The 230,686-nt window shown below is 67.5% G+C and carries 168 protein-coding genes, 5 tRNA genes, 3 pseudogenes and 1 riboswitch (1 of these 177 running past the window's edge); of the genes and pseudogenes, 95 read left to right on the top strand and 81 right to left on the bottom strand.

The genetic code is table 11. The annotated features are described in order from the left end of the window. From KHF85_RS10885 to ykgO, 3 genes are all read right to left on the bottom strand, one after another. A protein-coding gene (locus KHF85_RS10885) for an agmatine deiminase family protein (RefSeq protein ID WP_284566700.1) crosses the window boundary here: on the bottom strand, positions 1–457 show its start. It extends 581 nt beyond the left edge of the window; only the first 457 of its 1,038 coding nucleotides appear in the window; its start codon is at positions 455–457; its stop codon lies off the left edge, out of view. Positions 458–559: 102 nt separating this feature from the next. Continuing rightward, positions 560–889 carry a hypothetical protein gene (locus KHF85_RS10880; RefSeq protein WP_284569525.1) on the bottom strand — a complete coding sequence of 110 codons (330 nt, stop codon included), beginning with the start codon at positions 887–889 and terminating at the stop codon, positions 560–562. Positions 890–1,017: 128 nt separating this feature from the next. Further along, the gene (gene ykgO, locus KHF85_RS10875; protein ID WP_003468676.1) at positions 1,018–1,143 is read right to left on the bottom strand and encodes a type B 50S ribosomal protein L36; all 126 of its coding nucleotides are present in this window, start codon (positions 1,141–1,143) and stop codon (positions 1,018–1,020) included. 172 nt (positions 1,144–1,315) lie between these two features. Here ykgO and cmk point away from each other — a divergent pair, with 172 nt between their 5' ends. From cmk to galU, 8 genes are all read left to right on the top strand, one after another. Continuing rightward, positions 1,316–1,987, top strand: a complete 672-nt coding sequence (cmk, locus tag KHF85_RS10870; protein ID WP_284566699.1) for a (d)CMP kinase — start codon at positions 1,316–1,318, stop codon at positions 1,985–1,987. 241 nt (positions 1,988–2,228) lie between these two features. Continuing rightward, positions 2,229–3,908, top strand: coding sequence for a 30S ribosomal protein S1 (gene rpsA / locus KHF85_RS10865; protein WP_003468672.1), 1,680 nt, complete (start codon positions 2,229–2,231; stop codon positions 3,906–3,908). Positions 3,909–3,987: 79 nt separating this feature from the next. Beyond that, complete coding sequence (locus tag KHF85_RS10860) at positions 3,988–4,293, top strand: integration host factor subunit beta (protein ID WP_003468670.1); 306 nt, start codon at positions 3,988–3,990, stop codon at positions 4,291–4,293. Positions 4,294–4,384: 91 nt separating this feature from the next. After that, on the top strand, positions 4,385–4,684 hold the full coding sequence (locus KHF85_RS10855; RefSeq protein ID WP_053835760.1) for a LapA family protein: 300 nt from the start codon (positions 4,385–4,387) through the stop codon (positions 4,682–4,684). Positions 4,685–4,690: 6 nt separating this feature from the next. Further along, positions 4,691–5,869 carry a lipopolysaccharide assembly protein LapB gene (gene lapB, locus KHF85_RS10850; RefSeq protein WP_003468665.1) on the top strand — a complete coding sequence of 393 codons (1,179 nt, stop codon included), beginning with the start codon at positions 4,691–4,693 and terminating at the stop codon, positions 5,867–5,869. Continuing rightward, complete coding sequence (locus tag KHF85_RS10845) at positions 5,870–6,841, top strand: MraY family glycosyltransferase (protein WP_284566698.1); 972 nt, start codon at positions 5,870–5,872, stop codon at positions 6,839–6,841. A 17-nt stretch (positions 6,842–6,858) separates the two neighbouring features. Next, positions 6,859–8,769: a polysaccharide biosynthesis protein gene (locus KHF85_RS10840; protein WP_284566697.1), complete on the top strand. Its 1,911-nt coding sequence runs from the start codon at positions 6,859–6,861 to the stop codon at positions 8,767–8,769. Then, positions 8,769–9,665 carry a UTP--glucose-1-phosphate uridylyltransferase GalU gene (gene galU / locus KHF85_RS10835; RefSeq protein WP_064538045.1) on the top strand — a complete coding sequence of 299 codons (897 nt, stop codon included), beginning with the start codon at positions 8,769–8,771 and terminating at the stop codon, positions 9,663–9,665. Before KHF85_RS10840 ends, galU begins: the two co-directional genes overlap by 1 nt. 124 nt (positions 9,666–9,789) lie before the next feature. Here galU and KHF85_RS10830 read toward each other — a convergent pair whose 3' ends face one another. The 3 genes from KHF85_RS10830 to KHF85_RS10820 form a co-directional block, all read right to left on the bottom strand. Further along, entirely contained in the window at positions 9,790–10,995 is a 1,206-nt protein-coding gene (locus KHF85_RS10830; RefSeq protein ID WP_284566696.1) for an acetyl-CoA C-acyltransferase, read from the bottom strand. A 136-nt stretch (positions 10,996–11,131) separates the two neighbouring features. Further along, on the bottom strand, positions 11,132–13,504 hold the full coding sequence (locus KHF85_RS10825; protein ID WP_284566695.1) for a 3-hydroxyacyl-CoA dehydrogenase/enoyl-CoA hydratase family protein: 2,373 nt from the start codon (positions 13,502–13,504) through the stop codon (positions 11,132–11,134). A gap of 60 nt (positions 13,505–13,564) precedes the next feature. Beyond that, positions 13,565–14,197 (bottom strand): TetR/AcrR family transcriptional regulator, encoded by a 633-nt coding sequence (locus tag KHF85_RS10820; protein WP_003468651.1) that lies wholly within the window; start codon positions 14,195–14,197, stop codon positions 13,565–13,567. 222 nt (positions 14,198–14,419) lie between these two features. Here KHF85_RS10820 and ndk point away from each other — a divergent pair, with 222 nt between their 5' ends. The 11 genes from ndk (at position 14,420) to KHF85_RS10765 (ending at position 26,346) form a co-directional block, all read left to right on the top strand. Then, entirely contained in the window at positions 14,420–14,845 is a 426-nt protein-coding gene (gene ndk, locus KHF85_RS10815) for a nucleoside-diphosphate kinase (RefSeq protein ID WP_002812972.1), read from the top strand. Between the two features lie 9 nt (positions 14,846–14,854). Beyond that, the gene (gene rlmN / locus KHF85_RS10810) at positions 14,855–16,075 is read left to right on the top strand and encodes a 23S rRNA (adenine(2503)-C(2))-methyltransferase RlmN (protein WP_409976610.1); all 1,221 of its coding nucleotides are present in this window, start codon (positions 14,855–14,857) and stop codon (positions 16,073–16,075) included. After that, the gene (gene pilW, locus KHF85_RS10805) at positions 16,062–16,880 is read left to right on the top strand and encodes a type IV pilus biogenesis/stability protein PilW (protein ID WP_284566694.1); all 819 of its coding nucleotides are present in this window, start codon (positions 16,062–16,064) and stop codon (positions 16,878–16,880) included. The genes rlmN and pilW overlap by 14 nt, the downstream gene beginning before the upstream one ends. Further along, entirely contained in the window at positions 16,877–17,752 is an 876-nt protein-coding gene (locus KHF85_RS10800) for a helix-turn-helix domain-containing protein (RefSeq protein ID WP_284566693.1), read from the top strand. The genes pilW and KHF85_RS10800 overlap by 4 nt, the downstream gene beginning before the upstream one ends. Before the next feature lie 64 nt (positions 17,753–17,816). After that, entirely contained in the window at positions 17,817–18,455 is a 639-nt protein-coding gene (locus KHF85_RS10795; RefSeq protein WP_284569523.1) for a YfgM family protein, read from the top strand. Beyond that, entirely contained in the window at positions 18,455–19,810 is a 1,356-nt protein-coding gene (bamB, locus tag KHF85_RS10790; RefSeq protein WP_284566692.1) for an outer membrane protein assembly factor BamB, read from the top strand. The genes KHF85_RS10795 and bamB overlap by 1 nt, the downstream gene beginning before the upstream one ends. 15 nt (positions 19,811–19,825) lie before the next feature. After that, the gene (der, locus tag KHF85_RS10785) at positions 19,826–21,223 is read left to right on the top strand and encodes a ribosome biogenesis GTPase Der (protein WP_039009814.1); all 1,398 of its coding nucleotides are present in this window, start codon (positions 19,826–19,828) and stop codon (positions 21,221–21,223) included. Positions 21,224–21,227: 4 nt separating this feature from the next. Next, a complete protein-coding gene (mobA, locus tag KHF85_RS10780) occupies positions 21,228–21,836 on the top strand; it encodes a molybdenum cofactor guanylyltransferase (protein ID WP_284566691.1) in 609 nt (202 codons plus the stop codon). Then, positions 21,833–23,050: a molybdopterin molybdotransferase MoeA gene (locus KHF85_RS10775; protein ID WP_284566690.1), complete on the top strand. Its 1,218-nt coding sequence runs from the start codon at positions 21,833–21,835 to the stop codon at positions 23,048–23,050. Before mobA ends, KHF85_RS10775 begins: the two co-directional genes overlap by 4 nt. Positions 23,051–23,112: 62 nt before the next feature. Then, positions 23,113–24,252: a molybdopterin-synthase adenylyltransferase MoeB gene (moeB, locus tag KHF85_RS10770; RefSeq protein WP_284566689.1), complete on the top strand. Its 1,140-nt coding sequence runs from the start codon at positions 23,113–23,115 to the stop codon at positions 24,250–24,252. Between the two features lie 255 nt (positions 24,253–24,507). Continuing rightward, positions 24,508–26,346: a monovalent cation:proton antiporter-2 (CPA2) family protein gene (locus KHF85_RS10765; protein WP_284566688.1), complete on the top strand. Its 1,839-nt coding sequence runs from the start codon at positions 24,508–24,510 to the stop codon at positions 26,344–26,346. A 95-nt stretch (positions 26,347–26,441) separates the two neighbouring features. On the opposite strand, the gene KHF85_RS10760 is transcribed toward KHF85_RS10765, so the two are convergent. Genes KHF85_RS10760 through KHF85_RS10750 form a run of 3 tightly spaced genes read right to left on the bottom strand, consistent with a single transcriptional unit; the run spans position 26,442 to position 27,512 of the window. Further along, complete coding sequence (locus tag KHF85_RS10760; protein WP_284566687.1) at positions 26,442–26,612, bottom strand: alpha/beta fold hydrolase; 171 nt, start codon at positions 26,610–26,612, stop codon at positions 26,442–26,444. 30 nt (positions 26,613–26,642) lie between these two features. Further along, positions 26,643–27,215 carry an alpha/beta hydrolase gene (locus KHF85_RS10755; RefSeq protein WP_284566686.1) on the bottom strand — a complete coding sequence of 191 codons (573 nt, stop codon included), beginning with the start codon at positions 27,213–27,215 and terminating at the stop codon, positions 26,643–26,645. Next, positions 27,216–27,512 carry a DUF1244 domain-containing protein gene (locus tag KHF85_RS10750; protein ID WP_284566685.1) on the bottom strand — a complete coding sequence of 99 codons (297 nt, stop codon included), beginning with the start codon at positions 27,510–27,512 and terminating at the stop codon, positions 27,216–27,218. It lies immediately after the preceding gene. A 51-nt stretch (positions 27,513–27,563) separates the two neighbouring features. Here KHF85_RS10750 and folD point away from each other — a divergent pair, with 51 nt between their 5' ends. The 5 genes from folD (at position 27,564) to KHF85_RS10725 (ending at position 36,525) form a co-directional block, all read left to right on the top strand. Further along, a complete protein-coding gene (gene folD, locus KHF85_RS10745; protein WP_284566684.1) occupies positions 27,564–28,484 on the top strand; it encodes a bifunctional methylenetetrahydrofolate dehydrogenase/methenyltetrahydrofolate cyclohydrolase FolD in 921 nt (306 codons plus the stop codon). A gap of 158 nt (positions 28,485–28,642) precedes the next feature. Further along, positions 28,643–30,100: an IMP dehydrogenase gene (gene guaB / locus KHF85_RS10740; protein ID WP_284566683.1), complete on the top strand. Its 1,458-nt coding sequence runs from the start codon at positions 28,643–28,645 to the stop codon at positions 30,098–30,100. A gap of 146 nt (positions 30,101–30,246) precedes the next feature. Continuing rightward, positions 30,247–31,812, top strand: a complete 1,566-nt coding sequence (guaA, locus tag KHF85_RS10735) for a glutamine-hydrolyzing GMP synthase (protein WP_284566682.1) — start codon at positions 30,247–30,249, stop codon at positions 31,810–31,812. Between the two features lie 430 nt (positions 31,813–32,242). Further along, positions 32,243–35,104 carry a glycoside hydrolase family 31 protein gene (locus tag KHF85_RS10730; protein ID WP_284566681.1) on the top strand — a complete coding sequence of 954 codons (2,862 nt, stop codon included), beginning with the start codon at positions 32,243–32,245 and terminating at the stop codon, positions 35,102–35,104. A 35-nt stretch (positions 35,105–35,139) separates the two neighbouring features. After that, positions 35,140–36,525, top strand: coding sequence for a glycoside hydrolase family 43 protein (locus KHF85_RS10725; RefSeq protein WP_284566680.1), 1,386 nt, complete (start codon positions 35,140–35,142; stop codon positions 36,523–36,525). Between the two features lie 8 nt (positions 36,526–36,533). Here the strand turns inward: KHF85_RS10725 and KHF85_RS10720 are convergent, their stop codons facing one another. Then, positions 36,534–36,734 carry a hypothetical protein gene (locus KHF85_RS10720; RefSeq protein ID WP_284566679.1) on the bottom strand — a complete coding sequence of 67 codons (201 nt, stop codon included), beginning with the start codon at positions 36,732–36,734 and terminating at the stop codon, positions 36,534–36,536. Positions 36,735–37,239: 505 nt separating this feature from the next. On the opposite strand from KHF85_RS10720, the gene KHF85_RS10715 reads away from it, so the two are divergent. Further along, complete coding sequence (locus KHF85_RS10715) at positions 37,240–38,754, top strand: ATPase domain-containing protein (protein WP_284566678.1); 1,515 nt, start codon at positions 37,240–37,242, stop codon at positions 38,752–38,754. Beyond that, the gene (locus KHF85_RS10710; RefSeq protein WP_284566677.1) at positions 38,751–40,466 is read left to right on the top strand and encodes a response regulator; all 1,716 of its coding nucleotides are present in this window, start codon (positions 38,751–38,753) and stop codon (positions 40,464–40,466) included. The genes KHF85_RS10715 and KHF85_RS10710 overlap by 4 nt, the downstream gene beginning before the upstream one ends. A gap of 82 nt (positions 40,467–40,548) precedes the next feature. Here KHF85_RS10710 and KHF85_RS10705 read toward each other — a convergent pair whose 3' ends face one another. Next, entirely contained in the window at positions 40,549–41,913 is a 1,365-nt protein-coding gene (locus KHF85_RS10705) for an Nramp family divalent metal transporter (RefSeq protein WP_284566676.1), read from the bottom strand. A gap of 148 nt (positions 41,914–42,061) precedes the next feature. Here KHF85_RS10705 and mntR point away from each other — a divergent pair, with 148 nt between their 5' ends. From mntR to orn, 3 genes are all read left to right on the top strand, one after another. Beyond that, a complete protein-coding gene (mntR, locus tag KHF85_RS10700; protein ID WP_053836267.1) occupies positions 42,062–42,526 on the top strand; it encodes a manganese-binding transcriptional regulator MntR in 465 nt (154 codons plus the stop codon). Continuing rightward, positions 42,523–43,020 carry a tRNA adenosine(34) deaminase TadA gene (tadA, locus tag KHF85_RS10695; protein ID WP_284566675.1) on the top strand — a complete coding sequence of 166 codons (498 nt, stop codon included), beginning with the start codon at positions 42,523–42,525 and terminating at the stop codon, positions 43,018–43,020. The genes mntR and tadA overlap by 4 nt, the downstream gene beginning before the upstream one ends. 115 nt (positions 43,021–43,135) lie before the next feature. Beyond that, the gene (gene orn / locus KHF85_RS10690; protein ID WP_009602238.1) at positions 43,136–43,714 is read left to right on the top strand and encodes an oligoribonuclease; all 579 of its coding nucleotides are present in this window, start codon (positions 43,136–43,138) and stop codon (positions 43,712–43,714) included. Positions 43,715–43,774: 60 nt separating this feature from the next. On the opposite strand, the gene KHF85_RS10685 is transcribed toward orn, so the two are convergent. Further along, positions 43,775–44,734, bottom strand: a complete 960-nt coding sequence (locus KHF85_RS10685; RefSeq protein WP_284566674.1) for a mechanosensitive ion channel family protein — start codon at positions 44,732–44,734, stop codon at positions 43,775–43,777. Beyond that, on the bottom strand, positions 44,734–47,109 hold the full coding sequence (gene ppsA / locus KHF85_RS10680) for a phosphoenolpyruvate synthase (RefSeq protein WP_284566673.1): 2,376 nt from the start codon (positions 47,107–47,109) through the stop codon (positions 44,734–44,736). The genes KHF85_RS10685 and ppsA overlap by 1 nt, the downstream gene beginning before the upstream one ends. Positions 47,110–47,255: 146 nt before the next feature. Here ppsA and ppsR point away from each other — a divergent pair, with 146 nt between their 5' ends. From ppsR to KHF85_RS10665, 3 genes are all read left to right on the top strand, one after another. Beyond that, the gene (gene ppsR / locus KHF85_RS10675) at positions 47,256–48,077 is read left to right on the top strand and encodes a posphoenolpyruvate synthetase regulatory kinase/phosphorylase PpsR (RefSeq protein WP_003474590.1); all 822 of its coding nucleotides are present in this window, start codon (positions 47,256–47,258) and stop codon (positions 48,075–48,077) included. A 145-nt stretch (positions 48,078–48,222) separates the two neighbouring features. Continuing rightward, positions 48,223–48,729, top strand: a complete 507-nt coding sequence (locus tag KHF85_RS10670) for a DUF1249 domain-containing protein (protein ID WP_039009882.1) — start codon at positions 48,223–48,225, stop codon at positions 48,727–48,729. Between the two features lie 57 nt (positions 48,730–48,786). Then, positions 48,787–49,275, top strand: coding sequence for an NUDIX hydrolase (locus KHF85_RS10665; protein WP_284566672.1), 489 nt, complete (start codon positions 48,787–48,789; stop codon positions 49,273–49,275). 292 nt (positions 49,276–49,567) lie between these two features. Here KHF85_RS10665 and KHF85_RS10660 read toward each other — a convergent pair whose 3' ends face one another. Then, positions 49,568–50,326 (bottom strand): 3-hydroxybutyrate dehydrogenase, encoded by a 759-nt coding sequence (locus KHF85_RS10660; RefSeq protein ID WP_284566671.1) that lies wholly within the window; start codon positions 50,324–50,326, stop codon positions 49,568–49,570. A gap of 141 nt (positions 50,327–50,467) precedes the next feature. On the opposite strand from KHF85_RS10660, the gene KHF85_RS10655 reads away from it, so the two are divergent. Genes KHF85_RS10655 through KHF85_RS10630 form a run of 6 tightly spaced genes read left to right on the top strand, consistent with a single transcriptional unit; the run spans position 50,468 to position 54,464 of the window. Further along, on the top strand, positions 50,468–51,082 hold the full coding sequence (locus tag KHF85_RS10655) for a CDP-alcohol phosphatidyltransferase family protein (RefSeq protein WP_284566670.1): 615 nt from the start codon (positions 50,468–50,470) through the stop codon (positions 51,080–51,082). Positions 51,083–51,128: 46 nt separating this feature from the next. Then, positions 51,129–52,283: a class III poly(R)-hydroxyalkanoic acid synthase subunit PhaE gene (gene phaE, locus KHF85_RS10650; RefSeq protein ID WP_284566669.1), complete on the top strand. Its 1,155-nt coding sequence runs from the start codon at positions 51,129–51,131 to the stop codon at positions 52,281–52,283. Next, positions 52,280–53,353, top strand: coding sequence for a class III poly(R)-hydroxyalkanoic acid synthase subunit PhaC (locus tag KHF85_RS10645; protein WP_284566668.1), 1,074 nt, complete (start codon positions 52,280–52,282; stop codon positions 53,351–53,353). Before phaE ends, KHF85_RS10645 begins: the two co-directional genes overlap by 4 nt. A gap of 7 nt (positions 53,354–53,360) precedes the next feature. Continuing rightward, positions 53,361–53,780: a DUF5329 family protein gene (locus KHF85_RS10640; RefSeq protein WP_284566667.1), complete on the top strand. Its 420-nt coding sequence runs from the start codon at positions 53,361–53,363 to the stop codon at positions 53,778–53,780. 28 nt (positions 53,781–53,808) lie between these two features. Then, positions 53,809–54,012: a PspC domain-containing protein gene (locus tag KHF85_RS10635; protein ID WP_053836258.1), complete on the top strand. Its 204-nt coding sequence runs from the start codon at positions 53,809–53,811 to the stop codon at positions 54,010–54,012. After that, positions 54,009–54,464 carry a hypothetical protein gene (locus tag KHF85_RS10630; protein WP_284566666.1) on the top strand — a complete coding sequence of 152 codons (456 nt, stop codon included), beginning with the start codon at positions 54,009–54,011 and terminating at the stop codon, positions 54,462–54,464. The genes KHF85_RS10635 and KHF85_RS10630 overlap by 4 nt, the downstream gene beginning before the upstream one ends. A 3-nt stretch (positions 54,465–54,467) precedes the next feature. On the opposite strand, the gene KHF85_RS10625 is transcribed toward KHF85_RS10630, so the two are convergent. Then, positions 54,468–55,679, bottom strand: a complete 1,212-nt coding sequence (locus KHF85_RS10625; protein ID WP_284566665.1) for an NAD(P)/FAD-dependent oxidoreductase — start codon at positions 55,677–55,679, stop codon at positions 54,468–54,470. Between the two features lie 176 nt (positions 55,680–55,855). Here KHF85_RS10625 and KHF85_RS10620 point away from each other — a divergent pair, with 176 nt between their 5' ends. The 3 genes from KHF85_RS10620 (at position 55,856) to KHF85_RS10610 (ending at position 60,272) form a co-directional block, all read left to right on the top strand. After that, a complete protein-coding gene (locus KHF85_RS10620) occupies positions 55,856–56,071 on the top strand; it encodes a hypothetical protein (protein ID WP_003474559.1) in 216 nt (71 codons plus the stop codon). A gap of 75 nt (positions 56,072–56,146) precedes the next feature. Next, complete coding sequence (locus tag KHF85_RS10615; RefSeq protein ID WP_284566664.1) at positions 56,147–57,775, top strand: hybrid sensor histidine kinase/response regulator; 1,629 nt, start codon at positions 56,147–56,149, stop codon at positions 57,773–57,775. A gap of 127 nt (positions 57,776–57,902) precedes the next feature. After that, positions 57,903–60,272, top strand: a complete 2,370-nt coding sequence (locus KHF85_RS10610) for a Tex family protein (protein ID WP_284566663.1) — start codon at positions 57,903–57,905, stop codon at positions 60,270–60,272. A gap of 50 nt (positions 60,273–60,322) precedes the next feature. Here the strand turns inward: KHF85_RS10610 and KHF85_RS10605 are convergent, their stop codons facing one another. After that, positions 60,323–64,165, bottom strand: coding sequence for a PAS domain-containing protein (locus tag KHF85_RS10605; RefSeq protein ID WP_284566662.1), 3,843 nt, complete (start codon positions 64,163–64,165; stop codon positions 60,323–60,325). Between the two features lie 118 nt (positions 64,166–64,283). Then, the gene (locus KHF85_RS10600) at positions 64,284–64,664 is read right to left on the bottom strand and encodes a response regulator (RefSeq protein ID WP_284566661.1); all 381 of its coding nucleotides are present in this window, start codon (positions 64,662–64,664) and stop codon (positions 64,284–64,286) included. Between the two features lie 135 nt (positions 64,665–64,799). Here KHF85_RS10600 and KHF85_RS10595 point away from each other — a divergent pair. The 5 genes from KHF85_RS10595 to KHF85_RS10575 all read left to right on the top strand — a co-directional run bounded on the left by KHF85_RS10595 (position 64,800) and on the right by KHF85_RS10575 (position 65,837). Continuing rightward, a tRNA-Leu gene (locus KHF85_RS10595) sits at positions 64,800–64,886 on the top strand. Between the two features lie 449 nt (positions 64,887–65,335). Then, positions 65,336–65,411 (top strand) — tRNA-Ala (locus tag KHF85_RS10590). A gap of 48 nt (positions 65,412–65,459) precedes the next feature. Next, a tRNA-Glu gene (locus KHF85_RS10585) sits at positions 65,460–65,535 on the top strand. A gap of 105 nt (positions 65,536–65,640) precedes the next feature. Beyond that, a tRNA-Ala gene (locus KHF85_RS10580) sits at positions 65,641–65,716 on the top strand. Positions 65,717–65,761: 45 nt separating this feature from the next. Continuing rightward, positions 65,762–65,837: transfer RNA gene (locus tag KHF85_RS10575), tRNA-Glu, on the top strand. Positions 65,838–65,921: 84 nt separating this feature from the next. Here the strand turns inward: KHF85_RS10575 and KHF85_RS10570 are convergent. From KHF85_RS10570 to KHF85_RS10545, 6 genes and pseudogenes are all read right to left on the bottom strand, one after another. Beyond that, positions 65,922–66,224, bottom strand: a pseudogene (locus KHF85_RS10570) (efflux RND transporter permease subunit); the annotation flags it as partial. Positions 66,225–66,587: 363 nt separating this feature from the next. Continuing rightward, complete coding sequence (locus tag KHF85_RS10565) at positions 66,588–66,824, bottom strand: hypothetical protein (protein WP_284566660.1); 237 nt, start codon at positions 66,822–66,824, stop codon at positions 66,588–66,590. Between the two features lie 55 nt (positions 66,825–66,879). Beyond that, positions 66,880–67,131: a hypothetical protein gene (locus tag KHF85_RS10560; RefSeq protein ID WP_064539787.1), complete on the bottom strand. Its 252-nt coding sequence runs from the start codon at positions 67,129–67,131 to the stop codon at positions 66,880–66,882. Next, positions 67,128–68,495, bottom strand: a complete 1,368-nt coding sequence (locus KHF85_RS10555) for a TFIIB-type zinc ribbon-containing protein (RefSeq protein ID WP_284566659.1) — start codon at positions 68,493–68,495, stop codon at positions 67,128–67,130. Before KHF85_RS10555 ends, KHF85_RS10560 begins: the two co-directional genes overlap by 4 nt. Before the next feature lie 19 nt (positions 68,496–68,514). Continuing rightward, positions 68,515–69,666, bottom strand: coding sequence for an SPFH domain-containing protein (locus KHF85_RS10550; protein ID WP_284566658.1), 1,152 nt, complete (start codon positions 69,664–69,666; stop codon positions 68,515–68,517). A 247-nt stretch (positions 69,667–69,913) separates the two neighbouring features. Next, positions 69,914–70,189: a hypothetical protein gene (locus tag KHF85_RS10545; protein WP_053836244.1), complete on the bottom strand. Its 276-nt coding sequence runs from the start codon at positions 70,187–70,189 to the stop codon at positions 69,914–69,916. Between the two features lie 387 nt (positions 70,190–70,576). Between KHF85_RS10545 and KHF85_RS10540 the strand changes: the two genes are divergently transcribed. Further along, on the top strand, positions 70,577–71,902 hold the full coding sequence (locus KHF85_RS10540; protein WP_284566657.1) for a glycoside hydrolase family 10 protein: 1,326 nt from the start codon (positions 70,577–70,579) through the stop codon (positions 71,900–71,902). A gap of 188 nt (positions 71,903–72,090) precedes the next feature. On the opposite strand, the gene KHF85_RS10535 is transcribed toward KHF85_RS10540, so the two are convergent. Then, positions 72,091–72,384 (bottom strand): tyrosine-type recombinase/integrase, encoded by a 294-nt coding sequence (locus KHF85_RS10535; RefSeq protein WP_284569522.1) that lies wholly within the window; start codon positions 72,382–72,384, stop codon positions 72,091–72,093. Between the two features lie 269 nt (positions 72,385–72,653). Continuing rightward, positions 72,654–73,124, bottom strand: coding sequence for a GNAT family N-acetyltransferase (locus KHF85_RS10530; protein ID WP_284566656.1), 471 nt, complete (start codon positions 73,122–73,124; stop codon positions 72,654–72,656). A gap of 411 nt (positions 73,125–73,535) precedes the next feature. On the opposite strand from KHF85_RS10530, the gene KHF85_RS10525 reads away from it, so the two are divergent. Further along, positions 73,536–73,799: a DUF3653 domain-containing protein gene (locus tag KHF85_RS10525; RefSeq protein WP_284566655.1), complete on the top strand. Its 264-nt coding sequence runs from the start codon at positions 73,536–73,538 to the stop codon at positions 73,797–73,799. Between the two features lie 441 nt (positions 73,800–74,240). Here KHF85_RS10525 and KHF85_RS10520 read toward each other — a convergent pair whose 3' ends face one another. From KHF85_RS10520 to KHF85_RS10500, 5 genes are read right to left on the bottom strand one after another with little or no spacing between them, the layout of a single operon-like run. Then, a complete protein-coding gene (locus KHF85_RS10520) occupies positions 74,241–74,930 on the bottom strand; it encodes a hypothetical protein (RefSeq protein WP_284566654.1) in 690 nt (229 codons plus the stop codon). Positions 74,931–74,939: 9 nt separating this feature from the next. Continuing rightward, positions 74,940–75,896, bottom strand: a complete 957-nt coding sequence (locus tag KHF85_RS10515; RefSeq protein ID WP_009597007.1) for an IS30 family transposase — start codon at positions 75,894–75,896, stop codon at positions 74,940–74,942. A 28-nt stretch (positions 75,897–75,924) separates the two neighbouring features. Beyond that, positions 75,925–76,467, bottom strand: coding sequence for a zonular occludens toxin domain-containing protein (locus KHF85_RS10510; protein ID WP_284566653.1), 543 nt, complete (start codon positions 76,465–76,467; stop codon positions 75,925–75,927). Beyond that, on the bottom strand, positions 76,464–76,781 hold the full coding sequence (locus KHF85_RS10505) for a DUF2523 family protein (protein WP_284566652.1): 318 nt from the start codon (positions 76,779–76,781) through the stop codon (positions 76,464–76,466). Before KHF85_RS10505 ends, KHF85_RS10510 begins: the two co-directional genes overlap by 4 nt. Further along, on the bottom strand, positions 76,781–77,668 hold the full coding sequence (locus KHF85_RS10500; protein WP_284566651.1) for a hypothetical protein: 888 nt from the start codon (positions 77,666–77,668) through the stop codon (positions 76,781–76,783). Before KHF85_RS10500 ends, KHF85_RS10505 begins: the two co-directional genes overlap by 1 nt. 12 nt (positions 77,669–77,680) lie before the next feature. On the opposite strand from KHF85_RS10500, the gene KHF85_RS10495 reads away from it, so the two are divergent. Next, positions 77,681–78,637, top strand: a complete 957-nt coding sequence (locus KHF85_RS10495) for an IS30 family transposase (RefSeq protein ID WP_009597007.1) — start codon at positions 77,681–77,683, stop codon at positions 78,635–78,637. On the opposite strand, the gene KHF85_RS10490 is transcribed toward KHF85_RS10495, so the two are convergent. From KHF85_RS10490 to KHF85_RS10445, 10 genes are all read right to left on the bottom strand, one after another. Further along, positions 78,612–79,382: a hypothetical protein gene (locus KHF85_RS10490; protein ID WP_284566650.1), complete on the bottom strand. Its 771-nt coding sequence runs from the start codon at positions 79,380–79,382 to the stop codon at positions 78,612–78,614. The genes KHF85_RS10495 and KHF85_RS10490 overlap by 26 nt on opposite strands. Positions 79,383–79,502: 120 nt before the next feature. Next, positions 79,503–80,459 carry an IS1595 family transposase gene (locus KHF85_RS10485; protein ID WP_284566649.1) on the bottom strand — a complete coding sequence of 319 codons (957 nt, stop codon included), beginning with the start codon at positions 80,457–80,459 and terminating at the stop codon, positions 79,503–79,505. 98 nt (positions 80,460–80,557) lie between these two features. Continuing rightward, positions 80,558–80,800 (bottom strand): hypothetical protein, encoded by a 243-nt coding sequence (locus KHF85_RS10480; protein WP_058361711.1) that lies wholly within the window; start codon positions 80,798–80,800, stop codon positions 80,558–80,560. 5 nt (positions 80,801–80,805) lie between these two features. Then, positions 80,806–81,009, bottom strand: a complete 204-nt coding sequence (locus tag KHF85_RS10475; protein WP_060744301.1) for a hypothetical protein — start codon at positions 81,007–81,009, stop codon at positions 80,806–80,808. A 3-nt stretch (positions 81,010–81,012) separates the two neighbouring features. Further along, positions 81,013–81,300: a hypothetical protein gene (locus tag KHF85_RS10470; protein WP_003474436.1), complete on the bottom strand. Its 288-nt coding sequence runs from the start codon at positions 81,298–81,300 to the stop codon at positions 81,013–81,015. Between the two features lie 183 nt (positions 81,301–81,483). After that, positions 81,484–82,104 (bottom strand): rolling circle replication-associated protein, encoded by a 621-nt coding sequence (locus tag KHF85_RS10465; protein ID WP_284566648.1) that lies wholly within the window; start codon positions 82,102–82,104, stop codon positions 81,484–81,486. Between the two features lie 122 nt (positions 82,105–82,226). Then, positions 82,227–82,439, bottom strand: coding sequence for a hypothetical protein (locus KHF85_RS10460; RefSeq protein WP_284566647.1), 213 nt, complete (start codon positions 82,437–82,439; stop codon positions 82,227–82,229). Beyond that, positions 82,439–82,627 (bottom strand): hypothetical protein, encoded by a 189-nt coding sequence (locus KHF85_RS10455; RefSeq protein ID WP_003474433.1) that lies wholly within the window; start codon positions 82,625–82,627, stop codon positions 82,439–82,441. The genes KHF85_RS10460 and KHF85_RS10455 overlap by 1 nt, the downstream gene beginning before the upstream one ends. 28 nt (positions 82,628–82,655) lie before the next feature. Continuing rightward, positions 82,656–82,865, bottom strand: a complete 210-nt coding sequence (locus tag KHF85_RS10450) for a hypothetical protein (protein WP_284566646.1) — start codon at positions 82,863–82,865, stop codon at positions 82,656–82,658. Further along, positions 82,862–83,044: a hypothetical protein gene (locus tag KHF85_RS10445; protein WP_128809029.1), complete on the bottom strand. Its 183-nt coding sequence runs from the start codon at positions 83,042–83,044 to the stop codon at positions 82,862–82,864. Before KHF85_RS10445 ends, KHF85_RS10450 begins: the two co-directional genes overlap by 4 nt. A gap of 239 nt (positions 83,045–83,283) precedes the next feature. Between KHF85_RS10445 and KHF85_RS20650 the strand changes: the two genes are divergently transcribed. After that, on the top strand, positions 83,284–83,760 hold the full coding sequence (locus KHF85_RS20650; RefSeq protein ID WP_409976609.1) for a helix-turn-helix domain-containing protein: 477 nt from the start codon (positions 83,284–83,286) through the stop codon (positions 83,758–83,760). A 159-nt stretch (positions 83,761–83,919) separates the two neighbouring features. Here the strand turns inward: KHF85_RS20650 and KHF85_RS10440 are convergent, their stop codons facing one another. Further along, positions 83,920–84,873, bottom strand: coding sequence for a TauD/TfdA family dioxygenase (locus tag KHF85_RS10440; RefSeq protein ID WP_284566645.1), 954 nt, complete (start codon positions 84,871–84,873; stop codon positions 83,920–83,922). Between the two features lie 71 nt (positions 84,874–84,944). Here KHF85_RS10440 and KHF85_RS10435 point away from each other — a divergent pair, with 71 nt between their 5' ends. Together KHF85_RS10435 and KHF85_RS10430 are read left to right on the top strand one after the other, a co-directional pair. Next, positions 84,945–86,654 (top strand): MBL fold metallo-hydrolase, encoded by a 1,710-nt coding sequence (locus KHF85_RS10435; RefSeq protein WP_284566644.1) that lies wholly within the window; start codon positions 84,945–84,947, stop codon positions 86,652–86,654. 14 nt (positions 86,655–86,668) lie between these two features. Beyond that, positions 86,669–88,267 (top strand): MBL fold metallo-hydrolase, encoded by a 1,599-nt coding sequence (locus KHF85_RS10430; protein ID WP_284566643.1) that lies wholly within the window; start codon positions 86,669–86,671, stop codon positions 88,265–88,267. A 102-nt stretch (positions 88,268–88,369) separates the two neighbouring features. Here KHF85_RS10430 and KHF85_RS10425 read toward each other — a convergent pair whose 3' ends face one another. The 7 genes from KHF85_RS10425 to dpgA form a co-directional block, all read right to left on the bottom strand. Beyond that, positions 88,370–88,588 (bottom strand): MbtH family protein, encoded by a 219-nt coding sequence (locus tag KHF85_RS10425; RefSeq protein ID WP_064539805.1) that lies wholly within the window; start codon positions 88,586–88,588, stop codon positions 88,370–88,372. 98 nt (positions 88,589–88,686) lie between these two features. Continuing rightward, entirely contained in the window at positions 88,687–90,396 is a 1,710-nt protein-coding gene (locus KHF85_RS10420) for an ATP-binding cassette domain-containing protein (RefSeq protein ID WP_284566642.1), read from the bottom strand. A gap of 76 nt (positions 90,397–90,472) precedes the next feature. Further along, positions 90,473–91,270, bottom strand: coding sequence for an enoyl-CoA-hydratase DpgD (gene dpgD / locus KHF85_RS10415; RefSeq protein ID WP_284566641.1), 798 nt, complete (start codon positions 91,268–91,270; stop codon positions 90,473–90,475). Beyond that, positions 91,267–92,613, bottom strand: coding sequence for an aminotransferase-like domain-containing protein (locus KHF85_RS10410; protein WP_284566640.1), 1,347 nt, complete (start codon positions 92,611–92,613; stop codon positions 91,267–91,269). Before KHF85_RS10410 ends, dpgD begins: the two co-directional genes overlap by 4 nt. Further along, positions 92,610–93,887: a (3,5-dihydroxyphenyl)acetyl-CoA 1,2-dioxygenase DpgC gene (dpgC, locus tag KHF85_RS10405; RefSeq protein ID WP_284566639.1), complete on the bottom strand. Its 1,278-nt coding sequence runs from the start codon at positions 93,885–93,887 to the stop codon at positions 92,610–92,612. The genes KHF85_RS10410 and dpgC overlap by 4 nt, the downstream gene beginning before the upstream one ends. Next, complete coding sequence (gene dpgB / locus KHF85_RS10400) at positions 93,884–94,627, bottom strand: enoyl-CoA-hydratase DpgB (protein ID WP_284566638.1); 744 nt, start codon at positions 94,625–94,627, stop codon at positions 93,884–93,886. Before dpgB ends, dpgC begins: the two co-directional genes overlap by 4 nt. Positions 94,628–94,667: 40 nt before the next feature. After that, positions 94,668–95,762 (bottom strand): 3,5-dihydroxyphenylacetyl-CoA synthase DpgA, encoded by a 1,095-nt coding sequence (gene dpgA, locus KHF85_RS10395; protein ID WP_284566637.1) that lies wholly within the window; start codon positions 95,760–95,762, stop codon positions 94,668–94,670. A 446-nt stretch (positions 95,763–96,208) separates the two neighbouring features. Between dpgA and KHF85_RS10390 the strand changes: the two genes are divergently transcribed. The 4 genes and pseudogenes from KHF85_RS10390 (at position 96,209) to KHF85_RS10375 (ending at position 142,900) form a co-directional block, all read left to right on the top strand. Then, positions 96,209–109,801 (top strand): amino acid adenylation domain-containing protein, encoded by a 13,593-nt coding sequence (locus tag KHF85_RS10390; protein WP_284566636.1) that lies wholly within the window; start codon positions 96,209–96,211, stop codon positions 109,799–109,801. Beyond that, positions 109,798–128,808 (top strand): annotated as a pseudogene (locus KHF85_RS10385) (non-ribosomal peptide synthase/polyketide synthase); the annotation flags it as partial. The gene KHF85_RS10390 and the pseudogene KHF85_RS10385, both read left to right, overlap by 4 nt. Before the next feature lie 182 nt (positions 128,809–128,990). Then, positions 128,991–129,947: an IS30 family transposase gene (locus KHF85_RS10380; RefSeq protein ID WP_009597007.1), complete on the top strand. Its 957-nt coding sequence runs from the start codon at positions 128,991–128,993 to the stop codon at positions 129,945–129,947. Continuing rightward, a complete protein-coding gene (locus KHF85_RS10375) occupies positions 129,944–142,900 on the top strand; it encodes a non-ribosomal peptide synthetase (RefSeq protein WP_284566635.1) in 12,957 nt (4,318 codons plus the stop codon). Before KHF85_RS10380 ends, KHF85_RS10375 begins: the two co-directional genes overlap by 4 nt. Positions 142,901–143,185: 285 nt before the next feature. Here KHF85_RS10375 and KHF85_RS10370 read toward each other — a convergent pair whose 3' ends face one another. Then, positions 143,186–144,220 carry a helix-turn-helix domain-containing protein gene (locus KHF85_RS10370; RefSeq protein ID WP_284566634.1) on the bottom strand — a complete coding sequence of 345 codons (1,035 nt, stop codon included), beginning with the start codon at positions 144,218–144,220 and terminating at the stop codon, positions 143,186–143,188. Positions 144,221–144,685: 465 nt separating this feature from the next. On the opposite strand from KHF85_RS10370, the gene KHF85_RS10365 reads away from it, so the two are divergent. Both KHF85_RS10365 and KHF85_RS10360 read left to right on the top strand, forming a co-directional pair. Continuing rightward, positions 144,686–145,192, top strand: a complete 507-nt coding sequence (locus tag KHF85_RS10365) for a VOC family protein (protein WP_284566633.1) — start codon at positions 144,686–144,688, stop codon at positions 145,190–145,192. Positions 145,193–145,223: 31 nt separating this feature from the next. Continuing rightward, positions 145,224–146,540 (top strand): aminotransferase-like domain-containing protein, encoded by a 1,317-nt coding sequence (locus KHF85_RS10360; RefSeq protein ID WP_284566632.1) that lies wholly within the window; start codon positions 145,224–145,226, stop codon positions 146,538–146,540. Positions 146,541–146,687: 147 nt separating this feature from the next. Here KHF85_RS10360 and KHF85_RS10355 read toward each other — a convergent pair whose 3' ends face one another. Beyond that, on the bottom strand, positions 146,688–147,824 hold the full coding sequence (locus tag KHF85_RS10355) for an alpha-hydroxy acid oxidase (protein WP_284566631.1): 1,137 nt from the start codon (positions 147,822–147,824) through the stop codon (positions 146,688–146,690). Between the two features lie 298 nt (positions 147,825–148,122). Here KHF85_RS10355 and KHF85_RS10350 point away from each other — a divergent pair, with 298 nt between their 5' ends. The 3 genes from KHF85_RS10350 to xopAD all read left to right on the top strand — a co-directional run bounded on the left by KHF85_RS10350 (position 148,123) and on the right by xopAD (position 157,825). Further along, positions 148,123–149,373 carry a diaminobutyrate--2-oxoglutarate transaminase gene (locus KHF85_RS10350; protein ID WP_284566630.1) on the top strand — a complete coding sequence of 417 codons (1,251 nt, stop codon included), beginning with the start codon at positions 148,123–148,125 and terminating at the stop codon, positions 149,371–149,373. A gap of 815 nt (positions 149,374–150,188) precedes the next feature. Beyond that, positions 150,189–152,846, top strand: coding sequence for a hypothetical protein (locus tag KHF85_RS20645; protein ID WP_458296511.1), 2,658 nt, complete (start codon positions 150,189–150,191; stop codon positions 152,844–152,846). Beyond that, positions 152,741–157,825, top strand: coding sequence for a XopAD/skwp family type III secretion system effector (gene xopAD / locus KHF85_RS10340; RefSeq protein WP_409976701.1), 5,085 nt, complete (start codon positions 152,741–152,743; stop codon positions 157,823–157,825). The genes KHF85_RS20645 and xopAD overlap by 106 nt, the downstream gene beginning before the upstream one ends. A gap of 222 nt (positions 157,826–158,047) precedes the next feature. On the opposite strand, the gene KHF85_RS10335 is transcribed toward xopAD, so the two are convergent. Then, positions 158,048–158,419 (bottom strand): hypothetical protein, encoded by a 372-nt coding sequence (locus KHF85_RS10335; protein ID WP_284566628.1) that lies wholly within the window; start codon positions 158,417–158,419, stop codon positions 158,048–158,050. Positions 158,420–158,590: 171 nt separating this feature from the next. Beyond that, positions 158,591–159,139, bottom strand: coding sequence for an IQ calmodulin-binding motif-containing protein (locus KHF85_RS10330; RefSeq protein ID WP_284566627.1), 549 nt, complete (start codon positions 159,137–159,139; stop codon positions 158,591–158,593). A gap of 265 nt (positions 159,140–159,404) precedes the next feature. Here KHF85_RS10330 and KHF85_RS20640 point away from each other — a divergent pair. Further along, positions 159,405–159,497 (top strand): annotated as a pseudogene (locus KHF85_RS20640) (toxin transporter); the annotation flags it as partial. Between the two features lie 84 nt (positions 159,498–159,581). On the opposite strand, the gene KHF85_RS10325 reads toward KHF85_RS20640, so the two are convergent. Next, positions 159,582–161,333: an ATP-binding cassette domain-containing protein gene (locus KHF85_RS10325; protein ID WP_284566626.1), complete on the bottom strand. Its 1,752-nt coding sequence runs from the start codon at positions 161,331–161,333 to the stop codon at positions 159,582–159,584. A 135-nt stretch (positions 161,334–161,468) separates the two neighbouring features. After that, on the bottom strand, positions 161,469–162,527 hold the full coding sequence (locus KHF85_RS10320) for a phosphoenolpyruvate carboxykinase (ATP) (RefSeq protein WP_284566625.1): 1,059 nt from the start codon (positions 162,525–162,527) through the stop codon (positions 161,469–161,471). A 225-nt stretch (positions 162,528–162,752) separates the two neighbouring features. On the opposite strand from KHF85_RS10320, the gene KHF85_RS10315 reads away from it, so the two are divergent. Beyond that, the gene (locus tag KHF85_RS10315; protein WP_284566624.1) at positions 162,753–164,252 is read left to right on the top strand and encodes a B12-binding domain-containing radical SAM protein; all 1,500 of its coding nucleotides are present in this window, start codon (positions 162,753–162,755) and stop codon (positions 164,250–164,252) included. A 50-nt stretch (positions 164,253–164,302) separates the two neighbouring features. Further along, the gene (locus KHF85_RS10310) at positions 164,303–165,514 is read left to right on the top strand and encodes a nucleotidyltransferase family protein (protein ID WP_284566623.1); all 1,212 of its coding nucleotides are present in this window, start codon (positions 164,303–164,305) and stop codon (positions 165,512–165,514) included. Positions 165,515–165,532: 18 nt separating this feature from the next. Here KHF85_RS10310 and KHF85_RS10305 read toward each other — a convergent pair whose 3' ends face one another. The 16 genes from KHF85_RS10305 to KHF85_RS10230 all read right to left on the bottom strand — a co-directional run bounded on the left by KHF85_RS10305 (position 165,533) and on the right by KHF85_RS10230 (position 181,869). Next, positions 165,533–166,459 carry an IS110 family RNA-guided transposase gene (locus KHF85_RS10305; protein WP_284566622.1) on the bottom strand — a complete coding sequence of 309 codons (927 nt, stop codon included), beginning with the start codon at positions 166,457–166,459 and terminating at the stop codon, positions 165,533–165,535. Positions 166,460–166,857: 398 nt separating this feature from the next. Beyond that, positions 166,858–167,964 carry a glycosyltransferase family 4 protein gene (locus KHF85_RS10300; protein WP_284566621.1) on the bottom strand — a complete coding sequence of 369 codons (1,107 nt, stop codon included), beginning with the start codon at positions 167,962–167,964 and terminating at the stop codon, positions 166,858–166,860. Next, positions 167,961–169,085 (bottom strand): glycosyltransferase family 4 protein, encoded by a 1,125-nt coding sequence (locus tag KHF85_RS10295; protein ID WP_284566620.1) that lies wholly within the window; start codon positions 169,083–169,085, stop codon positions 167,961–167,963. The genes KHF85_RS10300 and KHF85_RS10295 overlap by 4 nt, the downstream gene beginning before the upstream one ends. A gap of 26 nt (positions 169,086–169,111) precedes the next feature. After that, a complete protein-coding gene (locus KHF85_RS10290) occupies positions 169,112–170,623 on the bottom strand; it encodes a B12-binding domain-containing radical SAM protein (RefSeq protein WP_284566619.1) in 1,512 nt (503 codons plus the stop codon). 23 nt (positions 170,624–170,646) lie between these two features. Next, positions 170,647–171,345 (bottom strand): class I SAM-dependent methyltransferase, encoded by a 699-nt coding sequence (locus KHF85_RS10285; RefSeq protein ID WP_284566618.1) that lies wholly within the window; start codon positions 171,343–171,345, stop codon positions 170,647–170,649. Beyond that, positions 171,342–172,571, bottom strand: a complete 1,230-nt coding sequence (locus tag KHF85_RS10280) for an amidohydrolase family protein (protein WP_284566617.1) — start codon at positions 172,569–172,571, stop codon at positions 171,342–171,344. The genes KHF85_RS10285 and KHF85_RS10280 overlap by 4 nt, the downstream gene beginning before the upstream one ends. Before the next feature lie 3 nt (positions 172,572–172,574). After that, positions 172,575–173,423, bottom strand: a complete 849-nt coding sequence (locus KHF85_RS10275; RefSeq protein WP_284569521.1) for a class I SAM-dependent methyltransferase — start codon at positions 173,421–173,423, stop codon at positions 172,575–172,577. A 135-nt stretch (positions 173,424–173,558) separates the two neighbouring features. Further along, the gene (locus KHF85_RS10270; RefSeq protein WP_284566616.1) at positions 173,559–174,413 is read right to left on the bottom strand and encodes a Wzz/FepE/Etk N-terminal domain-containing protein; all 855 of its coding nucleotides are present in this window, start codon (positions 174,411–174,413) and stop codon (positions 173,559–173,561) included. Further along, positions 174,410–175,597, bottom strand: a complete 1,188-nt coding sequence (locus KHF85_RS10265) for a hypothetical protein (protein WP_284566615.1) — start codon at positions 175,595–175,597, stop codon at positions 174,410–174,412. The genes KHF85_RS10270 and KHF85_RS10265 overlap by 4 nt, the downstream gene beginning before the upstream one ends. Next, a complete protein-coding gene (locus KHF85_RS10260; protein ID WP_284566614.1) occupies positions 175,594–176,535 on the bottom strand; it encodes a glycosyltransferase family 2 protein in 942 nt (313 codons plus the stop codon). The genes KHF85_RS10265 and KHF85_RS10260 overlap by 4 nt, the downstream gene beginning before the upstream one ends. Continuing rightward, entirely contained in the window at positions 176,535–177,788 is a 1,254-nt protein-coding gene (locus KHF85_RS10255; protein ID WP_284566613.1) for an O-antigen translocase, read from the bottom strand. Before KHF85_RS10255 ends, KHF85_RS10260 begins: the two co-directional genes overlap by 1 nt. Beyond that, a complete protein-coding gene (locus tag KHF85_RS10250) occupies positions 177,785–178,900 on the bottom strand; it encodes a DegT/DnrJ/EryC1/StrS family aminotransferase (protein ID WP_284566612.1) in 1,116 nt (371 codons plus the stop codon). The genes KHF85_RS10255 and KHF85_RS10250 overlap by 4 nt, the downstream gene beginning before the upstream one ends. Continuing rightward, entirely contained in the window at positions 178,897–179,832 is a 936-nt protein-coding gene (locus tag KHF85_RS10245; RefSeq protein ID WP_284566611.1) for a GNAT family N-acetyltransferase, read from the bottom strand. The genes KHF85_RS10250 and KHF85_RS10245 overlap by 4 nt, the downstream gene beginning before the upstream one ends. After that, on the bottom strand, positions 179,819–180,778 hold the full coding sequence (locus KHF85_RS10240; RefSeq protein ID WP_284566610.1) for a glycoside hydrolase family protein: 960 nt from the start codon (positions 180,776–180,778) through the stop codon (positions 179,819–179,821). Before KHF85_RS10240 ends, KHF85_RS10245 begins: the two co-directional genes overlap by 14 nt. Positions 180,779–180,782: 4 nt before the next feature. After that, the gene (locus tag KHF85_RS10235; protein ID WP_284566609.1) at positions 180,783–181,448 is read right to left on the bottom strand and encodes an acetyltransferase; all 666 of its coding nucleotides are present in this window, start codon (positions 181,446–181,448) and stop codon (positions 180,783–180,785) included. A gap of 4 nt (positions 181,449–181,452) precedes the next feature. Further along, positions 181,453–181,869, bottom strand: coding sequence for a sugar 3,4-ketoisomerase (locus KHF85_RS10230; protein WP_009601737.1), 417 nt, complete (start codon positions 181,867–181,869; stop codon positions 181,453–181,455). A 349-nt stretch (positions 181,870–182,218) separates the two neighbouring features. Between KHF85_RS10230 and KHF85_RS10225 the strand changes: the two genes are divergently transcribed. The 17 genes from KHF85_RS10225 to KHF85_RS10145 all read left to right on the top strand — a co-directional run bounded on the left by KHF85_RS10225 (position 182,219) and on the right by KHF85_RS10145 (position 195,429). Further along, entirely contained in the window at positions 182,219–182,728 is a 510-nt protein-coding gene (locus KHF85_RS10225; protein WP_284566608.1) for a cytochrome b, read from the top strand. 61 nt (positions 182,729–182,789) lie between these two features. Beyond that, a complete protein-coding gene (locus KHF85_RS10220) occupies positions 182,790–184,151 on the top strand; it encodes a cytochrome C (protein ID WP_284566607.1) in 1,362 nt (453 codons plus the stop codon). Between the two features lie 28 nt (positions 184,152–184,179). Beyond that, positions 184,180–184,578: a c-type cytochrome gene (locus tag KHF85_RS10215; RefSeq protein WP_409976608.1), complete on the top strand. Its 399-nt coding sequence runs from the start codon at positions 184,180–184,182 to the stop codon at positions 184,576–184,578. 375 nt (positions 184,579–184,953) lie between these two features. Continuing rightward, positions 184,954–185,655: a TorF family putative porin gene (locus KHF85_RS10210; RefSeq protein WP_284566606.1), complete on the top strand. Its 702-nt coding sequence runs from the start codon at positions 184,954–184,956 to the stop codon at positions 185,653–185,655. 64 nt (positions 185,656–185,719) lie between these two features. Next, complete coding sequence (locus tag KHF85_RS10205) at positions 185,720–186,304, top strand: RNA polymerase sigma factor (RefSeq protein WP_284566605.1); 585 nt, start codon at positions 185,720–185,722, stop codon at positions 186,302–186,304. Next, complete coding sequence (locus tag KHF85_RS10200) at positions 186,301–186,939, top strand: anti-sigma factor (protein WP_284566604.1); 639 nt, start codon at positions 186,301–186,303, stop codon at positions 186,937–186,939. Before KHF85_RS10205 ends, KHF85_RS10200 begins: the two co-directional genes overlap by 4 nt. Further along, positions 186,936–188,267, top strand: coding sequence for a S8 family serine peptidase (locus KHF85_RS10195; protein ID WP_284566603.1), 1,332 nt, complete (start codon positions 186,936–186,938; stop codon positions 188,265–188,267). The genes KHF85_RS10200 and KHF85_RS10195 overlap by 4 nt, the downstream gene beginning before the upstream one ends. Before the next feature lie 11 nt (positions 188,268–188,278). Then, on the top strand, positions 188,279–189,082 hold the full coding sequence (locus KHF85_RS10190; RefSeq protein WP_284566602.1) for a heme ABC transporter permease: 804 nt from the start codon (positions 188,279–188,281) through the stop codon (positions 189,080–189,082). Next, positions 189,079–189,294, top strand: a complete 216-nt coding sequence (gene ccmD, locus KHF85_RS10185) for a heme exporter protein CcmD (RefSeq protein ID WP_284566601.1) — start codon at positions 189,079–189,081, stop codon at positions 189,292–189,294. Before KHF85_RS10190 ends, ccmD begins: the two co-directional genes overlap by 4 nt. Continuing rightward, positions 189,278–189,754, top strand: a complete 477-nt coding sequence (ccmE, locus tag KHF85_RS10180) for a cytochrome c maturation protein CcmE (RefSeq protein WP_039009985.1) — start codon at positions 189,278–189,280, stop codon at positions 189,752–189,754. The genes ccmD and ccmE overlap by 17 nt, the downstream gene beginning before the upstream one ends. Before the next feature lie 58 nt (positions 189,755–189,812). Next, positions 189,813–191,798: a heme lyase CcmF/NrfE family subunit gene (locus tag KHF85_RS10175; protein ID WP_284566600.1), complete on the top strand. Its 1,986-nt coding sequence runs from the start codon at positions 189,813–189,815 to the stop codon at positions 191,796–191,798. After that, entirely contained in the window at positions 191,795–192,337 is a 543-nt protein-coding gene (locus KHF85_RS10170) for a DsbE family thiol:disulfide interchange protein (protein WP_284566599.1), read from the top strand. Before KHF85_RS10175 ends, KHF85_RS10170 begins: the two co-directional genes overlap by 4 nt. Then, positions 192,334–192,816 carry a cytochrome c-type biogenesis protein gene (locus KHF85_RS10165; protein ID WP_284566598.1) on the top strand — a complete coding sequence of 161 codons (483 nt, stop codon included), beginning with the start codon at positions 192,334–192,336 and terminating at the stop codon, positions 192,814–192,816. Before KHF85_RS10170 ends, KHF85_RS10165 begins: the two co-directional genes overlap by 4 nt. Next, on the top strand, positions 192,810–193,466 hold the full coding sequence (locus KHF85_RS10160; RefSeq protein ID WP_284566597.1) for a tetratricopeptide repeat protein: 657 nt from the start codon (positions 192,810–192,812) through the stop codon (positions 193,464–193,466). The genes KHF85_RS10165 and KHF85_RS10160 overlap by 7 nt, the downstream gene beginning before the upstream one ends. Before the next feature lie 314 nt (positions 193,467–193,780). Then, positions 193,781–194,746, top strand: a complete 966-nt coding sequence (locus tag KHF85_RS10155) for a retroviral-like aspartic protease family protein (protein ID WP_284566596.1) — start codon at positions 193,781–193,783, stop codon at positions 194,744–194,746. A 168-nt stretch (positions 194,747–194,914) separates the two neighbouring features. Further along, positions 194,915–195,046 (top strand): hypothetical protein, encoded by a 132-nt coding sequence (locus KHF85_RS10150; RefSeq protein ID WP_284566595.1) that lies wholly within the window; start codon positions 194,915–194,917, stop codon positions 195,044–195,046. A 131-nt stretch (positions 195,047–195,177) separates the two neighbouring features. After that, positions 195,178–195,429: a hypothetical protein gene (locus KHF85_RS10145; protein ID WP_284566594.1), complete on the top strand. Its 252-nt coding sequence runs from the start codon at positions 195,178–195,180 to the stop codon at positions 195,427–195,429. A gap of 3 nt (positions 195,430–195,432) precedes the next feature. On the opposite strand, the gene avrBs3 is transcribed toward KHF85_RS10145, so the two are convergent. Next, positions 195,433–199,065 carry a type III secretion system effector avirulence protein AvrBs3 gene (avrBs3, locus tag KHF85_RS10140; protein ID WP_284569448.1) on the bottom strand — a complete coding sequence of 1,211 codons (3,633 nt, stop codon included), beginning with the start codon at positions 199,063–199,065 and terminating at the stop codon, positions 195,433–195,435. Between the two features lie 203 nt (positions 199,066–199,268). On the opposite strand from avrBs3, the gene KHF85_RS20635 reads away from it, so the two are divergent. The 3 genes from KHF85_RS20635 (at position 199,269) to KHF85_RS10130 (ending at position 200,146) form a co-directional block, all read left to right on the top strand. Beyond that, a complete protein-coding gene (locus KHF85_RS20635) occupies positions 199,269–199,619 on the top strand; it encodes a PepSY domain-containing protein (protein WP_409976688.1) in 351 nt (116 codons plus the stop codon). Between the two features lie 84 nt (positions 199,620–199,703). Next, the gene (locus tag KHF85_RS20630; protein ID WP_409976687.1) at positions 199,704–199,862 is read left to right on the top strand and encodes a hypothetical protein; all 159 of its coding nucleotides are present in this window, start codon (positions 199,704–199,706) and stop codon (positions 199,860–199,862) included. A gap of 149 nt (positions 199,863–200,011) precedes the next feature. Further along, entirely contained in the window at positions 200,012–200,146 is a 135-nt protein-coding gene (locus tag KHF85_RS10130) for a hypothetical protein (RefSeq protein ID WP_409976686.1), read from the top strand. Positions 200,147–200,339: 193 nt separating this feature from the next. On the opposite strand, the gene KHF85_RS10125 is transcribed toward KHF85_RS10130, so the two are convergent. Further along, positions 200,340–201,710, bottom strand: a complete 1,371-nt coding sequence (locus KHF85_RS10125) for a voltage-gated chloride channel family protein (protein ID WP_284569447.1) — start codon at positions 201,708–201,710, stop codon at positions 200,340–200,342. Between the two features lie 82 nt (positions 201,711–201,792). Further along, positions 201,793–201,863: riboswitch (Fluoride riboswitch) on the bottom strand. Positions 201,864–201,999: 136 nt separating this feature from the next. Further along, positions 202,000–203,307: a replication-associated recombination protein A gene (locus KHF85_RS10120; RefSeq protein WP_409976700.1), complete on the bottom strand. Its 1,308-nt coding sequence runs from the start codon at positions 203,305–203,307 to the stop codon at positions 202,000–202,002. 351 nt (positions 203,308–203,658) lie between these two features. Between KHF85_RS10120 and xopZ the strand changes: the two genes are divergently transcribed. After that, positions 203,659–207,801, top strand: a complete 4,143-nt coding sequence (gene xopZ / locus KHF85_RS10115; protein ID WP_284569445.1) for a XopZ family type III secretion system effector — start codon at positions 203,659–203,661, stop codon at positions 207,799–207,801. 63 nt (positions 207,802–207,864) lie between these two features. Here the strand turns inward: xopZ and lolA are convergent, their stop codons facing one another. From lolA to KHF85_RS10100, 3 genes are all read right to left on the bottom strand, one after another. Next, the gene (lolA, locus tag KHF85_RS10110) at positions 207,865–208,491 is read right to left on the bottom strand and encodes an outer membrane lipoprotein chaperone LolA (RefSeq protein ID WP_185820125.1); all 627 of its coding nucleotides are present in this window, start codon (positions 208,489–208,491) and stop codon (positions 207,865–207,867) included. 74 nt (positions 208,492–208,565) lie between these two features. Beyond that, positions 208,566–210,512, bottom strand: a complete 1,947-nt coding sequence (locus tag KHF85_RS10105; protein WP_284569444.1) for a DUF3857 domain-containing transglutaminase family protein — start codon at positions 210,510–210,512, stop codon at positions 208,566–208,568. Positions 210,513–210,613: 101 nt separating this feature from the next. Further along, positions 210,614–212,971 (bottom strand): DNA translocase FtsK, encoded by a 2,358-nt coding sequence (locus tag KHF85_RS10100; RefSeq protein WP_284569443.1) that lies wholly within the window; start codon positions 212,969–212,971, stop codon positions 210,614–210,616. A gap of 287 nt (positions 212,972–213,258) precedes the next feature. Here KHF85_RS10100 and trxB point away from each other — a divergent pair, with 287 nt between their 5' ends. The 4 genes from trxB (at position 213,259) to infA (ending at position 216,486) form a co-directional block, all read left to right on the top strand. Then, complete coding sequence (trxB, locus tag KHF85_RS10095; protein WP_284569442.1) at positions 213,259–214,227, top strand: thioredoxin-disulfide reductase; 969 nt, start codon at positions 213,259–213,261, stop codon at positions 214,225–214,227. A 54-nt stretch (positions 214,228–214,281) separates the two neighbouring features. Next, positions 214,282–215,403 carry a GNAT family N-acetyltransferase gene (locus tag KHF85_RS10090; RefSeq protein ID WP_284569441.1) on the top strand — a complete coding sequence of 374 codons (1,122 nt, stop codon included), beginning with the start codon at positions 214,282–214,284 and terminating at the stop codon, positions 215,401–215,403. Between the two features lie 30 nt (positions 215,404–215,433). Continuing rightward, entirely contained in the window at positions 215,434–216,171 is a 738-nt protein-coding gene (gene aat / locus KHF85_RS10085) for a leucyl/phenylalanyl-tRNA--protein transferase (protein ID WP_284569440.1), read from the top strand. A 96-nt stretch (positions 216,172–216,267) separates the two neighbouring features. Then, positions 216,268–216,486 (top strand): translation initiation factor IF-1, encoded by a 219-nt coding sequence (infA, locus tag KHF85_RS10080; RefSeq protein WP_004425677.1) that lies wholly within the window; start codon positions 216,268–216,270, stop codon positions 216,484–216,486. Positions 216,487–216,608: 122 nt separating this feature from the next. On the opposite strand, the gene clpA is transcribed toward infA, so the two are convergent. Together clpA and clpS are read right to left on the bottom strand one after the other, a co-directional pair. Beyond that, the gene (gene clpA, locus KHF85_RS10075) at positions 216,609–218,891 is read right to left on the bottom strand and encodes an ATP-dependent Clp protease ATP-binding subunit ClpA (RefSeq protein ID WP_284569439.1); all 2,283 of its coding nucleotides are present in this window, start codon (positions 218,889–218,891) and stop codon (positions 216,609–216,611) included. Between the two features lie 123 nt (positions 218,892–219,014). After that, a complete protein-coding gene (clpS, locus tag KHF85_RS10070; protein WP_284569438.1) occupies positions 219,015–219,335 on the bottom strand; it encodes an ATP-dependent Clp protease adapter ClpS in 321 nt (106 codons plus the stop codon). A gap of 75 nt (positions 219,336–219,410) precedes the next feature. Here clpS and KHF85_RS10065 point away from each other — a divergent pair, with 75 nt between their 5' ends. From KHF85_RS10065 to KHF85_RS10040, 6 genes are all read left to right on the top strand, one after another. Next, complete coding sequence (locus KHF85_RS10065) at positions 219,411–219,911, top strand: hypothetical protein (RefSeq protein WP_064539926.1); 501 nt, start codon at positions 219,411–219,413, stop codon at positions 219,909–219,911. Then, complete coding sequence (locus tag KHF85_RS10060) at positions 219,911–220,369, top strand: NUDIX hydrolase (RefSeq protein WP_004427239.1); 459 nt, start codon at positions 219,911–219,913, stop codon at positions 220,367–220,369. Before KHF85_RS10065 ends, KHF85_RS10060 begins: the two co-directional genes overlap by 1 nt. Then, positions 220,366–221,505 carry a tRNA 2-thiouridine(34) synthase MnmA gene (gene mnmA / locus KHF85_RS10055; protein WP_284569437.1) on the top strand — a complete coding sequence of 380 codons (1,140 nt, stop codon included), beginning with the start codon at positions 220,366–220,368 and terminating at the stop codon, positions 221,503–221,505. The genes KHF85_RS10060 and mnmA overlap by 4 nt, the downstream gene beginning before the upstream one ends. After that, positions 221,502–222,116 (top strand): high frequency lysogenization protein HflD, encoded by a 615-nt coding sequence (hflD, locus tag KHF85_RS10050; protein ID WP_284569436.1) that lies wholly within the window; start codon positions 221,502–221,504, stop codon positions 222,114–222,116. The genes mnmA and hflD overlap by 4 nt, the downstream gene beginning before the upstream one ends. Before the next feature lie 135 nt (positions 222,117–222,251). After that, positions 222,252–223,442: a methyl-accepting chemotaxis protein gene (locus KHF85_RS10045; protein ID WP_004425653.1), complete on the top strand. Its 1,191-nt coding sequence runs from the start codon at positions 222,252–222,254 to the stop codon at positions 223,440–223,442. Positions 223,443–223,570: 128 nt separating this feature from the next. Then, on the top strand, positions 223,571–223,888 hold the full coding sequence (locus KHF85_RS10040; RefSeq protein WP_284569435.1) for a hypothetical protein: 318 nt from the start codon (positions 223,571–223,573) through the stop codon (positions 223,886–223,888). A 235-nt stretch (positions 223,889–224,123) separates the two neighbouring features. Here KHF85_RS10040 and KHF85_RS10035 read toward each other — a convergent pair whose 3' ends face one another. The 3 genes from KHF85_RS10035 to KHF85_RS10025 form a co-directional block, all read right to left on the bottom strand. After that, on the bottom strand, positions 224,124–225,443 hold the full coding sequence (locus KHF85_RS10035; protein ID WP_064540009.1) for an ABC transporter ATP-binding protein: 1,320 nt from the start codon (positions 225,441–225,443) through the stop codon (positions 224,124–224,126). 20 nt (positions 225,444–225,463) lie between these two features. Next, positions 225,464–227,218, bottom strand: a complete 1,755-nt coding sequence (locus KHF85_RS10030) for an ABC transporter permease (protein WP_284569434.1) — start codon at positions 227,216–227,218, stop codon at positions 225,464–225,466. A 588-nt stretch (positions 227,219–227,806) separates the two neighbouring features. Next, the gene (locus tag KHF85_RS10025) at positions 227,807–230,596 is read right to left on the bottom strand and encodes a sensor domain-containing protein (protein WP_284569433.1); all 2,790 of its coding nucleotides are present in this window, start codon (positions 230,594–230,596) and stop codon (positions 227,807–227,809) included. Positions 230,597–230,686 lie beyond the last annotated feature (90 nt).

The following is a 230,686-nucleotide window of genomic DNA, read 5'->3' as shown; positions in this document are numbered from 1 at the left end:
CGCCTTCCAGCGCGAAATCGATGCTGCGCACATCGCTGTCGGCAAACAGCCGCTGCGCCGCTAGCGCGCTCACCAGCTGGTCGTCGCGGCTGGCCTGGAACTTGCCGCCCCAGCCGGTGAAGCGGAAGTCCAGCAACTGGAAACCGCCGCCGGCGCGGGCCAGGGTGATCGGGCCCGAATCGCGCAGCCAGGTGTCGTCGTACTCGGCCTCGACGAACCGCACGCGCTGCATGTCCACCCGCGCCGAGCGCAGCCGCGCCTCGGCGTAGATCTGCAGGTCGGCATCGGCGACGCAGATCAGCACGCGCTGATAGCGCACGATCGCCGCGACCAACGCGATATAGGTCTCCTCGACCTCGGCCAGGCGCTCGGCCCAGTCGGTGCCGGCATGCGGCCAGGCGATCAGGATGGCGGACTGGGGCTCCCATTCCGCGGGAAGGCGAAGGCGATCAGTCATTGCGACCATTACTCACGTGTTGCCCGCCGAAGCCAGGCTGTTATTTAAATCCCCGCACATGGATGTGCGGGCTTTTGCGAGGGATTCGCATACCGACTCGCACTACCGAATCGCAGGCTTCGGCCCAACCTCGTTGGCATCGGCCTTGTTGGCCACCACATCCACCACCTTGTGCTTCTCGAAGTACACGGTGAAGGCCGGATACACCCAGCGGTTGATGGTCGGCCACTGCCGCTTCTGCCCGCCGCGCGGTTCCAGCTTCGACTGCGGGGCGCCGTAGCGCGACTCGACCTCGCCCATGCTCAGCCCGCGCGCCGGCATCGCCGCCACGGGTTCCTGCTTGACCCGCTCCACCAGCAGGGTCTCGGCGTGGGCGACCGCGGCCAGGCCCAGGACGAGCAGCAGCGGCAGTGCGGACAGACGGTGCTTCATCACGGTGTGCTCCCCAGAGGACGAACGGCGATTACAGCAAATTTCTGCAACAAAAAACCGCCCGAAGGCGGCTTTCGTCGATGACCCGCAAGCGTGCGCGCGGTGCCGCAGGGCGGGCCGTCGTCGGATCAGCGCTGGCGAGCCTTGAAACGCGGGTTCGTCTTGTTGATCACAAAGACCTTGCCGCGGCGGCGGACCACCTTGCAGTCGCGGTGACGGGCCTTCGCCGACTTCAGGGAGGACAGGACTTTCATGGCACACCTCGGCGTAAACTTGTGGATTAGAGAAGGAGACGGCGTGGCGAAACCACGTCGCTGGATCAGTAAGCCGGCGAGTATAGCCTGGTTTTCTTCATGGTTTCAACTGCTTGCGCCAGCCAGGCCGGCGCCGGGGCTACAATGCGCGGCCCCCCGTCCGAGGAACCGCATGAACGACCCCGCTCCCGTCCTGACCATCGATGGCCCTTCCGGGGCCGGCAAAGGCACCGTCAGCCGCATCGTCGCCGCCAAGCTGGGCTGGCATTACCTGGATTCGGGCGCACTGTACCGGGCGGTCGGGGTGGCCGCCAGCTGGGCCAACCTGGACATTTCCGACGCCGCGGCGCTGGTGCGCTGCACCTTCGATACCCATGTCAGCTTCGAGGACCTGGCCGGCGGCGGCCTGCGGGTCAGGATCAACGAGGTCGACGCCACCGACGAGCTGCGGCTGGAGACCACCGGCGCGGTGGCCTCGGCGATCGCCGCGATCCCGGAGGTGCGCTCGGCGTTGAAGCAGCGCCAGCGCGCGTTCCGGCGCCTGCCGGGGCTGGTCGCCGACGGCCGCGACATGGGCACGGTGATTTTCCCGGACGCCCCATACAAGGTGTTTCTGACCGCCAGCGCCGAGGAGCGCGCCATGCGCCGGCATAACCAGTTGAAGGAAAAAGGAGTTTCCGTTATATTTGACGACCTGCTGCGCGAGATCATGGCCCGCGACGCACGCGATGCCCAACGTTCGGTGGCGCCCCTGAGGCCGGCAGACGATGCCGTTCTCCTCGACACCACCGGCATGGACATCGAACAGGTGGTCGGCCGCGTCCTGGAATTGCTGCCCGCCTGAGGGTCGCGCCGGGAGTAGGGCAGCAGCATGGCGCCGCTTCGGTGTCAGCCAGGCGAGTTGCACCGCAGTGCGCTTCACCCGTAATGCCGCAATACCGTTGTTCCACGCTCCGCCGCGCAATGTCGCGCTGCGGTTTTTCCCATTTCACACCCGGCCGCGGTTTGGGCCGACTAACCAGGTGGGCAGTTCGCCGTTTCCAGAAGAAACGCCCTGTCCGTGTGTCCACGAGAGTAATTTCAAAATGACCGAATCTTTTGCCGAACTGTTCGAAGCCAGTCAAACCAATCTGGCCAAGCTGAAGCCGGGCTCCATCGTCACCGGCGTCGTCGTGGAAGTCCGCGGCGACGTGGTGGTGATCAACGCCGGCCTGAAGTCCGAAGGCATCGTGCCGATCGAACAGTTCCGTAACGACGCTGGCGAGATCGACGTCGCCGAAGGCGATCTGGTCAAGGTCGCCCTCGACTCGCTCGAGAACGGCTTCGGCGAAACCGTGCTGTCGCGCGAGAAGGCCAAGCGCGCGATGGTGTGGGACGAGCTGGAAGAAGCGTTGGAAAAGAACGAGACCATCACCGGCCGCATCAGCGGCAAGGTCAAGGGTGGTTTCACCGTGGACATCAAGGATGTCCGCGCGTTCCTGCCGGGTTCGCTGGTCGATGTGCGCCCCGTGCGCGACCCGGCCTACCTGGAAGGCAAGGAGTTGGAGTTCAAGCTCATCAAGCTGGACCGCAAGCGCAACAACGTGGTGGTCTCGCGTCGTGCGGTGGTCGAGAGTGAGCACTCGGAAGAGCGCGAGCAGCTGATGGACAAGCTGCAGGAAGGCGCGATCCTGAAGGGCGTGGTCAAGAACCTGACCGACTACGGCGCGTTCGTGGACCTGGGCGGCATCGACGGCCTGCTGCACATCACCGACATGGCCTGGAAGCGCGTGCGCCATCCGTCCGAAGTCGTGAACGTCGGCGACGAGCTGGACGTGCGCGTACTGAAGTTCGACCGCGAGCGCAACCGCGTTTCGCTGGGTCTGAAGCAGCTGGGCGAGGATCCGTGGGACAACATCGCGCGTCGCTACCCGGCCAACAGCCGCGTGTACGGCAAGGTCTCCAACGTCACCGATTACGGCGCGTTCGTCGAGATCGAGCCGGGCGTGGAAGGCCTGGTGCACGTGTCGGAAATGGATTGGACCAACAAGAACGTCAACCCGTCCAAGGTCGTGCAGGTCGGCGACGAGGTCGAGGTCATGGTTCTGGACGTGGACGAGGAGCGTCGCCGCATCTCGCTGGGCATGAAGCAGGTTGCCGCCAATCCGTGGGAAACCTTCGCTGCCACCCACAAGAAGAACGACAAGGTGTCCGGCCAGATCAAGTCGATCACCGACTTCGGCATCTTCATCGGCCTGGACGGCGGCATCGACGGCCTGGTGCACCTGTCGGACATCAGCTGGAACACCACCGGCGAAGACATCGTGCGCAACTTCAAGAAGGGCGACACGCTGGAAGCGGTGGTGCTGGCGGTGGATCCGGAGCGCGAGCGCATCAGCCTGGGCGTCAAGCAGCTGGAGCAGGATCCGTTCGGCCAGTACATGGCCGCCAACCCGAAGGGTTCGAAGGTCGAGGGCGTGGTCCGTGAAGTGGACGCCAAGGGCGCCACCATCGACCTGGCCGACGGCATCGAGGGCTACGTCGCCGCGCGCGACATCGCCAACGAGCGCGTCGACGATGCGACCCAGCACCTGAAGGTCGGCGACAAGATCGAAGCCAAGTTCGTGGGCATGGACCGCAAGGGCCGCACCCTGCAGCTGTCGATCAAGGCCAAGGACGATGCCGAAATGCGCGAAGTGCTGGAGGAATACCAGTCCGCGTCGGGCGGCACCACCCAGCTGGGCGCGCTGCTGCGTGCGCAGTTGAACGGCAATAAGTCCGAGTAATCCGCCACACGCAGCGTTTCTGTCACGGCCCGGTCGATCCGGGCCGTGCCGGGTTGTACCCCCATCGCACGAAGCCTTAATGACCAAGTCCGAACTGATCGAAATCCTGGCGCGCAAGCAGGCGCATCTGAAGGCGGACGACGTCGATCTGGCGGTGAAATCGCTGTTGGAGATGATGGGCGGTGCGCTGTCCGGCGGGGACCGCATCGAGATCCGCGGTTTCGGCAGTTTTTCCCTGCATTACCGGCCGCCACGCCTGGGACGCAATCCCAAGACCGGCGAGTCCGTCGCGCTTCCCGGCAAGCACGTGCCGCATTTCAAGCCAGGCAAGGAATTGCGCGAACGCGTCAGCGGCGTCGTTCCGGTCGAGTCCGACACGCCCTGATACGCCCCGCGCCTGTCCCGCTGCGTCCCGGACTTTTCCGGAACCCACGCCGGTTCGGCTAATCTAGTGTCTCCCGGCGCTGGAGAGTTTCATGAAAATTGCCCGTCTGCTGCTATTGCTGCTGTTCCTGTTGGCCGGCCTGGTCATCGGATCGCTGAATTCGCAGCAGATCGTCATCAATTTCGGTTTCACCGGCATCAGCACCACCTCCGGTATCGCGATCATCGTCTCGTTGTTCGCCGGCGTGGTGATCGGCGCGGCACTGCTGCTGGCCACGTTGGTGATCCCGCTGTACGCCAAGCTGCGCCGCGCCAACAAGGCCGCGATCGCCGCTGCCGCACCGGCCGTCGCGCCGGTACCGACCTATCCCCCGCCTGTGGACGGACGCTGATCTTCGATGGACTTCCTGACCGAGTGGTTCTGGTTCTTCCTGTTCCTGCCATTGGCGGCGCTGAGCGGATGGGTGATCGGCCGCCGTGGCGGCCAACGCCATGGCGACACGCAGGTCAGCCGGCTTTCCAGCACCTATTTCCGCGGCCTGAACTATCTGCTCAACGAAGAGCCGGACAAGGCGATCGAGCTGTTCCTGCACATCGCCGAACTGGACAAGGAAACCTTCGAGACCCAGGTCGCGCTCGGTCATCTGTTCCGCCGTCGCGGTGAAGTGGATCGGGCGATCCGCCTGCACCAGGGTCTGGTGCAGCGCGCCGACCTCAGCGATCCGCAGCGCGTGCAGGCCTTGCTGGCGCTGGGCGAGGACTACATGAAGTCCGGCCTGCTGGACCGGGCCGAGACCGTGTTCACCGAGTTGGCGCAGATCGACCAGCGCGCGCCGCAGGCGCTCAAGCACTTGATCGGCATCTACCAGGCCGAGCGTGAATGGGAAAAGGCGATCGACAACGCCACCCGCTACGAGGACGTGACCGGCGAGCCGATGGGCAAGCTGATCGCGCAGTTCGAATGCGAACTGGCCGACCGCTACCGCGCCTCCGGCAAGTCCGAGCTGGCGCGGGCGGCGATCGCGCGCGCCTACCAGGCCGACGCCACCTCGGTGCGCGCCGGCATCCTGGAAGGGCGCATCGACGTGGACGACGGCAACGACGAGGCCGCGATCCGTGCCTTCGAACGCGCCGCCCGCCACGATCCGGACTACCTGCCGGAGATCATGCCGGCACTGATGGACTGCTACCGTCGCGGCAACGATCTCAGCGGCGCGCGCGCCTTCCTGTCGGAAATGACCGAGCACTACCGCGGCATCGCCCCGGTGCTGGCGCTGACCCGCTTGATGGAATCGCAGGAAGGCGTGTCCGCGGCGCGCGCCTACCTCGGGCGGCAGCTGAAGGACCGGCCCTCGGTCCGCGGCGAATCGGCATTGATCGACCTGACCCTGGCCGAGGGCGCCGATTCGACCGCCACCCTGCAGGATCTGAAGCACATCACCGACCAGTTGCTGGTGCGCAATCCCAGCTACCGCTGCACGCGCTGCGGTTTCGGCGCCCGCACCCACCACTGGCAATGTCCGAGTTGCAAGGAGTGGGGCACGGTCAAGCCGCTGCTCAACTACGCGGTGGTGTAGGTGCCGGTCGCAGGGTGGGCGCTGCTCGCGGCGCTGGCGGCGTTCAGCGCGGTCGGGACCTGGCTGTCGCGCCGCTATGCCCTGACGCGCAAGTTGATGGACGCGCCCGGCGAGCGTCGCAGCCATACGGTGGCGACGCCGCGCGGCGGCGGCGTGGCGATCGTGGCCGCGGTGCTGGCGGCGTGCGCGTATGCGGCGGCGCTGTGGCCGCCGCAGGGCATGGCCATTGCGGCGTTCGCTGGCGGGCTGGTGCTGGTCGCCGGCATCGGCTGGTGGGACGATCACCGCCCGCTGTCGGCCGCGCTGCGGCTGCTGGTGCATGCGCTGGCCGCCACCCTGTTGGCCGGACTCGTCTACCGATTGCAGCACAATCCCTGGCTGACCGCGTTGACCTGGCTGGCGACGATCTCGCTGATCAACGTCTGGAACTTCATGGACGGCATCAATGGCCTGGCGACCAGCCAGGCGATGCTGGTGGCGTTGGGCTTCGCCTGCCTGCTGCCCGCGCCGTTGCGCTGGCCGTGCTGGGTGCTGATCGCGGCCTGTGCCGGCTTCCTGCCGTTCAACTATCCGCGTGCGCGCATCTTCCTCGGCGACGTCGGCAGCGGGGCGCTGGGATACCTGGTCGCCGCATTGTTCGCGCTGTGCAACAGCGTGACCCATCTCACGCCATGGTTGCTGCTGATACCAATTTCCGCATTCGCCATCGACGCCGGCTTCACGCTGCTGTCGCGCATGCTCGCGGGCGAACGTTGGTGGCGACCGCATGCGCAACATTTTTACCAGCGTTGGGTACATACAGGCAGGAGCCACACGCTTGTGACCTTCGCCTATGCCCTGTTCAGCATTGTCGCGATTACAATTGCCTGGTTAGGTGAAACGTTGCAAACCGCGGGGCAGGCTGGGTTGGCGCTTGCCTGGTATGCAGTGGCGAGTGCGCTTTGGCTGACTTTGCGCAAGGGACTGTGCTGAACTCTCATGGATAACTGATGCTATCGACCCGCGACCGTCTGACCGAGCTGTTCCCCAAGGCCTCCGTGGTCGTGCACGATCTTGTGATCGTGTGGATCTGCTGGCAGTTGCTGCATGCGGCGCGCTATACGATGCTGCCCGGCGAGCATCCCTTGCCCTTGTGGAATCTCAATACCGCCATCGTGCTGCTGGCGCAGGGCCTGGTGTTCTGGAAGGTCGGCCTGTACCGCGGGCTGTGGCGCTTCGCCAGCGTTCCGGATCTGCTGAACATCTTCAAGGCCAGTTTCTATGGCCTGGTCGCGATCGTGCTGGGGCTGGCGTATAGCCGCTTCGATGCCATTCCGCTGTCGGTGCTGATGGTGTATCCGTTCGCGCTGTCGGCGCTGCTCGGCGCGCCGCGGCTGCTGTACCGCGCCTGGAAGGACTACCAGATCGCGCATTCGGACGGGACCGCGCGGCGCGTGCTGATCGTCGGCGCCGGCCGTGCGGCCGAGGCGCTGGTGCGCGACCTGCGCCGTTCCGGCGCCTATCATCCGGTCGGCTTCGTCGACGATGCCGGCCATCTGCACGGCGCCAAGCTGCAGGGCCTGCCGATCCTGGGCCGGATCGACGAAGCCGGCGCGATCGCCAAGGAAACCGCGGCCAAACTGCTGGTCATCGCGATCCCGTCGCTGGATGCGACCGGCATGCAGCGGGTGGTGGCGATCTGCGAAAGCACGGGGCTGCCGTTCCGGACCGTGCCGCGCCTGCTCGACGTGCTCGAAGGCCACTATCTGCCGGGCGAACTGAAGGAGGTCGCGATCGAGGACCTGCTCGGGCGCAAGCCGGTGACCCCGGACTGGAAGCTGATCAATGCCTGGTTGTCCGGGCGCACGGTGATGGTGACCGGCGCCGGCGGCTCGATCGGTTCGGAACTGTGCCGGCAGTGCGCGCGCCATGGCGCGCGCAAGGTGGTGCTGCTGGAGATCGACGAACTGGCCTTGATCACCATCCACGCCGACCTGCATTGCACTTTCCCGGACCTGGAGATCGAGTGCGTGCTGGGCGACTGCGGCGATCCGGCGGTGACCCGCCATGCGATGCGCATCGCCGAGCCGGATGCGGTGTTCCATGCCGCCGCCTACAAGCAGGTGCCGCTGCTGGAGAAGCAGTTCCGCGAGGCGGTCCGCAACAACGTGCTGGCCACCGAGAACGTGGCGCGCGCCTGCGTCGCCGCCAAGGTTTCGACCTTCGTGTTCATCTCCACCGACAAGGCGGTCAATCCGGTCAACGTGCTCGGCGCTTCCAAGCGCTACGCGGAGATGGTGTGCCAGTCGCTGGACGACCAGACCGTGGGCACGCGTTTCGTCACCGTGCGCTTCGGCAACGTGCTGGATTCGGCCGGCAGCGTGGTGCCGCTGTTCCGCGAGCAGATCCGCCAGGGCGGCCCGGTCACCGTGACCGATCCGCAGGTGACCCGCTATTTCATGACCATTCCCGAGGCCTGCCAGTTGATCGTGCAGGCTGCCGCGTCGGCATCGCACGGCGCGATCTATACGCTGGACATGGGCGAACCGGTGCCGATCCGCCTGCTCGCCGAGCAGATGATCCGCCTGGCCGGCAAGCAGCCCGGTCGCGACATCGCCATCGTCTACACCGGGCTGCGTCCGGGCGAGAAGCTGCACGAGACCTTGTTCTATTCCGACGAGAACTATCGTCCCACCTCGCATCCGAAGATCCTCGAGGCCGGCGCACGCACGTTCTCGCGCGAGAACGTGTTGCAGGGCCTGCAACAATTGCGCGCCGCGGTGGCCGAATACGACAGCGATAGCATCGAAAAAGTGCTGCGTACGACAATGCCCGAATTCTCGCCGCTGCGACAACAAGCTGGTCAGGATAGCTCCGCTACAATTGTTCCCTTCCCCGCACGCGAGGCCAGAAGGCTCTGATGAGCAAGAGAATCCGCAAGGCAGTTTTCCCGGTTGCAGGTCTGGGTACCCGCTTCCTCCCCGCCACCAAGACGGTGCCCAAGGAAATGCTGCCGATCATCGATCGGCCGTTGATCCAGTACGCCGTGGACGAGGCGATCGAGGCCGGTTGCGATACCCTCATTTTCGTCACCAACCGCTACAAGCACGCGGTTGCGGACTATTTCGACAAGGCCTACGAGCTGGAACAGAAGCTCGAACGCGCCGGCAAGCTCGAGCAGCTGGAACTGGTGCGCCACGTGCTGCCCAACGGGGTTCGCGCGATCTTCGTGACCCAGGCCGAAGCGCTCGGCCTCGGCCATGCGGTGCTGTGCGCCAAGCCGATCATCGGCGACGAGCCGTTCGCGGTGCTGCTGCCCGACGACCTGATCTGGAACCGCGGCCCCGGCGCGTTGACGCAGATGGCCGACGTGGCCGAGCGCTCCGGCGCCAGCGTGATCGCCGTGCAGGACGTGCCGCATGAGAGCACCGGCAGCTATGGCATCGTCGCCACCGAGGCGTTCGACGGCAGCGAAGGCAAGATCACCGCGATCGTCGAGAAGCCCAAGCCGGCCGATGCGCCGAGCGACCTGGCCGTGGTCGGCCGCTACGTGCTCAGTTCCAAGATCTTCGATCTGCTGGAAAAGACCGTGCCGGGCGCCGGCGGCGAGATCCAGCTGACCGACGCGATCGCCGCGCTGATCGAGAGCGATCCGGTGCATGCCTACCGTTTCGAGGGCACCCGCTTCGACTGCGGCACCCATATCGGCCTGATCGAGGCGACCATCCGCTACGCGCTGGAGCACGAGAAGCTGAGCAAGCCGGCGCAGGACATGATGCGTCGTGCGCTGGCCGACGTGGACGCCGGCAGCAAGTAAACGCACGGCGAAGCTGCCGAAGCGCGCGGGTCCGCCGCGTTGCGTACGGGGTTCGGCAGCGCAACCGCCGATGCAAGAAAAAGGGCAGCCTGGGCTGCCCTTTTTCGTTGCCCGAACGCGCCGCTCAGAGCGCTTCGATGATGCCGGCCGCACCCATGCCGGTGCCGATGCACATGGTGACCATGCCGTACTTCTGCTGGCGGCGGCGCAGGCCGTGCACCAGCGTGGCAGTACGGATCGCGCCGGTGGCGCCGAGCGGATGGCCGAGCGCGATCGCGCCGCCGAGCGGATTGACCTTGGACGGATCCAGGCCGCTGTCGCGGATCACCGCCAGCGACTGCGCGGCGAAGGCTTCGTTGAGTTCGATCCAGTCGATCTGGTCCTTGCTCAGCCCGGCCTGCTTGAGCGCCTTGGGAATCGCCGCGATCGGGCCGATACCCATCACTTCCGGGCGCACGCCGGCGACCGAGAAGCTGACGAAGCGGGCGAGGGGAGTCAACCCGTAGTCCTTGATCGCCTGCTCGGAGGCCAGCAGCACCGCGCCGGCGCCATCGCTCATCTGCGAGGAGTTGCCGGCGGTGACGCTGCCTCCGAACTGGCCGTTGCGGAACACCGGGCGCAGCTTGGCCAGGCCTTCGATCGAGCTGTCCGGGCGCGGACCCTCGTCGGTATCGACCAGGCGCTTGCGCAGCGCGATGACGTTGCCGGCCAGGTCGGGCTGGTGCGACACGATCTCGTACGGACTGATCTCGTCGCGGAACTCGCCGGCGGCGATCGCGGCGATGGCCTTCTGGTGCGAGGCGAGCGCGAACGCGTCCTGGTCCTCGCGCGACACCTTCCATTCCTCGGCCACCTTCTCGGCGGTGATGCCCATGCCGTAGGCGATGGCGACGTGGTCGTCGGCGAATACGCTCGGCGACAGCGCGACCTTGTTGCCCATCATCGGCACCATCGACATCGACTCGGTGCCGCCGGCCAGCATCAGGTCGGCATTGCCCAGGCGGATCTGGTCCGCGGCCAGCGCCACGGCCTGGATGCCGGAGGAGCAGAAGCGGTTGATGGTCTGCCCGGCCACCGAATTCGGCAGCCCGGCCAGCAGCACGCCGATGCGCGCCACGTTCATGCCTTGCTCGCCCTCGGGCATCGCGCAGCCGATGATCGCATCGTCGATGCGCGAGGTGTCGATGCCCGGCGCCTGCGCGACCACCGCGCGCAGCACGTGCGCCAGCAGGTCGTCCGGACGGGTATTGCGGAACACGCCCTTGGGCGCCTTGCCGACCGGGGTGCGGGTGGCGGCGACGATGTAGGCGTCTTGGATTTGTCTGGTCATTTGGGGAGTCTCGAATGGCTGGAAGTTTGCTGGTTCGGGACCGGGGACCGGGGACCAGGGACCCGGAAAATCAAAAGCGCTGCTCCGCTCTTGCCTTTCCGGGTCCCCGGTCCCCGGTCCCTGGTCCCGTCTTCAATCAGTTCCTCAACGGCTTACCCGTCTTGAGCATGTGCCCGATCCGCGCCTGGGTCTTTTCCTGCTGGGCCAGTTCGACGAAGTGCTTGCGCTCGAGCTTGAGCAGCCACTCTTCGTCCACCAGCGCGCCGCGATCGACTGCGCCGCCGCACAGCACGGTGGCGATGCGGGTGGCGATCTCGTAGTCGTACTCGCTGATGAAACGGCCTTCCAGCATGTTGACCAGCAGCATCTTGAAGGTGGCGATGCCGACGTCGCCGGCGACCTGGATGCGGCGTGCCGGCAACGGCGGGCGGTAGCCGCTCTCGGCCAGCGCGCGCGCTTCGGCCTTGGCGATGTACAGCGCCTCGTAGCTGTTGAACACGACCTTGTCGGTGCCGCGCAGCAGGCCCAGTTCCTTGGCGTTGACCGCCGAGGTGGAAACCTTGGCCATCGCCACGGTCTCGAAGGTCTTCTTCAGTTCGGCGAACACGTCGCCGCCTGGGCCGGCCGCCTGCGAGGCGCGCACCGCGATCTCCTTCAGGCCGCCGCCGGCCGGCAGCAGGCCGACGCCGGCCTCGACCAGGCCGATGTAGCTCTCCAGCGCGGCCACGGTCTTGGCGCTGTGCATCTGGAATTCGCAGCCGCCGCCCAGGGCCAGGCCGCGCACCGCCGCGACCACCGGCACCAGCGAATACTTGATGCGCTGGCTGGTGGCCTGGAAGTTGGCGACCATCGCCTCGAACGCATCGACCTTGCCGGCCTGCAGCAGGCCCAGCGCGCCCGCCAGGTCGGCACCGGCGGAGAAGGGTTCCTTGTGCTGCCAGAGCACCAGGCCCTTGAAGCCTTGCTCGGCGCGGCCGACCGCTTCCTGCAGGCCGTCGAGCACCTGGTCGGACACGGTATTCATCTTGGTCTTGAAGCTGACCACGGCGATGTCGTCGCCGTCGTGCCACAGGCGCAGGCCGTCGTTCTCGAACACGGTCTCGCCCGGCGCGAATTTTTCGCCCAGCAGCGGGTCGGGGAAGCGCTGGCGCTGGTACACCGGCAGCGCCGAACGCGGCAGCTTGGCGTTGCGCGCCGGGCTGTAGCTGCCTTCGGCGGCATGCACGCCGTCGCGGCCGTCGAACACCCAGTCCGGCAGCGGTGCGCTGGACATGGTCTTGCCGGCCACGATGTCGTCGGCGATCCACTGCGCCACCTGCTTCCAGCCGGCGGCCTGCCAGGTCTCGAACGGACCAAGCGACCAGCCGTAGCCCCAGCGGATCGCCAGGTCCACGTCGCGCGCAGTCTCGGCGATGTCGGCCAGGTGGTAGGCGCTGTAGTGGAACAGGTCGCGGAACGTCGCCCACAGGAACTGCGCCTGCGGATGCTGGCTCTCGCGCAGCTTGGCGAACTTCTCCGCCGGGTTCTTGATCTTCAGGATCTCGACCACGTCCGGCGCCGCGCTGCGGTCGGCCGGACGATAATCCTGCTTCTCAAGGTCCAGCACCACGATGTCCTTGCCGACCTTGCGGAAGATGCCGGCGCCGACCTTCTGGCCCAGCGCGCCCTTGGCGATCAGCGCGTCCAGCCACTTCGGCGAGGCGAAATACGGGTGCCACGGATCGTTGGGCAGGGTGTCGGCCATGGTCTTGATGACGTGCGCCATGGTGTCCAGGCCGACCACGTCGGAGGTGCGGTAGGTGGCCGACTTCGGGCGGCCGACCAGCGGGCCGGTCAACGCGTCCACTTCGTCGAAGCCCAGGCCGGACTGCGCGGTGTGGTGGATGGTGGACAGGATCGAGAACACGCCGATGCGGTTGCCGATGAAGTTCGGGGTGTCCTTGGCGTAGACCACGCCCTTGCCCAGGGTGGTGACCAGGAACGCTTCCAGGCCTTCCAGCACCGCCGCATCGGTGCCCTTGGCCGGGATCAGCTCGGCCAGGTGCATGTAGCGCGGCGGGTTGAAGAAATGCACGCCGCAGAAGCGGTGGCGCAGCTGCTCGGGCAGCACGTCGGACAGCGCGTTGATGCCCAGCCCGGAGGTGTTGGAGGCCAGCACCGCGTGATCGGCCACGAACGGGGCGATCTTCTTGTACAGGTCCTGTTTCCAGTCCATGCGCTCGGCGATGGCTTCGATGATCAGGTCGCAGCCGCGCAGTTGCTCCAGGCCGGAGGTGTAGTTGGCCGGGGTGATCGCCTCGGCCAGGGTGGCGCTGGCCAGCGGGGCAGGGCTCAGCTTGGTCAGGTTGGCGATGGCCTTGAGCACGACGCCGTCGGGGTGGCCGTCCTTGGCGGGAAGATCGAACAGCACGGTGTCGACGCCGGCGTTGGTCAGGTGCGCAGCGATCTGCGCGCCCATCACGCCCGCGCCCAGGACGGCAGCACGGCGGACTAGCAGGGGGTTGGACATAGCGATCAGCCTCTGTGGGTCAACGATTGCGGGATGTGGTCGGAACGGGGTGTTGCGGAATCAGGGCGCGCTGCGGGCCAGGAAGCCGGCCTCGGCGAAGCGGATCAGCTCGCGCGCGGCATGCGCGCGATGCGCGCCTTCGCTGACCCCGGCGGGACGCTTGATCAGGCCGAAGTCGGCCATGGCGTAGGTCAGTGCGCCGGCCAGGAAGTCCAGGCGCCAGTACAGTTCTTCCTTGCTCAGTTCGGGCGCGCAGACGGCGATGGCCTTGCCGAATTCGCGCAGCACATGGCCGTAGTGGTCGGACAGGAACTGGCGCAGGCTGTCGTTCTTCTCGGCATAGGCGCGGGCGATCACGCGCACGAAGGCGCCGCCGCTCTGGCGGTCCTGGGCCATCGCCAGCGCCGGTTCCACGAATGCGGCCAGCACCGGCCCGAGTTGGCCAGGATGCGTGCGCTGCGCGGTTTCCAGCTGCGTCAGGCGCGCCGCGGTCATCTCGTCCATGCGCCGCCGGAACACCTCGTTGACCAGGTTTTCCTTGGAGCCGAAGTGGTAGTTCACCGCGGCGATGTTGACGTCGGCCTGGCTGGTGACCTGGCGCAGCGACGTGCCGGAAAAGCCGTGCTGGGCGAACAGTTCCTCGGCCGCGCTGAGGATGCGGTCCTTGGTGGAGAAGTGCGCTTGCTTTGCCATACCGCCGCCAGAATCAATCAAACGATTGTTTGAGTCTAGGCCTGGCATCCGCCTGCGTCATGCTGCAATGCAGCACGATTCTGCCGGCGGCCGTGCAAAGCGCGTTGCGATTGGATAGAATTGTCCATCGCAATTCTGGCTAAGCCCGCGTTTTGACGCGGGTTTTTTTCATGCTAACCTCGGGCCAACTGATCTAGTGGCCCGCCCAACGGAGAACTTCCCATGGCGCTGGAGCGCACCTTGTCCATCATCAAGCCCGATGCCGTCGCCAAGAACGTCATCGGCGAGATCTATTCCCGCTTCGAGAAAGCCGGCCTGAAGGTCGTGGCCGCCAAGTACAAGCAGCTGTCGCGCCGCGAGGCCGAGGGCTTCTACGCCGTGCATCGCGAGCGTCCGTTCTTCAACGCGCTGGTCGAGTTCATGATCTCCGGCCCGGTGATGATCCAGGCGCTGGAAGGCGAGAACGCCGTGGCCGCGCACCGCGACCTGCTCGGCGCCACCAATCCGAAGGACGCCGCGCCCGGCACCATCCGCGCCGATTTCGCCGACTCGATCGACGCCAACGCCGCGCACGGTTCCGATTCGGTCGAGAACGCCGCCAACGAAGTGGCGTATTTCTTCGCTGCCACCGAAGTGGTTTCGCGCTAAGAGGTCATCGTGAACGAGGTCGTCCACACCCCGTTGGCGCTCGCCGATCCGATCCGGACAGGTGCGGCCGCCAAGCAGAATCTGCTCGACCTCGATCGCGAGGGCCTGGAGCGCTTCTTCGCCGAGACTCTCGGCGAAGCGCGTTACCGCGCCCACCAGGTGATGAAGTGGATCCACCATCGCTACGTCACCGACTTCGACCAGATGACCGACCTCGGCAAGGCGCTGCGCGCCAAGCTGCAGCAGCATGCCGAGGTCGTCGTCCCCAACATCGTGTTCGACAAGCCCTCTGCCGACGGCACCCACAAGTGGCTGCTGGCCATGGGCAGCGACGGCAAGAATGCGATCGAGGCCGTGTACATCCCCGACAAGGGCCGCGGCACGCTGTGCGTGTCCTCGCAGGTCGGCTGCGCGCTCAATTGCACGTTCTGCTCCACTGCCACTCAAGGCTTCAACCGCAACCTGTCCACCGCCGAGATCATCGGCCAGGTGTGGGTGGCGGCGCGGCAGCTGGGCAACGTCCCGCACGGCAGTGCTGCTAAAGGCTGGCGCCGTCTCACCAACGTGGTGATGATGGGCATGGGCGAGCCGCTGATGAATTTCGACAACGTCGTGCGCGCGATGAGCGTGATGCGCGACGACCTGGGCTACGGCCTGGCCAACAAGCGGGTCACGCTGTCCACCTCCGGCCTGGTGCCGATGATCGATCGCCTGTCCACCGAGAGCGACGTGTCGCTGGCGGTGTCGCTGCATGCGGCCGACGACGCGCTGCGCGAGACGCTGGTGCCGCTGAACAAGAAATACCCCGTCGCCGAGCTGATGGCCGCGTGCGCGCGCTACCTGCGCGCCAACAAGCGCCGCGAGTCGGTGACCTTCGAATACACGCTGATGAAGGGCATCAACGACCAGCCCGAGCATGCGCGGCAACTGGCGCGGCTGATGCGCCAGTTCGACAACGCGGTGCAGACGTCGAACGCGGGCAAGGTCAATCTGATTCCGTTCAATCCGTTCCCGGGCACGCGCTACGAGCGCTCCGGCGAGACCGAAATCCGTGCGTTCCAGAAGATCCTGCTCGATGCGCAGGTGCTGACCATGGTGCGGCGCACGCGCGGCGAAGACATCGACGCGGCCTGCGGCCAGCTCAAGGGGCAGGTGCTGGACCGCACCCGCCGCCAGGCCGACTTCCAGCGCCAGTTGCAGACCCAGGCGGACCGGGATGCGGCGGCCTAAGCACGCCCTGTGCATCGCAGTGTCGGTCGCGGCGCTGCTGGCGCTGTGCGCCTGCGCCGGACGCAGCAGCAAGCCGGGCAAGCTGCGCAGCGTCGAGCAGGTGGCGCCGGACTACGATTTCCGCGACAACGGCCAGGTCAAGGCGCGCTATGCGCTGCAGGAACAGCTGGGCCTGGCCGGCAACCGACTCAGTGGCGGCGATCTGGCCGGTGCCGCCGACCATGCGCGCAAGGCCTTGGCGCTGGCGCCGGAGTCGGTGCAGGCGCACACGCTGCTGGCGGTGGTCGCCGGGCGCCGCGGCGATGCCGTCACTGCCGGCGAGCATTACCGCAAGGCGGCCGAACTGGCGCCGAACCGCGGCGAGACCTTGAATAACTACGGCGCCTGGCTGTGCGCGAACGGCGCCATCGCCGAATCGCTGCAGTGGTTCGATCGCGCGCTGGCGGCCCCCGGCTATGCCACGCCGGCATCGGCCCTGGCCAATGCAGGCGGTTGCGCGTTGCAGATCGGCCAGCGCGAGCGCGGCGTACGCGACTTGCGCAAGGCGCTGGCGCTGCAGCCGGACAATGCCTACGCGCTGGAAGCGATGGCGCGCGACGAAGCGGCGCAGACCCGCTTTTTCGAGGCGCGCGCCTTCTCCGAACGGCGCCTGTCGGCTGCGCCGGCCACTGCATCCGTGTTACAACTTGCGATTCAGATTGAACAAGGGCTGGGCGACATGGCTGCTGCCGGCCGTTACCAACAGCGGTTGCGCAAGGAGTTTCCCGATGCCGCGACCACCACTCCCGGGGCTAGTGCATTGTGATCAGTGATTCCAATCCGAACGCTTTCGACGGCGCCAAAGGTTGCGGGCAACAGCTCCGCGACGCGCGCGAAGCCGCCGGCCTGAGCATCGACGACGTCGGTAGCCGCTTGCGCATGCCGCTGCACGTGATCCGTGCATTGGAAACCGAGCAATGGGAGCGCCTCGGCGCGCCGGTGTTCGTGCGCGGCCAGCTGCGCAGCTATGCGCGCCTGCTCGGGGTGGACCTGGATCCGCTGCTGGCCAGCGCGCACATCGCGCCGGTGCAGCCGGTGGAGTTGATCAGCCACACGCATACGCCGCCGCTGCGGCGCATGCTCGAGAGCGCCACCCGGCGCCTGGTGTACGTGGTGATCACCGCCGGACTGGCGGTGCCGGTGTGGTACGCCACCCGCACGCATTTCGCCGAGGACGGCCCCAGCACCGCGTCGCTGGACGTGGTGCCGGCCGCGCCGGGCGATGCCGCGCCGTCCGCGGCCGCCGGCAAGGGCGGCAAGGCCGGCAACGGCAACGCCGCTGCGCCCGCGCCGGTCGCCCACACCGCGCCCAGCGCGGCGCCGTACATCGCCTCGCTGACGCCGCTGCCGCGGGCGTCCAGCGAGGCGGACAAACCCGGCCTGAGCCTGTCCTTCCAGGGCGACAGCTGGGTGCAGATCATCGCCCCGGACGGCACGCCGCTGGAGAAGGCGTTGCTGAAAGCTGGCGAAAAGCGCGACTACGCGCCGGGTCAAGTGGGCCGCATCGTGCTCGGCAATGCCTCGGCGGTCCAGGTTCAGCAATCCGGTAGTACCGTGGATCTGACGCCGTACAAGCGCGCGAACGTGGCCCGCTTTGCGGTATCCTCTGACGGTTCCGTGGTGCCAGCGTCCGAGTGACGGCGGCGCGGTTCCTCAATCTCAACATTTCATGTCCCGTCGTTGCGGCGGGGCGAGAGTACGCATGGCGATCGACGACCTGCTCGACGAGCACGAACAAAGCGAACGCGTCCGCACTTGGCTCAGGAAAAACGGCGCCGGCCTGATCGGCGGCATTGCCCTGGGCATCGGCGCGATCATTGGCTGGCAGTGGTGGACCAAGCAGCACTCCAACGATCTGGCGCTGGCCAATTCCCGCTACGACGCCGTGCTCAAGAGCATCCAGGCCAAGCAACTGGACAAGGCCAGCAAGGACATGGCGGCGCTGCAGCAGGGCCCGGCCAACATCTACGCCGAACTGGCCGCGCTGCGCCTGGCCAAGGCGCAAGCCGACGACAACAAGTACGACCAGGCCCTGGCGACGCTGCGCGGCCTCAAGGCCGAGGGCGAGCTGAAGCTGCTGGTCGACCAGCGCGTGGCGCGGTTGCTGATCGAGACCGGCAAGAGCGATGAAGCGCTGAAGCTGCTGGCCGCGGCCGACGACAACCAGAGCCTGGAGCTTCGTGGCGATGCGCTGATCGCGCAGGGCAAGCGCGACGCGGCACGCGAGGCGTACGCCAAGTCGTTGACCACCCTGGACGTGGCGGCGCCGCAACGGCGACTGCTGGAAACGAAATTGATGGATGCGGGCGGCACCGTGCCGAATCCTGCGGAGCCGATCTGATGAAGGTAGTCATGTTCAAGCGCATCGCGACCATCGCGCTGCTGGGTCTGGCGCTGTCCGGCTGCAGCACGGTCAAGGGCTGGTTCGCAGGCAAGGACGCGGCCGCCAAGAAGGCCGCCGAGCCGGCCGAACTGGTCGATTTCAAGCCGTCGGTGAAGGTCGTCAAGCTGTGGTCCACCGATGCCGGCAAGGGCGAGAAGCGGATCGGCGTGCGCCAGCATCCGGCGGTGGCCGACGGCAAGGTGTACCTGGCCGCGGCCTCCGGTTCGGTCTACGCGCTGGACCTGCAGACCGGCAAGATGCTGTGGGAATACGACGCCAAGAAAGCGCGCAAGGAGCGCATGTCGCAGGTGCAGGCGCAGCCGGAGAGCCAGGTCGAGGGCGAGTCCAGCAAGGGCCTGTCCAAGGACGAGCGCGTGGCCTACAAGCAGCGCCTGCGCAACGAGAAGCAGCAGGCCAAGGAGCGCAAGCGGCTGGAGAAGAACCGTCCGCTGCCGCGCTTCGCCGGTGGTCCTGGCGTGGGCGAGGGCTTGGTCGTCGTCGGCGGCCTGAATGGCGAAGTGATCGCGCTCGACGCCGCCAGCGGCACCGAGAAGTGGCACGCCAAGGTGCCCAACGAAGTGATCGCCGCGCCGGTGGTCTCGCAGAACCTGGTGTTCGTGCGCAGCAACGATGGCCACGTCACCGCATTCGATGCGAGCACCGGGCAGCAGCGCTGGTTCCACGCGCAGGAACTGCCGACCCTGACCGTGCGCGGCAACGCGCCGGTGGTGTCCGGTCCGGGCGTGCTGTTCATCGGCAACGACGACGGCACCCTGGCGGCGCTGGCGATGCAGGATGGGCGCGTGCTGTGGGAGCAGACCATCGGCGTGCCGGAAGGGCGTACCGAACTGGAGCGCATGGCCGACGTGGACGGCGCGCCGGTGCTGGAAGGCACCACCCTGTACGCGACCAGCTTCAAGAATCAGACCGTGGCGCTGGAAGGCCCCAGCGGGCGTCCGTTGTGGACCCGCGATCATGGCGGCGCCGGCGGTGTCGGCGTCAGTTCCAGCAGCGTGGTGGTGTCCGACAACGCCGGTTCGGTGTGGGCGCTGGACAAGGCCACCGGCTCGGCGACCTGGTCGCAGCCGGCGCTGGCGCGGCGTTCGCTGACCGGCGTGGCGATCCAGGGCGACTACGCCGTGGTCGGCGATTACAAGGGTTACCTGCATTGGTTGAAGCTCGACAACGGCGAGATCGCCGCACGCGAGCGGGTGGGACGCAAGGCGCTGGTAGCGCAGCCGGTGGTGGCCGATGGCATCCTGCTGGTCCAGAACACGAAAGGCGACCTGACCGCGTTCCGGTTGGGTCAATAAGGGAAGGAATTCGCGATGCTGCCGCTGGTCGCCCTGGTTGGACGGCCGAATGTCGGCAAGTCCACGCTGTTCAATGCGCTCACGCGCAGCCGCGATGCGCTGGTCCATGACCAGCCGGGCGTGACCCGCGATCGCAACTACGGGGTGTGCCGGCTGGAGCCGGACACCCCGTTCGTGATCGTCGATACCGGCGGCATTTCCGGTGAGGAAGAAGGCCTGGCCGGCGCCACTGCGGACCAGGCGCGTTCCGCGGCCGGCGAAGCCGATCTGGTGCTGTTCGTGGTCGATGGCCGCGAGGGCTCGTCCTCGCTCGACGACGAGATCCTGGCCTGGCTGCGCAAGCTGGCGCGGCCGACGCTGCTGCTGATCAACAAGATCGACGGCACCGACGAGGACCAGGTGCGCGCCGAGTTCGCGCGCTACGGCCTGGGCGAGGCGATCGCGGTGTCCGCGGCGCACCGCCATGGCATCGACGACCTGCTCGAGGAAGTGCTGTCGCGCTTGCCGGAAGAGGGCGCCGGCGCCACGCTGGACACCGATCCTGCGCGCATGCGCATCGCCTTCGTCGGCCGTCCCAACGTCGGCAAGTCGACGCTGGTCAACCGCCTGCTCGGCGAGGAGCGGATGATCGCCTCGGAAGTGCCGGGCACTACCCGCGATTCGATCGCGGTCGATCTGCAACGCGACGACCGCCTGTACCGCCTGATCGACACCGCCGGCCTGCGCCGGCGCGGCCGGGTCGAGGAGGCGGTTGAGAAGTTCAGCGTGTTCAAGACGCTGCAGGCGATCGAGCAATGCGAGGTCGCGGTGCTGCTGCTCGACGCCACCGAAGGCGTCACCGACCAGGACGCCAGCGTGCTCGGCGCGATCCTCGACGCCGGCCGCGCCCTGGTGGTGGCGGTCAACAAGTGGGACGGGCTGACCGACTACCAGCGCGAGCAGGCCGAGGCGCTGCTGTCGCGCAAGCTCGGCTTCGTACCCTGGGCCGAAGCGGTGCGGATCTCGGCCAAGCACGGCTCCGGCCTGCGCGAGCTGTTCCGCTCGATCCACAGCGCGCATGCCTCGGCTGTGCGCGTCTTCAGCACCAGCGAAGTCAACCAGGCGCTGGAAGTGGCCTACGAGACCAATCCGCCGCCGAGCATCCGCGGCCACGTCTCCAAGCTGCGCTACGTGCATCCGGGCGGCAGCAATCCGCCGACCTTCATCGTCCACGGCACCCGGCTGAAGGTGCTGCCGGAGTCGTACAAGCGCTATCTGGAGAATTTCTTCCGCAAGCGCTTCAAGCTGGTCGGCACGCCGGTGCGCTTCATGTTCCGCGAAGGCGCCAATCCGTACGAAGGCAAGAAGAACGTGCTGACCGAGCGCCAGGTCGCCAAGAAGCGGCGCCTGATGAAGCACGTCCGCGGCAAGTAGCGCGATGGACGCGCGGCGCGAGGTCACGCTGGGCATCCTTGCCGGCGGCCGCGCGCAACGCCTGGGCGGCCGCGACAAGGCCTGGCTGCAACAACGCGATGGGACGCCGCTGGTGCAGGGCCTGGCGCAGGCGTTGGCACCGTCGCTCGCGGCGGTGTTGGTCAGCGCCAACCGCGCGCTGCCGCGCTATGCCGCCGCTGGATTGCGCGCGGTGCCCGATCGGGTGCTCGCGCCGCCGGGCGCCGAACGTTCGCTGGGGCCGATGGCCGGCCTGGATGCCTTGGCCGCGGCCTGCGCGACGCCCTGGCTGCTGACCTTGCCGGTGGATCTATGCCGGTTGCCGCCCGCGTTGCTGGTGATGCTGATCGCCGCCAGCGGCGCTGGCGCCGGCGCCTATGCCGAGGACGACGACGGCGTGCAGCCGCTGGTGGCGCTGTACCGGGTCGACGCGCTGCGTCCCGCGCTGGCAACGGCGCTGGCGACCGCGCACTACGCACCGAGCATCCTGCAGCAACAGTTGGCGATGGTCCGCGTACGCCTGCCCGGGGTGACCCTCGGCAACCTCAACACGCCGCAGGACCTGCGCGCAGCGGGTATCCTGCCGGCGCCATGAACGACTATCCCTCCCGCATTGCCTATTCCGAAGCGCTGGCCATCGTCGCCGCCGTTGCCCAGTCGCGCCCGTTGCCGACCGAACGCCTGGCGCTGCCGCGCGCCGACGGGCGCATCCTGCTCGCGCCGCTGGACGCGCCGATCGACCTGCCGCCGTTCGCCAACAGCGCGATGGACGGCTTCGCGCTGCGTCATGCCGATCTGCGTGCCGATGCGCCGACCATGCTGCGCTTGGCCGGCGAGCAGTTCGCCGGCGAGGACTTGCAGCAGGCGATCGGCGTCGGCGAATGCCTGCGCATCACCACCGGCGCGCCGCTGCCGGCGGGTGCCGATACGGTGGTGATCAAGGAAAACGTGGTCGAACGCGACGGCCAGGTGCAGGTGCCGGCCGTGCCGTTCGCCGGCGCGCACGTGCGTGCGCGCGGCGAAGACGTGCGTGCCGGCGAGCGCGTGCTCGAAGCGGGCGTGGCGTTGACGCCGTCGCGAATCGGCCTGGCCGCCGCGCTCGGCGTGGCGCAGGTGGCGGTGGCGGCGCGACCGACCGTGGCGGTGTTCGCCACCGGCGACGAGCTGGTCGAGCCGGGCATGCCGCTCAAGCCCGGGCAGATCTACAACAGCAACCGCGACATGCTGATGGCGCAGTTACGCCTGCTCGGCCTGGAGCCGACCGCGTGGCCGACGCTGCCGGACGATCCGCAGCGGATCGCGAGCATGCTCGGCGATGCGGCCTCGGCGTTCGACGTGGTGCTGACCTGCGGCGGCGTGTCCGCCGGCGAGAAGGACTATCTGCCGCGGCTGCTGGCCGAGCGCGGCCGCATCCATTTCTGGAAGGTGCGCATGCGCCCCGGCATGCCGCTGCTGTTCGGCGAGCTGGACCGCGCCGTGTTCCTGGGCCTGCCCGGCAACCCGGTGTCGGTGCTGGCCACCTTCATGGCGATCGGGCGGCCGCTGCTGGACGCGCTGCAGCAGCGCACCGAGCCGCGCCCGCAATGGCGCGCGCGTCTGGCCTCGGGCTGGGACAAGCGCCACGACCGCCTGGAATTCCTGCGCGGGCGCATGCGCTGCGACGCGCACGGACAGCTGTGGGTGGAGCCGAATCCGGCCGATGGTTCGCACCGCCTGCGCGGCGCCGCCGACAGCGACGTGCTGCTGCGCCTGGACGAGGGCGCGCGCCGTTTCGATGCCGGCGACGTGGTCGAGGTGTTCGCGTATTGAGCCGCGCGCGTGTGGGTTGCTGAGCGAAGGACGCACCACAGGTTTGCGCTGATAATGCTTGCATGAGCATTCGACAACTGACCCCGCAGCAGGCCCGCGCGCGCATCGCCCAGGGCGCGCGGCTGATCGACGTGCGCGAGGAACACGAGCGCGCCACCGGCATGGCCGAGGGCGCGCTCGGCGTGGCCCGCGCGCAGTTGCAGGACGATCCGGTCACGCATGTCGGCGCGGCCGACGCCGAGACGATCCTGATCTGCCAGAGCGGCAAGCGCTCGCACGAGGCGGCGCTGTTCCTGCAGCATGCCGGGTATTGCGCGGTCGCCTCGGTGCTGGGCGGCACCACGCGCTGGCAGCGCGACGGACTGCCGCTGCAGCGGCCGGCACTGGCGCCGGAGCAGCAGGATTTCTTCGAGCGCTATTCGCGCCACCTGCGCCTGCCCGAGGTCGGCATCGACGGCCAGCGCCGCCTGCAGGCGGCGCGCGTCCTGCTGGTCGGCGCCGGCGGTCTGGGTTCGCCGGCAGGGTTCTACCTGGCGGCGGCCGGGGTCGGCCAGCTGCGCATCGCCGACGACGATGTGGTCGATCGCAGCAACCTGCAGCGGCAGATCCTGCATACCGAAGCGCGGATCGGGCAGCCCAAGGTGGCGTCGGCGGCCGCCGCGCTGGCCGCGCTGAATCCGGGCGTGCAGGTCGAGCCGATACGCGAACGGGTAACGTCGGCCAATGTCGAACGCCTGCTGCAGGACGTGGACGTGGTGCTCGACGGCTCGGACAATTTCCCCGCGCGCTACCTGCTCAACGACGCCTGCGTGAAACTCGGCAAGCCGCTGGTGTACGGCGCGGTGCAGCGCTTCGAAGGCCAGGTCAGCGTGTTCGACGCCGGCCGCCGGCGCGGCCAGGCGCCCTGCTACCGCTGCCTGTTCCCGGAGCCGCCGCCGCCGGAGTTCGCGCCCAGTTGCGCCGAGGCCGGCGTGCTCGGCGTGCTGCCCGGCATCGTCGGCCTGCTGCAGGCCAACGAAGTGCTGAAGCTGCTGCTGGAGATCGGCGAGCCGCTGCGCGGGCGCCTGCTGTACTTCGACGCGCTGGCGATGCGCTTCCGCGAAACCCGCCTGGCCGCCGACCCGCAGTGCCCGGTCTGCGCGCCCGGCCTGGCGTTCCCCGGCTACATCGACTACGTCCAGTTCTGCGGCGCCCACACCTGAGCACGGCATCCGGGCTTTTCTGTAGGAGCGGCTTCAGCCGCGACGTGGCTTCACCGGTAAAGCCCGTCGCGGCTGAAGCCGCTCCTACAGGGGAGGGGGCGACCGATTTTGTGGAACGGTGTTTCAGTCCCACCGCGCGGATGGCGAAGCGAACGTTGCAGGCGAAAGCGACATATCGATGGCGCCGCCGCCGCAGTATGCCGTCCCGCACATCGGTGCATGAGACCGGTCCGACCATGTGCGTAGAATCGACGCATGACCAGTGCAGCCGACAGCAGCGAATTGATCAAGGTGGTGGCGCTGCTCGGCGCCGCGGTGGTGGCGGTGCCGGTGTTCCGCCGCCTCGGCCTGGGCTCGGTGCTCGGCTATCTGGCCGCGGGCCTGGCGATCGGGCCGTTCGGACTGGGCTGGTTCGCCGATCCGCAGGCGATCCTGCACGTGGCCGAGCTGGGCGTGGTGATGTTCCTGTTCGTGATCGGGCTGGAAATGCGGCCCTCGCACCTGTGGAGCCTGCGCAAGCAGATCTTCGGCCTGGGCACGCTACAGATCGCGGTCTGCGCGACGGTGCTGACCGGGGTCGGGCTGGCGCTGGGGCTGTCCTTGCCGGTGGCGTTCATCGCCGCGTCCGGCTTCGTGCTCACCTCCACCGCGGTAGTGATGCAATTGCTCGGCGAGCGCGGCGACATCGCCTTGCCGGCGGGGCAGAAGATCGTCGCGATCCTGTTGTTCGAGGACCTGCTGATCGTGCCGCTGCTGGCGGTGGTGGCGTGGATGGCGCCGGTGCCGGTCGCCGCCGATGCGCCCTCGCGCTGGATCGGTATCGGCGTCGGCGCGGCGGCCATCGTCGGCCTGCTGGTGGCCGGGCGCTGGCTGCTGAATCCGCTGTTCCGCCTGCTGGCCGCGGCCAAGGCGCGCGAGGTGATGACCGCCGCCGCGCTGCTGGTGGTGCTGGGCGCGGCCTTGCTGATGCAGCTCGGTGGGCTGTCGATGGCGATGGGCGCGTTCCTGGCCGGGGTGCTGTTGTCCGAATCCACCTTCCGCCACCAGATCGAGGCCGATATCGAGCCGTTCCGCGGCATCCTGCTCGGGCTGTTCTTTCTCGGCGTGGGCATGGCCCTGAACCTGGCGGTGGTGGCGGCTAACTGGACACTGATCCTCAGCGGCGTGCTCGCCTTCATGGCGGCCAAGGCCGCGTGCATCTACCTGGTCGCGCGGCTCACCGGCAGCGGCCACGCGCAGGCGCTGGACCGCGGCGTGCTGATGGCGCAGGGCGGCGAGTTCGCGTTCGTGCTGTTCGCCGCCGCCGGCGCGGCCGGGGTCATCGATGCGCAGGTCAATGCCAACCTCACCGCGATCGTGGTGCTGTCGATGGCGCTGACCCCGCTGTTCGTGCTGCTGTACCGGCGCTGGGCGCCGGTGGAGGCGCCGTCGCTGGATGGCGTGGAGGCGGCCGACGGGCTCACCGGCAGTGTGTTGATCATCGGTTTCGGCCGCTTCGGCCAGGTCGCCAGCCAGTCGCTGCTGGCGCGCGACGTGGACGTGACCATCATCGATAACGACATCGAGATGATCCAGAGCGCGGCCGAGTTCGGCTTCAAGATCTACTACGGCGACGGCACCCGGCTGGACGTGCTGCATGCCTCTGGCGCGCACAGCGTGCGCGCGATCGCGGTGTGCATCGACAACCGCGAGGCGGCCAACCGCATCGTCGAGCTGGCCACGCAGGAATTCCCGCACGCCAAGCTGCTGGTGCGCTCCTACGACCGCGAGCATTCGCTGAAGCTGATCGCCGCCGGGGTGGACTACCAGATCCGCGAGACCTTCGAATCGGCGGTGGAATTCGGCCAGGCCGCGCTGATCGAACTGGGCATGGCCGAGGACGAGGCTGCGAGCATCGCTCGCGCGATCCGCCGTCGCGATGCCGAGCGCTTTGAGCTGGAGATCGCTGCCGGCGACGTGCGTGCCGGTAGCGGGCTGATGTACGGCAATATCGCCCCGACGGTACCCAAGCCGACCCCGTTCACCCCGCCGCGGCGCGAGAGCCGCACGCTCAATCCCGAAGCGGTGCCGGTGGACGAGCGCCGGAACGACTGAGGCACCGCCCACCTGTAGGAGCGGCTTCAGCCGCGACCCGATCTCTCCGGAAACGTTCCTGTCGCGGCTGAAGCCGCTCCTACAGTGTCTGCGGTTCAGCGCAAAAACGCCTGCAAGGCCTGCGCATAGCGCGGGTCGGCGCTGATGTCGTCGTGGCCTGCGCGCGGCATCGCGACCACGGTGGGCGTCTGCGCCAGGGAGTCGAGCAGGCGCTGGGTGCTCGCCGCCGGCACCACCTGATCGCGGCCGGCCCGCAACACCAGCAACGGGCCACGATAGGTGCGCAGCGCGCTGGCCTAGTCGTAGCGGTCGCGCAGCAGCCAGCGCACCGGTGCCCACGGATAATGCGCCTGGGCGGCCGCGGCCAGGCTGTCGAACGGGGTGACCAGCACCAGCCGCGCCAGCGGCCGCCGCGCCGCCAGCTGGCTGGCGACGCCGCTGCCCAGGCTGCGCCCGAGCACCACGATCTCGGCCTGCGGTTGCGCGGCGCGCACATGGTCGTACAGCGCCAGCGCATCGCCGATCAGCGCCGCTTCGTTCGGCGTGCCGTCGCTGGCGCCGTAGCCGCGGTAGGCCAGCAGGTACACGCTGTAGTCGGGCAGCAGCGGCGCCAGTTGCGCGCGCGCCTGGCGCAGGTCCTCGGCGTTGCCGCCGAAGTACAGCAACACCTTGTCGCGGCCGGGATTGAGCTGCCAGCCGCGCAGGCGCAACGCCGGGCTGCGCTGCAGGGTGAAATCGGTCTGCGCCGCCGCCACGCGGGTCGCCTGCGGGAAATACAGCAGGTCGCGCTGGCCCAGGTAGAGCAGGGCGCAGACCACCAGGTAGGCGACGGCCGCGATCGCCGCCACGATGCCCAGGTGACGCAGCATCTATGAGTGCCGGCGTTGTGCGTCGGCGAAGGCCGCCAGTTGTTCCGGCGTGGCTTCGGCCTGGAACTGCGCCTTCCAGTCGGCGAACGGCATGCCGTAGACGCGTTCGCGCGCCTGTTCCTTGCTCATCATCTCGCCTTCGGCGGCCGCGGCCTCGCGGTACCAGTCGGCCAGGCAGTTGCGGCAGAAGCCGGCCAGGATCATCAGATCGATGTTCTGCACGTCGCTGCGCTCCTGGTTGAGGTGCTGCAGCAGCCGCCGGAACGCGGCGGCCTCGATGCGGGTGGTGTCGGTCATGGCGGAATCGGGGACAATGGGGGTCCCCAAACTCTACACCCGCTCGCCTCGATGACCGATTCCGCGCCCGTCTCCTCCGTTCCGGCCCGCATCCTCGACGGGCGGCGCATCGCCGACGAACTGCTCGACCAGCTCAAGCTGCGGGTCGATGCGCGGCTGGCGGCCGGACAGCCGCGGCCGGGCCTGGCGGTGGTGCTGGTCGGCGGCGATCCGGCGTCCGCCGTCTACGTGCGCAACAAGCGCCGCGCCGCGCAAAAGGTCGGCATCGAGGCGTTCGACTACGACCTGCCGGCCGGGACCGGCGAAGCCGAGCTGCTGGCGCTGATCGACCGCCTCAATGCTGATCCCAAGATCCACGGCATCCTGGTGCAGCTGCCGCTGCCGGGCATTCCCGACGCCAGCCGGCTGATCCACCGCATCGACCCGCGCAAGGACGTGGACGGTTTCCATCCGGAGAACGTCGGCCACCTGGCGTTGCGCGAATTCGGCCTGCGCCCGTGCACGCCGCGCGGCATCGTCACCTTGCTGGGGCATACCGACCAGCCGGTGCGCGGCCGCAACGCCACCATCGTCGGGGTCAGCAACCACGTCGGCCGGCCGATGGCGCTGGAACTGCTGATCGCCGGCTGCACGGTGAGCTGCTGCCACAAGTTCACCCCGCCGGAGGTGCTGCAGGCCCGCGTGCGCGATGCCGACATCCTGGTGGTGGCGGTGGGCCGTCCCGGCCTGATCCCGGGCGAGTGGGTCAAGCCCGGCGCGGTGGTGATCGACGTGGGCATCAACCGCCTCGACGACGGCCGCCTGGTCGGCGACGTCGGCTTCGACGCGGCCGCGCAGCGCGCCAGCTGGATCACCCCGGTGCCGGGCGGGGTCGGGCCGATGACGGTGGCCACGCTGATGCAGAACACGATCGAGGCGGCGGATGGGGCTGGTGTTGCCGGGACCGGGGACCGGGGACCGGGGACCCGGTAGAAGCTAAGGGCCGAGCCGAAGCACCGGCGGCCGATACATGTTGCTTTACCAAGAAACGTTCTTCGGGTCCCCGGTCCCCGGTCCCGGCTTCTCCTCCCATAGCCTCAGCCCCCCATTTCCGGTTAAAATGCCGCGCTTCCCCACATTCGGGTCCGCCGATGCTGCGCATCCAGGCTGAAGCTCTTACCTACGACGACGTTTCGCTCGTCCCCGCTCATTCGATCGTCCTGCCGAAGGACGTCAGCCTGGAAACCCGGCTGACCCGCAACCTGCGCCTGAAATTGCCGATCCTGTCGGCGGCGATGGACACGGTGACCGAACACCGCCTCGCGGTGGCCATGGCCCAGCTCGGCGGCATCGGCATCATCCACAAGAACCTGACCCCGGCGCAGCAAGCGGCGGAAGTGGCCAAGGTCAAGAAGTTCGAGGCCGGGGTGATCACCGAGCCGTTCACCGTCGGTCCGGAAACCACCATCGGCGAAGTGCTGAAACTGACCCGCGCGCGCAACATCTCCGGCGTGCCGGTGGTCGATGGCAGCGAGCTGGTCGGCATCGTCACCAGCCGCGACATGCGCTTCGAGAAGAAGCTCGACGATCCGGTCCGCCACATCATGACCAAGAAGGATCGCCTGATCACCGTGCGCGAAGGCGCCAGCGACGAGGAAGTGCTGCAGCTGCTGCATCGCAACCGCATCGAGAAGATCCTGGTGGTCAACGACAGCTTCGAGCTGCGCGGCCTGATCACGGTCAAGGACATCCAGAAGAAGACCGACAACCCCAACGCCGCCAAGGACGCGTCCACGCGCCTGCTGGTCGGCGCGGCGGTCGGCGTCGGCGGCGATACCGAGCAGCGCATCGAACTGCTGGCCGCGGCGGGCGTGGACGTGGTCATCGTCGATACCGCGCACGGCCACTCGCAGGGCGTGATCGACCGCGTGGCCTGGGTCAAGAAGACCTATCCGCAGCTGCAGGTGATCGGCGGCAACATCGTCACCGGCGATGCCGCGCTGGCCTTGATGGACGCCGGCGCCGACGCGGTCAAGGTGGGCGTGGGTCCGGGCTCGATCTGCACCACGCGCGTGGTCGCCGGTGTCGGCGTGCCGCAGATCACGGCGGTGGACATGGTCGCCGAGGCGCTGCAGGACCGCATCCCGCTGATCGCCGACGGCGGCATCCGCTACTCCGGCGACATCGGCAAGGCGCTGGTCGCCGGCGCCTCCACGGTGATGGTCGGCGGCCTGTTCGCCGGCACCGAGGAAGCCCCGGGCGAGGTCGAGCTGTTCCAGGGCCGCAGCTACAAGAGCTACCGCGGCATGGGCAGCCTGGGCGCGATGGAGAAGGGCAGCAAGGACCGATATTTCCAGGACGCGTCCGACGCCGACAAGCTGGTGCCGGAAGGCATCGAAGGCCGCGTGCCGTACCGCGGCCCGCTCAGCGGCATCATCCACCAGTTGGTCGGCGGCCTGCGCGCCACGATGGGCTACGTGGGCTGCGCGACCATTGAGGACATGCGCACCAAGCCCAGCTTCGTCACCATCACCGGTGCCGGCCAGCGCGAGAGCCATGTGCACGACGTGCAGATCACCAAGGAACCGCCGAACTACCGCATGGGGTAAGCGCCGGGACTCGGGACTCGGGACTCGGGACTCGGCACAGCAGTTGGACGGCGACGGACGGAGCGATTCCTCCTCGCCGTTTCTTCATCGTCGATCGCTACCGGATCGCGGGATCCCGAGTCCCGAGTCCCGAGTCCCGAGTCCCGATGTCAAACATCCACAGCGACAAGATCCTCATCCTCGATTTCGGCGCGCAGTACACGCAGCTGATCGCACGCCGCATCCGCGAGTTGGGGGTCTACTGCGAGATCTGGGCCTGGGACCACGATCCGGCGCAGATCGCCGGCTTCGGCGCCAAGGGCATCATCCTGTCCGGCGGCCCCGAATCGACCACGCTGCCGGGCGCACCTGTCGCGCCGCCGCAAGTGTTCGACAGCGGGCTGCCGGTGTTCGGCATCTGCTACGGCATGCAGACCCTGGCCGCGCAGCTGGGCGGTGCCACCGAGGCCGCCGATCAACGCGAGTTCGGCCATGCCGAAGTGGACGTGGTCGCGCCCGACGCGCTGTTCTCCGGCCTCAGCGACCACCCCGGCGCCGCGCGCCTGAACGTGTGGATGAGCCACGGCGACCACGTCTCCAAGGTGCCGCCGGGCTTCACCATCACCGCGGTGACCGAGCGCATCCCGGTCGCGGCGATGGCCAACGAAGCCAAGCGCTGGTACGGCGTGCAGTTCCATCCGGAAGTCACCCACACGCTGCAGGGCCAGACCCTGCTGCGCCGCTTCGTGGTCGACGTCTGCGGTTGCGAGACCCTGTGGACCGCGGCCAACATCATCGACGACCAGATCGCGCGCGTGCGCGCCCAGGTCGGCGACGACGAGGTGATCCTGGGCCTGTCCGGCGGCGTCGATTCGTCGGTGGTCGCCGCGCTGCTGCACAAGGCGATCGGCGACAAGCTGACCTGCGTGTTCGTCGATACCGGCCTGCTGCGCTGGCAGGAAGGCGACCAGGTGATGGCGATGTTCGCCGAGCACATGGGCGTCAAGGTGATCCGGGTCAATGCCGCCGACCGCTATTTCGACGCCTTGGCCGGCGTTAGCGATCCGGAAGCCAAGCGCAAGATCATCGGCAACCTGTTCGTGGAGATCTTCGACGAAGAGTCGAACAAGCTGGCCAATGCCAAGTGGCTGGCGCAGGGTACGATCTATCCGGACGTGATCGAGTCGGCCGGCAGCAAGACCGGCAAGGCGCACGTGATCAAGAGCCACCATAACGTCGGCGGCCTGCCCGAGCACATGAAACTGGGCCTGGTCGAGCCGTTGCGCGAGCTGTTCAAGGACGAAGTGCGGCGCCTGGGCGTGGAGCTCGGCCTGCCGCGCACGATGGTCTACCGCCATCCCTTCCCCGGTCCCGGCCTGGGCGTGCGCATCCTCGGCGAAGTGAAGCGCGAGTACGCCGAGCTGCTGGCCAAGGCCGATGCGATCTTCATCGAGGAGCTGCGCAAGGCCGACCTGTACGACACCACCAGCCAGGCGTTCGCGGTGTTCCTGCCGGTCAAGTCGGTGGGCGTGGTCGGCGACGCGCGCGCCTACGAATGGGTAATCGCGCTGCGCGCGGTGGAAACCATCGACTTCATGACCGCGCACTGGGCGCACCTGCCGTACGACTTCCTCGGCACCGTCTCCAACCGCATCATCAACGAACTGCGCGGCGTCTCGCGCGTGGTCTACGACATCTCCGGCAAGCCGCCGGCGACGATCGAGTGGGAGTGACCCAGTTGCCTGCGGCCGGTCGTTACTGGCGGCCGATCGCGGTCTGAGCGTCGTTGCGGGAATCGTGCAGATGTCGAAGACAGGCGCGAGCGCATGCGCCGACTGGACCGACCCTGCTGTTTGCTGGCGATCGCGGTCCGCGGCCAGGCGGCCGAGGGAAACCGAAGACGCGGCAGCTGCCGCACCGCGTTGAGAATTCCACTGGCGCGGACTGTGCCGATCGCATGCGCGCATAGCGTACGGATGCAGTTGCAAGCTTCGGTTGATCGTCCGGCCACATGGCGTACACTTTTTCGCAAAGCGAACGCCATGTGCCCGTGATGGGCGAAAAGGGAGTGTCATAATGCGGATCGGGCGACACAGGTTGCTGGCGGCGGCGTTGCTGAGCTTCGGGCTTTGGGTATCCGTTCCGTCAGCGTTCGCTGCTGCGATGCAGGCCGCTGCTGCCGCGCAGACCGGCCTGGATGCGCGCGGACATCTGCGCGCTGTGGCGGCAGCAAGCGGCGAGTCGTTCGCGTACACGCGGCTGCAAGAAGGCGTCCAGGTCCGCATCGGCCAGATCGTCAAGAACGTGATCTTCTACGGGCCGCAGACCGTTCGCGTGAATGCGAACCTGGGTGAGAATTACTGGACCGCCGCCAGCCTCGCGGTGACCGGCAAGCCGCAACGGGTCGCCTTCACCACCAGCGAGACCACCGACACGCTGACGCTCGAAAGCGCCAGGTTGCGCGTGGAAATCAGCAAGAAGACCGGTGCGCTGCGTTTCTTCGACGCGGCAGGCAAGCTCTATACGGAAGAAAACCGCGACGCGCCGCAGACCTTGAAGAAGCTCGTGGTGTCGGGCGCGCCGACGTTCGAGGCGGCCAACCGCTTTAGCTTGCGCCCGGACGAGGCGATCTACGGTCTGGGCTTCCTCGGCGAGGAGAGCAGCAATCGGCGCGGCAAGGAACTGCTGCTGGTGCAGACCAACGTGGGCATCGTCATCCCCGTGCTGATGTCCTCGCGCCGCTACGGGATCCTGTGGGATACCTATTCGCAAATGCGCTTCAAGGACGATGCGAACGGCGCATCGATGTGGGCCGAAAGCGCCCCCGGTGGCGTCGATTACTACTTCATGGGCGGCGACACCCCGGATGCGGTGGTCGCGGCCTACCGGGCGCTGACCGGCCAGGCGCCGATGTATCCCAAGCAGGCGTTCGGCCTGTTCATGAGCAAGGAACGCTACAAGACCCAGGAGCAACTGCTCGACGTCGCCCGCAGCTTCCGCAACGACGGATTCCCGCTCGACTACATCGTGCAGGACTGGCAGTACTGGGGATCGGACAAGGACGGCAGCTGGAGCGGCATGGCCTGGGATCCGGTCCGCTATCCCGATCCTGCCGGCATGGCGCGCCAGGTGCACGACCTGCATATGAAGCTGATGGTGTCGATCTGGCCCTCCGTCGGCGACGATACTGCGCTCGCCCACGAGCTGGACCAGCACAACCTGCGTTTCGCGCCGTTGCACTGGATCTCCAAGCACGCGCGCGTCTACGACGCCTACAGTCCGCTGGGGCAGCAGATCTACTTCAAGCACCTCAAGTCGGGCCTGCTCGACAAGGGCGTCGATGCGCTGTGGATGGACGGCACCGAGATCGAAGTCAGCAGCGCCATGTGGAATGCGCAGGACAATATCCGCGACACCAAGGCGCTGGGCGCCAACGCCCTGGGCGACTTCACCCGTTACCTCAATCCCTATTCGCTGCTCACCACGCAGGGCACGTACGACGGCCAGCGCGCCACCAGCGACAAGCGCGTGTTCACGCTGACCCGCTCGGCGTGGGCGGGCGCGCAGCGCACCGCGGCGGCGTCCTGGAGCGGCGACATCTACGCCAGTTGGAAAACCTTGAAACAGCAGGTCGCCGACGGGGTGAATGTCACGGTAACCGGCAACCCGTATTGGACGCAGGATACGGGCGGCTTCTTCGTCGCCGATTTCCCCGGTGGCGAGAACAATCCGGCGTGGCGCGAGCTCTATGCGCGTTGGCTGCAGTTCTCCGCGTTCAATCCGATCATGCGCATCCACGGCACCAACGTCGAGCGCGAGCCCTACCGGTTCAAGTCGACCGACCCGGCGGTCTATGCCTCGCTGCTCAAGAGCACCCAACTGCGCTATCGCCTGCTGCCGTATCTCTACAGCCTCAGCTGGAAGGTGACCTCCGACGGCTACACGCTGATGCGGCCGCTGATGATGGATTTCCCCGACGACCGCGCCACCGACAGCATCGACGATACCTTCATGCTCGGTAACGCTTTTCTCGTGCATCCGGTGACGCGACCGATGTACCACATCGAGCCGCCGCCGGCGACGACCATCCCGGGCGCGGTGCTGCGCACGCCGGACGGGAAGCCGGGCCTGGCGGGTCAGTATTTCGAAGGCGAGAATTTCGACACGCCCAAGAGCCGCTTCGTCGATCCGAAGGTGGACCACACCTGGCCGGATCCGCCGCTCGCCGAGGTGCCGGCCGGCCTTTCCGGGCTGACCCACTTCTCGGCACGCTGGCAGGGCAGCCTGACCGCGCCGGAAGCGGGCGAGTACGAGATCGGGGTCGAAGCCGACGACGGCTTCCGGCTGATGCTCGACGGCAAGACCGTCGTGCAGGATTGGGACACCGGCGCCGCGCGCTACAAGGCAACGACGGTCGCGCTGCGCAAGGGCCAGGTGGTCAAGCTCGGACTCGAGTATTACCAGGGCGATGCCGAGCGCGTGCTGCGCCTGGCGTGGAGAACGCCGAGCGAGCGGCAGGCGCTCGCCGCCCCGCGCGCCGCCATGGACGACAACATGGAGACCTATCTGCCCAAGGCTGTGGGCTGGTACGACTTCTGGACCAACCAACGCTTCGATGGCGGCCGCCGCGTCGCCCGGCGCACGCCGCTGGATCTGCTGCCGCTCTACGTCCGGGCCGGGTCGATCGTGCCGATGGGACCGCATGTGCAATACGCCACGCAAGACCCGGATGCGCCGTACGAGGTCCGCATCTATCCGGGCGCGAACGCGCGCTTCACCCTGTATGAGGACGACAACGAGACCTATGCCTATGAAAAGGGTGCCCATGCCACCTACGAACTGGTCTGGAACGATGCGGCCAGAACCCTGAGCATCGGCCCGCGGCGGGGCGGCTTTCCCGGCATGATCGCGCAGCGCGAGCTCGACGTTGTGCTGGTGGACGGCGCCGCCAACGGCGGCTTGGAACCGGCGCCGGTCACCAAGCGCATTTCATATACCGGCAAACCTGTCACCGTCCGGTTCTGAAATCCCCGTTCATTGTTGTCCGCAGGAGTGCAGCCTTGTCGAAGCCTGCCATTTTCGCCGCACTGGTCCTCGCCGTCGGCCTGCCGCTCGCTGCGGCGCGCGCCGACAATCCCATCGTGCAGACGCGGTTCACGGCGGACCCGGCGCCGCTGGTCCACGACGGCGTCCTGTATCTCTACACCAGCCATGACGAGGACGATGCCGCCGGCTTCAAGATGCTCGACTGGCGGCTGTACCGTTCCACCGACCTGGTCAACTGGACCGACCGCGGCGTGGTCGCCTCGCTCAAGACCTTTCCCTGGGCGGTGCAGAGCAACGACGCCTGGGCGCCGCAGGTGGTGGCGCGCGGCGGCAGGTTCTATCTCTATGTGCCGATCAGCGTGGCCGGTTCGCCCAAGAACGTCATCGCGGTCGCCGTGGCCGACACGCCCGACGGGCCATTCCGCGATGCGCTGGGCAAGCCGCTGATCGCGCCGGCCGAGGGCTTCTTCGACCCGACCGTGTGGATCGACGACGACGGCCAAGCGTACCTGTACTGGGGCAACCCGGACCTGTGGTACGTCAGGCTCAACCCCGACATGGTGTCCTATTCCGGCCCGATCACCAAAGTGGAAAGCAAGCCGGCGGACTATCAGGAGGGGCCGTGGTTCTACAAGCGCGGCGGCCGTTACTACATGGCCTACGCATCGACCTGTTGCCCGGAAGGGATCGGCTATGCGATGAGCGACGGTCCGACTGGCCCGTGGGTGCACAAGGGCAAGATCATGGACCCGAACCAGGGCTCCACCGGCAACCATCCCGGCATCGTCGATTACAAGGGCGGCTCCTATCTGTTCGGCTTCAACTACTGGCTGAACTTCGAAATGACGCCGATCCATCGCGAGCGCCGCTCGGTCACCGTCACCAGGTTCCAGTACCGGCCCGATGGCACCATTCCCAAGCAACCGTGGTGGGACCGCAAAGGGGTGGCGCAGCTCGGCACCGTCGATCCGTATACGCGTGTGGAGGCCGAGACGTTCGCGTGGACGTCGCGGATCAAGCGCGACCGCGACCGGCCGTACGACTGGGCGCCGGGCGTGGACACCGCCGGCGACGCGCGTACCGGTATGTACGTCACGCGCATCGCCGACCGCAGCTACATCAAGGTCGCCGGCGTCGACTTCGGCACGCCGGGCGCCAAGCGCTTTATCGCCAGCGTGGCCAACGCGGTGGCGCCATCGTCGATCGAACTGCGGCTCGACGGCGTGGACGGTCCGCTGATCGGCACGCTGCAGGTCGGCGCCAGCGGTGCCGCGGGGCGGTGGCAGGAACGCACGGCGTCGGTGTCCGGCGCTGCCGGCACGCACGATCTGTACATGCTGTTCAAAGGCGGCGCGGAGCCGTCGCTGTTCGATTTCGACGATTGGCGTTTCGCGCGTTGAAGTCTCGCCTACGGCGGCACCGGCGTTGGACGGTCCTCGGTAGTCCGGTCTGGAAGGACGGTGCGCTGGTCGGCTACACGCGAGGCGATGCCACCTACGATCTGGTCCGGAACGATGCGGCCAGGACGCTGCCCATCGGCCCGCGACGCGGCGGCTTTCCTGGCACGATCCGGCAGCGCGAACTTGTGCTCGTGCACGGCGATACCCATGGCGGTATGGAGCCCGCGCCCGTCACCAGGTGGATTTCCCATGCCGGTACAGCGGCCGCGATCCGGTTCTGAAGCTGCCCGTCGTTGCCGTACGATTGCAGCCAGGCCAGTCGGCAATGCCCGGCCAGGCGGTCGCGTCGAGTTTCTCCAATCACATGCCGCCGCAGGGGCCGCACGCAGATCGCTCGGCGCAGCGCGCGTTCGCCGATAGCGCCAAGACGTTCTTGGCGCTTCGACGGTAGTGCGGCCGCCTTTCCGGCACTGCTGCGACAGTGACAATCCGCCGCTGGCAGGGCGCGACCGCTCTACACAAGACCATCACTTTGCCGAACGTAGGGTGATTGGAGTGTGCGATTCGTGCGCCGAGCGCGGCCTTTTGGCGCGCCTGTCGCAGGATCGGGCAGGGCGTGCTTGCGAAGGTGGACTCGGTTCGAGTCGCTGCGCGTGGCCCGCAGCGGCGACGGAACACCGGCGCCTTTCATCCAACCGCAAGTAAAGGACGAGCATGACGCCCCATCGGCAGCACGATCACGTGAATGGCGACGATCCGCCGCGCATCTCGACCGGCAGCGCGGGGCTGGACGACATCCTCGGCGGCGGCGTGGACCCCAATCGGCTCTATCTGTACGAAGGCCGCCCAGGCACCGGCAAGACCACGATCGCCTTGCAGTTCCTGCTGGAAGGCGCGCGCAACGGCGAGCGGGTGCTCTACATCACCTTGTCCGAGACCCAGCGCGAACTGAGCCTGGTCGCCAGCCGCCACGGCTGGAGCATGAACCAGGTCGACGTGTTCGAACTGGTGCCGCCGGAGACCGCGCTGGATCCGCAACGCGAACTCACCGTGTTCCATCCGGCGGAAATGGAGCTGACCGAGACCACCAAACTGATCTTCGACAAGGTCGAGCAGCTCAACCCCACGCGGGTGGTGCTGGACAGCCTGTCCGAGTTGCGCCTGCTCGCGCAGAGCCCGTTGCGCTATCGCCGCCAGGTGTTGGCGCTGAAGCATTTCTTCGCCAGCCGGCAATGCACGGTGATCATGCTCGACGACCTGTCCTCGCAGGAAAACGACCTGCAGCTGCATTCCATCACCCACGGCGTGGTGCTGCTGGAACAGTTGGCCATCGACTACGGCTCGGAACGTCGGCGCCTGCGGGTGATCAAGATGCGCGGCATCCAGTTCCGCGGCGGCTACCACGACTTCACCATCGAGAAGGGCGGGCTGGAAATCTATCCGCGCCTGATCGCGGCCGAATACAAGCCCCACCATATCGAGGAGGTCGCGTCCAGCGGCAACGACGAACTGGACCGTCTGCTCGGCGGCGGGCTGGAGCGCGGTACCAATGCGTTGCTGCTGGGCGCTGCCGGCGTGGGCAAATCCTCGCTGGCGCTGATCTATGCCATCGCTGCGGCCGAGCGTGGCGAACACAGCGTGTTCTTCGCCTTCGACGAGGGACGCAGCACGGTGCAGGCGCGTGCGCGCACGCTGGGCCTGCCGCTCGAGGAAAAGCTCGATAACGGACTGATCCGGTTCCAGCAGATCGATCCGGCGGAGATGTCGCCGGGCCAGTTCGCCGCCAACGTGCGCCGCAGCGTGGAAGTGGACGGCGCGCGGGTGATCGTCATCGACAGCCTCAACGGCTATCTCAATGCGATGCCGGACGAACGCTTCCTGATCCTGCAGATGCACGAACTGCTCAGCTATCTGGGCCAGCAGGGCGTGTTGACCATTCTGGTGCTGGCGCAGCATGGGCTGATGGGGCCGATGGAAACGCCGTTGGACCTCAGCTATCTGAGCGATTCGGTGCTGATGCTGCGCTATTTCGAAGTGGACGGCACGGTACGCCGGGCGTTGTCGGTGGTGAAGAAGCGTAGCGGCAGCCACGAGAACACCATCCGCGAGTTCCAGCTCAGCCGCAACGGCATCGATGTCGGTCCGCCGATCAAGGGCTTCAGCGGCATCTTTTCCGGAACGCCGCGTTACAGCGGAGGGGAGATGCCGTTGCTGGATACGCCTGCATGAGCAGCAGCGATGCGATCGAGCACCGCGTTCTGGTGCATGCCCCGATCGGCCGCGACGGCGGTGCGTCGGTGGAGCTGTTGCGGCGTGGCGGCGTGGTGGCCTGCCATTGTCCCGATCTGGACAGTTTGGTCAGCGAACTGGAGGTCGGTGCCGCCGCGGTGTTCGTCGCCGAGGAAGGCCTGTTCGGCAGGGATGCGTCGGCGCTGTTCGGCTGGGCCAATGCGCAGCCGGCATGGTCGGATCTGCCGTTCGTGGTGCTGACCAGCCATCAGGAGCAACCGTCGGTGGTGAACTGGCGGCGCAACCTGGTGGCGTCCCTGCGCAATGTGGCCTTGCTCGAGCGGCCGGTGCAGGCGATCACCTTCACCAGCACCATCAAGGCCGCGCTGCGCGCCCGCGCCCGCCAGTACGAAGTGCGTTCGCTGCTGCAGGCGCAGGCCTCGGCGGCGCAGGAGCTGGAGGCGCAGGTGGTGGCGCGCACCTGCGAGCTGGAAGAAGCCAACCGCCTGCTGCGCACGCAGATGGACGAGCGCGCGCGGGTCGAGGAGACCCTGCGCCACGCCCAGAAGATCGAGGCCATCGGGCAATTGACCGGCGGCGTGGCGCACGATTTCAACAACCTGCTGATGGTGATTTCCGGCGGCCTGGCGATGCTCGACATCCAGGCCGACCCGGCTGTGCGCAAGCGGCTGATGGACGGTATGCAGAAGGCGGCGCAGCGCGGCGCCGGACTGACCCGGCAGTTGCTGGCGTTCTCGCGGCGGCAGGAGCTCAAGCCGGAGCCGGTCGACCTGACCCGGCAGATCGGCGGCATGCGCGAACTGCTGGACCGCAGCCTGCGCGGCGACGTGCATGTGGATTTCGATCTTGCCGAGGACCTGTGGCCGATCGAAGTGGACCCGGGCGAGCTGGAACTGGTGGTGCTCAATCTGGCAGTCAATGCGCGCGATGCGATGCCCAGCGGCGGCACCATCGTGGTGCGGGCGCAGAATCTGCCCGGCGTCGGCAAGACCGATCCGGACTTCATCCGCCTGTCGATCGTCGACACCGGCACCGGCATGGCACCGGAAGTGAAGGCGCGGGTGTTCGAGCCGTTCTACACCACCAAGGACATCGGCAAGGGCTCGGGCCTGGGCCTGGCGCAGGTGCACGGCTTCGTGCAGCAATCCGGAGGCGCGATCCACATCGACAGCGACCTGGGGCAGGGCACGGCCATCCACCTGTTGCTGCCGCGCTCGTTCCGCGCGCCGGCGCTGGACGAGCGGCATCTGATGGACCTGCAACAAGTGGCGCGCCGCGCCCCGGGCGAGGCCGGCTACGTGCTGCTGGTGGAGGACGACGACGAAGTGGCCGCGCTGGTCGGCGAAATGCTGCGCCAGCTGGGCTACCAGGTCACCCGCGTGGCCAGCGCGGCCGCGGCGCTGGGCGCGTTGGCCAACGAGCGCGTGGTGGACATCGTGTTCTCCGACATCATGATGCCCGGCGGCATGAACGGCCTGGAGCTGGTCCACGAGATCCGCATGCGGCGCCAGCAACTGCCGATCCTGCTCACCAGCGGCTACGCGGAAGCGGCGAAATCGGCGGCCGAAGCGGAAGGCGTGCAGATCCTGCCCAAGCCCTACCGGCTGGACGAGCTGGCGGCGGCGCTGCAGCATGTGCGTGCCAATCCCGGCGCCCACGGCAAACCGGAAGCGGCTCCGCTGTATTCCTGAACGCACCCGCGGTTGGCGCCGGCAAGCGCGGGCCCCGCAGCGTTCCGGCAGCGCGCCAGCGCCGCGCCGTGCTGGCGCCAATTCAGTGCAGCAGCATGTCACCGAGCAGCTTCGCGTTCAGCACCACGATCAGCGCGGCGATCACCCACGATAGCCAGACCAGCCAGCGCGGCGCGACCAGTGCGCCCATCTTGCGTTTGTCGGCGACGAAGCGCACCAGCGGGATCACCGCGAACGGCAGCTGCATCGACAGCAGCACCTGGCTCAGCACCAGCAGTTTGGCGGTGCCTCGCTCGCCGTAGATCCAGGTCACCACCACCACCGGCACGATCGCCAGGCCGCGGGTCAGCAGGCGCCGCGCCCAGGCCGGGATGCGCAGGTGCAGGAAGCCTTCCATCACGATCTGCCCGGCCAGCGTCGCGGTCACCGTGGAGTTGATGCCCGAGGCCAGCAGCGCTACCGCGAACAGGGTCGAGGCCAGGCCGACGCCGAGCATCGGCGCCAGTAGTTCGTAGGCTTGCTCGATTTCCTCCACGTCGGTGCGGCCGTGCGCATGGAACACCGCCGCGGCCAGCACCAGGATCGCGGCATTGACGAACAGCGCCAGGCTGAGCGCGATGGTGCTGTCGGCCAGCGCCCAGCGCAGCGCCGAGCGGCGGCCGTCGTCGCTGCGTTCGTAGGCGCGGGTCTGCACGATCGACGAATGCAGGTACAGGTTATGCGGCATCACCGTCGCGCCGATGATGCCGATCGCCAGGTACAGCGCGGCCGGGTTGGTCACCACCTCGGCGCGCGGGATGAAGCCGGCCAGCACTTCGCGCAGCGGCGGTGCGGCCAGCACGATCTGCACCAGGAAGCAGGCGAAGATCACCATCAGCAGCGCGATCACGAATGCCTCCAGCGTGCGGAAGCCGCGCCGCATCAGGTACAGCACCAGCAGCGCGTCGATCGCGGTGATGATCGCGCCCAGGGTCAGCGGGATGCCGAACAGCAGCTTCAGCGCGATCGCGGTGCCGATCACCTCGGCCAGGTCGCAGGCCACGATCGCCGTCTCGCAGGCCAGCCACAGCAGGAAATTGACCGGTCTGGAATAGTGCTCGCGGCAGGCCTGCGCCAGGTCGCGGCCGGTGGCGATGCCCAGCCACGCGGCCAGGCCCTGCAGCACGATCGCCATCAGGTTCGACAGCAGGATCACCGACAGCAGCAGGTAGCCGAAATGCGAGCCGCCGGCGATGTCGGTGGCCCAGTTGCCCGGATCCATGTAGCCCACCGAGACCATGTAGCCCGGCCCCAGGAACGCAAGGAAGCGGCGCCAGCCGAGTCCGCCGCCGGGCACGGCGACGCTGCCGTTCATGCGTCCGAGGCTGCGCCGCGGCGGCTCGCTGGCCTGCGGCCAGGCGGCATCGGAATCGGGCTGGGGCAGGGGCAGGGGCTGGGGATCGGCCATGGCGCAAACGTGTGTGGGAGAAGCACGACCGAGTATATAGCACTTGCTATGCTGTTTAGCATTGGCAAACCGAATCGCTGCGATAGACGCGATTTCGGCCAGAATAGGCGGCGGCCGGCGTTCGCCGGCACCGGACAAGGGCGTTGCGATGCACAAAAGCGGGAAGTCGACAGCACCGGGGGCGGTGCTGCTCGACGCCGAAGTACAGGTCGAGAGCTTCCGCCAGGTGCGCGAGGCGCATCGCCTGGAACTGATCGAGGACTACGTGGAGCTGATTTCCGACCTGCTGGCCGACGGCGGCGAGGCGCGGCAGGTGGACATCGCCGCGCGCCTGGGCGTGGCCCAGCCGACCGTGGCGAAGATGCTCAAGCGCCTGGTCAAGGGCGGCTGGGTGATCCAGCGGCCGTATCGCGGGGTGTTCCTGACTCCCGATGGCGAAGCGCTGGCGGCGGCCAGCCGGCAGCGGCACCAGACCGTGGAGCAGTTCCTGCTTGCGCTGGGCATCGACGAGGACATCGCGCGGCGCGATGCCGAGGGCATCGAGCACCATGTCAGCGAAGCCACGCTGGCGGTGTTCGCCGAGTTCGTGCGCAAGCATGCCGCGGCGCGATGAACGGCGATAGCGAGATCGCCGCGCGCGACGAGCGCTGGATGCGGCATGCGCTGGCCCTGGCCGACCGCGCCGAACGCGAGTTCGACGAGATCCCGGTCGGCGCGGTGCTGGTCTCGGCGCAGGACGAGGTGCTGGGCGAAGGCTGGAACCTCAACATCGCCGAGCACGATCCCAGCGCGCACGCCGAGATCGTGGCGCTGCGCCAGGCCGGGCGCCGGCTCGGCAACCATCGCCTGCTCGGCAGCACCCTGTACGTGACCCTGGAGCCGTGCGCGATGTGCGCGATGGCGCTGGTGCACGCGCGCGTGGCGCAGTTGGTCTATGCCGCCGCCGATCCGAAGACCGGCGCCTGCGGCAGCGTGTTCGACCTGCTCGCCGATCCGCGCCACAACCACCGCGTGCAGGTGCGCGGCGGGGTGTTGGCGGCGCCTGCCGGGCTGCGCCTGAGCAACTATTTCCGCGCCAAGCGCGGCCGGCCGCCGCTGCCCGGGTGAGCGCCGCGCTGTGCTGGCGGGCGGAGGTGAACCCGCTGCGTCGCGCGCGGTATCATGCGCGACCGATACGAAACCCCCGCGCCGGCAGCGCCGCCGCGAACGACTGGATGGTGATATGGCGGAACCGCAGGTGGACAACGATCGTCTGATCTGGATCGATCTGGAAATGACCGGATTGGATACCGACAAGGATTCGATCATCGAGATCGCCACGGTGGTCACCGACAGCCAGCTCAACGTGCTCGCCGAGGGTCCGGAATTCGCCATCACGCATCCGCTGCAGACGCTGCAGGCGATGGACGAGTGGAACCGCAACCAGCATCGTCATTCCGGGCTGTGGCAGCGCGTGCTCGACAGCACGATCACCCTGGGCCAGGCCGAGGCGCAGACCGTGGCGTTCCTGGCGCAGTGGTGCAAGGCCGGCGCATCGCCGATGTGCGGCAATTCGATCTGCCAGGACCGGCGCTTCCTGCACCGGCAGATGCCGCGGCTGGAACGCTTCTTCCACTACCGCAACCTGGACGTGTCCACGCTGAAGGAACTGGCGCGGCGCTGGGCGCCGACGGTCGCTTCGGGACTGAACAAGACCTCGTCGCACACCGCGCTCAGCGACGTGCACGACTCGATCGACGAACTGCGCTACTACCGCCCGTTCATGGGCGCGTTGGGCGGGCAGGGCGGCGGCACGCGCTGAGTCGCGCTGCGCGGCACGCAGGCCGCGCCTGTCCGGCACGGCCCTGCGCAATCCCTTGCGTCAACGGGCCAGCGGCGGCCCTTGCCTGGTCTCGCCGTCGTCGGTCACGCCCTTCAGCAGCAGCTCGGCGATCGGACGGCCATCGGCATCGTGGTGGTACACGTGCAGATCGCGCTGCGGGTAGGGAATGCTGAGCCCGTTCTCCAGCAACCGGTTGCGGATGTTCTCCAGCGTGCTGCTCTTGGCCGCGCCGAAGTCGCCGTTCCTGGCGTAGGCGAACAGCATCAGGTCCACCGTGCTCTCGCCCAGGTTGGTGACCTGCACGAACGGCGCCGGCGTCTCCAGGATGTTCGGATTGTCCTGCGCGATCTGCAGCAGCAACTGCTGCGCCTTCTTCAGGTCGTCGCCGTAGCCGACGCCGACGGTGATCTCCAGGCGCCGGTTGGGCAGGGTGCTGTAATTGACGATCGGCGCGGTGGTGATGGTGCTGTTGGGCAGGGTGATCATGCGCTCGTCGAAGCTGCGGATGCGGGTCTGGAAGATCCGGATCTCGTCGATGATGCCTTCCTGGCCGGCCACCACCACATGGTCGCCGTCGCGCATCGGTCGCAGCACGATCAGCATCACCCCCGAGGCGATGTTGGACAGCGAATCCTTCAGCGCCAGGCCTACGGCCAGGCCGGCCGCGCCGAGCACCGCGAACAGCGAGGTCGGCGGCACCCCGACCTTCTGCAGCGCGGTCACGAACACCAGCACCAGCAGCAAGGCATAGGCGACGTTGCGCAGGAAATTGCTGAGGGTGGTCTCCACCCGCGCGCGGACCAGCACGCGGTGCAGCCACTGGCTCAGGCGCTTGGCGATCCACATCCCCAGCACCAGGATGACCAGCGCCACGCCCCAGTTGAGCGCGTACTGCGCCCAATCCAGGTCTCTCCAGTTGAACGGCTGCTGTGTCCGCTCCGCCGGCGCGGCCGAGGTCGCCGCCGCGACCGCCGCCAGCAACGTTGCCGCCGTGCTCATCAGCCAGCGGCTTTCAGCTTGGCCAGACGCAGCCAGGTATCGACCACGGTGTCCGGATTCAGCGACACCGACTCGATGCCTTCCTGCATCAGCCACTCGGCCAGGTCAGGATGGTCCGACGGGCCCTGGCCGCAGATGCCCACGTACTTGCCCTTGGCGCGCGCGGCCTTGATCGCCATCGACAGCAGCTTCTTGACCGCGGCGTTGCGCTCGTCGAACAGGTGCGCCACGATCGACGAATCGCGATCCAGGCCCAGGGTCAGCTGGGTCAGGTCGTTGGAGCCGATCGAGAAGCCGTCGAAGATCTCCAGGAACTCGTCGGCCAGCAGTGCGTTCGACGGCAGCTCGCACATCATGATGATCTTCAGGCCGTTCTCGCCCCGCTTGAGCCCGTTCTTCTCCAGCACCTCGATGACCTTGTGGCCTTCTTCCAGGGTGCGCACGAACGGGATCATCACCCACATATTGTCCAGGCCCATCTCGTTGCGGACCTTGAGCACGGCCTTGCACTCCAGCGCGAACGCGGCCGAGAAGCTCGGATCGACATAGCGGCTTGCGCCGCGGAAGCCGATCATCGGGTTCTCTTCGTGCGGCTCGTAGTTGCTGCCGCCGATCAGGTTGGCGTACTCGTTGGACTTGAAGTCCGACAGGCGCACGATCACCGGGTTCGGCGCCACCGATGCGGTCAGCGTGGCGATGCCTTCGGCCAGGCGGTTGATGTAGAAGCTGACCGGGTCGGCATAGCCGGCGATCTTCTCGTCGATCTTCTTTTTGGTCGCCGCGTCCTGCTTGGCGTATTCCAGCAGCGCATTGGGATGGATGCCGATGTGCGCGGCGATGATCATTTCCAGCCGCGCCAGGCCGATGCCGGCGTTGGGCAGCTGGCCGAAGTCGAACGCGCGCTCCGGGTTGGCCACGTTCATCATGATCTTCAGCGGCGCCGGCGGCATGTTGCCCAGATCGGTGGTGGTGCGGTCGAACGGCAGCAGGTCGGCGTAGATGAAGCCGGTGTCGCCTTCGGCGCAGCTCACCGTCACCTCGCGGCCGTCCTCGATCAGCTCCATCGCGTTGCCGGTGCCGACCACTGCCGGCACGCCCAGCTCGCGGGCGATGATCGCCGCGTGGCAGGTGCGGCCGCCGCGGTTGGTGACGATCGCCGAGGCGCGCTTCATCACCGGCTCCCAATCCGGATCGGTCATGTCCGCGACCAGCACGTCGCCGGGCTGCACCCGGCTCATGTCGTCCAGGCTGCGCACCACGCGGGCGACGCCGGCGCCGATCTTCTGGCCGATGGCGCGGCCTTCGGCGATCACCGTGCCGCGCTGTTCCAGCGCGAAACGCTCGATCTGGGTGGCATGGCCGCGCGATTTCACCGTCTCCGGGCGTGCCTGCACGATGAACAGCTTGCCGCTGACGCCGTCCTTCGCCCACTCGATGTCCATCGGCCGCTGGTAGTGCTTCTCGATCACCAGCGCCTGCTTGGACAGTTCCTGCACGTCCTCGTCGCTGATCGAGAAGGTGTTGCGCAACTCGGCCGGGGTGTCCTCGATGCGCACGCGCTCGCCCGGCACATCCGAATACACCATGCGGATCAGCTTGCTGCCCAGCGAACGGCGCAGGATCGCCGGCTTGCCGGCGGCGAGGGTGGGCTTGTAGACGTAGAACTCGTCGGGATTGACCGCGCCCTGCACGACCATTTCTCCGAGGCCGAAGCTCGAGGTGACGAACACCACGTCGCGGAAACCGGATTCGGTATCGAGCGTGAACAGCACGCCGGCGGCGCCGACGCCCGAGCGCACCATCAGCTGCACGCCGGCCGACAGGAACACGTCCTCGTGCTTGAAGCCGTGGTGCACGCGGTAGGCGATGGCGCGGTCGTTGTACAGGCTGGCGAACACTTCCTTGACCTTGTGCACCACGTCGTCGGCGCCGGTCACGTTGAGGAAGGTCTCCTGCTGGCCGGCGAAGCTGGCGTCGGGCAGGTCTTCGGCGGTGGCCGAGGAGCGCACTGCCACGGCGATCTCGCCGCCGCCGTTCTCCGCGCACAGCTGCGCATAGGCATCGCGGATCGCCTGGTCCAGCTCCGGCTGCAGCGGCGCTTCGGTGACCCAGCCGCGGATTTCCTTGCCGGCCACGGTCAGCGCGGCGACATCTTCCACGTCCAGCGTCGCCAGCTTGTCGAAGATGCGCTGGTACAGATTGTTGTGGGCGACGAACGCCTTGAACGCTTCGGCGGTGGTGGCGAAGCCGCCAGGCACCGAGACTCCGAGACCTGCCAGGTTGCCGATCATTTCGCCGAGGGAGGAGTTCTTGCCACCGACACGGGCCAGGTCGGTCAGGCGCAACTCGTGCAACCAAAGGATGTTCTCGTTCAAGCGCGATGCTCCGTAGGGCCATCGCCCGAAGCGGGCTAAGTGGCCGCGTCCGTGGGGGAAGAAGCCGATATCATGCAGTGCGCACCCGAGTCGGCACAAGCGCGGCCGGGCGCATCCGTTGGGTTTCAGCAAGGAGAATCCAGGCAATGTCGACGATCCGACCGGTGTTCTACGTGTCCGATGGAACCGGTATCACCGCTGAAACCATTGGGCATAGCCTGCTTACTCAGTTCAGCGGTTTCAGCTTCGTCACCGACCGCATGTCGTTCGTAGACGACCCGGAAAAAGCGCGCGAGGCGGCACAGCGCATCCATGCCGCGGGCGAGCGCTACCAGGTGCGGCCGATCGTGGTGAACTCCTGCGTCGATCCGCAGCTGAGCATGCTGCTGTCGGAGAGCGGCGCCTTGATGCTCGACGTGTTCGCGCCGTTCATCGAGCCGCTGGAGCGCGAATTGAACGCGCCGCGGCATTCGCGGGTAGGGCAGGCGCACGGCCTGGTCGATTTCGAAACCTACCATCGCCGCATCAACGCGATGAACTTCGCGCTGACCCACGACGACGGCATCGCGATCAACTACGACGAGGCCGACCTGATCCTGGTCGCCGTCTCGCGCGCCGGCAAGACGCCGACCTGCATCTACCTGGCGCTGCACTACGGCGTGCGCGCGGCCAACTATCCGTTGACCGAGGAGGATCTGGAGCACGATCGGCTGCCGCCGCGGCTGCGGCCGTACCGCAACAAACTGTTCGGGCTGACCATCGATCCGGACCGGCTGCAGCAGATCCGCCAGGAACGGCGGCCGAATTCGCGCTATTCCAACCTGGAGACGTGCCGGCGCGAAGTGTCCGCGGCCGAGACCATGTTCAGGATGGAGCGGATCCCGACGCTGAGCACCACGCATACCTCGATCGAGGAAATTTCCAGCAAGGTGCTGGCGACGCTGGGGCTGCAGCGCGAGATGTTCTGAATGCCGTGGCGCCGACGCGGTCAGCTGGGTGAAATCCGCGTACCCTGGAGGCTGGGCCAGCCGCCGAGCAGACTTCCAAGGTAGGCCGGCGCGCACGATCCGTCAATGCTGCCACGCGGGCGTTGCAGCGTGTAGCATCGGTGCCATGCAGCACGCCCTGACCCGCAGCGAACGCATTCCCCGGCTGAGCCGATTCGGCTGGCTGATGGGCCTGTACGCCGAGAACTTCGTGCACCTGAACCGCCTGTTCGTGCCCTCGGACCTGGCCGTGGGCAGCTACCTGTCCTCGATCGGCGACGGCCTGGACCTGCGCCTGGACGTGATCGAGCACCACCGCTACACCGTGGAACTGCGCCTCACCTACGACCTGTGCGACCCGCTCACCGGCGAGCCGGATCCCTCGGCCTACGTGCGCCTGTACCGCGACGCGCGCCAGGCCGAGACCACGCATTGCTATGTCGGCCGCCGCTGGCAGGACGTGATGGGGCTGTATCCGCCGCCGGCGGAACTGATCAGCCACCGCATGCGCATGAACACCTTCCTCAGCAAGTGGCTGGAATACCTTGCCGAGCGCGGCCACGGCGTGGCCACGCTGAAGCCGGCCGGGCCGCTGCGGCGCCCGGCCGAGGACACGGCGGCACCCGCGCGCTGATCGTCGGCCGCGGCGGATGCGGCATACTGCGCGCCCGCCGACTCGCCCGCCTGCCGCATGCCTTACACCCCGATCGTCGCCACGCTGGGCTACGTGCTGTCGCCCGACCGTTCCAAGGTGCTGCTGATCCACCGCAACGCGCGGCCTGGCGACCACCACCTGGGCAAGTACAACGGCCTGGGCGGCAAGGTCGAGGCGGACGAGGACGTGCTGGACGGCATGCGCCGCGAAATCCGCGAAGAGGCGGGCATCGAATGCGACGCGCTGCAACTGCGCGGCACCATCAGCTGGCCCGGTTTCGGCAAGCATGGCGAGGACTGGCTGGGTTTCCTGTTCCTGATCAGCGCCTACAGCGGCGAGCCCTTTACCGAGAACGCCGAGGGCACAGTGGCCTGGGTGCCGGTGGCGGACATGCAAGCGCTGCCGCTGTGGGAAGGCGACCGCCACTTCCTGCCGCTGGTGTTCGACGGCGATCCGCGCCCGTTCCACGGCGTGATGCCGTACCGCGACGGGCGCATGCTGTCGTGGCGCTATTCGCGGGTCTGAGCGGCATCGCGCCCGCGCTGCGCTTGTCCACAGCGGCTGTGGATCGATCCTGCACAAGCCTGTGGGCAAGCACGGCAAGTTGCTGAAATCGCTGCCGGATTTTTGTGCCTGGCGAAAATTTCGCCAGTGCGCGCGGCGCTTCTCCACAGCGGGTGTGGATGGAAGCGGCCAAAGTCTGTGGATAAGCGCATCGCCGCGTTGCAGCGCAGGGCTTGGCGGCTGATTGGCGAAAAATTCGCCAACCAGGATTCCCGTTGCTACCCAGGCCGCTGTTGCGGCACGCGCCGCGCCGCTATTGCGCGGTCCAGCCGCCATCGATGGCGATGGTCTGCGCGGTGATGTTGCGCGCCGCCGGCGAGGCCAGGAACGCGATGCAGCCGGCCAGTTCGTCGTAGGCGATGAACACGCCCTTGGGCATCGGCTTGAGCATCACGTGCGCGATCACGTCGGCTTCGGAAATGCCGCGGGTGCGCGCCTGGTCGGCGATCTGCCTGTCCACCAGCGGGGTCTGCACGTAGCTGGGGCACAGCGTGTTGATGGTGATGTCGGTATCGGCGGTTTCCAGCGCCACCCCCTTGGAAAACCCGACCAGGCCGTGCTTGGCGGCGACGTAGGCGCTCTTGTAGGGGCTGGCGACCAGCGAGTGGATGCTGCCGATGTTGACGATGCGGCCGAAGCCGCGCGCGCGCATGCCCGGCAGCACGGCCTGGGTCAGTCGCGCCACGCCGGTCAGCATCACCTCGATCAGCAGGCTCCACTTGGCCATCGGGAAGTCCTGCAGCGGCGCCACGTGCTGCAATCCGGCGTTGTTGACCAGCACGTCCACCGGTCGCGAAATCGCCGCCAGCGCCGCATCGATGCTGGCCTGGCTGGTCACGTCCAGCGCCACCGATTCGGCCGCGCCGCCGGCTTCGCGCAGCTGCGCGGCCACGGCGGCGGCCGCGTCCACATCCAGGTCGCTGACGATGATGTGGCGGCCGCTGGCGGCCAGTTCGCGGGCAAGGCCGGCGCCGATGCCGCTGGCGGCGCCGGTGATCAGGACGGTCTGCATGCAAGGCACCTGTCGGGGAAAGGGCGCAGCGTAGCAGCGTGGCGCGATGGCGCCATGGCTGCGGTCCTCGCCAGTGCAGTGGCGCCACGCTACCCTGTGCCGGTCGCACCCTTCTCACGCTGGATCCGCCACGCTATGCCGATGAAACGCCACTTTTCGATGCTGCGCGAATTCCAGTTGGCCGACTGGTTCACCCTGGCCAATGCCTTCTGCGGCACCGGCGCGGTGTTCGCGTCGATGCGCTTCCTGCAGGAGGGCCGGCGCAGCGATCTGCTGATCGGCATGGCGCTGATCCCGCTGGCGTTCGTGTTCGATGCGCTGGACGGGCGCGTGGCGCGCTGGCGCAAGTCCTCGTCCACGCTCGGCCGCGAGCTGGATTCGCTGGCCGACGTGATCTCCTTCGGCGTCGCCCCGGCGGCGCTGGCCTATGCCTGCGGCATGCAGGGCGGCTGGGACTGGCTGGTGCTGAGCTTCTTCGTGTGCTGCGGGGTCAGCCGCCTGGCGCGCTACAACGTCACCGCCGAGCAGCTGGCCGGCGACGGCGACAAGGTGCCGTATTTCGAAGGCACGCCGATCCCGAGCAGCCTGGCGCTGGTGATCGTGCTGGCGGTGGCCGCGCACCTGGGCCATGTCGGCGATGCGCTGTGGTGGGGCGAGTGGCGGCTGGGGCCGTGGCTGCTGCACCCGCTGGTGCTGCTGTTCGCGCTGTCCGGTTCGCTGATGATCAGCAAGACCCTGCGCATTCCCAAGCCTTGAGCGCTGGCAGGTTGTTATCATCCCGGTCTGACCTGGGAGGGTGGCGATGAAGGCTAGCGGCGGCAACGATGCCGGCGATTTCGAGGTGGTGGCGCGTCAGTACTGGAGCGCCTGGAGCGACGCCTTGCGCCAGGGCGGCGCCATCCCCGCAGCGCAGCCCGCCGCAGGCGTCGGCGGCGGCTGGCGCGAGGCGATCGAGACCTGGGCGCAGTGGTTGCCGCGTGGCACCGCGGCGCAGGCCGAGGATGCGGTATCGCAGTTGCAGCAGCAGGCCGGCGAGTGGTTCGGCGCGATGCAGCAGGTGGCGGCGCAGTTCGCCGGGCGCGATGCCAGCAGTGCCGATGTGGCCGACGCCTGGAAGCAGCAGGTGCAGGGCCAGCGCGAGCAGATGCTGCAATGGCTGCTCGGGACCGCGCGTGGCGCCGGCCAGGCCGGCGTGGATCCCTGGCTGCAGCAGGCGGCGCACTGGCTGCAGCCCTGGCAGCGCGACAGCGGGCCGTGGCTGCAGATGCCGGGCTTCGGTCCGGGCCGCAACCACCACGCGCGCTGGCGCGCGCTGGCCAAGGCGCAGCAGGAGTACCAGGCGCAGCTGCAGGCTTACCTGGGCCAGCTGCAGGGCGCGATCGATCGCGCCTTCGGCGTGTTCGAGGCCAAGCTGCGCGAGCACGAGGATCCGGGTCGCCAGCTGACCAATGCGCGGGCGATGTTCGACCTGTGGATCGATGCCGCCGAAGAGGCCTATGCGGCGTCTGCGTTGTCGGAAGAATTTCGCGAGGTTTACGCCGGTTTCGCCAATGCGCAGATGCGCTTGCGCGCGCTGCTGCAACGCGAGACCGAGCAACTGTGCGAACAATTGGGCCTGCCCACACGCACCGAGCTGGATGCGGCGCATCGGCATATCGCCGACCTGGAGCGGCGGCTGCGGCGGCTGGAGCGAGGCGCTGCTGCGGCGCCTGCGGAACCGAGCGCGAGCGGCAAGGCTGCGCCGCGTCCGCAGTCGCGCTCCAGGCCAGCGGCCGCTGCGGCGTCGGCGCCCGCCGGCGCAAGGGCCAAGGTCGCTGCCGAGCCGTCCGCTGCGCGCGCCGCTGCCACGCCCAAGCCGCCGGCCAAGTCCACCAGGCCTGTCGCGAAACCCAAGGCCGCTGCGGCCAAGCCGACGCGTGGCAAGCCGGGTACGGCGCCGCGCCGGAGCCGCGCATGAAAGGGCCGTTGAGCTTCAGTAGCGACGATCTGCTGCAGGAAACCCTGGAACTGCAGCGCAAGCTCATGGAAGGACTGCGTGTGCTGCCGGGGCTGGACGAGGTGCAGTACGGCGTCACCGAGCGGCAGGAAGTGTGGCGCGACGGCAAGGTGGTGCTGTACCGCTTCGTCGGCGAGCGGCCGCCCACTGCGAAGGTGCCGCTGCTGATCGTCTACGCGTTGGTCAACCGGCCGTACATGGTCGATCTGCAGGCCGACCGCTCGCTGGTCAAGGGCCTGCTGGCGCTGGGCGAGGACGTGTACGTGCTGGATTGGGGCTATCCCGACCGTTCCGAGCGCTACCTGACCCTGGAAGACTATCTGCTGCGCTACATTGACGGGGCGGTCGATCACCTGCGCGGTGCCGCCGCGGCGCCGATCAACGTGCTCGGGATCTGCCAGGGCGGCACCTTCTCGCTGTGTTACGCGGCGCTGCAGCCGCACAAGGTGCGCAACCTGGTGACCATGGTCACGCCGGTGGATTTCCATACGCCGGACAACATGCTGTCCAACTGGGCGCGGCAGGTGGACGTGGATCTGTTCGTGGACACGCTGGGCAACGTGCCGGCGGACCTGATGAACGCCAGCTACCTGATGCTCAAGCCGTTCCGGCTGAACCTGCAGAAATACGTGGGGTTGCTGGACATCCTCGACGATCCGCGCGCGCTGGAGGATTTCCTGCGCATGGAAAAATGGATCTTCGATTCGCCCGACCTGGCCGGCGAGACCTTCCGCGAGTTCGTCAAGCAGTTCTACCAGGACAACGCGCTGATGCACGGTCGCGCGCGCATCGGCGAGCACGCCGTGGACCTGGCCCAGGTGCGCATGCCGGTGCTCAACATCTACGCCGAACAGGACCATCTGGTGCCGCCGGACGCCTCGCGCGCGCTGCGCGGCCTGGTCGGCAGCGACGACTACGCCGAGCTCAGTTTCCGCGGCGGTCACATCGGCATCTACGTGTCCGGCCGCGCGCAGCGCGAAGTGCCGGCGGCGTTGCATCGCTGGCTGGCCGAGCGCGATGGCGGCGCGTGAGCGCGTGATGCGGCGTGCTGCGCGATTCCCGCAGCGGCTCGGCGCGCGCTTGCTGGCGTTCGGCCTGGCCTGCGTCTGCACGGTCGCCGCTGCGGCCGCGCCGTCGCCGCTGGCCGAGCGCGAAATCGACGCGCTGCTGGCGGCCTTGCAGGCCTCGCCGTGCCGGTTCCAGCGCAACGGCAGCTGGTATCCGGCGGCCGAGGCCAAGGCGCATCTGCAGCGCAAGTACGACGATCTGCGCAAGCGCGACCTGGCCGCCAGCGCCGAGCAATTCATCGCGCGCGGCGCAAGCTGCAGCAGTAGCAGCGGCAAAGCCTACCGGGTGGCCTGTCCGGGCCAGCCCGAGCAGCACGCGGCGGCCTGGTTCGCGCAGCAGCTAGCTGCGCTGCACCGTCACGCCGCATCGGCGGCGCAGCGCCCAGACTAGCTGCGCCTTCGCCGCAGGAGCCGTCGCCATGTCCCAGCCCACCCGCACCCTGTCGCGCTCGCTCGACGACCGCATGCTCGCCGGCGTGATCGGCGGCATCGCGCACCGCTTCGGCTGGAGCGCGACCCTGCTGCGCGTGGTGTACGTGGTCGGCTCGATCGCCTCGGCCGCGTTCCCCGGCATCCTGGTCTACCTGATCCTGTGGCTGCTGATCCCCAACGAAGCCGATTGACGCCGCCCGCGCTGGCCGCGCTGCGCCTGGCCGGTGTGGCACTGGGCGCGCTGTGGACGTCGCCCAATACGCTGCTCGGCCTGATCGTCGGACTCGCCGGCATACCCTTCGGCGCGCGCGTGCGCTTCAGCCGGCGCGAGCTGGCGCTGGTGTTCGACCGTTTCCCCTGGGGGCCGCGCGGCGCCTTGACGCTAGGCAACGTGATCCTGGTCAGTGCCGACGACCTGGACGTGGCGTGCGCCACCTACGAACATGCCGCCGGCCGCTGCCGCCATCCGAACGTGCGCCTGGGCGACCACGAGCGCGCCCACGTGCTGCAATATCTGCTGCTCGGCCCGTTGTTCCTGCCGGTGTACTTCGCCTGCGGCGGGGTCGGCGTGCGCAACCCGTTCGAGCGCGCCGCCGACCGCTATGCCTTGCACGGCCACGGCTGGTGGCCGTGGCGGTGCTGATGCTCAGTCCAGCCGCGCGAAACCGAACAATTGCTTCAGCGGATGCGCGCGGCGCTCGATCTGCGCGCGCAGCAGGCCGGCGCCGAGCATGCTGTAGGTGATGCCGTTGCCGCCATAGGCCATCGCGAACTGCATGCGCGGCCCGTGCTGCGGGTGCGGGCCGAAGAACGGCAGGCCGTCGGCGGTCTCGGCGAAGGTGCCGGCCCAGGCGAAGGTCGGCTGCACTTCAAGGCCCGGCAGCGCCTTGGCGATCTTGCGGCACAGCTTGCGCGCCTTGGCGTCCACCCGCGCATCGCGGCGCGCGGGAATGTCCACGCTGTCGTCCTCGCCGCCGGCGACGATGCGGCCGTTGCCGGTGCTGCGCAGGTACAGGTAGGGGCGTGCGCTTTCCCACACCATGGTGTCCTTCAGTGCGCCGAGCTGGGCGTCGTCCAGCGGATCGCTGACGAAGGCGTAGCTGCTGCGGTTCCTGGCCACGCGCTGCTCCAGCCAACCCTGGCTGGCATAACCGGCGGCCATCACCACATGGCCGGCGCGCACCTGCACGCCTTGCTCGGTGCGCAGGATGGCGCCGCGGCCGTGCACCTGGATATTGGTGATGCGGGTGCGGTCGTAGACGCCGGCACCGCGCTTGAGCGCGCGGCCGAGCAGGCGATAGGTCAGGCGATAGGGATCCACGCGTGCGGCCTGGTGGCTGAGGATCGCGCCGTACGCCTCGACCCCGTAGCCGCTGCGCAAGGCCTGCGCATCCAGCCATTCCACGTCCAGCCCGTGGCGCGCGCGCAGTTGCAGTTCCTGCTGCAGCACGCGGACGTGGCGACGGCGGCTGGCGTAGTAGAGGCTGTCGTTCCAGCCGAAATCGACGTCGCGCAGCGGCCGCACCAGCGCACGCAACTGCTCCAGCGCCTGCGCGCAGGAACGGTAGGCGAGGGCGGCGGCGTCCTCGCCGTAGCGCTTGGCCAGGTCGAGCATGTGCGTGTCGATCTCGTATTGCAGCAGCGCGGTGCTGGCCGAGGTGCTGCCCCAGCCGATGTCGCGTTGCTCCAGCACCGCCACGTCGTGGCCATGCGCGACCAGTTCGTCGGCGATCAAGGCCGCGGTGATGCCGCCGCCGACGATCGCCACATCGCAGCGCAGGTCGCTGTGCAATTGCGGAAAGCTCTGCATCAGGCCGTTGCGCACCGACCAGAAGGGATAGCCGCTTTTGAGATCCATGCCTGTTCGATGCAATGGGAAGTGCGCGACTAATGCGCACCGGCGGTTAAGCCGGCGTGAGATGCGGTTAAGCCCTGTGCTGCCGACAGCCGCGATTAACCCGCGTGCAGACATCCGTCACGATGCGCTGTGTAGGCTGCGTGCCAGTTCCACGAATTCCCAGCAGAGGAAGCGTCATGTCGGTCGTTCTGTATATCGGTGGCAGCAAGGATGGCCAGAAGGGCGTGATGCCCTATGGCTTCAGCAAATCGATGAAAGAGACCGATGCCGGGCCGGAAATCTACGTCGAGCGCGTGCTGGCGCTGAGCGACCGTCGTGTCCGGATCATGGCGCTGGAATCGCTGCAGGACGAGATCGTGGTGGAACGGTTGCACCAGTATTATTCGCGTTGACGCCGGCATGCGGACCCCGGCGTGGCTGCCCACCTAGCCGGGCCAGCAACGGTTCGCATCGAACTGCCCTCGAACATGCTCGCATCCGATACCCGCAAGGCCTCGCGCGTCACCGTCCACGAAAGCACCACCGCCGATCTGTCCGAGCACCGCAGCGATATCTTCTTCGCCGCCGTGGAAACCACGCGTATGCCGATGATCGTCACCGATCCGCGGCAGGCGGACAATCCGATCGTGTTCGTCAACCGCGCGTTCCTGGAGATGACCGGCTACAGCAGCGAAGAGCTGCTGGGCAACAACTGCCGCTTCCTGCAAGGACCCGACACCGACCGCGACACCGTGGACAGCGTGCGCGAGGCGATCGCCGCGCGCAGCGAAGTGGCGGTGGAGATCCTCAACTACCGCAAGGATGGTTCCAGTTTCTGGAACGCGTTGTTCATCTCGCCGGTCTACAACGAGCACAGCGAGCTGGTCTATTACTTCGGCTCGCAGCTGGACGTCAGCCGCCGTCGCGACACCGAGGACGCGTTGCGCCAGGCGCAGAAGATGGAGGCGCTGGACCAGCTGACCGGCGGCATCGCGCACGACTTCAACAACCTGCTGCAGGTCATGTCCGGTTATCTGGAATTGATCGAGCATGGCCTGGAACGCGAACCGCTGGATCCGGCGCGGCTGCGCAAGAGCGTGGAGCGCGCGCGAGACGCCTCCGGCCAGGCCGCGCGGCTGACCCAGCAACTGCTGGCCTTCGCACGCAAGCAGAAGCTGGAAGGGCGCGTGCTCAACCTCAACGCGCTGGTCGCCGGCATGAGCGACGTGGCCGAGCGCACCCTGGGCGACGGCATCGCGTTCTCGCTGGACCTGGCGGCCGACCTGCGCAACTGCCGGATCGATCCGACCCAGGCCGAAGTGGCGCTGCTGAACATTCTGATCAACGCGCGCGATGCGATGGCCGAGCAGCCCGTGCGGCGCCTGGTGATCCAGACCCGCAACGTCTCGATCCGCGCCGACGAACCCACTACCTACGACAATCTGCTGCCCGGCCACTACGTCTGCGTGTCGGTCACCGACAACGGTAGCGGCATGCCGCCGGAGGTGCTGGCGCGGGTGCTGGATCCGTTCTTCACCACCAAGGAAGAAGGCAAGGGCACCGGCCTGGGCCTGTCGATGGTGTACGGCTTCGCCAAGCAGTCCGGCGGCGCGGTGCGGCTGTATTCGGAACGCGGCCACGGCACCACGGTGCGGCTGTACTTCCCGATCGACGACAATGTCGAGAACGTGTCGCCGCGCGACTCGCGTGCGCGCCGCGCCTCCGACCGGCAGGGCGACGAGACCATCCTGATCGTGGAGGACCGGCCGGACATCGCCGAACTGGCGCGGTTGTTCCTGGAGGACCAGGGCTACGCCACCCACGTCGCGCACAACGCGCGCGAAGCGCTGGAACTGCTCGACAACGGACTGCAGGTGGACCTGCTGTATTCGGACCTGATCATGCCCGGCGGGCTCAACGGGGTGATGCTGGCGCGCGAGGCGCGGCGGCGCCGGCCCAAAATCAAGGTGCTGCTGACCACCGGCTATGCCGAGACGTCGATCGAGCGCACCGACGCCGGCGGCGCCGAGTTCGAGGTGCTGTCCAAGCCCTACAACCGCCAGGAACTGACCCGCAAGGTACGGACCGTGCTGGATGGTCCCACCGGGGTGAGCTGATCCGGTCAGGGCGGCCGATTGCGCGCGCCGACGCCGACAGGTCGGGGCGCGCCTGTCAACGGGTTCCCGGATGGCGCCGGCACTGCGAAAATAGCGGTTTTCCGCAAGGCGGCTCCGGCCGGACGCAATGCACGACACTCAGCTCGCCCAGCAGATCGCCAACACCATCGCCGCCGAGATCGGCGCGCAGCCGGCGCAGGCCCGCGCCGCCATCGCCCTGCTCGACGAAGGCGCCAGCGTGCCGTTCATCGCGCGCTACCGCAAGGAAGTCACCGGCGGCCTCGACGATACCCAGCTGCGCAACCTGGAAACCCGCCTGAGCTATCTGCGCGAGCTGGAAGAGCGCCGCGCCGCGGTGCTGGCCAGCATCGACGAACAGGGCAAGCTCAGCGCCGAATTGCGCGCGGAGATCGTCGCCGCCGACACCAAGTCGCGGCTGGAAGACCTGTACCTGCCGTACAAGCCCAAGCGCCGCACGCGTGCGCAGATCGCGCGCGAGGCCGGCCTGGAACCCTTGGCCGACGGCCTGCTGGCCGATCCGTCGCTGACCCCGGAGAGCGTTGCCGCCGGCTTCGTCGATGCCGACAAGGGCGTGGCCGACGTCAAGGCCGCGCTGGAAGGCGCGCGCGCGATCCTGATGGAACGCTGGGGCGAGGACGCGGCGCTGGTCGGCGAACTGCGCGGCTGGCTGGCCGACGTCGGCGTGATCCGCGCGCGCGTGGCCGAGGGCAAGGAACAGGAAGGGGCCAAGTACCGCGATTACTTCGACCACGCCGAAGCGCTGGCCAGGATTCCGTCGCACCGGCTGCTGGCGCTGTTCCGCGCGCGCCGCGAGGAAATCGTGTACCTGGAGCTGGAACCGGGCAGCGATGCCGAAGCCGGCCACCAGTACGCCGAAGGCCGCGTCGCGGTGCGCGCCGGCATCGCCAACCAGGGCCGTCCCGGCGATCGCTGGCTGCTCGACGCGTGCCGCCTGACCTGGCGCGCCAAGCTGCACATGCACCTGTTGCTGGACCTGTTCAACCAGGCGCGCGAGAAGGCCGAAGCCGAGGCGATCGCGGTGTTCGGCGACAACCTGCAGGACCTGATGCTGGCCGCGCCGGCCGGCGCGCGGGTGACCCTGGGCCTGGATCCGGGCATCCGCACCGGCTGCAAGATCGCGGTGGTCGATGCCACCGGCAAGCTGCTCGCCACCGACACCATCTATCCGCACGAGCCGCGCAAGCAGTGGGACCAGTCGCTGCACACGCTGCGGCAGCTGTGCACGCAGCACGGCGTGGAGCTGATCGCGATCGGCAACGGCACCGCCAGCCGCGAAACCGACAAGCTCGCCGCCGACCTGATCAAGCAGAACCCGCAGCTGACGCTGGAGAAGATCGTGGTCAGCGAGGCCGGTGCGTCGGTGTATTCGGCGTCCGAATTCGCGGCCAAGGAGTTCCCGCAGCTGGACGTGTCGTTGCGCGGCGCGGTGTCGATCGCGCGGCGCCTGCAGGACCCGCTGGCAGAGCTGGTCAAGATCGAGCCGAAGGCCATCGGCGTGGGCCAGTACCAGCACGACGTGGACCAGTACCGCCTGGCGCGGGCGCTGGATGCGCGCGTAGAGGACTGCGTCAACGCGGTCGGCGTGCACGTCAACACCGCCTCGGCGGCGCTGCTGTCGCGCGTGTCCGGGCTGTCGGCCAGCGTGGCCGAGAACATCGTCCGCCACCGCGACGACAACGGCCCGTTCAAGCGCCGCAAGGATCTGCTCAAGGTGCCGCGGCTGGGCGACAAGACCTTTGAGCAATGCGCAGGCTTCCTGCGCATCGCCGACGGCGACGAGCCGCTGGACGCCTCCTCGGTGCACCCGGAAGCGTATCCGGTGGTGGAGCGCATCGTCGGCGCCACCGGCAAGCCGATCAAGGCGCTGATCGGCGACGGCGGTTTCCTGCGCGCGCTCAAGCCGGAGCAGTTCACCGACGACACGTTCGGCGTGCCGACCGTGCGCGACATCCTCAAGGAACTGGAGAAGCCCGGCCGCGATCCGCGCCCGGAGTTCAAGGCCGCACGCTTCGCCGACGGGGTGGAGGACATCAAGGACCTCAAGCCGGGCATGGTGCTGGAAGGCGTGGTCAGCAACGTCGCCGCCTTCGGCGCCTTCGTCGATATCGGCGTGCACCAGGACGGGCTAGTGCACATCTCCGCGTTGTCCGACAGCTACGTCAAGGACCCGCGCGATGTGGTCAAGGCCGGCGACATCGTCAAGGTCAAGGTGCTGGAAGTGGACGTGGCGCGCAAGCGTATCGCGCTGACCCGGCGCCTGGACGATGCGCCGCCAGCGGCATCGGCGCGTAGCGGCGAGCGCGATGGCGGCGCGCGTCCGGCGCCGGGCGCGCCGCGCCGCGAACGCGATGCGCGTGGCGGCAACGCTGGCGGCAACGGCAAGCCGCGCACGCCGGCGCCGCCCCCGCTGAACAGCGCCCTGGCCGACGCGTTCGCCCGCGCCAAGCGCAACTGAGCGCACGCGCGCGTCGGCGCGGCCGCGGCACGCGGCCCGCGTTGGCCGGCTCACGCCGATTCGGCTTTCGCGTTCGGGTCCGGTTCGGCGGCGATCTGCGGCTGGGTCAGCGAGGCGGCCAGCGCGACCAGCTTGACCGGGTCCACCGGCTTGCCCAGGTGCGCATTGAAGCCGGCCTCCAGCGCCAGCAAGCGATCCTCGCCGCGCACGTACGCGGTCAGCGCGATCGCCGGGATGCGGCTGACCGCGCCGGCGCCGCGTGTACGCACACTGCGGATCAGGCTGTGCCCGTCGCGGCGTGGCATGCCCACGTCGCTGACCAGCAAGGCGTAGGGACGCTCGCGCAGCAGCGATTCGGCATCGTCTGCGGAGACCGCCGCCTCGGCCACGGCGCCGGCTTCCTGCAGGAAGCGTTGGGTGACCCCGCGCGAGTCCATGTCGTCGTCGACGACCAGCACGCGCACCCCGTTCAGGCGGATTCCACCGCGTTGCAACGCCGCTGCGGCGATCGCCGCGCCATCGTTGCGCCGCGCCGGATCGATGCCGTGCAGATCGTTGCGCGGCAGCAGCAGGGTAAAGGTCGCCCCCAGGCCGATGCCGTCGCTGCTGACCGACAGCTGGCCGCCGTGCATTTCCGCCAGTTGCTTGGCGATCGCCAGGCCCAGGCCGAGTCCGCCGGCGCTGCGCGTGCTGCTGGCGTCGGCCTGGCGGAAGCGGTCGAACACATGCGGCAGGAACAACGGATCGATGCCGACGCCGCTGTCGCTGACGCTGATCCGCAGATGGGTCGTGCTGCTGTCCAGCGTCAGCGTGATCTTGCCCGCGCTGGGGGTGAACTTGATCGCATTGCCGATCAGGTTGGTCAGCACCTGCTGCAGCCGCACCGCATCGCCAACATAGGACAGCACCGGGCTGTCGGCGCAAGGCGTCAGCACGATGTCGATGCCTTTGCCCTCGGCGCCGGGCCGGGCCGCATCGATCGCCTCGCCGACCAGCGCGCACAGATCCAGTTCGGCCGGGTCCAGGCGCACCTTGCCGGACAGGATCGCGCTCATGTCCAGCAGGTCGTCGATGATCTGCGCCTGCGCATGGGCGCTGCGCTCGATCACCTCCAGTCCCCTGACCAGGTCCTTCTCGCGCACCGCATCGCCCTGCATCAGCCGCGACCAGCCCAGGATCGCGTTCAGCGGCGTGCGCAGTTCATGGCTCAGCGTGGCCAGGAATTCGTCCTTCATGCGGCTGGCGCGCTCGGCCTCGCCGCGCGCGCTCTGCTCGGCGGCGAGCAACTGCTGCAGGCGCTGGTCGGTCTCGCGGCGTTCGATCACGATGCCGGCCAGGTGCGAGGCCGAGCGCGCCAGGTCCTGCTCGTACATGGTCGGGTAGTGCACGAACGGGTAGTACAGCGCGACCACGCCCAGCACCTGGCCGTCGCTGGCCAGGATCGGCGTGGAGCAGCAGGCCACGATGTCCGCTGCGGTGGCCGCGACCAGGTACTCCTGCCAGTGCGGATCCACGCGCACGTCGCTGCACAGCACCTGCCGGCGCAGGAACGCGGCACGGCCGCAGCAGCCGCTGCGTTCGCCGATCGGCAGGCGCTGCATGGCCTTGCGGAACCCGGCGGGCATGCTCGGCGCGGCGCCCTCCAGCAGGGACTGGCGGTGTTCGTCGACCAGCATGATGGTGCAGCGCAGGCCCACGTCGCTCTGCGCCTCGATGCTGCGCGCGATCGATTCCAGCACCGCGCTCAACGGCTTGCCGGTGGTGATCATCTCCAGCGCCGCGCGTTCGGCGGCGGTGGCGTTCTCGATGCGCTTGCGCTCGGCGATATCCAGCACCGAGCCGATGAAGCCGAGGAACTGGCCGGAGGAACTGAAGCGCGGCGAGGCGGTGTCCACGCACCAGCGGTACTCGCCGTCGTGGCGGCGCAACCGGTATTCGATGGCGAACGCGCGACGGTCGGCGGCGGCACGCGTCACTGTACGCCCGACCGCGGCGGCGTCGTCGGGATGGATCTTCTCCATCCAGCCCGAGCCCAACGCCTCCTGTTCGGTCTGCCCGGTGAACAGGTACCACTGGCGGCTGACGTATTCGCAATCGCCGTCGGCATTGGCCATCCAGATCAGCACCGGCGCGTTGTCGCACAGGTTGCGGAAGCGCAGCTCGCTTTCCTGCAGCCGCTGCTCGACCACGCGGCGGTCGTGGATGTCGGTGTTGGTGCCGATCCAGCGCACGATCCGGCCCTCGCCATCGCGGATCGGAAGCGCGCGGCCCAGATGCCAGCGATAGCTGCCGTCGTGGCGCCGCAACGGATACTCGATCTCGTAGCCCTGGCCGCTGCGTACCGCTTGCGGCCAGCTCTGCATGGCCCGCGCCAGGCCATCCTCGGTATGCACCTTGCGCCAGCTGTCGTAGCCGGATTCGCCGGCCGGCAGGCCGGTGTACTCGTACCAGCGCCGGTTGAAGTAATCGATCTCGCCGTCGGCGGTGGCGGTGAACACGATCTGCGGCATCGCGTCGGCCAGCTCGCGCAGGCGCGCCTCGCTGCGCGCCAGGTCCGATTGCGCGCTGGCGCGCTCCATCGATTCCCAGCAGCGCGCCGCGACCAGCCGTACCAGTTCGATCTCCGCCGAGGTCCACACCCGCGGCTGCAACTGGTGCACGCCGATCGCGGCGACCAGGCGGCCGGCCTTGTGCAGCGGCGCGCTCAGCACCGCGCGGGTGCCCATGCGCCGGTAGCCGGGGTCGTCGAAGCGCATCGGCGGCGCGTGCGCCTCGGTGTCCTGCACCACCCACGGCCGGTTCTCGCGCATGCATTCCAGCAGGTCGCTGCCGAAATCGCTGAAGCGGAAGCGGCCGGTCACGTGCTCGGTGCGGTCGACGTAGTCGGCGCGGATCTCGAACGCATCCTCGTCGGCATCGACGATCGCATACGCGCAGCGGCTGGCATGCAGGTGCCGGCCAAGCAGGACGGCGCCGGTCTCGCAGATGGCCTCGGCGCTGTCCAGGTTCTGCAGCGCGTCCTCGAGCATCAGCAGGAAGCTGTCGTGGGCCTGCGCGCGGGTCTGCTCGGTGCGGTCGATGCCGTGCACCAGCACGCCGGTGACCTCGCCTTCGGCGTCGCGCATCGGCTGGTACACGCATTCCAGCGTGGTCTCGGAAACCGCTTCGTGCGGCGTGCGGCGCAGGTTGAAGGTCATCGACTCGCCGGTGAGGGGCAGGCCGCTGGCGCGCACGTTGTCGAGCAGGCGGATGAAACCCTGCTGCTGGATCTCCGGGATCGCCTCGGCCAACGGCTTGCCGACCACTTCGCGCGGCCCGACCAGTTGCTGGTAGTGCTGGTTGACGCTTTCGACCACGTAGTCCGGGCCGCGCAGGATCGCCAGCGCCGCCGGCGACTGCTCGAACGCGTCGGCCATCTGCATGCGTTGCGCGTCCAGCGTCCGCAGCAATACGTCGCGCTCGCGTTCCAGCTTGATCTGCGCTGTGTCCTCGGTGCACACGCACAGCACGCCGCCGATGCCGCCGCGTTCGTCGAAGATCGGGCTGTAGGAAAAGGTGAAATACACCTCTTCTTTGTAGCCGTTGCGCAGCATCACGAACGGCACGTGCTCGTTCCAGGTCGACTCGCCGGTCGCCAGCACGTGCTCGGCCTGGCTGGCGACCGCCGGCCACACATCGGGCCACACCTCGGACACTTCGCGCCCGAACGCGAAGGGATGGCGCATCCCCAGGATCGGGATGTAGGCGTCGTTGTAGAAGTTGATCATCCGCGGGCCCCAGCGGATCACCATCGGGAAGCGCGAACTCAGGCAGAGCGACAGCGCCGAGCGCAGGCTCTGCGGCCAGTCCTGGATCGGCCCCAGCGCGTGGCCGGACCAATCGGTGGCGCGCAACAACTCACCCGTGGCGCTGTTGGCGGGCAGCCAGACAGGAGGGGGCGAACAGTCGTTAGCGTTGATGGCGATGTCCCTCGAATCGATCCCTGCGGGGCAGGCTCCCAGTCCAGGATTGTCAAGGTCCCGCGGTCATCTTGGCGTGAGCATCGACCAGCGCCTTGATCAGCTGTTCCGACAGGTAGGGCTTGGTCAATACCACGCCGGCAGCGAAGCCGGCTGGGAGCGACTCGGCGGCGACGCCGGTGGCCAGCACATATGGGATGGCCTGCTCGGTGAGGGCGCGCGCGACCGGCTCGCTGGTCTCGCCAGCGGCCAGGCGGAAGTCGAGGACCGCCCGGTCCGGCCGTTCCTGCTCGATCAACGCAAGCGCCTGGCGCACCGACTCGGCAGGGCCGATCACATCGGCGCCGGCTTGGGCCAGCTGCAGTTCCAACAGTGTGGCGTTCATTTCGTCGTTCTCGACCACCAGGATATGCAGGCCCCGCAATGCCGACATCGCTTGCTCGTTAATGTTTGAGTAATGGAAATTATACCGGTTGCCGCGCTGGCCCTGGTTGGATCGCGATCCCAACGAAGATGAAGGGTTTACCCCTGTCGCAGGCGGTTGCGGTCGGCTATACTTTGCGGCCGCGCCGAAGTGGCGGAATCGGTAGACGCAGCGGACTCAAAATCCGCCGCCCTTAAAAGCGTGTGGGTTCGAGTCCCACCTTCGGCACCAGGACCTACGGCAGCTTCGGCTGCCGTTTGTTTTTTGCGGCGTCGGCTGGGTGCGCCGCACTGGCCTGCGACTACGCCGCAGCGCTCGGCCACGATCACCACCGGCCCAACCGGCGCTGGCGTGGGTGCGGCCTGTGCGGATTGCGGTCCGAACGCCATTGAAGCGGGCAGGGCATCTCTCTATCGGAACGCAACCGCGGCGTATCGCTGCATCTCGCCGTCCATGGATTGCATAACGCGCATGCCTGGCCGTGGCACAACGAGGGTGCGCGGGGGGGGGGGGGGGGGGGGCGATCCGGGGGGGAGTGCGTACAAGGCGACGGCATGGGCTTGAGCCGATCGCGATCGCCGTCGGCGCAAATCCCGCGCTGCACCGCGTTGAAAAAACTTGAAAAAACGCTTGCGTGCGCGGGATGGCGTCGCTAATATTCCGCTCCTCGCAGCACACGTGGGGCCATAGCTCAGCTGGGAGAGCGCTTGCATGGCATGCAAGAGGTCGCCGGTTCGATCCCGGCTGGCTCCACCAACTTTTTCGGGCACTAGGCCTGTCCGCAGAAGCTACATCGTTATCAGCGTCCCCATCGTCTAGAGGCCTAGGACATCACCCTTTCACGGTGGCGACCGGGGTTCGAATCCCCGTGGGGACGCCATTTTATTCGCAAGAAACCTGAAGTCCGGCGATGCCGGACTTTTTTTGTGCGGTGTTTGTACATCGCACAGGAATCGAGTAAGATTCCGCTTCTGCCAGTACACGTGGGGCCATAGCTCAGCTGGGAGAGCGCTTGCATGGCATGCAAGAGGTCGCCGGTTCGATCCCGGCTGGCTCCACCAAGTTTTCGGACATAGGCCTGTCCGCAAAGCGGCAACAGCATCAGCGTCCCCATCGTCTAGAGGCCTAGGACATCACCCTTTCACGGTGGCGACCGGGGTTCGAATCCCCGTGGGGACGCCATTTCATACGAAGACACCCGGCACTGCCGGGTGTTTTTTTGTCCGCGTGTTGCCTGCGCCGCACCGCGTGGACGACTTCGGTCGCGATCATGGTGACCGCCATGCCGCTCGACAGCGGCCCGACGAACAGTATCGGCGGGACCAGGCTGACGATACAGGTCAGCTTGGTCACCACGATCGGGCGCAGGCGCTTTAGCGCTGCGGCGATCACCGCTTCATGCCGGCGAAGGCCATCGGCCAGTTCGGCATCAATGCGCTCCAGCAGCAGCGCCGCGTTGTTGACGATGATGCACGCCAGCGCGAACAGGCCAAAGGTGGCCATGAAGCCGAACCGGTAGCCGCTGACGAGCAACGCCAGGGCCGCGCCGATCAGCACGAACGGGTGGGCGCCTACGTGCACAAGCTGCGCAAGAAGCTGCAAGGCGAGCGCATCGGTGGCGTGCTGGGACGGTGCGCGCGATATCGGCTACCGCTTCCGATGACATGGAAAGGGCGAGTCGCGCGCACGCGCCGATGGTCGATCGCTTCTGGCACACCGAGGACGGGCGCGACGTGGTCGCGTTCTCCATGTAATCCCGCGCAGGTAGGGGCGCCGCGTCGCTGCGCGATACCGGCGTCAAGGCCGGCCCGCTCACGCTGGCTTTGGCAGTAAAATTGTTCCTGGCCGATGCAAGCGGCCAACCTGGATTTCCATCACCGGACAAACGCATTGACTGCAAAGCGCCCAGCCGGCACGACCGGCACGACCCCTTCACAGTGGCAGGCGATCGAGCGCGCCGCAGCGCAGGAGCTGCAGCGCCGAACCGGCGAGGCGCATGCGGCGATCCTCGCACTGCTGCAGCGCCATGCGCAGGATTTCAGCCCGCGGCAGATCGCGGGGCTTCAGCGACGCTTGCGCAAAGGGCGTTGAGGGATAGGCGAGGGCGCACGACGCGCTCGGCACGGAAGCATCGCGCCATGGATGGAGCGTCGCGTCGAAGCGCTGCATCTCGGGCCTGCACCGCCAGCAGCCCCATTGCCGCGGCATGGATCTGAACAGAGACTCAGCCAGTGTCCCGCTGCACGCGCGCCCGGAACGCGCGCGCATTGTCGCCGCGGATGCGACTTTCCTGTGTGCCCGTGATCGTGTCGATCTTGCTGTCCGAGCCGGTCACCGGCTTGGCCTCGACCCTCGTCTCCCGCTCGAAAGCGTGCGACTTGTCGGTGTTGCGGTAATACCGGTACAGGGTCCAGTACAACGCGCTCGCGCCGGCCGGACCGGCCAGCAGCAACCAGAGTCCGCTGTCGTCGCTCATGAGCTGCCTGCCAGGATCCACAGTGCGATGGCTTCGATGAAGGTGCCGGCGGTGAGCGCGGTCAGCAGCAGCTTCCACTGCTGCACCGGCACGCTGCCCATGGTTTCGCCGGTACGGCCGTTCACCGCGATGTAGTGCAGCATGCCGCCGTTGCGGCCGGGCTGGTGGTACGAGTACAGCCACACCGGCAGGTACATCGACACCCAGCGCGTGCCGTGGACCTCGAGCCGCTCCTGCTCCCAGCGCACGCCGCGGTCGTAGCGGCCGACCGAGTCTTCGACCTGGGCGCGGGCGATCGACAGCAACTGGTCCTCCAGCCGCGGCCGCAGCTGCTCGACGTCGCGGTTGCGCTTTTCCGAGGTGAAACCCGCCAGGTACGACGCGTTCCACTGCACCGCGTTCTTGGTGTCGAACGGCAGGATCGTGTTGATGATGTTGTTGGTGTTCGCCTGCGTGTCCAGGTTGCCGCGTTCGGAAGACGATTCCAGCGGCAGGTCGTCCACAGTGAAATCCACGTGCCGTTGCACCTGATACACGTCGGCGTCGTAGTACGTGGTCTTGTTCTTTTCCGTGCCGCGCGTATACCTGCGCGTCTCGATCTCGCCCTTGCCGGCCACGCTGGCGCTGACGTTGCCGTCGACGATCATGTAGGGCAGGTAGACGCCGACCACGTTATCGGGCGTGAACTGCTGCTTGAACGCCTTCAGCGCGAACAGGCGCCGCTTGTCCACGAACTGGCGGATGCGCGCAACCGCATTCTCCTTGTCGATGTGGAACGGCAGCACCGCGTCGGGCACTGCGCCGTTGGCCACTTGCTCGTTGACGCCGAACACGTGGCGGCACCAGTGGCAGCGTGCGGTCATCGTGCTCTCGGTGTTGACCGTGACCTCGGCGCCGCAGCCGCTGCACTTGAAGCTCATCAGGACGGCGGCGTCGGCGGCGATGTCGCGCGCGCCTGAGGCGATGACCGTGCCGCGCAGCGCGTCGAGACCTTCGCCGAACCCGAATACCTCCTCGACCCGCGCGCCATGCCATTCGTTGCGGCAGTACTGGCAGACCAGCAGGTCGGTGCCGAGCTTGGGGCGGATGTCGGTGGCGCCGCATTTCGGGCAGCGGTTGAGGCCGTCCTTCAGCGCGTTGGCGGCGGTGTCGATGGCCAGCGGATCGGGCGCCTGCAGTTCGTCGCGGATCGGAGCGGGCAGGGTGGCCGGATCGAGCGGAAAACTGCCGGGCAGGGGCGGCACATCCTGCGGCGAGCCGGGGCCGCTCACCGCCGCCGCCGGCAATGGCGGCGGCGCGGCCGGCCGCGGTGGCAACGGCGGGGGGATCGGCGGCAACGGCGGCGGGGTGCTGGGGTCGGACATGATCGCGGCGTCCGGCGGCTTACAGGCCCAGCGCCTTGGCCTTGGCCGCGTCGTAGTCGCTTTGGGTGATCAGGCCTAGGTCCAGCATCTCCTTGGCCTTCTTCAGCTTGGCGACCGCGTCGTCGGCGGCCGGCGCGGCGGGCGCGACCGGCTGCTGCAGACTGCCCACGCCGCCGACCATGCCCGTGGCCATGCCGACCCCGACCAGGCCCGCGGCGCCGCCATGCTCGCCGGCCGACTGGATGCCCTGGGCGACGCTCGCCTGCAGGTTGGCGTTGCCGCGCGCGCCGGCCAGCGCGTCGGCGCGCTGCACGGTCTTGAGCAATTCGCGCGTGTTCGCGTCGTACTCGATCGACACGATCGCGGTCTTGACGATGGCCAGGCCGCGCTCGGAGCGCCATTGGTACGCCTGCTCGACCGCAGCGGACAGGCTGGCGGCGAAGCTGAGCGAATCCTGCTGCAACTTGGTGATGCGGTTGCCCTTGCCCGGGTCGTTGGTGTACAGGCTGAAGGCCGGCGCCAGCGAACCGATCACCTCGTTGAACAACTGGTTGGCGGCGGCGTTGTCGAGATCGGTGAAGTCGAACACCTGGCCCGGCTGCAGATAGCGCGCCGGCACGAAGTTCTTCACGAACAGGATCGGGTCGACGATCTTCAGCGTATACGCGCCGCGCGTCACCGCGCCGACCTGCGTGCCGAGGAAACCGTCATCCCAGTAGATCTCGGACTGCGTGCCGAAGCGATTGTCGGGCAACTCCTTCAGCGACACGAAGAACGCGGCCTGCTGCGAACCCGGCTGGCCGCCGAACTTGAAGCGCTCCCAGCTCTGCCGGATGAGCGGCGCAACCAGGCCGTCGCCGGCGAAGATCGACTGCGCATTCGGATCCTCCGAGCGCCATTCGTAGCCGCCCGGCTCGGCGACGAAGCCGGTGACCGCACCGTCCTGGATCAGCAGCAGCCCATAGCCTTCGGGTACCACGATCTTCGAGCCGTTGCTGATGATGTTCGACGACGCGCCGGTGTTGGCGCCGCGCCCGGCATTGGTGCCGTGCGGCACCGCGGCGAACAGCGCCGCTGTCGCCGGCAGGCCGGCCGGCACGCTGTAGAAATCCTTCCATTGATCGGCGAGAACGCCGCCGACCGCACCCGCCACCGCCTGTACCAGACCCATGACAACTCCGTTTGATGCGTGGATGGGCACTATGCCCATCGTGCTCGCCGGACTATATCAGCAGCGGGCAGGGCGTGAAGGAGGGGGCCGGCCTGGTCCCGGCGTATCTGGTCCCGGCGTGTCGCTGGCTTCGTGCCGAAGAAGCCAACGCAGGAAGTGCACGCCGAAAAACAAAGCCCCGCTGGAGCGGGGCCTTGTCGGCTTGCATGGTTTCAAGGCGCGGACTGGTGCAGCGCCGGTAGCCGCCTTATGGCAGGTTGCACTTGAGCTTGCCATCCACGTAGTAGGGCTTGGGGACATCCGGGTTCTGGCTGGTCTTCTCGAACACCACCTCGAACGAGTCGGGATCCGGCGTGCCTTTGCGCGACGTGCAAGCATCCTGCAGCTTTTTCTTCACCGCGGCGATGCCGGCGTCGCGATTGGCCCCATCCGCACTGTTGGTCAAATTGACGACCTCCGCGGATGCCAGCGGGCTCAGGCCGAGCAGGCATCCGGCGAACATGAGTACGTGCAGCTTCTTCATAGAATCTCCTTTGCGATGTCGATGTCCGTTGGCGGCCGGCGACGTGCTCTGTACGTCACGGATATGTGTGACGGCGTGGCAGGCATGGTCCGGCGCGTCGGTAGGATAGGGGGAGGAAGTTAAGGCTTCGTCAGGATGAGAGTCCGCTCCCTCGGCTTGGCCTGGATATCGAGCGCAAGCTGCGTCCACGTCGCGTTTCGATGTGCATGAAAGCCCGTTCTTCCGCTCTTAGATGAAAATAGCTTTTGCGCATGCATGCAACCTATGTGACTTGCTCGGCGGATGTTGCACTTGGACGTTGAGTGCAAACTTGGCGCTTGCTAGGGTGCATTGCTTGACGATGCAACTGCCGCTTTGTGCGCAGATGATCGCGCTTCAGGAGAGCGTATGAAAGAGATCGATGGCATCCGCTACCCGGTGCGCACTGATGCAGCGCCTGCCAGCGAATCTGCCGGGATCGACCGGCGGCGCTTCCTCGGCCTGGGGTCGGCGGCCGTGGTGGCCGGGATCACGGGCTTGCCGGCGCCCGCGGCGGCGCCCGTGATCGGCGAGATGCGCGCCACCTGGGTCACCAGCGTGTTCAATCTCGACTGGCCCAGCGCGGCGTCTACCCAGATCGCCGACCCTGCCGAACGCGTGCGGGTTCAGCAGCAGGAGTTGCTGGCCATCGTCGACCAGGCGGCGGCGCTGCATTTGAACACCCTGGTCTTTCAGGTCAAGCCTTGTGCCGATGCGCTGTATCGCTCGCGCATTCTGCCGTGGTCGTCAGTCTTGACCGGCGTGCTCGGACAAGACCCCGGCTTTGACCCGCTGGCCTTTCTGCTTGCGCACGCGCACGCGCGCGGCCTGAAGGTTCATGCCTGGCTCAATCCCTACCGGGTGTCGACCGGCCTGGATCAGGCCACGCTGGACGCGCTCACCAGCGTATCGCCCGATTCGCCTGCGAGTGTGTATGTGCGCCACCCCGACTGGGTCGGCGTTGCGGCAAACCGGTTAACCCTTGATCCAGGAATCCCGGCTGTGCGCCGCTGGATCTGCGAGGTGGTGGCGGAACTGGTGATCTGCTATCGCGTGGACGGCGTGCAGTTCGATGACTACTTCTATACCGAATCCGTGCAGTCGCCACTCGACGACGCACAGACCTACGCAACGTATGGAGCGGGATTCGCCGACAAAGGCGATTGGCGCCGCAACAACACCTATCGATTGATGCGCGATGTGGCCAGAACCATCCGCGTGATCAGGCCCGGCGTGGCCTTCGGCGTCAGCCCGGCCGGCGTATGGCGCAACCGCCAGGACGATCCACTTGGATCGGACACCCAGGCCGGCGCACCCGCGTTCGATAGCGCGTACGCAGATACACGGCGTTGGGTCCGCGAAGAGATCGTCGACTACATCGTGCCGCAGATCTACTGGCCGCTTGCGCGCCCGGCGGTGCGCTACGACACGATCGCCCGCTGGTGGGCTGAGACCGTGCGCGGCTATCGCGTGCAGCTGTACATTGGCATGGCCTTGTACAAGGTCGGCATCGCCAATCCGCTGGAGCCGGATTGGACCGTGGACGGCGGGGTGCCGGAGATCGCCAGGCAATTGGACGTGAATGCATCGCTGTCGCAGGTGCGCGGATGCATGTTGTTTCGCCAAGGCTTCCTGGCTGCTCCACAGACCCAGCAGGTAGTGGAGTATCTGAGGCTGCGTTGGCAAGCGCCTTAGCCCGGTACGGAGAACATCCACGTTGATGGACGGGGAGCAATCGCGCCAGTCGTAAGCTGGTGATTCGTATCGTCGGCGGAAGAAAATGGGGCGGGTTGTATGGCTTGATCTGCCGGCATTCCTCGACAGCGTGGTGGGCGACTACGAAGACATCGGCAAGCCGGTGGAACGCCTCTCAGGCGGTCGCGCTATGCTGTAGACCCAAGGGAAGGGTGATCATCGAGGTGCTCGACCGCGGCCCCTGTATTCCCGAAGCGTGGATGGCGGCTGTACTGCAGCCCTTTCTCCGATCTCGGCCCAACGCGGACATCGAGTGGATGGCTACTCCTTTGAATGGTCCGGATATCCGTGCCTGCCGCTAGCAGGTGTGTGGCAAAGGAATGTCGTAGCATGTGGACTGATGCGTGCTTGGCAATGCCAGCCCGATGCAGATCTGCCTTAAACGCCATCTGCAGCAGCGGCCACGTGAGCTTCGGCAGCACGCGCTTCCCCGTGGTGAAGAGCCACGACTCACTTGGTCGCTTCCATGAACAACGAGAAAAAAGAAGTACGTACTTCAGACGGGCCACGCCGCCGCTCAAGAATCCGTCCTTGAGCCGATAGAAGGCCTGTCGCGCCTGGAATTATCAGCCGTTCGCGCGCCTCGGCCACGTCGAGTTTCTTTGCGGGTTCGGCCTGGGCGCCGCGGCTTGTTGTTTAGGGGAATCGCGGTGTTCGTTCATCGGCATGGATTCCTAAAGCGGGTGCGGCGTCAGCGCAGTTCCTTGCGGAAGTTCAGGCGCGCCACGCTATAGCCCATCTGTTCGTTGAGTCGGATCATGGTGGGGTTGTCGACGCGGACGTTGCTGTCCATGAACTCCGAGCCCATCGCGCGCGCCCACTCTTCGCTAAGTTCCTTGAGCCTACGTGCGATGCCGCGACCTCGGTAGTCAGGGTGTACCCACAGCCCCTGCACGTGGCAAGCTGGCCGCTTGTCGATGATCATCCGGTCCAGGCTTATCACTCCGGCCATCGCGCGGTCGTCGAACGCGGCCAGGGCGTGGTACTTGCGATCGCTGCGGGTCAGGTTGGCGATCAGCGCTTTGGTCTTCCGATTTCGCTCGTTTTCCGAGTCGGCGACGTAGGCGCTGGAAGAGTCGCGCCACGAATATTCCCAGAACAGATTGAACTTATAGGCTTCCTGGAAGTTGTCCGGGTCGATGGTTCGGTAAACGATGGACATGCCGTGTCGTGCCTGTACGAAGCGGCGGCCGCGCTGGCTGCCGGAAGAAGAAGGGGATGTTGACGCAGGGACACTGGCGCGAAGGGCACCCGTGCGCTAACTCTGGATCGTGTCCATGGTGAAAGGAAAAAACCTTTGAAATCAACCAGGAGCACGATCCAACCAAAAAGGACACGAACTAAAGAAACCGACACCACAGTCTCCGACGGGATCGCCCAAAATTCTCTGCGGTGAACATACATGGTGCTGCCGCTGGTGCAAGGGTTGCCGGTTGGGCCTGCCCTTGATTTCGCATAATGTATATTATGTTATTTCGCAGGCGCTACGGTACTACGCTGGGCTGCTGCGGCTCTTGTTGGCATCACTCTTGCCTCCTGGGAAGCCTCCCCGAGGTCAAGGAAGGATGGATGCATGTGTGAGTATCTGAGCGGACGTTTCGCAGGCTGGCGTGTCGCGGGCAACTACCTGGTCAGCCCCGACGGCGACAGGATGACCCCGGAACGCCTGAAAGGTCTGGCATGGCGTGACCACATGGAGTTGCTGCGTGCCGGCTACGCCTCCAGGCGCAAGGCTGAGGCGGGACGGAAAAGAGCCGGTCAGCAGTCGATGGTCAAGGTCGTCGTCGTGGACATGGCCAGCTGGCGCGAACGCTACTTCGGATCGATGGCAGGATAAGGCGTCTACGCAGGGGCAAGCCCCTGCACCCCGGTAACAGCGTGGGGCCACTGGCCCCACACCCCTTTTAGGCACGGCAACCACGTGCAGATGCGAGCAGCTACGCAGCTCGCCGGATAGGACACTGGGCGGCTTTGCCCCGACAGATATAGGCGTCTGCCTTGCACGCTGGTGAAGCGGTCAGCAGGAGGAAGTGTGTGCATCATGCCGATGCCTGCACTGCAGACCACAGTACACAAGGGCCGATACACCGAAGGTGCGGGTGAAGCGTGGAGCGTCTCCGTAGGGGCGATGCCCCTACAAGGTCAATCGCTGGGAACTATAAATGATAGCTGACCGGAATATGAACTAAACATAAATGGCACGAATCTTGCGCTATTGCAATTAAATCCAGTTGTTGCTAGGCAATCTCGCCGCGATCGCAGGACTAGGATACCAGGATCACATGTCCAACGTGGTCGGCGGCGTGTACGTGCTGCCGGCCTTGGAGGGCGACTCGGGGAACGTGCCAAGCGATCGGGGATGCTTAGAGATGAGCGAGCCAGGAGGGGCCGCAAAAAGCGCTGGACGGGGCGCAGAGGACTCAGGGCTACCCTGCCCGCTCTCCTGGGTAGCAACAGCCTCCTGCACACGCTGGCTTGGCGCCTTGAAAGGGTTGTAAGGCTCACCGTTGCGGGCAATGTCACGGCAGACATCATCGCGGATCGCAGGCACACGGGTGTTCTGCTCGGTGACACAGCGGCAGCTGTTGACCGTGCTCATGCAGTAAACATGCGGGTCAGAGACAACAGGACGATTGAGAAAGGCCGGCGCGGACCAAGGCACATCAGAAACCAAAGGGGTGATGCTGGCCACGTAGGACTCGCCGCTGTCCACCTTCAGCGCCCCACCAGATGCGAGAGCCGAAGAGCCGGCCTGGGACGGCCCCGAGGGGGCCGTCTTATCGGCCGGCTCATCCTTCTTCGCAAACATGGTGTCGCGGTAAACGGCGTACCACGCGCCAGCGGCAAGTAGCATGGCAACGGGCAAAATCATCAGTGCACGCTTCACCAACGCCGGCATCTGATATTTAATCGTGTGCGTCTGAGCAGAGTCATAGCACTTGAAATACTTGGCGTTGAATTTATACACCTGGCGGATTCAACTCCGATTCGCAACGCTGTTGAGGACCTCCTCGGAGAAGACTTCGAGGGGCGTTTTGAATCCGAGTATCTTGCGCGGACGATTGTAGAGTCGCTGTTCGATCCATCGCAGGTGCGCATCGGTGATGGTGCTGAAATCGATGTGTCGTGGCAAGTACTGGCGCGTCAATCCGTTGGCATTTTCGTTGCTGCCTCGCTGCCATGCGCAGTACGGATCTGCAAAATAGAAGTCGCTCTGCAAGCAGGCGGCAATGAGCCGATGATCGGCGAATTCCTTGCCGTTGTCGGCGGTGAGGGTGTGCACCGTGTGGCCTAGGCCGCCCAGGCGCTGGACGATGGCGTTGCGCACGTTCTCGGCGGTGCCGTCAGGCGAGTAAGCCAGCAGATGCAGGCGACTGCGGCGTTCGGTCATGCTGACCACCACGGCCTTTCCGTGTGAGGCCCGGAGGGTATCCAGCTCCCAGTCGCCGATGCGGCTTCGCTGCTCCACCACGCTGGGGCGCTGTGTCCAGCTGCGCCGATGTGTCAGCTGTCCGCGGCCATCGCGCACGCCCCGCCGACGGCGCTTGCGGCGGCGCTTGCGTAGATGCGTGAACAACTGGCCACCGCGCTTGTGGTCAGCGTAGATGTGCCGATAGATCCATTCGTGACTGGCCAGGCCGGTGCGACCGGCAATCTGTTCCGGGCTGAAGTCCTCGCTCAGCAGGACCTCGATCTGTGCGATGCGCTCAGCGTCGATGCGTGGACGCCGGCTGGCCTGCGTGCGCCGATGCTCGCTGATGCGCTGTGCGTGATCTGGCAGATAGTGCCGAGCGTGCTGATTGCGGCGCAGTTCGCGGCTGATCGTGCTGGGCGCGCGCTCCAACGCATCGGCGATGGCCCGCATCGACATCCCGGTTTCATATAACGCATGCAAACGGTATCGTTCGGCCTGGTCCAGGCGGCTGGATGACATGGGCAACTCCACTTGGCGGTGAAGTCGCTCAAGTCAGGTCGCCGGGCCACTTCACAACCGTTGGTGTTGCGAATCGGAGTTGAAGCCGCCCCTGATAATCGTAATTGCGTTTGATGGTGGCGGTTTTCTGCCGCACTACGTCCATCACCTGATTCTCTCGGAACAAAAAACTTTCCTGCCGACCGTCGCGCCGCAGCAGGTGTTCATGGTAGCCAATCAAGCCACGTAGATAGGTGTCCAAATAGTTAGGCTGCTGCGTGCCAAGGACGATGCGGATGCCATCGTGTCGAATTTTATTCATCCGCACGCACTCAGGCGGCTCACCGCCGCGACGCTCAGGGAAAAACGCCTGCGCCTCATCCACAAAAAGGATGGCGCCCACAGGAAGCTCGCGCCACCGTTTCGCATCGTCCCACAGCGTGACGCCAGGGATACGCAGGCCATCAATATTGCAGGCGTAGACATGCTCGCCCTTCTCCACAAGCTTGCTGATCGCCTCAGCCATGCGCAAGCTTTTGCCAGAGCCAGGCAAGCCGGTAAGCAGCGAAATGGATGCGGTATCACCAATCATGACGCTTGATTCCTACGTTGGATAAAGATGCGCTCTGCGCCGCGAATCCCATACGCACTGAGAATGATAGAAATACCAGCATCGATACCGAAGGCGTGCACCCAATTAGCAATACCGACCGGGACAGCGGACCAAGAATTCTGCGCGTAATCGATAATTGGATTATAGATAAATTTCTGCGCAGCAAATCCAAGACCAACCGCAGACAGCAATCGACCAAGCCAAATAGCCGCCTTGAGCTTTATTAACTTGTGGATTGCATCGGTAGCATTCGCGAAGAAATTATCTGCAAAATTCCTAGCCCAATCGAACATTAGATATTCCTCCCAACAACAAACATAGCGATGACCGTGCACATAGCAATAATGACCATGCGAACAGCTGCAATTGCATCGTAAAACCCCTGCGGAACAGTCCAGTGCGAACCCTCTATCTCAACGTCCGGGAGAAGACTTCCACCACCGCCAACCTGAACGAGATCCTGGCGCAACGTCAGCCCTGAACCGGCAGACTCTCCACCCCAGATACCAGAGACAACGCCAGCATCGTCCCCATTGGAAATGCCAGCTGCACGGGTAGCCATGCCCTCGCCTAGAGCCTGAGCAGCACACCGTTGCTTCCACTGCTGAAGAACGCTCGCATAGTCCGCAGATTTGCAGCTGTCACCAGCACACACAGGCACGTCACCCTCTGCACAACCGTCACCCTTAGTGATTTCGCTACGCAAGGTATTGCACTGAGTTTTCCAAGTGAATTTAAGTTGCAAACACTTGAGAGTGTCACCAACGCACACAGGAGGCACCGTACAGTTACCACTATCGCTAGCGCTATCTCCGTCGTCATCGTCGTCACCATCCTTCGTACCTTTGCCAGGTGCACCATTGCCAGACGTGTTGCCGGTGCCGGTAGACGTGTTATCACCAGTCGAATTCTTCGCAGTACCAGCGGCCACGCTGGAATAATTAGTGACGTTGTACGTCGTACAAGTGTTGCTGACGCACGAAGTCTGCTGATGCCCCTCTTTACGCTGCCATTCTTGATCTTGAATCGTAGTGCTTGGCGGGGTAACTGAATCACCTTTTGTAGACTTAACTTGAGCCTCACCACCATCCGATTTTTTGCCGGCGGCTTCAACTCCGATTCGCAACACCAACGGTTGTGAAGTGGCCCGGCGACCTGACTTGAGCGACTTCACCGCCAAGTGGAGTTGCCCATGTCATCCAGCCGCCTGGACCAGGCCGAACGATACCGTTTGCATGCGTTATATGAAACCGGGATGTCGATGCGGGCCATCGCCGATGCGTTGGAGCGCGCGCCCAGCACGATCAGCCGCGAACTGCGCCGCAATCAGCACGCTCGGCACTATCTGCCAGATCACGCACAGCGCATCAGCGAGCATCGGCGCACGCAGGCCAGCCGGCGTCCACGCATCGACGCTGAGCGCATCGCACAGATCGAGGTCCTGCTGAGCGAGGACTTCAGCCCGGAACAGATTGCCGGTCGCACCGGCCTGGCCAGTCACGAATGGATCTATCGGCACATCTACGCTGACCACAAGCGCGGTGGCCAGTTGTTCACGCATCTACGCAAGCGCCGCCGCAAGCGCCGTCGGCGGGGCGTGCGCGATGGCCGCGGACAGCTGACACATCGGCGCAGCTGGACACAGCGCCCCAGCGTGGTGGAGCAGCGAAGCCGCATCGGCGACTGGGAGCTGGATACCCTCCGGGCCTCACACGGAAAGGCCGTGGTGGTCAGCATGACCGAACGCCGCAGTCGCCTGCATCTGCTGGCTTACTCGCCTGACGGCACCGCCGAGAACGTGCGCAACGCCATCGTCCAGCGCCTGGGCGGCCTAGGCCACACGGTGCACACCCTCACCGCCGACAACGGCAAGGAATTCGCCGATCATCGGCTCATTGCCGCCTGCTTGCAGAGCGACTTCTATTTTGCAGATCCGTACTGCGCATGGCAGCGAGGCAGCAACGAAAATGCCAACGGATTGACGCGCCAGTACTTGCCACGACACATCGATTTCAGCACCATCACCGATGCGCACCTGCGATGGATCGAACAGCGACTCTACAATCGTCCGCGCAAGATACTCGGATTCAAAACGCCCCTCGAAGTCTTCTCCGAGGAGGTCCTCAACAGCGTTGCGAATCGGAGTTGAATCCGCCGCCCGTTTCCTGAGGCGTCCAACAGAAAGTTTTACCGCTCGATGCAGTAGCACAATAATCGCCATTGGTCTTTATACATGCAGTTTGCCCCGAATCCAATGCAGTGCACTCCGGACCCTTCGCCTTATTAGCATCATCCTTGTCAGCTTTAATTTGAGAGATATCAGTAGATGCCTTCGTGGGTGGGCATATCTGGCCGCTATAAGTGCGATCCCTCATGCCGTAAATATTAACGCCGCCCGTTTGAGTGCTAAATGCAGTTCCTTGCACCTGACAACCACCAACGCAGGTGGCAACCCCCGAGGAAGAATAAGATTGAGCAGCATCAGCAAGTTTTGTGGAATTTCTAGCGGCGCAAGTTTGTGCCGGTTCAAATGAATAATCATATGCACCACCTTGGGGTGCACCATAATTACCCGAAAAGGCAGCGCAGCCACTACCGCCATTATTAATAACACAAATATATGTGTAATTTCCAGCTGTGCCGGGATCAATCACACACGCCTTAACTACAGCCCAAAAAGAATCGCCACGAGCAGTGTTTTCCGCCTTAACCTTAGCCTGCGCCGCAGACAAATGCGCCTGACAAACAGAATACGCAATGCCTTGGTCGCCATATGATGCCGCACTAGCAGGCGCACACGTCTGCACCAGCACAGCGAGAACACCGGCCACAACGAGATAGGCAACACGGCGAACAACCGACATAGCGAAGTAACGTGCGAGCCAGCGCATCACTGCCAACCGCTAGCGCAGACATGCGCGGCGTGGATCAGGAAAAGCAGCACGATTAAGCCTTCCATCGTCATCACCTCTCAAATAAAAAAGGGGAGGGTCACCCCTCCCCCGCTGTCCTGATTAGCGCTGTGTCTCAGCTGTCGTACGCAGTTGCTGCTCTGTGAGCCTTCCCGCGCCGGCCAGGGCACTGGCCAGGCGCGGCACCATGGCGGCCAGGTTGAAGCGGCGATTGAAGCGGTAGGCATGCGCATGCAGGTAGCGCGCGCCGTATTTGGGGAAGTCCACCGCATGGTGGGTGCCGCTAAGCGCCGTTTTGAGATTGCCCAGGATCGTATTGACCCAACGCAGACGAGGCTGCTGGACGCCTTTGCGGCCGCTTCCGGTCACGATGGCATCGTGGGTCAGGCCTGCCCAGCCCACACCGGTGAACGCTGTCAGCCCATCACTGACGACATGGGTGCCCGGTGCCAGTGCCTGCTGAGCCCACGTGTGCACGACGCTTCTTCGGAAGCTGGAGACCACATCCAGGCGGAGATAGCGCGGGCGCCCTTGATGCAGGGAAACCGCTGCAATAAACGGCACTTTATTGCGCCACTGCGGTTGGCCTGGACCACCGGCGCGTTCGCCGCCCAGATAGGCATCATCGATCTGGACCTCTCCGTCGAGCCGGCGTGACTGCTCACGATCGGCCATCGCCGACATCACTTTGTGCTTGATCCGCCATGCAGTGCGATAGCACACGCCCAGTTGCCGAGCCAGTTCCAGCGCAGCAATTCCGTTCTTGGCTTGGCTCACCAGATAGATGGCCAGCCACCACACCCGCAAGGGAAGCTTGGTGTCTGCCATGGGCGTGCCGGCGGTCAAGCTGGTCTGTACCCGGCAGCGCGCGCACTGCCACAGGTGCTGGCGTCCCCGCTCAAAGCCACTGGCATGCGTGTGTCCGCACTGCGGACACACGAAGCCATTGGGCCACCTGGCCTGAACCAAGGCCTCGACACATTGCGCCTCGGAGCCGTAGCGGCTCAGAAAAGCCGGAATCGAAAGCCCCTTTTGGAACTGGATCCGATTGAGCGTCATCGCCGTATCTCACTGAAGAACCTGCATTTCTAAACCAAGGCAGCATCACCAGCTGAGACACAGCGCTAATCAGGCCCCGCTGTGGGAACCGCTGCCGATCACTTGCCGCCGATCAGGCCCAGCGCACGCAGGGTCCAGCGACCAAGCGCGAACGCCGCCAGGATGGTGACGCCGATGGCGGTGTAGGCCACCACCTTGGCGACGATGGTACTGCCGTCGAAATCAGCGCCGTCGGCGGCCATGGCGAAGCCCGGCACGACAACCAGAGCGGTGAGACCGGCATAGCCGGCAGTCTTGGCGCTGCCGAAAACACGGTTCAGGGTGTTGATGAAATTGGGCATTGGTATTACTCCTCGATGGTTTTGGGATTGAGCAGTCCACGAACGACTGCAAGGGTCATTAGGCCGACAAAATAAGCACCACCCACCACGCCGGCCTGTTGGACGGTGGGTAACATGTCCACCCAGCTGGCTTGATCCAGCCAGGCGGTTTGAGCACACGTGCCGTCCTGCGCCGGCACTGCGTCGATGCAGGTCAGCACGCGCGCCATGACTTACGCCGCCGCTTTGGCGCGGTTGTGCTGCGGATCCACCAGGGTCATACGCCGCGCCAGTTCAGGACCGAAGCGGCCCGGCACCAGATCGGACACCAGATCCCATTCCTTGACGGCACCGACTGGATAGCCGGAATTTGGGCCGTCCACTTCCACATCGATCTGCACGCGCATCAGTTCGGTTTCGAGCGTGGCTTTCTGGCTGTAGATGGCCTTCGGCAGTCCCTTCGAGGTCGTGACGTTGCGGGTATCGACCGGGCCATTGATGGTGATCTTCGGAGCGTTCATTCGGTCTGTTCTCTCTGTCGTTGAGTTGGCTTGCTTACGGTTGGGTTGCTGCAAAATTCGGGCGGTACTGTGGGGTCAAGCTAAGTCCCCCCCTACCCCCCCGAAGGCGGACGTGGTGGGCGCTTGTTGACCCGTTGCGCGATGCTTGCATCAGTCCGCCCGGTGATCCTCTGTGCTGCTGGTTTAGGCCGGGATCAGGCCGTCTTGCTCGGGTCGTGCGGTGTAGTCGATTGGCGGTGGCAACCACGCGCCGAAGTTCTTGCTGAAATCGACCTCACCGCCCTTTGTTACGTATTTCGATACATAGCCGGTGATATCTGATTGGCTACGTGGTGCTTCGATCTTGTTGCGGCCAAATTCGCGATACCAAAATTCGTGCCATTGGTAACGGCTTATAAGGCGGTTTAAATCGTCGTTAGGCGCAGCTGCAACGGCGTGGAAATGCAGGCGTCCGTCGCGGTGGAACTCTTGCCCGCGCGCCCACTGCAAACCACGATGGGCTTTGGTGTTCCATTTGGGACCGTAGATTTCGCGATTGATGCTGCTGACGAAAAAACGGAACGCTTTGTCTGCGGCTTCGACGTGAACACCACCGTTTCGGCCTGTTTTATTGAGCCGAAATGTGAGCGTCCAAAACTGTTGCCAGGGGATGCGCTGTAAGAGTTCTGCATAGCCCTGCGCTTCGAGGTCAACAGGCCGCAGCTTGTGCAGAACGTTAGGCAAGCGTCCGTCGCGTTGATCGTCTGCAAGCTGCCCCCGCAGTGATAGCAAGGACGGTTCGGGTAATGCGCGTTCATCCGGCATCGCCCTGCCCCGACCCGACCCACCTGATGCGTGCTTCTATCAGTCGGTCGAGTCGGTCGCGTTCTTCGTTCGTCGTCGCTTGCTTGCGCTGGTCGATCAGTTGCCAAAGCTTGAGTGAGCTATCAGTCGTAAGGGTCATAAAAGACCTCACGCTGACGTGCAGTTACACGATCGACATAGCGCTTGGATTCCTGCACCAATGCAGTCGCACGAAATTCAGCGTCCATGCGCTGCATAAAATGACGTTTCTGGAACCGCAGGAACGCAAACGTGGCGCGGACCAGACACGCAAGGGCGAGAACCACAAGCGCGATAATCTGTATTTCGTGATGCATCACGATACCCCCATCGAAACGCGACGCACGCGGAACTCACGAATCACCAGGGCGAAAAGCCGGCCGTGTTCAACCTCGGCGGCCACATGCTCTAGCTTCTGTTCCTGCGCGTCGTAGTAGTCGGTGCACACGTCAACGACGACCCAGCGGCGACCATCGCGTTGCTGAATTTCGTATTCGTGCAGCATGCGAATTTCCCCCGAAGAAAAGGGCGCGTTATGCGCCCTTCCCCTTCTTCGGCGCGGTGCCGGCATCGGTTGCCGGATCGACCGTGACCAGCTTGGTCGGTTTGATGCGCTGGGCCGCGAGACAAGCGGTCAGCAGGAGGCGCGATACCTTCGATTCGCCAAGCTCGGCGAATTCCAGGGCGGTGCGCTGAAGCTCAGCAATGCGCGGCTGGATGTCCTTGTACTGGTCGAGGTTCATGCAGCCACCTGCTGAGCGACCGGCACGCGTCGAATCTGGAACAGCGTAGGCATGCGCATACGGCGAGACTGAGCTGCATGCACCTGGTCACGATGAACCTGCGCAGCCTGGCGAGACGGAAACAGGCCAGCAACCACCCGGCGGCCTTTGACCAGGTAAAACAGTTCGAACTTATCCATGTGTTGATCCCCATGCGTGGGTTGGCGATATCAGGCCGACTGCTAGATCGAGCTGCGACATCGACTTCCCTTGCGCCCCTGCCCGCTTCTGGCAGTAGTCAGCGAACGGACGGCAGTGACGACTACCCCTACCCTGGACCCCAGACACCCCGGGGGGTGCCGGGGGCTGGGAGCATCCACATGTGTGGACACAAGACACTGTATAAACGTCCGTGGATGCCCTGTCAACAGGCGTGGATATGACAACGCAAGAAAAATTGATCGAGGCCATGAAAATGGCGTTCCCGAACGAGTCGCAAGCAGGACTTGCGAGGAAAGCGGGACTCGGAGTGCAGCGCTATAACAACTACGTCGTAGGCGTCAGAAAAATGGACGTTGACGCAGTGATCGGATGCGCGCAGGCACTGGGATGGGACGTTCGAGCGACAGTCGCCGACCATCTGCTAGAAGTAGCGGAATCACCACGCGAAAAAGCGCTATGGAAACGAGTGGCAGCGACAGCCGCCGTTTTTTTATGCGTAATTGGGTTGGCTGAAAATGCTGTGCCAGCGAAGGCTTCGGAAAACAATGCGCCTCAGTCTGTATATTATGTTAAATTCGTTACGGTACTACGCTGGGCTTCTGCGGTGTCCGCCCACTACAACTCTGTATCCCTTGGCGCACCAAGCTGCCTCATACGCATACCAGTGTGCGAGCCTGAAACACTGGCACGGTAGCCCCATCACCTGAGCGTTGCGCGGCATAACGCCTGTCAAGCTCCTTCTGAATGTGACAGCGGCGCCAAAGTTCGGCGTTAGAAGGCTCGGCAACCGGAGCGGCACCCACGGACTTAGCAGCAGTGCCGGATGAACACGGCGCTGAAAAGACTGCGAGAGTTACCGACTAGGCTCCATCAACGCCGCGAACACCGCGCGAGATCCCTTGTACGGCTTGCGCCCGTGAGCGAATTTCATGTTGTCGAGCAGCAAGACATCGCCGGGCTGCCAACGAAAAATAAGAGCCTCGCTAGAGAAAGCCCGTTGGATCCGGTGCAGATCCTGCTCGGAGATTTCCGTGCCGTCGCCGAAGCGCGCATGCCTTGGCAGCTTGTCGGCGCCAAACATGTTCATCATTGCTTGGGACTGTGCGTGCCCCAGGCTGGAGACATGGAACAGGTGAGCCTGATTGAAGAAGACTTTCTCAGAAGTCGCCGGATGGAAAGCGATGCCCTGCGCCCGATTCGAGGTGCGAAGCAAGCCGTCGGCGCTCCAGTGGGAAGAGATGCCGTTATGGGCGCAATATTCGTCGACCTTCGATCGATCTTCTGTTTGGAATACGGTTTCCCAGGGGAGATCGATGTTCGGGTGGTAATGGCGAATATATTCGATCCCCTTTTCTTCCATTCGCTCGATCAGTTCCTTGCCAATGTTTCGGGATACCGCGCCCATGGGGGCGATCGGAGTTTGTCCGCCCTCAGTCGGTGCTTCAATGCAGCAGAACGCCAACAAGAGTGGCCACGTCGTATGGTATGCGCATTCGTTGTGCATCGGAATTTCAAGGCGCGCTGGATAGTTTGTCGCGGTGGATACCCGGTGCGTTATCTCGGTCCTTGGCGTGGATCGATAGACATATTTATAATGTTGTCGCGACACACTGTCGACAAACGCATCGAATTGTTTTATTTCCGAGACCTCGAAGCCACGCAAGAGAATGGCGCCATGTTCGTTGAGTTCCTGCCGGTAGCGCGGCATGTCGGGAACGATGACGTCAAGCAGCGAGTGCCGGCCGCCCGTCGGTGAGATGATGGTTGGCCCCTTTCTGTTTTCAAATAACGGGGAATATTTGAGCATATGTCCTCTTTATCATCAAACGTTGGGGTGTCTTGCCTGGGCGATCGCTATTGTCAGGGACGCACTCGCCTTTGGATATAGACCTGCCGCGCGTTGGCGCGCTGCGGCAAGTCGCTGCCACGATCAAGCAAGTATCGGCCCCACCTGGGTCACAGACTGCGATTCATCATCGCTATGCCCTGCCTGGTCGCTCTCCAATGACATCTACCTGCTTCCGGCTCTCCGAACACGTCCGCTTGCTTCCGCGTATCAATGGCTGGTTCGCCCATCCGTATCTGATTTCGCCGCTCACCTTCGGTCTGTATACCGAACATTCGCATCTGGCGATGATGGAGTCGTTCCTGGAGGATCCGGAACAGCACCGCGCGGCACTGCGCGAGCCTGACATGCGTGGCGGCCCTTTCATCGACCATGCCGGCGATGTCGCCGATATCCGCAAGCTGCGCGATCAAACCCTGCAACGCTGCGCGCCCCAGCTGCGCTACGCCGAGGCGATCGCCGCGCTTTACCAAGTGCTGCACAGTGAAGCCAAGGGTGCGGGCCTGGCCGGGTTGTACGGCAAGATCGATCCACTGATCCGCGACAAGCTGGAAATCTTCTACGATGTCAGCAAGCAGCCTGGTGTGCGCTTCATGGAACGCCAGTTCTACGCCAGCGACGCCTACGATCCCGGTCTGCAGACCGCGGTGCTGGAACCGGTCAGTGAACAGGAGCGCGCGTTCGCGCTGAGCACGCCGCAGTTGCCGTCGGCAGCCGGTTCGCTGGAGTTGAGCGTGCCCTTCGCCGATCCGTTCTGGGACCAGCTGTGCGGCGGCATGTCCGATGCTGATGCCCTCGTCGATCTGATCCTGCGCCACGCGCCGACTGGTACCACGCGCGCTGAGGCCCTCGCCTTGCTGACCGATGCGCCGCTGCCCGAACACCCGACGCCGGAAGGCGTGCGCGTGCGTTACTTCGGCCATGCCTGCGTGCTGATCGAAGGCGCCGGAGTCAGCATCCTGATCGATCCGCTGATCAGCTATCCGGGCGAATGCGCCATCGACCATTTCACCTTCGACGATCTGCCGGCCAAGATCGATTATCTGCTGATCACCCATCCGCACCAGGATCACGTGGTGATGGAAGCGCTGCTGCGGATCCGCCACCGCGTCGGCACCGTGGTGGTCGGACGCGCCGGCGGCGGCGACTTGCAGGACATTTCGCTGAAACTGTGCCTGGAGCGATGCGGCTTCGCCAATGTGGTGGAACTGGCCGACTACGAGGAACTGCGGTTCCCGCAGGGAAGAATCGTCGGTGCGCCGTTCTATGGCGAACATGCCGACCTGGATATCCGCGCCAAACTGGTCCATGCGGTGGAACTGGACGGTAAGGTGTGCGTGCTGTTCGCCGATTCGCGTCCGCCGATGGTGGAGTGCTACGCGCAACTGAAAGCGCTGTTCCCGAAGATCGACTGCATGTTCCTGGGGATGGAATGCGTCGGTGCGCCGGCGACATGGCTGTACGGCCCGCTGCTGCAGAAGATGCTGACCCGGGGCGAAGACCAGTCGCGCCGCCTGGACGGTTGCGACTGCGCGCTGGCCAGCGCGCTGCAGGACTTCTTCCTTCCCGAACGGCTCTACGTCTACGCCATGGGCGCCGAACCCTGGGTCACGCACATCACCAGCATTCTGTATTCCGAAGATCTGCCGCAGTTCCGCGAGGCGCGCCAGTTGGAGGCGACCGCGCACGCGAAAGGACACCATGCCGAACTGCTGTTCGGCCGCTGCGAAATTACGCTCTAGTCCAGGTATCGCTCATGTCCGATGCACCACGTTATCTGCGCGCCAATGCCGTGGCGCGTCCGCTGCTGAATCACTGGATCCTGTGGGACATGCTGATCCCACCGGTGCAGTCGGCGCTGGTGGTGGCCAAGCAGCAGTTGCCGATCCTGGAGTCCTATCTGCGTGCGCCCGCGCAGCACGCCCAGGCGGCGCGCGATCCTGTTCTGATGGGCGGGCCGTGGATCAATTATCCCACCGACAAGAGCACCGAGATCGCGCAGTTGCTTGAGCGCACCCGGGCCATGCAAGGCGATACGCTGGCGCTGGCCGCAGCGCTGCAGGCCCTGGACGATCTGTTGCGCCGGCAGGCAACGGGGCAGTCGCTGGAATCGCTGTACGCGCAGATCCCTGCCGAGCTGGCGGGCCTGGTTGAACTGGTCTACGACCTCAACGATCATCCCGGCCTGCGCTTGCTCGAAGGCCTGCTGTATCGCAGCCGCTTCTATCGACGCGACCTGCAACAGTTCGCTTTTGGCCTGGTCGAACGCGACTGGCTGCCGTACGAGCGCAGCACACCGGTGCTTGAATCAGCTGAGACGCCGGTGCTGAACCTGCCCTGGGACGATACCCGGCTTGATGCCTTGTTCTGCGCCGAGCGCACGCCGGTGGTGGTCGATGAACTGGCCGAACTGCTCGGCATCACCGCCGCGCAGCGTCCAGGATTTGCGAGCTTGTTCGATCTTGCGCCGCCAGCTCAGCGCCATCGTCCACCCGTTGCCGGGGTGCGGATCCGCTATCTGGGCCACGCCTGCCTGCTGATTGAATCTGACCAGGTCAGCATCCTCATCGATCCTTTTGTCGCTTACGAGTATCCGACCGACCTGCCCCGCTACACCCTGGCCGATCTGCCCGAGCGCATTGACTACGTGCTGATCACCCATGGGCACAGCGACCATATCCGTCCGGAGATCCTGCTCAGGCTACGCAACCGGATCGGCAGCGTGGTGGTGCCGCATAGCGCCGGGCGACGCCTGCAGGATCCGTCGCTGAAACTCATGCTGCAGGCGCTTGGATTCGAGCGGGTCATCGAACTGCACGAATTTGAACGCATTGCGCTGCCCGATGGGGCCATTACTGCGTTGCCCTTCCTCGGCGAACATAGCGATCTGGATATCCAGGGCAAAGCCGGCTATCACGTGCACATCAAGGGCTGCAGCGCTGCATGCCTGGCCGATTCCTGCAACCTGGATCCCACCCTGTACCGGCATATCGTCGCCGAACTAGGCGACATCGATGCGTTGTTCCTGGGGATGGAATGCGAGGGTTCGCCGCTGAGCTGGGGCTATGGCCATCTGTTGACCCGGCGCATCGATCCTAAGCTTGACCGCAGCCGGCGTGATCGCGGCTCGCATGCCGACGAGGCCATCGCGCTGATCGAGGCCTGGCCAGCGCGCAGCGCCTACGTGTATGCAATGGGCCAGGAGCCCTGGTTGAATCATGTGCTGGCGATCAACCAGTCTGGCGAGCACCTGGGCCTGCGCGAGGCTGATCGGTTCCTTGCCTATTGCCGCGCGCGTGGCATCGATGGCGAGCGTCTTTTCGCAATGAAGGAACTCACCCTGTCCGCAGGCTGAGCGTGGATAACCGGTCGCGCCGGTTTTTGCCTTTTCCCCTGCCCCGCCCTGCCCCCCTGTCCTCCCGACGGCATGCCGTCAGGAGGCAGGGCAACACGGCGCTCAGTGTCCCGCCGCTGCCATGGCGTCGCGCAGGCTCTTCGGACGCATGTCGGTCCAGTGTTCGTTGACATAGTCCAGGCAGGCCTGCTTCGGGTTGGGGCCGAACACCACCGACCAGCCATTCGGCACCTCGGCGTAGTCCGGCCACAATGCGTATTGTTCTTCGTGGTTGATGACCACGACGTAGATCTGGTCTTGCTCGTCGTCTTGGATCGACATCTGTACGTCCTCCGTTGGGGATGAGTGGCGGCGTGTTGCACGCATCGGGCGATGCGCGGGGCGCCGGCCGCAGGTTCGACGCGCCCGTGGTCTTTCGATCAGATCCCCGGCGGCATGCCGGGGACCTGCAGTTCTTCCAGCGCCGGCCCGCGCAGGTCCGCATGGCACTGCGCTTTGCGTGTTGGCTCCGGCCCGACCAGGTGCCCGTAGTCCAGCGTCAGCACATGGTCGGCCAGGTGCCGGTAACCCTGGTCGTGGGTCACCAGCACCAGCGTCTTGCCGCGCGCGCGCAACTCGGGCAACAAGACGGTGTAGAAACGCTCACGAAACGCCTGGTCCTGGTCGGCGGTGAGTTCGTCGAAGATCATGACCTGGCGGTCGTCCAGGCAGGCCTGCACCAGGGCCAGGCGTTTGCGCTGTCCCTGCGACAGATCCACGCTGTTGAACACGCCAGCGGCCTGGTCGAAACCGACCTTCGCGGCAAGATCCACGCGCTCCAGCCAGGCGTGCACCTGTGCCGGATCGGCCGGTGCCGCGTCGGCCCCGATGGCGTGCTCGAACAGCATGAAGTCGAAGAACACCGCACTGAACATCGCCCGGTAGCTGGCCAGCGTCAGGCTGGTCCCCAGTTCCTGTCCATCGACCAGAATGCGTCCCTCGCTGGGGCTCAGCAGACCGCTGAGCAGCAGCAGGGTCGATTTGCCGCTGCCGTTGCCGCCGGTGACGAAGACCGTTTCGCCGCGCCGCAGGGTGAGGTCCACGGGGCCGAACTGAAAGCGATCGCCGTTGTCGCCGGCATAGCGATAGGCCACCTGTTCCAGGCACAGCGTGGTCCACGTCGGTGCCATGCTGGCCGGTGTGGCGGCGACCGCTGCCGGCGGCGCGGACGGCGCATCGTCCAATCCCACTTCGCGCAGGTGGCGTACGCTCGCCGATGCGCTGCCGACCTGGGCGCCGAGATCGAACAGCGCATTGAGCGGACCGCTGATGAACAGTCCGGTGATAACGAACTGCAGGATCGTGGCCGATGGCAGTTCGAACAGATAGCGCCCGGCCAGGATCGCGGACAGCACCCAGCCATAGCCGATCAGCTCGGCGCAGGCATCGCTGATGCCCCAATGCATGCTGGTGTCGAATTGAGTGCGGCGTGCGCGCTCGATCGCCGGCCGCAGCTGCGCCTGGGCGAAGTGCCCGGCCCGCGCTGGCGACAGGGTCAGTTCCTTCTTGCCCTCCACCAGTGTGCGCAGCAGGCCGTTGAGTGTTTCCTCGGCCTTGCGCATACGGTCGAAGGCCGGACCGGTGAAGCGCCGGGTCACGTAGAACAGCACGCCTGACAGGCCGATGAAAGGCACCACCACGGCAAACAACGGCAGCGACACCCAGGCCAGGTACAGCAACCCGCCCAGCGACAGCAGGCTGTTGGTCAACAGCACCGGCCCCATCTGTATCATCTGCGCCAGGCGTCCGACATCGCCGATCAGTGCGCCGAACACCGCGTGCTTGCGGTGCATCAACCGCTCCAGCGGTAGCTCCAGAAAGCGCGCCGACAACTCCGCGCGCAGGTCCGCCATCAGTCCGCTGCTGACGCGCGCCGCCAGGCGTGCCGACAGCAGGCGCACGACGAGAGCGGCGCCCAGCAGCAAGCTGCCGCGCAGCAGCGCATCGCGCATATCGGCATGCAGCGCATTGGTCGCGGTGGCGTTGAGGTAGTCCAGCAGCAGCATCGAGGTGCCCGCACTGGCCGCCGACAGCAGCGACATGCCGGCCAGCATGCGGGCATGTCGACGCAGGTAGCGCTGGATCAGCATGGCATCTCTTCTTCGCCTGTGGTGGAGGCAGTTCCATCGGCCAGCATGCGGCCGCTCGCCGACGACGTTGCCGCGCTCATCGGCCAGCCCAGCGCGGGGCGCGCTTTTCCACGAACGCCAGCGGCCCTTCGCGGCTGTCCTGGCTGTGGCGCCGACGTTCCTCCCAGGGATAGCGGGTGGCGAAGGCATCGGCCAACGGCAAGCATGCCGCCGTGGCCGCCGCCTGCTTGATCGCGCGCAGCGACAACGGCGCGCACGCCAGCAGATCGGACAGCCAGCTGTCCACGCACGCATCCAGCTGCGCGGCCGGGACCACGTCGTTGACCAGACCCAAGGCCAGGGCACGCGCCGCGTCGATGCGCCGGCCGGTGAGCAGATAGCCCATCGCCGTGCGGTATGGCAATTGCCGAGTCAGGCGAAACACCCCGCCAGCCCCAGGAATCAAGCCGAGTCGTGCCTCGGGCAGTGCGAACTCGGCGGTGTCGGCGGCGACGATGATGTCGCAGGCCAAGGCCAGTTCGAATCCGCCCCCCAGCGCCAGACCGTTGACCCGGGCGATCACCGGCTTGCACAGTTCGAAGCGCTCGGTGAGGCGTGGCCATCCCGCCGCACCCTGGCTGCCGAACGACGACGACGGCGCGCCGTCGGCAAGCCGCGCTGCCAGTTCCTTCAAGTCCTGACCGGCCGAGAAGGCGCGCTCGCCGCTGCCGCTGAGCACGGCGACCCACAGCGTATCGTCGTGCTCGAAGCTGTCCCAGGCCTCGGCAAGCGCGGCATGGGTGGCCAGATCGAGTGCGTTGAGCACCGCCGGGCGGTTCAAGGTGATGCGGGCGACATGGCCGTCGCGTTCGAACAGCACCGGCATGTCGTTCATCCGAGGACCCGCGGGTCGCACAGGAAGCGGCGCAGGCGTCCGACCCCGTCGTCGATCTGCGCATCGGTGAGATAGCTGCAGGACAGGCGCAGGCTGTGTTGGCCACCGTCGTCCACGTAGAACATGCGCATCGGTGTCCACAGCACGCCGTAGTCGCGCGCGGACAGTTCCAGCAACGCCGCGTCCACCGGTATGCCGAGGTGCATGCAAACGAAGAAGCCGCCCTTGGGTCGGTTCCAGCGCAAGCCCGGATGCGCGGCGGCCAGATCGCCGAGCTCGCGCTGCAACGCAGCCAGCAGGCAGGCGAGCTTGCCCTGGTAGAACGCTCCGCGATCCGCGCCCAGCGCAGCGAGCGAACCGCCACTGCCCAACAGCATGCCGGCGGCGATCGCCTGGCACACCGGCGAGGTATTGACCGTCATCATGCTCTTCAGCGTGGCCAGGGCATCTGCCAGCACCCGCGGCGGCCGATCGGCCACGCACTGATCGGCGATCACGAAGCCGACGCGGATTCCCGGCAAGGCGATCTTGGCGAAGGTGCCCATCTGGATCACTCTGCCCGTGCGATCCATCGCCTTCAGCGACGGCACGCCATGCGCGTGCGGGACGGTGAAACCATAGGTATTGTCCTCCAGCAGCCAGAAATCGTGCGCGTCGGCCGCATCGAGCAAGGCATGGCGTTGTCCACGATCGAGCAGACTTCCGGAGGGATTGGAGATATCCGGAGCCACGTACAAGGCGCGCACCCGGCGGCCCTGCGCGCGCAGTTCGGCACAGGCGCGATGCAATCGATCCACATCGACGCGGCCATCGCGCTCGTCGATGCCGAGCAACGCGATGTCGAGCGCGCGCGCCGCGCCCAAAGCGCCGACGAAACACGGTTGCACCACCGACAGGACGTCGCCGGGCGCGGCGAACAGCGCCCGCAGCACCAGAAACATCGCCTCCTGGAAGCCGACCGTGACCACGATGCTCGACGGCGCGATCTCCAGTCCCTGATCCTGGCGCAGCGCCTGTGCCAGCAGCGCATTGATGATGCCGCGGCTGGGGCCGTACTGGAACAGGCGCCGGCGCACCTGCAGCTCGCTGAGGCCCTCGGTCCGCGCCAGGTGTGCGAGATAGGTCTGCAGGTGGGCGCTCAGGTCCAGCGGTTCCAGCAAGGCCGGCGCCGGTGCGCCTGGCGCGAACGAAATGGCGTCCGGATAGCGGTCGATCACTTCGTTGAGAAAGTCGATCGCTCCCAGCACCGGTTCGCCCAGGCTGGGATGCAATTCACGCGGGTCCAACGTTGCCAACGCCGGCGGCTGCGGATCAGCCAACGGGGCGCTGGCGTGGACGCTCATTCGGCCCACCGCTGCCGCAGGCGCGCAAGCACGTCGTCGGCATAGATGCGGCTGCACTGCACCAGGACGAATTCGGTCATGTAGCGACGGAAATCCTCCGGCGATTCTTCCGCCACGCACAGCATGCGCCGGTTGGGCGCCACCGCTTCGCAGCGCATCTGCTGCACCGCCCGGGCGATCGCCGCATCCATGTCGCCGGCGTCGACGACGTCGTCGGCCAGGCCGGCGGCATCGGGCTCCTCTGCACGGATCACGCGTCCGCGCAGGATCATGTCGCGGGCGATCCGATTGCCGGTACGCAGACCCAGGCGTAGATTGGCCGAGCCTGGGACGATGCCCTCCTTGGCCGCAGGCAACACGAAATAGGCCTCGCGTTCGGCCACCACATGGTCGAACACCAGCAGCAATTGCAGGCCGCCACCGATGGCGAAAGCGTCCACCCCCGCGACCCAGGGTTTCTCGATGGTGTGCTGGCGCGCATCGGCGCCCGGCCAGCACAGGCCGCGTCGGATCTTGTTGAGATAGGTGAACTCGCGACGCAGCAGGAAGTCGACGAAGGAAATCTTGCCCTGGTGCAGATGCTGCAGGTTGATGCCCGAACAGAACACCCGCCGGCCAAGATATTTGGGATGTTGCATCGGGCCGCCACGCACCACGCCGACCATGACCTGCTCGTCGAGCAAGGCCAGATCGACGGCCACTTCCATCGCCTCGACCAAGGCGTTGTCCTCGGCGTTGAGGCCGGTCTGGTTGGCGACGGTCAACCAGGCGGCGCCATCGCGGCGCTGCACATGCACCGGGCCGATCTGCACCTGCGCTTCGCTGCGGAACTGCGGCAGCAGCTCGAGCGCGCGCGCGGTCGGCCGCAGCAGGCTTTCGATGAGATGGTGGCCGCACTCCGGCTGGCGCAGCACGCCCCACAAGACGATGCCCTGTTCGATCTCCCAGCCTTCTTTTTCCGACTGGATGCAGGTGCTTTCGTGCGCCCATTGCGCCTGGCTGGGCAGCAGGCCAGGCACGAGCTCGGCGGCAGCGTGCAAGACCTCGTCCAGGCGTAGCGCCAGGGTCCGCTCCTGGGTCAGCGTCGCATACAGCCAGTCGCCGTGGTGGCGCATGAAATCCATGCGCGCGGCCCGGCAGCGCGCATGCACGGCGGCGGCGTGCTGGGCCTGCGTCTGATCGCGCTGCGCAGGCGCTGGCAAGGCGGCGAGCGCTTGTTCGGACCAGGCCGCCAACGCCTGCAACTCTGCCATCCCGTCTGCCAGCAGTTTCATGCCGACACCATCTGCGCCGGAGCATCGTGCCCGCACTCGGCAGGTGCATGCTGGGAGGCACGCAGCCGGCGGCGGCGCAGCTCCACGTCGCAGGCGGCCAGATGCTGGCCCACGGCCTGTTCGTAGGAATGGGCGGCGCCTTCGAGCAGCAACAGGCGCCGACTCGGCAGCACCTGCACGTCGACGCCGGCCAGCGACGCCAGCCACGCGGCGATCGCGCCCTGGCCATCGTCGCTGACCTGATCGACCACACCCAACTGCGCCATGCGCGCGCAGCACAGTTGCGTTTCGAACAGGAACACCGCGCGCGCCGCGCCCATCCCCAGGCGGGTGCTCATGCGCCGCATCGCCATGCTCGGCCATGCGGCTTCGCCGTTGTGCACGCAGATGCTGGCCGTGGGCGCGGCGATGCGCTTGTCCACCGCCAGCAACAGGTCCAGCATGCCGGCCGAACAGGCGTTCTCGATCCAGGCCAGCGACAGACCCTGCAGGCGTTCGAAGCGGCGCATCGCCTTTTCCCAGCGGTTCACCAGGTCCAGGCTCACCGCTCCCGGCCAGCACGCCGCAGCCGGCAGCTTGGCCGTCCCGCGCAGGTGCAGGATCAGGATCGCCGGTGTCGCGGCGTCCTCGACCTCATCGCAGGCGTCGGTGAGCCGTTGGATCTGTTCGTCGTTCAGCGCGCTGGCGGCGTCGATATCCAGATGCACGAGATGCAACACGGGGCTTGATGGATCGCTCATGAAAAGTCCGCAGGGGTCGATGATCGGAATCAGGCGTGGTTTACCAGCGCAGCAGTGCGGTCTCGATCGACGAGCCCGGCCCCATCGTCATCATCACGCCCCAGTCGCCGGGGCGAACCTGCCCCTCGTCGAGCAAGCGTGCGTAAGAGAACAGGAACGAACCGCTGGACATGTTGCCGTGTTCGCGCAACACGTCGATGGTGTGGCGCATGTCGTGGCTGGTCAGCATCAGGTTGGCCGAGATCGCGTCGATGACCTTGCGTCCGCCCGAGTGCACCAGCCAATGGGCGATGTCGCGGCGGCGCAGACCGGTTCCCTCGAGCAGGCGGTCGACCACGGTCGGCGCATTGGCTCCGACCACGTACGGCACGTCTTTGTGCAGACGGAAATGGAACTTGCCCTGCGCCTGATCCCAGACGAAGCGCATTGCGTCCAGTGCCTCGGGAATCACCTGGCTGGCGAACTTGCACACGCGCGGCCCGCCATGGCCCTCGGCGCTATCGGCGATCACCGCCAGCGCCGCGGCGCCGTCGCCGAACAAGCTGTTGACCACTGCTGTCTCGATTCCCTCGTCGTCGACGTAGGCCGCCGAACACACCTCGATGCATAGCAGGATCGCGAGTTTTCCCGGATTGGCGCTGGTCCAGTTGACTGCCGCGTTGAAGCCGTTCAAGCCGGCGTTGCAGCCCATGCCGACCACATCCAGACGCACGCAGTCCTGACGCAATCCCAGGCGCTGGATCAGCAGCGAACTGAAGCCCGGCGTGAGCAGCCCGGTGGTGGTGACGCAGCACAGATACTGCACCTGATCCAGTTGCGCCCCGATCGATTGCAGGCAGCGGGTCAATGCGTGTTCGCCGATCTCCAGGCCGATGTCGCGGTGCTTGTCGAGCAACTGCGCCTGCGTTTCGCGCGGCGCCGCGCCTGTGTCGTCGCGCTGCGGCAGGACCAGGCTGCGCGAGTCGATACCGTTGCGCAGGAACACCAGGCGCCGGCGCTGATCTTCGATGCCGAAGCGGTCCAGCACATCCGGCTGCGAGTAGCGGCTGCCGGGCGTTGCGGTACCGACGCCACGAATGCGCGGCGCGGTGGATGGCGGTGCGTCCGTCGATGCAATAGCCGCATTGAAATTCATGCGTATCCAGGTTCCAGCGTTGCCCGGGATGGATCGCCAAACGATCAGGGCGACAGCGATGCAGAGCATGGTGGTCGAGGCCCTGTCGGGGTACTTGCTCGTGTGCGCCGATCAGTTGCCTGTCAGCGTCACTGGACATGGCGCGCAGGCGACACCCGGCATCGGCGCTGCGGGGGCGAACGCCGGGTTGGCGGCAAGGCGAAGTCGTTGCGCGGTTGGCGCAGACACGACCGCCAAAGACAAACCGCAGTCACTGCCAGTCAAGTGCGCACTTGCCCGAAGCACTACAACACCGATCTACGCAACCGCAAGTTGGGTCAGGTACGTGCAACGTCCGATATCGATGATCCTGTTCCGACGCGATCGCCAAGTGCCGCGTCTTCCGCCACGTACTGCCAGGCGCACGTTCCGGTGCTGGTCACGCCTGCTCGAGGATCCCGTCCATCATGGATAAGTCTGCAAAGACCCTTCCTGCCTCGTTCGTGCAAAAACGCATGTGGCTGCTCGCCCGGCTGGATCCGCAGGCGTCGATCACCTACCACATCGCCAACGGCGTGCGCCTGATCGGCGAGCTGGACATCCACGCGTTGCAAGCTGCGCTGGATCGCATCGTGGCCCGGCACGAGGTGCTGCGCACCAGCTTGGTCGAAGTCAATGGCCAGATCCGTCAGCGCATCCAGCCGGCAACCGGCTTCCCGCTGGTGCATAAGGACCTGAGCGATTGCGCTGCGGACCCAGCTGCGGTCGCGCGCATCGTGCAGCAGGAAGCCAGGCAGCCTTTCGACCTGGAACTGGGGGCTCCGGTGCGTGGTCGCCTGTTGCAGCTGACAGCGCACGAACACGTCCTGCTGCTGACCTTCCATCACATCGCATGCGATGGCTGGTCAATCGGTGTGCTCTTGCGCGAGTTGGAAGTCTTGTACGGGGCCTTCATCCAGCAACAGCCCGATCCGTTGCCGCCCTTGTCGATCCAGTATGCAGACTATGCAATCTGGCAAAGCGAGCAGTTGCAGGGCGATACCCTGGAGACACAGCTGCGCTTCTGGACTGCGCAATTGGCTGGCGCTCCGTCGCTGCTGGCACTCCCGACTGATCATGCACGACCGGCCATGCAGGACTATCGCGGCTCGGTGGTGGACGTGTTGCTGCCGCCTGCGTTAGGCCAGCGGCTGAATGGGTTGGCACGGCGCCACGGATGTTCGTTGTTTGGCACGCTGCTGGCCGGCTGGGCGCTGCTGCTGGCGCGCATCAGTGCGACCAACGATGTGGTGATCGGCACGCCGGTGGCCGGACGGACCCATCCGGATCTGGAGCCACTGATCGGTTGCTTCATCAACACCTTGGCGCTGAGGCTCACCGTGTCGGGCACGCCCAGCGTGGCACAGTGGCTGATCTATGTGCGCGATGTGGTGTTGAACGCACAAGATCACGAGGCGCTGCCGTTCGAGCGCCTGGTCGAAGCGCTGCAGCCAAACCGCAGCTTGAGCCATACGCCAGTGTTTCAGGCTCTTTTCAGTCTGGATGGCTTCAGCGGTCACCAATCCCTGCACATGCCTGGACTGCAGCTGGAGCCGTTGGCCGATGCATCGGACATGTGCGGGTTTGATCTGGTACTGGCGATGCAGGAATCACCGGCCGGACTGGGTGCGTGCATCAAGTACCCGATTGCCCTGTTCGAACGCAGCACCATCGAAGGCCATCTGACCCAGTTCATCAGCCTGCTGCACGGCATGGTGGCTGACGACAACCTCCGCGTCGATCGACTGCCGCTGCTGAGTGCGCCTGCACGCGAACAGTGGCTGCAGACACTGGCGCTTACGCAGCGGGTGTTTGCCGACGATCGCTGTCTGCACAGCATGTTTGAGCAACAGGTCGCCCGGGCACCGCAGGCCATCGCGGTGGTGCACGACGATGTGACCATCAGCTATGCCGAGCTCGACACCCGTGCCAACCAGCTCGCCCATTATCTGATCGCCCAGGGCATTGGTCCGGAAGATCGCGTGGCACTGTATCTACAGCGGGGCATCGACCTGATCGTGGCCTTGCTCGCCGTGCTCAAAGCCGGCGCCGCCTATCTGCCGCTGGACCCGGCCTACCCTGCGCAGCGGCTGGCTTTTATGCTCCACGACGCGCAGCCGCGCCTGCTGCTGGCCCATCGGGCGCTGGCAGCCACCCTGCCAACCGATTCCGACATCGCCACGCTGCTGCTGGACGCTGATCCGGTATGGGCGCAGCAGCCGACACACGCGCCTCAGCGCAGCGACGTGCTGGCCCAGCATCCGGCTTACGTCATCTACACCTCCGGCTCCACCGGCACCCCCAAAGGTGTGATCGTGGCCCATGCCCAGGTCGTGCGCCTGCTGCATGCCACCCACGCCTTGGTTGCTCCAAGCGCCCAGGATGTCTGGACCCTGTTCCATTCCTGCGCCTTCGATTTCTCGGTCTGGGAGTTGTGGGGCGCGCTGGCCCACGGCGGACGCCTGGTGGTGGTGCCGCAGCACACCGCACGCGATCCGGTCGCCTTCCACGCCCTGCTCTGCCAGCAGCGCGTGAGCGTGCTCAATCAGACCCCAAGTGCCTTTCAGGCGCTGCTTGATGCGCAGCGACACAGCCCCGCGCAGCACAGCCTGCGCCTGGTGATCTTTGGCGGCGAAGCGCTGCAGACGGCCATCCTGGCGCCTTGGTTTGCCCAGCACGGCCAGCGCACTGCCCTGCTCAACATGTATGGCATCACCGAGACCACGGTGCATGTCACCGCCCATGCGCTCACGGCGGACGATGCCCAACGCTCCGGGCACAGCCCGATTGGCGCACCGCTGGCCGATCTGCGCGCCTATGTGCTGTCAGACGATGGCCAGTGCCTGCCGGTTGGCGTGGCCGGCGAACTGCACGTGGCCGGCGCCGGCCTGGCCCGCGGCTATCTGGGCCGCCCAGGATTGACCGCCGAACGTTTTATCCCCGACCCGTTTGCCGAGCAGCCCGGTGAGCGCATGTACAAGACCGGCGACCTGACCCGTTGGCATGCCGACGGCAGCTTGGAATATCTGGGCCGCAACGATGATCAGGTCAAGCTGCGTGGCTTCCGTATCGAACTGGGCGAAATCCAGGCCGCCTTGCGCGCCTGCGATGGCGTGCGCCAGGCAGCGGTCATCGCTGGTCACGACCGTCGGGGCGACACGTGCCTGGTGGCCTATCTGGTTGGTGATACCGATGTTGCGCTCAATCCCGAGGCCGTACGCACCCAGCTCAGCGCACGACTGCCGGACTACATGCTGCCGGCCGCCTATGTGCAGCTCGATACGCTGCCACTGACCGCCAACGGCAAGCTGGATCGGCGGGCCTTGCCAGTGCCCGATGCCCATGCTCTGGCTGTGCAGGCCTATGTCGCCCCGGAGGGCGAGCTGGAAATGCAATTGGCCACGCTGTGGAGCGAGCTGCTCGGGGTCGAACAAATCGGCCGCCACGACGACTTCTTCGCCTTGGGTGGGCACTCGCTGCTGGCGGTGCAGTTGCTCGCACGCGTGCGCCAACGGCTTGGTCTGGACGTGAGCTTGGCCGGGATCTTCGCGCATGCGCGTCTGGCTGATCTGGCCGCTGCCTTGACCAGTGCGTCGGTTGATACGCCGCCGGCAGTGGTGCCGTGTCCGCAGCTTGGGCCGCTGCCGTTGTCGTTTGCGCAGCAGCGCCTGTGGTTTATCGACATGCATGGGCAAATCGGCACCGCCTACTCGCTGGCCTACGCGCTGCGACTGCGCGGCAGCCTTGAGGTGACTGCGCTGGGGCGTGCGCTGGAGCGCATCGTCGAACGCCATCAAGCGCTGCGGACCTGTTTTGTGACGGTGGACGGACAGCCGCAACAGGTGATCCAGCCAGCCGATCGCGGCTTTGCACTGATCCATCACGACCTCAGCGCCGACAGCGATCCGCTGCAGGCCGCCTACGAACACGTCGAATCGGAGGCGCAGGCGCCGTTCGACCTTGCCAGCGGGCCGTTGCTGCGCAGTCGGCTGCTACGCCTTGGCGAGCACGACCACATTCTGCTGTTGACCGTGCATCACATTGTCGCCGACGCCTGGTCCGGCGCAGTGCTGGTCAATGAACTGAGCACCTTGTACAGCGCCTTTGTGCAAGGGCTGGACGATCCGCTGCCGCCGTTGCCGATCCAGTACGCCGACTTTGCCATCTGGCAGCGCCGCTGGATCGCCGGCGAGCGGCTGCAACGCCAACTGGCGCACTGGGTGGAGCACCTGCACGGCGCCCCGGCGCTGCTCGACCTGCCCACCGACTACCCGCGCCCATCGCAGCCAGACCATCGCGGCGAAGTGCTGCCGTTCCGCCTGGATGCCGCGCAGTCTGCGGCGCTGAAGGCACTGGCCCAGCGTCATGGCGCGACCTTGTTCATGGTCATTCTGGCGGCCTGGGCAGCGCTGCTGTCGCGCTTGTCGGGGCAGCGTGAAGTGGTGATCGGTACGCCCATCTCCAATCGCCATCAGGCCGAACTTGAATCCTTGATCGGGCTGTTTGTTGATTCGCTGGCCTTGCGCATCGACCTGAGCCAGGACCCGAGCGTGGCCGCGTTGTTGGCCCAGACCCGGGCCACGGCACTGGCGGCACAGGCCTGTCAGGACATTCCTTTCGAGCATGTGGTCGAGGCGCTCAACCCGGTGCGCAGCAACGCGCACAATCCGGTGTTCCAGGTCATGTTTGCCTGGCAGAACGCGCCGGAGGGCGAACTCACCCTGCCGGGACTGAGCTTGGAGTCGCTGGAGCGCAGCGGCCGCAGCGCGCAGTTCGATCTGGAACTGTCGATGCAGGAAGACGCCGACTGCATCGTCGGCAGCCTGGGTTTTGCCACGGCCTTGTTCGCCCGCTCGGCCATCCAACGCCACATCCGCCAGTTGCTCACCCTGCTGGGCCGGATGGCGGCCGCCGACAGTGCTCCGATCTCCGCCCTGTCTGTGATCGAGCCGCAGGAACTGGCACGGCTGCAGGATTTCAACGCGACTGACATCGCGATGGCTGACGTTGCCGGTGTGCATACGCTGCTTGAACGCCATGCCGAACAAAACGGATCGGTCATTGCGGTAGTCGATGCCCAACGCAGTGTGTCCTATGCCGAACTCGACGCCCAAGCCAATCAGCTGGCCCGCTACCTGATCGAACTGGGCGTGGGCCCGGACCGCCGGGTGGCGCTGTGTCTGGGCCGCAGCATCGAGCTGATCGTGGCGATGCTGGCCATACTCAAAGCCGGCGGCGCTTACGTGCCGCTGGATCCGGCTTACCCACCGCAACGGCTGGCCTTCATGCTGGCCGACAGTGCCACGTGCGTGCTGCTCACCGATGCCCAAGGCGCTTCCCAGCTGGGCACGCAGGCTGGCATCCCCGTCCTCCTACTTGACCAGTCAGATCCAGATTGGGCGCAGCCGCCGCATACCGCCCCGCGTGTGCCGGCGCTGCAGCCCCAGCACCTGGCCTATGTGATCTATACCTCCGGCTCGACCGGCACGCCCAAGGGCGTGGCGGTGGACCATGGCGGATTGCGCAATTACTGCGTGGCCGCCGCCGCCCGCTACGTATTACGCAGCGGCGACCGGGTGCTGCAATGCAGCTCGCCCAGTTTCGATATCGCCGTGGACGAAATCTTCGCGACCCTGGCCAGCGGCGCCACGCTGGTCCTGTTGCCCGGTCAGCGCTTGCCGGCCATCGCCGAATTCGTGCGGGTGATCGAGCAGCAGCGGATCAGCGTGCTCAACCTGCCCACCGCCTACTGGCATGCCTGGATGGCAGAACAGTCGCATAGCGTGGCGCCACTGCCGGCGACGTTGCGCCTTGTGGTCTGCGGTGGCGAAGCGCTGAACCCTGCGCATGTTCAAGGCTGGCACACGCTGGCAGATCAGCACGTGCAACTGATCAACGCCTATGGCCCCAGCGAGACCGTCTCCGGGGTCAGCTTTGGCACGGTGCTGCCCGGGCAAGCGGTGCACATCGGCGGCCCCATCGCCAATGTGCGCCTGCACGTGCTGGACCGCCGGCAGCAGCCGCTGCCGATTGGCGTCAACGGCCAGTTGCATATCGCCGGCGCACAGCTGGCGCGCGGTTACCTGGGCCGCCCGGATCTGACCGCCGAGCGGTTTGTTCCCGATCCGTTTGCGCCGCTGCCTGGCGCGCGCATGTATCGCAGCGGCGATCTGGTGCGCTGGCGCGAGGATGGCACGCTGCTGTTCGTCGGTCGCGATGACCAGCAGGTCAAGCTGCGCGGTTTCCGCATCGAACTGAGCGAAATCGAGGCCGTGCTGCGCACCGCACCGGGCGTGCACGACGCAGCCGTGCTGGTCCGCGAAGACCGAACAGGCGAGCGCAGCTTGGTTGCCTATGTGGTCACGTCGTCGCTGCAGGTGGATGCCGTGCGTGCGCATCTGGCGGCGCGGCTACCGGACTACATGGTGCCGGCGAGCTATGTATGCCTGGACGCGCTGCCGCTCACCGCCAACGGCAAGCTTGATCGCCAGGCGCTGCCGGCGCCGGATGCCGAACGCAGCGATCCGGCCGGCGCGTCCCCGCAAGGCGCCAACGAGCAGGCCCTGGCCCAGCTGTGGTGCGAGTTGCTGGCGATTGATCAGGTCAACCGCGACGATGATTTCTTCGACCTGGGCGGACACTCGCTGCTGGCGGTGCAACTGATTGCGCGGGTCCGCGATAGTCTGGGGGTGGAGCTGCAGATCGGCGATGTGTTCACCCACACCCAATTGCAGGCGCTGGCGCGATGCCTTGACCGCAGCAGCCCTAGCGAGGCACAGACCATCGTGGCGGTGGACCGCAGCGCAGCGCTGCCGCTGTCCTTTGCCCAGCAGCGGCTGTGGTTTCTGGACCGCTTTGATCCGCAGAGTCAGCTGGCTTATCTGATGCCCGGCGGGGTGCGCTTGAGCGGTCCGCTGAACCGCACGGCCTTGCGCCGGGCGCTGGACCGCATCGTGGCCCGGCACGAGTCGCTGCGGACCGTTTTTGGCGTCGAAAATGACGCGCCGGTGCAGCTGATCGGGATCCCGCAGACCGGGTTTTCACTGGACTGTATCGACCTGACCACGCTGCCCGATCCGGAGGCAGCCGCCCGCGAGCACGCGTTCCAGGAGGCCACCACCGGCTTCGACCTGCAGCATGGCCCGCTTCTGCGTGGCCGTCTGCTGGCTCTGGCTGAGCACGAACATCTGCTGCTGGTGACCATGCACCACATCGTCTCTGACGGTTGGTCGATGGGTGTGTTCATCCGCGAGCTGGGCGCCTTGTACATCGCATTTGTGCAGGGTCGCGACGATCCGCTACCGGCGCTGCCGGTGCAGTACGCCGATTACAGCAGTTGGCAGCGTCGCCGGATCAGCGGCCAGACCCTGCAGCGCCAGCGCGACTTCTGGCGCGCGCATCTGCAAGGCGCGCCGACCTTGCTGGAATTGCCCACCGACCGACCGCGCCCAGCGCGCCAGGACTACACCGGCGACATGGTCCACTTCAGCCTGGATCCCGCTCACAGTGCCGCGCTCAAGCAGCTGGGCCAGCGCCACGGCACCACCGTCTACATGACCTTGCTAGCTGCCTGGTCGGTGCTGTTGTCGCGCCTGTCCGGGCAGGCGGATGTGGTGATCGGCACCCCGGTGGCCAACCGCACCCATGCCGAACTGGAGCCGCTGATCGGCTTCTTCGTCAATACCCAGGCACTGCGGGTGGATCTGTCATCCAACCCGACCGTGGCCAGCCTGCTGGCTCAGGTGCGGGAGACCGCGTTGGCTGCACAGAGCCATCAGGATCTGCCCTTCGAGCAACTCATCGAGACCCTCAACCCGGATCGCAATCTGGGCGCCCATCCGCTGTTCCAGGTGATGTTGAGCTGGGAGAACTTGCCCGAACCGGAGTTGAGCCTGCCCGGCCTGCGCCTGCAGGGCGTGGACCTGCAGCTGCCGACGATCAAGTTCGATCTGAGCATGGGCTTGCAGGAACACGATGGCTGCATTGTCGGCACGCTCGGCTATGCCAGCGCGCTGTTTGACCGCAGCACCATCCAGCGCCACGTCGCCCAGTTCGTGCAGGTCTTGCAGGCGATCTCGGCAGGCGACCAGCAGCGTGTCACCTGCCTGCCGCTGCTGCCGCCAGCGCAGCAGCGCCAGCTGCTGGAGATGAGCCATGCTCGTCCAGCGCGCACGTTGGCACAGGCGAGTCTGCATGCCCTGTTCGCGCAGCAGGCCGCGCTGACCCCTGATGCCCCGGCCATCGTCAGCCAGGCCGCAACCCTGTCCTATGCCGAGCTGCTGGCCCAGTCACAACGCTTGGCGCAGCAGCTCATGGCCGCAGGTGTTCACCCTGGCGACCGGGTAGCGGTGGTGCTGCCACGCTCGGCCCAGCTGATCGTCGCCCAATTGGCCGTGCTCCACTGCGCTGCGGCTTACGTGCCGCTGGATGCGGAACATCCGGGCGAGCGCCTGGTCGAACTCATCGACCACTGCGCGGCGCGTGCAGTGCTCAGCGATAGCAGCATCGCGCTGAAGAATCTGCAGCTGCCGCGCCTGGATCTGGACTGCCTGGCGCCTGCTGATCAGCGCCAGGCGATGCCGATCGCGGTCGCCGCGCACAGCCCCGCCTACGTGATCTATACCTCTGGATCGACCGGCACGCCCAAGGGTGTGGTGGTAGCCCATGAGGCGGTGGTCGCCTTTGCCATGGGCGGTGGACATGTCCCCATCCAGGCCGACGACCGGGTCGCGTTTCTGGCCAACCCGGCATTTGACGCGGCGATCTTTGAGGTATGGGTTGCCTTGTTGCACGGCGCGGCCATCGTCATCGTCGAGCAGCACGTCTTGCTCGATCCGCCAGCCCTGGCCGAGCATCTGGCCAGCAACGCGGTCAGCATCCTGCACCTGACTGCCGGGCTGGTGCCCAGCTACTGGCGCGCTTTGGCTGGCTGGCTGCCGAAATTGCGCTGTCTGTTGACCGGCGGCGACCGGGTTGACGCGCGCGCCATCGGCGAACTGCTCGCCCAGGCGCCCCCGCAGCGGTTGCTGCATTGCTATGGCCCCACCGAAACCACGGTCTTTGGCGTGATCCATCCGTTGGCAGCGGTCGAACCTGGCGCCGAACGCCTGCCGCTCGGACGGCCCCTGCCCGGCACCTGCGCTTACGTCCTGGATCGGCACGGCCAACTGGCTCCGATCGGCACCAGTGGCGAACTGCATCTAGCCGGCGCGCAATTGGCCCAGGGCTATCTGCATCTGCCAGGGCTGACTGCCGAGCGCTTCATCCCTGATCCGTTTGCCACTGCACCCGGCCAGCGCATGTATCGCACTGGCGACCTGGCACGCTGGCGCAACGACGGTACGCTCGACTTCCTCGGTCGCAACGACGACCAAGTCAAGATCCGCGGTTTCCGGGTTGAGCCGGCCGACGTCGAAGCGGCCTTGCGCGATTGTCCCGGCGTGCGCGAAGCCATCGTGCTGACCGACATGCCACGCCCCGGCGAGCGGCGCCTGGTGGCCTATGTCGTGGCCAGCGCGATCACCCCCGAGGCACTGCGCACCATGCTGAGCGCCAAGCTTCCGGCGTACATGGTGCCGGCCGCGTATGTCTGTGTGGACGCGCTGCCGCTCACCGCCAACGGCAAGCTTGATCGGAAACGCCTGCCAGCGCCGTGCAGTGACGACCTGGCCAGCGATGCCTATGCCGCACCGCAGGGACTGCTGGAACAGACTCTGGCCAGTCTGTGGTGCGAATTGATCGGCGTTGCACGAGTGGGTCGCCACGACAACTTCTTCGCCCTGGGCGGGCACTCGCTGCTGGCGGTCACCCTGATCGAACGGCTGCGCCGGCATGGTTGGCACGTGGACGTGCGCAGTTTGTTCAGTGCACCAACGCTGGCCGGCCTGGCGGCGGGTCTGCGGGCGGCCGTCAAGGTGGTCATCCCAGCCAATCTGATCGCCCCGGACTGTCGTCGGATTACCCCGGAGCTGCTGCCGCTGGCAGCGCTGACCCAGGCCGAGACCGATCTGGTAGTGGACAGCGTCGATGGCGGCGCGGCCAACGTCCAGGACATCTATCCGTTGGCGCCGCTGCAGGAAGGCTTGCTGTTCCACCACCTGGCCGACACCGTGCGCGATCCATACCTGCAGCACACGCTGCTGTGCGTGGACACGCGCGCCGGTCTGGATCGCTTGCTTGCCGCCCTGCAGGTCGTGATTGCCCGCCACGACATCCTGCGCACCGCCATTGTCTGGGAGCGGCTGAGCGCCCCGATGCAGGTGGTCTGGCGGCATGCGCCGCTTTCGGTGCAAGAACACCCGTGGACCGGTTCGGTCGAGCGCCTGCGCGAGCATGTAGCGCAGGCACCGATGTGCCTGCAGCAGGCACCGCTGTTGTGCGCGCACGTGGTCCACGACACCAGCCAGGATCGCTGGTTACTGGGTCTGCAGCACCATCATCTAGTGATGGATCACACCACGCTGGAATTGGCGATGGACGAGATCCAGGCCTGCCTGGCCGGGGATCAGGACCGTTTGCCGCCGCCGCTGCCGTTCCGCGATTTCATCGCGCATGCGCAGTTGGGGATGCCGCCATCGGAACACCGAGCGTTCTTCACCCAGATGCTGGCCGATATCGATGCACCCACCGCGCCGTTCGGACTGCCCACACGCGACGATGCATTGCTCGACAGCGAGCAAGCGCATCTGTCGCTGGATGACACGCTGGCCCACAGCCTGCGCAGCCATGCCCGACGCATGGGCGTGAGCGTTGCCAGCCTGTTCCATGTGGCCTATGCCCTGGTCGTGGCACGCAGCAGTGATCGCGATACGGTGGTGTTCGGCACGGTGTTGTTCGGACGGATGTGGGCTGGCGACGGGGCTGACCGGGTGCTCGGCATGTTCCTCAACACCTTGCCGCTGCGTCTGGACTGCGACGCAACGGGCATTGCCCAGGCGATTGCGGACATGCAACACCGGCTTGCCCAGCTGCTGCGCCATGAGCATGCGCCCTTGGCGTTGGCCCAGCGCTGCAGCGGCGTGCAGCCGCCGGCGCCCTTGTTTACTGCGGTGCTGAACTACCGTCATGCCAGTGACGGGCGCACGGCCGCTGCCGGTCCCGATCACGCCTGGGACGGGATCGCGTCGCTGTCAGTGCAGGAACGCACCCACTACGCGCTGCTGCTGTCGGTCAATGATCACGGCGATGCACACGGATTTTCGCTGGATGTCCAGGCCATGCCCAGGGTCGGCGCCCAGCGCGCCGGCCGGATGATGCTGCAGGCCTTGGTTGCGCTGGACAGCGCCTTGCTGCTGGCACCGACAACGCCGCTGCGGGCGTTGGACGTATTGCCGCAGCAGGACATCGCAGCGGCGTGTGCATCCCATCCAGCGGCGCCGATAGCCGCTGCGGAGTATTGCGTGCACCAGGTGTTTGAACAGCAGGTGGCGCGCAGCCCACAGTCCATCGCCGTGCTGTTTGGCGATCACGCCCTCTCCTATGCGCAGCTCAACGTGCAGGCCAACCGCCTGGCCCATCACCTGATCGCCCTGGGTGTGGGGCCAGACAGTCGCGTGGCGCTGTGTCTGGAGCGCGGTCCGGAGATGATGGTCGGGGTGTTGGCGGCACTCAAAGCCGGCGCCGCCTACGTGCCGTTGGACCCGAGCTATCCTGCACAACGCCTGGCCTTCATGCTTGAGGACAGCGCACCGCACTGCGTGCTCAGCCACACCGCGCTGAGGGCATTGTTGCCGACCGGCAAGGTTCCGCTGCTTTGGCTGGACGACAGCAGCGCATGGGCGCAGCAGCCCGAGCGCAACCCCGACCCGGCTGAGCAAGGTCTATGCCCGCACCACCTCGCGTATGTGATTTACACCTCTTGCTCCAGCGGACGTCCCAAGGGCGTGATGGTCCAGCACGCGGCTGTGGTCAATCTATGGCAGGCCTTGGATCGGGTCGTGCATGGGGACGCCACGTCCACGCCGCTGCGCATATCGGTCAATGCCTCGCTGTCGTTCGACGCCTCGGTCAAGATGTGGGTGCAACTGCTCTCCGGCGACAGCCTGGTCATCGTCCCGCAGGCGCTTCGCCTGGATGGCGAGGCGCTGCTGGCCTGGATGCGCCAATCACGCCTGGATGTGCTCGACTGCACTCCCGCACAGCTGCAACTGCTGCTCGACCACGGCTTGCTTGATGCATCGGCTGGGGTACCGAAGAAGGTCTTGATCGGTGGCGAGGCGATCCCTCCCGCCATGTGGCAACGCTTGGGTCAGTGCGCGCATATTGGCTTCTTCAATGTCTACGGCCCAACCGAATGCACGGTGGATGTCACCGTAGCCGCGATCCAGTCCGATGATCCGCTGCCCACGCTGGGGCGGCCGTTGGCCAACGTGCGACTGTCCTTGCTTGATCGACGTCGCCGGCCAGTGCCGGCTGGCGTCGTCGGCGAACTCATGGTCGGCGGCGTCCAGGTGGCACGCGGCTATCTGCATCGTCCGGCGCTGACCGCTGAGCGCTTTATCCCTGATCCGTTCGCCGAGCGGCCAGGCCAGCGCATGTATCGCACTGGCGACTTGGCGCGCTGGCGCAGCGATGACGTTCTGGAATTTATGGGCCGCAACGACCATCAAATCAAGCTGCGCGGCTTCCGCATCGAGCTGGGAGACATCCAGGCAGCGCTGCTGCGCTGCGACGGCGTGCGCGAGGCGGCCATCATCGCCCGCGATGACGGCCATGGCGATGTTCGCCTGATCGCTTATTGGGTCGGCGATGCGCGCAACCTCTCTGCTGATGGCTTGCGCGCGCAGCTGTCTGCGGAGTTGCCCGATTACATGGTCCCCACCGCGTATCGGCAGCTGGAGGCGCTGCCGCTCAATGCCAACGGCAAGCTCGATCGTCAGGCCTTGCCGTTGCTGGATGCGGCCATGCCGGTGCGTCACGGCTACGTGCCGCCAGCCAATGCCATCGAACGCGCCTTGGCCAAGCTCTGGGCCAGCGTGCTGGGGCCGCAGCGTATCGGCCGCGACGACCACTTCTTTGAATTGGGTGGACATTCGCTATCGGTGGTGCGGCTGATCGCCGCAGCCAAGCGCAGCAGCTTCGAGCTGACCGTGCAGATGGTGTACCAATCCCCGACGCTGCGCGCACAGGCTGCGCATCTGACCGCAGGCGTGCAGACGCCGGGGCAGCAGGCGCTGGCGGCCCGTCGCGGTGGCACCCGGCCTGCGCTGTTTGTGCTGCCGACCGGGGTGGGCGACATCACCTATGCCTTCGAGCTGGCCGCCCACATCGATACCGATATCCCCGTCTATGCCTTGCCCTGGCCAGATCCGCTACCGGCCACGTTGGAGGCGCTGGCCGCGCACATGGTCGAGCTGATCCAGACGGTGCAGCCGCACGGTCCGTATCATCTGCTCGGCTACTCCTCCGGCGGCTTGCTTGCCTATGCCATCGCCCAGCACTTGGGCATGCACGACCAGCCCGTCGCCTTCCTGGGTCTGCTTGATTGCGACGTGCCGGCAGCGCCAACGGAAACAGACACGCTCGACGATGCGATTGGCCGGACCTTGCTGCGTCAACTGGAAGGATTGCAACGCCATCGCCCCTACCAGGACCGCGATGACGTCCAGGACGCGTTGCGGTCGTTGCTGGACCGCATCGGCGACAGCGCTTACCAGGACATGGCCCTGGCCTGCCAAAGCGATCCGATGCTGGCGCAGTTGGCGGGTGAAGAGCAGACCACGGTCGCGGCCCTGCTGCACAGCTGCGTCACAAGTACCTGTTTCAATCGCTTGTGGCCCACCTTTGCGGTGCAGCCACTGCCGATGGCCTGCCGACTGCATCTGTTCCAGGCCACCGAGCCCGAACCGGCCAGTGACGCCTATGGCTGGCAGCATCTGCTGAGCGATGCGCAGATCGAACGGATCCCGGTCGAAGGCGAACACACCACGCTGATTGAGGCCGAACATATCGCCGCACTCGCGCGCCGCATCGAACAGGCGCTCGACAGCGCTGCGCGCATGACCACACAGGGGATTGCATGAGCGCTGTCGAGCTGGCTTGTCCGGCCCTGGTTGCGGTGCATCCGCTCGGCTCGGCTCAGCAAGGTGTCTGGCTTGGTCAACTGCTCGCCCCGGACCAGCCCAGCTACACCATCGGCTGCGTGATGCACTTCGAGGGCACGCTGTGCCGGGATGCCTGGGAGCACGCCGTCACAGCCGTGATCGCACGCCACGACGCCCTGCGCATGGTCCTGATCGAAGGATCGCCGCTGCCGAGCCAGCACGTGCTGGAGACCATGCCCTTTTCGCTGCCCTGGCACGATTATTCGCACAGCAGTGACGGCCAGCAACGCGCCTGGGAACACATCCGGCAGGCGATGACACAGCCGTTGCTGCGCTATGGCCAACCGCTGTGGGACATCCAGTGGCTGCAGACCTCGGCCACCGGTGGCGATTGCCTGTATCGCTGCCACCACATCATCGCCGACGGCGTTTCACTGGGCATGCTGTCCAAGCAGATGGTCGATTGCTACAACCAGCGCCTGCGCGGCCAGCCCGACCAGCCGCCAGCGCCGTCCTATCTGCAAGCGCTCGATGCCGACCAGGCCTATCTGGGCTCCAGCCGCTATCAGCGCGATCTGGCGTACTGGCGCGCCCGCCTGCAAGCGCGACCGGAACCGCTGTATCCCAGCCTCACCGCTGCGCTGGGCCATCAGCGCAGCGTGCAGCTCAGCTGCGCGCTGGACACCCCGGACTTCCTGGCCCTGAGCGCACTGGCCGAGCGCTTGGGCGGCTCGTTCACCAGCTTGTTCCTGGCCTGCCTGGCCAGCGGTCTGTCTCGGCTGAGCAATCACCAGGCGCCGATTGCCATTGGTCTTGCCGTCCACAATCGCCACAACGCGATCGAACGCGACATGTTCGGCATGCTGTCCACGCAGCTGCCGCTCTACCTGGGCGTCTCGCCGCACGCGGACATCGCCACCGCCATGCGCGCCATCGCGGTGGAATTGCGCGCGGCGATGCGCCACGCCCGCTGCCCGCTGCAACATGCCCTGCGCCAACTGGGCGAGGCCGGACAGCGGTCACCGCGTCCATTCGACATCAGTGTGTCGGTCGAGGACTTCAGCGCATTCGGCGATGCGCCCATCGTCGGCGGCCGCTGGCACATGCTGCCGCTGCACGCCGGGTATGAAGACACTGCGCTGGGCGTGTTTGTGCGCCGCTACAGCAAGCAGCATCCGGTCGTACTGGAGTTCAACGTCAATCCGGACCGGTTGCCCGTGCCGCTGGCCGAACAGGCCCTGGCTGCGCTGCGGCAGATGCTGCTGGCCCTGCTCGCGGATCCGCAGACGCCGTTATGGCGCCTGCCGCTGCTAACGGCCTCGCAGCGCCAGCAGGTGCTATACGCGTTCAACGACCAACCCGGGCAAGCGCATAGCGACCACCAGGTGCATCACGCATTTGAACGCCAGGTCGTCGCCACCCCGGAGGCCATCGCGCTGGTGTTTGAAGACACCCGCCTCAGCTACGCGGACCTGGATGCCCAGGCCAACCGGCTGGCCCATCACCTGTGTGCGCTGGGCGTGGCGACCGACGATCGTGTGGCCGTGTGCCTGCCGCGCGGCATCGCCATGGTGGCGGCGGTGCTGGCCACGCTCAAGGCCGGCGCCGCCTATGTGCCGCTGGACCCAAGCTATCCGCCCGAGCGCCAGGCCTACATGCTGCAGGACTGCCGGGCGTGTGTCCTGCTGACCACGCCGGCCTGCGTCGACGCACTGGCCTTGCCTGCCGACCTGGTTGTGGTCTTCGCCGACGCCCCACAGCCAGCGTGGCAGTCGTTGCCGGCCACCGCACCGGCACGCGCCAGCTCGCCGCTGCAGGCCGCCTACGTCATCTATACCTCTGGCTCCACCGGTCAGCCCAAGGGCGTGGTGATGCCGCATGGCCCGCTGCTCAATTTGCTCCACTGGGAAGCCGAGCACTGCGCTGCGGCCGGGCTGCAGGCGCTGCGCACCCTGCAGTTTTGTGCGCTGGGTTTTGATGTCAGTTTCCAGGAAATCTTCAGCACCCTGGGCAGCGGAGGCTGCCTGGCGCTGATCGACGATGCACAACGCCGCGACGCGCATGCCCTGTACCGCTACATCTGCGCCCAGCGCATCCAACGCCTGTACATGTCCTACATCGCCCTGCAGTCGCTGGCCGAGATGGTGCTGGCCGATCCGGCGCTCGATGCGCTGGACTGTCCGCTGTGGCAGGTGCTCACCGCGGGCGAACAGCTGCGCATCACCCCGGCGATCCGCGCCTTCTTTGCCGCGCGTCCGGCCTGCCGCCTGCATAACTACTACGGCCCCACCGAGACCCACGTCGCCTCGGCCCAGCTGTTGCCGGCCGACACCGAGCGCTGGCCGCTGCTGCCGCCGATTGGCACCGCGCTGCCGCGCACGCCGCTGTATGTGCTGGATGCGCAGCGCCAGCCGCTGCCAATTGGCGCCATCGGCGAGTTGTTCATCGCCGGCGTGCAGGTTGCACGCGGCTACCTGCACCGTCCGGCGTTGACCGCCGAACGCTTCGTTCCCGATCCGTTTGCCGCTCAACCCGGCCAGCGCATGTATCGGACCGGCGATCTGGCCCGTTGGCGTGCCGAGGGCAGCGTCGAGTTTCTTGGCCGCAACGACGATCAGGTCAAGCTGCGCGGCTTCCGGATCGAGCCGGGCGAGATCGAAGCGGCATTGCAGGCTTGCCCGGGCGTGCGCGATGCAGCGGTGCTGCTGCGCGAGGATCGCCCTGACGACAAGCGTCTGGTCGCCTATCTGGTCGGCGATGGCCTGAGCGTTGAGCCGCTGCGTGATCGGCTCGCCGCCGGCTTGCCCGAGTACATGGTCCCAACGGCGTATGTCGTGCTGCACGCCATCCCCACCACCAGCCACGGCAAGCTGGACCGAGGCGCTCTGCCGGCACCCGATGCCAGTGCCCTGGACGTGCAGACCTATGTGGCCCCGCAGGGCGAACGCGAAGTCCTCCTCGCCGCGCTGTGGAGCGAGCTGCTCGGGGTCGAACGGATCGGCCGCCACGATAGCTTCTTTGCTCTGGGCGGCCATTCGCTGCTCGGGGTGCAGCTGCTCTCGCGCATCCGCAGCGCGCTGGGCCTGGAACTGCCGTTGGCTGCGGTGTTTGCCCAGCCGCGCCTGGCCGAGCTGGCCCAGGCTCTGGACCACGCGACGGCCAGCAAACTGCCGGCCATCGTGCCGCTGCCGCGCACCGGCCCGCTGCCGCTGTCCTTTGCCCAGCAGCGGCTGTGGTTCCTGGCCCAGTTCGATCCGCGTGCCGACGTGGCCTATCTGATGCCTGGCAGCGTGCGCCTGCACGGCACACTCAACCTGGCCGCGCTGCAGCAGGCATTGAACGCCATCGTGGCCCGGCATGAAGCCCTGCGCACTTGTTTTGTCGAAGGCGATGACGGCGCCACCCAGCGCATCGCATCGCCGCAGATCGCCTTTGCCCTGGACATCATTGACCTTCGACACGCACCGCATCCGCATGACGAAGCCCAATGCCATGCCGAACGTGAAGCCAGCACCGCGTTCGATCTGGCACATGGCCCGCTGATCCGTTGCCGCTTGCTGCGCCTGGCCGAGCACGAACATCGCCTGCTGATCACCCTGCACCATCTGATCGCCGACGGCTGGTCCATCGGCGTCTTGCTGCACGAACTTGGCGCGCTCTACAGCGCTTTTTCCCAAGGTCAGCCCGATCCGCTGCCGCCGCTGCCGATCCAGTACGCCGACTACACCGTGTGGCAACGTCGCTGGATCGAAGGCCCGCTGCTGCAACGCCAGCTGGCCTTCTGGCGCGAACACCTGGAGGGTGCCCCGGCGCTGCTGGAGCTGCCCACCGACCGACCGCGCCCGGCCGAACAGGACTACGCCGGCGCCGCGCTGCCGGTACTCTTGGACGCGGCACTGACCCAGGCCTTGACCGCCCTGAGCCAGCGCCACGGCACCACGCTGTTCATGACCGTGCTGGCCGCCTGGGGCGTGCTGCTGGCGCGTCTGGCCGGACAGGATCACGTGGTGATCGGCACTCCGATTGCACAGCGCACCCGGGCCGAAACCGAGTCGCTGATCGGCCTGTTCGTCAACACCCAGGCCCTGCACATCGACCTGCGCGGGCATCTCTCGGTCGCTGCATTGCTGGCCCAGGTCCGCACTACCGCGCTGGCCGCACAGGAGCATCAGGACCTGCCCTTCGAGCAGCTCATCGAAGCCCTCAACCCGGTACGCAGCCTGGCCCATCATCCAGTCTTCCAGGTCATGTTCACCTGGCAGAACACGCCTCAGGTGAGTCTGGCGCTGGCCGCGCTGGACAGCCAAGTCACGCTCGGGCCGGCCCACGATGCCAAGTACGATCTGGATCTGGATCTGCATCTGGACGGGCCGTGCATCGTCGGCAGCCTGCGCTTTGCCACCGCGCTATTTGACTCGGGCACGATCCAGCAGCAGCTGGACAGCCTGGGCATGCTGCTCCAGGCCATGGCCAGCGACGACCAGGCACCGGTGACACGGCTGGCGCTGCTCTCGCCCAGCCAGGGCCAGCAGCTGCAGCGCTTCAATCACCGCGACACCGCCGCGACCGACACGCGCTGCCTGCACCAATGGTTCGCCCAGCAGGTGGCCGACACGCCTGAGGCCATCGCCCTGGTATGCGGCCAGAGCGCACTCAGTTACCAGCAGCTGGACCAGCAGGCCAACCAGCTGGCGCATCGCTTGATCGCGCTGGGCGCGCGGCCAGAGCGCTGCGTGGCGCTATGCCTTGAACGCGGCATCGCCCAGATCGTGGCGGTGCTCGCCGTGCTCAAGGCCGGCGCCGCGTATCTGCCGCTTGAGCCCGGCCAACCGCGTGAGCGCTTGGCCGGGGTGCTGGCGGACGCAAAGCCCACCCTGGTGATCGTGCAGGACGCTGACCGCGTAGGATTGGCTGCCGATCAAACCATCCCGGTGCTGGCCATCGCCACCGAGCAGGCGGCCGCTGCGGCCTATCCGGACCACCTGCCGGTGGTACCCAATCAGCATCGGCAACAGCTGGCCTATGTGATCTACACCTCCGGCTCCAGCGGCCGGCCCAAGGGCGTGATGGTCTCCCACCAGGGTCTGGTCACCCGCTTGCATGCCTTGATCGACACCTATGGTCTGGGTCCGCAGGAGCGCGTGCTGCAATTTGCCACGCTGGCCTTCGATGCCTCGGTTGAAGAACTCTTCGGTGCCCTGTGCAGCGGCGCCACCCTGGTGCTGCGCGATGATCACTGGCTGGAGACCGACCGGTTCTGGCAGCACTGCGCGCAGGCTGGGATCACCGTGGTGGATCTGCCCACCCGCTTCTGGGCCCAGCTGTGCACCCAGTCGCTGCAGATTCCTGACTGCGTGCGCCAGGTGATCATCGGAGGTGAGGCGCTCACCGACGCCATGCGCAAGACCTGGATCCAGGGCACGCGCACGGCGCTGCTGGACACCTACGGCCCGACCGAAGCCATCGTGGTGGCTACCGTCCAGGCCATCGGCGCCGGTACCCCAGCCGGGATCGGGCGTCCGCTGCCGCACACCCAGGCCCATGTGCTGGATCGCCACGCTCAGCCGCTGCCCATCGGCGCACGCGGTGAACTGCATCTGGCCGGCGCGGCGCTGGCACGTGGTTATCTGGGCCGCCCGGATCTGACCGCCGAATGCTTCGTGCCCGATCCGTTTGCCAGCAGCCCCGGCCAGCGCATGTACAAGACTGGCGACCTGGCCCGCTGGCGCGCCGAGGGCGTGCTGGAGTATCTCGGCCGCAACGACACGCAGGTCAAGATCCGCGGCTTCCGCATCGAACTGAGCGAGATCGAAGCGGCCTTGCGCGCCTGTGATGGCGTGCGCCAGGCGGCGGTGGTCGTGCGCGAGGACAACGGCGACAAGCGCCTGATCGCCTATCTGGTCTGCGACAACGATGTCGCCCTCAACGCGGAGGCACGACGCAACCTGCTCAGCGCCCGTCTGCCCGACTACATGCTGCCTGCGGCCTATGTGCCGCTCGATGCGCTGCCGCTGAACGCCAACGGCAAGCTCGATCGCCGCGCCCTGCCCGCACCCGATGCCGACGCGCTCGCCACTCAGGCCTACGTGGCTCCCGAAGGCGAACGCGAAATCCTGCTGGCCGCGTTGTGGCACGAACTGCTCGGCGTCGAACGCGTCGGTCGCCACGACAGCTTCTTCGCCCTGGGTGGACATTCGCTGTTGGCCGTGCGACTGATCTCGCGGATTCGCACCTCGCTTGGGCTGGAACTGCCCTTGGCCACGCTGTTCGCCCAGCCGCGCCTGGCCGATCTAGCCCAGGCCCTGGACAACGTCGCCGCCAGCACGCTGCCGGCCATCGTGCCGGCCGACCGCAGCGCACCGTTGCCGCTGTCCTTCGCCCAGCAACGGCTGTGGTTCCTGGCCCAGTTCGACGCCCGTGCCGCACAGGCCTATCTGCTAGCCGGCGGTGTGAATCTGCACGGCGCACTGAACCTGCCCGCGCTACAGCAGGCGCTGGACCGGATTGTGGCCCGGCATGAAGCGCTGCGGACTCACTTTGTCGCGGCCGACGATGGCGCTATCCAGCGGATCGCAGCGCCGGACATCGGCTTTGCCCTGGCGTGTGTGGATCTGCGCCAGGCAGCAGACCCACACGCCGACGCTCAACGCCATGCCGCGCTTGAGACCAGCACGCCTTTCGATCTGGCACATGGCCCGCTGATTCGCGGCCGCTTGCTGCGTCTGGCCGAGCACGAACATCGCCTGCTGGTCACGATGCATCACATCGTCACCGATGGCTGGTCCATGGGCCTGCTGGTGCGCGAACTCAGCATCCTGTATGCCGCCTTCGCTTTGGGCCAGCCCGATCCGTTGCCGCCGCTGCCGATCCAATACGCCGATTACGCCCAGTGGCAGCGCCGCTGGCTTGATGCGCCGCTGCTGCAACGCCAGCTGAGTTTCTGGCGCGAACACCTGCACGGCGCCCCGGCGCTGCTGGAACTGCCCACCGATCGCCCGCGTCCGGCGCTGCAGGATTACCGCGGCGACAGCATCGAGATCGCCCTCGATGCCGAACTCACCAGCGCCTTGCGCGGCTTGAGCCAGCGTCACGGCAGCACCGTCTTCATGACCGTGCTGGCGGCCTGGTCAGTGCTGTTGTCGCGCCTGTCTGGCCAGGATGAAGTCGTGATCGGCGCGCCGGTGGCCAACCGCACCCGCAGCGAACTCGAAGCGCTGATCGGCTTCTTCGTCAACGCCCAGGCGCTGCGCATCGATCTACGTGCCAACCCCTCGGTCGCCGAGCTGCTGGCGCAGGTGCGCAGCACTGCATTGGCTGCGCAGGACCATCAGGACCTGCCCTTCGAGCAAGTGATCGAAGCGCTCAATCCCCCCCGCAGCTTGTCCGCCCAACCGGTGTTCCAGGTGGTGCTGACCTGGCAGAACTTCCCCGATGCGGAGCTGAGCTTGCCGGGCATCGAACTGCAGCCTTTCCAGTCGCCATTGGCCGATGCCAAGTTCGATCTGGAGCTGTTCCTGGGCGAAGTTGGGGACCGCATCGTCGGTAGCCTGAGCTATGCCAGCGCGCTGTTTGACCGACCTACCATCGAGCGCCATCTGGCCCAGTTCGTCCAGCTGCTGGCCGGCATGGCCGCCGATGAGCAGCTGCCCATCGCGCAGCTGCCGCTGCTGCCTGTCGACGAACGCGCACAGCTGCAGCGTTTCACCACTACCGAGACCGCTGCGCTAGATCAGGCGCAGTGCATCCACCACCTGTTTGAAGACCAGGTGCGGCGCACTCCCGATGCCGTGGCTCTTTTGGAAGCCGACGTTCAACTCAGCTACGCCGTCCTCGAAGCGCAGGCCAATCAGCTGGCCCATCGCCTCTCCACTTTGGGCGTTGGAGCGGAGAGCCGCATCGGGCTGTATCTGCCGCGTGGGATCGATCAAGTCGTGGCCCTGCTCGCCGTCCTCAAGGCCGGCGCAGCCTATCTGCCGTTGGATCCGGAGTTGCCCAGCGAACGCCTGGCCTTCCTGCTCGCCGACAGCCGCCCGCGCGTGGTGCTGACCTGTGGCGAACTGCGCGAGCCGCTCCAGTCCATCGGCAGTGCCATGCAAAGCGTCAGCGTGCTGACCTTGGATACGGACGCACACACCGATCTTAACGATCCCGGCGCACCGACTGTCCCCGGCCTATGCCCGGACAACCTGGCCTATATCATCTACACCTCCGGCTCCACCGGCCAGCCTAAGGGCACCCTGCTCACTCATGCTGGCGCTGCGCATTACCTGCAATGGGTCATTGACACCTATCGTCCGTTCCCCAGCGCGGTGGTGTCTTCCTCGCTGGCCTTCGATGCCACGCTGACCAGCCTGCTCGCGCCGCTGCTGTGCGGCGCACGGGTCGAGCTGCTGCCTGAGCACGACACCTTGGACGCCCTGCGCCAGCGACTGTGCAATCCGACCCCGCTGGGCCTGGTCAAACTCACCCCGGCGCATCTGGAAGTGCTCGGCCAGCAGTTGGCTGAGCATGAAGGACCGCTCAGCCCAGCGGTCATGGTCATCGGCGGCGAAGCCTTGCCTGCGGCCACCCTCGCCCGCTGGCAGGCCCTCGCACCGCACACGCGCCTGATCAACGAATACGGCCCTACCGAAACCGCGGTCGGCTGCGTGGTCCACGACACCACCCGCGAAGACGCACTGGACCCCAGCGGCCGCGTGCCGATTGGTCAGCCCATCGCGCATCTGCGCATCCACGTGCTCGACGCGCACGGTCAACTGGCACCGATCGGCGTCGCCGGGCACCTGCATATCGCCGGGCCACAGCTGGCGCGCGGCTACCTGGGCAGGCCTGATCTGACCGCCGAACGCTTCGTCCCCGATCCGTTCGCCGACCAGCCAGGCCAGCGCATGTATCGCACGGGTGACCTGGCGTGCTGGCGTGCCGACGGCGCCCTGGACTATCTGGGTCGCAACGACGACCAGGTCAAGCTGCGCGGCTTCCGGATTGAACTGGGCGAAATCGCCGCCGCCCTGCGTGCTTGTGCCGGCGTGGACGATGCCGCTGTAGTGCTGCGCGAGGACCCCCCCGGCGAGCCGCGCCTGGTCGCTTATCTGGTTGGCGACGCCGAGCAGCTCAGCGCCGACACCCTGCGCACCCAGTTGGCCGCACGCCTGCCCGAGGTGATGCTGCCGACCGCCTATGTGCACGTGGACGCACTGCCACTCACTGCCAACGGCAAGCTGGATCGCCGCGCCCTGCCGGCACCGGACGCCGATGCGCTCGCCGTGCAAGCCTACACGCCGCCGGAAGGTGCGCTGGAACAGACCCTGGCACAGCTATGGAGCGAGCTGCTCGGGGTCCAACAGGTCGGCCGCCACGACAGCTTCTTCGCCCTCGGCGGCCACTCGCTGCTCGGCGTGCGCCTGATCTCGCGCATCCGCAGCACGCTCGGCCTGGAACTGCCGCTGGCGACACTGTTCGCCCAGCCGCGCCTGGCTGAGTTGGCCCAAGCCCTGGACACTGCTGCCGCCAGCACTTTGCCGGCCATCGTGCCGGCAGACCGCAGCGCATCGCTGCCGCTGTCCTTTGCCCAGCAGCGCTTGTGGTTTCTGGATCAACTCGACGACCGTGCCAGCTTGGCCTACCTGATGCCCGGTGGCGTGGATCTGCACGGCGCACTGAACCTGCCCGCGCTACAGCAGGCGCTGGACCGGATCGTGGCCCGGCATGAAGCCCTGCGCACCAGTTTTGTCGCCGCCGACGATCGTGCCACCCAGGTGATCGCAGCGCCGGAGATCGGCTTTGCGCTGGAATGTGTCGATCTGCGCCAGGCAGCAGATCCGCATGCCGACGCTCAACGCCATGCCGAGCTTGAGACCAACACGCCTTTCGATCTAACACACGGCCCGCTGATTCGCGGCCGTCTGCTGCGTCTGGCCGAGCACGAACATCGCCTGCTGGTCACGATGCATCACATCGTCACCGATGGCTGGTCCATGGGCCTGCTGGTGCGCGAACTCAGCATCCTGTATGCCGCCTTCGCTCTGGGCCAGCCCGATCCGTTACCGCCGCTGCCGATTCAGTACGCCGACTACGCCCTGTGGCAGCGTCGCTGGCTGGAAGGCCCGCTGCTGCAGCGTCAGCTCAGCTTCTGGCGCGAACACCTGCACGGCGCCCCGGCGCTGCTGGAACTGCCCACCGATCGCCCGCGTCCGGCGCTGCAGGATTACCGCGGCGACAGCATCGAGATCGCCCTCGATGCCGAACTCACCAGCGCCTTGCGCGCCTTAAGCCAGCGTCACGGCAGCACCGTTTTTATGACCGTGCTGGCCGGCTGGGCGGCGCTGCTGGCACGCCTGTCCGGACGGGACGAGTTTGTCATCGGTACGCCGGTCGCCAACCGTACCCGCAGCGAACTCGAAACGCTGATCGGCTTCTTCGTCAACACCCAGGCACTGCGCATCGACCTGCGCGCCGCCCCCTCGGTCGCCGAGCTGCTGGCCCAGGTGCGCAGTACCGCCCTGGCCGCGCAAGACCATCAGGACCTTCCGTTCGAGCAGGTCATCGAAGCGCTCAACCCAGCGCGTCATCTCGGCCATCACCCTGTCTTCCAGGCCATGCTGGTCTGGCAAAACAACGCGGAAGTCGCGCTGGATCTACCAGGACTGGACAGTCGGGTGCTGGAACAGGGCAACACCACCGCCAAGTTCGATCTGCAATTGACCTTGCAAGCGCAGGACGAGCGCATTGCCGGCCAGCTCACGTATGCCACTGCATTGTTCGATCACAGCACCATCGAACGCCACCTGGCCCAGTTCGTGACGCTGCTGCGTGGCATGGTCGCCGACGACAGCGCCCGCGTCGACCGACTGCCGCTGCTGAGCGCGCCCGAGCGCCAGCAATGGCTGCAGACGCTGGCGCAGACGCAGCGCGTGTTCGCCGACGATGCCTGCCTGCACAGCCTGTTTGAACAGCAGGTCGCGCAGGCGCCCCACGCCATCGCCGTGGTACACGACGACCTCGCGCTCAGCTATGCCGACCTGGACGCCCGTGCCAACCAGCTCGCCCATCATCTGATCGCCCAAGGCAGCGGTCCGGAAGATTATGTGGCGTTGTACCTGGAGCGCGGCATCGATCTGGTCGTGGCGCTGTTGGCCGTGCTCAAGGCCGGCGCCGCCTATCTGCCCATGGACGCAGCCTACCCCGCGCAGCGGCTGGCCTTCATGCTTGACGATGCGCAGCCACGCCTGCTGCTCACTCATCGTGCGCTGGCGGCCAACCTACCCAATGAATCCAGCATCGCCACGGTGCTGCTGGACGCCGATTCCGAAAGCTGGGCACAGCAGCCGACCCATTCGCCCCAGCGCACGGATCTGCTGCCGCAACATCCGGCCTACGTTATCTACACCTCCGGCTCCACCGGCACCCCCAAGGGCGTAGTCGTGGCCCATGCCCAGGTCGTGCGCCTGCTGCACGCCACCCGCGCCTGCATCGCACCCACCGCCGAGGACGTCTGGACCCTGTTCCACTCCTGCGCCTTCGACTTCTCGGTCTGGGAGCTGTGGGGCGCCCTGGCCCACGGCGGCCGCCTGGTCGTGGTGCCGCAGCACACCGCGCGCGATCCGGCCGCGTTCCATGCCCTGCTCTGCCAGCAACGCGTCAGCGTGCTCAATCAGACCCCCAGCGCCTTCCAGGCGCTGCTCGATGCGCAGCGACACAGCGACTTGCAGCACAACCTGCGCCTGGTGATCTTCGGCGGCGAAGCGCTGCAACCGGCCACTCTGGCGCCGTGGTTCGCTCAGCACGGCCAGCGCACCGCGCTGATCAACATGTACGGCATCACCGAGACCACGGTGCATGTCACCGCGCATGCGCTCACTGCGGACGATGCGCAGCGCCCCGGGCACAGCCCGATCGGCGTGCCGCTGGCCGATCTACGCGCCTATGTGCTGGCAAGCGACGGCCAGTGCCTGCCGATCGGCGTGGCCGGCGAACTGCATGTGGCCGGCGCCGGTCTGGCGCGCGGCTATCTGGGCCGTCCGGGACTGACCGCCGAACGCTTCGTGCCCGCCCCGTTTGCCGAGCAGCCCGGGGAGCGCATGTACCGCACAGGCGACCTGGCGCGTTGGCAGGCCGACGGCAGCTTGGAATATCTGGGCCGCAACGATGATCAGGTCAAGCTGCGCGGCTTCCGCATCGAACTGGGCGAAATCCAGGCCGCCTTGCGCGGCTGCGACGGCATACACCAAGCCGCGGTCGTCGCCCGCGAGGACAACCCCGGCGACACGCGCCTTGTCGCCTATCTGGTCGGCGATACTGAGGTCGTCCTCAATGCCGACGCATTACGCACCCAACTCGGCGCCCGTCTGCCCGAGTACATGTTGCCGGCCGCCTACGTGCAGCTCGATGCCCTGCCGCTGACCGCCAACGGCAAGCTCGATCGCCGTGCCCTGCCGGCGCCGGATGCCGACGCGTTTGCCGTGCAGGCCTACGCGGCGCCGGAAGGCGAGCTGGAACTGCTGCTGGCCGCGCTGTGGAGCGAGCTGCTCGGCGTCGACCAGGTCGGTCGCCACGACAGCTTCTTCGCCTTGGGCGGACACTCGTTGCTGGCGGTGCGGCTGTGCTCGCGGATTCGCAAGCAACTCGGCGTGGAAGTCGTCCTGGCCGACCTGTTCGCGCAGCCGCAGCTGGCCGCACTGGCCGCGCGCGTGGCGTGCGCGCAACCCAGCGCGCTGCCGCCGATCGTGCCGGCCCCGCGTACCCGGCCGCTGCCCTTGTCCTTCGCACAGCAACGCCTGTGGTTCCTGAGTCAGCTCGACCCCGCTGCCGGTCTCGCCTACCTCATCGATGTGGGCCTGCGCCTGCACGGCAGGTTGCGGCCGGATGCGCTGCAACGGGCGCTGGACCGCATCGTCGCCCGCCACGAGGCGCTGCGCACGCGTTTCAGCAGCGGCGACGGCAAGCCTGTGCAACACATTCTGCCCGCCTGCGCCGTCGCGCTGGACTACCACGATCTATCGCAACAGCCCGATCCCGACGCTGCGCTGCGCGAACACGCGCAGCTGGAAGCATCACGGGCCTTCGATCTGGCGGACGAATCGCTGATCCGCGGCCGGCTGCTGCGCCTGGCCGAGCACGAACACGTCTTGTTGCTCACCCTGCACCATCTCGTCGCCGACGGTTGGTCCATGCGCATCCTGGTCGAAGAATTGGGCGCCCTGTACACCGCGTTCGCCCAAGGACGTCCGGACCCGTTGGCGCCGCTCGCCCTCCACTACGCCGATGTCGCTGCCTGGCAACGGCAATGGATCGACACCGACAGGTTGCAGCGGCAACGCGCCTTTTGGCAGGCGCACCTGGAGGGCGCGCCGACACAACTGGCCTTGCCGACCGATCGACAACGGCCGGCCATCCATGACTACCGTGGCGCGTCGATCCAGGTTGCGATCGACGCGGACATGACCGCCGCGCTGAAAATGCTGAGCGCGCGTCACCGCACCACCTTGTTCATGACCGTGCTGGCGGCATGGGGCGTCGTGCTGGCGCGCCTGTCCAATCAGGATCAGGTCGTCATCGGTAGCCCGATCGCCAACCGCACCCGTAGCGAGCTGGAGCCGCTGATCGGCCTGTTCGTCAACACCCAGGCACTGCGCATCGACCTGCGTGGCAACCCCTCGGCCGCCGAGTTGCTGGCGCAGGTACGCACCACCGCCCTGGCAGCCCAGGACCATCAGGACCTGCCGTTCGAACACGTCATCGAAGCCCTCAATCCGCAGCGCAGCCTGGCGTATCACCCCGTGTTCCAGGCGATGCTGGCCTGGCAGGAGCAACTGGATGCATCGCTGGATCTGCCTGAGCTACGTGTTCGCCCGCTCGAACTCGGCGACGCCAGCGCAAAATTCGACCTGCAACTGACGCTGCAAACACAGGACGCGCGCATCGTCGGCCAGCTCACGTATGCCACTGCATTGTTCGATCACAGCACCATCGAACGCCACCTGGCCCAGTTCGTGACGCTGCTGCGTGGCATGGTCGCCGACGACAGCGCACGCGTCGATCGGCTGCCGCTGCTGAGCGCGCCCGAGCGCCAGCAATGGCTGCAGACGCTGGCGCAGACGCAGCGCGTGTTCGCCGACGATGCCTGCCTGCACAGCCTGTTTGAACAGCAGGTCGCGCAGGCCCCGCACGCCATCGCCGTGGTGCACGACGACGTCGCGCTCAGCTATGCCGAGCTCAACGCCCGTGCCAACCAGCTCGCCCATCATCTGATCGCCCAAGGCAGCGGTCCGGAAGACCGCGTGGCGCTGTTCCTGCAGCGCGGCATCGACCTGGTCGTGGCCATCCTGGCCGTGCTCAAGTCAGGCGCCGCCTACCTGCCGATGGACCCGGCCTACCCTGCGCAGCGGCTGGCCTTCATGCTCGACGATGCGCAGCCGCGCCTACTGCTTGCCCATCGCGAACTGGCTGCCGCGCTGCCCACCGACGCCCGCATCGCCACCGTGTGGCTGGATGCTGGGGCCGACGCCTGGGCGCAGCAACCGGCCCACGCGCCGCAGCGCACCGACGTGCTGCCGCACCACCCGGCCTACGTCATCTACACCTCCGGTTCCACCGGCACGCCCAAGGGCGTGGTGGTTGCCCATGCCCAGGTCGTGCGCCTGCTGCACGCCACCCGCACCTGCGTCGCACCCACCGCCGAGGATGTCTGGACCCTGTTCCACTCCTGCGCCTTCGATTTCTCGGTCTGGGAACTGTGGGGCGCGCTGGCCCACGGCGGACGCCTGGTCGTGGTGCCACAGCACATCGCACGCGATCCGGCCGCGTTCCATGCCCTGCTCTGCCAGCAACGCGTCAGCGTGCTCAATCAGACCCCTAGCGCCTTCCAGGCGCTGCTCGATGCGCAACGGAAGAGCCCTGTGCAGCACAGCCTGCGGATGGTGATCTTCGGCGGCGAAGCGCTGCAACCGGCCACCCTGGCGCCCTGGTTCGCCCAGCATGGTCAGCGCACCGCCCTGCTCAACATGTACGGCATCACCGAAACCACGGTGCATGTCACCGCCCATGCACTGACTGCGCAGGATGCGCAACGCCCCGGCCACAGCCCGATCGGCGTGCCGCTGGCCGACCTGCGCGCCTATGTGCTGGCAAGCGACGGCCAGTGCCTGCCGATCGGCGCGGCCGGCGAACTGCACGTGGCCGGCGCCGGCCTGGCGCGTGGCTATCTGGGCCGTCCCGGACTGACCGCCGAGCGCTTCGTCCCCGATCCGTTCGCCGAGCGACCTGGCGAGCGCATGTACAAGACCGGCGACCTGGCGCGTTGGCGTGCCGACGGCAGCCTCGAGTATCTCGGCCGCAACGACGAGCAGGTCAAACTGCGCGGCTTCCGGATCGAACTGGGCGAGATCCAGGCCGCCTTGCGCGGCTGCGACGGCGTGCGCCAGGCCGCGGTCGTCGTGCGCGACGACAACACCGGCGACACGCGCCTGGTCGCCTATCTGGTCGGCGACACCGAAATCACGCTCAACGCCGACGCGTTGCGTACCCAGCTCGGCGCGCGCCTGCCCGACTACATGCTGCCGGCCGCCTATGTGCAGCTCGATACGCTGCCGCTGACCGCCAACGGCAAGCTCGATCGCGGTGCCCTGCCGGCACCCGATGCCGACGCGCTCGCAATGCAAGCCTACGCGGCGCCGGAAAGCGAGCTGGAACGGCTGCTGGCCACGCTGTGGAGCGAGTTGCTCGGCGTCGAACGCGTCGGTCGCCACGACAGCTTCTTCGCCTTGGGCGGGCACTCGCTGCTCGGCGTGCAACTGATCTCGCGCATCCGCAGCGCGCTAGGACTGGAGTTGCCGTTGGCGGCGCTGTTCGCCCAACCTTGCCTGGCCGATCTGGCTCAGGCACTGGCACACGCCGCGACCAGCACGCTGCCGGCCATCGTGCCAGCCGACCGCGCCCAACCACTGCCACTATCCTTCGCCCAACACCGTCTTTGGTTCCTGGCCCAGCTCGACGCCCAGGCCGACCTGGCCTACCTGATGCCTAACGGCCTGCGTCTGCACGGCCCGCTCGATCGCCACGCCCTACGCCAGGCGCTGGATCGCATCGTCGCCCGTCACGAAACCTTGCGCACCCGTATCGTCCTGCACAACGACGAGCCGGTGCAACGCATCGACGCCGACAGCGTCGGCTTCCGGCTGTCCGAATACGACCTCAGCGCTTATCCCGATCCAGAAGCACAGGCCCAACGCCAGGCCGAAGAAGAAACGCTGACTGTCTTCAATCCGGCCCACGACACCTTGGCACGCGGCCGCTTGCTGCGTCTGGCCGACGACGACCATCTGCTGTTGATCACCCTGCATCACCTGATCGCCGATGGCTGGTCCATGGCATTGCTGGTGCGCGAACTGAGCACCCTCTACACCGCCTTCGCGCAAGGCCTGCCCGATCCCTTGCCGCCGCTGCAACTGCAGTACGCCGATATCGCCGTGTGGCAACGCCGCTGGATCAGCGGCGAGGTGTTGCAACGCCAGCGCGACTTCTGGATCGAGCACTTGCAAGACGCCCCGGCACTGTTGGAACTGCCGACCGATCGCCCCCGTCCGGCACTGCCGGACCACTGCGGCGATACGCTGGAATTTGCCGTGGATGCGGAACTGAGCGCGGCGCTGAAGACCGTGAGCCAGCGCCACGGCACCAGCGTGTTCATGACCGTACTTGCGGCCTGGGGCGTGTTGCTGGCGCGCCTGTCCGGCCAGGACCAGGTGGTCATCGGCACCCCGGTGGCCAATCGCCATCGCAGCGAGGTCGAACCGCTGATCGGTCTGTTCGTCAACACCCAGGCGCTGTGCATCGACCTGCGCGCCAATCCGTCGCTTGCGGACCTGCTGGCCCAGGTTCGGGCCACGGTGCTGGCCGCGCAAGCGCATCAGGATCTGCCCTTTGAGCAAGTCATCGAAGCGCTCAACCCTGTGCGCAGCCTGGCCCACCATCCGGTGTTCCAGGTCATGTTCGCCTGGCAGAACATGCCCGACCGCGACGTCGCCCTGCCTGGACTGGCGCTGCAGCCAGTGCAGCAGAAGCTGGCGGTGCGCAAGTTCGATCTGGAACTGACGCTCGAAGAGCGACACTCGGCCATCGTCGGCGCGATCGGCTATGCCAGCGCATTGTTCGAACGCAGCACCGTGCAGCGCGTCCTCGCCTGCTTCGTGCATCTGCTTCAGGGCATGAGCACGCAAGACAGCGTCCCTGTGGCCCAGTTGCCCTGGCTGCCCACAGACCAACGCGTCCAGCTGCTGCATGCCTTCAACGCCAACGAGTCCATCCCGACGCCGGTCGCGACCCTGAACCAAGCTCTGCACGCACAGGTCCAGCGCACCCCGCAGGCACCGGCACTGATCGACGGCGAGTTGGTCGTAAGCTACTCCGAGCTGCAGGCGCGGGCCACCGTTCTGGCCCAACGGCTGCTCGCCTCGGGCGTCACGCCGGGTGCCTGCGTGGCGCTGCTGCTGCCGCGCTCGGCACTGTTGATCGTGGCCGAACTGGCGGTGCTGATGTGCGGCGCCGCCTATGTCGCCCTGGACCAGACGCAGCCGCAAGCGCGCTTGCGCGCACTGCTGCACGACTGCGCAGCCGCCGCGCTGCTGTGCAACGCCGACAGCCCGCTCGATGCAGTGTCCATGCCACGTCTGGAGCTGGACTGGGCCGCGCTCGTTGGCGAGGCCGACGCACCGAACGTCGACGTCACGCCCGGCAGCGTCGCCTATGTCGTCTACACCTCCGGTTCCACCGGCACCCCGAAAGGCGTGGCCGTGTCGCATGCAGCCGTGCTGGCCTTCGCACTCAGCCAGCAGCATGCACCGTTGCAGCCGCAGGACCGCGTCGCCTTCCTCGCCAATCCTGCCTTCGATGCCAGCACGTTCGAAGTGTGGGCCACGCTGCTGCATGGCGCGGCCATCGTCGTCGTCGACCAGCAGACCCTGCTCGACCCGACTGCACTGGCGCAGTACCTGACCGCCAGCGAGGTCAGTATCCTGCATCTGACCGCCGGGCTGTTGCCTGGCTACTGGCAAGCCTTGCGCACAGTCCTGCCGACGCTGCGTTGCCTGCTCACCGGCGGCGACAGCGTCGATGCCGGCAGCGTCGCCGCGATCCTGTCCCAGGCCGCACCGCAACGGCTGCTGCATTGTTATGGCCCGACCGAAACCACCACCTTCAGCGTGGTCCACCCGGTCGCGACAGTGGCCGCAGACGCGGCGCGGATCCCGCTCGGCCGGCCGTTGCCGGGCAGCCGTGCCTATGTGCTCGATCGCCACGGTCAGCCGGTTCCGATCGGCGTGGCCGGCGAACTGCATCTCGCCGGCGCGCAGCTCGCCCAGGGCTATCTGCACCGCCCCGGCCTGACCGCCGAGCGCTTCGTCCCCGATCCGTTCGCCAAGCACGCCGGCGAGCGCATGTACCGCACCGGCGACCTAGCGCGCTGGCGCGACGACGGGCTGCTGGAGTTCCTCGGCCGCAACGACGATCAAGTCAAGATCCGCGGCTTTCGCATCGAACCGGGCGAGATCGAAGCGGCCTTGCGCGGCTGCGCTGGCGTGCAGGAAACCGTGGTCGTCGCGCACGGCGACGCCGCAGAAAAACGCCTGGTCGCCTATCTCGTCGGCGACAGGTCAGCACTGGAACCGGCAACGCTACGCAGACAACTCGCCGCGCGTCTGCCCGAGCACATGCTGCCGGCCGCTTACGTGCAGTTGGAGGCGCTGCCGCTGACACCCAATGGCAAGCTCGATCGCGCCGCCCTGCCGGCACCCGACGCTCAGGCACTCGATCTGCACGCCTATGTCGCCCCGCAGGGCGACCTCGAACACGTCCTGGCCACGCTATGGAGCGAGCTGCTCGGCGTCGAGCAGATCGGCCGCAACGACGACTTCTTCGCCCTCGGCGGCCACTCGCTGCTGGCGATCAAACTGATCGAACGCCTGCGCCGGCTTGGCTGGCAGTTGGACGTACGCAGCCTGTTCAGCACACCGACCCTGTCACGCTTGGCGGCAACGTTGGCGGCGGCGTCCGACGTGATCGTCCCGCCCAACCCGATTGGCCCGGCGGCTTCAACTCCGATTCGCAACACCAACGGTTGTGAAGTGGCCCGGCGACCTGACTTGAGCGACTTCACCGCCAAGTGGAGTTGCCCATGTCATCCAGCCGCCTGGACCAGGCCGAACGATACCGTTTGCATGCGTTATATGAAACCGGGATGTCGATGCGGGCCATCGCCGATGCGTTGGAGCGCGCGCCCAGCACGATCAGCCGCGAACTGCGCCGCAATCAGCACGCTCGGCACTATCTGCCAGATCACGCACAGCGCATCAGCGAGCATCGGCGCACGCAGGCCAGCCGGCGTCCACGCATCGACGCTGAGCGCATCGCACAGATCGAGGTCCTGCTGAGCGAGGACTTCAGCCCGGAACAGATTGCCGGTCGCACCGGCCTGGCCAGTCACGAATGGATCTATCGGCACATCTACGCTGACCACAAGCGCGGTGGCCAGTTGTTCACGCATCTACGCAAGCGCCGCCGCAAGCGCCGTCGGCGGGGCGTGCGCGATGGCCGCGGACAGCTGACACATCGGCGCAGCTGGACACAGCGCCCCAGCGTGGTGGAGCAGCGAAGCCGCATCGGCGACTGGGAGCTGGATACCCTCCGGGCCTCACACGGAAAGGCCGTGGTGGTCAGCATGACCGAACGCCGCAGTCGCCTGCATCTGCTGGCTTACTCGCCTGACGGCACCGCCGAGAACGTGCGCAACGCCATCGTCCAGCGCCTGGGCGGCCTAGGCCACACGGTGCACACCCTCACCGCCGACAACGGCAAGGAATTCGCCGATCATCGGCTCATTGCCGCCTGCTTGCAGAGCGACTTCTATTTTGCAGATCCGTACTGCGCATGGCAGCGAGGCAGCAACGAAAATGCCAACGGATTGACGCGCCAGTACTTGCCACGACACATCGATTTCAGCACCATCACCGATGCGCACCTGCGATGGATCGAACAGCGACTCTACAATCGTCCGCGCAAGATACTCGGATTCAAAACGCCCCTCGAAGTCTTCTCCGAGGAGGTCCTCAACAGCGTTGCGAATCGGAGTTGAATCCGCCCCCCAACTGCACGCGCATCACCCCCGAGTTGCTGCCGTTGGTCGCGCTGACCCAGCCGGAGATCGATACGGTGGTGGCCACCGTCGACGGCGGCGCGGCCAACGTCCAGGACATCTATCCATTGGCGCCGTTGCAGGAAGGCCTGCTGTTCCACCACCTGGCCGATCCGCTTGCCGACCCCTATCTGCATTCGTTCCTGCTTAGCTTCCCGTGCCGCGACCAACTCGATGCGTTCCTCGACGCGCTCGATCAGGTCATCGCCCGCCACGACATCCTGCGCACCGGGTTCGTCTGGCAAGGCCTGCCTGCACCGGTGCAGGTGGTCTGGCGCCAGGCCACGCTCGTGCGTCGCCTGCATGTCTTCGACGGACCCGACCCTGCCGCTGAGTTGCAGGCTTGCATGCACGCACCGGCCGCCGCGCTCAGCCTGCAGCAAGCTGCGCTGATCCGCGCCCATCTGGCCCACGACCCGAACGCCGGACGCTGGTTGCTCGGCCTGCAACAGCATCATCTGGTGATGGACCACACCACCCTGGAACTGGTCATCGAGGAGGTGCGCGCCTACTTGGGCGGGCAGCAGCGGCATCTGCCGGTGCCACTGCCGTTCCGCGATTTCATCGCCAACGCGCGCAACGGAATGTCCGAGCAGGAACACCAGGCCTTCTTCAGCACGATGCTTGCCGACATCGATGCACCCACCGCCCCGTTCGGCGTGCTTGCACCGGTACACGACCCCGAGACCCTGCAGCAGATTCACCGGACGTTGCCCGCAGCGCTGGCCCAGGCGCTGCGCACCCAGGCACGCCGCTGGGGCGTCAATGTCGCCAGCCTGTTCCACCTGGCCTACGCCTTGCTGCTGGCCCGCAGCAACGGGAGCGACGAGGCGGTGTTCGCCACCATGCTCTCCGGGCGCATGCATGCCAGCGCCGGCGTAGACCGTGTGCTGGGGATGTTCCTCAACACCTTGCCGATCCGCCTGGGCAGCGCACACGACACCGTCCTGGACGCCGTACGCCATACCCAGGTCTGCCTGGCCCGGCTGCTGCAGCACGAACATGCCCCGCTCGCGCTGGCACAGCGCTGCAGCAACGTGGACCCGGCGCTGCCGCTGCTGTCTGCCCTGTTCAATTACCGCTTTGCCGGCGGCAGCAAGGTGCTGGCTGCTGACGCTCTTCCGAAGCACGATCCCTTGCGCGAGGTGCAGGAAATCGGCGGCCAGGAGCGCACCCACTATCCGCTGGCAGTGTCGGTCAACGATCACATCGAGGAGGGCGGCTTCTCCTTGGACGTGCAGTGCGTGGCCCGGAGCGGCGCCGAGCGCATCGCAGCGATGATGCTGCAGATCGTGCACGCCCTGGTCCAGGCGCTGGAGCAGGCGCCGGACGCTCCACTGCACGCACTGGAACTACTGCCCGCGGACCAACGCACACAGTTGCTGCAGCAGTTCAACCACAGCAGCGCGCCATGGCCCGACACGCCCTTGCTGCAGCCGCTGTTCGACGCGCAGTGCCGGCGCAGCCCCGACGCACCGGCCTTGTCCGATGCGCAACTGCAGCTGTCCTACGCCCAGCTCGTTGCGCGCGCCAACCGCCTGGCCCACCGCCTGATCGCCGCCGGCGTGCGCCCGGATACCCGCGTGGCGCTGTACCTGCCACGCGGCGCTGAGCGCCTGGTCGCCCTGCTGGCCGTGCTCAAGGCCGGCGGCGCCTATGTCCCGCTCGACCCCGATCATCCCACAGAGCGCCTGGCCTTCATGCTCGCCGATGCGCGCGTGCGCGTGGTGCTGACCGATGCCCAGCGGCAGCAGCAACTGCCCGCCAGCCGCGCCCTGCAGCGGACCACCGTGATGCTGCTCGATGCACCCGGCCCGGCAGCGGACCCGGCCCACGACCATGCGCCGCTCATCGACGGCCTGCACCCGGACCACCTGGCCTACGTCATCTACACCTCCGGCTCCAGCGGACAGCCCAAGGGCGTCATGGTCAGCCATCGCGGCCTGGTCAACCTGGCCCTGGCCCAGATCGCCGCCTTCGCTGTGCAACCGTCCAGCCGCGTCTTGCAACTGGCCAGCATCGGCTTCGATGCCTGCGTGTCCGAACTGCTGATGGCCTGGCTGGCTGGCGCCTGCCTGCACGTCCCCCCCACCGAGGCGCTGGCCGGACAGGCGCTGCTGGAGGTCATCCACGACCAGCGCATCACCCACCTGACCGTGACCCCGAGCGTGCTGGCTTCGCTGCCCGCGCAGGCGCGTTGCCCCAGCGTGCAGACCCTGGTGCTGGCCGGCGAGGCGGCCGACACCGACCTGGCCCGCCACTGGCAGGCGCAGACCCGGGTGATCAACGCCTACGGCCCCACCGAGGCCAGCGTCTGCGCCAGCCTGCATCTGGACGGGGTCCAGGACGGTGAGCGCCTGCCGATCGGCCGGCCGCTGGCCAACGTGCGCCTGTACGTGCTCGATCCGCGCGGTCGCCCCGCGCCGATCGGCGTAAGTGGCGAACTGCATATCGCCGGCCATGGCCTGGCGCGCGGCTATCTGGGCCGCGCGGACCTGACCGCCGAGCGCTTTGTCCCCGACCCGTTCGCCGAAGACCCAGGTGAGCGCCTATACCGCACCGGCGACCTGGCGCGCTGGCGTGCCGACGGCACGCTGGATTTCCTGGGCCGCAACGACGCGCAGGTCAAGATCCGCGGCGTGCGCATCGAACTGGGCGAGATCCAGGCTGCCCTGCGGACGTGCCACGGCGTGCGCGAGGCGATGGTCCTCGCCAGTGCCGACAGCAATGGCGACAACCGCCTGGTTGCCTATCTGGTCGGCGACGCCGAGGCCGCGCTCGATGCCGACGCCATGCGTACCCAGCTCGGCACCCGCCTGCCCGAGGTCATGCTGCCGGCTGCCTATGTGCGGCTGGATGCGCTGCCGCTCACCGCCAACGGCAAGCTCGATCGCCGTGCGCTGCCGGCACCCGATGCCGATGCGCTCGCCGTGCAGGCCTACGTCGCACCGCAAGGCGAGCTGGAACGCCTGCTGGCCGCGCTGTGGAGCGAACTGCTCGGCGTCGACCGGGTCGGCCGCCACGCCAACTTCTTCGCCCTGGGCGGGCACTCGCTGCTGGCGATCAAGCTGATCGAACGCCTGCGCCAGCATGGCTGGGCGCTGCAGGTGCGGGCCCTGTTCGGCGCCACCACCCTGGCCGACCTGGCCGCCGCGCTGCGTCCCAGCGCTGCGGTGGAGGTGCCGCCCAACCGCATCGCCGCCGACTGCACCCGCATCACCCCCGAGCTGTTGCCGCTGGTCCAGCTGACCCAGGCCGAGATCGACGCGGCCGTGGCCAGCGTCGAAGGCGGCGCGGCCAACGTGCAGGACATCTACCCGCTGGCGCCGCTGCAGGAGGGCCTGTTGTTCCATCATCGGGCCAGCCCGGTGGGCGATGCCTACCTGAGCTTCAGCGTGCTGGCCTTCGACACCCGCGCGTACCTGGATGCGTTTGTCGCCGCGCTGGAGGCGGTCATCGCCCGCCACGACATCCTGCGCACCGGCTTCGCCTGGCAAGGCCTGCCCATGCCGGTGCAGATCGTCTGGCGCCATGCATCGCTGCCGCGGCACGAACACAGCATCGATGAGCCCGATGTACTGGCAGCGCTGAAGCGGCACATGGATCCACGCAGCATCCGCATGAATGTCGGCCAGGCACCGCTGCTCCGCGGTCATCTCGCCGAAGATCGGCAACAGTCACGCTGGCTGCTGGGCCTGCAGACCCACCACCTGATGATCGATCACACGACTCTGGAATTGTTGATCGAAGAAGTGCAGGCGCATCTGGAAGAACGACAGCAGCAGCTGCCCGAGCCGCTGCCATTCCGCAATCTGGTCGCCCAGGCACGCCTGGGCGTGAGCGACGACGAGCACCGCGCCTTCTTCACCCGGCAGTTGGGCGATCTGGACACCCCCACCGCGCCGTTCGGCTTGTGGGAAGTGCGCGGCAGTGGCGCGGATATCGAACAGATCCGGCAGCCCTTGCCACAACCGCTCTGCACCGCCTTGCGCCTGCACGCGCGCCGTCTCGATGTCAGCCCCGCCAGCCTGTTCCATCTGGCCTACGCCCTGCTGTTGGCCCAAAGCAGCGGCCGGGACGATGTCGTGTTCGGCACAACCCTGTTCGGACGCATGCACGCGGGCAGCGGTGCACACCGTGTGCTGGGCATGTTCATCAACACCCTCCCCATCCGCCTGCGACGCGACGGTCGCGGCGTCGCTCAGTGCGTGCGCGACACCCAGCAGCGGCTCGCCCAATTGATCCATCACGAACATGCCCCGCTGGCCCTGGCACAGCGCTGCAGTGGCATCGCCGCGCCCGCACCGCTGTTCATCGCACTGCTCAACTACCGCCATGCCGGCGGCAGCGCGGTGCAGACACCGGCCGAGACGTCGCAGGCCTGGCTCGGTACGCAAATGCTGGAGTCGCAGGATCGCACCAGTTACCCGCTGACGCTCTCGGTCGACGACATCGCCGCGAACGCAGGTTTCTCGCTGGAAGCACAGGTGGACCAACGCATCGGCGCCGCGCGCGTCATCGCGTTGATGCTGCAGGCCGTGCAGGGATTGGTGCAGGCGTTGGAGCAGGCGCCGGACACGAGCTTGCGCGCCCTGGATCTGCTGCCCGCCGACGAACGCGCCCAGCTGCAGCGCTTCACCGTCACCGAGACCGCTCCGCTGGCGCAGGCCCGGTGCATCCACCGCCTGTTCGAAGACCAGGTGCGCCGCACGCCCGATGCCATCGCGTTGCTGGATGGCGATGTCCAACTCAGCTACGCCGCGCTCGAGGCGCGCGCCAACCGGTTGGCCCATCGCCTGCACAAACTGGGCGTTGGACCGGAGAGCCGGGTCGCCCTGTACTTGCCGCGCGGCATCGAGCAGGTCGTGGCGCTATTGGCCACACTCAAGGCCGGCGCCGCCTATCTGCCGCTGGCCCCCGACCTGCCCGACGAACGCCTGGCCTTCCTGCTCGCCGACAGCCGCCCGCGCGTGGTGCTGACCTGTGGCGAACTGCACGAGCGGCTTCAGTCCATGGGCAGTGCCTTGCAAAGCATCAGCGTGCTGACCTTGGATACGGACGCACACACTGAGCTTGACGATCCTGGCGCGCCGAGCGTGCCCGGCCTGTGCCCGGACAACCTGGCCTATGTCATCTACACCTCCGGCTCCACCGGACAGCCAAAGGGCACCCTGCTCACTCATGCCGGCGCCACGCATTACCTGCAATGGGCCATCGACACCTACCGCCCGTTCCCCAGCGCGGTGGTGTCCTCCTCGTTGGCCTTCGATGCCACGCTGACCAGCCTGCTCGCGCCGCTGCTATGCGGCGCTAGAGTCGAACTGCTACCCGAGCACGACACGCTCGACGCTTTGCGCCAGCGCCTGTGCGATCCGACCCCGCTGGGCTTGGTCAAACTCACTCCGGCCCATCTGGAAGTACTCGGCCAGCGGTTGGCTAACCATCAAGAACCGCTCAGTCCTGCGGTGATGGTGATCGGTGGCGAAGCCTTGCCTGCGGCCACCCTGTCCCGCTGGCAAACGCTTGCACCGCACACGCGGCTGATCAACGAATACGGCCCCACCGAAACCGTGGTCGGCTGCGTGGTCCACGACACCACGCGCGAGGATGGACTGGACCTTAGCGGCCGCGTGCCGATTGGTCAGCCCATTGCGCATCTGCGCATCCACGTGCTCGATGCGCACGGTCAGCTAGCTCCGATTGGGGTCAGCGGACAACTGCATATCGCCGGACCGCAGCTGGCGCGCGGCTATCTGGGCCGTCCCGATCTGACCGCCGAACGCTTCGTCCCCGATCCGTTCGCAGAACAGCCCGGCCAACGCATGTACCGCAGCGGCGACCTGGCCTGCTGGCGTGCCGACGGCACATTGGACTTCCTCGGCCGCAACGACGACCAGGTCAAGCTGCGCGGCTTCCGTATCGAACTCGGCGAGATCGCCGCCGCCCTGCGTGCCTGCCCCGGCGTGCACGACACCGCCGTGCTGCTGCGCGAAGATACTCCCGGCCAGCCGCGCCTGGTCGCCTATCTGCTTACCGAACGGCCCGACCAGGCCGACCCGCTGGCGCTGCGCGACACCCTGGCCACGCGCCTGCCCGAGGTCATGCTCCCCAGCGCCTATGTGCGACTCGACGCCCTGCCGCTGACCGCCAACGGCAAGCTCGATCGCCGCGCCTTGCCCGCACCGGGTGCGGACGCGCGCGCCGCGCAGGCCTATGCGGCCCCCGCAGGCGAGCGGGAAACCCTGCTGGCCGCGCTGTGGAGCGACCTGCTCGAGATCGACCGGGTCGGCCGCCAAGACAGCTTTTTCGCCCTCGGCGGGGACTCGCTGCTGGCGATCCTGTTGATCGAACGCCTGCAGCAGTCGGGCTGGCAGTTGGACATCGGCGACCTGTTCAAGACACCGGTGCTGGCCACGCTGGCCGATGCGCTGCGTCCGGCGGCGGTCGTGCCGGTGCCGGCCAACCGGATCGCGCGCGATTGCACGCGGATCGTGCCCGACGACCTGCCGCTGGTCGTCCTGACCCAGACCGAGATCGATGCGGTGGTGGCGACCGTGGCAGGCGGCGCCGCCAACGTGCAGGACATCTATCCACTCGCCGCGCTGCAGGAAGGCCTGCTGTTCCACCATCTGCAACACACCGACAGCGACCCTTACGTCATGCCCGGCCTGCATGCGTTCGCCACGCGTGCCGAGCTGGATCGGTTCCTGGCCGCACTGAACAGCGTGATCGCGCGCCACGACATCCTGCGCACCGCCTTCGTCTGGCATGGGGTCCGCGAAGCGGTGCAGGTGGTCTGGCGACACGCTCCGCTGCGGCTGCATTCCCATGTCTTCGACGGCAGCGACGCGTTGGCGCAACTGCAGCGCTGCCTCACATCGCCGCAGGCGCGGGTCGACCCGCAGCAGGCACCGCTGCTGCATGCGCATCTGCTCCACGATACGATCCAACAGCGCTGGCTGCTCGGCATCCTCTACCACCACCTGGTGATGGACCACACCTCGATGGATCTGGCCATCGAGGAAGTCGGCGCGTTCCTGGCCGGCCAGGCGCAGTCCCTGCCGGCGCCGCTGCCGTTCCGCGAGTTCGTCGTCCGTGCGCGGCTGGGCGGTTCGGCACAGGCGCAGGAAGCGTTCTTCGGCGACCTGCTGGGCGACGTCGCGCAGACCACTGCGCCCTACGGCATGCTCGACGTGCACGGCGACGGCAGCAATGTGCGCGAAGCGCGCCTGCCGGTCCCCGACGCGCTGACCCAGGCGCTGCGCGCGCAGGCGCGGGTGCTGGACGTGGGCATGGCCAGCCTGTTCCATCTGGCCTACGCGCTGGTGGTGGCCACGACCAGCGGACGCGACGACGTGGTGTTCGGCACTACACTGTTCGGCCGCATGCAGGGCGGCAGCGGCATCCACCGCGTGCTGGGCATGTTCCTCAACACCTTGCCGCTGCGCCTGCGCATCGACGCTACCAGCGTGGCCGATGCCGCAGGCACGGTGCAGGCGCTGTTGGCGATGCTCATGCAGCACGAACACGCGCCGTTGAGCCTGGCCCAGCGCTGCAGCGGCGTCGCCGCACCGGCACCGTTGTTCACCGCCCTGCTCAACTATCGCCACGTCGGCGGCAACCAGGTGCTGGACCAGGTGCCGGATTGGGGTGGCATGCAATCGCTTGGCGCCAGCGAACGCACCAACTATCCGCTGTCGTTGTCGGTGAACGATGACGACCGCGGTTTCTGGCTGGATGTCCAGACCGGCCCAGCGGTCGCACCGGAGTCGGTCGGGCATCTCATGCTCGAAGCCTTGCGGCAACTCGCGCGCGCGCTGGCCGATGCGCCAGGCACCGCATTGCACGACCTCGACATCCTGCCGGCGACCTTGCGCACCGGCATCGTCGCTGGATTCAACCCGGCGCCCACCGACGCACCCGACGCCGGCGTATCGCACATGTTCGCCGTACAGGCGGCGCGCACTCCGCAGGCACCGGCGCTGATCGATGCCGACGGCACCAGCCTCAGCTATGCCGAGCTCGCGCAACGCGCCGAGCATCTGGCGCGTAGATTGCACGCGTTGGGCATCGGGCCGGAAGCGCGGGTGGCGGTGTGCATGCCGCGCGGCATCGATCTGGTGGCAACGCTGCTGGGCGTGTTGCAGGCCGGCGCGGCCTACGTGCCGCTGGACCCCGAGTATCCCGAGCAACGCCGCGCCGACATCCTGTGCGACTGCCGGCCACAGTTGCTGGTGACAACCTCCGCGTGCGCGCACACGCTGCCGCCACAGGCCGACGTCCCGCTGCTGTGCTACGACGACGGCAACGACCCGGCCATCGCCGCGCCGACCGCCCTCGCCGCTCCCCGCGCCGAGCAATTGGCCTATCTGATCTATACCTCGGGCTCCAGCGGACGTCCCAAGGGCGTGATGATCGAGCACGGCGCCTTGGCCGCCTACTGCGTCGCCGCCGCCGAGTTGTTCGGCCTGAGCGGCGAGGACTGCGTGCTGCAGCAGAACTCGATCAACTTCGATCTGTCGCTGGAAGAACTGTTGCCCGCGCTGATCGCCGGCGCCTGCCTGCGGCTGGCGCCGCTGCCGTTGGACGCGGTTGCCACCCCAACGCCCGCCAGCGTGCTGCATCTGACCAGCGCGCATTGGCATGCGCTGGTGAGCGCATGGACACAGGCGCCCGAGCAGGCCCGCCTGCAGCTCCAGCACGTGCGCCTGATCAACATTACCGGCGACGTGCTGTCGCCATTCCACCTGCGGCAGTGGTACGACCTGGGCCTGCAGGCGATCGCCCTGGTCAACACCTATGGCCCCACCGAGACCGCGATCTCCTGCACGGCCGCCCGCCTGTGCGCCGCCGACGCCAGCACCGCCCGTATCGGCATCGGCACGCCGCTGCGCCACGCGCGCCTGTACGTGCTCGATGCGCGCCGCCGTCCGCTGCCGATCGGCGTGGCCGGCGAGCTGTATGTCGCAGGCGCCCAGGTCGGTCGCGGCTACCACACGCAGCCGGCACTGAGCGCGGAACGCTTCCTGCCCGATCCGTTCGCGCTTGGCCCCGGGCAGCGCATGTATCGCACCGGCGACCTGGCGCGCTGGAACCAGGACGGCAGCCTGGAGTTTCTCGGCCGCAACGACCAGCAGCTCAAGCTGCGCGGGTTCCGGGTCGAGCTGGGCGAAATCGAGAACGTGCTGCTGGACTATCCAGGCGTGCGCGAAGCGGCGGTCTGCGCGCGCCAGGACGCCACCGCGGCGACGCGTCTGATCGCCTACGTGGTTGCCGACGCGATCGATCCGGACCGCCTGCACCAGCACCTCGCACAGCGCCTGCCCGACTACATGCTGCCCAGCGCCTATGTCCGCCTGGACGCACTACCGCTGACGCCCAACCGCAAGCTGGATCGCCACGCGCTGCCGGCAGCGGACACCGGCATGCAGATCGAGGCGCACGCCCATGTGCCGCCGCGCGGGCCCTTCGAGCAGACCCTGGCGCTGCTGTGGGCGGAACTGCTCGGCTGCGACCGCGTCGGCCGCGAGGACAGCTTCTTCGCGCTCGGCGGGCACTCCCTGCTCGCGGTCCGCCTGGCCTCGCGGCTGCGCAGCCATTTCGGCGTCGATGTCGGCCTGGCCGACATCTTCGCCCATCCGCGTCTGGCCGACTTCGCCGGCTGCGTCGCGGCCGCCGCAGCGGACACCTTGCCGCCGATCCTGCCCGTCCCACGGGACACGCTGCTGCCGTTGTCCTTCGCCCAGCAGCGGCTGTGGTTCCTGTCGCAGCTGGACCCCGAGACCGACCTCGCCTATCTGGTCTGCACCGGCATGCGCATGGACGGCGCGCTGGACCTGCCGGCGCTGCGCAAGGCCCTGGACCGCATCGTCGCGCGCCATGAAACGCTGCGCACGCGCATCGTCGCCAGCGCTGGCGAGCCGCGGCAAGAGGTGCTGCCGGCCGACACCGGATTTGTCTTGCGCCAGAGCGACCTGTCGGCGCTGGACGACGCCGCCTCGCGGGTGCAGCAACTGTGCGCGGACGAACGCCGGACCGCCTTCGCTCCGGCCGCCCCGCTGGTGCGCGGCCATCTGCTGCGCCTGGCGCCGCAGCAGCACGTGCTGTTGATCACCCTGCATCACCTGGTCTGCGATGGCTGGTCGATGGGCGTGCTGATCGGCGAACTGGGCGCGCTGTACGCCGCCTATGCCCAGCACGCGCACGATCCGCTGCCGCCCTTGCCGCTGCAGTACGCCGATGTCGCGGTGTGGCAGCGCCGCTGGCTGGAGGGCGAGGTTCTGCAGCGTCAGCTCGATTACTGGCGCGAGCGCCTGCGCGACGCACCGCGGCTGCTGGCCCTGCCGACCGACCACACGCGTCCGGCACGGCAGGACTTCCACGGCGACAGCATCGCCTTCTCGCTTCCTGCCACGGTGAGTTCGGGCTTGCAAGCGCTGAGCGTGCGCCATCGGGTCACGCCGTTCATGACCCTGCTCGCCGCCTGGGCGCTCTTGCTGCACCGCTACAGCGGCCAGGAAGAGGTCGTGATCGGCACCCCGCTTGCCGGCCGCGATCGCAGCGCGCTCGAACCCTTGATCGGCTTCTTCGTCAACACCGTTGCGCTGCGTCTCGATCTGTCCGGGCGTCCCAGCGTCGCGCAGTTGCTGGAACGCGTCCGCAACGCGGTGCTCGGAGCGCAGGCGCACCAGGACCTGCCGTTCGACCGCGTCATCGAAGCGGTCCAGCCCACCCGCACGCTCGCGCACGCGCCGCTGTGCCAGGCGCTATTTTCGTCCGACACCACGCCGTCGGGCGCACTGGACATGCCCGGCCTGCAGTTGCAGCCGCTGCAAGGCGGCAACCCGGTCGCGCTGGCCGATCTGGCCCTGGAAATGCGCGTCGGCCGCGACGGCATCGTCGGTTCGCTGGTCTATGCAACGGCGCTGTTCGAACGCGCGACGCTGCAGCGGCATCTGGCGCATTACCAAGCGCTGCTGTGCGCCTTCGCCGACGCTGGCGAGGTCCAGGTGGCCGACGACCTGCCGCTGCACACCCCGGCGCAACAGCAGCGGCCGCACGCCCCTCCCTGCGAAACGGTGCAGCCGATGCCGGCCAGCGTGCATGCGGCCTTTGCGCAACAGGCGCAACGCACGCCGGCTGCGCCCGCCGTCTGCGACGGGACGCTGCAGCTGGACTACGCCGAGTTGGATGCGCGCTCGGACGCCTTGGCGCAGCAGCTACGTGCTGCCGGCGTCGGCGCCGGCGCCACGGTGGCGACGGTATTGCCGCGCAGCGCCGCCCTGGTGATCGCGCAGTTGGCCATCCTCAAGCTGGGTGCCGCCTACCTGCCGCTGGACCCGCAACAGCCCGCCCTGCGCCTGGCCCAATTGGTGGAGGATTGCCGCGCCGCCGCGCTGCTGCATCCGCCACAGGCACGCCTGGCCTGGGCCGGCGCATCGCACTGCCTGGCTGTCGACGTGGATGCGCCGACCGCTACAGCGGCGCGGTTCGCCGCTGCGGCGGTGCCGGGCAACGCACCTGCCTACGTCATGTACACCTCCGGCTCCAGCGGTGTGCCCAAGGGCGTGTCCATCACCCATCGCGGCATTCTCAATCTCGTCGCCGCGCCGGACTACGCCGATTGGAAAGCGCAGGACCGCTTCGCCTTCGCCTCGAACCCGGCGTTCGACTCCACCACCTTGGAAGTCTGGGCGCCGCTGCTGTGCGGTGCCTGCGTGGTGGTGGTCCCCCAGGCGGTGGTGCTCGATCCCAACGCATTGGCGGGCTTCGTCCGCACGCAAGCGATCAGCGTCCTGATCCTGGTGGCCGGTGTGCTGCGGGCGTACGCACCGCAGCTGGCAGCGTCCCTGCCCAGATTGCGCTATCTGATCACCGGCGGCGATGTCGCCGATCCGCATGCGCTGTCCCTGCTGCTGGGTTCTGCCGAAGCGCCGGAGCAACTGCTGCAGACCTACGGACCGACCGAGACCACCCAGTTCGCCACCACCCTCGCCCTGCGCCAGCCGCCGCCGCCGGATCGGCGTGTTCCGATCGGACACCCGATCCGCCACATGCAGGTACGCCTGCTCGACGCCCGCGGCAAACCGGTGCCCATCGGCATTCCCGGCGAGCTGCATCTGGCCGGTGCCGGCCTGGCTCAGGGCTATGTCGGGCGTCCCGGCGCGACCGCCGAACGGTTCGTGCCGGATCCGCATGCCACCGCACCTGGCGAGCGCATGTATCGCACGGGCGACCTGGCCCGTTGGCGGGAAGACGGCAGCCTGGATTTCCTCGGGCGCGCCGACGCGCAACTGAAGTTGCGTGGCTTCCGCATCGAACCGGGCGAGATCGAGGCCGTGCTCGGCACCCACCCGCAGGTGGCGCAGGCGGTCGTGCATGTCCAGCTCGACCGTGCCAATCAACCGCGCCTGCTGGCGTACATCGTCGCAGACGCCGCAGCCGAAGAAACCGCGCTGTGCCAGCGCCTGCGCCCCTGGCTGATCGACCGATTGCCCGACTACATGCAACCGGCCGCCTACATCCCGCTGCCACGGCTGCCGCTCACGGCCAACGGCAAGCTCGACCGCAACGCATTGCCGATCGACACCGGCCAGGCGCGCAGCGGCGAAGCGGCGCAAGGCGCGAGCGAGCAAGCCCTGGCGTGCCTGTGGTGCGAACTGCTCGGCCTGGAGACGATAGGCCGCCATGACGATTTCTTCGAGGTCGGTGGCCATTCCCTGCTGGCGGTGCAACTGATCGCACGCATCGAGTCGCAGCTGCAGCGACGCATCGCCGTTTCGCAACTGTTCGCCCATTCCAGCGTGGCCGCGCTCGCGGTCCTGCTGGACGCTACCGAGATGCACAGCGACGACATGATCACGACCAGCGACCGCGAGGACTACACCCTATGAGTCGTTTCGGCCAGCACACGCGCGTGTCCGCCAGCGAAGGCGGCACCGCGCAACGGCAACGCCTTCTGCGCACGCGTTCGCTCAGCGCGGCGGCAGCATGCACCCGGCATGGCGCCACTGCGAACGAGCGCAATGCCGCTGCGAACACAGCGCCCAAGCGCAACGCGGCGACCACGCAACGGCCACCGCGCGCAACCGCGCTGCGCATCGGGCAACCTCGCTCGACCTAGCGCGCACGCCGGCGCGAACGTTTCTATTCGCTATCGACCATGACGCGCGCGCCGATCAATAATCGCCACGCCGATAGCGTAGCGGCGACGCGCCCATTTGCTGCTTGAACAAGCGACTGAAATGCGGGCAACTGCTGAAACCGAATGAATACGCGATCCCCGTGATACTCAAATTACTGGAGCCGCGCAGCTCCTGCGCACATTGTTCTATTCGTCGCCGCCACAGGTAACCGTTCAAACTCTCGCCGTTACCACCCTTGAATGCGCGGTAAACCGTGCGCTTGCTCCACCCGAGCGCGCGCGAGATGGTGTCCGGGGACAACGTCGGATCGCGCAGATTGCGCTCGACGAACTGCAACACCATCTCGCGCGAGGGCCGGCTGGGTTCTGCCTGAGGCTTCGCCGCGGCAGGCTCCTTGAACGCCAGCTCCAGCAGCTTGATCATCGCTTGCGCAAAGAATTGACCGCTCTCCGGGTTGCATAGATCAGGTTCGTTGAACAGGCGTTCGACGAAACTGGATGCCAGACGCTGCATCGGTGCCGGCCCACAGCGCCGATGCGAGGCGACGCCATCCATCATCCTGATCGCATGCCGCTGCTTCTCGAACCAGATGAAATGCTGTTCGACACTGGATTGATTGACGATGCGCAACGCGCGCTGGATCGGCAGCACCACCATCTCGCCGGCCCGCAACTGCAACGGCACGCCATCGTGCACGAACTCGCTGGTACCCTTGGATTGCAGCGCGATCAGGATGCGGGGATGACGCTCGGCACTGCCGCGGAACGTGAATTCCAGCGCGTGTCCGCTGGCCGACACCTTGGAAACATGCAAGGCGCCCAGGCGTAATCGGGTGACGGAACCCTGGAACGCCGATTGCGCGGCATCGAAGGAAAACGTGTGCCGCCCGGGCGTGTCGTCAACATCCGCACCGACCGAGCCTGCCATCCACTCGAGCCAGCGCAGCACACGCTCGCCGGGGTGAACTTGCGAGGTGGAAAACGCATTCACTATATCCAACGATGACGCAGACTGCACATGCGGTGCGCAACGTGAAATTTCAATTTGTGCTCGGTGTGACTTATTCATTCCATCCGGCCCTCATGAATCAGGTTGTGGCGCCGGCATGCTAGGCAGGCACTGCGTCCTTTTCGTGACAGGCTCGTAAAATTTCGTCGTTGATCTGTAGAAATAAAATTTATCCAAATTAAAGTTTCGATTTGAATGCGGATGTCATTCCATGGAAATGCGACGAATTATATTGCATGCGCAAATATATAAAAATGAAGTTTTTTTATAAATTCAACGTTAATCCACAGGGAAATAGCGAACCGTCGCTTCGGATTCACCCCATGGTCGCCTGCATGTCACAGCCTTTTCTTAATTGCGGATCATCCTGGATGCTTGCTTCTGAGCACCGCATGCACCTGAATTCTTCTCCACGCCTGCGCCGATGCAGAACGACTCAGCTTCGACGTCAACGCATACGGGCTGGCCAAGATGCCACTGTCGTCGGCAACGCAGCGCCTTTCCCGATGACATACGGAGCGTTCGATGACCAAGAGTGTTCAACAACCCGATACTGCGCCGCGTTACCACAAGATCGATCACATCGCACTGGCGGTCAACGATCTTGAAGCAGCGATCGCGCTGTTCCGCGACCAACTCGGTTTTGCGTTGACCGGGCGGCGCCACATCAGCGGCAAGACAACCGGCATGCTCTCGGCGGAGATGCAGCATGGCGATCTCATATTCGTGCTGTGCCAAGGCACCGAACCGCAATCGCAGGTGTCGCGACTGATCGAGAGTCACGGCGTGGGCGTCGCCCATATCGCGCTGCGCGTCGACGATGCCCATGCGGCCGCCAAGCACCTGCGCGAACGCGGCCTGGCCTTCGACACCAACGTGATCGAAGGCCAGGGGCTGCGGCAGACCTTCTCCAAACGCGACGAGGTCACTGGCCTGAGCTTCGAATTCATCGAGCGCAGCGGCGAAGTCGGCTTCCAGGATGCCTCGGTCAACGAGCTATTCGCGCAATTGGAGCGCAGCGGCGCCTATTGACCGAACATCCCGCACGTCAGGGAGCCAGCCGATGCCAAGCACAAGCGCCTCTCCAGCAGCCGGCGGCAATCGCCTGGACGTGATGACCTTTCTCAACGAGGCGTCGTCCCGACACCCCGACGCCATCTCGTTCGTTTCAGGACGTCCGACCGACAGCTGCTTCGATCTACAGTCCTGGATGCGCACCGTCCCGCGCTTCGCCGCGCACCTGGCGCAGCGTCACCACATCGGCCAGGCAGATGCGCTCGGTCTGATCGCGCAGTACGGAACCACCCAGGGCATCGTGGACGACCTGGTCGTGGCCCAGCTGGCCGTGGACGAAGGCGTACCGGCCAGCACCGACCGCATGCTGATCACCGCGGGTTGCCAGGAAGCGCTGCACTTGTGCGTCACCGAATTGTGCCGACAGCCGAACGATGTTGTGTTGGTACGCAACCCTACCTATATCGGCATCACCGGAGTCGCCGACAGCCACGGCATCGCCATCACCGCGTTCAATCGCGGCGGCCGCGCCGATGCCGAGGCACTGGCTGAGACGCTGGAAGCGCTGAACGCCGCCGGGCAGCGTGCGCGTCTGCTCTACCTGGTACCGGATTTCGACAACCCCACCGGAACGGTACTGCCATACGCTCAGCGCGAGGCGATCATGGTCCTGTGCGCCGCGCACGGCATCCTCATCCTCGAAGACAATCCCTACGGGCTGTTTGCGTTCGAAGCAGAGCGCGTACCCACGATGCGCGCATTGGACAGCCATGGTTGCGTCATCTATCTGGGCACCTACTCCAAGACGCTCTGCCCAGGCCTGCGCGTGGGCTTCGTGCTGCTGCCGCCGACGCTATTGGGCAGTGCGGCAGCGGCAGGCGCATTGCACCAGGCGCTGATACGGCGCAAGAGCTTCGGGACGCTCAACACCAGCCAGGTCACCCAAGCCATCGTCGGCGGCGTGCTGATCGAACACGGCGGCAGCCTGGCGAGCCTGATCGAGGCGCCGCGTGCCCTGTACCGGCGCAATCGCGACCGCATGCTGGAATGCCTGGCGCACGAACTGGGCGAAATGACCCCGCAGATCCATTGGAACGTTCCGGCAGGCGGTTTCTTCCTGGTGGTCACGCTGCCGTTCGTGTTCGCCGCCGAAGAAGCCGCGTGTTGCGCGCGCGAGTGCGGCGTGCTGGTGATGCCGCTGTGCTTCTTCGCGATCGATGGCGGCTGCCGCCAGCAAGTACGGCTTGCCTACAGCAACGTGGCAACAGACCGGATCGCCGAAGGCATCGCGCGGTTCGCGCAATTCGTGCGCCATCGACTGCATGCGGGCAATGGCCTGCGCCAGTTGGCGCCCAGCCTTCCGTAATAGATCCCTCAATACCCCCGTTGCCCGGTAATGCGCATTCGGGCAAAGCAGGCACAACGCAAGCAGACCCGCCACGCGATCTCCATTGCTGTGGTGAAGACGCGGTTCCTGGGCGTCCACCAGCTGACATCGCTGCGCCGGATGCGATCAATCCAGCACGACCGAGCGATCGATCTCCGCGATCCGGGTCCGTCCGCACAAGGCCATCGTCAATTCCAGTTCGCGCTGGATCAACGTCAACACCCGCGCCACGCCCTGCTCGCCGAGCGCCCCGAGTCCATACAGCCAAGCACGGCCGATATAGGTGCCGCACGCCCCGAGTGCCAGCGCCTTGAGCACGTCCTGGCCACAGCGGATGCCGCTGTCCATGTGCACCTCGGCGCGGCCGGCGGCGAGTTCGGCGATCGCAGGCAGGGCGCGAAGGCTCGAAACGGCACCATCGAGCTGTCGTCCTCCATGATTGCTGACCACCAACGCGTCGGCGCCGGCCGCCAATGCCTGCCGCGCATCTTCCGCATCGAGCACGCCCTTCACCACCAGCGTCCCACGCCAGCGGCTTCTGATCCAGGCCAGGTCGTCCCATCCCAGGCTGGCGTCGAACTGGCGAGCGGTCCACTCCGCAAGCGTCTGCAGATCGCCTCGATCAGGCGCGTACTCGAGCAGATTGCCGAAGCAACGGCGGCGCGTGCGCAACATACCCAGTGCCCAGCGCGGATGGCTCAGGAAATCCAGCAGCACCGCGGGCCGCAAGCGGGGCGGCACGCTCAGTCCGTTGCGAAGATCGGCATGGCGCTGGCCCAGGAACGGCACATCCATCGTCACCACCAACGCGCTGCAGCCGGCAAGGGTCGCACGCTCGATCAACGCCGCGACCACGCCGCGATCACGCAGCGGATAGAGCTGAAACCAGCAAGGCTGGCGCACACTCGCGCAGACCTGCTCCAGCGAGCAGATGCTCATCGTCGACAGGACGAACGGCACGCCGAACGCCTCGGCCGCGCGCGCGCCGAGAATTTCGCCATCGGCGCGGATCAGGCCTGCCAGTCCGGTCGGCGCCAGCGCCACCGGCATCGCCACCGCACGCCCGAGCATGAGCGTGGCCGTGCTGCGTAGCGAAACATCGCAACCGATGCGCTGGCGCAGCGCAAGCGCATCGAAATCGCGGCGATTGGCCTGCACTGTCGATTGCGACCAGCTACCGGCGGTCGCATAGTCGTAGAACATGCGCGGCACCCGGCTACGCGCCAAGGCTTGAATATCGTCCAGGCAGGTCAGGGTTCGCATCGTACGAGTCTAAGCCGCGCAGATGACCACAATACGCTGCACATGCCCATGCAGCGCGGCAGGCCAGGCGGCTACGCCGCAGACAAGCCCGCGTCACGGCCAGTCAAGACGCCGGCAGGGCATCGCCTTAAAAAGACCGGCATCCAAGGCCAGGCGCGCCCCGCACCGTTGACCGCTGGCGGATGCACCGTGGCCCACAACCTCGCTCGCCGCCAGCATCGGGCACGCCGTCAGCAAGCAGGATCGACGCATCTGGTCTTCCCTGATCGGGATGCTGTTGCCACGAATCAGGACTGACATGAACGACCATCGCCGGCTGTTTGAGCAGCATGAATCCAATGTGCGCAGCTATTGCCGCGCATTGGACGCGCTATTCGTACGCGGTGCGGGCAGCGAGCTGTTCGACGCTCAGGGACGCCGCTACATCGACTTTCTCGCCGGCTGCGGCGCACTCAACTACGGTCACAACGATCCGGACATGACCGAGACACTGGTGGCGCACCTGCGCGATGGCGGCCTGGCGATGTCGCTGGACCTGCATTCGCAGACCAAGCACGACTTCATCGACGCCTTCGTGGCGCACATCCTGCAGCCGCGCGGGCTCTCGCACCGGCTGCAGTTCACCGGTCCGACCGGCGCCAATGCGATCGAGGCCGCACTCAAACTGGCGCGCAAGCGCACCGGACGTCACAACGTCATCGCCTTCAGCAATGCCTACCACGGCCTGTCGATGGGAGCGCTGGCCGCCACCGGAAGCCGCCACCACCGCATGGACCTGCCGCATGGCGGCGTCACCCGACTACCGTATGATGGCTACCTCGGCACCGGAGTCGACAGCGCCGCCTTGCTCGAGGCGCTGCTCGACGATCCTTCCAGCGGGATCGACCCGCCTGCGGCGATCGTGCTGGAACTGGTTCAGGGCGAAGGCGGACTCAACGTGGCGTCCACACCGTGGTTGCATAGGGTGTTCGCGGCCGCTCGCCGTCATGGCGCGTTGACGATCGTCGATGATATCCAGGCCGGATGCGGACGCTGCGGAAATTTCTTCAGTTTTGACGGCCAGGAACTGGTCCCCGACCTCATCGCATTGTCCAAGTCATTGTCGGGCTTCGGCCTGCCGTTTTCCCTGCTGTTGGTCGCTCCCGAGCACGACGGCTGGCTACCCGGAGAGCACACCGGCACCTTCCGCGGCAACAACCATGCCATGCTCACCGCGACCGTGGCGCTTCGCAAATTCTGGACAGACGATGCGCTCTGCACGCAGATCGACAGGCGTGGCCAGATCGTGGCCCAGGCGCTGACACGCATGGCGGAGCACGTGCCGGGAGCCCGGCTCAAGGGACGCGGCATGTTCATGGGGCTCGACATGCGCACGCGCGAACGTGCTGCCTGCGCAAGCGCAGGCGCATTCCGCAACGGACTGGTGATCGAAACCGCAGGGTCGCGCGGCGAAGTGCTGAAAGTCATGGCCCCATTGACCACGCCCGATGCGTTGCTGCACGAGGGCCTGGAGATCCTGTCGCAAGCGGTGCTCTCGGCACGCGGATAAGCTGCGCAAGGACGGCGTCGAGCGCTCCAAGAGCGCGAGCGCCGGCAGCATGCACAGGCGCACTCAGCTTGCCCGCCACGGTGCGCCTGAGCACCGTGCAGCAGTTGCTGGCGCAGCTGCGTTAGCCGCAGGCCGATAGCGAACAGGAAAAGTCAATCCAGGCGGATGGGGCATGCACTGCTGCAACCCGCAGCGTGCGTCGCAAATGGCATGCAAGTTTCGCCGCGAGCAGGACGGTGGGCAGGCGAATTGACTAAATTGCAGGCATGAAAACCTCCAACGTCAATCTGAACGCATTGCGCACGAACCTGTCTTTCCCTCGCGAGGACCAGGCCATCCCGGCCGGGGAACAAGCTGCGCTCAGCACCCGCGATGGTCAGCCGCCGCTTGCACGGCCACCGGCCAAACGGCGGCGGCTGGAGCCAGACGCTCACTCGCACCGGCACGATGATCCCGGCGACCGACGCGGTATCGCTGCCGAGCGACGCCCGGACAGAATGCCGGCTTCCTCGTCCTCGCAGCGTCTGCCACAACGCCCAAGGCATGGTGTACAGGCGCCGGCAGATCGTCGCCTGACCGAACAAAGGTCCGACCGGGCGGGCGGAAAACGACCGCGCGAGCAGCAAGAGCCGTATCGGCAGCAAAAGCGGCCACTGCATGGCGTGGAGTTGACGCCGGCCGAGCTTCGCCTGGCCGAACATCAGCTCGACTCGGCGGAAAAAGAACAGCTGCAGGCAGAGCGAGAGCGCTATCGGCGGCAGTTGAGTGCGCCCAACCGGTTGGCGCAGACGCACAACGCGCGCCTGAGCGTCTCCATGACGCAGGACAACGTACTGGCGCGCCGCATGAGCTGCAAGCTGGCCCTGCCCTTCCTGGATGAGAACGCCCACGCGCAAGTCAATGCGCATTTGCTCGACAAATATCTTCAGATGATTGCCAATGCAAGGCGGTCCATAGGGCCTGGCCTGACACACCGCGATCTCGATCGTTGCACCGAACTTGCGGCGCAGTATCTCTACAAGACCGGGTGGTTCGACGGTGCATCGCTGAAACAGCTTGCCCATGTGGCCAACAAGCTGAGCAAGCACCCGCACCAAACGGCGTGCATGGATGCAATCGCGTGGCTCGCTGGAGAGGTGATCCAGGCCGATGCTCCGTTGGGGCTGGATGGCCCCCCGTCAACCCTCCTCCTGAACGCCTTCGCCAAGAACACCGACAGCGGCAGGTGCGAACGCGCGGTGGCGCGTCTGGCACGTCACCTGCAACGTGAGCACAAGGCCCGGCAGTCCATGGACGCGAAGGACATCGGCCTGGTCCTCAATGCCTTCAGCAAGTGGTCCGACAACCCCGACTGCCAGTCCATGGCGCACTCGCTTGCCGGGCTGCTCGCCAGCAACGGCCACCTGCGTCATGCGATGGATGCACAGAGCATTGCAAACACGCTCAACGCCCTGAGCAAATGGCCCGACGCGAAGCTGTGCGCAGCCGCCGCCAGCGCGTTGGCCTTGCGCCTGGCCACCGAGCGCGGCGTGTGCAACGCCTTCAAACCGCAAGAAGTCGGAAACACGTTAAATGCCCTGAGCAAATGGCCTGACGCGCCTCACTGCGCGGCGGCCGCCAGCGTGCTGGCCTCGCGATTGACCAATGATGGCACGTTACGCAACCGCCTCGAGCCGCAAAGCGTGGTCCAGGTGTTGAACGCCCTGAGCAAATGGCCCGACACACAGGTCTGCGCGGTGCCCGCCAGCGCGCTGGCCGCGCGATTGGCCAATGATCGCGATCTGTGCAACTGCCTCAACGCGCAAGGCGTGACCAGCGTGCTCAACGCTTTGAGCAAATGGCCAGACACGCCGGTGTGCGCCGCCGCCGCGGAGGCGCTGGCGGTGCGGCTAGCCGACGAGCCCGGGTTGCGCAATACCCTTAACGCGCAAGGTGTGGCCAACGCGCTCAACGCCCTGAGCAAATGGCCCGATACGCCCGACTGCCAGGATGCCGCCAACGCACTGGCCTGGCGACTGGCCGACGAGCCCGGGTTGCGCGACGCCTTCGAAGGGCAACACATGGCCAACGCGCTCAACGCCTTGAGCAAATGGCCCGCCATATTGCTCTGCGCTGCCGCCGTCGAGGCACTGGCCTCACGCTTGGCCGACGATCCCGGGTTGTGCGACGGCCTCGAACCGCAAGGCATGGCCATTGCGCTGAACGCCCTGAGCAAATGGTCCGGCACGCCGGTGTGCGCCGCCGCCGCGGAGGCGCTGGCGGCGCGACTGGCCGACGATCCCGGGTTGTGCGACGCCCTCAAACAGCAGGAACTGGGCATCATCCTGAATGCCCTGAGCAAATGGCCCGGCATACCGGTCTGTGCCGATGCCGCCAGCACGGTGGCATCCCGATTGGTGAACGAGCCCCGGGTGTGCGGCGACCTCGACGCGCGAGGCGTGGCCAAGGGGCTCAACGCCTTGAGCAAATGGTCCGACACGCAGGCCTGCAAGGATGCCGCCAACGCATTGGCCGCGCGGCTGGTCAACGAGCGCGATTTGCGCAATGCCCTCAACGCGCTGGACGTGGACCACGTGTTGAACGCCCTGAGCAAATGGCACGAAACGCCCGTGTGCGCCACCGCCGCGGAAGCGCTGGCCGCGCGACTGGCGGACGATCCCAAGTTGTGCAACGCCCTCGATCCGCAAGGCCTGACCAACGCGCTCAACGCTCTGAGCAAATGGCCCGACACCCCTCTCTGCGCTGCCGCGGTCGCGACACTGGCGGCGCGACTGTCCGACGATCCCGGGTTGTGCGACGCCTTCGAAGGGCAACACATGGCCAACGCGCTCAACGCCTTGAGCAAATGGCCTGACGTACTGCGCTGCGCTGCCGGCGTCGAGGCACTGGCCTCACGCCTGGCCAACGATGCCGGGTTGTGCGGCGCGCTGGAACCGCCAGAAGTGGCCATTGCGTTGAACGCCCTGAGCAAATGGCCTGGCACGCAGGTCTGTGCGGACGCGGCCAATGCGCTGGCGTCGCGGTTGGCGAACGCGCCTGGTTTGTGCCAGGCGCTGGATCCGCAAGGCGTGGCCAATGCGCTCAACGCCCTGAGCAAATGGCCCGCCAGCGCGCTCTGCGCTGCAGCGGTCAAGGCACTGGCCTGGCGGCTGGCTGACGATCCCGGGTTGTGCAACGCCCTCACGCCGCAAGGCGTGGCCAACGCGCTGAACGCCTTGAGCAAATGGCCTGACCTATCGCGCTGCGCTGCCGCCGTCGAGGCACTGGCCGCACGCTTGGCCAACGCTCCCGGGTTGTGCGACGCGCTCGAACCGCAAGAAGTGGGGATGGCCCTGAATGCGCTGAGCAAATGGCCCGGCACGCGGGTCTGTGCGGACGCCGCCAGTGCGCTGGCGGCGCGGTTGGCGAACGCGCCTGGTTTGCGCCAGGCGCTGGATGCGCAAGGCGTGGCCAATATACGCTCAACGCCCTGAGCAAATGGCCTGCCAGCGCGCTCTGCGCTGCAGCGGTCAAGGCACTGGCCTCGCGACTGGCCGACGATCACAGGTTGTGCAACGCCCTCGAAGGGCGACACATGGCCAACGTGCTCAACGCCTTGAGCAAATGGCCTGACGTACCGCGCTGCGTTGCCGGCGTCGAGGCACTGGCCGCGCGCTTGGCCGACGATCCTGGGTTGTGCAACGCCCTCGACCCGCAAGGTGTGGCCAACGTACTCAATGCCCTGAGCAAATGGCCCGACGCGCCCGACTGCAAGAATGCCGCCACTGCGCTGGCTTCGCGACTGGCCAATGATCGCGACCTGTGCAACGGCCTCGCGCCTCAATGCGTGGCCAACGTGTTGAACGCCCTGAGCAAATGGCCCGACACGCCTGGGTGCAAGGATGCCGCCAATGCGCTGGCCTCGCGACTGGCCGGCGATCCCAAGTTGTGCAACGACCTCGACCCGCAAGGCGTGGCCAGCGTGCTCAACGCCTTGAGCAAATGGCCCGACGCGCCTGAGTGCAAGGCTGCCGCCAATGCGCTGGCCGCGCGCCTGGCCGACGATCCCGGGTTGTGCAACGACCTCGACCCGCAAGGCGTGGCCAACGCGCTCAACGCCCTGAGCAAATGGCCCGACGCGCCCGACTGCAAGGCTGCAGGCAATGCGCTGGCCGCGCGCCTGGCCGACGATCCCGGGTTGTGCAACGACCTCGACCCGCAAGGCGTGGCCAGCGCGCTCAACGCCCTGAGCAAATGGCCCGACGCGCCCGACTGCAAGGCTGCAGGCAATGCGCTGGCCGCGCGCCTGGCCGACGATCCCGGGTTGTGCAACGACCTCGACCCGCAAGGCGTGGCCAACGCGCTCAACGCCTTGAGCAAATGGCCCGACGTGGAGTGCAACAAGGCCGCCGCTGACGCCTTGGCCTGGCGGCTAGCCGACGAGCGCGTTTTGCGTAACGCCCTGCGCCCTATCGACCTGGCCCAAGCACTCAACGCGCTGAGCAAATGGCCCGGACGTGCGAACGACGTGCTGGCCGACAGGCTGACGGAGGACCACGACCTGCGCCACGCCATGCAGGCGCGAGACGTGGCCGTGTCACTCAATGCACTGAGCAAAGGCCTCGAAAGGCCGGCGTGTCAAACAGCAGCGGTGCTGCTCGCCGAATACGCCGGCTCGGCCACGTTGCCGTGGCAGCAGTTCGATATGCGTGGGCTGGTCATGGTGGCCAACGCGATGTCCCGCCTGCGGCACTTGGACGATGAACAGTTGCAAACACTGGGTGGCGCCAAACTGCAGGCGATCGCCGGGCACCTGGAGCTGCACCGCGAACGTTTTGAGGCAGCCTCCGCCGGAGAGATCGGGGTGCTCTTCAAGGCCCTTTCATCGGCGCAACTGCATCGCCAGATGCGTCCGCTGGCAGGGCCAGCACTGCAGCGGGTTTCGGCGCTCGCGCAGGATGACGGATTACGTGAAACCAACCTTGAGGGTCTCGGCAGCCTATGCATGGGACTGTTGCCAGTGATCCGCAACCCGGAGCTGACCCCGCGCCATCGCAGACGCGCATTGCGCGTGTTCAACGCGTTGCAGCCCATTGCCGAGCGCAAGATCGACTTGTACTTGGGCGGCGCTGGCGCGCAGGCTTCGGCCGACACCGAACAGCACGCAACGCGATGCCCGGCGTTGTCCTTCTTCCAGGTGCTCAAGGCCTATGGCGTGGTCTCCGGGCAATGGAAGACGCGCCATGTCGAAGGCTCACGCAAGCAAGTGCAGCAGCGCCGCGAGCAATTGACGACATGGGTAGAGCGGACGCTGGAGCGGACCCGCGAGGCCATCGAGGCGGACCTGGGCGAGATGAGCTGGAACTTGATCGCGCAGATCGAGGCCGGTGACCAGGTGTTTGACACGCTGGACCTGCGCATGGCGAAGGAGTCGGCGAAGATTGCGCAGGCCCATCCACCGAGCAGCTTCGACCTGGACAGCGGGCGCTTGAGCATGCGCTCAGCTCCGGGCCAGCCTGCCGCCCCCGTCACCGGCACGGGCAGCACGACGCATGTCGTGGTCGACATGCGGGGCAAGGAAATCTCGAACAATCTGGCCGAAGCGGACAAGCCGTACTCGCTGTTCGCGCGTCTGACCGGCCTGCCGCTGGTAGAAGTCCAGCTGCCGGGGGCGATTTCGACGTTCATGCTGGCGCGTACGTTCAACTATCAGGATGAGCCATGGCGCTTCGACATGTTCGGCGGCAGCCGCGCCGATGGCAAAAAATCTGCCAGCAACGGCCTGTCGCTGCCAAGCCGACCTGAAAAGACCTCGCTGTTGCCGGCGTTCCGTTATGCCGACACCGTCCCGGGCAGCAGCCTGATGCAACTCGCAGCCAAGCTCGCCCCGCAACGTGAGGACTGGTCGCGCATGCAGCGCTCGCTGCTGGAGATGGTCCCGAGCGACCATGTCGTCGAGGGCACGTTGCGCCTGGGCTTTTTCGATGACGTCGAAGGCCCTGCGCACCCGTTCAAGCCGTTGGCATCGGATGGGAGCCCGCTGGCGCTATGCCCCAACGATGGCTGCGGCTTTCTGAAGTTGGAGGTGGCCTTGTGCATCCCTGCCTTCCGCAAGCGTTACGACGCCTGGCAAGCGGCGCAGGCCGGCCAGGCCAGCCAGGAGCAGCGCGAGCTTCTGGCCGTGTACAAGGGTCCTTCGATGATGCCAGCGCAGGCGCTGCAGCACTTTCCGCGCGACGAGGCGGCATTGCAGGAGGCGCGCGAGGCGATGCAGCAGCGGCTGAAGGCGCTGCCGCCTGGATCGGGTGAACTCCTCTCGACGTACAAGCTTGCCGTCGGCGGCGGCTACCAGGGCCAGAGAGTCAAGGCGGTGCCGTCCGCCGATGACAAGGTGCACCTGCCGCGGCAGCGCAGCCAGGCCTTCGACGCCGCAGGCGGTCCCTTGCTGCTCGGCAAGCCGCCCTACGACAAGGAGAACCTGCTGCCGGTGCCGGAGGAGCGCGTCGCGACCGTGGCGCAGGGCGACGCCACCGCCGAGTTCCTCTCGCAGTCGTTCGGCATCCAGTACAGCTACACCGGCTTCGACGACGGATCGGGCGACGACCCCCAGATGCTGCACAGCAAGGGCATGCTCATCGTGGTGCCGAAGACCAACTGGCCGGCCGATTTCGCCAACAAGGATCTGGTCTGCTCCAAGGAGGATCTCAAGACGCTGTCGAGCTGGACCACCGGCCGCGACCGCAATGCCTTGCCGCGCGACATGCGCAGCACCGGCAGCCTGCGGCTCAAGGACATCGCGGAGCCCGGGCGTCTGGGCGCACTGCCGATCGCCGAGTTGCGCAAGCGCAACATGGATACCGACGGGGACGACGCCTTCGTGTACGCAGGCTACCCCAAGCTGGCCGCGCTGATTTCGCGGGTGATGGCCGAGCGCGAGGTGAGGCTCGGTCGGCAGCAGTCCTTCAAGCCACCGAAGACGGCCACGCCGGCCGTCGACCCCGTCACTGGCCACTACCAGGCCGGGCGGCTGTCGGAGATCATCTCCTTCAAACGCGGGCAGCACATCACAAGCGCGGCCGCGACCCTGGCGTCGCGCTTCATGGCGCAGCCCGACGAGCTGCGCGAGGCGATGGCGCGCAGCATGATGTTCGGCACCTACGATGGCATCGAGCGCGACCTGCGCAACGGCTTGCGCGAGATGCTCGAAGACGACGCCCGCGATCCGCAGATATTGGCGGAACTACGCACCCAGGCGCAGGAAGCGATCGGACGCGCCCATATGCCCGAGGCGCGCGAAGCCGCCGAGTTGCTGTACGCGCAGCTGGCTGGGCTCGAGCCGGGTTCGGCCGCCAGCAGCGACGCGCCGCGTCTGCCCGACGCATTGGCCGAGGCGTTTCCGCAGCTTGCCCAGGCCTACGAGGCCGCGCCTGGCGTAGAGGCGCGCATCCACGCCATCCTCGACAACTACCCGGTGTGCCGGCTATCGCACGCGCAGTTCCCGAACGGGCAACCGGGGCTGGTCAAGGATGAACCTGAACTGAGCATTCGCAACCTTTTCACCATCGCGATCAAGGTCGGCACCGATGCACTGAAGTCCGACACCGGCACGGCGCTGTTCGCCAAGATCGTGGAGGCGTGCGAACGATCCGAGCGGGCGTTCGCCGAGCGCGTGTCGATCGTGCCGTACGGCAAGGCGACCGCCCGCGCAATGCACGACGGTCGCTTCGATCCCGAACGGACCAAGGGACTGCTGCAGCGCATGCCGTCGATGGCCGCGGGTGTCATGGAAGACGCGCTTGGCGCGCTACAGCAGGCAGGCCTGATCGCCCCGCCGCCGCCGCCGGCAACGCGTCTGCGTGAGGTTCGGCGCGAGGACATGGCGCTGCAGGCGCAGGCCTTGCTGACCCGTGCACGCGAAATGGAACCCAAGGTCACCGACATGCTGAGGCGCGTCGCCGCACCTCATGGCGGGCGACTGGAGGGAACACAGCATCAACTGAAGTCGCACGGCTCGCTGCTGGCAAAGCTCGAACAGCGCATTGCGTTGAAAAAGCAGACCCTGGAAGAAGCCGTGGCCGGCGTGAACGACGCGCTGCGCTACAGCGTGGTACTGGAACCGCAGGATTTCACCGCCGGCCTGCGCGGTGTGCTGGCCGCACTGGACGATCAGGGGCATGTACGGGTCAAGCTGAACAACCACTTCAGCACGTACCGGCAGACCTTCAAGGCGGTCAATGTCACCTTGCGAAGCCCGGAAGGCGCGCTCTGGGAAATCCAGTTCCACACCCCGCACACCTTCCAACTCAAGGAGCAATTCCATGACCTTTACAAGCGCTCATTTGCGCTGAAGCTCGGCGGCGCTTCACCGGCCGAGAAGCACGAACTGGAGGCGCCTGCGCTAGCGGCTTTCAGTCGCGTGGCTTCGCCGCCAGGGTGCGAGGAGATCGAGGATTGGGAAGAGTCCAGCCCTTGACGCGGCGTATGTCAAGCACCAGTGAGGGCTGCTGATCGTCGTAGGCCCTGTTGCAGGGGCGGCCGGGATTCGTGCAAACGCAGCGATTTCTCCGGCCATATCCCGCATGATCTTGCCTGATCAGCACTCTCCTTCAGCCCGGTGATAGCCTGTGAGCCAGCCAGCCTGCATATTCACGGCACATCACTCGTGCAGAAGTCAGTTCATGGCAATGAACCGTGTTCATTTCCAATCCGGGATGTCGCTGTCGGCCTTTCTGGCTGAGTACGGCGGCGAACGGCATTGACCACGGATTCCTACCGGCTCTGTGATGGTAGAAGACCCGAAGCTATGGGCGGTATGGTCGCGGATACCAAGCACGGGACCAGCGACACCAGCTTCGGACGCCATCACGTTAGCAAGCGGCCGCACGGGTTGGTCCGGCAATCCGCCGCGCGCTAATATCTTGACGCCACTGATTTGCCGAATGCCAAGAAAGACGGAGCCGCCGCCGTCGAGATTCAATGACGACGCGCCAGCACCCTCATGCCCCGGCCGCAATGCGTCGGCCACACTTTGCGCCCCGAGCGCAGTGATGGTTTGCCATTGGGCCATGGTAGCGCCAGCCTTCCGGTTTCCGCCCGTTGTCAATGTTTGCAGGACCACTTTAATGGCTGCGGACAAGTGGGTGGGCACCAGGCTGACAGCAGAGCGCTCATTGGCATCACTGCAATGCGTCAGTGCGCCTGCGAGCCGATTGAGCGGGTTGTCCTTGCCATCGATGCGTTAGCGAAACCTGTCTGCGTCCTCGATCGGCCGAGACCTTCCGTCGAGCGCCAATAGAGGTGCGCTGCTTAATATGGGTTCATCATTGGCCGTGATCGTGGCGTAGTCAGACCCCCAAGGGCCTGGCACCGGAATGAAATCCCGGCGGCCGGCCACTTGTCCTACCGGACAACCGAGACTGTCGATGGTCTCGCCGCATCCTGTTTGCAAGCCGGCCTTGTGGACGAAATAGCCGCCGTTTATTACGGCAGCGCCCGGGGCGGCGCTCTGTGCCAGTTCTTGGGGTGCACGCACGCCTTCGTCATCGCGCGTCCCATGGATGTCAAGCGTCCCACCCGACACCGATACCCGGGTGAACGTCGCGGCTGTCTGCAGGTGCTGCTGGATATCTGACACGAACGTTCCCGGTGCGACAGACAACGACAGCGGATGACGGGGAGCACGGATCGTCGTGGAGACAACGCCATGGCTTTGGCTGGCGATCTGGACCTGCTGGCGCACCTGGTGGCCGCGTGTCGCTGCCTGCAGCTTGACAGCTGCCTTTTTCAAACATCCGGCGGCAGGCCGGCTCGGCAAGCCTTCCCATACAGGTTGTGCCGACGGACACGCACGATTCGATGGATCGTCAGGAACCGAGTCGGAAACTACGTGATCGGAAGAGCTGGCAGACTGCCACCTGCTAGATGCGATCTTTGTCATTGTTCATCTAATCTCGGAAATGAACCGCCCCGGTATTAGTGGTCTGAAGCGCAACTGAACCAATAGCCCAGTTTACGCTTGGCGCCAATCTTAGCTGCACTTTCAGTTTCGTTGCGCCTCAGACACCGGCTACTACATGCTGATCGGCGACATGGACTCCTCGCTTTCCGGCGGCCAGAAGCAGCGAATCGTCTTGGCGCACACGCTACAAGAAGCCGCACATCCTGCTTCACCAAACCCGACCGATCGCGGCAAGCTCGGCAGCAAACGGGCCGTTGCGTCGGCAACGAGGCTAGCCATCGCGGACCGCGCCCGCAGGCGCTGCCGGGCAGTGGGGGTGCTGCGCCGTCGGCAACGGTGCCGATGCCGGGCGCGCCAGGTGCAGGCAGCGGTCGGCCACGCTGGACAGGCTGGTCCGGTGCGACACCACGACCAGCGCGGTGCGCGGCAGGCGCTGGCGCAGCGTCGCCAGCACCTGCTTTTCCGAGACCGCGTCGAGCGCGCTGGTGGCTTCGTCCAGCAGGGCGATCCGCGGTTGCCTGAGGATCACCTGCGCCAGCAGCAGGCGCTGCAGTTCGCCACCGGAGAGTTTGGCGGCGGCGCCGCTCAGGGTCGTGTCCAGGCCTTGCGCGCCGTCGTGCAGGCGTGCGGCCAGGCCGACGTCGCGCAGCGCCTGCCACATCGCCGCGGCGCTGGCGCCCGGCTCGGCCCAGGCCAGGCAGTCGCGCACCGTGTGCTGCCAGGGACGCACGCTCTGGCCGACATAGGCGCCGTGCCGGACCAGGGCGCGGTATGCCGCGAAATCCAGGGTTTGTCCATCGCACTGCGCCGCGAACACGCGCGGTTCGACCATGCCGGCGAGCACGTCCATCAGGCTGCTCTTGCCGGCGCCGGAATGTCCGCAGATCAGGGTCATGCTGCCGGGCGCCAGGATCAGTTCGCCGATCGCGAGCGCGGCCAGCGGCGGCGCCAGGCCGATGCTGTGGATCCGCAGCGGGCCATGCATGGGCGCGGCCGCGTGCGGCGGTGCCGGCAGCGCCCTCGCCGTCCCCAGCTCCACATAGTGTTGCCATAGCTCCAGCGCCGGTGCCGCCGAACGCAGTTGCTGGAAGCTTTGCCGGGTCGAGACCAGGTACGGCAGCAGCCGTCCCAGCAACAGGCCCACGGTGATCAGCGCGGCGCGGTCGATGCCATGCCACAGGCCGGCCAACAGCATGATCGCGGCGATGGCGGCGACCGCGCTGAGTTCGAGCAGCAGCCGGCCCGAGGCGACCAGTGCCTGCTGCCGCCAGTACCCATGGCTGAGCCGGCTGGAGATCGCGTCGTAGCCGCCTTTCTCCAGGTCTTCGCGTTCGAACGAACGCACGTGGCGCAGGCGCCGCGGGAAATCCTCGCTGAGCCAGAACAGCCGGGTCATGTCGGCCACGTACTGGCGGCTCACCCGCGCCTGTTCCTGGCCGGAGATGCGGAACGCGAGCACGGCCAGGCCCAGCAGCGGCGGCAGCGCCAGCACCAGGGCCGGCGACACCAGAAAGGCGATGCACAGGCTGACGCCGGCGGTGATGGCCGCCACCAGCAACTGCAGCAATGCGCTGAAGCCCTGGACGATGATCTCGATGTTGTAGGTGAGCACGTTGGCGATTTCCGCCGAGCTGGCGCCGGCGAGCGCCGGCAGCGGCGCGGCGAGCAGGCGCGCGTGCACCTGGCGGCGCAGGCGCAGCGCATGGCCGCTGGCCAGGCTTGCGGCCAGCCGCGCGCCCGCCCAGCGCAGCAGGGCGAAGCCGGCACTGGCGACGACGAAGATCGCCGCCTGGGCAAGGACGCCGTCGGGCAGCGCCAGGACGTGGCCACCGAGCGTCAGCGCATGCCCGGGTTGCACCAGCGGCACCAGGGCGACCGTGGCGACGACGCCGGCCAGCGCGCACAGCAACGACAGCACGACGTACAGACAGATGCGCAACCGCTCGCCACGCTCCAGGGTAGCGCTGAAGGCGTGCAGCAGCGGCTGTGCCGGGTCGGGCGCGGTGGTGTCGTGCGCGCTCACCGGTGGCCGCCTGGGAATGCCGGCTGTCCACTGGATGCCACGGCTGGCGGCGGCGGCCGCGTGGCGACGCGGCGGCGGCCCTCGCCTGTGCGCGAGGCCATGCTCATGGCACGCCTCCGCTCTTCGCCGCCGCGCTCATCGCAGCAACTGCAGCAAGGCATCGACCGAGGCATCCGGATCCGCACCGCGCTGCAGTTCGTGCACGCCCAAACGCTGCAGTTGGCGCGCGAACAGCGGCCATCCCGGTTGCGCGGCGGCGTACGGCTGGTCGGCGCTCAGGCGTTCGAGCAGCGCGTGTTCGGCGATGGGCCGCAACAGCTGCTGCGGATCCGCGGCGGCCGTGCTGGACACGAACACCGCCGCGGCCAGCTGCAACGGCGCAGGCGCAAGGCAGGCGCGGCCGTGGCGAATATCGACTTCGTGCTTGGCCACGCCGCTGCGGCGCCGGATCGTCGGCGCGGTGGCGATCCAGGCGTGCGTCGGCGCATCGACCAGCCGCAGCAGATCCGGCCGCAGGTGCAGGAAGTTGCCGATCCCGGTGGCGAGCATGCGCTGCGGCTCGACGAACAACGCATCCTCGGCGAGGAACTGCAGGCCGCGCAGCAGGCTGTGCAGGGCCAGCGTGGACTTTCCCGCACCGCTGGCGCCGAGCAGCAGCACGCCGCGCCCGCCGGCGCCGACACAGGCGCCGTGCAGCGGCACCAGGCGCATCGCGCGCGCCGCCAGCACGAACACCGCGAACTCGATCAGTTCGTAGCGCACATGGTAGGGATGGGCGAGCATGTCTTCCGACACCACCAGCAGCGCCCTGCCCTGCTCCGGCGACAGCACCATGTAGTTGTCGGCGTCGATGACGCCGCACAACACGCCGGCCCCCGCATGCGTGCGCACCGGCGGCGGCTCCAGCGCGAACACATAGGGCGCGTCGTTGCGCGCGACCAGGTTCAGTTCGATGCGAAGCTCGGCGGCATCGGGAAGTTGGTGCGCCGGCACCCCGCCGAATGCCGCTTCGACCAGCTGCAGCAAGGCCTCGCTGTTGCTTTCGAAGTGGAAGCGACAGCCCAGCAGCTGCTTGCTGAGGACATGGTCGCGCCGCCGCCGCTCGTGGAACGGATCGGCGGCCACGCCAGCGTGCGTGGCGCCGGGGCTGGCCACAGGCGCCCAGCGTTGCGTGCGCACGGTCGAGAGCGGCATCGGGATTGGATCCATGGGGGTCGATGCGCGTGAGTGCGCGCAGCGGCGGCAAAGGTTGCGCGCCAGGCGCCGCATTGCACTGTCGGCCGCGCACGCCGCTGCGCCGGTGCAGCGCGCACAACCAAACACGACGCTGGCGGCACTTACAGCACCGCCACCTGTGCGCGGCCACTGCTGCATGCGCCGCGGCATTCGTTGCCGGCGCCGAACGAGACCCTTCCGCCGATGCCAAAGATCCAGGTCAGCCATTCCTATTTCCTGCGCTACGATCCCAAGCAATGGGAGCGCGGCAAGCCGTATCCGCCGCTGGCCACGCTGCAGGTGGCAACACTGCTGCGCCGGCACGGGCACACGGTGACGCTGTTCGACGCGATGCTGGCCGACGGCGTGGAGGACTACCAGGCCTCGCTGCGCGCCGCGCAGCCGGACCTGGTGGTGTTCTACGAGGACAACTTCAATTTCCTGACCAAGATGTGCCTGAGCCGGATGCGCGAGGCCGCCTGCCGGATGATCGCCGAGGCGCGCGCCGCCGGCAGCCGGGTGATCGTGGCCGGCTCCGACGCGTCCGACCATCCCGAAGCGTTCCTGGCCGCCGGCGCGCACGCGGTGCTGATCGGCGAAGGCATCGCCGCGCTGCTGGAACTGGTCGAGCGGCTGCAGCAAACGCCCGAGCTCGATGCCGCGGCCTGGGTGGCGGACGTGGTGGCCGATATCGCCACCGCCGCGCGGCCGCAGCTCAACCGCGCGCAGATCGGCGCGCGGCCGCCGGACCCGCGCCTGTCCGGGCTGGCCGCCTGGGACCTGGTCGATATCGAGCGCTACCGGCGCCTGTGGCTGCAGCGGCACGGCTATTTCAGCCTGAACATGGCCGCCTCGCGCGGTTGCCCGTTCCGCTGCAACTGGTGCGCCAAGCCGATCTGGGGCAACCACTACAAGCGCCGCAGCGCGCCGGAAGTGGCCGCGGAAATGATCCACCTCAAGCGCGCCTTCGCCCCCGACCATATCTGGATGGCCGACGACATCTTCGGTTTCCACATCGACTGGGTGGAAGAATTCGCCGCGTTGCTGGCCGCGGCCGATGGCTCGATTCCGTTCACCATCCAGACCCGCGCCGATCTCGGCAGCGAACGCATGGCCGCCGCGCTGGCCCGCGCCGGTTGCGCGGAAGCGTGGATCGGCGCGGAAAGCGGCAGCCAGCGCATCCTCGACAAGATGACCAAGGGCACCGCGGTGGAGGACGTGATCGGCGCCCGCCAGCGCCTGGGCGTACAAGGCATCCGCGTCGGCTTCTTCCTGCAGCTCGGCTACCTGGAGGAGCAACTGGACGACATCCTCGCCACCCGTGCGCTGGTAGCAAAGGCACGCCCGGACGACATCGGCGTCAGCGTGTCGTACCCACTGCCCGGCACCAAGTTCTATCAGCAGGTGAAGAACCAGCTTGGCCGCAAGACCCATTGGCAGGATAGCGACGACCTGGCGATGATGTTCCGTGGCGCCTACGACTCGGAGTTCTATCGGCGCGTGCGCGATCTGCTGCACCGGCAGGTGGACCTGCAGTGCAGCGAGGACACGCGGCAACCGCTGGATTATGCGCAGGACTGGGCGGCACTGGATGCGCAATGGCAGGCGCTGATCGCCAGCGAAGGCCGGCACCGGAGCGACGCCGCCATGCCGCCGGTAACCACGGCCTGCGACCGCGGCATCCCCCTGGCGCAACGCGAATGACCGCGCAAGCGCAAGCGCCCTGCTCCAGCAACCCCCTTGACGACCGCGCAGTGCAGCCCGCATTGAAGCATGTCGGCAAGGGCCTGCGCCTGGCGACGGAAACTCTGGCGCGCGAGCTGGCGCGGCCGGGCAACGCGATGCCGCAGTGGAACCGGCTGCAATGGCAGCTGGCCGCGGCGGCGACCGCCGCGCACGGCATCGGGCCGTTGCTGAGCCGACGGTCGGTGTGGCCCGATCGCGACTGGAGCGCGTTCCTGGCCGGACAGCGCGAGCACGTCGCCCACCGCTACCGGCGCATCGCCGCGCTGCTCGAGCGGATCGACGCACTGGCGCAGGCCGCCGGTGTGGCGATCGTGCCGCTGAAGGGCGCGGCCTTGCACGCGCAAGGCCTGTACCTGCCGGGCGACCGGCCGATGGCCGATATCGACCTGCTGGTGCGCGCCGAAGACGCCGCACAGGTGGGCGCGCTGCTGGGCGAGCTCGGCTACGTGGCCGAATTCGCACAGTGGAAGCACCAGACCTTCCGCCCGGCGCAGGCGCAGCCCGTCGCCAGCCTGGGCGAGCATCGCGACACGCCGATCAACATTGAGCTGCATCTGCGCATCCAGGAACGGCTGCCGCTGAGCACCGTCGACATCAGCAAGCAGGTGTTCCCGCACGACAGCCGCCCGGGGCTGAATCCCTATCCATCCAACGGCGCGCTGATGAGCCATCTGCTGCTGCATGCGGCCGGCGGCATCTGCGGCCGCAGCCTGCGCCTGATGCATCTGCACGACATCGCGCTGCTGGCCACGCGGATGAGCGGCAAGGACTGGCGGGTGCTGTGCGAGGCCAGCGATGGCGCGCCGTGGTGGGCGTGGCCGCCGTTGCAACTGATGCTGCGCTACTACCCTACGGCGATTCCGAAGGCGGTGTTGGCGCCGTTGCGGGCGCAGTGTCCGCCGCTGCTGCGGCTGGCCGCGCGGCGGCTGGACCTGACCGGCGCCTCGTGCTCGCAGCTGTGGCTACCGGCGCTGCCCGGGATCGAGTGGGCGCGTTCGCTCGGCGAGGTGCTGCGCTATCTGCGGCAGCGGCTGCAGCCCTCGCAGGAAAGCCGGCAGGAGCGCGCCGATATGATCCGCACCCAGCTGTGGCTGCAGGGCCAATCCTGGGTCGCGCTGCCGCAGCGGCGGCGCGTGCTGCTGCGCCTGCTGCGGCCGGTGCCGCGCATGGATACGCTGTATGCAGTGCGCAGCGCCTTGCAGGGATATGCGGCGGGGTAGGTAGGAGCAACTGTCTTCTCATCCGATAACCTCACGCCATGGTGTGCGATCTCGTGCCATGGCGTTGAGTCGGATAAGCAGCACGCGCATGCATGCGGTGATGGCGACCTTGGCGGGCTTGCCGCGTGCCCGTAACTGTTGATAACGCTCCTTGAAGGAGGCTTGAGTGCGCACAACGCTCCAACAGGCCATGTACAGCACTCGTCGGATCGTGGCACGCCCGCCGCGGATGCGGCGTTTGCCGCAGTGCTGCCCGCTGTCCACGTTGTAGGGAGCCAGGCCGACCAGGGCCGCGATCTGGCGACGATCCAGCGTCCCCAGTTCGGGCAGATAGGCCATCAGGCTGGCGGTGGTGACCTCGCCGATGCCCGGGACCGTGCCCAGGGCGTGCGCCAGCGCATCGTCGAGCTGGCACCGCACCTGCTTGATCGCCTGGTTCATCCGCTGGATACGGCGGCGCACGTCGCCGATCTGCTCGATCAGGCACGCGCGCACCATGGCCAGGGTCGCCTGATGCAAGCGACGGCGCTCGTCGTCACGTTGCTGGACCAGTTGCTCGCGGCGCTGGACCAGCATGCGCAGTTGCTCACGCAAGGGATCGGGAGCCGGCGCGGGCGCTTGCACCAGGTGAGCCATGCGCGCCAGCAAGGCCGCATCCAGCGGATCGGTCTTGGCGGTTGTGCCCAAGGCCGTGGCGAAAGCGCGTGCCCGGCGCGGATTGATCCGGGTCACCGGGATCCCTGCCGTGGCCAGTGCCGTCATCACCGCCCGTTCGTAGCCGCCGGTGGCCTCCAGCAGCGCGTTGCCGACGCAGTGCCAGGCAAGGTGGTCGCACAGGCGCTGGTGGCCCTGGGCGGTATTGGGAAAGGACAGCAACTGGTCCAGGGGAAGCACGTGGACGGCCAAGGTGTCCTTGGCCACATCGATACCGATCCAAAGAGGCATAAGCGTTAGGTAGACTGGGGGACAGGAGAGAGCCACCTCGTCGCTGCCCACGCTTGTGAAGTTCGAGCGAACGCTCGTTCAACTGTTCGGGCTAGGCAACGAGGTCGATGTGCGGCCGCCCTGGCTCCTACACGTGCTTGAACACTACGGCCTGTCGGCGTGCCGCACATCGCTCTCCACTCAAACTGTAGAGCAATCTCCAGACACAAGCGGCTTCAGCCGCGACAAGATCTATCGGTAACGCGGGTCGCGGCTGAAGCCGCTCCTACACGGCCTGCGGACCGCCTGCCGGGTGCACTGTAGGAGCGGCTTCAGCCGCGACAACGTCCGAAGCCGGAAGGCCCGCCGCTGCGCTCGTCGCGACTGAAGACAGTTGCTCCTACATTGGATCCGCGTGCTCACGCGCTCTGCGGACACAGCCGCCGGTACAGCGTGTTGAAGCTGCGCACGGTGTGCTCGGCGTCCTCGCGCACCGCGCGGCACTGCGCGGACCAGGCCAGGCGCAGGCGCAGTTCGTCGTCGGCCAGGACCTGGCGCAGGGCGTCGGCCAGGCCGGCCCAGTCGCCGGTCGGCACCGCCAACGCCGCCGATGGCGCCCATTCCAGCAGGTGCCCTACCCCGGTGCCGACCGTGGGCACGCCGGCCACCGCCGCTTCCAGCAACACCAGCGGCCCGGCTTCGTGCAGCGAGGACAACACCAGCAGATCGGCGGCCTCCACCAGCGGGCGCAGTTCGCGCTGGGTCTTGAAACCGAGGAAGCGCACCTGCTGCGACAGCCCGAGCTGCGCGACCAGGCGCTGCATCTGGCCGTCGAGCGTGTCCACGCCAACGATGTCGATGCGGAACGCGACCCCCGCGCGCGCCAGCGCCGCCAGTGCGCGCAACAGCGTCGGCTGGTCCTTGACCCGGTTGAGACTGGCCACGTGCAGCAAGCGCGCGGTGGCGCCATTGCGGCGGCGCGGCGCGCGCGGCGGCCAGGCGCGCAGGTCAACGCCCAGCGGCACGCGCTCGGCGGCGATGCCCAGCGCCTGCAGCGCCTCGACGATCGGCGCGCTGGCCGCGGTGACCGCGTCGGCCAGCCGCAACACCAGCGCTTCGCGCAGCCGCCCCTGCCATTTGCGCCGCCCGCCGTAGCCGATGGCATGCAGCGCGACCAGTTCGCCGCCGGCGATGTGCACCAGGCTCGGCCGCCGCAGCAGGCGCGCGGCGGCCACCGCGATCAGGCTGCAATGACCGGAGAAGATCGATTGCACCAGGTCGAACGGCGCCAGGCGATGCTCTGCGCGGATCGCGGCGACCGCGCGCAGGCGGGTGCGGCCGTCGCCGATGTTGTGGATGCGCGCGCCAAGCAACTCCCAGCAGGCCGGCGCAGGCTCCTGGTGCAGCACGAACACATGCAGTTCATGGCTGCGCGCCAGGCGTTCGATCAGGGTCAGCAGCACCGGGATCACCCGGTACTCGCCGCTGCGATCGACCCCGCCCGGCACCACCAGCGCCAATTTCATGCCTCGCTCCGCGCGGCTTGCTGCAGCAACTGCGCATAGGCGCGCGACCAGCGCCGGCCGACCGCCGCGAACGACAGCTGCGCATCGAAATGGGCGCGGACCTGGGCTGGCGACAGCGGTTCGGCGGCGGCATGCACCAGCGCCTCGGCGAGCAGCCCGGCATCGCCGCACGGCCACAGTTCGCCGACGCGGCCGCAGTCGGTGAGCGCGCGGAACGCCGGGATGTCGGTCAGCACCGGCAATGTGCCGCAGGCGAAGGCTTCCAGTGCGGCGTAGCCGCAGCTTTCGGCCAGGCTGCCCGACACGAACAGATCCGCCGCACGCATCAGCGTCTGCACCTGCGCATGCTCGACCTTGCCCAGCAGATGCACGCGCCCGCGCAGCCGCGGATCCTGCTGCACGCGTTGCTGGACCGCTTCCAGCAACGGCGCACTGCCGAACGCGCAGAACAACTGCAATCCAGGCAGCCGCGCGGCGGCGCGGGCCACGCCTTCGAGCACAGTCAACGGATCCTTGCCGGCGCTCATGTGCCCGACCCACAGCACGCAGGGCGCGCCATGCAGGCCGCTGTCACACCTCGCCTGGGCGCGATCGCCGGGGGTGAAGCGGCAGCTGGATTCGGGAATCGCGAACAGCCGGATGGACGGCGCGAACAGCCCGGCATGCACGAACGCGCGCGCCAGATCGAGCGAGGTGAAGGCGATTCCCGCCGCGGCCGCATACCACTGCCGCCACTGCGAACGGCGCCACCAGCGCGGCGGGCGATTGGCATGGTCCTGCAGCAGGATCGGTACCTGCGGCAGCTGCTGCGCCATCGCGTAGGCCTCGCGCGCGAATTCCAGGCCGTGCACGTGGACCACGTCGGCGCCGATCGCGTGCACGATGCCGGCGATGCAGCGCGCACGGCGGCGGCTGCCGGCATCGCCCGGATCGATGAAGTGATATTCCACGCCGTTGCGCAGCAACTGCTCCGACGTCTCCGCGGCCTGGATCACCGACACCCGGGTACCGGCGCTGGCCACCGCTTCGGCGATGTCGGCCAGCGACGGCCAGTGCGCGAACACCTGCGCCGGCGCCAGTCCCGGCGGCGTGCGGACGAAATTGATCTGGGCGACGTGCATGGGGTTTGCGCTGCGAGGCGACATGCCTAGATGCCGGAAACCTGCGGCCGGCGCAGGCGCACCAGCCAATTGGCCAGGTTCAGTTCCCACGGCCGGTCGTAGCGCCGGTAGCGGTAGCGCCACGCCGCCATCGCGCTCAAGCCGCGCTTGGCCCAGCGCGGCGAGCGCAGGTCCTGCGCGGTGGGATAGCGGCAGCCCAGCACGGTGACGAAGTCGCGGATGCGCCGGCGCAGCGCGTCGTCGAGCCAGGGCGCGTCGGCATGGCAGGCGTAGTCCACCCATTGCGGCTGGGTCCACTCTTCCGGGGTGCGCGGGAACAGCACCGGCGCGCCGTGCAGGTCGCGCAGCGGCATCGTTGCGCGCTTGCCGCGGTCCTTCTCGTGGCGGCTGGCGTCCGGCAACGGCGTGTACACGTAGACGATGATTTCCGATTGCGGATTGATCTGCTTGAGCTCGCGGATGAATTCGAAGGTCTGCTCGGTCTCGTGCACGGTGTTCTGCGGCGGCGCGACCATGAACGACAGCTCCGGGATCACCCCGTTGCGCCGGCACAGCTCGGCCACCTGCAGGGTCTGGTCCGGGCGGGTGCCCTTGCGGATGTCCTTGAGCATCGCCCCGCTCGGCGATTCGGCGCCGATGTAGGCCATGCGCAAGCGGCTCTTGCGCACCAGCGCCCAGGTGCTCTCGGACAGGTTGAGCAGCGCGTCGGCGCGCGCATAGCACCACCACGGCATCTCCAGCTTGGCCATGACCTCCAGCAACGGGATCATCTCCGCCTCGCGGTCGAAGAAGTTGTGGTCGAAGAACTGGATCGAATCGGCGCCCAGTTCCTCTTTCAGATAGCGCAGCTCGCGCTCCAGCCGCGCCGCGGTGGGCAGCGCCGTGGCGCCGCCGAACATCGCCGCCACCCCGCAGAAGGTGCAGCGGAAACGGCAGCCGAGCGCGGCCTGGTGCGAGGCGGTGCGGCGGCCGAGGAAGCTGCGGCCCAGGTACTGGCGCGGGTCGCCGAGCTTGGCGTACGGCAGCGCCGGCGCCGCCTCGCCGCGGCTGAAGCCGCGATTGCGGTTGTGCACGATCGCGCCGTCCTGTTTCCACGACAGCCCGTCGATCTGCGCCAGGCCGGGGCCTTCGCCGCGCAACGCGGCGACCAGTTCCGGCAGGGTGTCCTCGCCCTGCGCGCGGATCGCGTAGTCCACGTACGGCGCGCTCAGCGCGGTGTCGGTGTACAGGGTCGGGAAATAGCCGCCCCAGACGATCGGCATGGCCGGGAAGCGTTCGCGGATCGCGGTGGACAGCGCGATCGACGGCGCGATCTGCGGCCCGCCCATGACGCTGATGCCCACCGCGTCGTAGCGTTGGTACTGCAACGCCTGCAGCGCGCTGTCGATGAAGCCGCGATCGACGTTGCCGTCGATGATGCGGCTGTCGCCGCTGCGGTCCAGCGCCGCGGCCAGGTTCAGCAGCGCCAGCGGGAAGCGCGCGTTGCCGCGCGAGGTGATGGTCGGATTGACCAACAGCGTGTTGGCTGTGGAAGGCATGCAGGGAGATCGCAAGGCAAGGCTCATGGCAGGCGCCGCAGCCGGAATACCAGCGCCACCGGCACCTGCAGCGCGGCAGGATCGAAGTGCGCGCCGGCGGGAATGTCGGCGGGGTCGAGCATCGGTTCGCGCACCGCCTCGATCGCCAGCCCGAGCGCGGCACAGGCCGCATGCCAGTGACTGTAGAGGTGTTGGGTATGGCGCACCGCGTAGCGCTGGCCGTCCGCCTTGAAATCGCGCTTCCAGCCCAGCGCGTGACCGATCGGGTGCACGTCGCTGCACAGTACGCTGCCGCCCGGACGGGTGGCGCGGTGCAGTTCGGCCAGCGCCGGCTGCAACTGCGGCAGATGCCCGACCGCCAGCGCGCAGATGCTCAGGTCGGCCGCGGCAGCGGCCACCGGCAGTGCGTCCAGGCTGCCTTCGCACAGCGTGTAGCGATTGCCGGCGCCGGCCGCATCGAGCTCGCGCGCGGCGCGGCCAAGCATCTGCGGCGACAGATCCACGCCGGTGGCATGCGCGGCATGGCGTTCCAGCGCATGCAGCAGATAGCGGCCGCTGCCGCAGCCGGCATCGAGCACGCGCTGGCCGTGCAGCGCCGGCGGCAACAGCGCCAGCATGGCGCGCTGCTCGGCCTGCATCACCGGATTGTGCGCATGCGCCGGATAGCTCGCCGCCCACAGCGCATAGGCCTCGAACGGGTCCAGGATCGGCACGGCGCTCATGCGCGCCGCGCCTGCAGGATGGACGACTCCGTTGTAAGACGCGCATCCGCTTGCAGCTCCAGCCCGGGTTCCAGCGCAATCAACGCCGGGTCGGCCAGCTCGGCGGCCAGCAGCTTCGGCACGCCGTCCAGCGTTACCGGCACCGCCGCCACGCCGCTTGCCTCGAACCAGTCGGCGAAATCCGGATCGGCGATGCGCGGGCGCCCATCGCGCACCACCGCACGCAGTTCACTGCGCGCCAGCCCGACCAGGCTATGCGCCGGATCGCCGCCGCGGTCGCCGACGATCAGCAGATCCGCGGCAGTGCCGACCGCGAGACTGCCGCGTTCTGGCAGACGCAGGATGCGTGCCGCGGCGGTGGTCGCCAGTGCCAGCGCCTGCCCGGCATCCACGCCGTTGGCGGCGGCCACCTGCAGTTCCTCAAGCAGGTCGCGCGCGCCGCTCAGGCGCGAATCGCTGCCCAGCGCCAGGCGCCCGCCGGCGTACAGCCGCTGCGGGTCCAGCGTGCGTCCCAGCAGCGTCAGATTGCTCGACGGGCACCACACCACGGCGGCGCCGCAGGCGAGCACGCGCGCGATGTCGGCCGCGCTCAGGCCGACGCCGTGGATCAGCACGCTGTTGGCCGCCAGGCAACCGCGCCGCTCCAACTCGGCCAGTTCGCCGGCGGCGACCGCATCGGTGCCCTCGGCCAGGTGGATCATCCACGGGCGGTCGGCGGCGGTCGCGGCGAAGCTCTGCGCCAGCGGCGGGCCGTAGTCCGGGCCGTGCAAGGCGTAGCTCCAGCCGAACTCGCGCAGCAGCGCGACCGGGAAGTCTGCCGCGTCCAGTTCGGCATGCCACGGATCGTGCTGGGCGACGCAGGTGACGCCGGCGAGCAGGTTCTTCAGCGCGCCGTGGCGCATGCGCAGCGCTTTGGGGACTTGCAGCGCGGCGGCGACCGCAGGATCGCGGAAATGCGCGGCGAACGCCTCGATCCAGGCATAGCTGTTGGCGAACGGCGCGGTCTGCGGCAACGGCGGCACCGCATTGACCTGCAGGTGCTCATGCGCATTGATCAGCCCCGGAAACACCAGGTGCCCGTGCAGCGCGACCCGGTACGCCGCAGTGGCCGGCGCGGCGACGATGCGTGCGCCGCGCAACGCCAATGGCGCGCGCACCGCGCCGGCCGGCGTGGCCAGGCGCGCGCCGTGCAGGCAGATCTCGGCGCTAGCGGGATGGGTGCGCATCGTTCAGCGCTTGCGCATCACGATCAGGAAGTGATCGCCCATGTCGCGCAGCAGCGGCCAACCGCCGATGCGATCGTCCAGCCGGCCCAGGCGTTCGCCCCAGCGCGGGTGGCGGCGGTAATGCTCGACCAGGTACGGCGGCGGCAGGCACAGGCTGAGCGCGCGATAGGAGTCCAGTTCGAAATGCGCGGAGAAGGCGCGGTAGAACTCGCGCGGCAGGTAGTACCAGGTCCAGATCGTATGCCCGTTCATGCCCACCGCGGTGACCCCGCGCGCGCCACGCACCGCGGCGCGGCGGAAGCGTCCGCGCAGCGCGTAATGGCCCACTTCCCACGGACACAGGCGCCCGATCACCGAGAACACCAGGCGCCCGTCGCGGCGCAACAGGCGCGCGCATTCGGCCGCGACCGCGGGCAGATCCGGCGCGCAGTTCAGCGGGCCGAAGTTGGAATACATGCCGTCGAACTCGCCGTCGAGGCGGTCCAGTTGCTGGATGCCGACGTGCGCGGCGCTGAGCCGCCCCTGCAACGCCGGGTCCTGCGCCCGCTGCCGGGTCCGCGCCACCATCTGCGGCGACCAGTCGGTGGCCAGCACGTGGTAGCCGCGCTGGGCGAATTCGTGGGCGTCCAGGCCAGTGCCGCAGCCCAGGTCGATCAGCCGCGCGCCGACCGGCAACTGCGCCGCCACCGTATCCCACAGGGTGGTGCGCATGCGCTGGATCAGCTCGTTGTTGCCGCGCGGGCCGTCGTAATCGGCGGCGACGCTATCGAAGGCGCGCTGGGTTTCCAGCAATCGCGCCGGATCGATCGTCGCCGCGCGCGCAGCGGCGCCGGGCTTGCCATTCGCAATCACATCCACTCTCCACTCGCCTGCCGTCGTCGGGAACTGCCGTGCCGGCCGCAAGCGCGGATCGCACGGTACGCCCGTGAGTGCGGGCAGCGGCCGGTTTGGTTGAATCGGCGTGCGCGCTGTCGTGCGGTGTCGCGCTTATGCGCCGCCAGCGGCCGGCACAGGCAGCGTGCTTGCGGCCTGCCGGCGCCGCAGCGCGTTGCGGGCGATCGCGGCGAATACGCCCAGAGCGCCGCCCAGCATCAGCGCCACCGCCAGCACCAGCAGCGGATTGGGAAACGCGGGGCGCTCGGGCACATAGGCCGCCCATGGCGCGGAGGTGTCGTAGGTATAGCGTGCGCCGAGCCGGGCGAGCAAGTCGTCGCGCTCGGACTTCAGGCTGCGGATGGTCGCGTTCTTCTCCGACAACAGCATGTTGCCGAGCAATTGTTGCTCGACGCTGCCCTTGCCCTCGGTCTGCCGCTGCAGCAAACGCGCGCGCTCGTCCTGGGTCGCGGCGAGTTCGCTGCCGATGTCCTGCAGGCGTTCGCTGGCCTGCTGCATCGGGACGGCCTGGATGCGCCGATGCAGCGCCTGCAGCTGCGCCGTCGTCGCCGCGGCCAGGGCGCGCGCCCGCTGCGCGGACTCGGCACGCAGGCTCAACGCGATCAGGTTGGCGTAGGGATCCGGGTCCAGTTTCAGGCTGCTGCGGTACAGCGCGGCCTCACGCCCGTCCAACGGCAGGCCCAGGCTGCGCAGCACCTGGTCCTGGAACAGCCGGGTCTTGATCCGCTCGATCACCCGCTGGAACGGCTCCAGCTTGGGATCGCGCCCGGCCGGGGTCGGGCCGAATTCGCCGACCTGGACCCACGCGGTGGCCTGCCACTGGCGCGTGGCGACATGCAGGAAGGCCAACGCCAGCGCCAGCGCGGCGAGCAGCGGCAGCACGCACCAGGTCCACTCGCGGCGCAGGATCCGCCACAGGTCGATCAGGTAGATTTCGTCTTCTTTCATGGCAAGGCACTTCTCGGAGAAAAAGGTGGCAACGGCGCCTGCCCCGCCCTGCCGGGCGCGGCCGCCAGCGCCGCGTGGCGGTTCGGCAGCAGCCCGCTGCAGGCGTGCAGGACCAGGCACAGCGCGATGAAGCCGGCGTTGGTCCAGGTGAAGGCCTGCGGCGCGAACGGCGACATCAGGCAGGCGTAGGCGATGCGCAGGAACACCAGCAGGTTGAACAGCGACACCGTGCTGCCGAGCAGGCGCACGCTCCACAGCAGCGCCGCGTACAGCGCCAGCATCGCCGCCAGCGCGGCGCCGGCGCCGCCGGCCAGCAGGAACGGGAAGAATTCGGTGCCGACATTGATGTTCGGCGCATCCAGCGGAATGCCGGTGCCGGCGGTGGCGATCGAGCCGCTCAGCGGCACCAGCTGGTTGACCAGGAAACTGGCGTTGACGTAGTCCTTGGCCAGCATCGCGCCGAAGTTGTACGGGCCAGCGCCGATGTACAGCAGCAGCCACTTGATGCCCTGCGGCGCGGCGCGGTACAGCGCGCCGAACGGCAGCGTCACCGAATCCAGCGAGCCCGAGCGCAGCGTGCCCAGCAGCGAGAACGCCGCGCCGCCGGCGCACAGCAACGCCACGATGGCCTTCCACGGCAGCGGCCGCGCCGGATCGCGACGCAGCAGCAGGAGCAGCGCGAAGCTGAACAAACCGGCGAAGATGCGGTTGCGGTCGATCACCAGCACCGGGAACACGAAGCCGGCGAGGATCATCGCGTTGCGCAACGCCTTGTCGCGTACGCACAGCAGCGCGATCGGCGGCAGGATCCAGCACATGTTGGACAGGTGCCGCACATGCGCATGCAGTGGCGTCAGGTCGGCATACGCGGAAGGATTGGTGAACAGCGGGATCGGGAACAGCGCCAGGTCCAGCACGCAGAACACGCCGACCAGCGCAGCCAGGCACAGCGCGACGAAGGCCTCGCGGGTGCCCGCATAGCGGCGCGCACGAAACGCGGCCAGCGACGGCAGGCGGATGCCGTGCAATGCATCCAGCAACAGTGTCGTGGCGGCCGCCGCGGCCAGCAAGGCGATGCCGGAGGCATAGCCGGGCGGCAGATCGAACGTGAGCAGGGTCAGCGCGCAACTGAACAGCAGCGGCAGGCCGAAATAGCTCGACGGCATGCGCAGCAGGCGTTTCATGCGCGCTCGGCCAGCGGCGCCGCTGCGGCCGGCCGCATGCGCGCCAGCAGCGACAGCCAGGCATGCGCCAGCAGGTGCCCGCCGAGCGCCGCCGGCTGCCGCCGCAGGAACGCGATCTTGGCCGCGATGTAGTGCGCCTGCGCATGCAGCAGCGTGCGGCACGGCGCATCGAACAGCGCCGCGCGGCGCAGCGCCACCTGCCGCGACTCGGTCAGATTGGCCAGGCGGCTGGGCAGGTGCCGGGTGCGGCTGGCGTTGGCGCCGTGCAGCCGGTACGCGCAGACGCCGACGTCGATGAAGCCCAGCGCGTCGCGCGCGACCAGGCGCAGGAAGAAATCCCAGTCCTCGATGTGCAGCTCCTCGTCCCAGGCCACGCGCGCCTGCAGCGCGCTGCGCCGCACCAGCGCCACCGCCCCGCTCACCGCCCAGTGCCGGATCACCGCGCGGCGGATGCCGGCGTCGCTCAGGTACAGGCGTTTGTCCACGCCGTGCAGGTCGCGCATGCTGCTCTGGTGCAGCAGGCGCCCGTCCGCATCGACCACCACCGCATCGCCGATCACCGCGGTCTTGCCCGGCGATGCGCGCAGATAGGCGACCTGCGCGGCCAGGCCGCCCGGCAGCAGATAGTCGTCGCTGGCGCCCAGGCGCAGGAACTCGCCGCTGGCCATCGCCACCAGATGGTTCAGCGTGGCGGCGATGCCGCGATTCTCGCGCGGCCAGAACCGCACCGGGATGCGCTGCCCGTGCAGCGCAATCCACTCGGCGATGCGCGCGGCGGTGGCGTCGCTGGAGCCGTCGTCGACGATCACCAGTTCCTTGTTCGGATACGGATCTTCCAGCGCGCTGTCCAGGCAGCGCTGCACGAAGCGTTCGTGGTTGTACGCCGGCACCAGCACCGACACCAGCGGCGCATCGTGATGCAGTCCAAGCTCGTCCATCAGCGCAAGCCTCCCAGATAGCGCCGCACCACCACGACGTTGAACGCCAGGTACAGCGCATAGTTGACCGCGAAGGCGTATGCCGCCCCGATCAGGCCCATGCGCGCGGTGAACAGATACACCAGCCCCAGATAGCTGGCGGCGAATACGCATTCGGACACCACGAACAGCCGCGTCATCGCCTTGGCCAGCATCAGGTACGAAAGGACGAACGCGGCGATCTTGATCACGTCGCCGACCAGCTGCGGCGCGTACAGCGGTGCGGCGGCGGCGAAGTCGGCGGCGAACAGCAGCCGCGTGAGCCAGTCCCGGCACAGGTAGATCGCCGCGGCCAAGGCGATCACCGCCGGCAGCACGTAGCGGTAGGCGGTGCGCAATTCCAGCAGCAGCCCGGCGCGATCGCGCAGCGCCGCCAGCTTGGGCAGGTAATAGACATTGATCGCGGTGGTGAAGAACAGCAGATAGGCCTCGGACACCTTGCTCACCGCCTGCCAGTAGCCGACCTGCTGCCAGCCGAAGGTCGCGGCCAGATGGTCGCGCACGCCGATGTTGACCAGCAGCGGCAGCAACGCCGAGGTCAGGGTCATCACCGAGAACGCGGCCAGGCGCCGGGTCATTTCCGCATCGAAGCGGATGCGCAGCATGTCGCGGCGGAAATACGGGCTGCGCCGCAGCGCCGGCAGGCCGGCGCACAGCCACAGCACCTGCCCGGCGACCAGCGCCAGCAGCGCGCCGTACAGCTGCAGCCAGCGCGACAGCCACAGCACCACCAGCACGCTCAGCACCGAGCCGGCGACCTGGATGAAGGCCAGCCGGCGCACGTCCATGAAACCGTTGACCACGGCCAGGATGTAGTTGACCAGGGCGATGCCGAGCTGGGCCACGGCCAGCACGCAGATCAGGCTCTGGTAGTGCGGATCGCCGAGCAGGCGCTGCGCGATCTGGCGGCTGAACAGCAGCGCGACCACGCCCATCGTGCAGGCCGCGCAGCACGCATAGCCCAACGCCGAGCCGAGCAGCCGCGCCAGCTTCTGCGCATCGTCGCGGTACTCGGCCACGTACTTGACGATGCCCGCGCCGATGCCGCCGCCGGCCAGCACCGCCAGCAACGACATCAGGCTGGTGAACTGGCCGAGCCGGGCCACGCCGGCCGGCCCGGCATACACCGCGACCAGCTTGAGCACCAGCAACGCGGCCAGCAGCTTGGCCGCGGTGGCCACGCCGCTGTACAGGCCGCTGCGCAGCACGTTCATGCCGTGGTGGCCCCGAACGCCAGGCAGGCGTCGATCACCCGCTGCACCGCGGCCGCCTCCAGGGTCGGCCCGATCGGCAGGCTCAGCACCTCGCGGTGCAGTTGCTCGCACAGCGGCAGGCTGCGTCCGCTCAGTGCGGCATAGGCCGGCTGCCGGTGCGGCGCGACCGGATAGTGCACCAGGCAATGGATGCCGCTGGCCAGCAGATGGCGGTGCAGCGCGTCGCGCCGGGTGCAGCGCAGCACGAACAGATGCCAGGCGTGGGCCGCCTCGTCGGCCACCTGCGGCAGCTGCAGCTGCGGATGCACGATGCCGGTGCGGTAGCGCCGCGCCACATCGCGGCGCAGGGCGATGTCGGCATCCAGGTGGTTCAGCTTGACCCGCAGCAGCGCCGCCTGCATTTCGTCCAGGCGCGAGTTCACGCCCTGCACCAGGTGCCGGTACTTGATGTCCGACCCGTAGTTGCGCAGCATCCGGATCTGCGCGGCCAGCGCGGCATCGTCGGTGGTCACCGCGCCGCCGTCGCCGAGCGCGCCCAGGTTCTTGCCGGGGAAGAAACTGAAACCGGCGGCGTCGCCGAAACTGCCAGCGTGGCGCCCGTGCAGGCGCGCGCCGTGCGCCTGCGCCGCGTCCTCGATCAGCAGCAGGCGATGCTGCCGCGCCAGGGTTCGCAGCGCGGCCATGTCCGCCAGCTGGCCATACAGGTGCACCGCCATGATCGCCCGCGTGCGCGGGCCGATCGCGCGCTCCACGCTGGCCGGATCCAGGTTGAAGCTGAGCGGGTCCGGCTCCACCGGCACCGGCAGCAGCCGGTTCTCGCTGATCGCCAGGAAGCTGGCGATGAAGGTGTTGCCCGGCACGATCACCTCGTCGCCGTCGCGCAGCCGGCCCAGTTCGCGGTAGCCGCGCAGGATCAGGCTCAGCGCGTCCATGCCGTTGCCCACGCCGATCGCATGTTCGGTGCCGCAATAGGCGGCGAACTCGCGCTCGAACGCGTCGAGCTCCTCGCCCAGCACATACCAGCCCGAGTCGATGACCCGTGCCGCCGCGGCCTTCAGTGCGTCGGCATAGCGCGCGTTGAGCGCGCGCAGGTCCAGGAACGGCACGCTCATCGCAGGTCCCAGGCGTAGAAATCGTGGACAACGCCACGCGCGCCGAAGCGCTCCTTCTGCGTGACCAGTCCGTCGTTGAGCACCTGGCCTTGCTGCTCGGTGGAAATGCCGAGGCTGAAGTAGTCGCGCTGCGCGTAGCGGTCTTCGATCAGGTCGGCCAGCAGCAGGCTCAGCGCGTCCACGCGCCGGCCCTGCTCGGAACAGGCCAGGTACTGCGTGTGCACCACGCGGCCGAAGTCGTACAGCAGCGTGCCGGCCAGCAGCGTGTCGCCGTCGCGCACTTCGTACAGCAGCAGCTGTTCCGGGAAGCGCCCGCACAACAGGCGCAGTTCCTGCAGGCTGTGGGTGGGCGTGGCGCCATGGCGCTGCAGCACCTCGCTCAGCAGCGCATGGAACGGGGCCGGGTCGTCGCTGCGCTGCACGCGCAGGCCGGCCTTGCGCGCCTTGCCGATCGAGCGCCGCCGTTCGGCGGCGAAGCGCGGACGTTCGCGCAAGGCGATGGCCGAGGACAGGTCGCGGCGTTGCAGCCGCGCGCCGAGCCGATGCAGGGCATAGAGATCCTCTTCCGCCGGCGACGCATGGAACAGGTGCGGCACCGCCTTGTACAGCAGTTCGTGCACGCCGCGGGCGCGGTAATGCGCGGCGATCTGCTCGAACACGTCCAGCGTCGCCGCCGCGCGCAGGCCATGCGCGGACAGCAGCCCGGCATAGCTCAGCCCGGCATGGCTGACCACGCGCGCGCCTTCGATGTTGGCCGGGAACACCGCCAGCAGCGCACCGCCGCGTTCGACCAGCAGCGAGGCATCGACGAAGCGCTCGGCGTGGTAGTCCATATAGCCGCGCCGGTGCAGCAGGTTGCCGTTGCGGGATGCGGCGATCAACGCGTCCCAGGCTGGCGCATCCTCGGCGCGATAGGGCCTAACCGAATACATCGCCGCTCCCCTCGCCTGCGCCCTGCGCCAGCGGCGCCACCGCCACGCCGAAGCCGTCGCGGCCCATCTCGTTGCCGTTGTAGAACATCAGCACGCGGTCGCGGTGCCGGATCAGTGCCGGATAGCACAGCGTGCGCGCGTCCCAGCCGCCGGGCGAAAGCGCCAGACCGAAGGCATCGTCGCAACGCTGCCAGTGGCGGCCGTCGGCGCTGCGCGCCACGCCGGGGAAATACGCGCCGCCGACATTGCCGCGGGTGAAGTACATCAGGTAGCCGCCCTGGTGGCGGTAGACGCGCGGGCGGCCGATCCGGTATTCGCTGCCCTGCGGCTGCAGGCACAGCGTGTCCTGGCGCGGGATCGCCTGCAGGTCGTCGGTCTCGGCGTAGCGGATGTGGTAGCGCGGGAACGGCGTGCCGTCGATGTGCTCCCAGTCGTCGCCCACGGCGTACCACAGCCGCCAGCGGCCGTCCTCGTAGCGCGCCGAATGCACCGCGGCGATGGTGCTGCGCCCGGGGGCGCGGTCCAGCAGCGGCGTGTCCTGGCGGCGCTGGAACGTCTCGCCGCCGTCGCCGGACACCGCCAGTCCGGTGAAGGCCAGGAACTTGGCCTTGGCCACGCGCTGGAAGCCGACATAGAACATGTACAGCCCATCCGCCGCGGCGACCACGTCGCCGAGGATCATGCCGTTGTCGTCGAAGCAGCCGTCGCGGCCGATGTCCAGCACCGGCGCGGCGCTGACCCGCACCACCCGGGTCGGATCGTCGCCACGCACATCGACATAACCGATGCGGCTGACCCCGGCGTCGTCGCGGAAGCCGGCGTAGACCCGGATCAGTTCGGCATCCAGGCGATGCGGGGTCGGCGTCAACGCCGAATGCCGCATCCAGCCGCCGACGCCGTCGCGTGCGGTGGCGAACACCAGGCCGCGTTTGCTCCAATCGAACATGGCGTCAGAGCGTCACGTCGAAGCTGGACTTGCCGGCCACCGCGCGCGCCGGGGAACCGACGTAGACCCGGCCCGGCTCGGTGTCGCGGGTGACCAGCGCACCGGCGCCGATCACGTTGTCCTTGGCGACCTTGACCCCGTCGCTGAAGGTGGCATTGACCCCGATGAAGCTGCTCTGGCCGATCTCGCAATAGCCGGAAATCACCGCATGCGAGGCCACGAACACGTGGTCGTGGATCACCGTGCGGTGGCCGATGTGGTTGCCGCTCCACAGGATGCAGTTGTCGCCGATGCGGGTGAACGGCTGCACCACATTGCCTTCGAACACGAAACAGTTCTCGCCCAGCTGCGCATTGCGCCAGACGAAGGCGCGCGAACTGACGTAGCTGGCCAGGCGATAGCCGCGGCGCTTGGCGTCGAGGAAGAACCGCGTGCGCAGGCGGTTGAGGCCGCTGGCCGGAATCGCCACGAACGCCTCGACCTCGCCCGGCGGGTACAGCCGCTCCAGGTCTTCGTACGCCACCACCGGGCGCTCGGCCAGCGTCGGCGCGGCGAGGTAGGCGCGCTCGGCGCTGAAGGCCAGCACTTCGTAGTCGCTGTCGTGGCTGAAGTACTCGCAGGCGATCTGTGCCAGTTCGCCCGCGCCGATGATCACCAGTGGCCGTGCCATGCGCCTACGCCTCCTGCCTGCTGACGCCGCCCGCTTCGCGCAGGAATTCGTCGTAGTCGAGGATGTAGTCGGCCGGATCGTAGGCCTGGTCGGCCAGCACCATCAGCACGCAGTCGCCGCTGAAGTCGTACAGGTCGCGCCACACCATGCTGCCCAGCAGCAGGCCCTGGCAGGGATCGTCCAGCACTACCTGCACCGGTCCGCTGCCGTCGTCGAGCAGGAACGACACCGAGCCATGCAGGGCCACCGCCAACTGGTTGAGATGGCGGTGCGCGTGCTGCCCGCGGTGCACGCCGTTCTTGGTGGCGAACAGGTAGTACACGCGGCGGATGTCGAAGGGCACGTCGCGTTGCTGTTCCAGGGCCACCAGCAGGCCGCGCTCGTCGCCGTGCGTGCGCAACTGGATTCGTTCGATTGCCATGAGTGTGTCCGACACGGACTCCGACGCGGAGGTACCAGGCTGAGTGCCGCCGGCCGGCGCAAAGGTTGCGCCATGCCACATGCAACACCGATGCGAAGGCCACCGCCACGCCGACGCAACCTTTTGCCAAGCGCCCGGCACCCATCTGCGACCACCACTGCGCCAGCCGCTGCGCTGCCCGCGGGTGGCGCAGCGCGACGCCACGCACGGCAAAGCGCATTCCATCGACACGACCTGGACAGGGCACTCCACCATGACTTCACCCACGCAGGCCGACGACGGCACCCCGCTCTCCACAGCGCCAGCGCAGTCGCCGCGCCCATTCGCAAGCGCAGGCTTGCCGCGGCCAATGGTGCTCCTGCACTGGCTCACCGTGCTGTGCCTGGTGCTGGCGGCGAGCCTGATCCTGCTGCGCGAAGAGGTCGAGGGCCGCGCCGTACGCCAATGGTTGCTGGAGGGACACCGGCATTTCGGCCTGTTCGTGCTCGGCCTGTTCTTCCTGCGCGTGGCGCTGCGCCTGCGCCTGGGCAAACGCCACGATGCCGATGCCGCCTCGCCGCTGCTGCGTGCGCTCGCCGGGCTCACCCATGTGGTCATGTACGCGCTGCTGCTGACCCTGCCGGTGCTGGGCTGGGCGCTGAGCCAGTCCATGGGCAAGCCGGTGCATCTGTTCGCCATCACCCTGCCGGAGCTGGTCGCCCCCGATCCGGATCTGGCCGACACGCTCGGCGCCTGGCACGTGGATGCCGCCTGGGCGCTGCTCGGGCTGATCCTGCTGCATATCGGTGCCGCGCTGTGGCACCACTTCGTGCGCCGCGACGACACGTTGCGGCGAATGCTGCGCCTCCGCCGCGGCTGAGCCGCGTCTTACGCCCTTTCCCTCGTCCACCGCCGCGCCGACCCGCTCAAGGACCACCCGCATGCAGACCATCCCGTCTTCTCCTTCCTTCTTCCGCGCCGCCAGGCGGCGTGGCGCCGAGCAGGCCCTGCTGTGGTCCACGCTGGGCTCGCTGTTGCTGCTGGTCAGCCCGCGCGCCGCGGCGGTGCCGGCGTTCGCGCGGCAGACCGGCTCCTCCTGCGCGGACTGCCACATCGGCGCCTACGGCCCGGCGCTGACCCCGTACGGCATGCGCTTCAAGCTCAACGGCTACACCGACAGCGACGGCAACGGGACCAAGATCCCGGCCTCGGCGCAGCTCACCGGCACCCGCAGCGTGCCGGTGCGCGGCAAGACCAACAACCAGCTCAGCGAGGCCGACCTGTACCTGGCCGGGCGGGTCAGCGACAACGTCGGCGGCTATATCAAGGTCTCCAGCAGCAACAACGGCAAGGACAAGTTCACCACCAGGCTGGACAACGTGGACCTGCGCTTCGTCGCCAAGACCTTCAAGCTCGGCGGCAAGGACGCGCTGCTCGGCGTCAGCGTCAACAACAATCCCGGCAGCCAGGATCCGATCGGCATGCTGCCCAACGCCTCCGGCCTGGGTCCGGCCTCGGCCTACGCCAGCTCCACCACCCTGCTCAACCAGTCCTCGCTGTCCAACCGGGTGATCGGCACCAGCGTCTATGGCGTATACGACCGCAACTGGTACGGCGAGATCGGCACCTACAACGCGTTGCCGGTTTCCACCCAGGACGATCTCGGCTACGCGGTCGGCGGCGATCCGGGCAAGCTCAGCGACACCGGCTACCTGCGCCTGAGCTACATGAAGGACCTGAAGAAGCAGTTCTTCTCCGCCGGCGTGGTCGCCCTGACCACCCAGCGCCAGCTGCCGCGCAGCAGCGGGCCGCGCGACGACTTCACCGACCTGGGCTACGACCTGAACTACCAGTTCCTGGGCACCCGCGAGCACATCCTCAAGCTCGGCTATCTCAACATCTACGAACGCCGCCGCTACGGCAGCGCGCTGATCGACCCGGCCGACCCGAGCGTGGCCGGGCTGCGCCGCGGCAGCATCCGCGACCAGTCGATCAACCTCAACTACACCTACAGGCAGAGCTACGGCCTGCTGCTGGCGCACTTCATCAATACCGGCTCGGACGACGCGTTCCGCTACCGCCCGTACGGCGCGCCGGACACCACCAGCAACCTGATCAGCGCCTCCTGGGCGCCGTTCGGCAAGGACGATTCCTTCACCTCGATCGCCAACCTGCGCCTGTCCGCCAGCTGGTTCCGTTTCAGCAAGTTCAACGGCAGCACCGGCAACGTGTTCGGCGCCCTGCCGGTGACCCGCCCGCACGACCTGAACCAGTTCTCGCTGGCGCTGAGCCTCGCGTTCTGAGCACACCTTTCCCCCAGTACGGATCGTCATGAAACCAGCCAACGCTTTTCCCCTGTGGTGCACCTTGATGGCCAGCCTGCTGCCGCTGGGCGTCTCGCTCGCGCCCGCCGCGCATGCCGGCGGCGGCCTGCCCGGTGCCGGCGTGTTCGCCACCGAATGCGCCGAATGCCATAGCGCGGCGCCGGGCAAGAACAAGAAAGGTCCGACCTTGTTCGGCGTGGTCGGGCGCAGCGCCGGCAGCGTGCCGGACTACCGCTACTCGGACGCGATGAAGAAGACCCAGTGGACCTGGAGCGACGACAAGCTGCGCAGCTACCTGTCGCAGCCGGCGTCCAAGGGCATTCCCGGCGCCAACATGAAATACGACGGGCTCGACGACAGCAAGCAGCTGGAGGAGCTGATCGCCTATCTGCATTCCCTGCATTGACCTGCGCGGTAGTGAAGGCGGCCCCCGGTCGCGCCATCTTCGAAACTGAACCGGGCGTCCACAAGCCGGCGCCCGGCGCGTCGCAGCCGGGCGGCAATGCCGATAATGCCGACCCGCCCCGGGGAGCGAGCGCTCCGGCATTGCCGCCGCCCGGCCCCTAGCGTTCCCCGCGATTGGACCCGCGACCATCGAGCGACCGTGTACAACCGTCCTTCCGCCGCCCGGCTCCCTGTCTGCGTGCGCCATGCCTGCACCCGCTGCGCGCGGCGGCGGCGGTCGTCGGCGTCCTGCGTGCGCCGGCTGATCGGGATGGTCGCGGCTAGTCTTGCGCCAGCTGCCGCGCGCACGCTGTCCGCGCGTGCGCCGTCCGGGGGCATGTCTGCGCTGCTCGGCGCGCTGGTGCTGGCGGCGGCAATGTGCGTGCCGGGCACGGCGCTGGCCGCCAAGGTCGGCGGCGCGGTCGGGATCAGTTCCCAACTGGTCGATCGCGGCATCGCCGTGACCTCCGATACCCCGTCGCTGCAGCTCGCCGGCTACTGGTTGCCTGCGCCGGGCTGGTCGCTGAGCGCCTCCGCCAGTTCGGCGCTGAACGCGCCCGGCCACCAACTGCTGACCACGCTCGAACTGTCGCGCAGCTGGACCCTGTCCGACAGCTGGCAGATGCAGGCCGGAGTGGTGCGCTACAGCTATCCCGGCAACCGCATCAACCGCATGCTGAACCGTAACGAGGTAAGCATCGGCGGATCGTACCGTGACCGGCTGAGCGTCTCGGCGGCCGCGTTCACGCTGCCCGACAGCTACCCCGGCCGCTGGTTCGGCGCCGCCGACCTCACCGTCCACCAGCCGCTGCCGGCGCACCTCTCGCTGTCGGCCGGGATCGGCATCAGCCAGGCCCCGGCGGCCCTGTACGGGCTGGATTATGCGAATCACTACAGCTACGGCCACGCCGGGCTGATGTGGAATGCCGGCGCCTGGAGCGTGGAGATCGACCGCATCTTCAGCGACGCGCACAGCATCTACACCAAGCGCCGCAACGGCATCTGGCCGTGGGTGGCGACGCTGTCGCGCGCGTTCTGATCCGCACGCAACCTTTCCGTGCCGACCCGGCACATACCGGTGCCCGTTGCCAAGCCTGCCCTCCATGACCGACACCGATCCACTAGGCGATGCCACCGACCGCATGCTGCTGCGGCGCATGGCCGGCGGCGACCGCGACGCGCTGGCGACCCTGTACCGCAACTACCACGGGCGCCTGTGCCGGTTCCTGTCGCGGCTGACCCGGCGCCCGGACATCATCGAAGAGGCGATCAACGACTGCTTCTGGATCGCCTGGCAGAAAGCCGGCGATTTCCGCGGCGACTCGCAGGTCTCGACCTGGATCATGGGCATCGCCTACCGCTGCGGGCTCAAGGCGATCCGCCACCACAGCGACGATGCGATCGAGGACGGAGTGAACGCCGAAGACCACTTCGCCGCGACCGACCCGGACGAGGACCGCGAGCTGCGCGACTGGCTGGGCAAGGGCCTGGAGCGGCTGTCGGCCGACCAGCGCCTGGTGGTCGAACTGGTCTACGGCCTGGGCCACAAACTCGAAGAAGTCGCGGCGATCATGCAGTGTCCGGTGGGCACCATCAAGGCGCGGCTGTTCCATGCGCGGGTCAAGCTGCGCAACGTGCTGCCGGGATTGGCCGGCGGCACTTCCCCTCTGACGGAGAGCGTGTCATGAAGACAGGCTGCAACGAGCCGGGCAACGAATGCTCGCACGCCTGGGAACTGATGCCGTGGGTGCTGCAGGCCAGCGCCACGGAAGAAGAACATGAGTGGCTGATCGCGCACCTGGCCAAGTGCGCCTCCTGCAGCGCCGAGTTCGCGCAGCAGAGCCGGCTGCGCATGGCGATGTCGCTGCCCAGCGACGTGCCGGTGGATGCCGAGGCCGGGCTGCAGCGCCTGCTCGGCCGCCTCGACGCGCCCGAGCCGCAGCGCCTGCCGGCGCGGGTGCGCGCCAGCTGGACCACGCGCGCCCTGGTCGCCGCGGCGCTGGTGCAGGCGGTGGGGCTGGGCGTGCTCGGGGTCAGGCTGTCCGCCAGCGACCAGGGCAGCAGCTACCGCACCCTCAGCGAGACCGCGCAGCCGCTGGCGGCGGACGCGATCCGCGTGGTGCCGGACACGCGCATGACCCTGGGCGACTGGGACGCGGTGCTGCACAAGCTGCAGTTGCGCGTGGTCGCCGGCCCCAATGGCGCCGGCGCCTACACCGTGGTGCCGGTCCAGGCCGGGGCGCCGGCACAGCCGCAGCGCAGCGTGCAACAGCTGCGTGCGACGCCGGGCATCCGCCTGGCGGAGCCGATTGCCGCACCATGAACCTGCGTCGCGCCTGCCTGCTTGTCGCCTGCCTCGCCCTCGGCGCCTGCGCCCATGGCGGGCGCAACGCCACCGACGCGCCCGCCGCTGCCGCAGCGGCACCAGCGAAAACCCCGACCCTGGACGCCTCGCCGGCCTTGGACAGCCAGCGCCAGATCGTGCTCGCGGTCGCCAACCCGATGGCCGCGCCGGGCCGGCACGCCGGCTCCAACCTGATCGGCTATGCCTCGTCCAAGTATTACGGCGCCGGCACCCAGGCGGCGGAAACGCTGGACGCGCTGACCCAGCACTACGGTCTGCGCCAGGTGACCGGCTGGCCGATCAAGCCGCTCGGCGTGTACTGCGTGGTACTGGAGCCGGCGCCGGGCGTGGAGCGCGACGCGCTGCTCGCCGAACTGGCCAAGGACGAACGCGTCACCCTGTCGCAGCCGCTGCAGGAGTTCGCCACCTACGCCGACGCCGCGCCGCCGGCCCAGCCCGCGCAAGCGCTGCGCTACAACGATCCCTACGTGGACATGCAACGCGGCTTCGCCGCGACCAACGCCGCCAGCGCGCAGCTGCTGAGCCAGGGCCAGGGCGTGGGCGTGGCCATCGTCGATACCGGCGTGGACACCGCCCACCCGGACCTGCAGGGCCGGCTGCGCGAGGTGCGCGACCTGGTCGGCGCCGACCCCACCGCGTTCAATCGCGATCACCACGGCACCGAAGTGGCCGGGATCATCGCCGCCGGCAGCAACAACCATCTGGGCATCGTCGGCATGGCGCCCAAGGCCATGCTCGACGTGTACAAGGCCTGCTGGTATCCGCAGCGCGCCGGCGCCGGTGCCGGCTGCAACTCCTTCACCCTGGCCAAGGCGCTGGTCGCGATCGGCGACACGCGCACGCGCATCATCAATCTGAGCCTGGGCGGCCCGGCCGATCCGCTGCTGCGCAAGCTGCTCGAGCAGTTGCTGCGGCAAGGCCGCATCGTGGTCGCGGCGATGCCGCCGGGCGGCCGCCTGGACGGCTTTCCCGATGCCACCCCGGGGGTGATCGTGGTGCGCAGCAGCAGCGCCACCGCATCGCCGCCGGGCGTGCTCAGCGCACCGGGCGAGGACATCCTGACCACCCAGCCCAACGGCGGCTACGACTTCACCTCCGGCTCGTCGATGGCCACCGCGCACGTCAGCGGCGTAGTCGCGCTGCTGCTGGCGCTGGCGCCGCAGCTGGATGCGCGCAGCGTGCATGAACTGCTGCAGCGGACCAGCCGGCAACGCGACGGCCTGCTGCAGGTCGATGCCGCCGCCGCGGTGCAGGCCCTGCCCCGCGCCGCCGCCGCGGCACGCTGAGCATCGCGGCCATGGCCAAATGGATTCCGCAATGGCTGCACCGGCTGTCCTCGCCGCCGACCTTTTACCGCGTCGCCGGCGCGATCCGGCCGTGGGCGCTGGGCGCGGCACTGCTGCTCGGCGCAGTCGCCTTCTACGGCGGGCTGGTGCTGGCGCCGCCGGACTACCAGCAGCACGACGCCTACCGGATCATCTTCATCCACGTGCCCAGCGCCTGGATGAGCCTGTTCGTCTACGGCGCGATGGGCGCGGCCGGCTTCGTCGCCCTGGTCTGGCGGCTGAAACTGGCGGAAGTGGCGTGCATGGCCTCCGCGTCGATCGGCGCCGCGTTCACCTTCATCACCCTGTGCACCGGCTCGCTGTGGGGCAAGCCGATGTGGGGCACCTGGTGGACCTGGGACGCGCGGCTGACCTCCGAACTGGTGCTGCTGTTCCTTTACCTGGGCGTGATCGGCCTGTACCGCGCGATCGAGGACCCGCGCCAGGGCGCGCGCGCCGCCGCACTGCTGGCGCTGGTCGGGCTGATCAACCTGCCGATCGTGCACTTCTCCGTGGTCTGGTGGAACACTTTGCACCAGGGCTCCACGGTGCGCGTGCTGGGGCCGTCGAAGATGCCGCTGGCGATGCTGTGGCCGCTGCTGACCGCGGTGCTGGCGAGCAAGTGCTACTACCTGGCCAGCCTGCTCGGGCGCATGCGCACCGACCTGCTGGCGCTGGAGCGCGGCAAGGGCTGGGCGCGTGCGCTGGCGCTGGCCGCACCCGCGCCGGCAGCGGCACCGGCGGCGCCGGCCATGCCGGCAGAGCGCGCGGCATGAGCGGGTTCTGGGCCATGGGCGGCTACGCCGGTTACGTGTGGAGCGCCTACGCGCTGTTCCTGCTGGTGTTGCTGCTGGACACGCTGCTGCCGCGCTGGCGGCAGCGGCGCCTGCTCGCCGAGACGCGCGCGCAATTGCTGCGCGAACAGGCGCGGCGCCAGCGCGGCGCCGCTTCCCGATTGCACGGTAGCGCCGATGAATCCCACCCGTAAGCGCCGCCTGCTGCTGGTGCTGCTGGTGCTGGGCGCGGCCGCGCTCGCCACCGGCCTGTTCGTGCTGGCCCTGCAGCACAACATCAGCTACCTGTTCACGCCGAGCCAGGTGCAGGCCGGCCAGGCCGACGGCTACCGCGTGTTCCGGCTCGGCGGCATGGTCAAGGCCGGCTCGATCCGGCGCAGCGCCGATTCGCTGCGGGTGGAGTTCACCGTGATCGACAAGTCCGGCGCCACCGCGGTCGCCTACACCGGGATCCTGCCCGACCTGTTCCGCGACAACCAGGCGGTGATCGCCACCGGTTCGCTGCATGGCGCCGGTTTCGTCGCCACCGAGGTGCTGGCCAAGCACGACGAGACCTACATGCCGCAGGAACTGAAGGACGCGATGGCGCAGGCCCATGCGGGCCGCACCGCGGCGGCGGTGGCTGCGCCGGCCGCCCGGTCCGCCACACCATGAAGCGGATGCCGCCCTGCCGCGCCGCGCTGCGCTGGCCGCACTCGGCCGCCCTGCCGCAATGACCGCCGAACTGGCCCAGCTCGCGCTGATCCTGGCCTTGCTGCTGGCGCTGGCGCAGGGCGTGCTGCCGCTGCTCGGCGCCTGGCGCGGCGATCGTGCGTTGATGGCGGTGGCGCGGCCGGCCGCCTATGCGCAGGCGCTGTTCGCCTGGCTGGCCTTCGCCCTGCTCGCGTATGCGCTGCTGCGCCTGGATTTCTCGGTGCGCTACGTGGCCGCCAACGCCAACCTGGCGCAGCCCTGGTACTACCGGCTGGCCGCGGTGTGGGGCGCGCACGAAGGCTCGCTGCTGCTGTGGATCGCCATCCTCAATCTGTGGACGGTGCTGCTGGCGCGCAGCAGCCGGCACCTGCCGGAGGCGTTCGCCGCGCGCGTGCTCGGCGTGCTCGGCCTGATCGCCGCCGGCTTCCTGGCCTTCGTGCTGTTCACCTCCAACCCGTTCGCGCGGCTGTCGCCGATGCCGCTGGACGGCAACGAACTCAACCCGGTGCTGCAGGACCCGGGCATGGTGTTCCACCCGCCGGTGCTCTACACCGGCTACGTCGGCTTCTCGGTGGCCTTCGCCTTCGCCATCGCCGCCCTGCTCGGCGGCGAACAACAGCAGGCCTGGGTGCGCTGGGCGCGGCCGTGGACCAATGTCGCCTGGGGTTTCCTCACCGCCGGCATCGTCGCCGGCAGCTGGTGGGCCTATGCCGAACTGGGCTGGGGCGGCTGGTGGTTCTGGGATCCGGTGGAGAACGCCAGCTTCATGCCGTGGCTGGTCGGCGCGGCGCTGATCCACACCCAGGCGGTCACCGAAAAACGCGGCGCGCTGGGCGCCTGGACCCTGCTGCTGTCGATCCTGGCCTTCTCGCTGTCGCTGCTGGGTACCTTCCTGGTGCGCTCGGGCGTGCTGACCTCGGTGCACGCCTTCGCCGCCGACCCGCGCCGCGGCCTGTACATCCTCGGCTTCCTGATCGTGGCGGTCGGCGGTGCGCTGCTGCTGTACGCGCTGCGCGCGCCGCGGCTGGCCGCCGGCAAGCCGTTCGCCGCGCTGTCGCGGGAAACCGCGATCCTGGTCGGCAACCTGATGCTGACCGTGGCCGCGGCGATGGTGCTGCTGGGCACCCTGTTCCCGCTGCTGGGCGATGCGCTGAAGCTGGGCAAGGTCTCGGTCGGCCCGCCCTATTTCGGCCTGCTGTTCCCGCTGCTGATGCTGCCGGTGGTGCTGCTGCTGCCGTTCGGCCCGTACCTGCGCTGGGGCCGGACCGAAGCGGGCGCGCTGCAGGCGGTGGCCGTGCGCGCCGTGCTGGCCGCACTGGCCTGCGCGCTGGTCGCATGCGTGCTGAGCGACGGCTCGGCCCGCGCAGTGGCCGGCGTCGCCGCCGCCACCTGGATCGGCGTCGGCACCGCCTTGTACGCGTACAAACGCCTGCGCGAAGCGCCGCGCGGGCGCCGCTTCCCCGCCGAGCTGGCCGGCATGCTGCTGGCGCATGCCGGGGTGGCGGTATTCGTGGCCGGCGTGCTGCTGTCGGACAGCCTGTCGATCGAGCGCGACGTGCGCCTGGCGCCCGGGCAAAGCGAGCAGATCGGCGGCTACGCGTTCCGCTTCGACGGCGTGCGCATGATCGACGGACCCAACTGGAAGGCCGAGCAAGGCACGCTGACGGTGAGCCGCGACGGTGCGGCGGTGGCGGTGCTGCATCCGCAGAAGCGCCTGTATTCCAGCGAGCGGATCCAGACCGAGGCGGCGATCGATGCCGGCGTCACCCGCGATCTGTACGTCGCGCTGGGCGAGCCGATGGACGACCAGCACATCGAGAACGCCTGGACCCTGCGCCTGTACTACAAACCCTTCATCCGCTGGATCTGGCTGGGCGGCCTGCTGATGATGCTCGGCGGCTTCGTCAGCGCCTGCGCCCGGCGCTTGCGCGCGCCGCACACGGGCGCACACGGCGCCGAACCTGGCGCAGCCGTCGCCACGCGCGCAGCGGCGGCAGCGCCATGAGCCGGCTACTGCCCCTGCTCGGCTTCCTGCTCCTGGCCGCGCTGTTCGGCTTCGGCATTTACTGGAGCCGTACTCACGATCCGCGCGAGGTGCCCTCGCCGCTGATCGGCAAGCCGGCGCCGGCGTTCTCGCTGCCGCGCCTGGACGATCCCGCGCAACACGCCGGTAGTGCCGAATTGCGCGGCCGCCCCTACCTGCTCAACGTGTTCGGCAGCTGGTGCCTGGCCTGCGGCGAGGAGCATCCGCTGCTGCTGGCGCACGCCCACGACCTGGGCGTGGCGCTGATCGGCTACGCCTACAAGGACGACCCGCGCGACACGCGCGCCTGGCTCGCACAGCGCGGCAATCCGTATGCGCTGGTGGTGGTCGATCCGGACGGACAGCACGCGCTCGACTTCGGCGTCTACGGCGCCCCGGAAACCTTCCTGATCGATGCCCAGGGCGTGATCCGCTACAAGCACGTCGGCGTGCTGACCCCCGCAGTGATCGCCGGCGAATTGCGCCCGGCGATCGCCGCGCTGGACGGAGCGCGGCGATGAGCGGACCGTGTGCGCGGATGCGGCGTGGCCGGCGGTGGACCAGGCCGTGGCCATGGCTGCTGGGCTTGCTGCTGTTCGCGCCCATGCTGCCGGCGGCGGCGCAGGCAGTGGATCCGCTGCCGTTCCGCGACCGGCAACAGGAGCTGCGCTTCCAGCACCTGACCGCGCAGTTGCGCTGCCTGGTGTGCCAGAACGAGAACCTGGCCGACTCCAACGCCGCCCTGGCGCGCGACCTGCGCCACCAGGTGTTCGCGCAATTGCAGGCCGGCCGCAGCGACGCGCAGATCAAGCAGTACATGGTCGATCGCTATTCGCAGTTCGTGCTCTACGATCCGCCGCTGGCGCCCGGCACCTGGCTGCTGTGGTTCGGACCGCTGCTGTTCCTGCTCGGTGGCGCAGCCCTGGTCGTGGCCACGCTGCGGCGCCGGGCCGCCGCAGCGCAAGTCCCTGCGCAACAGGAGCCGGAAGAACAATGGTGAGCGCCGGCTTCTGCATCGCCGCCACGCTGATGGTGGCCGTCGCATTGGGCACCTTGCTGTGGCCGCTGCTGCGCCGGCAGCCGGGCGCACGCAGGGTGCGGCTGACCGCCGCGGTGCTGCTGGCGACGACGCTGCCGCTGGCGAGCGCCGGCCTGTACCTGCTGGTCGGCGACCCGGCCGCGCTCGCCGGCGTTCCCGTGCAGGCCACGCCGGCGCCTGCGCCAGACCCGGCGCCAGCGGCACTGCAGCAATGGATGGACAAGGCGCTGGCCGCTGCGCAGGCGCAACGTCCTGCCCAGGCGCGCGACGCCTACGCGCAGGCGCTGCGGATCGATCCGGACAACGGCGAGGCGCTGCTCGGCTGGGTCGAGGCGGACATGGCGCAGCAACCCGACTTCGCCGTCGGCGCGACCGCGCGCGGTATGCTCGAGCGCGTGCTCGCGCAGCAAGCGGACAACCAGCGCGCCCTGTGGATGCTCGGCATCGGCGAATTCCAGCGGCAGCATTACGCCGACGCCGCAGCGCACTGGCGGCATCTGCGCAACCTGCTGCCCGAAACTTCCCCGCTACGCGAAGCGGTCGCGCAGAAGATCGCCGCCGCCGAAGCGATGGCCGCGGCGCCTGATGCGGCGCCCGCTGCGTCACACTGAAACGCGACTGCTTGCGCGACCTGTCGACCGCTCTCGGCATCCAACTCGGCGAACGATGCGGAGCAGCCGGATTCTTGCCCTGAGGCGAAAGGAATCCGCCCCGACGCTGCTGCCCGCCAGCGGATCGCATGTCCACGCGTTCGACGCTTTCCGGCCAATCTCGGTTAGGCTGCGGGTCCGCGCCTTGCGGCCGCCGCCAGGATCGGAAGCGAAGACAAGACCATCCTGCTGCAGGCGCCGTAACGCAGGATGGATGCCACCCGCGCTGTCTTTCGTCGTTCAACGAGAGTGCGAACCGCACTGTGGAGCATCCCATGCCAGTTTCCCCGACCAGCCCGAACAACAGCGTCCATCCAATCAGGCCGACGGCAGGCAAGCTCGGCGTCTGCGGCCTCGCGCTGACCGCGTTGATCGCGGCCTGCCTCTGGCCGCGCGACGGGACGGCGAAGGTCGCGATGACGCCGGGCATCACCGGGCACCTGCTGGTCCCCGTGTTCGTCAACGGCAAGGGACCCTACAACTTCATGCTCGACACCGGCGCCGACACCAGCGCGGTCTATGCATGGTTCGCGTCGCAACAGCGTCTGCCCTCCGGCAAGACCGCGACCATCAGCGGCGCGACCGGGGATGTAGAGGAAACGACGACGCGGGTAGCGTCGCTCTCGCTCGACGGAAGGGCGATCCAGCATCTGGACGTGGACACCATTCCCGACCGGACCGACGGCGTGAAGATCGCGGGAATCGTCGGCGCCGATCTGCTGATGGACCGCATCACGGTGATGGATACCGGGTGCGAGACCGTCGCGCTGCTGCCGCGCAGCACGAATGCGGCACGGCTCGCCGGACGCAGCGCAACCCTGATCGAGGCGGGTTCGATCAGAAACGGCAAGCAATTGACACTGCCGGTCACGGTCAACGGCGTGGCCGGCGTTGCGACGCTCGACAGCGGCGCCCGCTCGTCGATGATCAATACCACCTTCGCCAACGCCGCGCAGATCGATCCCGGCTCGGCCGCTTTCCGTGACGGACCGCCCGCGCGTGGCGCCGTCCAGACGCCCATCCCTTCGCGTATCGGCCCGATCGGCACAGTGCGCTTTCCGGGATCGACCCAGCGCAACGTCGTGGCGCGCGTCGTCGACCTGCCGGTGTTCGACGATGCCGGATACGCCAACGGGCACGCCTTCAACATCGGCGTGGACATGCTCCACGCCATGCGCATCACGCTCGATTACAGTGCGCGCCGGGTATGGATCGGCCCGTCACGCTGTGTTGCCAAGTGAGCCGCCTGGCCTGATTCCAGCTCATGCCACGCGTTCGATGGATGCTGCAAACCCAGCCACATCCCACAGTTGCCGCGGCGGTGTCCGCGCAACCTGCAGCAATGGCCGCTCCCGGGCATCGCTGCCGCTGCTGTGGCCGACCCTGCGCGCGCAGGCGATGCTGAGCGGATGATGCTGGGCATCCTGGTCTGCGCCTGCAGCGCGTTGTGGGCGTTCGCCACGCGCGCCTGGCTGGGGATCGTCGCGCTGCTGGCGCCGATGGCGCTGGCCATCGCCTGGCTGCCGCGGCACGCGCCATGAAGCAGGGATTCCGCCAGTCGAGGGCCTGACTGCATACCTGGACCGGGCGGCTGGTCGGCTGGGTGCTCTGCCGCTGATCTTCATGGCCGGCACCGACCGCCAGCTATTTCCGCGACGAGATCAGCCGCTGGATGCCCCCGGAACTGCCGCGCGCGCCGCTGAGCACCGCGACCGTTGCCGCGCGCGCGGTCGCGCTGCTGCAGCGCGAAGCGCCGCAATGGACGGTGGAACTGCCGGGCGCACGCTCCTCGTTCGCGCAACTGTTCTGGCGCAATCCGCCGCCGGCCGACGGCAGCGTCCAGAGCGGCAAGCAGATGTTCGGCGAGTTCAATCCCATACGGCTCCGGGATCGGCTCCACGTCAATCAGGTAGTCTCCGGCTGAGCCTCAATGAGGCAATAGCTCCCTCAACCATGCGATCTCCTCTTCGTCGAATGCCGGGAAATCTTCCGCTGCGCCTGCGACGGGGTCCGCATCTTGCTCCCAGAACGCAGCGCTGGACGCTGCCAGGTCGCCGTGCGTCGGCGTCCCAGGATCCGGGAGGCCGCCGCCGATCCTGGTACGCGGGCGTTTTAGACCCCAACCACTGAAGGGGAGCACATGCAGCGTATCGCGCTGTTCGGGAACGAGCACCTCGGTAGCCTGCTGTGACGAGGAGCGGTTGACACCACTGTCCGATCGGGACCGTTTGCGGCGGCTGCTTGCCAGACTCTGGCCTGCCTGGTGCATTGGGCTGGCCGCGTCCAGTTCACGTTCCAGGGAATCGGCGAATGCATCCAAGGACTCCTGGCCCGGAGTTTGAGCCGAAGCAGAGGACGGCGTCATCCTTTTCATCCCTGATGCTTGCAGGATGCGGTGCCAACGCTGGGAGGCTGGGGGAAGCGTTCCACCGCGAGCTTCGAGTTCTGTGACGCCCACCCGGCGAAATAGCTGTAACAACCCGAGCCTGCTCATCCCGAATTGCTTCATCGCTTCATCAAATGCTTGCGCTGGGTGGGAGTGGCACTGGAAAAAACTCAGCACGCGAACCACTTGCGCGAGATCGGCAACGCGATGGGACGTGCGTTCGGGAATACGTGCATTGGTTCTTCTGATCAATGTCGGCGCGTGCGGCAATCCCTTTTTCACTGCATCCAGCGCAGGACATCCGCCGATGCAGGCCAAAGCGACGAGGTGGTCGTTGGTCAACACGGCCAACGCCGGATCAGGGCTGGATAACTGGGCAAAAATACTTTCCAGCGCCGGCTTGCCACCGCCATTGCTGGCGATGGCCACCACCTGGTCCGGGGTCAGGCCATGGTCCTGGCACAGCACCGGCAACAGCCGCTGCACCGTCTCCAGCGCCTGCTTGCCGCCATCGTGGCTGGCGATGGCCACCACCTGGTCCGTGGTCAGGCCATAGGGGGCCTTGCACAGCAACGGCAACAGCCGCTGCACCGTCTCCAGCGCCTGCTTGCCGCCATTATTGCTGGCGATAGCCACCACCTGGTCCGGGGTCAGGCCATAGGGGGCCTTGCACAGCACCGGCAACAGCCGCTGCACCGTCTCCAGCGCCTGCGTGCCGCCGCCATTGCTGGCGATGGCCACCACCTGGTCCGGGGTCAGGCCATAGGGGGCCTTGCACAGCACCGGCAACAGCCGCTGCACCGTCTCCAGCGCCTGCGTGCCGCCGCCATTGCTGGCGATGGCCACCACCTGGTCCGGGGTCAGGCCATAGGGGGGCTTGCACAGCACCGGCAACAGCCGCTGCACCGTCTCCAGCGCCGGCTTGGCGCCATCGTGGCTGGCGATGGCCACCACCTGGTCCGGGGTCAGGCCATAGGGAGGCTTGCACAGCACCGGCAACAGCCGCTGCACCGTCTCCAGCGCCGGCTTGCCGCCATTATTGCTGGCGATGGCCACCACCTGGTCCGGGGTCAGGCCATAGGGAGGCTTGCACAGCACCGGCAACAGCCGCTGCACCGTCTCCAGCGCCGGCTTGCCGCCTATATTGCTGGCGATGGCCACCACCTGGTCCGGGGTCAGGCCATAGGGGGGCTTGCACAGCACCGGCAACAGCCGCTGCACCGTCTCCAGCGCCTGCGTGCCGCCAGTCTTGCTGGCGATGACCACCACCTGGTCCGGGGTCAGGCCATAGGGGGGCTTGCGCAGCACCGGCAACAGCCGCTGCACCGTCTCCAGCGCCTGCTTGCCGCCATTATTGCTGGCGATAGCCACCACCTGGTCCCGGGTCAGGCCATGGGGGGGCTTGCGCAGCACCGGCAACAGCCGCTGCACCGTCTCCAGCGCCTGCTTGCCGCCATTATTGCTGGCGATAGCCACCACCTGGTCCCGGGTCAGGCCATGGGGGGGCTTGCACAGCACCGGCAACAGCCGCTGCACCGTCTTCAGCGCCTGCGTGCCGCCGCCATTGCTGGCGATGGCCACCACCTGGTCCGGGGTCAGGCCATAGGGAGGCTTGCACAGCACCGGCAACAGCCGCTGCACCGTCTCCAGCGCCGGCTTGGCGCCAGTCTTGCTGGCGATGGCCACCACATGGTCCGGGGTCAGGCCATAGGGGGGCTTGCACAGCACCGGTAACAGCCGCTCCACCGTCTCCAGCGCCGGCTTGCCGCCATCGTGGCTGGCGATGGCCGCCACCTGGTCCGGGGTCAGGCCATAGGGGGGCTTGCACAGCACCGGCAACAGCCGCTCCACCGTCTCCAGCGCCTGCGTGCCGCCATCGTGGCTGGCGATGGCCACCACCTGGTCCGGGGTCAGGCCATAGGGGGGCTTGCACAGCACCGGCAACAGCCGCTCCACCGTCTCCAGCGCCAGCTTGGCGCCATCGTGGCTGGCGATGGCCACCACCTGGTCCGGGGTCAGGCCATAGGGAGGCTTGCACAGCACCGGCAACAGCCGCTCCACCGTCTCCAGCGCCGGCTTGGCGCCATCGTGGCTGGCGATGGCCACCACCTGGTCCGGGGTCAGGCCATAGGAGGGCTTGCGCAGCACCGGCAACAGCCGCTCCACCGTCTCCAGCGCCTGCTTGCCGCCATTATTGCTGGCGATAGCCACCACCTGGTCCCGGGTCAGGCCATGGGGGGGCTTGCACAGCACCGGCAACAGCCGCTGCACCGTCCCCAGCGCCAGCTTGCCGCCATTATTGCTGACGATGGCCACCACCTGGTCCGGTCGCAGGTGCAGGGGGGCGCCAGTCAGCGCATTGCGCGATGCATGCACGGCCTCCACCGCTGTCACGCCGCCACGTTTTGCAATCTTGAGGAGTTGGCCTGTGTCCAACTGTAACGGTGGACTTCTCAAATCTTCCGCCACCGTGAGCAAGGCCTCCAGGGCCCGTGCGCCCGACCACTGTTTGCCGACGCCAACGATGTCTTCGTGTGTGGCCTCTGGCAACGCCGCAATCATCTCCGAATACCTGGCCGCGATGGTCCCTAACGCTGCCGGGTGTTTGCTGAGCTCAACGATGTGCGCGTGTGTAAACCCATGGCCGACCAGTGCCGCGTGGTGCTGCGCCACTGTCGAACGAACCGTCGGTTTGATCTTCTCCTGTTGCTGCTGGCTGTAGCCGAACCTGCTTAGATCCACATCCGCGGCAGGCGAAGCGTCGGAGGTTTGCGCAGCACGCCGTGGCCGCCGGGCCGGCTTGGCGCGCGGCGGCCGCGCGGCAGTGACAGCGACGCGCACGGGGGGCTGCGGGTCATCGGCTGCACGCAGACCCGATTGCAACCCATCCAACACGCCTGGAGCAGCCTGTGCATGATGAGCGCCGAAGGCAGGCATCGAATCAAAAAGCGACGGATCAACCTGACGTAACGCAGGCACGCTTGCAGGGGGCGACGGCAGCCGGGTCCGGGACATCGTCCGCCGAGCGGGCAAGCCATCCAGGGGGCTACCAGCAAGCGGAGACACCCCCCGATCTGCAGTCGGCTGGACCCCATCCGGCTGGCCCCCATCCGATTGGGATCCGGCCAGAAGCTCGCGGGCAGGAATTGGCGTGCGAGAACGAATGGGATCCATCAGGCATTGCTCTTTCAGAGAACGTCGTCGCCTCAAGACTAAGGTCTCTGGTCCCGACGCGGTTTCTCCAAATTCGCATAGCAGGGCACAACTTCCGATTCCGATAATCCTGGGAACCCTCGACTACCGGGTTTGAGGCGCAGTGGAACGGGAACCCGGCAGACGCCGGCCAGTTCTACAACGTGGTCGAACAGACCCGGATCATGAAGTCTCTGATGCCGATCGCGCGCCTGCTGGACGTGGCCCGCACCGAATGGGGCGCGCAGGCGCCGATCGCCGGATTCTCGCTGTACAACCCCGGCGACGCCGCGGCGGTGATCGAGATCCGCCAGGACGAGGGCCGGCGCCTGGCCTACGACCCGCCGGTGCTGCTGCTGGACGCCCGCAACCGGCAGATCCTGGCGCGCAGCGGCAGCCCCGCCGCCGCAACGCAGACCCGCAGCACGCTGTACGGCCTGCACCTGGCGCACTTCGCCGGGTCCGGACTGCGCTGGCTGTTCTTCGGTTCCGGCCTGCTCAGCTGCCTGATGGTGACCAGTGGCGTGATCCTGTGAGCGATCAAGGAGCGGCCCAAGCATGCCAAGGCAGGCCGGATCGGCGTCGGCCTGCGCCTGGTCGATGCGCTGAACATCGGCGCGGTGGCCGGATTGCCGATCGCCTTCGCCGCCTACTTCTGGGGCAAGCAGCTGATCCCGGTGTCTGCGGCCGAGCGCCCGGAGCAGGAAGCGGCAGTGTTCTTCCTCGCCTGGGCCGCGGCGTTGCTGGGCGCCTTCGTCTGGCCCGAACGCGCGATGTAGGCCTGGCAGTTGTACCTGGGCGCCGCGCTATTCGGGCTGCTGCCAGTGCTCAATGCGCTTTGGAGCTATACGGGGCGCAGCGGCGGCTGGCTACTGCTGGCCGCGGCGTTCGCCTGCTGCGTGACAGCGCCGGGCTGGAGCATCGGCCGGTGCTGTGGCTGGGCACGCTCAGCGCCAGCGCCGCGCTGCTGACCTACGGCCTGCTGCCGTACCGGCCGCGCGCCATCGTGCCGCTGGCGCTGGCGGCGCCGCCGTTGGGGCTGGCCGCGGCGCTGCTGTGCTGAGCCGATACGCTGCCCGGCCTGGCTACCGCGATACCGGCATTGCGATGCCCAATCCGCCGCCAGCGCATGCCGATCGGCGGATGCAGGTGCTGGCGGTCCGGCTCGGTGAAAAAGCTGAATCGCGTGGCCCCGGCTGTGCTGGAGATCGGGAACTACAGCCGCAGCGCGCCAATAGGCTGCTGGCTGCCCTCGCTCACTGGACGCCCTCCTCGCTCGCGCTTGCGGACGCGGTATCGCCCTGCGGCGTTGGCGATCGTTCTCCGGCCTGCCGCTGTTGTTGCGCGCGAAACTGCCCCAGCTCGGCAATACGCAAGGCCTCCGGAACGGCCTGCCGAAGGCCGCGGTGCTTGCCATGGCCCACGCGCTGGGCGTGGTAGATGCCGGTGTGGCCCGAGAACAGGTACGCGGTGACGCAACCGATCGCCGCCAGCGGGCCGATGTCGACGCCGAACAACTCCATGGCCATCAGCGTCGTGGCGATCGGCGTATTGGCGGCGCCGGAGAAAACGGCGACGAAGCCGATTCCGGCCAGCAGCGGGAACGGCAGGTGCAGCAGCGGCGCCAGCGCGTTGCCGAGGGTCGCGCCGATGTAGAACAGCGGCGTGACTTCCCCGCCCTTGAAGCCGGTCCCCAGCGAGGCCACGGTAAACGCCAGCTTGCCGAAGAAATCCCACGGCGCCATCGGCTGCTGGAAGGAACGCACGATGTCGGGAATGCCCAGACCGATGTAGCGGTAGCCATCGAGCGCCCACACCGCAATGGCGACCACGATGCCGCCCACGGCCGGCCGCAGCGGCGCATAGCCGATGCAACGTTTGACCAGCGCGCCGAGCCGGTGCGTGGCAGTGGCGAACAGCATGCCGACCAGGCCGAACACGATGCCCGCGGCGACCACCGCCAGCACGCTCGACACGCCGACTGGCACCACCTGACCCACCGCATAGTGCGTGTGATGAACGCCCCACGCCAGGCACGCCTGATCGGCGACGATCGCGGCGACGATGCACGGGAACAGCGCGTCGTAGCGCATGCGCCCGATCGCGAGCACTTCCAGGCCGAACACAGCGCCGGCCAACGGCGTTCCGAACACCGAGGCGAAGCCGGCGCTGATGCCGGCCATCAACAGGATGCGCCGGTCCTGACGCTGCATGCGCAACACGTGCGTGAGCTGGTCGGCCAGCGCCGCGCCCATCTGCACGGCGGTTCCCTCGCGACCGACCGATGCGCCGAACAGATGGGACACCACCGTTCCGCCCAGCACCAGCGGCACCATGCGCAAGGGCACGACCTTCCTGGGGTCGTGGATCTCGTCGATGATCAGGTTGTTGCCGCCATCGACGCCCTTGCCCAGCAGGTGATAGACCAGCCCGACGCCGAATCCGGCCGCGGGCAGCAGCCAGATGACCCAGCGGTGCGCTTCGCGCCAGGCCGTGGCGCGATCGAGGGAAAACAGGAAGAACGCGGAGGCGGTGCCTGCAAGCAGGCCAACCACACTGGCGATCAGCAGCCACTTGCCCAGATAAGGCAACAGTTCGAGTTGTTCGGGTCGGCGGAATATGCGCATCGGTCTAGTCTGCTCGAAGGGATCGGACTGACCGACAGCAAGGGAAGCGGACGCATGCGCCTACAGCCCCGACCGTGGTCAGGTGTCTGTAGGCGTCATCAACTGCGCCGTAGGGGCAGTGGTTGAAGGAGGAACGCCATCTCCTGTGAGCACATTATGGAACGCGGCCAGAAGCGTGTCCAGCCGCGAGCCGATGTGCCCTGCCCTGCAATTCGGCGGACGATCCAGCCGCAGCGGCGGCGACGTTGCGCAAAGCGCTGCGCAGGACGGTCCCCTGCGGCGCCGTCGATTACGGCGGTGGCTTGGCCTTGTCGGCCCGCGCCTGCTCACGCGCGGCGCGCAAACGGTCGAGCTTGTCCTTGAGCTTGATCTCCAGGCCGCGCTCCACCGGCCGGTAGTACACGCGCTCGCCCATCGCATCCGGAAACCCGGTCTGATCCAGGGCGATGCCGCCCTCGGCGTCGTGGTCGTACTGGTAATGCTCGCCGTAGCCGAGGTTCTTCATCAGCTTGGTCGGCGCGTTGCGCAGATGCAGCGGCACTTCCTGGGTGCCGCTCTCGCGCACCTCGGCCTTGGCCTGGTTGAACGCGGCGTAGCCGGCGTTGGACTTGGCGGTGCTGGCCAGGTACAGCACCAACTGCGCGAAGGCCAGCTCGCCTTCCGGGCTGCCCAGCCGCTCGTAAATGTCCCAGGCTTCCAGCGCCATCTGCTGCGCGCGCGGATCGGCCAGGCCGATGTCCTCGATCGCCATGCGGGTCAGGCGCCGCGCCAGGTAGGACGGGTCGCAGCCGCCGTCGAGCATGCGCGTAAGCCAGTACAGCGCCGCATCCGGATTGGAACTGCGCACCGACTTGTGCAGCGCAGAGATCTGGTCGTAGAACTGCTCGCCGCCCTTGTCGAAGCGGCGGGTGCGGTCGGCCAGCACCTGCAGCAGGGTCTGCGCGGTGATCTCGCCGTCCTCGCCCTGGGCCAGCTCGGCGGCGATCTCCAGCAGGGTCAGCGCGCGCCGCACGTCGCCGTCGGCGGCGCTGGCGATCTCCAGCAGCGCCGCGTCCGCGACCCGGATCGCCTCGCCGCCCAGGCCGCGCTCGCTATCGTGCAGCGCACGCTGCAGCGCCTCGACGATGTCCTGCGGCGACACCGATTCCAGCACGTGCACGCGGCAGCGCGACAACAGCGCCGAGTTCAGTTCGAACGACGGGTTCTCGGTGGTGGCGCCGACGAACACAATGGTGCCGCGCTCGATGTGCGGCAGGAACGCGTCCTGCTGCGCCTTGTTGAAGCGGTGCACCTCGTCCACGAACAGCACCGTGCGGCGCCCGTCGGCGAAGCGCTGCGCGGCGTCGGCCAGCACCAGCCGCACCTCCGGCAGCCCGGACAGTACCGCCGAGATCGCCTTGAATTCGGCCTCGGCATAGTGCGCCAGCAGCAGCGCCAGGGTGGTCTTGCCGCAACCCGGCGGCCCCCACAGGATCATCGAATGCACGCGCCCGGATTCAACCGCGCGGCGCAGCGCGCTGGCCGGCGCCAGCAGGCGTTTCTGCCCGACCATCTCCTCGAGCGTGCGCGGGCGCATGCGCTCGGCCAGCGGGCGCATCGCATCGCGATCCACGCTCAGCAGATCGGGGGTATCGGCGAGGAGTCTGCGCTTGGCCACCCGCCCATTCTATCGCCCAGCTGCGTGCAACGTGCGGCACTGCAGCCGGCGCCGGCGCTCGCGAGCGCTGGCGCAGCGGCCAGCCGCTGGCGTACATCCACTGCCGCACTGCCGGCGACCGTTCCGTTTTCAACACACCACTTCGCCAACCGGTCTTCGCGATCGACCGGGTCATGGGACTTTCTGCGCCACGCTGCCGCAAGCCCGGAGGCCACGGCTGGCCATCGCACGCCAAAGCGAAACCATAGAAGGCATCGCGAACGTGAAAATGTCATTGCGCGAATCATTCCTATGCCTAAGTTTCCACTGCGGCCGTATGGTGTTTCGGCCTGCCTGCCGGGCATGGCCGAAACCGTCTCGCATCCATCCGCCCCCTCGGCACGGCGGCAAACCCACAACAAGCTGGCCACTCCCGAGCCAAGCGCGTTCGAAGCCGAACTGATCGCAGCGCAGGATGCGCCCCTGACCTGGTCGGCCGCACTGTTGCAAAAGGCCGAGCGGAACAAGGCGGTTGCATTCACCCCGGTCAGCGCGGACAAACAGCGCTCATGGACCCTGCCCTGGCGCAAGGCAGGCGCGATCCTGGGACTGGACAGCGGCACGCCGCTGCCCCATCGCGAACTGCTTCGCTATGCGTCCTCCTCCGCCAGCCCTGCCGACAACGCGCAGCGCGCCGCGCCGCGCCAGCCCGAGGCTGACTCGCCACAGCCCGCTGACGCGCCGGATCTGAATGCGGCGTTGCTGTCGCACCTGGAGCACGCCAATGGCCGCCTCGCCACCGGCATCGCCCGGCGCCATGCCGGCGAACTGAAATACGCGCATACCCAGACCTTGCAGGCGGCGCGCGAGCGCTTGGCGTTGCTGGCGCGCCGCGCCGGCAACCTCGGCGACCGCATCGCCCGACTCAGCCAGCAACGCGACGACCTGCTGCGGCAGATGCAGCAGTGCGATGCGCAAGCGGACGCGGCGGCCGCCGCGCTGCTGGACCTGGAGCCGAAGATCGCGGCCACGCGCGACGCCCTGGCGGCCGCGCCCCGCCCCAGCCAGCCGCCGCGATCCGCGGCGCCGGCCGGATCGCCGTCGGCCGCGGCGCAGGCGGATGCCGCCATCGCCCAGGCGCGCGCGACGCTGGCCCGGCTCGAAGGCGAACTCGGCCGCGCACGCAGCAATGGCAACGCACTGGCCAAGGCGGTCTTCTTCGGCCGCGGCGGCGCGCAAGCCGAGGCGCTGGCGCAACAACTCGCGGACGCCAATGCCGAACTGGAAGCGCTGCAACACGCGCATGCGCAGGCACAGACACAGCTGCACTCCCTGCAACGAGGCGCGCAAGGCACGCCGGGCGCGGCAAACGCCTCCACGTCGGCATCCGCTGCTTGCGGCCCGGCAGACACGCAGACGCACCCCCTTCGCAACCAACTCGTGCAACACGAACGCATGCAGGCCTTGCAACGCGATCACGGCGCGCGTTGCCAGCGGCACAAGCGGCGGCTGCAGGACGAATTGCGGCGCGTGGACACGCAGTTGCAGCAGGCGCGGCAGTCGTCGCAGGTCACTACCAGCGAACTCTGGCAGCAGGACCGGACCGTGCAGGCGCTCGAGGAAGCGCAAGGCCGGATGGAACAGGCCGTGGTCCAGGTGGAGCAGGAGCTGTCCACGGCCGAAGCGCAGCACGCTGCGGCGCAGGCGGCATGCGCCAGCACCACCACTGACGCCGCCGAACGCCTGCTCGAGGCCCTGCCAGGCTTACATGCGCAGCCGCTGTGCGCCGCCGACCAGCAGACCTTGCGCACCTGGGCCGCCGCGGTGCAGGCGCGTGCCGCGGCGTTCGGCAGCGACGCATTGTCGCCGGCCGACGCCATTGGAATCGGCTTGCAGGCGCTGTCGATCGCCAGCAACGGCGACAGCGCGCAGGCCGCGCAGACCCTGCGCGCGCTGAGTGCGATCGGGTTGCGCGAGCTGGTGCCGGCGCCGGGGACCGAGACGCCGGCGTTGCCCGAGGCCGCCGCCGCCTGCGTCGGCTTGCTGGCTGGGGTGCCGCGCGGCATGCAGGTGCTTGCGCAGATGCTGCGGGCCGAGCAAACGGCGCCGTCCAGGGACCAGCGGGAGGCCGCGCAGGTCTATCTGCGCGCTGGCCAGTTGCATGCGCACACCGACGAGGCGCAGGACGCCCAGCGCACCTGGCTGGCCGCGGCCCAGGCCGGGGCGCAGCATGCACTGCATGGCGCATCGCCGAGCGACGGCTTGCAGGCGGCCACACAGATGCAACGCAGCGCGTTCCACGCCTTGCGCAACGGCTATGAGAGCACTGCCGACGGCTCGCCCTATACGCAGGTCAACGCCAGCCTGCAGATGTTCGCGCAATGGGCACGTGCCGGCAGCGCGAGCGCACCGCGCGGCCAACTCAACCCCTTGCATGCGCTGCACCTGGGAACCCGGGTGGGCGCTGCCGAAGCGCTGCCCACCCCGGCGCGGCGCGCCGGCGAGGAACTGCGCAAGGCGGCGGCGCACCTGACCGCCTGGCTGAGCGAACGCCGCCATGCCCAGCGGGCGGCTGGGCAGATGCCGGCCCCGCAGGAGCTGGCGCTGCAGGCGCTTGCCGAATGCGTGCACTGGAGCCCGGCCGAACAAGATCTGACCCGGCTCGCCTTCACCCCCAGACTGCTGCGCGACATCGAGCGGCGCGCACGGGATCTGCAAGACCACGCTGCGCGGTCGGCGGGCACCGACCCGGCTGGACCCACGGCCGCATGCCATCCTGCGGTCGCGGCCGCCTGGAGCGCCTTGCACGCTGGCGGCATGCGCCTGCCGGACATGATGCGCCTGCTCCAGCGCGGCCTGCTCGACCACCGCGAGCAGGCCGACGCAGGCGCCGGCGAGGACACGCTGGAATCGGCCGAACGGCAACGTTTCCATCAGGCCGTCGCCAGCGCCAGCCGTCTGCTGCACGATGGCGACAGCGCCCGCGTCCGATCGCCAGAGGCCTTGTTCGATGCGCTGCGCGACCTGCTCGGCCATCTGGCATGGCGCGACAAGCTGCGCATCACCGAACAACGCGTGCTCGGCCTCAACGCAGCGCCGCTGTCGGCCGCGCTGGCGGTGATCCCCGCCGGGCTCGGCCTGAAGCTGGCGCTGGGCGGACAGGCCAGCACCGAGGCGTCGGTGGAAATCTACATGGGACGCACCGGCCTATCGCTGCAGATCGGGCGACAGGCGACGCGGCAGCTGCAGGCCGCGGCGGGAATCAGCGGCGGTTTGCTGCTGCCAGGCACCGACGCCGCGCCGGTGGGCCTGGGCGCAACCGCCGACTGGCGCCTGAAGATGGAGTCGAGTCTAGAAAATGGCGTGCAGATCCGCGTGCCACGGCGCGGCAAAGGCCACGAACTGGAGCAGCGCGCGCAATTCCTGGCCATGTTCGAGCATCTGTTGCGCCTGGCCGGCGAACCCGACAGCGACGGCGTGCCGCTTGCGCAACGCGACCTGCTGGGAGCATTGCTGGCGGAGCATCCCAGCATCACCGTCGGTGTGATCGACGCTGCCCAGCGCACCTCGTCGAGCACCGAATCCAGCATCGCCGCCACCGCCGGTGTGCGCGTGGGGGAGCTGGACGGTCGGCCGCGACGCGCCACGCTCGGCGCGTCCGTGGGGGTCAAGGCGCGCCGCGAAAGCGCCAGCTCGCAGACCCCGATCGCCGGCTATATGAACATGCTGCTGAAGGATTCGACCGCGCAGTCCAGGGTCGATCTGGCCGCGCGCGCTTCGGCCAGCGTGGTCGCCCAGCAGTGGCATCGCCCCGCCGTGGCGGATGCCGCGCCCACGCCGGTGGCGCGGCTGTCCACCGGCACGCTCGAGCTGGGTTTCAGCAAGGAACTGCATTCGGCCGGCAGCACCACGTTCACCACGCTGTGGATGTTCAACAACGAAATCGATCCGGTGCGCACCGACCGCGGGTTCGAGTTCCAGAGCTTCGCTCAGTTCGAACGCGATGTGCGCCGCAACTGGCCGCTATGGACCAATTACGGGGTCGCCAAGCTGCGCGGCAAGGTCGACGAACAGCGCCTTTACCTGGTGGCCGAGCGCCAGCTGGAAGACTTCATGGACCGAGTGCGCGTGCATATGCGCGACAACCGCTTCGCCTCGCTGATCGTGGACTGGGTGTTGCAGCCCGAGGCCGCGCCGCGCCTGGACGCGCTGCGCGCGCAGAGCCAGCTGCTGCGCATGGCCGGGCGCGAGGCGGAGGCGGCGCAGGCCGAGCGCGACTTCGACGCGCTGCTGAGCCAGCCCGCGATCTGGGAACCCACCATGCTGATCCTGCGCGAGAAGGGCAAGCGCCAGCGCGAGCGCGGCATCGACTTCTTCGTCAAACGCCAGACCAACCAGATGGCCGAAGCGATGCGCACGGTCGGCCAATGGACGCCTTACGAACCGGTGCCGTGAACGCGCCGGCCTGGCGCCGGCAGACCAGCCCTGCCCTGCCGCAACCCAGGCCCGCCCGGCGCCTCAGCGGTCGCCGACCACGTCCACGTCCTTGTCCGGCACGTAGCGGAAGGTGCCGGCGGCGAAGGCCGGGTTGCGCTTCCAGCCGCTGAAGCTGATCTCGGTGCGCTGGCCGACCGCGTCCACCACCTCCATCCGCGCCAGGCCGCCGCCGTCGAAGCCGAGCTTGGCGATCTGGAAGCTGGCCTCGGTGTCCACCTTCGGCGTCATCGACAGCCACTGCAGGCCGTCGCGCGCCACCGCTTCCTCGCTGACGTCGTACTGGCGGTCCAGCTTGCCCGGGTCGATCAGCGCGGTCAGCGGGCTGTTCTGTTCCTCGGCGCCCTGGGTGCGCACCGTGGCCTGCTTCAGGTCCGGATCGTAGACCCAGACCTTGGCGCCGTCGGCGACGATCAGCTGCGTATAGGGCTTGCGGTATTCCCAGCGGAACAGGCGCGGCGCCGACAGCGCGACGCGGCCGCTGGCGGTTTCCTTCAGCGCGCCCTTGCCGTCGTAGACCTTCTGCGCGAACTGGCCGTCCAGGCCCTTGAGCCCGCGGGTGAAGGTGTTCAGGTCGTCGCGCGCGCCGGCGAAGGCGCTGCCGGCCAGCAGCGCGCTGGCGAGGACGGTATAGCGGAGTGTGCGAAGCATGCGGATGGAGTTCCGGATGGAGTGTGGGAAGTGTGCCGCGAACAAGCTGAATAGGCGATCAGACCTCGATGCGCTCAGTGCCCGGTCTGCATGCGGCCGAGGTCGCCGTACAGGATCTGGCCGCGGAAGCCGCGCCGCACCTGCTGGTACAGCTCGCGGAACGCGGCATAGTCCTGCGGCTGGCACAGCGCCTCGGGGCCGTGCACCGCACGCCGGTGCAGCGTATGCGTGGCGACCACGGTCTGCCCGTCGCGCACCCAGGTCGCGGCGTATTCGCCGGCGGCGTTGCGGAAATGGGTATCGGCCGGGATCGCGATGATCGGCACGCTGTCCGGGAAGGTCAGCCGGTAGGTCTCGCTGCGCGCGTTGTCGTTGCAGTAGAACGGGGTCAGGTTGCGCTCGGCCGAGGTGGTCGCATAGACCCCGCGCACCGAATCGGCGCCGGGCATCTGCGGCAGGGCCATGCCGCCGACCACGCCGAAGTCGACGTAGTCGCTGGCACGGAACCGGTAGGCGTAGCCGAACGGTCGGCTCAGGTCCTGCGGCGCGCCCTGCAGCTCCAGTTCGCCGCTGCCGTCGAAGCCGGACGCGGCCAGGATCGATTCCTCGATGCGGGTGCGGTTCTGAGTATTGAGCTGCACGAACATGGTGCGCAGGCCGATCTCGCCGATCTGGCCGCTGTCCAGCCGGGTGGTGCCGTGCAGGCTGCCGTCGGCGGCGAAGCGGTAGTCGGCCTCGGCCCGGTACAGGTTCAGCCGCGCGTCGTTGGGCGGGGTGCGCGCCACGCTGCCGTCCACGGTGTGCAGCACCGGCACGCCCAGATCGCCGGCCGGCAGCTGGCCGAAGCGCGCGTAGGGATTGGTCGAGTCCACGTACAGCTTGAACTCGGGCAGATAGGTGATGGCGTGGTTGAAGCGGCCGAGCACCGGCACGTCCGGCAGGGTCGGCCCGCCTTCGGCGCCGATCAGCACCGGCGTGCTGGCGATGCCCTTGGCCGCCAGCAGCGCTTCCAGCACCACGGTGTGGTCCTTGCAGTCGCCGTAGTGGTTGTCGAGGATGCTGTCGGCGCTGTTCGGCTGCAGCCCGCCGTTGCCCAGGTACACCGCCACGTAGCGGATATTGCGCGCCACCCACTCGTACAGCGCCGCCGCCTGCGCGCGGCGCTCGCCGATGCCGGCGGTGATCTGCTCGGCGCGCGCGCGCACCTTCGGCGTCACCTGCGCGGCGACGCCGCTGCTGCGCTGGTAGGCCTGGCCCATCTGCGACCAGCGGCGGAAGCTGCTGGCCATGATGGTCGGACTGAACTCCCAGGTCGCCGCCGCCCAGTTCTGGCTCTTCATCGGCTCGCGGCGCTGGTAGCGCCATTCCCAGCGCGCCTGCGCGCCGTCGATCTTCGGCGTGTTGGCGCCGTCCACGCCGCGCGTGTACAGGTGCATCGGCATGCGCCGCGGCGCGACCAGGGTCACCGTGGCGTCGTCGTACTGGGAGAACACGCTGAAGGTCTCCCACAGGCTGAAGTAGCCGGGGAAGTACGGCACGGCCTGGGTGCGGCGCACCCGGTACACCAGCCGCGTGCCCGGCATCAGGTTGGGGAACACCACCACCTTGACCTTGCGGTCGGCGTACATCGCCGCCGAGGCGCTGGAATAGCTTTCCTGGGTGTAGATCTTGTCCGCCGGCACGTCGTGGCGCAGCCCGTCCGGGGTGATCGCGTAGGCGGCCAGCACCTCCAGCGTCTCCAGCTTCTCGCTATAGCTCAGCCGCACCTGGCTGAACTTGTCCACGCCGGCCTTGGTCTTCAGCAGCAACTCGTACTCGTCGGTCTCCACGCTGCTGGCGTCGTCGCGCACCTCGTAGTCGGCGCGGTAGCGCACGTAGCTGTAGTTGTTGGCGACTTCGGGCGTGGCCGCGGCCGGGCTGGCCGCCGCAGCGGCGGCTGGCGGTGGCGCGGCGGCAGCGGACCCGGCCATGGCCAGGACGGCGCACACCAGCAGGCGCAGGGGGCAGGCGGTTCGGGACATCGGCGACGGCAGCGGGCGGGAACGGCCGCCAGCATCGCATGCGGCGCGGCACCGGGCGGTTGGGATGCCCGGGAACCGGGGTGCGGGCCGCAGCGCGCGTCTCACTTGGGCGGCGGCGGCGCCAGCACGCTACGGTCGCCGTTGTGTTCGGGGGGGCTGACCACGCCGGCCGCCTCCATCGCCTCGATCAGCCGCGCGGCGCGGTTGTAGCCGATCTTCAGCCGCCGCTGCACGCCGGAGATCGACGCGCGGCGGGTCTCGGTGACGATGCGCAAGGCTTCGTCGTACAGCGGATCGGATTCGTCGCCGCCGCCGCCGCTGCTCTCCGGCAGGCCGGTGGCGCCGACCACGGTGCCGTCGCCCATGGTCTGCACCTCGTCGAGCACGCCCTCGATGTAGTCGGCCGGGCCGCTGGCCTTGAGGTGCTCGACCACGCGGTGCACTTCCTCGTCGCTGACGAAGGCGCCGTGCACGCGGTCGGGCATCGCCGTGCCCGGCGGCAGGTACAGCATGTCGCCGTGGCCGAGCAGGGTCTCGGCGCCGGATTGGTCGAGGATGGTGCGCGAATCGATCTTGGAGCTGACCTGGAACGCGATGCGGGTCGGGATGTTGGCCTTGATCAGGCCGGTGATCACGTCCACCGACGGGCGCTGGGTGGCCAGGATCAGGTGGATGCCGGCCGCACGCGCCTTCTGCGCCAGGCGCGCGATCAGCTCTTCGACCTTCTTGCCGACGATCATCATCATGTCGGCAAATTCGTCGATGAAGATGACGATGAACGGCAGCGTGTCCAGCGGCCGCGGCGCCTCGGCCAGGTCCGGGTTGGGCTTGAACAGCGGGTCCATCATCGGCTGCCCGGCGTCCTGCGCGTCCTTGACCTTCTTGTTGAAGCCGGCCAGGTTGCGCACCCCCACCGTGCTCATCAGCTTGTAGCGGCGCTCCATCTCCGCCACGCACCAGCGCAGGCCATTGGCGGCCTCCTTCATGTCGGTGACCACCGGCGCCAGCAGATGCGGGATGCCCTGGTAGACGCTCAGCTCGAGCATCTTCGGGTCGATCATCAGCATCCGCAGTTCCTTGGCCGAGGCCTTGTACAGCAGGCTCAGCACCATGGCGTTGACCGCCACCGACTTGCCCGAGCCGGTGGTGCCGGCGACCAGCAGGTGCGGCATGCGCGCCAGGTCGGCCACGGTCGGGCGGCCGGCGATGTCCTTGCCCAGGGCCAGGGTCAGCGGGCTGGGCGACTTGTCGTATTCCTTGGAGCGCAGCAGCTCGCTCAGGTAGATCATCTCGCGGCTGACGTTGGGGATCTCCAGGCCGACCACCGACTTGCCCGGGATCACGTCGACCACGCGCACCGACTTCACCGACAGGCCGCGCGCGATGTCCTTGTCCAGCGAACTGATCTGGCTGACCTTGATGCCCGGCGCCGGCTCGATCTCGAAACGGGTGATGACCGGCCCCGGATAGGCACCGACCACCTGCGCCTCGATGCGGAAGTCCTTCAGCTTGAACTCGATCTGCCGCGACAGGGTTTCCAGGGTTTCCTCGGAATAGCCCTTGGTCTGCGGCTTGGGGTCGTCGAGCAGGGCCAGCGGCGGGATGCCGGACTGGTCGCCGCCGGTGCCGTGGAACAGCGGGATCTGCTGCTCGCGCTTGGCGCGCTCGCTCTTCTCCACCACCGGCGCCGGCGGCGGCTCGATTTTGACCGGCTCGCGCTTGGCGCGCTGCACCGCATCGACCTTGCGCACTTCCTCGCGTTCCTCGCGCATGGCGCGGGTCTGCTGCCATTCGTTGGCCTGCTGGCTGCCGCGCCGCGCCAGCGTCGGCAGGGTCATCATCGCGCGGCCGATGCGCTCCATCACCGCGAACCAGGACAGGCCGGTGGCCAGGGTGATCGACACCAGCAGCAGCACCAGCACGAACAGGTTGGCGCCCAGCGCGCCGAAGCCGGCGGTCAGCGAGCTGCCGACCAGCTTGCCGAGGATGCCGCCGGCGCCGGCCACGTCGCCGCTGAACAGGCGCAGGTGCAGCAGCCCGGTGCCGGCGATCAGGAAACCGACGATGCCGACCAGGCGCAGCGCCGGGCCCAGGTCGGCCTCGCCGTCGCCATCGCTGTCCATGCCGAACAGTGCGATCCAGGAGATCGCGCCGATCACCACCGGCAGCAGGAATGCCACGTAGCCGAACAGCTGCAGCAGCACGTCGGCGATCCAGGCGCCGAACTTGCCGCCCATGTTGTGCACCGGCGCGACCACGCTGCCGGTATGCGACCAGCCCGGATCGGTCGCCGAATAGGTGGCCAGACTGGCCAGCAGGTACAGCAGCAGCGGCGCGATCGCGATCAGCGCCAGGTCGCGCCACAGTTTCTGCCGGCGCGGATTGGCCGCGGCGGCCTGCTTGCGTGCGGCCGCGTTGGCGCCCTGGGATTTGCCGCGTTCCGGAACCTGCTTCGCCACGCTATGACCAGACCTTAGAAATACACCGTTAGTGATTGATAATAAACGAATCGGCCTGGCATTTCAGCAGTCGTAACCTGAATCGTCCCGCGGCGCTTGCGGCAACGCCCGGCACCCCGCGGCGGCAGGCACACACGGCGTTGGCACGGTGACAGGCGGGCCGCAGGCTGCGGCGTTCTCGCCACGCGGCTTGATTCATCCCAGGCCGGCCGCCACTCTATGCGACTTCGCCGGACACCGCGCAATGCCGCGCATCCGCCGCCATTTCAACCTCTTCGCGAGTATACATGAGCCCCCCTGCCCCCCCTTCCGCCAAGCATTCGCGCCTGCTGATCCTGGGTTCTGGCCCGGCCGGCTGGACCGCCGCGGTGTACGCCGCGCGCGCCAATCTCAAGCCGCTGGTGATCACCGGCCTGCAGCAGGGCGGCCAGCTGATGACCACCACCGAGGTCGACAACTGGCCCGGCGACGCCCATGGCCTGCTGGGACCGGACCTGATGGCGCGGATGCAGGCGCATGCCGAGCGCTTCGAGACCGAGGTGATCTTCGACCACATCCATACCGCCGACCTGTCGCAGCGCCCGTTCAGGCTCAGCGGCGACAGCGCCGAGTACACCTGCGACGCGCTGGTCATCGCCACCGGCGCCACCGCCAAGTATCTGGGCATCCCCTCGGAAGAGGCGTTCAAGGGCCGCGGTGTGTCCGCCTGCGCCACCTGCGACGGCTTCTTCTACAAGGACCAGGACGTGGTCGTGGTCGGCGGCGGCAACACCGCGGTGGAAGAAGCGCTGTACCTGTCCAACATCGCCCGCAAGGTCTACCTGGTGCACCGCCGCGACACCTTGCGCGCCGAGAAGATCATGCAGGACAAGCTGTTCGCCAAGGTCGTCGCCGGCAAGATCGAGACCGTCTGGCACCACGCCATCGACGAAGTGCTGGGCAACGAGGCCGGCGTCACCGGGGTGCGGGTCAAGTCCACCCAGGACGGCAGCACCCGTGAGATCGCCGCGCACGGGTTCTTCGTGGCCATCGGCCACCACCCCAACACGCAGCTGTTCGACGGCCAGCTGGCGATGAACAACGGCTACCTGGAGATCCGCTCCGGGCTGGGCGGCGCGGCCACCGAGACCTCGGTGCCGGGCGTGTTCGCCGCCGGCGACGTCGCCGACCAGCACTACCGGCAGGCGATCACCTCGGCCGGCTTCGGCTGCATGGCCGCACTGGATGCCGAACGCTATCTGGACAAGGGTGCCTGAGCACGCCGCCACGCGCGCGCTGACGGCGTCCACCACGCGCGCGCGGGTGCGGGCATGAGCAGCGTGCGCTGGCTGCACCGGCTCGACGAGGTCGCAGCCGCCGACTGGGACGCGCTGCACGACGGCGGCAACCCGTTCGTCGCCCACGCGTTCCTGTCCGGCCTGGAACGGCACGGCTGCCTGCGCCCGGACTGGGGCTGGACGCCGCTGCACCTGACCCTGTGGGACGGCGACACGCTGGTCGCCGCCGCGCCGGGCTACCTGAAGACCAACTCGCACGGCGAATTCGTGTTCGACCATGCCTGGGCGCATGCCTACGCGCGCTACGGCCAGGACTACTTCCCGAAGTGGCTGTGCGCAGTGCCGTATTCGCCGGTGACCGGGCCGCGGCTGCTGGCGCGCGACACGGCCCGGCGCCAGGCGCTACTGGCCGCGATGCAGGCGCTGACCGCGGCCAGCGGGTTGTCCTCGGCACACGTCAACTTCCACAGCGCCGCGGAAGACGCCGCGTTCGGCGACGACTGGCTGGCGCGCAGCGACGTGCAGTACCAGTGGCACAACGAGGCAGGCTGGACCGATTTCGATGCCTACCTGGCGGCGATGGACCACAAACGGCGCAAGAACATCCGCCAGGAGCGGGCCAAGGTGCAGCGCGCCGGCATCGGTTTCCGCGTCCTGCATGGCGACGAGGCCAGCGCCGCCGACCTGCAGGCGATGTACGCGTTCTACCTGCGCACCTTCGACGACTACGGCAATTCGCCGGCGCTGACGCTGGAGTTCTTCTCGCACATTGCACAAGAAATGCCGCGTAACTTCCTGATATTCCTAGCCACGCTGGATGAAACGCCCGTGGCCGGAGCGCTCTGCCTGCGCGGCGGCGACACCTTGTATGGCCGCTACTGGGGCGGCGCCACCCTGCCCGGCCTGCATTTCGAGACCTGCTACTACCAGGGCATCGACTACTGCCTGCGCGAAGGCCTGACCCGGTTCGAGCCCGGCGCGCAGGGCGAGCACAAGATCGCCCGCGGCTTCCTGCCGCGGCTGGTGCGCAGCCGCCACTGGATCGCCGACCCCGGCTTCCGCGCGCCATTGGCCGACTGGTGCGCGGAGGAGACCGCCGCGGTGCGCCAGCATGCGGCGACCCTGCTGCGGCACTCGCCGTTCCGCCACGACTGAGCCGCCCGCCCGATCGGCTACGCTGCGCCGATGCGCCGTCTCCCTGCCCTGCTTGCCGCCGATCCGGCCGCCCCGTTCCCGCCCGCGGCGAGCGCGCTGCGCGAACCGGACGGCCTGCTCGCGATCGGCGGCGATCTGACCCCGACGCGCCTGCTCAATGCCTACGCGCACGGCATCTTCCCGTGGTACTCGGACGGCGATCCGATCCTGTGGTGGAGCCCGGACCCGCGCACCGTGTTCCGCAGCGACGCAGTGCGACTGTCCTCGCGCTTCCGCCGCGCGCTGCGCCACTCGCCGTGGCGGGTGCGCGCCGACACCGCGTTCGCGCAGGTGATCGCCGCCTGCGCGCAGGCGCCGCGGCGCGGCCAGGACGGCACCTGGATCACCGCCGAGATGACGGCCGCCTACGTCGCCCTGCACCGCGCCGGACACGCGCACTCGGTGGAGGTGTTCGACGGCGAGGAGCTGGTCGGCGGCATCTACGGGGTGGCGCGCGGGCGCATGTTCTTCGGCGAGAGCATGTTCAGCGCGCGCAGCGGCGGCTCCAAGGTGGCGCTGGCGGCATTGGCCAGGCGCCTGCACGGCTGGGGCTGGCCGCTGATCGATGCCCAGGTCGAAAACGACCACCTGCTGAGCCTCGGCGCGCAGCGCTGGCCGCGCGCCGCGTTCCTCGCTGCGATCGCCGCGCTGGTGGCCGAGCCCGGCCTGACCGGCCCGTGGACGCCGCGTTTCGGCGAACTGGCCGCCGCGGAACTGGCCTTGCCCTGAGCGGCTTTAACGCAAACTTTGCATGCTGCGGCCGAGGCGGGTAAAATCCTCGCTCTTCAGGCCTTTGTGGCCGTTCGCGAAATCGCACAGGATTACATGTCGAAAGACGACTCCATCGAATTCGAAGGCACCGTCAGCGAGACGTTGCCCAATACCACCTTCCGGGTCAAGCTGGAAAACGGGCACGAGATCATCGCCCACATCTCCGGACGCATGCGCAAGAACTACATCCGCATCCTGACCGGCGACCGGGTGAAGGTCGAAATGACCCCATACGACCTGACCAAGGGTCGCATCACCTACCGCATGAAGTGACCGCCTCGCCGCGGTTGTGAAAAAGGCAGCCCTCGGCCGCCTTCTCGTCTCATCGGTGACATCGCAAGGCGACTGCAGGTTCTGCAGCCGCCTTTTGTCGCGGCTGGCGTTCTAGGACGCCATCACTCGACGGTCGCCGGCAGCAGGCGCTCCGGCTCGGCCTGGGTCTCCACCACCAGTTCGCCGTCGCGCACGTCGATGGTGACGCGGCCACCGCCGACCAGCTTGCCGAACAGCAGTTCGTCCGCCAGCGGGCGCTTGACCTTGTCCTGGATCACCCGCGCCATCGGCCGCGCGCCCATCAGCGGGTCGAAGCCGTGCTGGGCCAGCCAGTCGCGCGCGGTCGGCGTGGCCGACAGCGACACGTGCTTTTCCTGCAGCAGCATCTCCAGTTCGATGATGAACTTGTCGACCACGCGCAAGATGTGGCTGAACGCCAGCGGCTGGAACTGCACCACCGCGTCCAGGCGGTTGCGGAATTCCGGGGTGAAGCTGCGGCGGATGGTTTCCATCGCGTCGGTGGAATGGTCCTGCTTGGTGAAACCGATCGAGCGCCGCGAGGCCTGGGTGGCGCCGGCATTGGTGGTCATCACCAGGATCACGTTCTTGAAGTTGGCCTCGCGCCCGTTGGTGTCGGTGAGCACGCCGCGGTCCATGACCTGCAGCAGGATGTTGAAGATGTCCGGATGCGCCTTCTCGACCTCGTCCAGCAGCAGCACGCAGTGCGGGGTCTTGACGATCTTCTCGGTCAGCAGGCCACCCTGGTCGAAACCGACGTAGCCCGGAGGCGCGCCGATCAGGCGGCTGATCGAATGCGACTCCATGTACTCGGACATGTCGAAGCGCACCAGCTCGATGCCCAGCTGCAGCGCCAGCTGCTTGGTCACCTCGGTCTTGCCGACGCCGGTGGGACCGGCGAACAGGAAGTTCCCGATCGGCTTCTCCGGATTGGCCAGGCCCGAACGCGCCAGCTTGATCGACGAGGCCAGCGTCTCGATCGCCGGATCCTGGCCGAAGATCACCATCTTCAGGTTGCGCTCCAGGTGCTGCAGCACGTCCTTGTCGGTGGCGCTGACCTGCTTGGCCGGGATCCGCGCCATCTTGGCGACGATGGTCTCGATTTCCTCGATGTCGATCAGCTCCTTGCGCACGCCTTGCGGCAGCAGCCGCTGGCGCGCGCCGGCCTCGTCCATCACGTCGATCGCCTTGTCCGGCAGCAGGCGGTCGCCGATGTGCTTCACCGACAGGTCCACCGCCGCCTGCAGCGCGTCGTCGGCGTAGGTCACGCCGTGGTGCGCCTCGTACTTGGGCTTCAGGCCCTGCAGGATCTCGAAGGTCTCGCCCACGGTCGGCTCGACGATGTCGATCTTCTGGAAGCGCCGTGCCAGCGCGCGATCCTTCTCGAAGATGCCGCGGTATTCCTGGAACGTGGTCGAGCCGATGCAGCGCAGATCGCCCGAGGCCAGTGCCGGCTTGATCAGGTTGGAGGCGTCCATGGTGCCGCCCGAGGCCGAGCCGGCACCGATGATGGTGTGGATCTCGTCGATGAACAGCACCGCGTTGGGCACCTTCTTCAGCGCGGTCAGCACGCCCTTCAGGCGCTTTTCGAAGTCGCCGCGGTACTTGGTGCCGGCGACCAGCGCGCCCAGGTCCAGCGAGTAGATGACCGCGTCGGCCAGCACCTCGGGCACGCTGCCCTCGACGATGCGCTTGGCCAGGCCCTCGGCGATCGCGGTCTTGCCGACGCCGGCCTCGCCCACGTACAGCGGGTTGTTCTTGCGCCGGCGGCACAACACCTGGATGGTGCGCTCGATCTCGTCGGCGCGGCCGACCAGCGGGTCGATGCGGCCATTGCGCGCCTGTTCGTTCAGATTGCTGGCGTATTCGGCCAGCGCGTCGCCTTTGGCTTCGCCGTCGCCCGCCTCGCCCTTGGCCTCGCCGTCGGGCGGCGCCGGGGTCTCGCCTTCTTCGCCGAGCTTGGCGATGCCGTGCGACAGGTAGTTGACGATGTCGAGCCGGGTGATGTCCTGCTGATTCAGGAAATACACCGCATGCGAGTCCTTTTCGCCGAAGATCGCGACCAGCACGTTGGCGCCGGTGACTTCCTTCTTGCCCGAGGACTGCACGTGGTAGACCGCGCGCTGCAGGACCCGCTGGAAGCCCAGCGTGGGCTGCGTGTCGCGGCCGTCGTCTTCGGCCAGGCGCGACACCGAGGCTTCGATGGCCTGCTCCAGCTCGCTACGCAGGCGCTCGGTATCGGCGCCGCAGGCCTTCAGCACCGCCTGCGCCGAAGGATTGTCGAGCAAGGCCAACAACAGGTGTTCGACCGTCATGAACTCATGGCGGGCTTCCCGGGCGCGCTTGTAGCACTGGCCGATGGTTTGCTCGAGATCTTTGCTGAACATGGTTCACTCCGACGTCTGTTGCCAACAATATGCGGCTGGAGTTGCGAATTTCTACAACCCTATCGTATCACTGTGTTCAGACCGCGTTAGTCCGTGCAAACCGGTGACCGACGCTTACCACTATCAGGCTTTTTCCATCGTGCACAACAGGGGATGCTGGTTCATTCTGGAAAACTCGTTGACCTGAGCTACCTTGGATTCAGCCAACTCGCGGGTATACACCCCGCAGACGCCGCGGCCGCGGGTATGCACGTGCAGCATCACCTGCGTGGCCTTCTCCAGGTCCAGCGAGAAAAACTGCTGCAACACGGTCACCACGAAGTCCATCGGGGTGTAGTCGTCGTTCAGCAACAGCACTTGGTACATCGGCGGGCGGGCGATCTCCGGCTTGCCGGTCTCCACCATTACGCCGTGATCGAGGTCTGAAGAATTCTTGCGAGGCATGCGCCGATTATATACGGCGGCTGTCGGCCCGGATTGGACGATCGCCGATCCTGCCCGCACAATTCCTCTTCTTTGATGGCGCAACGCATGCATTCGACGAATTTCCGCCCGGCCGCCCTGCTCGCCGCGCTCCTGCTGGCCGCGCTGCCAGCCGCCGCCGCGCCGGACCAGGCGCTGGGCAAGCGCCTGAAGGCGATGGGCTACGACGTCCAGGCCGATGCCGACGGCGACTACCAGTTGCTGTTCGGGCTGCGCGAGCAGGGCCGCGAGCGCCAGCAGCTGATCTACGTGCGCTCGCCAGTGGAGACCTTCGGTAGCCACCGGATCCGCGAGATCTGGTCGCCGGCCTACCAGGCCAAGGGCGACACCCTGCCCGCCGCGGTCGCCAACCGCCTGCTGGAAGACGCGCAGGCCGACATCCTCGGCGGCTGGGTGCGCCAGGGCGGCACCGCGGTATTCGTGGTCAAGGTCGCCGCCGATGCCGACGACAGCGCCTTGCGCGAGGCGCTGGAAGCGGCCGCGCGCGGCGCCGACGCGATGGATGCCGAACTCAACGCCGGCAAGGACGCGTTCTGATGGCGCTGGCCCCCGGCCCCTGGCAGCCCGACGTGACCGTGGCCACGGTGGTGGTGCGCGACGGGCGCCTGCTGCAGGTGGAGGAATCCATCGCCGGCGCGCTGGTGCTGAACCAGCCGGCCGGGCACCTGGAGCCGGACGAGAGCCTGCTGCAGGCGGCGCTGCGCGAGACGCTGGAGGAAACCGGCTGGCAGGTGCGGCTGACCGCGTTCATCGGCGCCTACCAGTGGAAGGCCGACAACGGCCGCCACTACCTGCGCTTCGCCTTCGCCGCCGATCCGCTCGCGCACGACCCGCAGCGGCCGCTGGACGACGGCATCGTGCGCGCCCTGTGGATGACCCCGGCCGAACTGCAGGCAGCCGCGCCGCGCTGGCGCAGCCCGCTGGTGTGGCAGGTGGCCGCCGATTTCCTTGCCGGCAAGCGTTATCCGCTGGACCTGGTGCGGCAACTGGCATGAACGGCGCGCGGATCATGGTCGGCGTCTCCGGCGGGGTCGATTCGTCGGTGGCGGCCTGGCAGCTGGTGCAGCAAGGCGCCGACGTGGCCGGCCTGTTCATGCAGAACTGGGCCGACGACGGGAGTGGAGACTGCCGCGCCGAGGACGACCGCCGCGACGCGGTGGCGGTGTGCGGCCTGCTCGGCATGCCGTTCCACTTCCGCGATTTCTCGCAGGAATACTGGCAAGGCGTGTTCGCCCACTTCCTGGCCGAGTACGCCGCCGGGCGCACCCCGAACCCGGACGTGCTGTGCAACCGCGAGGTCAAGTTCAAGCATTTCCTGGACGCGGCGCGCGAACTCGGCGCCGAGCGCATCGCCACCGGCCACTACGCCCGGGTTGCCTTCGCCGACGGCCGCTGGCGGCTGCTGCGCGGGCTGGACCGCAACAAGGACCAGAGCTATTTCCTGCACCAGCTCGGCCAGGCGCAACTGGCTGCGACCCTGTTCCCGGTCGGCGAGCTGCCCAAGGAACAGGTGCGGCGCATCGCCCGCGAGGCCGGCCTGCCGACCCATGCGAAGAAGGATTCCACCGGCATCTGCTTCATCGGCGAGCGCGACTTCCGCGAGTTCCTCGGCCGCTACCTGCCGGCGCGGCGCGGCGAAATCCGCGACCCGCAGGAACAGGTCGTGGCCGAGCACCCGGGCGTGTTCTACTTCACCCTGGGCCAGCGCGAGGGCCTGAACATCGGCGGCGTGCGCGGCCGCGCGGCGGCGCCGTGGTACGTGGTCGGCAAGGACGTGGCGCGCAACGTGCTGTACGTGGACCAGGACCGCGACAGCCCGCATCTGCTGTCCACGCAGCTGCAGTCCGAAGCCGCGCACTGGATCGCCGGGTCGGCGCCGGCGCGGCGCTTCGACTGCACCGCGCAGACCCGTTACCGCCAGGCCGACGAGCCGTGCATGGTCGAGGTGGCCGACGACGGCACCCTGGCGGTGCGCTTCGCCCGCCCGCAGCGCGCCGTGACCCCCGGCCAGTCGCTGGTGCTGTACCAGGGCGACGAGTGCCTGGGCGGCGCCGTGATCGCCACCACCGATGCCCCGCTGCAACGCCGTCTGGCGCAGCGCCCCGCTTCACTAGAGGAAACCACCCGATGACCGATTCCATGGATGCGCGCGTGCTGGCGCTGGCCGGCGTCGCCCAGGCCCTGCAGCAGGTGCGGCGCATCGCCGAGACCGGGCAGTCCGAGGCGTCGCTGGTGCGGACCCTGCTCGACAGCGTGTTCCGCACCGATGCCGACACGCCGCAGGCGGTCTACGGCCAGGTCGGCGACGTCGCGCCCGGGCTGCGCCTGCTACACAACTATTTCCGCAACCAGGGCCAGGACGAGGTGCTGCCGCGGCTGGCGCTGGCGGTGATGCAACTGGAGCGGCGCTTCGTGCGCGACACCGAGACCGGCGCCAAGGTCAGCGTCGGCATCGCCCGGATCGCGCCGCTGCTGGCCGAGCACGCCGACAGCGCGCATCCGGAGGTGATCGGCGCGCTCGGCCAGCTGTATGCCGATACCATCAGCCACCTGCGCCCGCGGGTGATGGTGCAGGGCAATCCGCATTACCTGGGCCAGGCCGGGGTGGTGGCGGAGATCCGCGCGCTGCTGCTGGCCGCGGTGCGCTCGGCGGTGCTGTGGCGGCAGATGGGCGGCAGCCTGTGGGATTTCCTGCTGGCCAAGCGGCGTATGATCGACGCGGTAGACCGCGCGCTGGGCTGAGCGCGGCGCTGGCGCTGCCGGCACGGGCTCGATGCAGCGCACGTTTCGCCGCGCGGACGCGATCGGCACCACACCGCTGCTAAAGACCGAGGGGGTACGGCCGATACAGCAATCGTGAATCTGCCGAGAACGTCCATGTACTCACGCCTCTTGATCCGTCTGGCTGCTCCGCTCGCCCTGACGCTGCTGTTCCCCATCGCCGCCGGTTTCGATTGGCCGGCCCCGGTCCGTTGGGCCATCCTTACCACCATGACGCTGAGTTGGCTGGGCTTCGCCGCCTGGACAGCCTATAGCCAGAGCCGGCGTTCGCCGGAGCAGTCCAAGATCATGCGCGAGCAGGATCAGCTGCTGTCCGAGCTGCGCAACTTCGTCGGCAACGAGATCGAAGGCTCGCGCAGCGAGATCGAACGGGCCCGCGAACTGATCCGCCAGGCGGTCAGCGGCCTGGGTGGCAGCTTCGAGGCGATGAACCGCAAGTCGCGGCAGCAGAACGTCGCGCTGGCGCGGATCGTGGATCGCGCCGGCGACGACGGCGGTGCCGGGGTCGACGTGGCCCGCTTCGCCCAGCATGCCAGCCAGCGCATGGAGCAACTGGTCGAGGCGCTGGAACAGGTCAGCGGCCAGAGCAGCGCCACGGTGCACTACATCGACGACATGTCGCAGCACCTGGATGGCATCTTCGCTCTGCTGGAGGACGTCAAGTCGATCGCCGACCAGACCAATCTGCTGGCGTTGAACGCGGCGATCGAAGCGGCGCGTGCCGGCGAGGCGGGCCGCGGCTTCGCGGTGGTCGCCGACGAGGTGCGCAACCTGTCCGAGCGCTCGACCACCTTCAACGAGCAGATCCGCAAGCTGGCGCACAGTTCCAAGGACGCCATCGCCAAGGTCCGCGAGACGGTGTCGCACATGGCCTCGCGCGACATGGACCGCTCCCGCGAGGCGCGCGCCGAGGCCGCGTCGATGCTGGACAACGTGGCGGCGATCAACAACTCGCTGGGCGAAGGCATGCGCGAGATCTCCGAGTGCGGCCGCGCCATCGACAGCAGCGTCGCCGAAGCGGTGCGCGCCCTGCAGTTCGAGGACATCGCCACCCAGGCCCTGGGCGGCGTGCACACCCACCTCGACCGCCTGACTGCGATCAACCGCGAGGCCGTGGGCCTGCAGGAACTGCTGCATCGCAATGGCGGCGTGTTCGACAACGAACTGGTCGAAGCCCTGCAGCGCGTCGGCACCCGCCTGCGCGAGATGCGCGTGGAGTGGGAGCGTCCGCCGCACAAGGCGGTGGCGCAGCAGAGCATGGGCGCCGGCACCGTCGAACTGTTCTGATCGACGCCGTGTGCACCCTGCCGCATCATGAAGCGACCCGTCCCCGGCCCTGGCCGGGGCTTGTCGTTGCTGCCCTTCCCCGTTTGGCCGAGTCGATGCCCTTTCAGTCCCTGTCCCGAGTAGAGGCCATGTCCTGCGACGACCTGACCTGTGCGCACGAAACCCCGCCCGCTGCCCTGCACCCGGTTGCCGGCCTTGCCGCCAGCGGCAGGCCGGTTGCGGCGCGGCGCCAGCCGGGCAGCGCGCTGCGGCAGCTGGAAATGCGGGCGCAGGACGAGTTGCGGCAGATGCTCGGCCGGCGTGGCCCGGTGGCGCGGAGCGACAGCATCGCCGACCTGGTCTGGGCCGGCCTGTCCTGGGACATGGGCTTGAACGGGGCCGCCATCGCCGCGGCCGGTACGCCGGCGCCGCTGCCCGGCTACGCGGCGCTCGCCGATCACGATTGAACCGCTCTGTGCGGTCGCAGTTCCGAGCGCCGCCAATCCCTGTAGGAGCGGCTTCAGCCGCGACCGGAACTTTCCGAAGGTGCCTGTCGCGGCTGAAGCCGCTCCTACAACCGCCTGCGGATCGCCTGCTGGGTGCACTGTAGGAGCGGCTTCAGCCGCGACAGGTTCTACCCGTAGGGCCTGTCGCGGCTGAAGCCGCTCCTACAGAGGCGCCGTTACCGACCGTCGACGAAGCCTAGCTGGGATTCTCCAGCGAGAACAGGTCGGCCTGCTTGTCGTAGGCGAAGTACTCGGCGTAGCGCGCCCAGCTGATCACCGCCTGCACGGTTTCGGCCGCATAGTCCTCGGACATGTGGTCTTCCAGCTCGTCGCGGAAACGCCGCGCCGGGGCATGGTGGGTCGGACGTTCGTCGAGCACGCGGCGGATGTGCGCGGCCAGCGGCACGTAGGTGGCCAGGTGCTGGGCGAACATCTGCTTGCGCGCATCGGTGCCGAGTTCGGCGAAGCGCTGCCCGGCCGGGGTCAGCTGCAGGTCGCCCTGCTCGAACACCGCGAAGCGCAGCAGCTGCAGGGTCTCGGCGATCGGGAACAGTTCGTCCACTTCCAGCTGCAGGCCGGCGGCCAGCGGCGGCAGGTCGGCGCGGCCGTGGTACGGCTCGGCCGCCACCGCCTCGACCAGGCCGGCCAGCAGGTTGCTCGACACCCGCGGCAACACCATCGCGATGCCGCTGCCGGGAAATACGCCTTCGCGCGCCTGCGGCCGCTGCGGGCTGGCGGTCATGCGCGCGTAGATGTCGTCGACCAGGGCGCGGAACGCCGGCGCCAGGCGGTTGCGCGGCTGCGGCAAGGTGACGTGGATCTCGCCGATCACCCGGCCCGGATTGGCGCCGAAGATCACGATGCGGTCGCACATCAGCACCGCTTCCTCGATGTTGTGGGTGACCATCAGGATCGATTCGATCGGCATGCGCCCTTCCGACCACAGGTCGAGCAGGTCGGTGCGCAGGGTCTCGGCGGTCAGCACGTCCAGCGCCGAGAACGGCTCGTCCATCAGCAAAAGTTTCGGCCGCACCACCAGCGCGCGGGCCAGGCCCACGCGCTGGCGCATGCCGCCGGACAATTCCTTCGGATAGGCGCCCTCGTAGCCGTCCAGGCCGATCAGGTCGATCGCCGCCAGCGCGCGCCGGCGGCGTTCGTCGGCGGCCACGCCGCGCGCCTCCAGGCCGACCTCCACGTTCTGCAGCACGGTCAGCCACGGGAACAGCGCGAAGCTCTGGAACACCATCGCGATATCGTCGATCGCCTGGGTCGGGGTGGCGTCGCGGAACACGATGCTGCCGGCGCTGGGCTGCAGCAGCCCGGCGATGGCGCGCAGCAGCGTGGACTTGCCGGAGCCGGAGCGCCCGAGCAGGCCGACGATCTGGCCCGAATGCAGGGTCAGGTCGACGTCGTCCAGCACTACCAGCGGCGTCGCCCCGCCCTTGTCGTAGCTCTTGCGCACGCCGTGCACGCGGACCAGCGGGGCGCGCTCGGGCGCGCTTGCGGAAAAGGTCATGGTCGGGATCTCCAAGGGGGTCAGTCGAAACGCAGGCGGCGTTCGGCGAAGGCGTACAGGCGCCGCCACACCGCGCGGTTGAAGACGGTCACGAACAGCGACATCACCGCCACCCCGAGCAGCACCCGCGCGCCGTCGCCGGCGGCGGTGGCGCGGGCGATGTAGGAGCCGAGCCCGTAGGCCTGCACCTGGGTGTCGCCCCAACTGGCGAGTTCGGCGACGATGCTGGCGTTCCAGGAGCCGCCGGAGGCGGTCAGCGCGCCGGTGATGTAGTACGGGAAGATGCCCGGCAGGATCACCCGCCGCCACCAGGTCCACGAGCGCAGCTGGTAGACCGTGGCCGCCTCGCGCAGGTCGGTGGGAAACGCGCTGGCGCCGGCGATCACATTGAACAGGATGTACCACTGCGTACCCAGGATCATCAGCGGCGACAGCCAGATGTTGGGATTGGCACCGGTGGCGACGATCGCCAGCACCGCGAACGGGAACAGCACGTTGGCCGGGAACGCGGCCAGGAACTGCGCCAGCGGCTGCACCCGCTGCGCCACCTTCGGGCGCAGCCCGATCCACACCCCGATCGGCACCCACACCACGCTGGCCAGCGCGATCAGCACCACCACCCGCAGCAGCGTGGCCAGCCCGCCGCCGAACGCTTCGGCCAGATCATGCACGCTCAGGTGCCGGCGGCCGTAGTCGAACGCGAACCAGGCCGCGGCCAGCGCTGCGACCGCCAGCGCCGCGCTCCACAGCCGCTCGCCCCATAGGTTGGCGGCACCGTCCCGCGCAGGCGCCGCCGCAGGGCGCGGGCGCCGCGGCGCCCAGCGCCACAGCAGCGTGCGCTGCCAGACCCAGGCCAGCGGCGCGACCAGGCGCTTGGCCAGGCGGGTGCGCCGCAGCAGGTCGTACAGCCACGATTGCGGCTTGTCCTGCGAGGCGGTGAGTTCGGCGCGGAACTTGTCCGACCAGGCGACGATGGGACGGAACAGCAACTGGTCGTACAGCACGATCAGCACGGCCATCGCCAGCACCGCCCAGCCGACCGCGGCGAAGTTGCGTTGCGCGATCGCCAGCGCCAGGTAGGAGCCGATGCCGGGCAGTTCCAGGGTGTGGTCGCCGACCGTGATCGCCTCGGAGGCGACCACGAAGAACCAGCCGCCGGACATCGACATCATCATGTTCCAGATCAGCGCCGGCGTCGCATACGGCGCTTCCAGCCGCCAGAAGCGCTGCCACGACGACAGGCCGAAGCCGCGGGTGACCTCGTCCAGGTCGCGCGGCACGTTGCGCAGCGACTGGTAGAACGAGTAGGCCATGTTCCAGGCCTGGCTGGTGAAGATGGCGAAGATCGAGGCCAGCTCGGCGCCGATCTGGCGGCCCGGGAACAGGCCCAGGAAGAAGGTCACGGTGAAGGTCAGGAAGCCCAGCACCGGCACCGACTGCAGGATGTCCAGCGCCGGCACGATCAGCCGCTCGGCGCGGCGACTCTTGGCCGCCAGGGTCGCCACGACGAAGGTGAACAGCAGCGAGGCGGCCATCGCCGCGAACATGCGCAAGGTGGTGCGCAGGCCGTATTCGGGCAAATGCTGCAGGCCCAGCGAGACCGCTTCCGTGCCCGGCGGCGGCAGCGGCGCGCGCATGTCGGCGGCGCCGTGCAGCAGCAGCACACCCAACGCCAGCAGCAGCGCGAACACCGCCAGATCATGCAGATTGGGCAGCACGCCGGGGCGTGCGGCGACATGGTCGGGCGCGTTGCGGTCGCGGGGGAATAGCACCATGGGAAGGTTCCGGCAGGACGGCGGCGCCAGGCGCGCCGCACGGGTGGTAGGGAATCACGGAAACGCGGGTGGGACGACCGCCCAGTGTCGCGCGCGAATGTTCCAGCCAGGCGTCAGCCGCTGCTGCGCCAGCGCCGCGCTGCGCGGCCGGGCCGCTGCCGCGATGGCGGCCGCGACCGCGGCAATCGCGCTGTGTGACAGCAGGCGCCGCGATGCGGCATGGACCGGCCGCGGCATGCGCGCGGGCAACCGGCAGTGACGAAATGCATGGCGACAACGACGACAGGCATGGGCGGCTCCGGATGCGGAAACGCCAGCGGCTACGCTCGGGGTCCTCGCGGATCGGGCTTGCGTACTGCGGGGTCTGTGGTCAGCGCCGGTGCGGCGCTGGCGAACGATCCCGTCCTGAGCGGACGGGACCCATCTGGGACGAACCCAGACCTTGGCGGTCCTGTCAGCTCGACAGCTGCAGCGTCGGTCTAGGATGACTGTCCAAGGAAGTGGCCTCTGGCCGGGAACGATGGGCGCGAAGTATAGCCAGCAAATGCGGCGCTGCAACAGCGCCGCGCAAGCGCCCGCAGCGCGCGTTCACTGAGCAGCAAGCACCAGCCGCGGCAAGGTCGCCGGCAGCACGCTCTGGCGCGCCCGCAACCACGCGGCCAGTTCGCGCGGCGGCAGCGGACGCGAGTGCAGATAGCCCTGGATCTCGTCGCAGCCCTGCTCGCGCAGCAGCGCCTCTTCCTGCGCCGTCTCCACGCCCTCGGCCACCACCTGCATGCCCAGCGCATGGCCGAGTTGCACGATCGCCTGGGTGACCTTGGCGGTGCCGCTGTCGATGAGCATGTCCTGCACGAAGCTGCGGTCGATCTTCAGCCGCTGCACCGGGAAGCGATTGAGGTAATGCAGGTTGGAGAAGCCGGTGCCGAAGTCGTCCACCGCCAGCAGCACGCCCTCCTGCTCGAACAGTTCGAAGCAGCGGCGCAACGATTCGGTGTCGCGGATCAGCGCCGATTCGGTCAGCTCCAGCTCCAGCCGCTTCGGCGACCAGTTGTTGCGCTGGCACAGTTCCAGCACCCGCTCGGCGAAGCCGCGGTCGCGCAGCTGCATCGCCGACACGTTCACCGAAACGCGGTCGAAGTGCAGCCCCGCCGCATCCCAGGCCGCGGCCTGGCGGCAGGCTTCGTTGATCACCCAGTCGCCCAGGCGCACGATCTCGCCGCATTCCTCGGCGATGGGAATGAACTCGGCCGGATTGCAGTGACCATGGCCGGGGCGGTGCCAGCGCAACAGCGCCTCGACCGCCGGCGCGCGTTCGCCGGCCGCGTGCACCAGCGGCTGGTACACCAGCGAGAACTCCTCGCGGTCCAGCGCGCCATGCAGCGCATGCTCGATCTCCAGGCGCCGCTGCGCGCGCAGCAGCACATCCTGGCTGTAGTAGTGGCAGGTGTTGCGGCCGGATTCCTTGGCCGCATACATCGCCGCGTCGGCGGCGCGCAGCAGGCTGTCGAAATCCTGGCGCCCGTCTTCCATCAAGGCGATGCCGATGCTGGCACCGATCTTGATCACGTTCTCGCCGTTGTGCAGCGGCTCGGCCAGCGCCGCGATCAGCTTGCGCGCCACGTGGCCGGCGTCGCTCGGCTCGGCCAGGTCGCGCAGCACCACCAGGAATTCGTCGCCGCTGAAGCGCCCGAACAGGTCGCTGGTGCGCAGCTGCTGGTGCATGCGCGTGGCGGCCAGCTTCAGCAGCGCATCGCCGGTGGCATGGCCGAAGGAATCGTTGATGCTCTTGAACCCGTCCAGGTCGACGAACAGCATGGCCAGGGTGCTGCCGCGCTCCACCGCGTCGTGCATCGCGGTTTCCGCCTGCTCGCGCAGCAGTTGCCGGTTCGGCAATCCGGTCAGCAGGTCGTAGTGGGCCAGCAGTTCGATGCGCTCGCTGGCCTCGCGTTCGCGGCTGATGTCGCGGAACAGCACCACGAAGCGCGGCGGCAGACCGTCGCGGTCGTCCAGTTCGATCAGCACCTGCACCCACACCCGGTGCCCGGAGGGCCGGTGGAAGCACAGATCCAGTTGCTCGGGCAGCCCGCCCTGGGCGATCCGCGCCAGCGCCGCTTCGAACGCATCGCGCGAATCCAGGGTGTACAGCGCCAGCGCCTGGTCCAATTCCAGGGTTTCCTTGCGCAGGCCGTGGATGCGGTAGCACTCCTCGGTCCATTGCATGCGCCGGGTATCGACCTCGATCTCGCAGCCGCCGATCTTGCCCAGCGCCGAGACGCGGTTGAGCAGTTCGGTGCGCCAGCGGATCAGCGCGTCGGTCTGGCGCTGCTCGGTGATGTTCTGCACCTGGCCGAGCACGCGCTGGATGCGGCCATCGGCTTCCAGCTGCGGTTGCGCCCAGACCCGCAGGTGCAGCGGCGCCTCGCTGCCGCGCACCAGCTCGACCTCGAAGTTGGCCTGCTTGCCGTCGCGCTGCATGCGCCGCCAGGTCGCCAGCACCTGCGCCGCCGACTCGCGGCTGAGCAGGCGCAGCCAGCCGCGGCTGCTCGGCGGGTGTTCCTCGGCCAGGCCGGTCACGCGCAGGAATTCGCGCGACCACCAGATCCGGTTCTGCGGCGGATCCCACGACCAGCTACCCATGCTGGTCATGCGCTGCGCCTCGCGCAGCAGGGTCTGCTGGTCGCGCAGGCGCTGCTCGAGCAGCTTCTGTTCGTGGATGTCGGTATGCGTGCCGACCATGCGCAGCGGGCTGCCGTCGGCGGTGCGCGCGACGATGCGGCCGCGATCCAGGATCCAGCGCCACTGCCCGTCCTGCTGGCGCAGCCTGAATTCGCACACGTAGGTCGCGGTGCGGCCTTCGAAATGGGCGCGGATCGCCTCGCGCAGGCGGACCTGGTCGTCTCTGTGCACCAGCGGCAGCAGCGCATTGAGTCCGTAGTCCGGCGCATCGCCCTGGTAGCCGAGCATCTGTCTCCAGCGCTCGGAACGGAAGGTCCTGTCGCTGGGGATGTCCCAGTCCCACAGGCCGTGTTCGGCGCTGTCCAGCGCGATCTCCCAGCGCGTGGCGCCGTCGCTGCCGACCGGCTCGGGCACGCTCAGGGTGTAGGCCAGCAGCGCGCCGGCGTCGTCGCGCACCGCGCGCAGCCAGCCGTCCAGGCGCCGCCCGGCGGTGCCGGGCAGCGCGCAGGCGAGCATGCTCTCGTCGCCGCACAGGCGCTCGCGCACGTCGCGCATCAGCTCGGCATAGGCCTCCACCGTACGCGGCAGCTCCAGCGCCTGCGCGGCCCGGTTCGCGGCCAGCGGCCGCCCTTCGGCGTCCAACAGGACCACGGCCGAGGTGAGCGGATGCTGCAGCAAGCTTGCGATGACGCCTTGATCCACGCCGAAGTGCTCCGTTTCTACCAGCGCCGATGCTGGCGGACGAAGGTGATAACGGCACCCGGCAGCATTAGTTGAGCGCCCCGCCTGGCC

It is taken from the genome of Xanthomonas graminis pv. graminis, from assembly GCF_030168915.1.
Taxonomy (GTDB): Bacteria; Pseudomonadota; Gammaproteobacteria; order Xanthomonadales; family Xanthomonadaceae; genus Xanthomonas_A; species Xanthomonas_A translucens.
Note: the sequence above shows the minus strand (reverse complement) of the source record. Positions and strands in the feature narration are given on the sequence as shown.

Coding starts and splice junctions, on each gene's coding strand:
- KHF85_RS10880 (WP_284569525.1), bottom strand. CDS start 889: ATGAAGCACCGTCTGTCCGCACTGCCGCTGCTGCTCGTCCTGGGCCTG.
- ykgO (WP_003468676.1), bottom strand. CDS start 1,143: ATGAAAGTCCTGTCCTCCCTGAAGTCGGCGAAGGCCCGTCACCGCGAC.
- cmk (WP_284566699.1), top strand. CDS start 1,316: ATGAACGACCCCGCTCCCGTCCTGACCATCGATGGCCCTTCCGGGGCC.
- rpsA (WP_003468672.1), top strand. CDS start 2,229: ATGACCGAATCTTTTGCCGAACTGTTCGAAGCCAGTCAAACCAATCTG.
- KHF85_RS10860 (WP_003468670.1), top strand. CDS start 3,988: ATGACCAAGTCCGAACTGATCGAAATCCTGGCGCGCAAGCAGGCGCAT.
- KHF85_RS10855 (WP_053835760.1), top strand. CDS start 4,385: ATGAAAATTGCCCGTCTGCTGCTATTGCTGCTGTTCCTGTTGGCCGGC.
- lapB (WP_003468665.1), top strand. CDS start 4,691: ATGGACTTCCTGACCGAGTGGTTCTGGTTCTTCCTGTTCCTGCCATTG.
- KHF85_RS10840 (WP_284566697.1), top strand. CDS start 6,859: ATGCTATCGACCCGCGACCGTCTGACCGAGCTGTTCCCCAAGGCCTCC.
- galU (WP_064538045.1), top strand. CDS start 8,769: ATGAGCAAGAGAATCCGCAAGGCAGTTTTCCCGGTTGCAGGTCTGGGT.
- KHF85_RS10830 (WP_284566696.1), bottom strand. CDS start 10,995: ATGACCAGACAAATCCAAGACGCCTACATCGTCGCCGCCACCCGCACC.
- KHF85_RS10825 (WP_284566695.1), bottom strand. CDS start 13,504: ATGTCCAACCCCCTGCTAGTCCGCCGTGCTGCCGTCCTGGGCGCGGGC.
- KHF85_RS10820 (WP_003468651.1), bottom strand. CDS start 14,197: ATGGCAAAGCAAGCGCACTTCTCCACCAAGGACCGCATCCTCAGCGCG.
- ndk (WP_002812972.1), top strand. CDS start 14,420: ATGGCGCTGGAGCGCACCTTGTCCATCATCAAGCCCGATGCCGTCGCC.
- pilW (WP_284566694.1), top strand. CDS start 16,062: ATGCGGCGGCCTAAGCACGCCCTGTGCATCGCAGTGTCGGTCGCGGCG.
- KHF85_RS10795 (WP_284569523.1), top strand. CDS start 17,817: ATGGCGATCGACGACCTGCTCGACGAGCACGAACAAAGCGAACGCGTC.
- bamB (WP_284566692.1), top strand. CDS start 18,455: ATGAAGGTAGTCATGTTCAAGCGCATCGCGACCATCGCGCTGCTGGGT.
- der (WP_039009814.1), top strand. CDS start 19,826: ATGCTGCCGCTGGTCGCCCTGGTTGGACGGCCGAATGTCGGCAAGTCC.
- mobA (WP_284566691.1), top strand. CDS start 21,228: ATGGACGCGCGGCGCGAGGTCACGCTGGGCATCCTTGCCGGCGGCCGC.
- KHF85_RS10775 (WP_284566690.1), top strand. CDS start 21,833: ATGAACGACTATCCCTCCCGCATTGCCTATTCCGAAGCGCTGGCCATC.
- moeB (WP_284566689.1), top strand. CDS start 23,113: ATGAGCATTCGACAACTGACCCCGCAGCAGGCCCGCGCGCGCATCGCC.
- KHF85_RS10765 (WP_284566688.1), top strand. CDS start 24,508: ATGACCAGTGCAGCCGACAGCAGCGAATTGATCAAGGTGGTGGCGCTG.
- KHF85_RS10755 (WP_284566686.1), bottom strand. CDS start 27,215: ATGCTGCGTCACCTGGGCATCGTGGCGGCGATCGCGGCCGTCGCCTAC.
- KHF85_RS10750 (WP_284566685.1), bottom strand. CDS start 27,512: ATGACCGACACCACCCGCATCGAGGCCGCCGCGTTCCGGCGGCTGCTG.
- folD (WP_284566684.1), top strand. CDS start 27,564: ATGACCGATTCCGCGCCCGTCTCCTCCGTTCCGGCCCGCATCCTCGAC.
- guaB (WP_284566683.1), top strand. CDS start 28,643: ATGCTGCGCATCCAGGCTGAAGCTCTTACCTACGACGACGTTTCGCTC.
- guaA (WP_284566682.1), top strand. CDS start 30,247: ATGTCAAACATCCACAGCGACAAGATCCTCATCCTCGATTTCGGCGCG.
- KHF85_RS10730 (WP_284566681.1), top strand. CDS start 32,243: ATGCAGGCCGCTGCTGCCGCGCAGACCGGCCTGGATGCGCGCGGACAT.
- KHF85_RS10720 (WP_284566679.1), bottom strand. CDS start 36,734: ATGGGTATCGCCGTGCACGAGCACAAGTTCGCGCTGCCGGATCGTGCC.
- KHF85_RS10715 (WP_284566678.1), top strand. CDS start 37,240: ATGACGCCCCATCGGCAGCACGATCACGTGAATGGCGACGATCCGCCG.
- KHF85_RS10710 (WP_284566677.1), top strand. CDS start 38,751: ATGAGCAGCAGCGATGCGATCGAGCACCGCGTTCTGGTGCATGCCCCG.
- KHF85_RS10705 (WP_284566676.1), bottom strand. CDS start 41,913: ATGGCCGATCCCCAGCCCCTGCCCCTGCCCCAGCCCGATTCCGATGCC.
- mntR (WP_053836267.1), top strand. CDS start 42,062: ATGCACAAAAGCGGGAAGTCGACAGCACCGGGGGCGGTGCTGCTCGAC.
- tadA (WP_284566675.1), top strand. CDS start 42,523: ATGAACGGCGATAGCGAGATCGCCGCGCGCGACGAGCGCTGGATGCGG.
- orn (WP_009602238.1), top strand. CDS start 43,136: ATGGCGGAACCGCAGGTGGACAACGATCGTCTGATCTGGATCGATCTG.
- KHF85_RS10685 (WP_284566674.1), bottom strand. CDS start 44,734: ATGAGCACGGCGGCAACGTTGCTGGCGGCGGTCGCGGCGGCGACCTCG.
- ppsR (WP_003474590.1), top strand. CDS start 47,256: ATGTCGACGATCCGACCGGTGTTCTACGTGTCCGATGGAACCGGTATC.
- KHF85_RS10670 (WP_039009882.1), top strand. CDS start 48,223: ATGCAGCACGCCCTGACCCGCAGCGAACGCATTCCCCGGCTGAGCCGA.
- KHF85_RS10665 (WP_284566672.1), top strand. CDS start 48,787: ATGCCTTACACCCCGATCGTCGCCACGCTGGGCTACGTGCTGTCGCCC.
- KHF85_RS10660 (WP_284566671.1), bottom strand. CDS start 50,326: ATGCAGACCGTCCTGATCACCGGCGCCGCCAGCGGCATCGGCGCCGGC.
- KHF85_RS10655 (WP_284566670.1), top strand. CDS start 50,468: ATGAAACGCCACTTTTCGATGCTGCGCGAATTCCAGTTGGCCGACTGG.
- phaE (WP_284566669.1), top strand. CDS start 51,129: ATGAAGGCTAGCGGCGGCAACGATGCCGGCGATTTCGAGGTGGTGGCG.
- KHF85_RS10645 (WP_284566668.1), top strand. CDS start 52,280: ATGAAAGGGCCGTTGAGCTTCAGTAGCGACGATCTGCTGCAGGAAACC.
- KHF85_RS10640 (WP_284566667.1), top strand. CDS start 53,361: ATGCGGCGTGCTGCGCGATTCCCGCAGCGGCTCGGCGCGCGCTTGCTG.
- KHF85_RS10635 (WP_053836258.1), top strand. CDS start 53,809: ATGTCCCAGCCCACCCGCACCCTGTCGCGCTCGCTCGACGACCGCATG.
- KHF85_RS10625 (WP_284566665.1), bottom strand. CDS start 55,679: ATGGATCTCAAAAGCGGCTATCCCTTCTGGTCGGTGCGCAACGGCCTG.
- KHF85_RS10620 (WP_003474559.1), top strand. CDS start 55,856: ATGTCGGTCGTTCTGTATATCGGTGGCAGCAAGGATGGCCAGAAGGGC.
- KHF85_RS10615 (WP_284566664.1), top strand. CDS start 56,147: ATGCTCGCATCCGATACCCGCAAGGCCTCGCGCGTCACCGTCCACGAA.
- KHF85_RS10610 (WP_284566663.1), top strand. CDS start 57,903: ATGCACGACACTCAGCTCGCCCAGCAGATCGCCAACACCATCGCCGCC.
- KHF85_RS10600 (WP_284566661.1), bottom strand. CDS start 64,664: ATGTCGGCATTGCGGGGCCTGCATATCCTGGTGGTCGAGAACGACGAA.
- KHF85_RS10565 (WP_284566660.1), bottom strand. CDS start 66,824: ATGCAGCGCTTCGACGCGACGCTCCATCCATGGCGCGATGCTTCCGTG.
- KHF85_RS10560 (WP_064539787.1), bottom strand. CDS start 67,131: ATGAGCGACGACAGCGGACTCTGGTTGCTGCTGGCCGGTCCGGCCGGC.
- KHF85_RS10555 (WP_284566659.1), bottom strand. CDS start 68,495: ATGTCCGACCCCAGCACCCCGCCGCCGTTGCCGCCGATCCCCCCGCCG.
- KHF85_RS10550 (WP_284566658.1), bottom strand. CDS start 69,666: ATGGGTCTGGTACAGGCGGTGGCGGGTGCGGTCGGCGGCGTTCTCGCC.
- KHF85_RS10545 (WP_053836244.1), bottom strand. CDS start 70,189: ATGAAGAAGCTGCACGTACTCATGTTCGCCGGATGCCTGCTCGGCCTG.
- KHF85_RS10540 (WP_284566657.1), top strand. CDS start 70,577: ATGAAAGAGATCGATGGCATCCGCTACCCGGTGCGCACTGATGCAGCG.
- KHF85_RS10530 (WP_284566656.1), bottom strand. CDS start 73,124: ATGTCCATCGTTTACCGAACCATCGACCCGGACAACTTCCAGGAAGCC.
- KHF85_RS10525 (WP_284566655.1), top strand. CDS start 73,536: ATGTGTGAGTATCTGAGCGGACGTTTCGCAGGCTGGCGTGTCGCGGGC.
- KHF85_RS10515 (WP_009597007.1), bottom strand. CDS start 75,896: ATGTCATCCAGCCGCCTGGACCAGGCCGAACGATACCGTTTGCATGCG.
- KHF85_RS10510 (WP_284566653.1), bottom strand. CDS start 76,467: ATGATTGGTGATACCGCATCCATTTCGCTGCTTACCGGCTTGCCTGGC.
- KHF85_RS10505 (WP_284566652.1), bottom strand. CDS start 76,781: ATGTTCGATTGGGCTAGGAATTTTGCAGATAATTTCTTCGCGAATGCT.
- KHF85_RS10495 (WP_009597007.1), top strand. CDS start 77,681: ATGTCATCCAGCCGCCTGGACCAGGCCGAACGATACCGTTTGCATGCG.
- KHF85_RS10485 (WP_284566649.1), bottom strand. CDS start 80,459: ATGACGCTCAATCGGATCCAGTTCCAAAAGGGGCTTTCGATTCCGGCT.
- KHF85_RS10480 (WP_058361711.1), bottom strand. CDS start 80,800: ATGCCCAATTTCATCAACACCCTGAACCGTGTTTTCGGCAGCGCCAAG.
- KHF85_RS10475 (WP_060744301.1), bottom strand. CDS start 81,009: ATGGCGCGCGTGCTGACCTGCATCGACGCAGTGCCGGCGCAGGACGGC.
- KHF85_RS10470 (WP_003474436.1), bottom strand. CDS start 81,300: ATGAACGCTCCGAAGATCACCATCAATGGCCCGGTCGATACCCGCAAC.
- KHF85_RS10465 (WP_284566648.1), bottom strand. CDS start 82,104: ATGCCGGATGAACGCGCATTACCCGAACCGTCCTTGCTATCACTGCGG.
- KHF85_RS10460 (WP_284566647.1), bottom strand. CDS start 82,439: ATGCATCACGAAATACAGATTATCGCGCTTGTGGTTCTCGCCCTTGCG.
- KHF85_RS10455 (WP_003474433.1), bottom strand. CDS start 82,627: ATGCTGCACGAATACGAAATTCAGCAACGCGATGGTCGCCGCTGGGTC.
- KHF85_RS10450 (WP_284566646.1), bottom strand. CDS start 82,865: ATGAACCTCGACCAGTACAAGGACATCCAGCCGCGCATTGCTGAGCTT.
- KHF85_RS10445 (WP_128809029.1), bottom strand. CDS start 83,044: ATGGATAAGTTCGAACTGTTTTACCTGGTCAAAGGCCGCCGGGTGGTT.
- KHF85_RS20650 (WP_409976609.1), top strand. CDS start 83,284: ATGACAACGCAAGAAAAATTGATCGAGGCCATGAAAATGGCGTTCCCG.
- KHF85_RS10440 (WP_284566645.1), bottom strand. CDS start 84,873: ATGCTCAAATATTCCCCGTTATTTGAAAACAGAAAGGGGCCAACCATC.
- KHF85_RS10430 (WP_284566643.1), top strand. CDS start 86,669: ATGTCCGATGCACCACGTTATCTGCGCGCCAATGCCGTGGCGCGTCCG.
- KHF85_RS10425 (WP_064539805.1), bottom strand. CDS start 88,588: ATGTCGATCCAAGACGACGAGCAAGACCAGATCTACGTCGTGGTCATC.
- KHF85_RS10420 (WP_284566642.1), bottom strand. CDS start 90,396: ATGCTGATCCAGCGCTACCTGCGTCGACATGCCCGCATGCTGGCCGGC.
- dpgD (WP_284566641.1), bottom strand. CDS start 91,270: ATGAACGACATGCCGGTGCTGTTCGAACGCGACGGCCATGTCGCCCGC.
- KHF85_RS10410 (WP_284566640.1), bottom strand. CDS start 92,613: ATGAGCGTCCACGCCAGCGCCCCGTTGGCTGATCCGCAGCCGCCGGCG.
- dpgC (WP_284566639.1), bottom strand. CDS start 93,887: ATGAAACTGCTGGCAGACGGGATGGCAGAGTTGCAGGCGTTGGCGGCC.
- dpgB (WP_284566638.1), bottom strand. CDS start 94,627: ATGAGCGATCCATCAAGCCCCGTGTTGCATCTCGTGCATCTGGATATC.
- dpgA (WP_284566637.1), bottom strand. CDS start 95,762: ATGAATTTCAATGCGGCTATTGCATCGACGGACGCACCGCCATCCACC.
- KHF85_RS10390 (WP_284566636.1), top strand. CDS start 96,209: ATGGATAAGTCTGCAAAGACCCTTCCTGCCTCGTTCGTGCAAAAACGC.
- KHF85_RS10380 (WP_009597007.1), top strand. CDS start 128,991: ATGTCATCCAGCCGCCTGGACCAGGCCGAACGATACCGTTTGCATGCG.
- KHF85_RS10370 (WP_284566634.1), bottom strand. CDS start 144,220: ATGAATAAGTCACACCGAGCACAAATTGAAATTTCACGTTGCGCACCG.
- KHF85_RS10365 (WP_284566633.1), top strand. CDS start 144,686: ATGACCAAGAGTGTTCAACAACCCGATACTGCGCCGCGTTACCACAAG.
- KHF85_RS10360 (WP_284566632.1), top strand. CDS start 145,224: ATGCCAAGCACAAGCGCCTCTCCAGCAGCCGGCGGCAATCGCCTGGAC.
- KHF85_RS10355 (WP_284566631.1), bottom strand. CDS start 147,824: ATGCGAACCCTGACCTGCCTGGACGATATTCAAGCCTTGGCGCGTAGC.
- KHF85_RS10350 (WP_284566630.1), top strand. CDS start 148,123: ATGAACGACCATCGCCGGCTGTTTGAGCAGCATGAATCCAATGTGCGC.
- KHF85_RS20645 (WP_458296511.1), top strand. CDS start 150,189: ATGACGCAGGACAACGTACTGGCGCGCCGCATGAGCTGCAAGCTGGCC.
- KHF85_RS10335 (WP_284566628.1), bottom strand. CDS start 158,419: ATGGCCCAATGGCAAACCATCACTGCGCTCGGGGCGCAAAGTGTGGCC.
- KHF85_RS10320 (WP_284566625.1), bottom strand. CDS start 162,527: ATGCCGCTCTCGACCGTGCGCACGCAACGCTGGGCGCCTGTGGCCAGC.
- KHF85_RS10315 (WP_284566624.1), top strand. CDS start 162,753: ATGCCAAAGATCCAGGTCAGCCATTCCTATTTCCTGCGCTACGATCCC.
- KHF85_RS10305 (WP_284566622.1), bottom strand. CDS start 166,459: ATGCCTCTTTGGATCGGTATCGATGTGGCCAAGGACACCTTGGCCGTC.
- KHF85_RS10300 (WP_284566621.1), bottom strand. CDS start 167,964: ATGAAATTGGCGCTGGTGGTGCCGGGCGGGGTCGATCGCAGCGGCGAG.
- KHF85_RS10295 (WP_284566620.1), bottom strand. CDS start 169,085: ATGCACGTCGCCCAGATCAATTTCGTCCGCACGCCGCCGGGACTGGCG.
- KHF85_RS10290 (WP_284566619.1), bottom strand. CDS start 170,623: ATGCCTTCCACAGCCAACACGCTGTTGGTCAATCCGACCATCACCTCG.
- KHF85_RS10285 (WP_284566618.1), bottom strand. CDS start 171,345: ATGAGCGCCGTGCCGATCCTGGACCCGTTCGAGGCCTATGCGCTGTGG.
- KHF85_RS10280 (WP_284566617.1), bottom strand. CDS start 172,571: ATGCGCACCCATCCCGCTAGCGCCGAGATCTGCCTGCACGGCGCGCGC.
- KHF85_RS10270 (WP_284566616.1), bottom strand. CDS start 174,413: ATGAAAGAAGACGAAATCTACCTGATCGACCTGTGGCGGATCCTGCGC.
- KHF85_RS10265 (WP_284566615.1), bottom strand. CDS start 175,597: ATGAAACGCCTGCTGCGCATGCCGTCGAGCTATTTCGGCCTGCCGCTG.
- KHF85_RS10260 (WP_284566614.1), bottom strand. CDS start 176,535: ATGGACGAGCTTGGACTGCATCACGATGCGCCGCTGGTGTCGGTGCTG.
- KHF85_RS10255 (WP_284566613.1), bottom strand. CDS start 177,788: ATGAACGTGCTGCGCAGCGGCCTGTACAGCGGCGTGGCCACCGCGGCC.
- KHF85_RS10250 (WP_284566612.1), bottom strand. CDS start 178,900: ATGAGCGTGCCGTTCCTGGACCTGCGCGCGCTCAACGCGCGCTATGCC.
- KHF85_RS10245 (WP_284566611.1), bottom strand. CDS start 179,832: ATGTATTCGGTTAGGCCCTATCGCGCCGAGGATGCGCCAGCCTGGGAC.
- KHF85_RS10240 (WP_284566610.1), bottom strand. CDS start 180,778: ATGTTCGATTGGAGCAAACGCGGCCTGGTGTTCGCCACCGCACGCGAC.
- KHF85_RS10235 (WP_284566609.1), bottom strand. CDS start 181,448: ATGGCACGGCCACTGGTGATCATCGGCGCGGGCGAACTGGCACAGATC.
- KHF85_RS10230 (WP_009601737.1), bottom strand. CDS start 181,869: ATGGCAATCGAACGAATCCAGTTGCGCACGCACGGCGACGAGCGCGGC.
- KHF85_RS10225 (WP_284566608.1), top strand. CDS start 182,219: ATGGTGCTCCTGCACTGGCTCACCGTGCTGTGCCTGGTGCTGGCGGCG.
- KHF85_RS10220 (WP_284566607.1), top strand. CDS start 182,790: ATGCAGACCATCCCGTCTTCTCCTTCCTTCTTCCGCGCCGCCAGGCGG.
- KHF85_RS10215 (WP_409976608.1), top strand. CDS start 184,180: ATGAAACCAGCCAACGCTTTTCCCCTGTGGTGCACCTTGATGGCCAGC.
- KHF85_RS10210 (WP_284566606.1), top strand. CDS start 184,954: ATGTCTGCGCTGCTCGGCGCGCTGGTGCTGGCGGCGGCAATGTGCGTG.
- KHF85_RS10205 (WP_284566605.1), top strand. CDS start 185,720: ATGACCGACACCGATCCACTAGGCGATGCCACCGACCGCATGCTGCTG.
- KHF85_RS10200 (WP_284566604.1), top strand. CDS start 186,301: ATGAAGACAGGCTGCAACGAGCCGGGCAACGAATGCTCGCACGCCTGG.
- KHF85_RS10195 (WP_284566603.1), top strand. CDS start 186,936: ATGAACCTGCGTCGCGCCTGCCTGCTTGTCGCCTGCCTCGCCCTCGGC.
- KHF85_RS10190 (WP_284566602.1), top strand. CDS start 188,279: ATGGCCAAATGGATTCCGCAATGGCTGCACCGGCTGTCCTCGCCGCCG.
- ccmD (WP_284566601.1), top strand. CDS start 189,079: ATGAGCGGGTTCTGGGCCATGGGCGGCTACGCCGGTTACGTGTGGAGC.
- ccmE (WP_039009985.1), top strand. CDS start 189,278: ATGAATCCCACCCGTAAGCGCCGCCTGCTGCTGGTGCTGCTGGTGCTG.
- KHF85_RS10175 (WP_284566600.1), top strand. CDS start 189,813: ATGACCGCCGAACTGGCCCAGCTCGCGCTGATCCTGGCCTTGCTGCTG.
- KHF85_RS10170 (WP_284566599.1), top strand. CDS start 191,795: ATGAGCCGGCTACTGCCCCTGCTCGGCTTCCTGCTCCTGGCCGCGCTG.
- KHF85_RS10165 (WP_284566598.1), top strand. CDS start 192,334: ATGAGCGGACCGTGTGCGCGGATGCGGCGTGGCCGGCGGTGGACCAGG.
- KHF85_RS10160 (WP_284566597.1), top strand. CDS start 192,810: ATGGTGAGCGCCGGCTTCTGCATCGCCGCCACGCTGATGGTGGCCGTC.
- KHF85_RS10155 (WP_284566596.1), top strand. CDS start 193,781: ATGCCAGTTTCCCCGACCAGCCCGAACAACAGCGTCCATCCAATCAGG.
- KHF85_RS10150 (WP_284566595.1), top strand. CDS start 194,915: ATGATGCTGGGCATCCTGGTCTGCGCCTGCAGCGCGTTGTGGGCGTTC.
- KHF85_RS10145 (WP_284566594.1), top strand. CDS start 195,178: ATGCCCCCGGAACTGCCGCGCGCGCCGCTGAGCACCGCGACCGTTGCC.
- avrBs3 (WP_284569448.1), bottom strand. CDS start 199,065: ATGGATCCCATTCGTTCTCGCACGCCAATTCCTGCCCGCGAGCTTCTG.
- KHF85_RS20635 (WP_409976688.1), top strand. CDS start 199,269: ATGAAGTCTCTGATGCCGATCGCGCGCCTGCTGGACGTGGCCCGCACC.
- KHF85_RS10125 (WP_284569447.1), bottom strand. CDS start 201,710: ATGCGCATATTCCGCCGACCCGAACAACTCGAACTGTTGCCTTATCTG.
- KHF85_RS10120 (WP_409976700.1), bottom strand. CDS start 203,307: ATGCGCCCGCTGGCCGAGCGCATGCGCCCGCGCACGCTCGAGGAGATG.
- xopZ (WP_284569445.1), top strand. CDS start 203,659: ATGCCTAAGTTTCCACTGCGGCCGTATGGTGTTTCGGCCTGCCTGCCG.
- lolA (WP_185820125.1), bottom strand. CDS start 208,491: ATGCTTCGCACACTCCGCTATACCGTCCTCGCCAGCGCGCTGCTGGCC.
- KHF85_RS10105 (WP_284569444.1), bottom strand. CDS start 210,512: ATGTCCCGAACCGCCTGCCCCCTGCGCCTGCTGGTGTGCGCCGTCCTG.
- trxB (WP_284569442.1), top strand. CDS start 213,259: ATGAGCCCCCCTGCCCCCCCTTCCGCCAAGCATTCGCGCCTGCTGATC.
- KHF85_RS10090 (WP_284569441.1), top strand. CDS start 214,282: ATGAGCAGCGTGCGCTGGCTGCACCGGCTCGACGAGGTCGCAGCCGCC.
- aat (WP_284569440.1), top strand. CDS start 215,434: ATGCGCCGTCTCCCTGCCCTGCTTGCCGCCGATCCGGCCGCCCCGTTC.
- infA (WP_004425677.1), top strand. CDS start 216,268: ATGTCGAAAGACGACTCCATCGAATTCGAAGGCACCGTCAGCGAGACG.
- clpA (WP_284569439.1), bottom strand. CDS start 218,891: ATGTTCAGCAAAGATCTCGAGCAAACCATCGGCCAGTGCTACAAGCGC.
- clpS (WP_284569438.1), bottom strand. CDS start 219,335: ATGCCTCGCAAGAATTCTTCAGACCTCGATCACGGCGTAATGGTGGAG.
- KHF85_RS10065 (WP_064539926.1), top strand. CDS start 219,411: ATGGCGCAACGCATGCATTCGACGAATTTCCGCCCGGCCGCCCTGCTC.
- KHF85_RS10060 (WP_004427239.1), top strand. CDS start 219,911: ATGGCGCTGGCCCCCGGCCCCTGGCAGCCCGACGTGACCGTGGCCACG.
- mnmA (WP_284569437.1), top strand. CDS start 220,366: ATGAACGGCGCGCGGATCATGGTCGGCGTCTCCGGCGGGGTCGATTCG.
- hflD (WP_284569436.1), top strand. CDS start 221,502: ATGACCGATTCCATGGATGCGCGCGTGCTGGCGCTGGCCGGCGTCGCC.
- KHF85_RS10045 (WP_004425653.1), top strand. CDS start 222,252: ATGTACTCACGCCTCTTGATCCGTCTGGCTGCTCCGCTCGCCCTGACG.
- KHF85_RS10040 (WP_284569435.1), top strand. CDS start 223,571: ATGTCCTGCGACGACCTGACCTGTGCGCACGAAACCCCGCCCGCTGCC.
- KHF85_RS10035 (WP_064540009.1), bottom strand. CDS start 225,443: ATGACCTTTTCCGCAAGCGCGCCCGAGCGCGCCCCGCTGGTCCGCGTG.
- KHF85_RS10030 (WP_284569434.1), bottom strand. CDS start 227,218: ATGGTGCTATTCCCCCGCGACCGCAACGCGCCCGACCATGTCGCCGCA.